The organism is Nocardioides plantarum, from assembly GCF_006346395.1.
Classification (GTDB): domain Bacteria; phylum Actinomycetota; class Actinomycetes; order Propionibacteriales; family Nocardioidaceae; genus Nocardioides; species Nocardioides plantarum.
The window spans coordinates 111,231-335,319 of sequence record NZ_VDMS01000005.1; the positions used below are offsets into that span (position 1 = coordinate 111,231).

General features: G+C 72.3%; 223 protein-coding genes, 1 tRNA gene, 2 pseudogenes and 1 riboswitch (2 of these 227 only partly in view). Of the genes and pseudogenes, 145 read left to right on the plus strand and 81 right to left on the minus strand.

Translation table 11 applies throughout. The features are described 5' to 3' along the window. Positions 1-648 carry the 3' portion of an HNH endonuclease signature motif containing protein gene (locus tag FJQ56_RS19130; RefSeq protein WP_140011207.1) on the plus strand. The gene continues 588 nt to the left of window position 1, outside the view, so only the last 648 of its 1,236 coding nucleotides appear in the window; the start codon falls outside the window, past its left edge; it ends in the stop codon at positions 646-648. 175 nt (positions 649-823) lie between these two features. Here the strand turns inward: FJQ56_RS19130 and FJQ56_RS19135 are convergent, their stop codons facing one another. From FJQ56_RS19135 to FJQ56_RS19155, 5 genes are all read right to left on the minus strand, one after another. Further along, positions 824-2,278 carry a hypothetical protein gene (locus FJQ56_RS19135; protein ID WP_140011208.1) on the minus strand — a complete coding sequence of 485 codons (1,455 nt, stop codon included), beginning with the start codon at positions 2,276-2,278 and terminating at the stop codon, positions 824-826. Further along, positions 2,275-2,781: a SigE family RNA polymerase sigma factor gene (locus tag FJQ56_RS19140; protein ID WP_140011209.1), complete on the minus strand. Its 507-nt coding sequence runs from the start codon at positions 2,779-2,781 to the stop codon at positions 2,275-2,277. The genes FJQ56_RS19135 and FJQ56_RS19140 overlap by 4 nt, the downstream gene beginning before the upstream one ends. 102 nt (positions 2,782-2,883) lie before the next feature. Then, positions 2,884-3,267, minus strand: a complete 384-nt coding sequence (locus FJQ56_RS19145) for a hypothetical protein (protein WP_140011210.1) — start codon at positions 3,265-3,267, stop codon at positions 2,884-2,886. Between the two features lie 53 nt (positions 3,268-3,320). Continuing rightward, complete coding sequence (locus FJQ56_RS19150; RefSeq protein ID WP_140011211.1) at positions 3,321-4,010, minus strand: hypothetical protein; 690 nt, start codon at positions 4,008-4,010, stop codon at positions 3,321-3,323. After that, entirely contained in the window at positions 4,007-4,348 is a 342-nt protein-coding gene (locus FJQ56_RS19155) for a PadR family transcriptional regulator (RefSeq protein WP_140011212.1), read from the minus strand. Before FJQ56_RS19155 ends, FJQ56_RS19150 begins: the two co-directional genes overlap by 4 nt. A 98-nt stretch (positions 4,349-4,446) precedes the next feature. Here FJQ56_RS19155 and FJQ56_RS22965 point away from each other — a divergent pair, with 98 nt between their 5' ends. Further along, positions 4,447-6,033, plus strand: coding sequence for a phospholipase D family protein (locus FJQ56_RS22965; RefSeq protein ID WP_140011213.1), 1,587 nt, complete (start codon positions 4,447-4,449; stop codon positions 6,031-6,033). A 12-nt stretch (positions 6,034-6,045) separates the two neighbouring features. Here the strand turns inward: FJQ56_RS22965 and FJQ56_RS19165 are convergent, their stop codons facing one another. From FJQ56_RS19165 to icmF, 6 genes are all read right to left on the minus strand, one after another. Continuing rightward, complete coding sequence (locus FJQ56_RS19165) at positions 6,046-6,267, minus strand: hypothetical protein (RefSeq protein WP_140011214.1); 222 nt, start codon at positions 6,265-6,267, stop codon at positions 6,046-6,048. A 232-nt stretch (positions 6,268-6,499) separates the two neighbouring features. Beyond that, entirely contained in the window at positions 6,500-7,204 is a 705-nt protein-coding gene (locus FJQ56_RS19170; protein WP_140011215.1) for an EcsC family protein, read from the minus strand. Between the two features lie 66 nt (positions 7,205-7,270). Beyond that, positions 7,271-7,489 carry a hypothetical protein gene (locus tag FJQ56_RS19175; RefSeq protein WP_140011216.1) on the minus strand — a complete coding sequence of 73 codons (219 nt, stop codon included), beginning with the start codon at positions 7,487-7,489 and terminating at the stop codon, positions 7,271-7,273. Between the two features lie 23 nt (positions 7,490-7,512). Then, on the minus strand, positions 7,513-7,836 hold the full coding sequence (locus FJQ56_RS19180) for a YciI family protein (protein WP_140011217.1): 324 nt from the start codon (positions 7,834-7,836) through the stop codon (positions 7,513-7,515). 104 nt (positions 7,837-7,940) lie between these two features. Then, entirely contained in the window at positions 7,941-8,501 is a 561-nt protein-coding gene (locus FJQ56_RS19185) for a hypothetical protein (protein WP_140011218.1), read from the minus strand. 310 nt (positions 8,502-8,811) lie between these two features. After that, positions 8,812-12,021, minus strand: a complete 3,210-nt coding sequence (gene icmF, locus FJQ56_RS19190) for a fused isobutyryl-CoA mutase/GTPase IcmF (protein WP_140011219.1) — start codon at positions 12,019-12,021, stop codon at positions 8,812-8,814. 165 nt (positions 12,022-12,186) lie between these two features. On the opposite strand from icmF, the gene FJQ56_RS19195 reads away from it, so the two are divergent. From FJQ56_RS19195 to FJQ56_RS19210, 4 genes are read left to right on the plus strand one after another with little or no spacing between them, the layout of a single operon-like run. After that, a complete protein-coding gene (locus tag FJQ56_RS19195) occupies positions 12,187-12,639 on the plus strand; it encodes a hypothetical protein (RefSeq protein ID WP_140011220.1) in 453 nt (150 codons plus the stop codon). Beyond that, positions 12,636-12,944, plus strand: coding sequence for a hypothetical protein (locus tag FJQ56_RS19200; RefSeq protein ID WP_140011221.1), 309 nt, complete (start codon positions 12,636-12,638; stop codon positions 12,942-12,944). Before FJQ56_RS19195 ends, FJQ56_RS19200 begins: the two co-directional genes overlap by 4 nt. Then, positions 12,941-14,758, plus strand: a complete 1,818-nt coding sequence (locus FJQ56_RS19205; protein WP_140011222.1) for an alpha/beta hydrolase — start codon at positions 12,941-12,943, stop codon at positions 14,756-14,758. Before FJQ56_RS19200 ends, FJQ56_RS19205 begins: the two co-directional genes overlap by 4 nt. Then, a complete protein-coding gene (locus tag FJQ56_RS19210; RefSeq protein ID WP_140011223.1) occupies positions 14,755-15,285 on the plus strand; it encodes a hypothetical protein in 531 nt (176 codons plus the stop codon). The genes FJQ56_RS19205 and FJQ56_RS19210 overlap by 4 nt, the downstream gene beginning before the upstream one ends. On the opposite strand, the gene FJQ56_RS19215 is transcribed toward FJQ56_RS19210, so the two are convergent. Together FJQ56_RS19215 and FJQ56_RS19220 are read right to left on the minus strand one after the other, a co-directional pair. Beyond that, on the minus strand, positions 15,282-16,106 hold the full coding sequence (locus tag FJQ56_RS19215) for a retropepsin-like aspartic protease (protein ID WP_140011224.1): 825 nt from the start codon (positions 16,104-16,106) through the stop codon (positions 15,282-15,284). The genes FJQ56_RS19210 and FJQ56_RS19215 overlap by 4 nt on opposite strands. A 30-nt stretch (positions 16,107-16,136) precedes the next feature. After that, complete coding sequence (locus tag FJQ56_RS19220; protein WP_246084255.1) at positions 16,137-17,162, minus strand: LacI family DNA-binding transcriptional regulator; 1,026 nt, start codon at positions 17,160-17,162, stop codon at positions 16,137-16,139. A gap of 201 nt (positions 17,163-17,363) precedes the next feature. Between FJQ56_RS19220 and FJQ56_RS19225 the strand changes: the two genes are divergently transcribed. The 10 genes from FJQ56_RS19225 (at position 17,364) to FJQ56_RS19270 (ending at position 30,166) form a co-directional block, all read left to right on the plus strand. Next, positions 17,364-18,896 (plus strand): sugar ABC transporter ATP-binding protein, encoded by a 1,533-nt coding sequence (locus tag FJQ56_RS19225; RefSeq protein ID WP_246084256.1) that lies wholly within the window; start codon positions 17,364-17,366, stop codon positions 18,894-18,896. Then, positions 18,893-19,951 (plus strand): ABC transporter permease, encoded by a 1,059-nt coding sequence (locus tag FJQ56_RS19230; RefSeq protein ID WP_140011227.1) that lies wholly within the window; start codon positions 18,893-18,895, stop codon positions 19,949-19,951. Before FJQ56_RS19225 ends, FJQ56_RS19230 begins: the two co-directional genes overlap by 4 nt. Continuing rightward, positions 19,948-21,033: an ABC transporter permease gene (locus FJQ56_RS19235; RefSeq protein WP_140011228.1), complete on the plus strand. Its 1,086-nt coding sequence runs from the start codon at positions 19,948-19,950 to the stop codon at positions 21,031-21,033. The genes FJQ56_RS19230 and FJQ56_RS19235 overlap by 4 nt, the downstream gene beginning before the upstream one ends. A gap of 54 nt (positions 21,034-21,087) precedes the next feature. Beyond that, the gene (rhaS, locus tag FJQ56_RS19240; protein WP_140011229.1) at positions 21,088-22,113 is read left to right on the plus strand and encodes a rhamnose ABC transporter substrate-binding protein; all 1,026 of its coding nucleotides are present in this window, start codon (positions 21,088-21,090) and stop codon (positions 22,111-22,113) included. Positions 22,114-22,165: 52 nt separating this feature from the next. Further along, a complete protein-coding gene (locus FJQ56_RS19245) occupies positions 22,166-22,525 on the plus strand; it encodes an L-rhamnose mutarotase (protein ID WP_140011230.1) in 360 nt (119 codons plus the stop codon). Position 22,526: 1 nt separating this feature from the next. After that, positions 22,527-23,699: an L-rhamnose isomerase gene (gene rhaI / locus FJQ56_RS19250; protein ID WP_140011231.1), complete on the plus strand. Its 1,173-nt coding sequence runs from the start codon at positions 22,527-22,529 to the stop codon at positions 23,697-23,699. Positions 23,700-23,777: 78 nt separating this feature from the next. Beyond that, positions 23,778-25,814, plus strand: coding sequence for a bifunctional aldolase/short-chain dehydrogenase (locus FJQ56_RS19255; protein WP_140011232.1), 2,037 nt, complete (start codon positions 23,778-23,780; stop codon positions 25,812-25,814). Further along, positions 25,811-27,298, plus strand: a complete 1,488-nt coding sequence (locus FJQ56_RS19260) for a rhamnulokinase (RefSeq protein ID WP_140011233.1) — start codon at positions 25,811-25,813, stop codon at positions 27,296-27,298. The genes FJQ56_RS19255 and FJQ56_RS19260 overlap by 4 nt, the downstream gene beginning before the upstream one ends. Before the next feature lie 56 nt (positions 27,299-27,354). Further along, a complete protein-coding gene (locus FJQ56_RS19265; protein WP_140011234.1) occupies positions 27,355-28,593 on the plus strand; it encodes an alpha-hydroxy acid oxidase in 1,239 nt (412 codons plus the stop codon). A gap of 91 nt (positions 28,594-28,684) precedes the next feature. Beyond that, the gene (locus tag FJQ56_RS19270; RefSeq protein ID WP_246084257.1) at positions 28,685-30,166 is read left to right on the plus strand and encodes an MDR family MFS transporter; all 1,482 of its coding nucleotides are present in this window, start codon (positions 28,685-28,687) and stop codon (positions 30,164-30,166) included. A 77-nt stretch (positions 30,167-30,243) separates the two neighbouring features. On the opposite strand, the gene FJQ56_RS19275 is transcribed toward FJQ56_RS19270, so the two are convergent. The 4 genes from FJQ56_RS19275 to FJQ56_RS19290 form a co-directional block, all read right to left on the minus strand. Continuing rightward, a complete protein-coding gene (locus FJQ56_RS19275; protein ID WP_140011235.1) occupies positions 30,244-32,571 on the minus strand; it encodes an MMPL family transporter in 2,328 nt (775 codons plus the stop codon). 61 nt (positions 32,572-32,632) lie between these two features. Then, on the minus strand, positions 32,633-33,214 hold the full coding sequence (locus FJQ56_RS19280; protein ID WP_246084293.1) for a TetR/AcrR family transcriptional regulator: 582 nt from the start codon (positions 33,212-33,214) through the stop codon (positions 32,633-32,635). A 95-nt stretch (positions 33,215-33,309) separates the two neighbouring features. Beyond that, a complete protein-coding gene (locus FJQ56_RS19285; protein ID WP_246084258.1) occupies positions 33,310-34,317 on the minus strand; it encodes an aldo/keto reductase family protein in 1,008 nt (335 codons plus the stop codon). Between the two features lie 184 nt (positions 34,318-34,501). Continuing rightward, positions 34,502-35,143, minus strand: coding sequence for a GntR family transcriptional regulator (locus tag FJQ56_RS19290; protein ID WP_140011237.1), 642 nt, complete (start codon positions 35,141-35,143; stop codon positions 34,502-34,504). Positions 35,144-35,159: 16 nt separating this feature from the next. Here FJQ56_RS19290 and FJQ56_RS19295 point away from each other — a divergent pair, with 16 nt between their 5' ends. After that, complete coding sequence (locus FJQ56_RS19295) at positions 35,160-38,000, plus strand: FAD-binding and (Fe-S)-binding domain-containing protein (protein ID WP_211351245.1); 2,841 nt, start codon at positions 35,160-35,162, stop codon at positions 37,998-38,000. Positions 38,001-38,180: 180 nt separating this feature from the next. Continuing rightward, positions 38,181-38,894 carry an SGNH/GDSL hydrolase family protein gene (locus tag FJQ56_RS19300; RefSeq protein WP_140011238.1) on the plus strand — a complete coding sequence of 238 codons (714 nt, stop codon included), beginning with the start codon at positions 38,181-38,183 and terminating at the stop codon, positions 38,892-38,894. Here the strand turns inward: FJQ56_RS19300 and FJQ56_RS19305 are convergent. Continuing rightward, positions 38,881-40,281 carry an MFS transporter gene (locus tag FJQ56_RS19305; RefSeq protein WP_211351247.1) on the minus strand — a complete coding sequence of 467 codons (1,401 nt, stop codon included), beginning with the start codon at positions 40,279-40,281 and terminating at the stop codon, positions 38,881-38,883. The two genes, FJQ56_RS19300 and FJQ56_RS19305, sit on opposite strands and share 14 nt — an antisense overlap. Before the next feature lie 47 nt (positions 40,282-40,328). Here FJQ56_RS19305 and FJQ56_RS19310 point away from each other — a divergent pair, with 47 nt between their 5' ends. Then, positions 40,329-40,790 carry a MarR family winged helix-turn-helix transcriptional regulator gene (locus tag FJQ56_RS19310; RefSeq protein WP_211351249.1) on the plus strand — a complete coding sequence of 154 codons (462 nt, stop codon included), beginning with the start codon at positions 40,329-40,331 and terminating at the stop codon, positions 40,788-40,790. Positions 40,791-40,828: 38 nt separating this feature from the next. On the opposite strand, the gene FJQ56_RS19315 is transcribed toward FJQ56_RS19310, so the two are convergent. Next, positions 40,829-41,593, minus strand: coding sequence for a putative protein N(5)-glutamine methyltransferase (locus FJQ56_RS19315; RefSeq protein WP_140011240.1), 765 nt, complete (start codon positions 41,591-41,593; stop codon positions 40,829-40,831). A 93-nt stretch (positions 41,594-41,686) separates the two neighbouring features. Here FJQ56_RS19315 and FJQ56_RS19320 point away from each other — a divergent pair, with 93 nt between their 5' ends. The 3 genes from FJQ56_RS19320 to FJQ56_RS19330 are packed head-to-tail and all read left to right on the plus strand — an operon-like array spanning position 41,687 to position 44,728. Beyond that, the gene (locus FJQ56_RS19320; RefSeq protein WP_140011241.1) at positions 41,687-42,811 is read left to right on the plus strand and encodes an NAD(P)H-dependent amine dehydrogenase family protein; all 1,125 of its coding nucleotides are present in this window, start codon (positions 41,687-41,689) and stop codon (positions 42,809-42,811) included. Further along, the gene (locus tag FJQ56_RS19325) at positions 42,808-43,632 is read left to right on the plus strand and encodes an SDR family oxidoreductase (RefSeq protein WP_140011242.1); all 825 of its coding nucleotides are present in this window, start codon (positions 42,808-42,810) and stop codon (positions 43,630-43,632) included. Before FJQ56_RS19320 ends, FJQ56_RS19325 begins: the two co-directional genes overlap by 4 nt. A 10-nt stretch (positions 43,633-43,642) precedes the next feature. Continuing rightward, the gene (locus FJQ56_RS19330; protein WP_246084259.1) at positions 43,643-44,728 is read left to right on the plus strand and encodes an MBL fold metallo-hydrolase; all 1,086 of its coding nucleotides are present in this window, start codon (positions 43,643-43,645) and stop codon (positions 44,726-44,728) included. 10 nt (positions 44,729-44,738) lie between these two features. Here FJQ56_RS19330 and FJQ56_RS19335 read toward each other — a convergent pair whose 3' ends face one another. The 3 genes from FJQ56_RS19335 to FJQ56_RS22510 form a co-directional block, all read right to left on the minus strand. After that, on the minus strand, positions 44,739-45,173 hold the full coding sequence (locus FJQ56_RS19335) for a GNAT family N-acetyltransferase (protein WP_170215479.1): 435 nt from the start codon (positions 45,171-45,173) through the stop codon (positions 44,739-44,741). Then, entirely contained in the window at positions 45,170-46,078 is a 909-nt protein-coding gene (locus FJQ56_RS19340) for an alpha/beta hydrolase (protein WP_170215480.1), read from the minus strand. The genes FJQ56_RS19335 and FJQ56_RS19340 overlap by 4 nt, the downstream gene beginning before the upstream one ends. A gap of 120 nt (positions 46,079-46,198) precedes the next feature. Continuing rightward, positions 46,199-46,678 (minus strand): GIY-YIG nuclease family protein, encoded by a 480-nt coding sequence (locus FJQ56_RS22510; protein WP_211351251.1) that lies wholly within the window; start codon positions 46,676-46,678, stop codon positions 46,199-46,201. Positions 46,679-46,908: 230 nt separating this feature from the next. Then, positions 46,909-47,018, plus strand: a riboswitch (TPP riboswitch). A gap of 34 nt (positions 47,019-47,052) precedes the next feature. On the opposite strand from FJQ56_RS22510, the gene FJQ56_RS19350 reads away from it, so the two are divergent. From FJQ56_RS19350 to FJQ56_RS19380, 7 genes are all read left to right on the plus strand, one after another. Continuing rightward, positions 47,053-48,069: a thiamine ABC transporter substrate-binding protein gene (locus FJQ56_RS19350; protein WP_246084260.1), complete on the plus strand. Its 1,017-nt coding sequence runs from the start codon at positions 47,053-47,055 to the stop codon at positions 48,067-48,069. 10 nt (positions 48,070-48,079) lie between these two features. Continuing rightward, a complete protein-coding gene (locus FJQ56_RS19355; RefSeq protein ID WP_140011245.1) occupies positions 48,080-49,735 on the plus strand; it encodes an ABC transporter permease in 1,656 nt (551 codons plus the stop codon). Continuing rightward, positions 49,729-50,772: an ABC transporter ATP-binding protein gene (locus FJQ56_RS19360; protein WP_246084261.1), complete on the plus strand. Its 1,044-nt coding sequence runs from the start codon at positions 49,729-49,731 to the stop codon at positions 50,770-50,772. Before FJQ56_RS19355 ends, FJQ56_RS19360 begins: the two co-directional genes overlap by 7 nt. Positions 50,773-50,776: 4 nt before the next feature. Continuing rightward, positions 50,777-51,874: a phosphatase PAP2 family protein gene (locus FJQ56_RS19365; protein ID WP_140011246.1), complete on the plus strand. Its 1,098-nt coding sequence runs from the start codon at positions 50,777-50,779 to the stop codon at positions 51,872-51,874. A 105-nt stretch (positions 51,875-51,979) separates the two neighbouring features. Next, positions 51,980-53,296: a C40 family peptidase gene (locus FJQ56_RS19370; protein WP_140011247.1), complete on the plus strand. Its 1,317-nt coding sequence runs from the start codon at positions 51,980-51,982 to the stop codon at positions 53,294-53,296. A 62-nt stretch (positions 53,297-53,358) separates the two neighbouring features. After that, positions 53,359-55,398, plus strand: coding sequence for an acyl-CoA dehydrogenase family protein (locus FJQ56_RS19375; protein WP_140011248.1), 2,040 nt, complete (start codon positions 53,359-53,361; stop codon positions 55,396-55,398). Continuing rightward, a complete protein-coding gene (locus FJQ56_RS19380; protein ID WP_170215481.1) occupies positions 55,395-56,057 on the plus strand; it encodes a class I SAM-dependent methyltransferase in 663 nt (220 codons plus the stop codon). The genes FJQ56_RS19375 and FJQ56_RS19380 overlap by 4 nt, the downstream gene beginning before the upstream one ends. 111 nt (positions 56,058-56,168) lie before the next feature. On the opposite strand, the gene FJQ56_RS19385 is transcribed toward FJQ56_RS19380, so the two are convergent. After that, positions 56,169-57,131 (minus strand): hypothetical protein, encoded by a 963-nt coding sequence (locus FJQ56_RS19385; protein WP_140011250.1) that lies wholly within the window; start codon positions 57,129-57,131, stop codon positions 56,169-56,171. Between the two features lie 334 nt (positions 57,132-57,465). Further along, the gene (locus FJQ56_RS19390; RefSeq protein WP_140011251.1) at positions 57,466-57,966 is read right to left on the minus strand and encodes an inorganic diphosphatase; all 501 of its coding nucleotides are present in this window, start codon (positions 57,964-57,966) and stop codon (positions 57,466-57,468) included. Between the two features lie 145 nt (positions 57,967-58,111). On the opposite strand from FJQ56_RS19390, the gene dacB reads away from it, so the two are divergent. The 12 genes from dacB to FJQ56_RS19450 all read left to right on the plus strand — a co-directional run bounded on the left by dacB (position 58,112) and on the right by FJQ56_RS19450 (position 69,538). Next, complete coding sequence (gene dacB / locus FJQ56_RS19395) at positions 58,112-59,557, plus strand: D-alanyl-D-alanine carboxypeptidase/D-alanyl-D-alanine endopeptidase (RefSeq protein ID WP_140011252.1); 1,446 nt, start codon at positions 58,112-58,114, stop codon at positions 59,555-59,557. A 292-nt stretch (positions 59,558-59,849) separates the two neighbouring features. After that, positions 59,850-60,902: a zinc-dependent metalloprotease gene (locus FJQ56_RS19400; protein WP_246084262.1), complete on the plus strand. Its 1,053-nt coding sequence runs from the start codon at positions 59,850-59,852 to the stop codon at positions 60,900-60,902. Between the two features lie 7 nt (positions 60,903-60,909). Next, positions 60,910-61,917, plus strand: coding sequence for a tRNA lysidine(34) synthetase TilS (gene tilS / locus FJQ56_RS19405; RefSeq protein ID WP_140011253.1), 1,008 nt, complete (start codon positions 60,910-60,912; stop codon positions 61,915-61,917). Between the two features lie 4 nt (positions 61,918-61,921). Then, positions 61,922-62,473, plus strand: coding sequence for a hypoxanthine phosphoribosyltransferase (gene hpt / locus FJQ56_RS19410; protein ID WP_140011254.1), 552 nt, complete (start codon positions 61,922-61,924; stop codon positions 62,471-62,473). 308 nt (positions 62,474-62,781) lie between these two features. Beyond that, positions 62,782-64,851 carry an ATP-dependent zinc metalloprotease FtsH gene (gene ftsH, locus FJQ56_RS19415; protein ID WP_140011255.1) on the plus strand — a complete coding sequence of 690 codons (2,070 nt, stop codon included), beginning with the start codon at positions 62,782-62,784 and terminating at the stop codon, positions 64,849-64,851. 56 nt (positions 64,852-64,907) lie between these two features. Next, positions 64,908-65,483 carry a GTP cyclohydrolase I FolE gene (gene folE / locus FJQ56_RS19420; protein WP_246084294.1) on the plus strand — a complete coding sequence of 192 codons (576 nt, stop codon included), beginning with the start codon at positions 64,908-64,910 and terminating at the stop codon, positions 65,481-65,483. Positions 65,484-65,521: 38 nt separating this feature from the next. Then, entirely contained in the window at positions 65,522-66,337 is an 816-nt protein-coding gene (gene folP, locus FJQ56_RS19425; RefSeq protein WP_140011257.1) for a dihydropteroate synthase, read from the plus strand. Between the two features lie 7 nt (positions 66,338-66,344). Then, positions 66,345-66,719: a dihydroneopterin aldolase gene (gene folB / locus FJQ56_RS19430; RefSeq protein WP_246084263.1), complete on the plus strand. Its 375-nt coding sequence runs from the start codon at positions 66,345-66,347 to the stop codon at positions 66,717-66,719. Further along, a complete protein-coding gene (gene folK / locus FJQ56_RS19435; protein ID WP_140011259.1) occupies positions 66,712-67,281 on the plus strand; it encodes a 2-amino-4-hydroxy-6-hydroxymethyldihydropteridine diphosphokinase in 570 nt (189 codons plus the stop codon). The genes folB and folK overlap by 8 nt, the downstream gene beginning before the upstream one ends. Next, positions 67,278-67,745, plus strand: a complete 468-nt coding sequence (locus tag FJQ56_RS19440) for a DUF3180 domain-containing protein (protein ID WP_140011260.1) — start codon at positions 67,278-67,280, stop codon at positions 67,743-67,745. The genes folK and FJQ56_RS19440 overlap by 4 nt, the downstream gene beginning before the upstream one ends. A 10-nt stretch (positions 67,746-67,755) precedes the next feature. After that, positions 67,756-68,373 carry a hypothetical protein gene (locus tag FJQ56_RS19445; protein ID WP_140011262.1) on the plus strand — a complete coding sequence of 206 codons (618 nt, stop codon included), beginning with the start codon at positions 67,756-67,758 and terminating at the stop codon, positions 68,371-68,373. A 76-nt stretch (positions 68,374-68,449) separates the two neighbouring features. After that, positions 68,450-69,538, plus strand: coding sequence for a GNAT family N-acetyltransferase (locus FJQ56_RS19450; RefSeq protein WP_211351258.1), 1,089 nt, complete (start codon positions 68,450-68,452; stop codon positions 69,536-69,538). Between the two features lie 260 nt (positions 69,539-69,798). On the opposite strand, the gene FJQ56_RS19455 is transcribed toward FJQ56_RS19450, so the two are convergent. The 4 genes and pseudogenes from FJQ56_RS19455 to FJQ56_RS19470 form a co-directional block, all read right to left on the minus strand. Beyond that, a complete protein-coding gene (locus FJQ56_RS19455) occupies positions 69,799-70,740 on the minus strand; it encodes an ABC transporter substrate-binding protein (RefSeq protein WP_140011264.1) in 942 nt (313 codons plus the stop codon). A gap of 18 nt (positions 70,741-70,758) precedes the next feature. After that, positions 70,759-71,520, minus strand: coding sequence for an ABC transporter permease (locus FJQ56_RS19460; RefSeq protein ID WP_140011265.1), 762 nt, complete (start codon positions 71,518-71,520; stop codon positions 70,759-70,761). A gap of 131 nt (positions 71,521-71,651) precedes the next feature. After that, positions 71,652-72,278: pseudogene (locus FJQ56_RS19465) on the minus strand (ABC transporter permease); the annotation flags it as partial. Beyond that, entirely contained in the window at positions 72,275-73,165 is an 891-nt protein-coding gene (locus tag FJQ56_RS19470; protein WP_140011268.1) for an ABC transporter ATP-binding protein, read from the minus strand. The pseudogene FJQ56_RS19465 and the gene FJQ56_RS19470, both read right to left, overlap by 4 nt. A 176-nt stretch (positions 73,166-73,341) precedes the next feature. Between FJQ56_RS19470 and FJQ56_RS19475 the strand changes: the two genes are divergently transcribed. From FJQ56_RS19475 to FJQ56_RS19535, 13 genes are all read left to right on the plus strand, one after another. After that, positions 73,342-74,388, plus strand: coding sequence for a zinc-binding dehydrogenase (locus tag FJQ56_RS19475; RefSeq protein WP_140011640.1), 1,047 nt, complete (start codon positions 73,342-73,344; stop codon positions 74,386-74,388). Between the two features lie 169 nt (positions 74,389-74,557). After that, complete coding sequence (locus FJQ56_RS19480) at positions 74,558-75,499, plus strand: Rossmann-like and DUF2520 domain-containing protein (protein ID WP_140011270.1); 942 nt, start codon at positions 74,558-74,560, stop codon at positions 75,497-75,499. Next, positions 75,496-76,401 carry a pantoate--beta-alanine ligase gene (panC, locus tag FJQ56_RS19485; protein WP_140011271.1) on the plus strand — a complete coding sequence of 302 codons (906 nt, stop codon included), beginning with the start codon at positions 75,496-75,498 and terminating at the stop codon, positions 76,399-76,401. The genes FJQ56_RS19480 and panC overlap by 4 nt, the downstream gene beginning before the upstream one ends. Beyond that, positions 76,401-76,805 carry an aspartate 1-decarboxylase gene (gene panD / locus FJQ56_RS19490; protein WP_425464901.1) on the plus strand — a complete coding sequence of 135 codons (405 nt, stop codon included), beginning with the start codon at positions 76,401-76,403 and terminating at the stop codon, positions 76,803-76,805. The genes panC and panD overlap by 1 nt, the downstream gene beginning before the upstream one ends. Before the next feature lie 47 nt (positions 76,806-76,852). After that, positions 76,853-78,517 (plus strand): L-aspartate oxidase, encoded by a 1,665-nt coding sequence (locus FJQ56_RS19495; RefSeq protein WP_140011272.1) that lies wholly within the window; start codon positions 76,853-76,855, stop codon positions 78,515-78,517. Beyond that, positions 78,514-79,422, plus strand: coding sequence for a carboxylating nicotinate-nucleotide diphosphorylase (gene nadC, locus FJQ56_RS19500; RefSeq protein ID WP_140011273.1), 909 nt, complete (start codon positions 78,514-78,516; stop codon positions 79,420-79,422). The genes FJQ56_RS19495 and nadC overlap by 4 nt, the downstream gene beginning before the upstream one ends. Then, positions 79,422-80,207, plus strand: coding sequence for a type III pantothenate kinase (locus FJQ56_RS19505; protein ID WP_140011275.1), 786 nt, complete (start codon positions 79,422-79,424; stop codon positions 80,205-80,207). Before nadC ends, FJQ56_RS19505 begins: the two co-directional genes overlap by 1 nt. A 69-nt stretch (positions 80,208-80,276) precedes the next feature. Then, positions 80,277-80,606 (plus strand): histone-like nucleoid-structuring protein Lsr2, encoded by a 330-nt coding sequence (locus FJQ56_RS19510; RefSeq protein WP_140011277.1) that lies wholly within the window; start codon positions 80,277-80,279, stop codon positions 80,604-80,606. Positions 80,607-80,666: 60 nt separating this feature from the next. Continuing rightward, positions 80,667-81,179 carry a SigE family RNA polymerase sigma factor gene (locus FJQ56_RS19515; protein WP_140011279.1) on the plus strand — a complete coding sequence of 171 codons (513 nt, stop codon included), beginning with the start codon at positions 80,667-80,669 and terminating at the stop codon, positions 81,177-81,179. Beyond that, positions 81,176-81,979, plus strand: a complete 804-nt coding sequence (locus FJQ56_RS19520) for a hypothetical protein (protein ID WP_140011280.1) — start codon at positions 81,176-81,178, stop codon at positions 81,977-81,979. Before FJQ56_RS19515 ends, FJQ56_RS19520 begins: the two co-directional genes overlap by 4 nt. A 38-nt stretch (positions 81,980-82,017) precedes the next feature. Further along, positions 82,018-82,299, plus strand: a complete 282-nt coding sequence (locus FJQ56_RS19525; RefSeq protein ID WP_140011281.1) for an antitoxin — start codon at positions 82,018-82,020, stop codon at positions 82,297-82,299. After that, the gene (locus FJQ56_RS19530) at positions 82,296-82,718 is read left to right on the plus strand and encodes a type II toxin-antitoxin system VapC family toxin (protein WP_140011282.1); all 423 of its coding nucleotides are present in this window, start codon (positions 82,296-82,298) and stop codon (positions 82,716-82,718) included. Before FJQ56_RS19525 ends, FJQ56_RS19530 begins: the two co-directional genes overlap by 4 nt. Before the next feature lie 140 nt (positions 82,719-82,858). Then, positions 82,859-85,474, plus strand: a complete 2,616-nt coding sequence (locus FJQ56_RS19535; RefSeq protein WP_140011284.1) for an ATP-dependent Clp protease ATP-binding subunit — start codon at positions 82,859-82,861, stop codon at positions 85,472-85,474. A 121-nt stretch (positions 85,475-85,595) separates the two neighbouring features. Here the strand turns inward: FJQ56_RS19535 and FJQ56_RS19540 are convergent, their stop codons facing one another. Beyond that, the gene (locus FJQ56_RS19540) at positions 85,596-86,468 is read right to left on the minus strand and encodes an A/G-specific adenine glycosylase (protein WP_211351265.1); all 873 of its coding nucleotides are present in this window, start codon (positions 86,466-86,468) and stop codon (positions 85,596-85,598) included. Positions 86,469-86,554: 86 nt separating this feature from the next. On the opposite strand from FJQ56_RS19540, the gene FJQ56_RS19545 reads away from it, so the two are divergent. Then, positions 86,555-87,352: a hypothetical protein gene (locus FJQ56_RS19545; RefSeq protein WP_140011287.1), complete on the plus strand. Its 798-nt coding sequence runs from the start codon at positions 86,555-86,557 to the stop codon at positions 87,350-87,352. 129 nt (positions 87,353-87,481) lie between these two features. Here the strand turns inward: FJQ56_RS19545 and disA are convergent, their stop codons facing one another. Then, on the minus strand, positions 87,482-88,564 hold the full coding sequence (gene disA / locus FJQ56_RS19550) for a DNA integrity scanning diadenylate cyclase DisA (RefSeq protein WP_140011288.1): 1,083 nt from the start codon (positions 88,562-88,564) through the stop codon (positions 87,482-87,484). Between the two features lie 9 nt (positions 88,565-88,573). Then, entirely contained in the window at positions 88,574-90,016 is a 1,443-nt protein-coding gene (radA, locus tag FJQ56_RS19555; protein ID WP_140011290.1) for a DNA repair protein RadA, read from the minus strand. A 136-nt stretch (positions 90,017-90,152) separates the two neighbouring features. Here radA and FJQ56_RS19560 point away from each other — a divergent pair, with 136 nt between their 5' ends. Next, positions 90,153-91,193 (plus strand): LacI family DNA-binding transcriptional regulator, encoded by a 1,041-nt coding sequence (locus FJQ56_RS19560; RefSeq protein ID WP_246084265.1) that lies wholly within the window; start codon positions 90,153-90,155, stop codon positions 91,191-91,193. A 33-nt stretch (positions 91,194-91,226) separates the two neighbouring features. Here FJQ56_RS19560 and FJQ56_RS19565 read toward each other — a convergent pair whose 3' ends face one another. The 3 genes and pseudogenes from FJQ56_RS19565 to FJQ56_RS19575 form a co-directional block, all read right to left on the minus strand. Next, on the minus strand, positions 91,227-91,937 hold the full coding sequence (locus FJQ56_RS19565; protein ID WP_140011292.1) for a class I SAM-dependent methyltransferase: 711 nt from the start codon (positions 91,935-91,937) through the stop codon (positions 91,227-91,229). Positions 91,938-91,953: 16 nt separating this feature from the next. Beyond that, positions 91,954-92,591: pseudogene (locus FJQ56_RS19570) on the minus strand (VOC family protein). Positions 92,592-92,784: 193 nt separating this feature from the next. Further along, entirely contained in the window at positions 92,785-93,546 is a 762-nt protein-coding gene (locus tag FJQ56_RS19575; protein ID WP_140011293.1) for a DUF3109 family protein, read from the minus strand. A 70-nt stretch (positions 93,547-93,616) separates the two neighbouring features. Here FJQ56_RS19575 and FJQ56_RS19580 point away from each other — a divergent pair, with 70 nt between their 5' ends. Further along, entirely contained in the window at positions 93,617-94,585 is a 969-nt protein-coding gene (locus FJQ56_RS19580; protein ID WP_140011294.1) for a Ppx/GppA family phosphatase, read from the plus strand. Beyond that, positions 94,585-95,373: a sugar phosphate isomerase/epimerase family protein gene (locus FJQ56_RS19585; RefSeq protein ID WP_140011296.1), complete on the plus strand. Its 789-nt coding sequence runs from the start codon at positions 94,585-94,587 to the stop codon at positions 95,371-95,373. The genes FJQ56_RS19580 and FJQ56_RS19585 overlap by 1 nt, the downstream gene beginning before the upstream one ends. Before the next feature lie 10 nt (positions 95,374-95,383). Here FJQ56_RS19585 and FJQ56_RS19590 read toward each other — a convergent pair whose 3' ends face one another. Genes FJQ56_RS19590 through FJQ56_RS19600 form a run of 3 tightly spaced genes read right to left on the minus strand, consistent with a single transcriptional unit; the run spans position 95,384 to position 99,450 of the window. Beyond that, positions 95,384-96,094, minus strand: coding sequence for a response regulator (locus FJQ56_RS19590; RefSeq protein ID WP_140011297.1), 711 nt, complete (start codon positions 96,092-96,094; stop codon positions 95,384-95,386). Beyond that, positions 96,091-97,293, minus strand: coding sequence for a sensor histidine kinase (locus FJQ56_RS19595; protein ID WP_140011299.1), 1,203 nt, complete (start codon positions 97,291-97,293; stop codon positions 96,091-96,093). The genes FJQ56_RS19590 and FJQ56_RS19595 overlap by 4 nt, the downstream gene beginning before the upstream one ends. 42 nt (positions 97,294-97,335) lie before the next feature. Then, positions 97,336-99,450 carry an MMPL family transporter gene (locus FJQ56_RS19600; RefSeq protein ID WP_140011301.1) on the minus strand — a complete coding sequence of 705 codons (2,115 nt, stop codon included), beginning with the start codon at positions 99,448-99,450 and terminating at the stop codon, positions 97,336-97,338. A gap of 156 nt (positions 99,451-99,606) precedes the next feature. Here FJQ56_RS19600 and FJQ56_RS19605 point away from each other — a divergent pair, with 156 nt between their 5' ends. Genes FJQ56_RS19605 through FJQ56_RS19615 form a run of 3 tightly spaced genes read left to right on the plus strand, consistent with a single transcriptional unit; the run spans position 99,607 to position 101,935 of the window. Further along, positions 99,607-100,542 (plus strand): proline dehydrogenase family protein, encoded by a 936-nt coding sequence (locus FJQ56_RS19605; RefSeq protein ID WP_246084266.1) that lies wholly within the window; start codon positions 99,607-99,609, stop codon positions 100,540-100,542. A gap of 38 nt (positions 100,543-100,580) precedes the next feature. Continuing rightward, positions 100,581-101,393: a pyrroline-5-carboxylate reductase gene (gene proC, locus FJQ56_RS19610; RefSeq protein WP_140011302.1), complete on the plus strand. Its 813-nt coding sequence runs from the start codon at positions 100,581-100,583 to the stop codon at positions 101,391-101,393. Continuing rightward, positions 101,390-101,935, plus strand: coding sequence for a hypothetical protein (locus tag FJQ56_RS19615; RefSeq protein WP_211351267.1), 546 nt, complete (start codon positions 101,390-101,392; stop codon positions 101,933-101,935). Before proC ends, FJQ56_RS19615 begins: the two co-directional genes overlap by 4 nt. Before the next feature lie 11 nt (positions 101,936-101,946). On the opposite strand, the gene FJQ56_RS19620 is transcribed toward FJQ56_RS19615, so the two are convergent. The 6 genes from FJQ56_RS19620 to FJQ56_RS19645 form a co-directional block, all read right to left on the minus strand. After that, positions 101,947-102,621: a TetR/AcrR family transcriptional regulator gene (locus FJQ56_RS19620; protein ID WP_246084267.1), complete on the minus strand. Its 675-nt coding sequence runs from the start codon at positions 102,619-102,621 to the stop codon at positions 101,947-101,949. Next, positions 102,590-102,994, minus strand: coding sequence for a DCC1-like thiol-disulfide oxidoreductase family protein (locus FJQ56_RS19625; protein ID WP_140011306.1), 405 nt, complete (start codon positions 102,992-102,994; stop codon positions 102,590-102,592). Before FJQ56_RS19625 ends, FJQ56_RS19620 begins: the two co-directional genes overlap by 32 nt. An 11-nt stretch (positions 102,995-103,005) precedes the next feature. Then, on the minus strand, positions 103,006-103,437 hold the full coding sequence (locus tag FJQ56_RS19630; RefSeq protein WP_140011307.1) for a hypothetical protein: 432 nt from the start codon (positions 103,435-103,437) through the stop codon (positions 103,006-103,008). 82 nt (positions 103,438-103,519) lie between these two features. Continuing rightward, complete coding sequence (gene trpS, locus FJQ56_RS19635; protein ID WP_140011309.1) at positions 103,520-104,476, minus strand: tryptophan--tRNA ligase; 957 nt, start codon at positions 104,474-104,476, stop codon at positions 103,520-103,522. Between the two features lie 163 nt (positions 104,477-104,639). Then, positions 104,640-106,319, minus strand: coding sequence for a DUF885 domain-containing protein (locus FJQ56_RS19640; RefSeq protein WP_140011311.1), 1,680 nt, complete (start codon positions 106,317-106,319; stop codon positions 104,640-104,642). A 193-nt stretch (positions 106,320-106,512) separates the two neighbouring features. After that, the gene (locus tag FJQ56_RS19645) at positions 106,513-107,808 is read right to left on the minus strand and encodes a hypothetical protein (protein ID WP_140011312.1); all 1,296 of its coding nucleotides are present in this window, start codon (positions 107,806-107,808) and stop codon (positions 106,513-106,515) included. Positions 107,809-107,827: 19 nt separating this feature from the next. Here FJQ56_RS19645 and FJQ56_RS19650 point away from each other — a divergent pair, with 19 nt between their 5' ends. The 5 genes from FJQ56_RS19650 (at position 107,828) to FJQ56_RS19670 (ending at position 112,004) form a co-directional block, all read left to right on the plus strand. Next, the gene (locus tag FJQ56_RS19650; RefSeq protein WP_140011314.1) at positions 107,828-109,024 is read left to right on the plus strand and encodes an acetoin utilization protein AcuC; all 1,197 of its coding nucleotides are present in this window, start codon (positions 107,828-107,830) and stop codon (positions 109,022-109,024) included. A gap of 134 nt (positions 109,025-109,158) precedes the next feature. Continuing rightward, positions 109,159-109,362 (plus strand): helix-turn-helix domain-containing protein, encoded by a 204-nt coding sequence (locus FJQ56_RS19655; protein WP_140011316.1) that lies wholly within the window; start codon positions 109,159-109,161, stop codon positions 109,360-109,362. Positions 109,363-109,606: 244 nt separating this feature from the next. Beyond that, on the plus strand, positions 109,607-109,708 hold the full coding sequence (locus FJQ56_RS19660; RefSeq protein ID WP_008356322.1) for a 30S ribosomal protein bS22: 102 nt from the start codon (positions 109,607-109,609) through the stop codon (positions 109,706-109,708). 15 nt (positions 109,709-109,723) lie between these two features. Further along, positions 109,724-110,836 carry an NAD-dependent epimerase/dehydratase family protein gene (locus FJQ56_RS19665; RefSeq protein WP_140011318.1) on the plus strand — a complete coding sequence of 371 codons (1,113 nt, stop codon included), beginning with the start codon at positions 109,724-109,726 and terminating at the stop codon, positions 110,834-110,836. Then, positions 110,829-112,004: a lysophospholipid acyltransferase family protein gene (locus FJQ56_RS19670; RefSeq protein WP_140011319.1), complete on the plus strand. Its 1,176-nt coding sequence runs from the start codon at positions 110,829-110,831 to the stop codon at positions 112,002-112,004. The genes FJQ56_RS19665 and FJQ56_RS19670 overlap by 8 nt, the downstream gene beginning before the upstream one ends. A gap of 45 nt (positions 112,005-112,049) precedes the next feature. On the opposite strand, the gene FJQ56_RS19675 is transcribed toward FJQ56_RS19670, so the two are convergent. The 3 genes from FJQ56_RS19675 to FJQ56_RS19685 form a co-directional block, all read right to left on the minus strand. Next, positions 112,050-113,210 carry a DUF5667 domain-containing protein gene (locus FJQ56_RS19675; RefSeq protein ID WP_140011321.1) on the minus strand — a complete coding sequence of 387 codons (1,161 nt, stop codon included), beginning with the start codon at positions 113,208-113,210 and terminating at the stop codon, positions 112,050-112,052. Positions 113,211-113,331: 121 nt separating this feature from the next. Then, positions 113,332-114,168, minus strand: coding sequence for a sigma-70 family RNA polymerase sigma factor (locus FJQ56_RS19680; RefSeq protein WP_140011323.1), 837 nt, complete (start codon positions 114,166-114,168; stop codon positions 113,332-113,334). 152 nt (positions 114,169-114,320) lie between these two features. Further along, positions 114,321-115,205: an HAD family hydrolase gene (locus FJQ56_RS19685; protein ID WP_140011325.1), complete on the minus strand. Its 885-nt coding sequence runs from the start codon at positions 115,203-115,205 to the stop codon at positions 114,321-114,323. Between the two features lie 76 nt (positions 115,206-115,281). On the opposite strand from FJQ56_RS19685, the gene FJQ56_RS19690 reads away from it, so the two are divergent. The 7 genes from FJQ56_RS19690 (at position 115,282) to hemB (ending at position 123,227) form a co-directional block, all read left to right on the plus strand. Next, positions 115,282-116,952, plus strand: a complete 1,671-nt coding sequence (locus FJQ56_RS19690) for an AMP-binding protein (protein ID WP_140011327.1) — start codon at positions 115,282-115,284, stop codon at positions 116,950-116,952. A gap of 2 nt (positions 116,953-116,954) precedes the next feature. Beyond that, on the plus strand, positions 116,955-117,224 hold the full coding sequence (locus FJQ56_RS19695; RefSeq protein WP_246084268.1) for a glutaredoxin family protein: 270 nt from the start codon (positions 116,955-116,957) through the stop codon (positions 117,222-117,224). 142 nt (positions 117,225-117,366) lie between these two features. Next, the gene (locus tag FJQ56_RS19700) at positions 117,367-118,026 is read left to right on the plus strand and encodes a redox-sensing transcriptional repressor Rex (protein ID WP_140011329.1); all 660 of its coding nucleotides are present in this window, start codon (positions 117,367-117,369) and stop codon (positions 118,024-118,026) included. Then, on the plus strand, positions 118,023-119,396 hold the full coding sequence (locus FJQ56_RS19705) for a glutamyl-tRNA reductase (RefSeq protein ID WP_140011331.1): 1,374 nt from the start codon (positions 118,023-118,025) through the stop codon (positions 119,394-119,396). The genes FJQ56_RS19700 and FJQ56_RS19705 overlap by 4 nt, the downstream gene beginning before the upstream one ends. Beyond that, positions 119,393-120,367: a hydroxymethylbilane synthase gene (hemC, locus tag FJQ56_RS19710; RefSeq protein ID WP_140011333.1), complete on the plus strand. Its 975-nt coding sequence runs from the start codon at positions 119,393-119,395 to the stop codon at positions 120,365-120,367. Before FJQ56_RS19705 ends, hemC begins: the two co-directional genes overlap by 4 nt. Continuing rightward, positions 120,364-122,100 carry a bifunctional uroporphyrinogen-III C-methyltransferase/uroporphyrinogen-III synthase gene (locus tag FJQ56_RS19715; protein ID WP_140011335.1) on the plus strand — a complete coding sequence of 579 codons (1,737 nt, stop codon included), beginning with the start codon at positions 120,364-120,366 and terminating at the stop codon, positions 122,098-122,100. Before hemC ends, FJQ56_RS19715 begins: the two co-directional genes overlap by 4 nt. Before the next feature lie 146 nt (positions 122,101-122,246). Beyond that, complete coding sequence (gene hemB, locus FJQ56_RS19720) at positions 122,247-123,227, plus strand: porphobilinogen synthase (RefSeq protein ID WP_140011337.1); 981 nt, start codon at positions 122,247-122,249, stop codon at positions 123,225-123,227. Between the two features lie 249 nt (positions 123,228-123,476). On the opposite strand, the gene FJQ56_RS19725 is transcribed toward hemB, so the two are convergent. Then, complete coding sequence (locus FJQ56_RS19725; RefSeq protein WP_140011339.1) at positions 123,477-124,718, minus strand: lytic transglycosylase domain-containing protein; 1,242 nt, start codon at positions 124,716-124,718, stop codon at positions 123,477-123,479. A 254-nt stretch (positions 124,719-124,972) separates the two neighbouring features. Between FJQ56_RS19725 and hemL the strand changes: the two genes are divergently transcribed. The 6 genes from hemL to ccsB are packed head-to-tail and all read left to right on the plus strand — an operon-like array spanning position 124,973 to position 131,092. Then, complete coding sequence (gene hemL, locus FJQ56_RS19730) at positions 124,973-126,301, plus strand: glutamate-1-semialdehyde 2,1-aminomutase (RefSeq protein ID WP_140011340.1); 1,329 nt, start codon at positions 124,973-124,975, stop codon at positions 126,299-126,301. Beyond that, the gene (locus FJQ56_RS19735) at positions 126,301-126,981 is read left to right on the plus strand and encodes a histidine phosphatase family protein (protein ID WP_140011342.1); all 681 of its coding nucleotides are present in this window, start codon (positions 126,301-126,303) and stop codon (positions 126,979-126,981) included. Before hemL ends, FJQ56_RS19735 begins: the two co-directional genes overlap by 1 nt. After that, a complete protein-coding gene (locus FJQ56_RS19740; RefSeq protein WP_140011344.1) occupies positions 126,981-127,577 on the plus strand; it encodes a TlpA family protein disulfide reductase in 597 nt (198 codons plus the stop codon). The genes FJQ56_RS19735 and FJQ56_RS19740 overlap by 1 nt, the downstream gene beginning before the upstream one ends. Then, on the plus strand, positions 127,570-128,331 hold the full coding sequence (locus FJQ56_RS19745; protein ID WP_140011346.1) for a cytochrome c biogenesis CcdA family protein: 762 nt from the start codon (positions 127,570-127,572) through the stop codon (positions 128,329-128,331). Before FJQ56_RS19740 ends, FJQ56_RS19745 begins: the two co-directional genes overlap by 8 nt. After that, positions 128,328-130,097, plus strand: coding sequence for a cytochrome c biogenesis protein ResB (resB, locus tag FJQ56_RS19750; RefSeq protein ID WP_246084269.1), 1,770 nt, complete (start codon positions 128,328-128,330; stop codon positions 130,095-130,097). Before FJQ56_RS19745 ends, resB begins: the two co-directional genes overlap by 4 nt. Beyond that, entirely contained in the window at positions 130,094-131,092 is a 999-nt protein-coding gene (gene ccsB, locus FJQ56_RS19755; protein WP_140011348.1) for a c-type cytochrome biogenesis protein CcsB, read from the plus strand. Before resB ends, ccsB begins: the two co-directional genes overlap by 4 nt. 160 nt (positions 131,093-131,252) lie before the next feature. On the opposite strand, the gene FJQ56_RS19760 is transcribed toward ccsB, so the two are convergent. Further along, the gene (locus FJQ56_RS19760) at positions 131,253-131,456 is read right to left on the minus strand and encodes a hypothetical protein (RefSeq protein WP_211351269.1); all 204 of its coding nucleotides are present in this window, start codon (positions 131,454-131,456) and stop codon (positions 131,253-131,255) included. A gap of 74 nt (positions 131,457-131,530) precedes the next feature. On the opposite strand from FJQ56_RS19760, the gene FJQ56_RS19765 reads away from it, so the two are divergent. Beyond that, entirely contained in the window at positions 131,531-131,800 is a 270-nt protein-coding gene (locus FJQ56_RS19765) for a DUF4229 domain-containing protein (RefSeq protein ID WP_140011350.1), read from the plus strand. A 25-nt stretch (positions 131,801-131,825) separates the two neighbouring features. Here FJQ56_RS19765 and FJQ56_RS22285 read toward each other — a convergent pair whose 3' ends face one another. Together FJQ56_RS22285 and FJQ56_RS19770 are read right to left on the minus strand one after the other, a co-directional pair. Beyond that, the gene (locus FJQ56_RS22285) at positions 131,826-131,966 is read right to left on the minus strand and encodes a hypothetical protein (protein WP_170215482.1); all 141 of its coding nucleotides are present in this window, start codon (positions 131,964-131,966) and stop codon (positions 131,826-131,828) included. Positions 131,967-132,000: 34 nt separating this feature from the next. After that, positions 132,001-132,882 carry a 1,4-dihydroxy-2-naphthoate polyprenyltransferase gene (locus FJQ56_RS19770; RefSeq protein ID WP_140011352.1) on the minus strand — a complete coding sequence of 294 codons (882 nt, stop codon included), beginning with the start codon at positions 132,880-132,882 and terminating at the stop codon, positions 132,001-132,003. A 418-nt stretch (positions 132,883-133,300) separates the two neighbouring features. Between FJQ56_RS19770 and FJQ56_RS19775 the strand changes: the two genes are divergently transcribed. The 5 genes from FJQ56_RS19775 to FJQ56_RS19795 are packed head-to-tail and all read left to right on the plus strand — an operon-like array spanning position 133,301 to position 139,886. Then, positions 133,301-134,275, plus strand: a complete 975-nt coding sequence (locus FJQ56_RS19775) for an AMP-binding enzyme (RefSeq protein WP_140011354.1) — start codon at positions 133,301-133,303, stop codon at positions 134,273-134,275. Further along, the gene (locus FJQ56_RS19780) at positions 134,272-135,201 is read left to right on the plus strand and encodes an o-succinylbenzoate synthase (protein ID WP_140011356.1); all 930 of its coding nucleotides are present in this window, start codon (positions 134,272-134,274) and stop codon (positions 135,199-135,201) included. The genes FJQ56_RS19775 and FJQ56_RS19780 overlap by 4 nt, the downstream gene beginning before the upstream one ends. Further along, on the plus strand, positions 135,198-136,784 hold the full coding sequence (gene menD / locus FJQ56_RS19785; RefSeq protein WP_140011358.1) for a 2-succinyl-5-enolpyruvyl-6-hydroxy-3-cyclohexene-1-carboxylic-acid synthase: 1,587 nt from the start codon (positions 135,198-135,200) through the stop codon (positions 136,782-136,784). The genes FJQ56_RS19780 and menD overlap by 4 nt, the downstream gene beginning before the upstream one ends. A gap of 19 nt (positions 136,785-136,803) precedes the next feature. Beyond that, positions 136,804-137,970, plus strand: a complete 1,167-nt coding sequence (locus tag FJQ56_RS19790) for a hypothetical protein (protein WP_140011359.1) — start codon at positions 136,804-136,806, stop codon at positions 137,968-137,970. 38 nt (positions 137,971-138,008) lie between these two features. Beyond that, a complete protein-coding gene (locus FJQ56_RS19795; protein WP_140011360.1) occupies positions 138,009-139,886 on the plus strand; it encodes a cation:proton antiporter domain-containing protein in 1,878 nt (625 codons plus the stop codon). Positions 139,887-139,914: 28 nt separating this feature from the next. On the opposite strand, the gene FJQ56_RS19800 is transcribed toward FJQ56_RS19795, so the two are convergent. Further along, the gene (locus tag FJQ56_RS19800; RefSeq protein WP_140011361.1) at positions 139,915-140,739 is read right to left on the minus strand and encodes an NAD(P)H-binding protein; all 825 of its coding nucleotides are present in this window, start codon (positions 140,737-140,739) and stop codon (positions 139,915-139,917) included. Positions 140,740-140,751: 12 nt separating this feature from the next. After that, entirely contained in the window at positions 140,752-141,231 is a 480-nt protein-coding gene (locus FJQ56_RS19805) for a GNAT family N-acetyltransferase (RefSeq protein ID WP_140011362.1), read from the minus strand. Positions 141,232-141,257: 26 nt separating this feature from the next. Between FJQ56_RS19805 and FJQ56_RS19810 the strand changes: the two genes are divergently transcribed. Continuing rightward, the gene (locus FJQ56_RS19810) at positions 141,258-141,896 is read left to right on the plus strand and encodes an MBL fold metallo-hydrolase (RefSeq protein ID WP_140011363.1); all 639 of its coding nucleotides are present in this window, start codon (positions 141,258-141,260) and stop codon (positions 141,894-141,896) included. Between the two features lie 69 nt (positions 141,897-141,965). On the opposite strand, the gene FJQ56_RS19815 is transcribed toward FJQ56_RS19810, so the two are convergent. Then, complete coding sequence (locus FJQ56_RS19815; protein ID WP_140011364.1) at positions 141,966-143,234, minus strand: isochorismate synthase; 1,269 nt, start codon at positions 143,232-143,234, stop codon at positions 141,966-141,968. A gap of 63 nt (positions 143,235-143,297) precedes the next feature. Between FJQ56_RS19815 and FJQ56_RS19820 the strand changes: the two genes are divergently transcribed. Continuing rightward, positions 143,298-143,963, plus strand: coding sequence for a hypothetical protein (locus FJQ56_RS19820; RefSeq protein WP_140011365.1), 666 nt, complete (start codon positions 143,298-143,300; stop codon positions 143,961-143,963). A gap of 22 nt (positions 143,964-143,985) precedes the next feature. On the opposite strand, the gene FJQ56_RS19825 is transcribed toward FJQ56_RS19820, so the two are convergent. Then, on the minus strand, positions 143,986-144,963 hold the full coding sequence (locus FJQ56_RS19825) for a L,D-transpeptidase family protein (protein ID WP_140011366.1): 978 nt from the start codon (positions 144,961-144,963) through the stop codon (positions 143,986-143,988). Positions 144,964-145,109: 146 nt separating this feature from the next. Here FJQ56_RS19825 and FJQ56_RS19830 point away from each other — a divergent pair, with 146 nt between their 5' ends. Continuing rightward, positions 145,110-145,799 (plus strand): demethylmenaquinone methyltransferase, encoded by a 690-nt coding sequence (locus FJQ56_RS19830; RefSeq protein WP_140011367.1) that lies wholly within the window; start codon positions 145,110-145,112, stop codon positions 145,797-145,799. 206 nt (positions 145,800-146,005) lie between these two features. Here the strand turns inward: FJQ56_RS19830 and FJQ56_RS19835 are convergent, their stop codons facing one another. The 3 genes from FJQ56_RS19835 to FJQ56_RS19845 are packed head-to-tail and all read right to left on the minus strand — an operon-like array spanning position 146,006 to position 148,030. After that, positions 146,006-146,764 (minus strand): AIM24 family protein, encoded by a 759-nt coding sequence (locus FJQ56_RS19835; protein ID WP_140011368.1) that lies wholly within the window; start codon positions 146,762-146,764, stop codon positions 146,006-146,008. Next, positions 146,764-147,405: an AIM24 family protein gene (locus tag FJQ56_RS19840; RefSeq protein ID WP_140011369.1), complete on the minus strand. Its 642-nt coding sequence runs from the start codon at positions 147,403-147,405 to the stop codon at positions 146,764-146,766. Before FJQ56_RS19840 ends, FJQ56_RS19835 begins: the two co-directional genes overlap by 1 nt. Before the next feature lie 7 nt (positions 147,406-147,412). After that, positions 147,413-148,030, minus strand: coding sequence for an AIM24 family protein (locus tag FJQ56_RS19845; protein WP_140011370.1), 618 nt, complete (start codon positions 148,028-148,030; stop codon positions 147,413-147,415). Positions 148,031-148,339: 309 nt separating this feature from the next. Here FJQ56_RS19845 and FJQ56_RS19850 point away from each other — a divergent pair, with 309 nt between their 5' ends. The 15 genes from FJQ56_RS19850 (at position 148,340) to FJQ56_RS19920 (ending at position 165,289) form a co-directional block, all read left to right on the plus strand. Next, positions 148,340-148,702: an NADH-quinone oxidoreductase subunit A gene (locus FJQ56_RS19850; protein WP_140011371.1), complete on the plus strand. Its 363-nt coding sequence runs from the start codon at positions 148,340-148,342 to the stop codon at positions 148,700-148,702. Positions 148,703-148,780: 78 nt separating this feature from the next. Beyond that, a complete protein-coding gene (locus tag FJQ56_RS19855; protein ID WP_140011372.1) occupies positions 148,781-149,335 on the plus strand; it encodes a NuoB/complex I 20 kDa subunit family protein in 555 nt (184 codons plus the stop codon). Beyond that, positions 149,335-150,048: an NADH-quinone oxidoreductase subunit C gene (locus tag FJQ56_RS19860; RefSeq protein ID WP_140011373.1), complete on the plus strand. Its 714-nt coding sequence runs from the start codon at positions 149,335-149,337 to the stop codon at positions 150,046-150,048. Before FJQ56_RS19855 ends, FJQ56_RS19860 begins: the two co-directional genes overlap by 1 nt. Further along, positions 150,048-151,406 (plus strand): NADH-quinone oxidoreductase subunit D, encoded by a 1,359-nt coding sequence (locus FJQ56_RS19865; protein ID WP_140011374.1) that lies wholly within the window; start codon positions 150,048-150,050, stop codon positions 151,404-151,406. Before FJQ56_RS19860 ends, FJQ56_RS19865 begins: the two co-directional genes overlap by 1 nt. Further along, the gene (nuoE, locus tag FJQ56_RS19870; RefSeq protein WP_140011375.1) at positions 151,403-152,227 is read left to right on the plus strand and encodes an NADH-quinone oxidoreductase subunit NuoE; all 825 of its coding nucleotides are present in this window, start codon (positions 151,403-151,405) and stop codon (positions 152,225-152,227) included. The genes FJQ56_RS19865 and nuoE overlap by 4 nt, the downstream gene beginning before the upstream one ends. A 60-nt stretch (positions 152,228-152,287) precedes the next feature. After that, positions 152,288-153,604, plus strand: coding sequence for an NADH-quinone oxidoreductase subunit NuoF (nuoF, locus tag FJQ56_RS19875; RefSeq protein ID WP_140011376.1), 1,317 nt, complete (start codon positions 152,288-152,290; stop codon positions 153,602-153,604). Positions 153,605-153,680: 76 nt separating this feature from the next. Beyond that, positions 153,681-156,119, plus strand: coding sequence for an NADH-quinone oxidoreductase subunit G (locus FJQ56_RS19880; RefSeq protein ID WP_140011377.1), 2,439 nt, complete (start codon positions 153,681-153,683; stop codon positions 156,117-156,119). Beyond that, positions 156,119-157,453, plus strand: coding sequence for an NADH-quinone oxidoreductase subunit NuoH (nuoH, locus tag FJQ56_RS19885; RefSeq protein ID WP_425464902.1), 1,335 nt, complete (start codon positions 156,119-156,121; stop codon positions 157,451-157,453). The genes FJQ56_RS19880 and nuoH overlap by 1 nt, the downstream gene beginning before the upstream one ends. Next, positions 157,453-158,019 (plus strand): NADH-quinone oxidoreductase subunit NuoI, encoded by a 567-nt coding sequence (gene nuoI, locus FJQ56_RS19890; RefSeq protein ID WP_140011379.1) that lies wholly within the window; start codon positions 157,453-157,455, stop codon positions 158,017-158,019. The genes nuoH and nuoI overlap by 1 nt, the downstream gene beginning before the upstream one ends. Then, positions 158,016-158,864 (plus strand): NADH-quinone oxidoreductase subunit J, encoded by an 849-nt coding sequence (locus FJQ56_RS19895; RefSeq protein ID WP_140011380.1) that lies wholly within the window; start codon positions 158,016-158,018, stop codon positions 158,862-158,864. Before nuoI ends, FJQ56_RS19895 begins: the two co-directional genes overlap by 4 nt. A gap of 1 nt (position 158,865) precedes the next feature. Beyond that, positions 158,866-159,159 carry an NADH-quinone oxidoreductase subunit NuoK gene (nuoK, locus tag FJQ56_RS19900; protein ID WP_140011381.1) on the plus strand — a complete coding sequence of 98 codons (294 nt, stop codon included), beginning with the start codon at positions 158,866-158,868 and terminating at the stop codon, positions 159,157-159,159. Positions 159,160-159,177: 18 nt separating this feature from the next. After that, the gene (gene nuoL / locus FJQ56_RS19905; RefSeq protein WP_140011382.1) at positions 159,178-161,106 is read left to right on the plus strand and encodes an NADH-quinone oxidoreductase subunit L; all 1,929 of its coding nucleotides are present in this window, start codon (positions 159,178-159,180) and stop codon (positions 161,104-161,106) included. 1 nt (position 161,107) lies between these two features. Then, complete coding sequence (locus tag FJQ56_RS19910; protein ID WP_140011383.1) at positions 161,108-162,706, plus strand: NADH-quinone oxidoreductase subunit M; 1,599 nt, start codon at positions 161,108-161,110, stop codon at positions 162,704-162,706. Position 162,707: 1 nt separating this feature from the next. Continuing rightward, complete coding sequence (gene nuoN, locus FJQ56_RS19915) at positions 162,708-164,303, plus strand: NADH-quinone oxidoreductase subunit NuoN (RefSeq protein ID WP_140011384.1); 1,596 nt, start codon at positions 162,708-162,710, stop codon at positions 164,301-164,303. A 59-nt stretch (positions 164,304-164,362) separates the two neighbouring features. After that, positions 164,363-165,289 carry a polyprenyl synthetase family protein gene (locus FJQ56_RS19920; RefSeq protein ID WP_140011647.1) on the plus strand — a complete coding sequence of 309 codons (927 nt, stop codon included), beginning with the start codon at positions 164,363-164,365 and terminating at the stop codon, positions 165,287-165,289. 718 nt (positions 165,290-166,007) lie between these two features. Here FJQ56_RS19920 and rarD read toward each other — a convergent pair. Then, positions 166,008-166,919 carry an EamA family transporter RarD gene (gene rarD / locus FJQ56_RS19930; protein WP_140011385.1) on the minus strand — a complete coding sequence of 304 codons (912 nt, stop codon included), beginning with the start codon at positions 166,917-166,919 and terminating at the stop codon, positions 166,008-166,010. Between the two features lie 113 nt (positions 166,920-167,032). Here rarD and FJQ56_RS19935 point away from each other — a divergent pair, with 113 nt between their 5' ends. Beyond that, positions 167,033-167,506, plus strand: coding sequence for a hypothetical protein (locus tag FJQ56_RS19935; RefSeq protein WP_140011386.1), 474 nt, complete (start codon positions 167,033-167,035; stop codon positions 167,504-167,506). Positions 167,507-167,584: 78 nt separating this feature from the next. Here FJQ56_RS19935 and FJQ56_RS19940 read toward each other — a convergent pair whose 3' ends face one another. Both FJQ56_RS19940 and FJQ56_RS19945 read right to left on the minus strand, forming a co-directional pair. Next, positions 167,585-168,688: a 2-oxoacid:ferredoxin oxidoreductase subunit beta gene (locus FJQ56_RS19940; protein WP_140011387.1), complete on the minus strand. Its 1,104-nt coding sequence runs from the start codon at positions 168,686-168,688 to the stop codon at positions 167,585-167,587. A gap of 3 nt (positions 168,689-168,691) precedes the next feature. After that, a complete protein-coding gene (locus FJQ56_RS19945; protein ID WP_140011388.1) occupies positions 168,692-170,662 on the minus strand; it encodes a 2-oxoacid:acceptor oxidoreductase subunit alpha in 1,971 nt (656 codons plus the stop codon). Between the two features lie 316 nt (positions 170,663-170,978). On the opposite strand from FJQ56_RS19945, the gene FJQ56_RS19950 reads away from it, so the two are divergent. Genes FJQ56_RS19950 through FJQ56_RS19965 form a run of 4 tightly spaced genes read left to right on the plus strand, consistent with a single transcriptional unit; the run spans position 170,979 to position 174,679 of the window. Next, positions 170,979-172,007, plus strand: coding sequence for an extracellular solute-binding protein (locus tag FJQ56_RS19950; RefSeq protein ID WP_140011389.1), 1,029 nt, complete (start codon positions 170,979-170,981; stop codon positions 172,005-172,007). Then, on the plus strand, positions 172,004-172,864 hold the full coding sequence (gene cysT / locus FJQ56_RS19955) for a sulfate ABC transporter permease subunit CysT (protein ID WP_140011390.1): 861 nt from the start codon (positions 172,004-172,006) through the stop codon (positions 172,862-172,864). The genes FJQ56_RS19950 and cysT overlap by 4 nt, the downstream gene beginning before the upstream one ends. Beyond that, the gene (locus FJQ56_RS19960; protein ID WP_140011391.1) at positions 172,857-173,708 is read left to right on the plus strand and encodes a sulfate ABC transporter permease; all 852 of its coding nucleotides are present in this window, start codon (positions 172,857-172,859) and stop codon (positions 173,706-173,708) included. Before cysT ends, FJQ56_RS19960 begins: the two co-directional genes overlap by 8 nt. After that, positions 173,705-174,679, plus strand: a complete 975-nt coding sequence (locus FJQ56_RS19965; RefSeq protein WP_140011392.1) for a sulfate/molybdate ABC transporter ATP-binding protein — start codon at positions 173,705-173,707, stop codon at positions 174,677-174,679. The genes FJQ56_RS19960 and FJQ56_RS19965 overlap by 4 nt, the downstream gene beginning before the upstream one ends. A gap of 30 nt (positions 174,680-174,709) precedes the next feature. Here the strand turns inward: FJQ56_RS19965 and FJQ56_RS19970 are convergent, their stop codons facing one another. After that, positions 174,710-175,201: a YajQ family cyclic di-GMP-binding protein gene (locus tag FJQ56_RS19970; RefSeq protein ID WP_140011393.1), complete on the minus strand. Its 492-nt coding sequence runs from the start codon at positions 175,199-175,201 to the stop codon at positions 174,710-174,712. A gap of 150 nt (positions 175,202-175,351) precedes the next feature. Between FJQ56_RS19970 and FJQ56_RS19975 the strand changes: the two genes are divergently transcribed. The 10 genes from FJQ56_RS19975 (at position 175,352) to rplQ (ending at position 181,836) form a co-directional block, all read left to right on the plus strand. Then, a tRNA-Tyr gene (locus FJQ56_RS19975) sits at positions 175,352-175,433 on the plus strand. 163 nt (positions 175,434-175,596) lie between these two features. Beyond that, on the plus strand, positions 175,597-176,406 hold the full coding sequence (locus FJQ56_RS22515) for a collagen-like protein (protein ID WP_211351271.1): 810 nt from the start codon (positions 175,597-175,599) through the stop codon (positions 176,404-176,406). Between the two features lie 115 nt (positions 176,407-176,521). Further along, positions 176,522-177,565: an LLM class flavin-dependent oxidoreductase gene (locus FJQ56_RS19985; RefSeq protein ID WP_140011394.1), complete on the plus strand. Its 1,044-nt coding sequence runs from the start codon at positions 176,522-176,524 to the stop codon at positions 177,563-177,565. Between the two features lie 267 nt (positions 177,566-177,832). Next, a complete protein-coding gene (infA, locus tag FJQ56_RS19990) occupies positions 177,833-178,054 on the plus strand; it encodes a translation initiation factor IF-1 (RefSeq protein ID WP_134765350.1) in 222 nt (73 codons plus the stop codon). A gap of 32 nt (positions 178,055-178,086) precedes the next feature. Beyond that, on the plus strand, positions 178,087-178,200 hold the full coding sequence (gene rpmJ / locus FJQ56_RS19995) for a 50S ribosomal protein L36 (protein WP_140011395.1): 114 nt from the start codon (positions 178,087-178,089) through the stop codon (positions 178,198-178,200). A 178-nt stretch (positions 178,201-178,378) separates the two neighbouring features. Next, positions 178,379-178,756, plus strand: coding sequence for a 30S ribosomal protein S13 (gene rpsM / locus FJQ56_RS20000; protein WP_140011396.1), 378 nt, complete (start codon positions 178,379-178,381; stop codon positions 178,754-178,756). A gap of 76 nt (positions 178,757-178,832) precedes the next feature. After that, on the plus strand, positions 178,833-179,237 hold the full coding sequence (gene rpsK, locus FJQ56_RS20005) for a 30S ribosomal protein S11 (RefSeq protein WP_140011397.1): 405 nt from the start codon (positions 178,833-178,835) through the stop codon (positions 179,235-179,237). Between the two features lie 26 nt (positions 179,238-179,263). Further along, positions 179,264-179,872 (plus strand): 30S ribosomal protein S4, encoded by a 609-nt coding sequence (gene rpsD, locus FJQ56_RS20010; RefSeq protein WP_140011398.1) that lies wholly within the window; start codon positions 179,264-179,266, stop codon positions 179,870-179,872. A 121-nt stretch (positions 179,873-179,993) separates the two neighbouring features. Further along, positions 179,994-181,010: a DNA-directed RNA polymerase subunit alpha gene (locus FJQ56_RS20015; protein WP_140011399.1), complete on the plus strand. Its 1,017-nt coding sequence runs from the start codon at positions 179,994-179,996 to the stop codon at positions 181,008-181,010. Between the two features lie 247 nt (positions 181,011-181,257). After that, positions 181,258-181,836, plus strand: coding sequence for a 50S ribosomal protein L17 (gene rplQ / locus FJQ56_RS20020; RefSeq protein ID WP_140011400.1), 579 nt, complete (start codon positions 181,258-181,260; stop codon positions 181,834-181,836). Positions 181,837-181,864: 28 nt separating this feature from the next. On the opposite strand, the gene FJQ56_RS20025 is transcribed toward rplQ, so the two are convergent. Continuing rightward, a complete protein-coding gene (locus tag FJQ56_RS20025; RefSeq protein WP_140011401.1) occupies positions 181,865-182,866 on the minus strand; it encodes a ketopantoate reductase family protein in 1,002 nt (333 codons plus the stop codon). A 50-nt stretch (positions 182,867-182,916) separates the two neighbouring features. Here FJQ56_RS20025 and FJQ56_RS20030 point away from each other — a divergent pair, with 50 nt between their 5' ends. After that, positions 182,917-183,918 carry a 4-hydroxy-3-methylbut-2-enyl diphosphate reductase gene (locus tag FJQ56_RS20030; RefSeq protein ID WP_140011402.1) on the plus strand — a complete coding sequence of 334 codons (1,002 nt, stop codon included), beginning with the start codon at positions 182,917-182,919 and terminating at the stop codon, positions 183,916-183,918. Between the two features lie 166 nt (positions 183,919-184,084). Here FJQ56_RS20030 and FJQ56_RS20035 read toward each other — a convergent pair whose 3' ends face one another. Together FJQ56_RS20035 and FJQ56_RS20040 are read right to left on the minus strand one after the other, a co-directional pair. Further along, positions 184,085-184,504: a GtrA family protein gene (locus FJQ56_RS20035; protein ID WP_140011403.1), complete on the minus strand. Its 420-nt coding sequence runs from the start codon at positions 184,502-184,504 to the stop codon at positions 184,085-184,087. Continuing rightward, positions 184,501-185,499 carry a glycosyltransferase family 2 protein gene (locus FJQ56_RS20040; protein ID WP_246084270.1) on the minus strand — a complete coding sequence of 333 codons (999 nt, stop codon included), beginning with the start codon at positions 185,497-185,499 and terminating at the stop codon, positions 184,501-184,503. The genes FJQ56_RS20035 and FJQ56_RS20040 overlap by 4 nt, the downstream gene beginning before the upstream one ends. A gap of 152 nt (positions 185,500-185,651) precedes the next feature. On the opposite strand from FJQ56_RS20040, the gene FJQ56_RS20045 reads away from it, so the two are divergent. Further along, entirely contained in the window at positions 185,652-186,272 is a 621-nt protein-coding gene (locus tag FJQ56_RS20045) for an L-threonylcarbamoyladenylate synthase (protein WP_140011404.1), read from the plus strand. Here FJQ56_RS20045 and FJQ56_RS20050 read toward each other — a convergent pair. From FJQ56_RS20050 to FJQ56_RS20065, 4 genes are all read right to left on the minus strand, one after another. Beyond that, positions 186,235-186,708 (minus strand): DUF6542 domain-containing protein, encoded by a 474-nt coding sequence (locus tag FJQ56_RS20050; protein ID WP_211351273.1) that lies wholly within the window; start codon positions 186,706-186,708, stop codon positions 186,235-186,237. The two genes, FJQ56_RS20045 and FJQ56_RS20050, sit on opposite strands and share 38 nt — an antisense overlap. Continuing rightward, positions 186,705-187,907 (minus strand): DNA recombination protein RmuC, encoded by a 1,203-nt coding sequence (locus FJQ56_RS20055; protein WP_140011405.1) that lies wholly within the window; start codon positions 187,905-187,907, stop codon positions 186,705-186,707. Before FJQ56_RS20055 ends, FJQ56_RS20050 begins: the two co-directional genes overlap by 4 nt. A gap of 218 nt (positions 187,908-188,125) precedes the next feature. After that, positions 188,126-188,908, minus strand: coding sequence for an exodeoxyribonuclease III (locus FJQ56_RS20060; protein ID WP_140011406.1), 783 nt, complete (start codon positions 188,906-188,908; stop codon positions 188,126-188,128). Between the two features lie 53 nt (positions 188,909-188,961). Then, a complete protein-coding gene (locus tag FJQ56_RS20065; protein ID WP_140011407.1) occupies positions 188,962-191,082 on the minus strand; it encodes a BTAD domain-containing putative transcriptional regulator in 2,121 nt (706 codons plus the stop codon). A 205-nt stretch (positions 191,083-191,287) separates the two neighbouring features. Here FJQ56_RS20065 and ychF point away from each other — a divergent pair, with 205 nt between their 5' ends. After that, positions 191,288-192,364 carry a redox-regulated ATPase YchF gene (gene ychF / locus FJQ56_RS20070; protein WP_140011408.1) on the plus strand — a complete coding sequence of 359 codons (1,077 nt, stop codon included), beginning with the start codon at positions 191,288-191,290 and terminating at the stop codon, positions 192,362-192,364. A gap of 56 nt (positions 192,365-192,420) precedes the next feature. After that, on the plus strand, positions 192,421-192,855 hold the full coding sequence (locus FJQ56_RS20075; protein ID WP_140011409.1) for a hypothetical protein: 435 nt from the start codon (positions 192,421-192,423) through the stop codon (positions 192,853-192,855). Positions 192,856-192,951: 96 nt separating this feature from the next. Here FJQ56_RS20075 and FJQ56_RS20080 read toward each other — a convergent pair whose 3' ends face one another. The 4 genes from FJQ56_RS20080 to FJQ56_RS20095 all read right to left on the minus strand — a co-directional run bounded on the left by FJQ56_RS20080 (position 192,952) and on the right by FJQ56_RS20095 (position 195,362). Continuing rightward, positions 192,952-194,289, minus strand: a complete 1,338-nt coding sequence (locus FJQ56_RS20080) for a type II toxin-antitoxin system HipA family toxin (protein ID WP_140011410.1) — start codon at positions 194,287-194,289, stop codon at positions 192,952-192,954. Then, complete coding sequence (locus tag FJQ56_RS20085; RefSeq protein ID WP_140011411.1) at positions 194,289-194,648, minus strand: helix-turn-helix domain-containing protein; 360 nt, start codon at positions 194,646-194,648, stop codon at positions 194,289-194,291. Before FJQ56_RS20085 ends, FJQ56_RS20080 begins: the two co-directional genes overlap by 1 nt. A gap of 97 nt (positions 194,649-194,745) precedes the next feature. Beyond that, entirely contained in the window at positions 194,746-195,072 is a 327-nt protein-coding gene (locus tag FJQ56_RS20090) for a hypothetical protein (protein ID WP_140011412.1), read from the minus strand. Continuing rightward, a complete protein-coding gene (locus tag FJQ56_RS20095; RefSeq protein WP_211351275.1) occupies positions 195,069-195,362 on the minus strand; it encodes an ArsR/SmtB family transcription factor in 294 nt (97 codons plus the stop codon). The genes FJQ56_RS20090 and FJQ56_RS20095 overlap by 4 nt, the downstream gene beginning before the upstream one ends. 254 nt (positions 195,363-195,616) lie before the next feature. On the opposite strand from FJQ56_RS20095, the gene FJQ56_RS20100 reads away from it, so the two are divergent. Continuing rightward, positions 195,617-196,042, plus strand: coding sequence for a Fur family transcriptional regulator (locus FJQ56_RS20100; RefSeq protein WP_140011414.1), 426 nt, complete (start codon positions 195,617-195,619; stop codon positions 196,040-196,042). A 41-nt stretch (positions 196,043-196,083) separates the two neighbouring features. Here FJQ56_RS20100 and FJQ56_RS20105 read toward each other — a convergent pair whose 3' ends face one another. Next, positions 196,084-197,586 carry a class I SAM-dependent methyltransferase gene (locus FJQ56_RS20105; protein WP_140011415.1) on the minus strand — a complete coding sequence of 501 codons (1,503 nt, stop codon included), beginning with the start codon at positions 197,584-197,586 and terminating at the stop codon, positions 196,084-196,086. 149 nt (positions 197,587-197,735) lie between these two features. Here FJQ56_RS20105 and FJQ56_RS20110 point away from each other — a divergent pair, with 149 nt between their 5' ends. From FJQ56_RS20110 to FJQ56_RS20130, 5 genes are all read left to right on the plus strand, one after another. Next, positions 197,736-198,800, plus strand: coding sequence for an SGNH hydrolase domain-containing protein (locus FJQ56_RS20110; protein WP_140011416.1), 1,065 nt, complete (start codon positions 197,736-197,738; stop codon positions 198,798-198,800). Positions 198,801-198,823: 23 nt separating this feature from the next. Beyond that, entirely contained in the window at positions 198,824-200,158 is a 1,335-nt protein-coding gene (gene chrA, locus FJQ56_RS20115; protein WP_246084271.1) for a chromate efflux transporter, read from the plus strand. A 160-nt stretch (positions 200,159-200,318) separates the two neighbouring features. Then, positions 200,319-201,785, plus strand: a complete 1,467-nt coding sequence (locus FJQ56_RS20120) for an ABC transporter substrate-binding protein/permease (RefSeq protein ID WP_211351277.1) — start codon at positions 200,319-200,321, stop codon at positions 201,783-201,785. Next, on the plus strand, positions 201,782-202,558 hold the full coding sequence (locus FJQ56_RS20125; RefSeq protein ID WP_140011418.1) for an amino acid ABC transporter ATP-binding protein: 777 nt from the start codon (positions 201,782-201,784) through the stop codon (positions 202,556-202,558). Before FJQ56_RS20120 ends, FJQ56_RS20125 begins: the two co-directional genes overlap by 4 nt. A gap of 188 nt (positions 202,559-202,746) precedes the next feature. Next, positions 202,747-203,103 (plus strand): tetratricopeptide repeat protein, encoded by a 357-nt coding sequence (locus FJQ56_RS20130; RefSeq protein WP_140011419.1) that lies wholly within the window; start codon positions 202,747-202,749, stop codon positions 203,101-203,103. Positions 203,104-203,105: 2 nt separating this feature from the next. On the opposite strand, the gene FJQ56_RS22755 is transcribed toward FJQ56_RS20130, so the two are convergent. Then, the gene (locus FJQ56_RS22755) at positions 203,106-203,489 is read right to left on the minus strand and encodes a YidH family protein (RefSeq protein ID WP_246084272.1); all 384 of its coding nucleotides are present in this window, start codon (positions 203,487-203,489) and stop codon (positions 203,106-203,108) included. 189 nt (positions 203,490-203,678) lie between these two features. Here FJQ56_RS22755 and FJQ56_RS20140 point away from each other — a divergent pair, with 189 nt between their 5' ends. The 3 genes from FJQ56_RS20140 (at position 203,679) to FJQ56_RS20150 (ending at position 207,161) form a co-directional block, all read left to right on the plus strand. Next, positions 203,679-204,962 (plus strand): HNH endonuclease signature motif containing protein, encoded by a 1,284-nt coding sequence (locus tag FJQ56_RS20140; protein ID WP_140011421.1) that lies wholly within the window; start codon positions 203,679-203,681, stop codon positions 204,960-204,962. A 629-nt stretch (positions 204,963-205,591) separates the two neighbouring features. Continuing rightward, positions 205,592-206,209: a hypothetical protein gene (locus FJQ56_RS20145; protein ID WP_140011422.1), complete on the plus strand. Its 618-nt coding sequence runs from the start codon at positions 205,592-205,594 to the stop codon at positions 206,207-206,209. Between the two features lie 133 nt (positions 206,210-206,342). After that, a complete protein-coding gene (locus FJQ56_RS20150; RefSeq protein ID WP_140011423.1) occupies positions 206,343-207,161 on the plus strand; it encodes an acyl-CoA thioesterase in 819 nt (272 codons plus the stop codon). A gap of 112 nt (positions 207,162-207,273) precedes the next feature. Here the strand turns inward: FJQ56_RS20150 and FJQ56_RS22760 are convergent, their stop codons facing one another. Further along, positions 207,274-208,305, minus strand: a complete 1,032-nt coding sequence (locus FJQ56_RS22760) for a hypothetical protein (RefSeq protein WP_246084273.1) — start codon at positions 208,303-208,305, stop codon at positions 207,274-207,276. 18 nt (positions 208,306-208,323) lie between these two features. Between FJQ56_RS22760 and FJQ56_RS22765 the strand changes: the two genes are divergently transcribed. From FJQ56_RS22765 to FJQ56_RS20185, 7 genes are all read left to right on the plus strand, one after another. Further along, positions 208,324-208,710: a (deoxy)nucleoside triphosphate pyrophosphohydrolase gene (locus tag FJQ56_RS22765; protein ID WP_246084274.1), complete on the plus strand. Its 387-nt coding sequence runs from the start codon at positions 208,324-208,326 to the stop codon at positions 208,708-208,710. Continuing rightward, positions 208,707-209,012 carry a hypothetical protein gene (locus FJQ56_RS20160; RefSeq protein WP_140011424.1) on the plus strand — a complete coding sequence of 102 codons (306 nt, stop codon included), beginning with the start codon at positions 208,707-208,709 and terminating at the stop codon, positions 209,010-209,012. The genes FJQ56_RS22765 and FJQ56_RS20160 overlap by 4 nt, the downstream gene beginning before the upstream one ends. Before the next feature lie 62 nt (positions 209,013-209,074). Then, entirely contained in the window at positions 209,075-209,995 is a 921-nt protein-coding gene (mshB, locus tag FJQ56_RS20165) for an N-acetyl-1-D-myo-inositol-2-amino-2-deoxy-alpha-D-glucopyranoside deacetylase (RefSeq protein WP_140011425.1), read from the plus strand. A gap of 23 nt (positions 209,996-210,018) precedes the next feature. Next, the gene (locus FJQ56_RS20170; protein ID WP_140011426.1) at positions 210,019-210,357 is read left to right on the plus strand and encodes a hypothetical protein; all 339 of its coding nucleotides are present in this window, start codon (positions 210,019-210,021) and stop codon (positions 210,355-210,357) included. A 9-nt stretch (positions 210,358-210,366) separates the two neighbouring features. Continuing rightward, positions 210,367-212,091 carry a VanW family protein gene (locus FJQ56_RS20175; RefSeq protein ID WP_140011427.1) on the plus strand — a complete coding sequence of 575 codons (1,725 nt, stop codon included), beginning with the start codon at positions 210,367-210,369 and terminating at the stop codon, positions 212,089-212,091. Between the two features lie 69 nt (positions 212,092-212,160). Continuing rightward, positions 212,161-213,015 (plus strand): esterase/lipase family protein, encoded by an 855-nt coding sequence (locus FJQ56_RS20180; RefSeq protein WP_140011428.1) that lies wholly within the window; start codon positions 212,161-212,163, stop codon positions 213,013-213,015. A 75-nt stretch (positions 213,016-213,090) separates the two neighbouring features. Next, on the plus strand, positions 213,091-214,017 hold the full coding sequence (locus FJQ56_RS20185; RefSeq protein ID WP_246084275.1) for a cation diffusion facilitator family transporter: 927 nt from the start codon (positions 213,091-213,093) through the stop codon (positions 214,015-214,017). A 155-nt stretch (positions 214,018-214,172) separates the two neighbouring features. Here FJQ56_RS20185 and FJQ56_RS20190 read toward each other — a convergent pair whose 3' ends face one another. Continuing rightward, positions 214,173-215,078: a GNAT family N-acetyltransferase gene (locus FJQ56_RS20190; RefSeq protein WP_140011429.1), complete on the minus strand. Its 906-nt coding sequence runs from the start codon at positions 215,076-215,078 to the stop codon at positions 214,173-214,175. Positions 215,079-215,139: 61 nt separating this feature from the next. Between FJQ56_RS20190 and fdxA the strand changes: the two genes are divergently transcribed. Genes fdxA through FJQ56_RS20215 form a run of 5 tightly spaced genes read left to right on the plus strand, consistent with a single transcriptional unit; the run spans position 215,140 to position 219,172 of the window. Further along, on the plus strand, positions 215,140-215,466 hold the full coding sequence (gene fdxA / locus FJQ56_RS20195; RefSeq protein ID WP_140011430.1) for a ferredoxin: 327 nt from the start codon (positions 215,140-215,142) through the stop codon (positions 215,464-215,466). After that, positions 215,463-216,605 carry a succinyldiaminopimelate transaminase gene (dapC, locus tag FJQ56_RS20200; RefSeq protein ID WP_140011431.1) on the plus strand — a complete coding sequence of 381 codons (1,143 nt, stop codon included), beginning with the start codon at positions 215,463-215,465 and terminating at the stop codon, positions 216,603-216,605. Before fdxA ends, dapC begins: the two co-directional genes overlap by 4 nt. Beyond that, positions 216,602-217,429 carry a hypothetical protein gene (locus FJQ56_RS20205; RefSeq protein ID WP_140011432.1) on the plus strand — a complete coding sequence of 276 codons (828 nt, stop codon included), beginning with the start codon at positions 216,602-216,604 and terminating at the stop codon, positions 217,427-217,429. Before dapC ends, FJQ56_RS20205 begins: the two co-directional genes overlap by 4 nt. Before the next feature lie 13 nt (positions 217,430-217,442). Next, entirely contained in the window at positions 217,443-218,261 is an 819-nt protein-coding gene (locus tag FJQ56_RS20210; RefSeq protein ID WP_140011433.1) for a prephenate dehydratase, read from the plus strand. Then, positions 218,258-219,172: a prephenate dehydrogenase gene (locus tag FJQ56_RS20215; protein ID WP_170215484.1), complete on the plus strand. Its 915-nt coding sequence runs from the start codon at positions 218,258-218,260 to the stop codon at positions 219,170-219,172. The genes FJQ56_RS20210 and FJQ56_RS20215 overlap by 4 nt, the downstream gene beginning before the upstream one ends. 28 nt (positions 219,173-219,200) lie before the next feature. Here the strand turns inward: FJQ56_RS20215 and FJQ56_RS20220 are convergent, their stop codons facing one another. The 3 genes from FJQ56_RS20220 to dapD are packed head-to-tail and all read right to left on the minus strand — an operon-like array spanning position 219,201 to position 221,666. Further along, entirely contained in the window at positions 219,201-219,671 is a 471-nt protein-coding gene (locus tag FJQ56_RS20220) for an SUKH-4 family immunity protein (protein ID WP_140011435.1), read from the minus strand. A 27-nt stretch (positions 219,672-219,698) separates the two neighbouring features. Beyond that, on the minus strand, positions 219,699-220,661 hold the full coding sequence (locus FJQ56_RS20225) for a VldE C-terminal domain-containing protein (protein ID WP_140011436.1): 963 nt from the start codon (positions 220,659-220,661) through the stop codon (positions 219,699-219,701). A 51-nt stretch (positions 220,662-220,712) separates the two neighbouring features. After that, entirely contained in the window at positions 220,713-221,666 is a 954-nt protein-coding gene (gene dapD, locus FJQ56_RS20230) for a 2,3,4,5-tetrahydropyridine-2,6-dicarboxylate N-succinyltransferase (RefSeq protein WP_211351315.1), read from the minus strand. Between the two features lie 68 nt (positions 221,667-221,734). Here dapD and FJQ56_RS20235 point away from each other — a divergent pair, with 68 nt between their 5' ends. After that, positions 221,735-222,706, plus strand: a complete 972-nt coding sequence (locus FJQ56_RS20235) for a hypothetical protein (RefSeq protein ID WP_140011437.1) — start codon at positions 221,735-221,737, stop codon at positions 222,704-222,706. 28 nt (positions 222,707-222,734) lie between these two features. Here FJQ56_RS20235 and FJQ56_RS20240 read toward each other — a convergent pair whose 3' ends face one another. Further along, positions 222,735-223,292, minus strand: coding sequence for a DinB family protein (locus FJQ56_RS20240; RefSeq protein ID WP_246084277.1), 558 nt, complete (start codon positions 223,290-223,292; stop codon positions 222,735-222,737). Positions 223,293-223,351: 59 nt separating this feature from the next. Between FJQ56_RS20240 and FJQ56_RS20245 the strand changes: the two genes are divergently transcribed. Next, positions 223,352-223,696 (plus strand): DNA polymerase ligase N-terminal domain-containing protein, encoded by a 345-nt coding sequence (locus FJQ56_RS20245; RefSeq protein WP_140011438.1) that lies wholly within the window; start codon positions 223,352-223,354, stop codon positions 223,694-223,696. Positions 223,697-223,722: 26 nt separating this feature from the next. Here FJQ56_RS20245 and FJQ56_RS20250 read toward each other — a convergent pair whose 3' ends face one another. Further along, positions 223,723-224,089: the 3' portion of a PepSY domain-containing protein gene (locus FJQ56_RS20250; protein ID WP_140011439.1), read on the minus strand. 290 nt of this gene lie beyond the right edge of the window; the window shows 367 of its 657 coding nt (coding positions 291-657); its start codon lies beyond the right edge, outside the window; its stop codon occupies positions 223,723-223,725.

Below are 224,089 nucleotides of genomic sequence, written 5' to 3' on the forward strand. Positions count from 1 at the left end.
CGACGCAGGACCCGGTTGTCGATGGGCGACGACGGGCAGGGACTGACCCACGGCCGGTTCAGCATCCCCACCGCCGCCGCTGATGCGTTCAGAAAGCAGCTCCACGCCCTGGCCGCCCCCAAGCACGTCCGCGCCGAGCACGGGGCCGGGTCCTATGACTGGCAGAAGCCGTCGGCCGAACGCTTGGGCCAGGCGTTCGTGGACTGGGTCGAGGGCTACGACCCGACCCAGCTCCCCAAGATCGGCGGGCTCGCAGCCAGCGTGATCGCCATCGGCGACTACGACCTCCTGCAGGGGAAGATGAAGGCTGCCCAGCTGGAGACCGGCACGAAGATCAGCCCCGCCGAGTACCTCCGCCTGGCCTGCGGCGCCGGGATCATCCCGGCCTGGATGAACGCCGACGCCGAAGTGTTGGCCCTGGGTAGGAAGCACCGGTTCCACACCCCCGCCCAACGCCTGGCCGCGATCGTCGAGCAACGCCACTGCCAACACCACAGTGGCTGCGAGGTCCCGGGCTACCTGTGCCACGCCCACCACGACATCCCCTGGGCCCAGGGCGGTGGTACCGACCTGAGGACCACGAAGCTCTACTGCCCCTTCCACCACACCCGCGTCCACCAACCCGGCCACGACCCCATGCGCACGTGACGGGCGGTCTTGCCCAGCGCCGAGGTCCCGGACATGGCAGCCGCGCCAGCCGACCGGTGACGTACGAGTCCGGTGTGCCCGCTGCTGTCGAGGGATCGAGCGCTTGGTGCTGTCCTGCAGCTGCTCCGCCTCCGCCCAGCCTGGGTGGATGACACGGAGATGGCGTGAAGCCCGTTCAGCAGGTCACGACAGAAGTGACTGCCCAGCTGCCGTTGGCCCACCGGGTCAACGCGATGACTCGCGTCGTCTGTCCGCCCGTGCCCACTGTTGCGAGCGCCTCATCGTCGGACTCGCGCGGGGCGACTACGGCACCCGGGTATCGCGCCAATGCCTCCGCCAACGAGACGCCGGCAGGCGGCGTGTGTCGGCCCACCCACCGCTCCTGACCGGTAGCAACACCATCAGGACACAGCGGCCCAGCACTCGGAGCCTGGCTGCCCGGCTCGGGGCCCTTCTCCGGCTCGATCGGCACCGTCCTCGTCCGGCCGTCCTGGGTGACCTGGAGCTCGGTGGGTGCCTCGATGAGGCCGCTGATGGAGAAGACCGCGTGGGAGGCCGAGAACCCGGAGCAGAAGCCGGCGTCAGGGAACGCCGACTCGGACAGGCTGAGGTCGAGGACCGAGCCCGCCATGCTGGCGCGAGCGGCGACAGGTGGGCAACCGTCGTAGACCGCCGTGGTCGTGTAGGCGACCGTGCCCCGCGTTCCATGCCATCGAGCAGAACCCGGAGCCAGGTCCGAGTCGTCGGAGGACGCCCGGTCAACCATGCTCACGTCGAGCTCGTCTGTCGCGGGGCTCTGCTGGGGGAGAAGGGTGATGGTGTCGCCCACACGGATCGGGCTACCCGCGTCTGGCTCGGTCCTGACGGGCTGGGCGACGACATGGGCGATCAGGGAGTCGTCGACTGCGAACCCGGCCCCCTCCAGGACGGCGGTACGGGCCATCGGGGTGTCGTTCCACTGGCCGAACGGGACGGTGGTCCAGCCGTCGGGGAGCACCCTGGCGGTGTCGAGGATGCGTTCAGTCTGCTCGAGGGCATCGTGAGACGTGGACTGGACCTGCACCCTCACGCCTTGGTCGGGAAAGTTCTTGGCGGCGCGGCAGGTCGGTCTGGCGCTGCCGTCGCAGTCGGTGCCCTCGCGCGGCGACCCGGACGATGCATCCAGAGCGATGAGGCGAACACTCGCCACCTCGGTGTCGTGCCCGTAGCAGTCGATGGCGGCATCGCTCCCGTTGAGCACGACGCCGGGGGATCCGTCGCCGCAGGGCGAGTTCACGACAGGCCAGTCGACGGGGACCGCGACCACGAGGCTGTTCATGCCGACCCACTTGCTGCCCGTGGCGGGCCCCGGGACCGGCGGCGTCTCGGACATGCCCGACCTGTCGGCTGCATCGACGCTGCCGGGATGGGTCCGGCTGCTGCCTGCGGTGGCGACGGAGACGCCAGCAACGATGATCGCGACTGCGAGAACGCTGCTGATGATGGTGCGGTCTCGACGACGACGGGCACGCGCTGCTCTCACGACACGAGCGGCATCGAATGGTGCCACGTCGATGGTGCGTGATGCACGGGTCAGTGCGCCGACGCGCGGGTCGTCCGCGGCGGGCTCGCTCTCGGGGTCGTCGGTCATGGCTCGTCTCCTGCAAGGTCGGTGAAGTCGGCGGGGTTGAGGGCGGCGAGGGCACGCGAGGTCCGGCTCTTGACGGTGCCCACGGCGACCCCGAGCACGTCCGCGGTGGCCCGCTCGGTGAGGTCTGCGACGTAGCGCAGGACGAGCACCTGCTGCTGCTCGCGGGGCAGCCTTCGCAGGGCGGTCGTCACGGCGTGGCGAAGAACCACCGTGGCCGTGTGGTCATCGGTGTGGCTGTCCGGGACGTCCTCGGTCGGCTGCTCCCCGTGCCACCTGCGACGGCGGTTGGTGGAGAGCGTGTTGACCATGACCCGGTAGACGTAGGCGTCCGGCTCCGTGGCTTGGCTGACCCTCTTCCAATGCGACCACGTCTTCACGAGGGCTGCCTGTGCCAGGTCCTCGGCGTCCTGCTGAGAGCACCCCAGGAGCACCGCGGCACGCACCAACGACGCCCAGCGCCCCGAGGCGTAGGCGGTGAAGTCGGCGTCGCGGTCTCTCCTCACACTTGGAAGACAACACGGCGTCGCGCAAAGGTTCCGGGCGACGGATCCGTCTCAGCGCACCCGGTCTGCGGTCACGCACCGTGGCGAGTCGGGCCGCCGACGTCAGCGACGGTGGCGCGGAGCCTCGCGACTCAGGTAGCGGACCGGCGTGCCGAGGGACTCCGCGAAGGCGATCTCCCGTCGGGTCGACTCGCCCACGTAGCCGCCGGGGTCGACGACGTACACCTCGTCGGCCATGCGGACCTTCTGCAGGTGCACGTCGCCCAGCCGCGTCCTGAGGTCGTCGGCGTCGGTGGTCCAGTCGTAGCCCGGCAGGTCGGGGAGGCTGAACATGCCGAGGCTGAGGACGACGTGACCGTCCATCGTCAATCGCTGGTTGACCTCCGCGAACTCGGCCTCGAACCTGGTCGAGCCGCAGAGCGTGATGACCTTCGGCCCGACCTGCGCCGTCTGCGCCCCCTGCTGGTCCTTCACGGGGTCCTTCATGGGGTCCGTCATCGGTGGACGCCCAGGAGGAGTCGATCGGGCCTACGCCTCAGCTAGATGCAGGTGTTGGAGCCGACCATGTAGCCGGGCATCGGGACCTCGAGCGTGCAGACCCCGACGACGACAGCGACGTTGAGCGCGAGCACGGCGAGACGGCCGGCGAGGTGCCCGCGGGCTCGCGGGTCCGGCAGCAGCCGGCCGAGCCCGAGCAGCACGCTGAGGACGAGTGCGGCGGCCAGGGAGGCGAACGCGGCCACCGGGCTGCCGAACGACGGCACCAGGGACACGGGGTGGTCGGCGCGGGCCGCGTCGAGGACGGTCAGGGCGATCCACGCGCGGGCAGCCCACCAGATCGGTCCCAGCTCTCGTACGACGTCCCAGGTCGCGGCACTCCACGGCCGCGAGCCGACCACCTGGAGGAAACCGGCGCGGCAGGCGTCGAGGGTCGCCTCGACGCCGACCACCTGCGGGAGCTGAGGTAGTGCCAGGCGACGGGTGGTCGCCTCGGGCAGCCCGGCCGCGAGACGCAGCTCGGCGGCGTAGGCGCGCGGGTCGTCGAGGTCGACCCCGCCGGCCCAGCCGGCACTGCCGTACGGCTCGGCGAGCTGGTCTGCGAGGTCGGCCTCGAGACCGCCGGTGAGGTCGTCGCGCTCCTCGTCGGTCAGGCCCGTGAGGTGGGCCCGGACCTGGTCGACGAACGCGGCGATCTCGTGCTCGGTGGGGCGTGGGGCGGTCGTGGTCACGGGCGGGCTCCCTGGGGTCGGGTGGGGTCGAGGATGTCGGTGACGGTCTGGCTGAACGTGGCCCAGTCCTTGGTCTGACGCGCGAGCTGGTCGCGACCGGCGGGGGTCATGCCGTAGTACTTGCGGTGGGGCCCCTCCTCGGACGGCACGACGTACGACGTCAGGGCGCCGGCCGCGTAGAGGCGACGCAGCGTCCCGTAGACCGAGGCGTCGCCGACGTCGGTGAGTCCCGCCGTCCGCAGCCGACGCAGCACGTCGTAGCCGTAGCCGTCCTCGTCGGCGATGACCGCCAGGACCGTGAGGTCGAGCACTCCCTTGAGGAGCTGCGTGCTGTCCATGCGGTGCACGTTAGTGCGCAATGCGCATTAGTCCGCGGAGCGTAGGTGCGCGTGTCGCGGCAGGTCGCCCGGCGCCGAGCCCGTGCCAAGGTGGGGGCATGCCTGTCGACCCCAGCCGGTGGCTGCTGTCCCAACGTGAGCGCGCCAACCCGTGGACCCGCCTCGACGACGGACACCGGGGCCAGCAGGCCTGGTCGGAGGGCAACGAGGTGCGTCCGCTGGTGCACGGGGCGACGTACTTCGCGGAGCTGCACGACCGGATCGAGGCCACGCAGCCCGGCGACCTGGTGCTCTTCACCGACTGGCAGGGCGACGCCGACCAGCGGCTGACCGACCAGCCGGGCAGCGAGGTGACCGAGGTGCTCGGGCGGGCCGACGAGCGCGGAGTCGACGTACGCGGGCTGATCTGGCGCTCGCACAGCAGCGCCGCCGGGTTCACCTCGCGCGAGAACGCCGCGCTCGGGCGGGCGCTCCAGAAGCGCGGTGTCGAGGCGATCCTCGACATGCGGGTGCGGATGGCTGGCTCGCACCACCAGAAGATGGTGGTGATCCGCTACCGCGACGACCCGAGCCGCGACATCGCGTTCGTCGGCGGCATCGACCTGGCCCACTCGCGCCGCGACGACCGCGACCACGGCGGCGACCCGCAGGCGCTCGACGTGATGCCCGACGAGTACGGCGACACCCCGCCCTGGCACGACATCCAGGCCGCCATCAGCGGGCCGGCCGTGTACGACGTCGAGACGGTGTTCCGCGAGCGCTGGGAGGACCCCACCACGCTGCGGCGCAGCCCGATCATCCTGACCCGCGACCGGCTCCGCGGGCTCGACACGACCCCCGACCCGCTGCCGGCCCAGGCGCCGCCGCCCCCACCGGTCGAGGGCGGCACCCACGTCGTCCAGCTGCTGCGGACCTATCCCGACCTGCGCAACGGGCGCGACTACGCCTTCGCCAACGGCGGCGAGCGCAGCGTGGCGCGCGGCTACACCAAGGCGGTCGAGCAGGCGCAGCGGCTCGTCTACGTCGAGGACCAGTACCTCTGGGGCAACCAGGTCGGCGGCGTCTTCACCGAGGCGCTGCGGACCAACACCGACCTGCAGGTCGTGGCCGTGGTGCCGCTGCACCCCGACGTCGGCGGGATCAACCGGCTCGCCCAGCTCGAGGGGCGCCGTCGCGCGATGACCGCGATGGCCGAGGCGGCGCCCGGCCGGGTCGCCGTCTACGGCATCGAGAACGAGGCCGGCACCCCGATCTACGTGCACGCCAAGACCTGCCTCGTCGACGACACCTGGGCCACCATCGGCTCCGACAACTTCAACCGCCGCTCGTGGACCCATGACTCCGAGCTGTCGGCCGTCGTCGTCGACACCGCCGACACCGCCGACACCTACGCGCGGCGCCTGCGCCTGACCCTCGCCGCCGAGCACCTCGGCCGTGCTCCCGACGCCCCGATGGACGACTGCGTCGACCCGGCCGACATGGTCCGGGTCTACGCCGAGACCGCCGCCGCCCTCGATGCCTGGTACGACGGGGGTCGACAGGGCCCACGCCCGCCCGGACGCCTGCGCCGCCTGCAGCCCCCCGAGCTGAGCCGGGTCGAGCGCGCCCTGGTGACGCCGGTCTACCTCTGGGCGCACGACCCCGACGGCCGGCCCGCGCCGCTGCGGCGGCGCGGGGAGTTCTGAGGCTCGACCGCCTCAGCGACCGCGGTTGCGCGGGTGGTCGCGCGCCTGCCGCTCGTTGCCGTGCTTGTAGTTGCCGGTCACGCGGGCCATCAGCTCCTGCGGGTCGTCGTCCTCGATCTCGGCGAGGAACTGTCGCGCCCGCGCCCCGCGCAGCACGGTGGCACGCCGCCCCGCGTGGGTGATGACGACCGTGTCGCCGACGACGTCGTAGGCGAAACCGGTGGGGGTGCCCATGGCGGCATCCTCCCCGAGCCCGGCCCCCGTGGGCGAACGGTTAGCGGGAGACGGCGACCCGTACGGACGCCCCGGGCTCCACGATCGTGCCGGGCCGGGGGTCCACGGCGCGGCCACCAGCGTCCGCAGCGCGCGGAGGCCGTCGCGGATCAGCAGCTGCGCCGATCCCAGGCCGAGCAGCCGAGCGACCTCGGCGTGGGTGTAGCCACCGCCGTAGGCCAGGTCGGCCGCCTCACCCCACGTGGGCGACCCTGTCGGCCCGGGGGAGGTCGCGAGCCGCGTCGCGGCCCAGCCGCTTCGTGGCGCGGGCGTCGGAGGCGGCGCCGACGACCCCACCGAACAACGGGATCCGCTTGCCGACCATCGTGGCCAGCTGCTTGCCGCCGAGGAAGCCGACCAGGGTCGCGGCGACCTGGGCCGCCACGCGCTCGACGGTCTCCGGGCCGTGGTCGGCGCCCTTGACCAGCCAGCGGGCGTTGCCGGGCAGCTCGCCCTTGCGGACCAGCCGCTCGGTCTGGTCGTGCCCGAGGAGGGTGGTCAGGACGGCCGCGTGCACGTCGAGGTCGTCGAGGTCGTGGCCGTAGAGGTGGGCGATCGCGGCGTGCAGGCGCAGCTGCACCATCACCAGGCCCGTCACGTTGGCCGGGACCGAGACGACCATCGTGACCAGGCCGCCGATGTTGGTCACGAAGCCCTGGGCGCCGGACAGCCGCGTGTGCGAGCGGATCAGGGCCTCGACCGCACGGTCGACGTCACCGCCGGCGCCGGAGAGGGCCTTGCCGGCGACCGTCGTGGCACTGTCGAAGGGCCCGGTGCCGGCGATGGCACGGCTCAGCACCCGCTCCAGGAACCCCGAGGTGAGGCCCGGTGCGATCTTGCCGATGCGGGGCGCGGCGAACATGCCTCCGCGCTTGGCGACTGATCCGAGGAATCCCATGGAGACAGCCTGTCCGAGGCCTCCCCGCGGCTGTTCACCCCGACAGTCGAGCGGGCGGGGGCCCGCTCACCAGAACAGGCGCGTCTCGGACCCGCCGACGTCGAACGTGCAGGTGGTGCCCGGCGGCGCCCACGACCACGACTGGGTGACGTACGTCGCGCCGCGACGGTCGGCCTCGTCGGAGCAGCGGCTCTCGGCGGTCCGGCCGCTGACGAACCGGGCACCGAGCACGCCGACGACCAGCACCGCGGCGACCAGGACCACGACGTACGACGTCCTCCGCATCGGGCCATCATACCGTCCCCCGGTCAGAGGAACGGCCGGACCTCGGTCTTGCGGTGGCAGGCGCGCGAGCCCTCGGCGCCCAGCCGGAGCGCGACGTCGAGGTCAGCGGCCTCGACGACCCAGAAGCCGGCGAGGTACTCCTTGGTCTCCACGAACGGACCGTCGGTGACGATCGGCCTCTCGCCGCGGTGGTCGATCGTCGTGGCCGGGTCGGGCGACCCGAGGCCCCCGGCGAACACCCAGTGGCCGTCGGCCCTGAGCGTGTCGTTGAACGCATCGACCGCCGCCTCCTGCGTCGGGGTCTCGGGGCCGGTGCCGTCGTCGATCACGGAAATCAGGTACTGCACGGGGACCATCTCCTGTCGGTCGAGGCCCTCGGACGGGGGCCCGTTCACCTGGACGACGAACGCGGCGGCCGCGATACGACATCCCGTCCCGCACCGCCGGCGGCTCAGTGGGCCGGTCGGTGGGCCGGGGACAGGCCCGGGGTCTCGTCGACGTCGAGGTCCCAGCGCCGGCCGAGCGGGCCGACCACCCCCAGCTCCACGACGAGGCCCACGCCGAGGGTGTAGAGGGTGGCGAGGACGACGTCGCCCAGGTCGGAGGCGCTGTCGACGACGGCGAAGGTGGCGATGACGATCAGCGAGAGGAGGAACCGGCCCGTGATGGCGACGACCGCGATGCCGACGCCGACGGCGACCACGAGCAGCATCCCGATCACCCAGTCCCACGGGCCGTCGTCCTCGGCGTCCTCGTCTCCGGCATCGGGGCGGGGACCGGGCTCGTACTCGGTGTGGGTCTCGATGGTGGGTGGGTGCCGGCGGCGGTGCCAGGTCCAGCCCACGAGGGTGACGAGCGCGGTGACGAGCGTGGCGAACAGCCCGAGGCGGGTCGAGGTGTGTGCCACCAGGACGCAGGAGAAGCCGACCGCGGCGGCCAGGGGCACCGCGAGGCTGACCAGCTCGAGCACGAGCTTGCGCCGCACCTGCCTGGACTCGTGGGTCCCCGTCATCCGCACCTCCCAGTCGACCGGACCCGCAGGCTAGCGGGCTCGGGATGTGCCTGTGCGTGGTTGCCGCTTCACCCTGCTCGGCAGATCTCGAGACGCGTCGCTCGGCCCTCGCAGGCTCGGTCCGAGCCGACGCCCTCGATCTCCTCGCTGACCGACACCGACCTCGCTGCGCTCACATGCGGCGTGCCGCTCCACCTGCTCGACAGATCTCGAGACGCGTCGCTCGGCCCTCGCAGGCTCGGTCCGAGCCGACGCCCTCGATCTCCTCGCTGACCGACACCGACCTCGCTGCGCTCGGTCGGTGTCGCGCTCAGACATTCCTGCGGTACTGGCCGCCCACCTCGAAGAAGGCCTCGGTGACCTGGCCGAGGGAGCAGACCCGCGCGGCGTCCATGAGGACGGCGAAGACGTTGTCGTCGGAGACGGCGGCGGCCTTGAGGCGGGCGAGGGCCTCGGCGGCCTCCTCGGTGTGCTCGGCCTGGAAGGCGCGCACGCGGGAGAGCTGGCCGGACTTCTCCTCGTCGGTGGCGCGGGCCAGCTCGACGTGGGCGGGGGTGCCGTCGCCCGCGTCGGGCTTGACGAAGGTGTTGACCCCGACGATCGGCAGCGAGCCGTCGTGCTTGCGGTGCTCGTAGAGCATCGACTCGTCCTGGATCCGGCCGCGCTGGTAGCCGGTCTCCATCGCGCCCAGCACGCCGCCGCGCTCGCTGATCGCCTCGAACTCCTTGAGCACGGCCTCCTCGACGAGGTCGGTGAGCTGGTCGACGATGTAGGAGCCCTGCAGCGGGTTCTCGTTCATCGCCAGCCCCCACTCGCGGTTGATGATCAGCTGGATGGCGAGTGCCCGGCGTACGGACTCCTCCGACGGGGTCGTGACGGCCTCGTCGTAGGCGTTGGTGTGGAGGCTGTTGGCGTTGTCGTAGATGGCGATGAGCGCCTGCAGCGTGGTGCGGATGTCGTTGAAGTCCATCTCCTGCGCGTGCAGCGAGCGACCGCTGGTCTGCACGTGGTACTTCAGCTTCTGCGAGCGCTCCGAGGCGCCGTAGCGCTCGCGCATCGCGACCGCCCAGATGCGGCGGGCGACGCGCCCGATCACGGTGTACTCGGGGTCCATGCCGTTGGAGAAGAAGAACGACAGGTTGGGCGCGAAGTCGTCGATGTCGAGGCCGCGCGCGAGGTAGGACTCGACGTAGGTGAAGCCGTTGGCGAGCGTGAACGCCAGCTGGGACAGGGGGTTCGCCCCCGCCTCGGCGATGTGGTAACCGGAGATGGACACCGAGTAGAAGTTGCGCACGGAGTGCTGGATGAACCACTCCTGGATGTCGGCCATCATCCGCAGGCTGAACTCGGTGGAGAACAGGCAGGTGTTCTGGCCCTGGTCCTCCTTGAGGATGTCGGCCTGCACGGTGCCGCGCACGGTCGCCAACGCAGTCGCCTCGTCGACGCCCTGCTCGCTGGCCTGGTCGAGCACCGTGTTGAGGAAGAACGCCAGCACGGTGGGGGCGGGGCCGTTGATCGTCATCGACACCGACGTGGTCGGCGAGAGCAGGTCGAAGCCGTCGTAGAGGATCTTCATGTCGTCGAGCGTCGCGACGCTCACGCCCGAGGTGCCGACCTTGCCGTAGATGTCGGGCCGCTCGTCGGGGTCGCGTCCGTAGAGCGTCACCGAGTCGAACGCCGTCGAGAGCCGCTTGGCGTCGCCGTCGGCGCTGAGGATCTTGAAGCGCCGGTTGGTGCGCGCCGGGTCGCCCTCGCCGGCGAACATCCGCGCGGGGTCCTCGCCGTCGCGCTTGAACGGGAACACCCCAGCGGTGAAGGGGAACTGGCCGGGGAGGTTCTCGCGGCGCCAGTAGCGGACCAGCTCGCCGTGGTCGGCGTACGACGGCAGCGCGACCCGGGGGATCTTGTTGCCGCTGAGCGACTCGCGGGTCAGCGGGGTGACGATCTGCTTGTCGCGCACCGTGACGACCTGCTCGTCGCCGGAGTAGGACTCCACGACCGACGGCCACGCGTCGAGCTGGTCGCGCACGGTGCGGGGGAGGTCGTCACGGGCCTCACGCAGGAGTGAGGCGACGCCGGTCGAGGAAGGCGCGCTGGCGCCTGTCTCGAGACCACGCTCCTCCAGCTCCGCGGCCACGGCGTCGAGCCGCTGGACGCGACGCGCCTGCTCGACGAGCACCTCGGTCTGCGCGTGGTAGCCGCGGACGGTGTCGGCGATCTCGGCGAGGTAGCGCACCCGGTCGCCGGGGATCGAGGGGTGGATGTCGGTGGAGACCTTGCCGTCGACCGGGGCCAGGGTGCCCTCGTCGAGCGGCAGGCCGTGCTCGCCGAGGAGGCCACGCAGGTGGAGGTAGAGCGCGGTGACGCCGTCGTCGTCGAAGCGGGCGGCGGACGTGCCGAAGACGGGCATGTCGCCGGGCTGCTGGCCGAACGCCTCGCGGTTGCGGACCAGCTGACGACCCACGTCGCGCAGGGCGTCGGCCGCGCCGCGGCGCTCGAACTTGTTGATCGCCACGACGTCGGCGAAGTCGAGCATGTCGATCTTCTCCAGCTGGGAGGCGGCGCCGAACTCGGGCGTCATGACGTACATCGAGGTGTCGACGAACGGCACGATCGCCGCGTCGCCCTGGCCGATGCCGGGGGTCTCGACGACCACCAGGTCGAAGCCGGCGGCCTTGAGGATGTCGACGACGTCGGGCAGGCAGGCGGGCAGCTCGTGGGCGCCGCGCGTCGCGAGCGAGCGGAAGTAGACCCGGTCGCCGTCGAGGGAGTTCATCCGGATCCGGTCGCCGAGCAGCGCGCCGCCGCCCTTGCGCCGGGTCGGGTCGACCGCGAGCACCGCGATGCGGAGCTTGTCGTGCTGGTCGACCCGGAAGCGACGGACGAGCTCGTCGGTGAGCGAGGACTTGCCCGACCCGCCGGTGCCGGTGATGCCGAGCGCGGGGGCGCTCGAGCGGGCCGCGGCCTCGCGAACCGTCGCGAGAAGCCCCTCGTCGAGCCGCCCCTGCTCGGCCCCGGTGATGGCGCGCGCGATCGCCGTACGGTCTCCGCTGAGGACCTGCTCGGCGCTGACCTGCCGCTGCTGCCACAGGTCGAGGTCGCAGGCCTCGACGACCGTGCTGATCATGCCGGCCAGGCCGAGGCGCTGGCCGTCCTCGGGGCTGAAGATCGTCACGCCGCTCTGGCGCAGCCGGACGATCTCGTCGTGCACGATGACGCCGCCGCCACCGCCGACGACCTGCACGTGGCCCGCGCCGCGCTCGCGCAGTGACTCGACGAGGTACTCGAAGTACTCGATGTGGCCGCCCTGGTAGGACGACACCGCGACGCCCTGCACGTCCTCCTCGATGGCGGCGTCGACGACCTCCTGGACCGAGCGGTTGTGTCCGAGGTGGATCACCTCGCAGCCCTGGCTCTGGAAGATCCGCCGCATGATGTTGATCGACGCGTCGTGCCCGTCGAACAGGCTCGACGCGGTCACGAGCCGGACGGGATGGGTCGGGACGTAGAGGTCGGCCACGGGGTCTCCTGAGCAACTGGTAGGACGTCCAACCAGATTAGTCGGGCTTCCTACTACTGGCTAGCGGGGCGGTCGGACGGCGCTGGCGTCAGCCCGCGCAGGCGCCCGTCCACAGGCTCGAGGCGGGCCCGTTTCCGGCCTCGGCACCCGGGCATCGCAGCCGCCATGACCGTCCACGCCCCGCACGCACCCGACCTCTCCCGCCCCGACGTCCTGCCCGACGCCGCGGTCCTCGCCGAGCGCCGGCAGGCCGCGGCGCTGTTGCGCTCGGCCTGCGAGCGTCTCGACCCCGCCGTCGTCCCGCCCGAGCCGTTGATCCGGCCCGGACCGACGCACCTGACCCTCGAGTGCGCCGCGACGGTGGTGCTCCGCGACCACGCGGACGGCCACCGGTCGCTGGCGCGGCTGGCCGAGGCGCTGCCCGGATGGGACCGACGGCTGGCCCCCGGCCGGGTCGCACGGCTCGAGGCCCGGCACGCCGGCCGCACGGTCGCGGCGTCGTACGTCGAGGACGAGCGGGTGCTCGTGCTGACGGTCGTCTCGGCGTCCCTGCCCGTGACCCGCGAGCAGTCCCGCCGGCTGCGTGGGGCCCGTGGTGCCCGGGAGGTCGCGTCATGACCGGGCTCCTCGTGCAGTACACCGCCGTCGGGCAGGTCGCCCGGGACTGGGACGAGCAGCACCACCGGCTCCTCGCCGCGGCCGAGCAGGTCGCCGCTGCGCCGCTGGCCGGCCTCACGGCGCCGGTCGTGGGGATGGCGATGATGTTCCGCTACCGGTGGACCGAGCACGTCCGCGACCTGGCCGCGCGGGCCGAGGGCCGCGCCGACGGCCTGCGCGACACGCTGCGCGACTTCGTCCACTCCGACGAGTCCTCGGCGCTCACCTCGGCGCGGCTGCGCGGCCTGCTGACGGAGCTGCGATGACCACGGCCACGGTCACCCCGCCGCCGTTCCCGCGGCCCCTGCCGCAGCTGACCGTCGACCCCGGATCCGTCGCCGAGCTCGCCGGCGAGCTGCTCGCGGCCTCCGCCCGCCTCGACGACACCGGCGAGCTGGCCCGGTCCCGGGGCCGCCTCGCCCTCTGGGAGGGCGAGGCGGCCGACGCCTACCGCAGCGACCTGGCGCCCTACGGGTCGACCGCCGACGCGATGTCGCTCGCCCTGCGGGGCGTCGGCCGTCGGGTCGAGGACCACGCCGACGCGATGCGTCGACTGGCCGCCGAGCTCGTCGACCTGACCGCGGCCAACCGGCTGCTGGTCGACGAGGTCTTCGGCTGCACCGAGGACGCCCGCCGGTGGCAGGCCCGCGCCGCGACCGGGTCCGCGGCCGGCGACCCCGGGCTGGTCGAGGAGGGACGGGCCCTCCAGCTGCGCTGCGACGACGTCGCCCGACGGGTCCGCACGCTCGACACGGCTCAGACCGCCTGGTGGGAGCGCGTGGGCATCGAGGAGACCGCCATGGTCGACGCGTTCGGCGGCGTCGTCGAGGTGGACCAGGTCGAGCAGCGCTACGACGACGCGACCGACCCGGCCGACGTGGCGCTCGCGACCCGTCCGGGACGCGGCGCGCCGTCCCTCGTCGTGCTCGCCTGGTGGCGCGGCCTGACCCGGGCGCAGCGTCAGGCGGTGCTGGTCGCCGCGCCCGGTGCGGTCGGCAACCTCGACGGCGTACCGGCCGACGCCCGCGACGAGGCCAACCGGCTCCGCCTGGCGCGCGACCTCGCGACGCTGCGCCACCTCGACGACGTCGGACAGCTCGCCGGCGGCGAGCGCGACACGCTCGACAACGCCGAGGCGACCGAGGACGCCCTCGACCGGCACGCCACCGACGTCGATGCCCACGGGCGCCACGTGCCGTCGTACCTGTGGATCTACGACCCCGGTGCCTACGTGCAGGACGACGGCAGCGTCGACGGCCGGGTCGCGATCGCGGTCGGTGACCCCGACACCGCCGACGCGATCGCGGTCAACGTGCCCGGCATCAAGACCGAGGCGGCCGACATCGGTGACGACACCGACCGGGCGTGGGAGCTGCACCAGTCGGCCACGGCCGCCGACCCCGACCGCACCTACTCGAGCATCGCCTGGCTCGGCTACGACGCACCGCGCGCGGCCGACGACCTGCACGGCATCGAGGTCGCGGCCTCCTCCGCCGCCGCCGACCGGGGCGGTGACCTGCTGGCCCGGTCCATCGACGGCCTGCACGCCGTGGCCGGCGACGACGCCGACGTCGTGCCGATCGGCCACTCCTACGGCTCGGTCGCGCTGGGCTCGGCCCTGACGCACCACGACCTCGGCGTGACCCGGGCCGTCGTGGTGGGCAGCCCCGGGATGGGCGAGGGCGTCCACGACGTCGGCGACCTCCACCTGGGGCGCGGCCGGCTCTTCGTCGGTCAGAACCAGGACGACGTCGTCGCCGGCCTGGGGCAGAACGGCTCCTTCGGCCTCGGGTCGATCGGTCACGGTCAGGACCCGGCCGACTCGGGGTTCGGCTCGACCCGCTTCCAGGCCAACGCCGGTGAGGGGCACGACGACCACTCGGCCTACTACGACAACGACAGCGAGTCGCTGCACAACCTGGGTGCCATCCTCGCCGGCCGGGACCCGGAGCCCGCGGGGTCCGTCCACGACCCGTGGTGGCGCTGGGCCGACGACCCCGAGCGCGACGCGCCGTCCGACCTCTACGACACCGACCAGGACGGCGACACCGACGGGGTGCCGCGGCGGAGGGCGTCGTGAGGGCGGGCGTCGGCGGATTCCTGCTCGCCCTGGCCCTGTCGTCGTGCGGTGGCGGTGTCGGTCTCGACCTGCCGACGCCGACGGGGGAGTACGCCGACTACCTCGCGATGCGCGAGGCCGCCCGCGACCGGGCGGCCCTCCTGGCGCGTGGCCTCGCCGATGCCCTCGGGGGTGCGGTCGGCACCATCGACGGCGATCCGCTGGGCTGCGACCAGCAGGGCGGGGAGACCGTCGCCTTCACCTACGTGGTCGTCGCCGCGGTCGACGCCGTCCGGGCCACCGAGGTCCGGCCGGTCGTCGAGCAGGTGCTGCGCGCGCAGGGGTGGACCTCCGTCGAGTCCCGACCCGCCGGGGGCACCCGGGCCGCGGACGCGGCGTACGCCGGCATCTCGGTCGAGGTCAGCGAGGGCGGACCCGGCGACGACGGGCTGGTGCTGCAGACCTCCGGAGAGTGCTTCGCGGTGCCCGCCGAGCACCGGCGCGAGGTGCGTGGGGACCTGGGTGACGAGCGGATCGAGGTGCCCTAGTGAGCCGGGAGGGCGAGGACCCCACGCCCGTGGTCGACGACGGCGCCGTGACGCAGGAGGAAGTCGCAGCCCAGGAACCCGGCGACGAGGTCGTCGTCGGTGCGGGGCCTGGCGGCGTAGGCGTAGAGGTCGTGGGACACCGCCCCGACGACGTCGTGGTCGCGCCCGCCGATGTGGACCGACCAGGGGCCGGCGACGTGCCGGGAGGTGACCACCGTCCCGGTGGGCCCGCCGTCGTCGCCAGCCGGCTCGCCCAGCTCGAGCCCGAGGCGATCCACCGCGGCGGAGTCGACGAGCACGCCCGCGACGGTCGAGACGACCCACCGGGCAGGCTCGCCGTCGACGACCGAGTCGACCACCAGCGCGTCCCAGCCGGGATCGTGCGCCAGGGGCACACCGTCGACCGGGCCGCCGTACGGCGTCAGGACCCGGCGCGCGAAGTCGACGACGACCTGACGCTGGCGCAGCCACCCGATGCCGAGCATCCCGTCGACCGGGTCCTCGTCGGCGTCGACGGGCAGCTCGAAGACGCTCGCCGGGACGTCGTGCGCGACGTCGTCCCCGACCTGCAGCGCGCCGACGACCGCCGACGCGCGTCCCCGCCCGCCGAGCTGCCCCACGGCGGCGATGCCGTAGTCCTCGCGCTCGACCGCGCCCACCGACAGCCCGATCCGCTCGGCGGTGTCGTGGGTGAGCATCATCGAGAACGACGCGTTGGAGTGGACCATCAGGCTGACCGGCGACCCGTTGACCTGCGCGGTCACGAAGGGCCGGGTCCCCGACGCCTGGCGGAGCACCATCTCGACCGCGGCTGTCGTCACGCGGCGAAGGTAGCAACCCGCCCGCACCGATCAGGTGCGCGTCGACTCCCGCGCCACGAGCTCGGGGGTGAACACGACCTGCTGGTGCTCGTGGCCGTCGTTGCCGGCCTCGTCGATCAGCAGCGCGGCGGCCGCGCGACCGAGCTCGACCCGGGGCTGGCGCACCGACGTCAGCGGTACGGCGGCGGCCGCGGCGAACTGGATGTCGTCGTACCCGACGATGGCGAGCTGCTCGGGCACCCGGGTGCCGCTGCTGATCGCCTGCTGGAGCAGGCCGAGGGCGGTCATGTCGTTGGCGCAGAAGGCGGCCGTGGGACGGCGGGCCGAGGGGAGCCCGGCCAGTCGCTGGCCGGCGCCGCGGCCGGCGTCGACGTCGAGCGAGTCGGTGATGACCACGGTGAGGTCGTCGACCGGCAGCCCGGCGTCGGCCCAGGCGAGGCGCGCGCCCTGCAGCCGGTCGCGGACCTGGCCGATGCCCAGCGGGCCACCGACGAAGGCCACGCGGGTGTGGCCGCGATCGAGGAGGTGCTCGATCGCGAGCCGGCCGCCGAGCACGTCGTCGACGGCCACGGAGCAGAACGTCGTGTCGTCGCGGGTGCGGTCGACGATGACCAGGGGGGTGCCACGGTCGCGGACGGCGCCGAGCGTCGGCGACTCCGGGTCGATGGGGGTCACCAGCAGGCCCTGCACGCGCTGCTGCTGGAACAGGTCGAGGTGGCGGCTCTCGCGGGCGGCGAGCTGACCGCTGTTGCACAGCACCAGGGACAGCCCGGCGGCCTCGGCGGCGGCCTCGATGCCCTGGGCCACGTCGGTGAAGAACGGGTTGCCGGCGTCGAGCATCACGTAGGCGAGGGTGCGGCTGGTGCCGGCACGCAGCTGACGGGCCGACTCGTTGCGCACGAAGCCGAGGTCGACCATCGCGCGCTCGACGCGCTCCCGGGTGGCGGCGCTGACCCGGTCGGGACGGTTGAGGACGTTGGAGACGGTCCCGAGCGAGACCCCGGCGGCGGTGGCGACGTCCTTGACCGACGCCGCGCGGATGCTCGGGGTGCTCAATGTCGCTCCTGTGCGGTGGCTCCGGTGCGGGCACCCGGATCGGAGGCCTGTGCGCACGCTGTGGTGAAACGTGACAAGCAGACCACGACCACAACAATTTCGGCAACGATCAGGAAACCTGGCCGAAACTCTTGCCATCTGTGATCGGAGTCACCTACCGTCTGCGCTGTGAGTGAAACCTTTCAATCGCCGGGGCCGGCCGTGCTGGAGCTCGCTGACGTGACGAAGTCCTTCGGCGCCGTCCAGGCGCTGCGGTCGGGGAGCCTGCGGGTCGAGGGCGGCTCCATCCACGCCCTGATCGGCGAGAACGGCGCGGGCAAGTCGACCCTGGTCAAGATCGTCGCCGGCGTGCACCGCCGCGACGGTGGCACCTTCCGCTTCCACGGCGACGACGTCGACTTCGGCTCGACCGCGGCGTCCAAGGGCGCCGGCATCGCCGTCATCTACCAGGAGCCGACGCTGTTCCCCGACCTATCGGTCGTCGAGAACATCTTCATGGGCCGGATGCCGCGAGGCGCCGGGCGGCGCATCGACCGGGCCGCCATGTACGCCGAGGCGCAGGCGCTCTTCACACGCCTGGGGGTGCGCATCGACCCGCGTCGGGCGGCTCGCGGGCTGTCGATCGCCGACCAGCAGATCATCGAGATCGCCAAGGCGATCTCGCTGGACGCCTCGCTCCTGGTCATGGACGAGCCGACCGCGGCCCTCAGCGGCGTCGAGGTCGACCGCCTCTTCGCCGTGGCCCGCTCGCTGCGCGACGAGGGTCGGGCCCTGGTCTTCATCTCCCACCGCTTCGACGAGGTCTTCGACCTCTGCGACCAGGTCACGGTGATGCGTGACGGCGCCTACGTCGGCACCCACGCGATCGCGGAGACCAGCGTGCCGGCGCTCGTGGCCCAGATGGTCGGCCGCGAGGTCGGCACCCTGTTCCCCAAGACCGAGGCCGAGATCGGCGAGGTCGTCCTCGAGGTCGACGGCCTGGACTCGCGCGGCACCTTCCACGACGTCTCCTTCCAGGTGCGCGCCGGTGAGATCGTCGCGCTGAGCGGCCTGGTCGGCGCCGGCCGCAGCGAGATCGCCCGCGCCGTCTTCGGGGTCGACCGCTACGACAGCGGCAGCGTGCGGCTGCGCGGCAAGGCGGTGCGCCCGGGCAACCCGCGCGCCGCGATCAGGGCCGGCATCGCGTTCGTCCCCGAGGACCGTCGCCAGCAGGGCCTGGTCGTCGACAGTTCCGTGGCCCACAACATCGCCGGCGTGATCCGCCGCCGCCTCTCCACCGCCGGCCTGCTCACCACCCACGCCGAGAACCGGGCCGTGCGACCGTGGGCCTCGCGGCTCGAGGTCAAGACCAACGCCCTCGACATGCCCGCCTCGACGATGAGCGGCGGCAACCAGCAGAAGGTCGTGATCGCCAAGTGGCTGGCCACCGAGCCCGCCCTGCTGATCATCGACGAGCCCACCCGCGGCATCGACGTCGGCACCAAGGCCGAGGTGCACCGGCTGCTCTCCGAGCTGGCCGGCCAGGGCCTGGCCGTGCTGATGATCTCTAGCGAGCTGCCCGAGGTGCTCGGCATGGCCGACCGGGTGCTGGTCGTCTGCGAGGGCCGGATCACCGCCGAGCTCGACCGGGCCGAGGCCACGCCCGAGACCGTGATGGCCGCCGCCACCGGCACCGACCTCGCCGACGTCCACCTCGAGCACGACACCGCACTCGTGCAGGAGGTCACCGCATGAGCACCCTCGACAAGACCCCCACCGCCCCCTCGCCCCGCCCGGCCCGACCGGCCCGCGCCGGCAGCTCGGTCGGACAGCTGGCCAGCGACCTGCTCCGCTCGCGTGAGCTGGCCGTCCTGGTCGTGCTCCTCGCGCTGGTCGTGGTGGCCACGATCAAGAGCGACGGGTTCCTGCGGGGCGACAGCTTCCGCGACCTGCTCCTCACGCCGAGCATCCTGCTCATGCTGGCCGCCGGCCAGACGCTCGTCATCATCACCCGCAACGTCGACCTGTCCGTCGGCTCGACGCTCGGCCTGTGCGCCTACGGGGCCGGCGAGATCATGTCGGCCGGCCACTCGCCGTACGTCGCCGTGGTCGGAGCCGTCGTGCTCGGCGCCGTCCTCGGTGCGGTCAACGGCACGATCATCGCCTTCGGCCGGGTCCCCGCCCTGGTGGTCACCCTCGGCACGATGCTGGCCTTCCGCGGAGCCCTGCTCCACTGGGCCGGCAGCGACCGGGTCAACGCCGCCGAGATGGACCCCGGCTTCCTCGACCTCGGCACCGCGCGGATCGTCACGATCCCGGTGCTCACGATCATCGCCCTGGTCGTCGTCGTGGGCGTCGGCTACTACCTGCGCACCAGCCGCGGTGGACGCGAGCTCTACGCCATCGGCTCCGACCCCGACGCCGCCGGACTGTTCGGGCTGCCCGTACGCCGCCGGGTGCTGGGTGCGTTCGTCGCCTCGGGGGCACTCGCCGGACTGGCCGGCGTGTTCTTCGCCGCCCGCTACGGCGGGGTCTCGTCCAACGCCGGGGAGAACATCGAGCTGCAGGCAGTCGCGGCCGCCGTCATCGGCGGCGTCGCCATCTTCGGTGGCAGCGGCACCGTGTGGGGCGCGGCGATCGGCGCCTTCCTCCTGGTCACGATCGACCGGGTGCTGCCGATCCTGGGCGTCGACGACTTCTACCAGCAGGCCGTCGTCGGCGGCCTGATCCTCGGGGCCATCGTCCTCGACCGGTTCCTCGCCCACCGCGCCGAACGACGCCTCGCCCGAGACCGGGAGGTCACCGCATGAGCACCGACACCATCGAGCGTGCGGTCGACCAGCGCACCTACGCCTCCTACGCCCGGCCGCTGCTGTGGCGCGTGATCGCCACCCGCGAGTTCGCCGTGCTGGCGCTGCTCGTCGCGGTCTTCCTCTACTCCCGGTCCTCGATCGAGGGGTTCGACGGGCCGCTCACCCTCTACTTCCTCTTCGGCCGCTCGCTGCCGATCATGCTGCTCGCGCTGCCGATGACGCTGGTGATCATCACCGGCGAGATCGACCTGTCGGTGGCCAGCACGATGGCCCTGACCGGCGCGGTCCTCGGCATCGCCTTCACCGAGTGGGACCTGCCCTTCGTGATGGCGATGGTGGTCGCCGTCGGGGTCGGGCTGGCCTGCGGGCTCCTCAACGGCATCCTCATCGCCTACGTCAGGCTGCCCTCGCTGGCCGTCACCATCGGCACGCTCGCGCTGTTCCGTGGTCTCGCCGAGGGGTTCCTCGGCACCGACACGATCAAGGGCTTCCCCGAGAAGTGGACCGACCTGGCCAAGCAGGCCACCTCCGAGGGCGGCAGCTACCCGATCGTCCTCATCCCGTTCGTCGTCCTGGCCGTCGCCTTCGGCCTGCTGCTCCACTTCTCCTCCTTCGGTCGCGGCGTCTACGAGATCGGGCTCAACGACGAGGCCGCGCGCTTCACCGGCGTCGACATCGCCCGCACCAAGCTGGTGCTGTTCATGCTCACCGGCGCCGTCGCCGGGCTCGCCGGCGTCTACCAGGCGCTCTACGCCGGGGTGATCCGCAGCGACTCGGCGATCCACCTCGAGCTGCAGGTCATCGCGGCCGTGCTCCTCGGCGGCGTGTCGATCTTCGGCGGCCGCGGCACCCTGCCCGGCGTCATCGCCGGCGTCCTGCTCATCGCCGTCCTCAACTCCGCGATGCGCCTCGACGGCGTCCGCGACGACGTCACCGACATCATCATCGGCTGCCTCCTGGTCGCCTCGGTGATCGCTCCCACGCTCCTGACCTGGGTCTCCGGGCTCGCCCGCGGTCGGGTCCGACGGACGACGGACCACCCGTCGACCGCCACCGCTCCACCAACCCCCTCGAAGTAGGGCTCCGTCCGATCGCGGTCCGGATCCCCGACCAGCAACGAAAGGCTCAACCACATGTTGATCAACACGAGGCGGTTCGCCGCCCTGGCGGCCGTGGCCCTCACGGCCTCTCTCGCCCTCGCCGGCTGCGGCAGTGACGACGACGGCGGTGACGGCGGGAGCGGTGGCGGCAGCAGCAAGATCACGATGATCCCCAAGTCGCTCGGCAACCCCTACTTCGACGCCAGCACCGCCGGTGCGAAGCGTGCGGCCGGCGAGTTCGGCGGCAAGGTCGACGAGGTCGGTCCGACCGGCGACGCCGGCCCCGACTCCCAGGTGCCGTTCATCGAGACGGCGACCCAGCAGGGCGTCGGCGCGCTCGTCGTGTCCGCCAACGACCCCACCGCCCTGTGCGACTCGATCAAGACGGCCCAGTCCGCCGACATCAAGGTCGTCACCTTCGACTCCGACACCGAGTGCCGCGACCTGTTCGTCAGCCAGGCCGACGCCCAGGGCATCGCCGACAAGCAGGTCGAGCTGATCGCCAAGCAGATCGGCGACACCGGCGAGGTCGCGATCCTCTCGGCCGCGGCCAACGCGACCAACCAGAACGAGTGGATCAAGCTGATGAAGGCCAACCTCGAGGCCAACCACCCCAACATCAAGCTGGTCGACACCGTCTACGGCGACGACGACGACCAGAAGTCGTTCGACCAGACCGCCGCGCTCCTGCAGGCCCACCCCGACCTCAAGGGCATCATCTCGCCGACCACCGTCGGCATCGCGGCCGCGGCCCGCTACTTGTCGACCTCGGAGTTCAAGGGCAAGGTCGCGCTGACCGGCCTCGGCGCCCCGAGCCAGATGAAGACCTTCATCGACGACGGCACCGTCACCGAGTTCGCGCTGTGGAACCCCGACGACCTCGGCTACCTGGCCGCCTACGCCGCCGACGCGCTGGTCAAGGGCGAGATCACCGGCAAGGAGGGTGACACGTTCACCGCCGGCGACCTGAAGAAGTACACCGTCGGCGCCAACGGCGTCGTCGTGCTCGGTGACCCGTTCGTGTTCGACAAGTCGAACATCGACGACTTCAAGTTCTGATCCCCGTCCCCACCTGATCGACCGACCTCACCGCAGGAACAGGGAGTACACCGTGCGCTACTGCTTCACGCTCCAGGTCCGCCCGGAGCGGCAGCAGGAGTACGCCGAGCGTCACGCGGCCGTCTGGCCCGAGATGCTCGCCGCGCTCGACGCGACCGGCTGGCGCAACTACTCCCTGTTCCTGCGTGAGGACGGGCTCCTCGTGGGCTACGTCGAGTGCGACGACCTCGACGCCGCCCAGGCCGCCATGGCCGCCACCGACGTCAACCGCCGCTGGCAGGCCGACATGGCGCCGTACTTCGTGCAGTCGGGCGCGCCCGACGAGGCGTTCGTCCGCCTCACCGAGGTCTTCCACCTCGCCGACCAGCTCGCGCTGGCCGGCATTCCCCCAAGCACTCCACCTGAAGGCTGACATGACCGACATCCCCGGCTTCGCCGCCATCGCCCCGCAGCTCGAGCGGCTGGCCATCGAGGTCCCCTCGTGGGCCTACGGCAACTCCGGCACCCGCTTCAAGGTCTTCGGTACGCCGGGCACCCCGCGCTCCATCGAAGAGAAGATCGCCGACGCCGCCGTCGTGCACCGGCTGACCGGCCTGGCCCCCTCGGTGGCCCTGCACATCCCGTGGGACCTCGTCGACGACTACGCCGCGCTCGGCGAGCACGCCGCGAGCCACGGGGTGCGCCTCGGCACCGTCAACTCCAACACCTTCCAGGACGACGACTACAAGTTCGGCGCCCTGACCCACGTGGACGCCAAGGTCCGCCGCAAGGCGATCGACCACCACCTCGAGTGCGTCGACGTGATGGACGCGACCGGCGCCCGCGACCTCAAGATCTGGTTGGCCGAGGGCAGCAACTACCCCGGCCAGGCCGACCTCCGGGGCCGCCAGGACCGCCTCGCGGAGTCGCTCGCCGCGATCTACGACCGCCTCGGCGAGGAGCAGCGGCTCGTCCTCGAGTACAAGTTCTTCGAGCCGGCGTTCTACCACACCGACGTCCCCGACTGGGGCACGTCGTACGCCCAGGTCAGCGCGCTCGGCGAGCGCGCCATGGTCTGCCTCGACACCGGCCACCACGCGCCCGGCACCAACATCGAGTTCATCGTCATGCAGCTGCTGCGGCTGGGTCGGCTGGGGTCCTTCGACTTCAACTCCCGCTTCTACGCCGACGACGACCTGATCGTCGGCGCGGCCGACCCGTTCCAGCTGTTCCGGATCATGGCCGAGGTGATCCGGGGCGGCGCACTCGACGCCGACAGCGAGGTCGCGTTCATGCTCGACCAGTGCCACAACGTCGAGGACAAGATCCCCGGCCAGATCCGCTCGGTCCTCAACGTGCAGGAGATGACGGCCCGGGCCCTGCTCCTGGACCGGGACGCGCTCGCCGCCGCCGAGGAGGCCGGCGACGTGCTGGGCGGCAACGAGGTCTTCATGGACGCCTTCCAGACCGACGTCCGCCCCGCCCTCGCCGCCTGGCGCGAGGAGCGTGGCCTGCCTCCGCACCCGATGCGCGCCTACGCCGAGTCCGGCTACCAGCAGGAGATCGAGGAGTCCCGCGTCGGCGGGACCCAGCTCTCCTGGACCTGATCCACACGGTGGTCGAGGAAGGCGCTCCGCGCCTGTCTCGAGACCACCCGAACCCGCACCGACCAACCAGAAGGAACCATGACCAACGCTGCAGCCGCCGACCTGATCGCCCGCTCCAACCGCCTCGGCGCCGACCCCAAGAACACCAACTACGCCGGCGGCAACACCTCCGCCAAGGGCACCGAGACCGACCCGGTCACCGGCGAGCCCGTCGAGCTGCTGTGGGTCAAGGGGTCCGGCGGTGACCTCGGCACCCTCAAGGAGTCCGGCCTGGCCGTGCTGCGGCTCGACCGGATGCGCGCGCTCGTCGACACCTACCCGGGTGTCGAGCACGAGGACGAGATGGTCGCCGCGTTCGACTACTGCCTGCACGGCAAGGGCGGCGCGGCCCCGTCGATCGACACCGCGATGCACGGGCTGGTCGATGCCCCCCACGTCGACCATCTCCACCCCGACTCGGGCATCGCCGTCGCGACGGCGGCCGACGGCGAGCAGCTGACCAAGGAGATCTACGGCGACCGGGTCGTCTGGGTTCCGTGGCGTCGTCCGGGCTTCCAGCTCGGCCTCGACATCGCGGAGATCAAGACCAGGAACCCGCAGGCCGTCGGGTGCATCCTCGGCGGCCACGGCGTCACCGCCTGGGGCGACACCAGCGACGAGGCCGAGAAGAACTCGCTCTGGATCATCGACACCGCCGCGGCCTACATCGCCGAGCACTCCAAGGCCGAGCCGTTCGGCCCGCCGCTCGAGGGGTACGCCGCCCTGTCGGCCGACGAGCGTCGGGCCAAGGCCGCCGCCCTGGGCGCCACCATCCGCGGCATCGCCAGCCACGACCGCCCGATGGTCGGCCACTTCACCGACGCCGACGTCGTCCTGGACTTCCTCGCCTCCTCCGAGCACCCCCGCCTCGCCGCGCTGGGCACCAGCTGCCCCGACCACTTCCTGCGCACCAAGGTCAAGCCGCTCGTGCTCGACCTGCCCGCGTCGGCCTCGGTCGAGGAGAGCATCGCGCGCCTCAAGGAGCTCCACCTCGCCTACCGCGAGGACTACCAGGGCTACTACGACCGCAACGCGACCCCGGACAGCCCCGCCATCCGCGGCGCCGACCCGCTGGTCGTGCTGGTGCCCGGCGTCGGCATGTTCAGCTACGGCAAGGACAAGCAGACCGCCCGCGTGGCCGGTGAGTTCTACACCAACGCGATCAACGTGATGCGCGGCGCCGAGGGGCTGTCGACCTACGCCCCCATCGACGAGGCCGAGAAGTTCCGCATCGAGTACTGGGCGCTCGAGGAGGCCAAGCTGCAGCGGATGCCGAAGCCCAAGCCGCTCGCCACCCGCATCGCCCTGGTCACCGGGGCCGCCGGCGGCATCGGCCTGGCCACCGCCAAGAAGCTGGCCGCCGAGGGCGCCTGCGTCGTCATCGCCGACCTCTCGCTCGAGAAGGCCCAGGCCGCCGCCGCTGAGATCGGTGGGTCCGACGTCGCCGTCGGTGTCGCCGTCGACGTGAGCAAGGCCGACGCCGTACGCGCCATGGTCGATGCGACCGTGCTCGCCTTCGGTGGTGTCGACCTCGTCGTCAACAACGCCGGGCTGTCGCTGAGCAAGAGCCTGCTCGAGACCACCGAGGCCGACTGGGACCTCCAGCACGACGTGATGGCCAAGGGCTCGTTCCTGGTCTCGCAGGCCGCCGCACGGGTGCTGATCGAGCAGGAGATGGGCGGCGACATCGTCTACATCTCGTCCAAGAACTCGGTCTTCGCCGGCCCCAACAACATCGCCTACTCCGCGACCAAGGCCGACCAGGCCCACCAGGTGCGGCTGCTCGCCGCCGAGCTCGGCGCCCACGGCGTCAAGGTCAACGGCGTCAACCCCGACGGCGTCGTCCAGGGCTCCGGCATCTTCGCCTCGGGCTGGGGCGCCAACCGGGCCGCCGTCTACGGCGTCGAGGAGAAGGACCTGGGCAAGTTCTACGCCCAGCGCACGATCCTCAAGCGCGAGGTCCTCCCCGAGCACATCGCCAACGCGGTCTTCGTGCTCTGCGGCCCCGACATGACCCACACCACCGGCCTGCACGTGCCCGTCGACGCCGGCGTGGCGGCGGCCTTCCTGCGATGAGCACGCGCCCCCACCTGCGCGTCGCCGCCGTCGACCTCGGCGCCACCAGTGGCCGGGTCATGGTGGGGCGCGTGGGCCCGGGGTCGCTGCACCTCGACGAGCTGCACCGCTTCCCCAACGGCGGCGTCCGCGCGCACGGGTCGCTGTTCTGGGACGTCCTCGGCATCCATCGCGAGGTGGTCGCGGGCCTGCGCGAGATCGCCGGCACCGGCCCGCTCGACGGCATCGGCATCGACTCCTGGGCCATCGACTACGGCCTGCTCGACCGTGACGGGCACCTGCTCGGCAACCCCTACAGCCACCGCGACCGGCGTACCGACGGGGTGGCGGCGCGGGTGCTCGAGGAGGTCGGCGCGGCGCGGATGTTCGCCACGACCGGGCTGCAGCAGCTGCCGTTCACCACCGTCTACCAGCTCGTCGCCGCCCGCGGCACCGCAGCCCTGGAGTCGGCCGAGACGCTGCTGCTGCTGCCCGACCTGCTGGGCTACTGGCTCACCGGGCAGGTCGGTGCCGAGCGCACCAACGCCTCCACCACCGGCCTGTACGACGTGACGTCGCGCGAGTGGGCCGTCGACCTGGCCAAGCAGGTCGGCCTGCCGTGGGGCGTGCTGCCGCCGCTGCGCGACCCGGGCGACGTCATCGGTCCGCTGCTGCCCGACGTCGCCGAGCAGCTGGGCGTCGCCACGTCCGTGCCCGTCGTCGCCGTCGGCTCCCACGACACGGCCTCCGCGGTGGTCGGCATCCCGTCGGTCGACGACGACACCGTCGCCTACATCTCCTCCGGCACGTGGTCGCTGGTCGGGCTCGAGCTCGAGAAGCCGGTGCTGAGCGAGGAGGCGCGCGCCGCCGACTTCACCAACGAGGGCGGTGTCGACTCCACGGTGCGGTTCCTCAAGAACGTGATGGGTCTGTGGGTCCTCTCCGAGGCGCTGCGCACCTGGGCCGACCGACGCATCGCGGGCACCGACCTGGCCAGCCTGCTCGCCGCCGTCGCCGACGCGCCCGCCCTGCGCACGGTCGTCGACATCGACGACCCGAGGCTGCTGCCCCCCGGCGACATGCCGGGGCGGATCCAGCAGCTCGCCCACGAGGCGGGGGAGCCGATCCCGCGCACGCCGCAGGACGTCACCCGCACCATCCTCGACAGCCTGGCCCTGGCCTACCGGCGCCACCTGCGCACCGCCGCCGAGCTCGCGGGCCGCGACCTCACCGTCGTCCACGTCGTCGGCGGCGGCTCGCAGAACACCCTGCTCTGCCAGCTCACCGCCGACGCCACCGGCCTGCCGGTCCTGGCCGGCCCGACCGAGGCCGCGGCCCTCGGCAACGTGCTCGTGCAGGCTCGCGCCCTGGGTGCCGACCTGCCCGACCTCGCCGCGATGCGGGCCCTGGTGCGCAGCACCCACGAGCCCCGGCGCTACGACCCGCGACCCGGCGCCGACTGGGACGCCGCCGAGTCGCGTCTGCCCACCCGCCGGGCCCACTGAACCCACTGAACCCACTGACCAGCCCCACCCCACCAGCGACCCGAGAGACTGGCCCCATGAAGCGGCAGATGCCGAAGCGGCGTGACCTGGCCCCGTTGATGCAGTTCAAGAAGCCCGAGCTGTCGCCCAAGAGGCGGCGCCTCGACAAGGCGTTGACGATCGACGACCTGCGCACGGTGGCCAAGCGACGTACGCCGAAGCCGGCCTTCGACTACACCGACGGCGCCGCCGACGGCGAGGTCGGGCTCGACCGGGCCCGCGAGGCCTTCGGTGACATCGAGTTCCACCCCGCGATCCTGCGTGACGTCTCGACGGTCGACACCTCGCGCGAGGTGCTCGGCAAGCGGGTGGCGCTGCCCTTCGGCATCGCCCCGACCGGGTTCACCCGGATGATGCAGGCCGAGGGGGAGGTCGCCGGCGCGACCGCCGCCACCGCCGCCGGCATCCCCTTCGCGCTGTCGACGATGGGCACCACCTCGATCGAGGACGTCGCCGCAGCCGACCCCGGCGGGCGGCACTGGTTCCAGCTCTACATGTGGAAGGACCGCGACCGCTCGATGGCGCTGGTCGACCGCGCCGCCGAGGCCGGCTACGACACGCTCCTGGTCACCGTCGACGTGCCCGTCGCCGGCGCGCGCCTGCGCGACGTCCGCAACGGCATGACGATCCCGCCGTCGCTCACCCCCAGGACCGTGGTCAACGCGATCCCGCGCCCGGCCTGGTGGATCAACTTCCTCACCACCGAGCCGCTCGCCTTCGCCTCGCTCGACGCCTGGTCGGGCACCGTGGCCGACCTGCTGGACACCATGTTCGACCCGACCGTCACCTACGACGACCTGGCCTGGATCAGGTCGCAGTGGCCGGGCAAGGTCGTCGTCAAGGGTGTCCAGTCGGTCGACGACGCGGTCCGCCTCGCCGACGCCGGCGTCGACGCCGTGCTGCTCTCCAACCACGGCGGGCGCCAGCTCGACCGTGCGCCGGTGCCGTTCCACCTGCTGCCGCAGGTCGTGCAGGCGCTGAAGGCCAGCGGCAGCGGCGTCGAGGTGCACCTCGACACCGGCATCATGTCCGGCCAGGACATCGTGGCCGCGCTCGCCCACGGTGCCCACTTCACCCTCATCGGCCGCGCCTACCTCTACGGCCTGATGGCCGGAGGTCGCGAGGGCGTCGACCGCACCATCGAGATCCTGGCCGGCCAGATCGAGCGCACGATGCGCCTGCTCGGGGTCACCTCGCTCGACGAGCTCGAGCCCGGGCACGTGACCCAGCTGCGGCGGCTGGGCCCCTTGACCTGACGGCGACGTCGACGCGTCGAGTGCGTCCCTGCCCCGCTCGAGGCGACGTCCTCGGCGGAACACCTGGCGGCGCGCGCTGGTTGCAGGACCCGTGACTGACACCGAGATCACCCGCGCCAGCGTCGGCCTGCGCAGTGAACGGGGACCGATCCTCCTCGCCGTGATGCTCAGCGTCGGCCTGGTCGCGATCGACTCCACCATCCTGGCCACCGCGGTGCCGGCGGTGGTCGACGACCTCGGCGGGTTCACGTCGTTCCCGTGGCTGTTCTCGATCTACCTGCTGGCCCAGGCGGTGTCGGTGCCGATCTACGGCAAGGTGGCCGACCTCTACGGCCGCAAGCCGGTGATGCTGCTCGGCATCGGGCTCTTCGTCCTCGGGTCGCTGCTCTGCGGCCTGGCCTGGAGCATGCCGGCGCTCATCGTCTTCCGGCTCGTGCAGGGCCTCGGGGCCGGCGCGGTGCAGCCGATGGGCATGACGATCGTCGGCGACATCTACTCGCTGGCCGAGCGCGCCAAGGTGCAGGGCTACATCGCCAGCGTCTGGGCCGCGGCCTCGGTCATCGGTCCGACCCTGGGCGGCGTCTTCGCCGACTACCTCTCCTGGCGCTGGATCTTCCTCGTCAACCTGCCGCTCGGCATCGCGGCCGGGTGGGTGATGTGGCGGCGCTTCGACGAGAGCGTCGAGCGCCGCAAGCACTCGATCGACTACCTCGGTGCCCTGCTTCTGGCCGCCGGCGGCACGCTGCTCCTGCTGGGTCTGCTCGAGGGTGGGGTGCGCTGGGGCTGGGACTCGCCCTCCGGCATCGGGATCTTCGTCGCCGCGGTCGCCCTGCTCGCGGCCTTCGTGGCCGTGGAGGCCCGCACCGCCGAGCCGGTGCTGCCGCTGTGGATCTTCCGGCGACGCGTGCTCAACGCGTCCAACTCCGGCGCCTTCGTGGTCGGCGTGCTGATGCTCGGGCTGACGTCGTACGTGCCCCTCTACGCGCAGGGCGTGCTCGGCCACGGCGCCCTCGTGGCGGGGCTCGCGCTGGCCTCCATGACGATCGGCTGGCCGATCGCCGCCACGACCAGCGGCCGCTTCTACCTGACGATCGGCTTCCGCCGTACGGTGCTGATGGGCGCGCTGTTCGTGATCGCCGGCGCGGCCCTGCTGCTGCCGGTCAGCGCCGACAGCGCCCTGTGGCAGCTGGCCCTGCCGTGCTTCGTGATGGGCATCGGCTTCGGGTACGTCGCCAGCCCCGGCGTGATCGTCGCCCAGTCCTCGGTCGAGTGGCAGCACCGTGGGGTCGCCACCGGCACCAACATGTTCGCCCGGTCGATGGGCAGCGCCGTCGGCGTCGCCGTGTTCGGCGCCATCGTCAACAGCCGGGTGGCCGACAGCGCCCCGGCCGGCGGCACCCTCGACCTCCAGCACCTCTCGGCCGGGGTGCTCGCCCCCGCGATCCACGCGGTGTTCGTGTGCTCCGCCGTGGTCGCGCTCGCGCTGCTGCTGTCGGGCCTGCTGATGCCGCGCCGTGCGCTGACCGACGGGCCGGCCGGTACGCCGGCCGACGCGCCTCCGGTCGAGGCCTGAGAACACCCCGCACGCACACCGACCCGCCGCCCAGGGGGCGACGGGTCGGGCACGGGTACGGCGTGGAGCGAGCCGGGTCAGCCCACCAGCACGGGCTCGGAGTCGCCGCCCTTGTCCAGGTCGACGGGCTTGTCCAGGTAGGGGCGGTCCAGCTTCTCGCCCTCGACGTCGACGTTGGGCAGGATCTTGTCGAGCCACGCCGGGAGGTACCACGCCTTCTCGCCGAGCAGGTACATCAGCGCCGGGATGAGCACCATCCGGACGATGAAGGCGTCGAACACGACCGCGGCGGCGAGGGCGAAGCCCATCGACTTGATGATCGCGTCGTCCTCGAGGATGAAGCCCGAGAACACCGCGGTCATGATGGCGGCCGCTGCGGCGACCACCCGGGCGCTGTTGCGGAACCCGTCGACGACCGCGTCGCGGGTGCTCATGCCGTGGACGTGCGCCTCACGGATGCGGGTCACCAGGAACACCTGGTAGTCCATGGCCAGCCCGAACACGACCCCGATCAGGAAGATCGGGATGAAGCTGACGATCGGCTGCGGCTCGAAGATCCCGAACATGCCCTCCTGGAAGATCGCCACGGTGGCGCCCAGCGTCGCCAGCACCGACAGCAGGAAGCCGGCCGTCGCGGTGAGCGGCACCATGATCGATCGGAACACGATCATCAGCAGGATGAACGCCAGTCCCACGACGATCGCCAGGTAGAGCGGGAGCGCGTCGGCCAGGCGGTCCGAGACGTCGGTGGTGATCGCGGTCAGGCCGGTCACGCCGATGGTGGTGCCGGTCTGCTGCTCGATGCCGGACTGGCCGTCGCGCAGGTCGTTGAGCAGGTCCTGGGTCCTGGTGTCGTCCGGGCCGGCCTTGGGCTGGACCTGGATCGAGCCGCCGGTCCCGTCGGCGTTGGTCCCGAGGAGCTGGGCGTTGGCGACCCCGTCCTGGTCGCCGGCCCAGGAGGTGACGTCGGCGAGGGCCTGGCCCGGGTCGGCCGCGTCGCGGGCGTCGACGACGATCAGCAGCGGGCCCTCGCGGCCCGGGCCGAACTCCTCGCTCATCAGGTCCGAGGCCTTGCGCTGCGTGGTCTCGCTCGCGGCGGTCGAGTCGCTCGGGAAGGCCAGGTGCAGGCCCTTGAGCGGGATCGCCAGGACGCCGAGCGCGATCACGACCAGGATGGCGGCGGCCAGCGGGCGCTTGCCGACGATGCGGGCCCAGCGGACGCCGTTGTTGAGGACCTGGCCGTCGGCCTCGTGGGCCGGCTTGTACTTGCGCACCTGGCCGGCGAACGCCTTCGACTTCAGCATGCCGAGGACGGCGGGCAGCAGGGTCAGCGCGACCAGGACGGCGATCAGCACGGTCCCGGCCGCGGCCAGGCCCATCGAGGTGAGGAAGGGGATCCGCACGACCGACAGTGCCGACAGGGCGATGAGGACGGTGAGGCCGGCGAAGACGACCGCCGAGCCCGCCGTACCGACGGCGATGCCGACGGCCTGCTCCCGGTCCTCGGTGTGCCTCAGCTCGGATCGGTAGCGCGCCAGGATGAACAGCGTGTAGTCGATGCCGACCGCGAGCCCGATCATCGACGACAGGGCGGTGGTCGAGGAGTTGAGGTCCATGAACGCCGTCATCGCGGTCACGCCGGTCAGGCCGATCGCGACGCCGAAGACGGCGGTCAGGATGGGCATGCCGGCCGCGATCAGCGAGCCGAACGTGAGCAGCAGGATGACCAGCGCGATCGCGATGCCGATGGCCTCGGCCGCACCGCCGCCGAAGGACTGCACCTGCGAGCCGGCGCCGTTGGCCTCGACGGTCAGGCCGGCGTCACGCGCGGAGTCCATGGCCTTGTCGAGGGCGTCGATCGTCGCCTGCTTGACGTCGGTGGGGGAGTCGACGTCGAGGTCGAAGGCGATGATGCCCGCGCGGCCGTCCTTCGACAGCGGCGAGATCGCCTGCGCGTTGGCCTCGGCGGTCGCCTCGTCGGTGCCGGCCTTCTTGGCCGCGTCCAGGACGGCCTGGGTCTGGGCGTCGGCGAGCTCGACCGGGTCGCCGAGCTGCGGGTTCTGCTTCGCGTCCCGGGCGACCTGGGGCAGGTTCTTGAGATCCCCGACCAGGGCGTCGACGGCCTTCTGGTACTCCGGGTCAGCGAGCGTGCTGCCCTCGGGGGCCGCCACCACCACGTTGATGTTGGCCTGCGCGAAGGCGTCCGGCGCGTCGGGGAAGAGCTCGGTCTGCAGGTCGGCGGCCTTCTCCGACGGGATGCCCGGGATGGTGAACGCGTCGTTGAACGGCTTGGAGATGGTCGCGGCGGCACCCACGACCACCACGAGCAGCGTCAGCCAGCCGGCGAGGAAGAGCGGCCAGCGGCGGAACGCCGTCTTGCCGAGCCGATAGAGGTACGTAGCCATGGGGGCTCCTGGTGGTCCGGGTCGGTGGGGTGTCTGGGGTGTCTGGGGTGGTACGGCGACGTCAGGCGCCGAGGAGGCTGCGGGCGGTGCGCAGGCTCTCGTCGAAGTGGTGCGAGAAGGGGCGGGTGCGCGGGTCGTCGAGGAACCCGTCGAGGGCGGCGTCGAAGAGGGCCGCGAGGATGGTCACGGCGACCTTGGCGTTGGCCTTGCCGAACCCGGAGCCCTCCCGGGCCACGACGTGGTCGATGACGTCGGTGCTGATGCCCTCGTAGCGCTCGTGGATCGCGCTCATCAACCGGGAGTTGCCGCGCAGGGCGCGGCGGCTCATGATCAGCACGTCGCGGTCGGTGGTGCTGTCGCCGAGCAGGGGGAGCACGAGGGTCCGCAGGTCGAGCAGGAGGTCACCGGCCGGCCCCCCGGCCCGGAACTCGTCGATGTCGTCCTCGTCGAGGGCGGGCCACTCCCCGAGCACCGCGTCGAGCTTGCCGGGGAAGTAGTTGAAGAGCGTGCGGCGCGAGACGCCGGACGCCTCGGCGAGCTCGTCCATGGTGAAACCGTCGAGACCGTGCTCGTCGGTGAGCCGCATGGCGCACAACGAGATGTGCTGCGAGGTGGCAGCCCGGTCCCGCTTTGCACTCTTCATCACAAAGTGCAGTCTTGCACTGGCTGCAATCAGAGTGCAAAGGCTCGTGGAGTGATCCTGGTTACGACGGACGACGTGTGACCGCCGTCACGCCATCAGCGGCGCTTGAGGTACGGCGTCGCGTTGACGGCGAGCGTCTGCCCGGTCACCGGGACGTCGCCGAGCGCCTCGTCGCAGGCCGCGAGGACGTCGTCGTCGAGCGTGATGCCGGCAGCGGCCGCGTTGGCGTGGACCTGCTCGGGGCGGGAGGCGCCGATGATCGCCGAGGCCAGCTCGGGGCCGCGCAGGGTCCAGGCCAGGGCCAGCTCGGGCAGGGTGAGCCCGGCGTCGTCCGCGATCGGCACCAGGCGCTGGACCGCCTCGGCGGCCTCCTCGGAGTAGATGACGTCCTTGGCCCCGCCCATCGACTCGTGGGCGAACCGCGAGTCGGCCGGGAACTCCTGGCCGGGCTTGTACTTGCCGGTCAGCAGGCCCTGCGCGAGCGGCGACCAGACGATCTGGGAGATCCCGTGGTCCATGCACAACGGGAAGACCTGGTCCTCGGGCGCGCGCCAGAGCATCGAGTACTGCGGCTGCGAGCTGACGAACAGGTCCTCGCCGCCGATCTCGATCGCGGCCTTGATCTGCTCCGGCGTCCACTCGCTGAAGCCGAGGTAGCGCGCCTTGCCGTCGCTGACCACCTTCTGCAGGGCCTCGACGGTGTCCTCGAGCGCGACGTCGGCGTCGAAGCGGTGGGCCTGGTAGAGGTCGACGTGGTCGACCTTGAGCCGCGTCAGCGAGGCGTCGATCTGCTTCGCGACCTGGTCGGGCGAGAGCCCCCGGTCGGCCTCGTCGTCCGACATCTGCCCGAACACCTTGGTGGCCAGGACGTAGGAGTCGCGAGGGTGCTCCGACAGGATCTCGCCCCACGCCTCCTCCGCCGCCCCGCGGCCGTAGACGTTGGCGGTGTCGAAGAAGTTGATGCCGGCGTCGAAGGCCGCCTCGGTGCACGCGCGGGTCCGGTCCTGCTCGACGCCGCCGGAGTAGGTCAGCCAGCTGCCGAGCGAGATCACCGAGACCTCGAGGTCGGAGCTGCCGAGGGTGCGGAACTTCATCTCACTCATGGGCTCGACGGTAGGGGCCGAACGGTGGATCGCGGTCCACCCCCACGACGGTGATCAGCCAGCACGGTCGTCGAGCCGCGGGGGCGTAGTCACCGCGAGTCGAGACGCCCGCAGCTGCACGTCGACCCGGGTGCGTCGGCTGCGGCCATCTCGACGCGGGCTCGCGGGGGCTCGCCCGGCTCGATCACCGTGCCGTCAGCAGGGTGCGGGTGTGCTCGAGGTGCCCGCGCATCGTGGACTCGGCGAGCGCCGCGTCGCCGGCCAGCACCGCGTCGACGATGGGTCGGTGCTCGGCGTGGATCTCGCCCAGCGAGCGACCGGTGGCGGTGGTGGGTGGACCGAGGAGGGCGGTGGTGGCGCGCAGCTGCTCGACGACCTCGGCCGCGCGACGGTTGCCCGCGGCGACCAGGATCGCGCGGTGCAACGCCCGGTCGGCGGCCCAGAACCCCGCCTCGTCGTCGTACGACGCGGCCCGGGCCATGCTCGCCAGCAGCCCGGCGGCATCGGGGCAGCCCCGCTCGGCGGCACGGCCGGCGGCGGCGGGCTCGAGGGCCAGGCGGATCTCGAAGATCTCCTCGACGTCGTGGGCCGTGGGCAGCACCACGCGGAAGCCGCGGTTGCGGGCGATCTCGACCAGCCCGACCTCGGCCAGCCGCAGCAGCGCCTCGCGGACCGGGCTGCGCGAGACGCCGAGCAGCTCGGCGAGCTGGTAGACGGAGTAGACCTCGCCCGGCACGAGCTCCTGCTGCTGGACCCCGGTGCGCACCGCCTCGACCACGGCATCGGTCAGCGACGGCGCCGGGTGCGGAAGGGTGAGTGACGGCATGAGTAACATGTTACTCATGACCGACGCGAGCAACCCGAGCGACGTGGTGGCGGCCCTGGCGGCCGCGGGGCTGGAGGTGCGGTCCGACGCGGGCACGCGGGCGATGTACTCCTCCGACGCCTCGCTCTACCGCATCCCGCCCCTCGCGGTCGTCCGGCCTCGTGACGCCGAGGAGGTCGCCGCCGCGCTCGCGGTGGCCCGCGAGACCGGCGTACCGCTGACGTCGCGGGGGGCGGGCACGTCGGTGGCCGGCAACGCCGTGGGTCGCGGGATCGTCCTGGACTTCTCGCGCCACCTCAGCCGGGTGCTGTCGGTCGACCCCGAGGCGCGCACCGCCGTCGTCGAGCCCGGCACCGTGCACGCGGTGCTGCAGAAGGCCGTCGCGCCGCACGGCGTGCGGTTCGGGCCCGACCCGTCGACCCACCCGCGCTGCACGATCGGCGGGATGATCGGCAACAACGCGTGCGGCTCGCGGTCCCTGGCCTACGGCCGCACCTCCGACAACGTCGCCGGGCTGCGCTTCCTCACCGCGGCCGGCGACCAGGTCCACACCTCGTACGACGCCGCAGGGCGCCCCGTCGTCGTCGGGGGTGACACGGTGCTGGGTGGGGTGCGCGACGTGATGGCCGCCCACCTGGCCACGGCGCGCACCGAGCTCGACCGGTTCGGTCGCCAGGTGTCGGGCTACGCCGCGCAGCACCTACTGCCCGAGCGCTTCGACCTCACCCAGGCCTTCGTGGGGTCCGAGGGCACCCTCGGCGTGATCACCGAGGCGACCGTCAGGCTCGTGGTCGACGCGCCGGTGCGGGTGGTCGTGGTGCTGGGCTTCGACGACATCGTGGCCGCCGGCGAGGCGTCCCCGGCCGTGGTCGCGCACGGCCCCACCTCCTGCGAGGGGCTCGACTCCCGGCTGCTGTCGGTGCTGCGGGCGCGCCGTGGCGAGAGCGCCGTGCCGCCGCTGCCGCGCGGGCGGGCCTGGTTGTTCGTCGAGCTGGCCGGCGACGACCGGGCCGAGGTGCTGGCCCGCGCGGAGACGCTGGCCGCGGCCGGGCTGGGGGTCGACGCGCTCGTCGTACCCGACCCGGTCACGCAGGCCCGGCTGTGGCGGATCCGCGAGGACGGCGCCGGCATGGCCGGTCGCTCGCCGGCCGACCGGCCCGCCTGGCCCGGGTGGGAGGACGCCGCTGTCCCGCCGCACATGCTCGGCTCCTACCTCGCGCGCTTCGACGAGTTGGTGACGTCGTACGGCATGACCTCGGCGCCGTTCGGGCACTTCGGCGACGGCTGCATGCACGTGCGCCTCGACTACCCCCTCGACCGACCCGACGGGACGGCGGTGCTGCGGGCGTTCCTCACCGACGCCGCCAAGCTCGTGGGGGAGTACGGCGGGTCGCTGTCGGGCGAGCACGGTGACGGCCGCGCGCGCTCCGAGCTGCTGCCGCACATGTACTCCGCCGAGGCCATCTCGATGTTCGGCGGCATCAAGCACGCCTTCGACCCGACCGACCTGCTCAACCCCGGCGTGCTCGTCGATCCCGACCCGGTCGACGCCGACGTGCGCGTGGCGGGCACCTTCCCGCTCGGCCGGCGGCGGCTCGCGATGGCCTATCCCCACGACGACGGCGACCTCGCCCAGGCCGTCCACCGTTGCACCGGCGTCGGCAAGTGCCGCGCCGACAACTCCGCGGCGGGCGGGGTGATGTGCCCGTCCTACCTCGCGACCCGCGAGGAGAAGGACTCCACCCGAGGCCGCGCGCGCGTGCTGCAGGAGGTCGTGCGCGGTGAGCTCGCGTGGTCGGCGCCCGAGGTGCACGACGCGATGGACCTCTGCCTGTCCTGCAAGGGCTGCGCGTCCGACTGCCCCACCGGCATCGACATGGCGACCTACAAGTCCGAGGTGCTCCACCAGACCTACCGCCGTCGGTTGCGACCGCGCTCGCACTACTCCCTGGGTCGGCTGCCGATGTGGTCGCAGCTCGCCGGTCGGGTCCCGCGGCTGGCCAACCTGATGATGCGGCTGCCCCTGCTCGGCCCGCTGGCCCTCTGGGTGGCCGGGGTGGATCGCCGTCGCTCGGTGCCGGCGTTCGCCCGGCAGTCGTTCCGGCAGTCGTTCCGGCGGTCGTGGTCTCGACAGGCTCGACCGACGAGCACGGCCGGTGGCACCCCGGTCGTGCTGTGGGTCGACTCGTTCAGCGACTCCTTCGACCCCGAGGTCGCCTCCGCCACGGTGCGGGTGCTCGAGGCGGCCGGCTATGCCCCGCAGCTGCCCGACGAGCGCCTGTGCTGCGGGCTGACCTGGATCACCACCGGCCAGCTCGATGCCGCCAAGAAGATCCTCGGCAAGACCGTCGCCTCGCTCGCGGTGGCCGCGCGGGCGGGCGTCCCCATCGTGGGGCTCGAGCCGTCGTGCACCGGCGTGCTGCGCAGTGACGCGCTCGAGCTCGTGCCCGGCCCCGACGCCGACGTCGTGGCCGCGTCGGTCCGCACCCTGGCCGAGCTGCTCGCCGAGACACCGTCCTATGAGCCTCCCGACCTGGCCGGGACCACCGTCGTCGCCCAGCCGCACTGCCACCACCACGCCGTCCTCGGCTGGGCCGCCGACGCGGCGTTGCTGGACTCGACCGGCGCCCTCGTCACCAAGCTCTCGGGATGCTGCGGCCTGGCCGGCAACTTCGGTGTGGAGGTCGGCCACTACGAGGTGTCCGTCGCCGTCGCCGAGCAGCAGCTGCTGCCAGCCCTCGACGCCGCCCCCGACGCGATCGTGCTGGCCGACGGGTTCTCCTGCCGCACCCAGGTCGCCGACCTGCGCGACCGGCCCAGCCTGCACCTGGCGCAGCTGCTCGACCCGGCGCGCTGACGTGACCCGACGTCGGTCGAGGTGCGAAGGCCGCTAGGCCTGAGCCTCGAGACCACCGCGGCGTCATGTCGACCGCACCGTCGTGCTGGGTCTGCAAGGACCCGGCGGTGGTCTCGAGGCTCGGCGCCGGGGCGCCTCGCACCTCGACCGGCGTGTGGTCCGGTCGGGCACGCTTGGGCCGTGGAGCCGCCGACCCTCACCTACGCCAACCGCACCGGCCGGCCGCCGGGCCGCGTGGTGCGCTCGGCCGGCCTGGTGCTGCCGGGCGTGCGCCGGGTCTGGCGCCAGGCCGAGCCGTACGCCGATGCGTGGCACGCCCACAACCTGCGGACGGTGAGCCGTCCCGGCCGCCGGTGGGTCGTGCTCGGCGACTCGATGTCGCAGGGCGTCGGCGCGACGTCGTACGACGCGGGGTGGGTCGGTCAGCTCGCCGCGCGCCTGGAGGCGACCGGCGACCACCTCGAGGTGCTCAACCTGTCCGCGACCGGCGCCCGGGCCGACGACGTGCTCACGCAGCAGCTGCCGGCCCTGGCCGACATCGGCAGGCGCGCGGACGACGTCGTGATGGTGCTGGTGGGCTCCAACGACCTGTTCGCCGGTCGGGCGGGGCGGTCCCGGCTGCCCGCGGCGTTCGCCGCCCTGGTCGAGGCGGTCCCGCGCGGGACGGTCTTCGCCACGCTGCCGCAGCCCACCGGTGTCGCAAGCCTGGCCAACGCCCACGTCGAGCGGGCGGCGGCCGCAGGCCGGGTCGTCCTGCTCGACCTGCGCGTCACCGGGCCGACCTCGTGGCGCGGTCGCCTCGCGGCCGACCACTTCCACCCCAACGACGCCGGCTACGCCGCCATGGCGGACGCGATCGAGCCGACGCTGCGGGCGGTGCTCAGGCGGCCGTGACGGTGCCGACGGCGTCGAGCTTGGCCGCCCGCGAGTGCACGTGGGGGACAAGGGCAGTGATGGCGAGGCCGACGAACGCGGCGACCGCGCCGATGGCGAAGCACAGCTCGAACCCGCCGCGCCCGGTCGACCCGGCGAGGACGGTCGCCATCACGGCGGCGGCGACGGTGGTGCCGATGGAGCGCGACAGTGCGTTGACGCCGAGCGCCGACCCGGCCTCGCGGGGCGGGGTCGAGGTCATGATCAGGGCCGGCATGGCGGCGTACCCGATGCCCACGCCCGAGCTGATGACGATCGAGGCGACGAGCAGCTGCCACGGGGCGTCCATGAGGAAGGTCGCGACCAGGTAGCCGACGCCGAGGACCGCGGCGCCGGTCATCAGGGTGATCCGCGGACCGACGTTGGTCATCATCCGGCTCGAGACCGGCGCGAAGACCAGCATCATCAGGCCACCGGGCGCCATCCACAGACCGGCCTCGAGGATGGTCTGGCCGAGCCCGAAGCCCGTCGCGGTGGGCAGCTGCAGCAGCTGCGGGACGACGATCGCCTGCGCCATCATGCCGAAGCCGATGGCCACGGCGGCGAGGTTGGTGAGCAGCACGGGGCGGCGCGCGGTGGCGCGCAGGTCGACGAGCGGCTCGTCCTGCGCGAGCTCGAAGACGGCCCACACGACCAGGACGACCAGGCCGACGCCGATGGACCCGACGGTGCGGGCGTCGAGCCAGCCCCACTCGCGCCCCTTGGAGGCGCCGAGCAGCACGCCGACGAGACCGACGGCGAGGCCGACGGCGCCGACCAGGTCGATCCGCCCGCCCTGTGCGTCGTGGACCCGGGGTACGAGGGTGACCAGCCCGACCAGCAGCAGGACCGCGAACCCGGCCGCCATCCAGAACAGGGCGTGGAAGTCGAACGTCTGCACCACCCAGGCCGCCAGGGGCAGGCCGATCGCGCCGCCGACGCCGAGCGTGGCGCTCATCGCGGCGATGCCGGTGTTGGCCATGTCGGGCGGGACCACCTCGCGGATCAGCGCGATCGCGACCGGGATGAACCCCATCGCGAGACCCTGCATGGCCCGGCCGACCAGCATCGGGGCCAGGGTGCTCGACAGGGCGCACACGACGGAGCCGGCCGCGAGCATCGCCGCGCTCGCGATCAGCATCCTCGGCTTGCCGAACAGGTCGCCCAGCTTGCCGCTGATCGGCATCGTGACGGCGGCAGCCAGCAGCGTGATCGTGACGACCCAGCCGGCGTTGGCGGGGGAGGTGTGCAGCAGCCCGGGCAGGTCGCCCTGGATCGGGATGACCAGGGTCTGCGTGAGCGAGGCGCTGAGCCCGCCGAAGCAGAGGGTCGCCACGGTGAGCAACGCCCGGGAGTGTCCTGTGTTCACCGTGTGTACGGTACACATCGCGTCCGGGTCTGGAAGAATCGGTGACCGTGACCACACCCGGGACCGACGTGCCGGCCGACCTCGCCCAGGTCACCGCCCTCGGCGACCAGCTGCTGCGCCTGCAGCGCCGTCGCCGCCACGTCTACGCCGACGTCGTGCTCGAGAACTCCGCCTTCCGCCTCCTCTGGGTCCTCGACGACGGGGAGCCTCGCACCCTGCGCCAGCTCGCCGCCGACCTCGACCTCGAGCAGTCGACGGTCAACCGCCAGGTCAACGCGGCGATCGCGGCCGGCTGGCTGGAGCGGTACGACGTCCCGGGGAGCGCCAGCAGGCTGGTCCGGCCGTCGGCCGCCGGCCGCGAGGCCTATCGCCACGACGGGTTGATCCGGGCCGGCACGATCCGAGCCGCCCTCGACGAGCTCGGCCACGAGCACGCGGCCTCGGTCATCGACGGCCTGCGCTCGCTCAACGACGCGTGGGACGCCGTGCTGGAGCGAGAGCTGCCCTGACGCCACCCTCGCGCGAGCTCGGGTCGACCCGGCGTCCCTCAGCCGCGGGCGCGCCCGATCACCGACGTCGCGTCGAGGTCGGGGTCCTCGGCGACGGCGGGCTCGAGACCCGCGGCGGCCATCATCGCGGTGGCCGCCTCGACCTGCATGGGGGCGACCTCGATGGCGAGCAGCCCGCCGGGAGCCAGCCACGTCGTCGCCCCGGCCGCGACGAGGCGGTGCAGGTCGAGGCCGTCGCTGCCGCCGTCGAGCGAGACCCGGTGCTCGTGGTCGCGGGCCTCACGCGGCATCAGGTCGAGCTCGCCGCTGGGTACGTAGGGCGCGTTGACCATCAGCACGTCGATGCGCCCGCGCAGGTCGGTCGGCAGGGCGTCGTACAGGTCGCCCTCGTGGACCCGTCCGGGCGGCAGGTCGGCGAGGTTGGTGCGCGCGCACGCCACCGCGGCCGGGTCGAGGTCGGCGGCGTGGCCCTCGACGTCGCGGCGACGTACGACGAGCGCGGCCAGCAGCGCCCCGCTCCCGCAGCACAGGTCGACGACGACGCCGTCGGGCGGGGTGAGCTGCTCGGCGAGCTCGACCAGGAGCAGGGTGCGCTGACGCGGCACGAACACGCCGTCGGCGACGACCACCCGCAGCCCGTCGAACCCGGCCCAGCCCAGCAGGTGCTCGAGCGGACGGCCCGCGACGCGCGCCGCCACGAGCCGCTCGAGGTCGGCCTCGTCGGTCGCGGTCTCGAGCAGGAGCGCGGCCTCGTCCTCGGCGTACACGCAGCCGGCGGCGCGCAGGCGCTCGACGAGGTCCATGACGCCCACCCTAGGCAAAGGACGCGTGCCGAGTTGAGCATTCATGCCGCGGCTTGCTAGCGCCAAACTAGAACCTGTTCTACTGTGCGACCCATGTCACAGGTCGTCCCCGAGAAGCCCCTGCGCGTCGTCGTCTGGTCCACCGGCACCATCGGTCGGCACGCGATCGCCGGCATCGACGCCCACCCCGACCTCGAGCTGGTGGGGGTGTGGGTCAGCAATCCCGACAAGCACGGCAAGGACGCCGGGGTGCTGGCCGACCTGGGGCGTGACCTCGGCATCGTGGCCACGACCGACCGCGACGAGCTGATCGCGCTCGCGCCCGACGCGATCGTGCACACCGCGATGGCCGACGACCGGGTCTTCGAGTGCATCGAGGACCTGATCTCGTTCGTCGAGGCCGGCATCAACGTCACCTCGAGCGGGCCGGTGCTGCTGCAGTGGCCCGAGGAGATCCTGCCGCCGGAGTTCATCGAGCGTATCGAGGACGCCTGTGCCCGGGGCAACGCCAGCATGCACATCAACGGCATCGACCCCGGCTTCGCCAACGACGTCCTGCCGCTGGTGATGACGAGCCTGAGCCAGCGCATCGACGAGGTGCGGGTGATGGAGATCTGCAACTACGCGACCTACTACCAACCCGTCGTGATGGGTGACCTGTTCGGCTTCGGTAGGCCGATGGAGGAGGTCGGCATGCTGTGGCACCCGGGCATCCTCACCATGGCCTGGGGCAGCGTCGTACGCCAGATCGCGGCCGGCCTCGACATCGTCCTCGACGAGCCGCTGACCGAGGAGGTCGACCGGCGCCCGGCCGAGCGCGACACGCCCTCGGTCTCCGGCGACATCGCCGCCGGCACCATGGGAGCGGTCCGCTTCCAGCTGACCGGCAAGGTCGACGGCATCCCTCGCGTCGTCCTCGAGCACGTCACCCGCACCGACGACGACTCGCAGCCCGAGTGGGAGACCCCGCCCGCCGGGTCCGACGCGTGCTACCGGATCAAGATCACCGGCGAGCCGATGATGAACGTCGACTTCACCCACCACGGCGAGCACGGCGACCACAACGTCAGCGGCATGATCACCACCGCCCAGCGCATCGTCAACGCGCTCCCGGCCGTCGTGGCCGCCGCGCCGGGCATCGTGCGGGCCATCGACCTGCCGCTGGTCACCGGGCGCGGACTGGTCTCGACCGGCTCGACCACCGAGGCTCGAGCGTGAGCATCCTGGACCGCTTCACGCTCACCGACCACGTCGCGATCGTCACCGGGGCGGGCCGCGGCCTCGGAGCCAGTACGGCGCTCGCGCTGGCCCAGGCCGGTGCCGACGTCCTGATCGCGGCCCGCAGTGCCGACCAGCTCGAGGTCGTCGCCGAGCAGGTGCGCGCGACCGGCCGCCGGTGCGTCGTGGTGGCCGCCGACCTCAGCGACCTCGACGCGGTCGCCGGGCTCGCGCAGACGGCGTACGACGAGCTCGGCCGGCTCGACACCGTGGTCAACAACGTGGGCGGCACCGGCCCACGGGACTTCCTCGGCACGAGCGCGGGCTACCTCGAGCGGGCGTTCTCGTTCAACGTCACGACGGCCCACGTGCTCACCAGGGCCGCCGTCCCGCTGATGCTGAGGGACGACCCTTCGACAGGCTCACGGCAAGCTGCCCAGAAGTCCGTCACGACCATCAGCTCGATGATGGGCCGCACCGCCGACCGCGGCTTCGTCGCCTACGGCACCGCCAAGGCCGCGCTCGCGCACTGGACGAAGATGGCTGCGCAGGACCTGTCGCCGCGGATCCGCGTCAACGGCATCTACGTCGGCTCGATCATGACCAGCGCGCTCGAGATGGTCGCCGGCGACCCGGGCCTGATGGGGCAGCTGGAGGGCAAGACCCCGCTCGGCCGGGTCGGCGAGCCCGAGGACATCGCGGCCGGTGTGCTCTACCTGTCGTCGAGGGCCGGCCAGTACGTCACGGGCAAGCTGCTCGAGATCGACGGCGGCATCCAGCAGCCCACCCTCGACCTCGGCTTCCCCGACGTCGGCGCGTAGGTTGCCGCGGGTGGCCGACCCCAGCAGAGACCCAGGCATCTCGACCGCCCACGCCGTCTCACCCGACTCCGGCGAGCACTGGACCGCCGAGGGTGCCTGGGAGGTGGCGCCCGGCATCCACCGGATCCCGCTGCCCCTGCCGATGGACGGCCTGCGGGCGATCAACGTCTACACGATCCAGACCGACGACGGTCTCACCCTGATCGACGGCGGCTGGCACATCCCGGTGGCTCGCGAGCTGCTCGACGCCAGCCTGCGCTCGATCGGCTCGGGCTTCGGCGACATCACGCGGTTCCTGGTGACGCACGTGCACCGCGACCACTTCACCATGGCGACGGTCCTGGGCCACGAGCTCGGGGTCGACGTCGCGCTGGGCCTCGGCGAGAAGCCGGCGCTCGACCTGCTCAACAACCACGAGGCGCTCACGGAGAACCCGTTCCACGCGGTGCTCCGCTCCGCCGGGGCCGGCGTCATCGCCGAGGAGTGGGAACGCCTCGAGGACCCCGACGACGAGGAGATGGGCAACCTCTGGCGCCACCCGACGTCGTGGCTCGACGGCGACCACGAGATCGCCGTCGGCACCCGCACCCTCGACGCCGTGCACACGCCCGGCCACACGCCCGGCCACTTCGTCTTCGCCGAGCGCGCGGAGGCCGTCCTCTTCGCCGGCGACCACGTGCTGCCCACGATCACCCCGTCCATCGGGTTCACCGTGCCGCCGACGCCGCAGCCGCTCGGTGACTTCATGGCCTCGCTGACCAAGGTCCGCGGTCTGCCCGACCTGCGGGTGCTGCCCGCCCACGGCCCGGTCGCGCCCTCGACCCACGCGCGCGTCGACGAGCTGCTCGCCCACCACGAGACCCGGCTCGCCAACAGCCTCGCGCTGGTCGCGCCGGGCGGGTCGACGGCGTACGACGTGGCGCGCGGCCTCGGCTGGACCCGTCACCTGCACGCCTTCGACGGCCTCGACTGGTTCAGCCGGGGGATGGCCGCGATGGAGACGAAGGCCCACCTCGACCTGCTGGCCGCGCGCGGACAGGTCAGCCGCGACGATCTGCCCGACGGCGTCGTCTACCGGGTCGTCGACCGCTCGTAGACGCTCCTGGTCACTGCTTCCTCCGGCGCATCGGGAGGTGGGGGATGCCGTCCTCGAGGAACTCCGGGCCGGTGACCTCGAAGCCGAACGTCGCGTACCAGCCGGCCAGCGGGGCCTGGGCGTCGAGCATCACGTCACGTCCCTTGGCCACCGACAGGGCGGTGTGCATGACGATGTCGGCCAGGCCCTGACCGCGGGCCGTCCTGGCCAGCACGACGCGGCCGATCCGCCAGGTCCCGCCGTCGTCGAGGACGCGCGCGTAGCCGAGGAGGTCGTCCTCCTCGAGCAGGACGTGTCGTGTCCCGGGCTCGAGGTCGCGGTCGTCGAGGTCGGGGTAGGGGCAGTCCTGCTCGACGACGAACACGTCCTGCCGCAGCCGGGCCACGGCGTACACCTGGAGGGCCGTCAGGCGGTCGAACGGGACGGCCACGCAGCGGATGGTCACGTCAGGAACTCCTTCGTATGACGCCACGCGCGGCGGGCCTCGGGCAGGCCGGGCAACAGCGCGAAGACGTGGATCAGGTCGGGTGCCTCGAGGTAGGTCAGCGGCCACCTGGCGGCGGCGGCGCGGTCGGCGAGGAGGCGACAGCCGGGGACGAGCAGGTCGCGCGTGCCGCAGGTGACGAGCGTCGGCGGCAGGCCGGTCAGGTCGCCGAGCCCGGGGGAGACCTCGGGGCGCGCGAGGTCGGCGGCGTCGCCGGCCCACCACCCGGCGTACGCCGTGAGCTTGTCGAGGGACAGCCACGGGTCGATCGCGTCGAGGTCGCGGGTGTCGGGGGTGCTCGTGGTGAGGTCGACCCACGGCGAGTGCAGCACCACGTGGGTCGGCAGCCTCGCCCCGCGGTCGCGGAGGGTCTGGAGCAGCGCCAGCGCGAGCCCGCCGCCCGCCGAGTCACCGGCCAGGACGACGCGGTCCTGGCGCGCGGTGTGCTCGGCGAGGTCATCGGCCAGGGCGTCGTGGCTGTCGCGCCAGGTGTGCTCGGGGGCGAGCGGGTAGAACGGCAGCACCACCTCGGCGTCGAGGACGCGGGCCAGCCGCGTCGCGTAGCGCACGTGCACCGCGTCGGTCGGCGCGACGTAGCCCCCGCCGTGCAGGTAGTAGACCGTGGTCCGCGGCCGCTGCCCCCGAGGGCGGATCGTGTGCACCGGGAACGGGACGCGCCGCTGGCCGACCTCGTAGCGCCGCTCGAACCCCGGGACCAACCCGGTCGGCAGCCGGCGGAACACGAAGTCGGGCCCCGCGTGCCGCGCCTCGACCCGCGCCCGCTCGGCCGCGGGGTCGTCCAGCCCGCTCGCCCCGCGCAGCCGCGGGACGGCGTACGCGTAGAACGCGTGGAGCAGGCTGGGCACGGCCTCACCCTGCCACGGGGGTACGACGGTCTCGACCACTTGTCTGGCGGGTGGTCTCGTGACGGTTGTCAGGGCAACCTCCTCGACCGGCGCGAGCACACGTTGGTCGAGGAAGGCGCGCTAGCGCCTGTCTCGAGACCATCGGTCCGCAACGATCCGCGTGTACGGCGGCGGCGTCGCGTCAGTGTCGTGCGGCTCGAGTGGACGCAACGGCGACCAAGGATCGTGCGGGTCGTCGACGCGCTCGTGCGGGACGTCCCACGGCATCGGCTCGGGCTGCGGCGGGGGGCCGGTGGCCTCCGCGGCCTCGGTGTGGGTCGCAGCCCAGCACCGGCTGGCCAGCCTCGGCAGCAGGTCCTCACGCCCGTTGATCAGCGCCTGACGCTTGGCCCGCCCCCACCCCTGGACCCGCTTCTCGAAGTCGTAGGCCGCGCGCACGGACGAGAACTGGGCCGCCCAGACGAGCTCGACGGGGAGTCGGTGCCGCGTGTACGCCGCCCCCTCACCGGCTCGATGCTGACCCACGCGTCGTTCGAGGTCGATGGTGCTGCCGACGTAGTAGGAGCCGTCACGGCATTCGAGGATGTAGGTCCAGGCCACGGCCCGACCGTGCCCCCGCTCGTCAGTTCGCGCCAGTCCGACGCTCGGCGCCTGTGGACAGCCGTGTGGTCGGGCCGCGCTGACGTGGCGGGTGGATGGTCTCGAGACGGTTGCTAGCGCAACCTCCTCGACCACCGTGTGCCGCCGTGCGCACGTCGGTCGAGGACGGCGTGCTGGCGCCTGTCTCGGGACCACCCCGGTTGAGCGCCGAGCCCACCGCTACTGTGGCGAGCACAAGACAGGGGAGCACGACTAGCGCGTGCTGAGAGTGCGGACGAGCCGCAGACCCTCCGAACCTGCTCCGGTTAGCACCGGCGAAGGGAGTCCAGATGAATCACGTGTGGCGTGCGGCGGCAGCGGCGACGATCGTGAGCATGACGATGACGTCGTGCTCGTTGGTCGGCGGGGACGACGACGGGGCGGCGGGTGGCGACCGCGAGACGGTGGTGCTCGTCGTGCACGACTCGTTCGCGCTGCCCGAGGACCTGGTCGCCGACTTCGAGAAGAAGAACGACCTGACCCTCGAGGTCCGCAAGTCCGGCGACGCCGGGGAGCTGACCAACAAGCTGGTCCTGACCAAGAGCAACCCCGTCGGCGACGTCGCCTTCGGTGTCGACAACGCGTTCGCGAGCCGGGCGCTCGACGAGGGCGTGTTCGCGGCGGCGGACGTCGACCTCCCCGCCGGCGCCGATGCCTACGACCTGCCGGGCGACGACGACCATGCGCTGGTGCCGGTCGACAACGGCAACGTGTGCGTCAACGTCGACGACACCTACTTCGCGAAGAAGAAGCTCGACCCGCCGGCGACCTTCGAGGACCTCACCGACCCGCGCTACAAGAACCTGTTCGTCACGCCGTCGGCGGCGACGAGCAGCCCGGGGCTGGCCTTCCTGCTCGCGACGATCGCGGAGTACGGCGACGACTGGCCGGCGTACTGGAAGCGGCTGATGGCCAACGGCACCCGCATCGCCAGCGGCTGGACCGACGCCTACCAGGTCGACTTCACCCAGGGCGGCGGCGCGGGCGACCGGCCGATCGTGACGTCGTACGACTCGAGCCCGGCGTTCACGGTGCCCGAGGGCGGCACGACCAGCACGACGAGCGCGCTGCTCGACACCTGCTTCCTGCAGGTCGAGTACGCCGGCACACTGGCCGGCGGCGACAACCCGGAGGGTGCCAAGAAGGTCCTCGCCTGGCTGGTCAGCCCCGAGGTGCAGGCGGCCCTGCCCGACAGCATGTACGTCTTCCCCGTCGCCGACGGGGTCCCGCTCCCGACGGCGTGGGCGACGTTCGCCAAGCGGCCGACCGCCCCCAAGACCGTCGACCCCGACGAGGTCACCGCGCAGCGCGACGCGTGGCTGCGGGAGTGGACCGACCTCACCACCCGGTGAGGCCCCGTCCATGAGACGCACCGCGACCCTGCTCGGGCTCGCCGCGCTGCCGGTCGCGGTGCTCGGCGTCTTCTTCGTGCTGCCGGTCGTGGGCATGGTGGGGCGGGGGTTCTGGCCCGACGGGACGTTCGACCCCGGCGCGGTCGCCGAGGTCCTGACCCGGCCCCGGGTGCACCGCGTCCTCTGGTTCACCGTGTGGACCGCCTCGGTCGCCACGGCGCTCAGCGTCGCGCTCGGCCTCCCTGCGGCCTACGTGCTGCACCGGCTGCGCTTCCCGGGGCGCGGCCTGGTGCGGGGGCTGCTGCTGGTGCCGTTCGTGCTGCCGACGGTGGTGGTGGGCGTGGCGTTCCGGCAGCTGCTGCGTGACGGCGGCCCGCTCGGCGTGCTGGGTCTCGACGGCACCCCCGCCGGCATCGTCACCGCGCTGGTGTTCTTCAACGTGGCCGTGGTGATCCGCACCGTCGGGGCCACCTGGGAGGGCCTCGACCACCGCCCGGCCGAGGCGGCCGCCTCGCTGGGCGCCGGTCCCGCCACGGTCTTCCGCACGGTCACCCTGCCGGCGCTGCGACCGGCGATCGTGTCGGCGGCCAGCGTGGTGTTCCTGTTCTGTGCGACGGCGTTCGGCGTCGTGCTCACGCTGGGCGGCTCGCGCTACGCGTCGGTCGAGACCGAGATCTACCTGCTCACCACCGACCTGCTCGACCTGCCCGCCGCCGCAGCGCTCTCGGTGCTCCAGCTGGTCGTCGTCGTGGGTCTGCTCGTCGTCGCCGGTCGCGCGCGCCGTACGCCGGACGCCACCACGGCCCGCTCGACCGCCCCCGCCCAGCCCGTACGACGCCGCGACCTGCCCCAGCTCGCCGTCACCGCCGCGCTGCTCGCGGCGGTGGCCACCCCGGTGGTCGCGCTCGTCGTCGGCTCGCTGCGCACCGGGGGACCGGGGGGCGGCGGGTGGACCCTCGAGCACTACCGCGCCCTCTCGGGTCGCGGCGGGACGCCCGGCGACCCGACCCTGGTCGTCCCGGTGCTCGACGCGCTCGTCACCAGCCTGCGGGTCGCCGTCGACGCGACCTGGATGGCGCTGCTGCTCGGGGGGCTCGTGGCGGTCGTCGTCACCCGCCGGTCGCGCGGGCGCGCCGAGCGCCGGCTGCGCGGGGTGCTCGACGGCTTCTTCATGCTGCCGCTGGGCGTCTCGGCGGTGACACTGGGCTTCGGCTTCCTGATCACCCTCGACTCGCCGCCGCTCGACCTGCGCAGCTCCCCGCTCCTGGTGCCTCTAGCCCAGGCCCTGGTGGCGCTGCCCCTCGTCGTCCGCACGCTGGTGCCGGTGCTCGCCGGCCTCGACGACCGGCAGCGCCAGGCCGCGGCGTCACTGGGCGCCGGTCCGCTGCGCGTGTTCGCCACCGTCGACCTGCCGGCCGCGTGGCGTCCGGTGCTGGCTGCGGCGGGCTTCGCGTTCGCGGTGTCGCTGGGGGAGTTCGGCGCGACGTCGTTCCTCGTGCGCGACGAGGCGCCGACCATGCCGGTCGTGATCTTCCGGCTGATCGGGCACCCCGGGGTCGGCGACTACGGTGCGGCGCTGGCCGCCTCCGTCGTGCTCGCGGCCACGACGGCCGTCGTGATGCTCGCGGTCGAGCGGCTCCGTGTCCCCGCTCTCGGAGCGTGGTGAGAGCAGTGCTCACCCTCGACCACCTCCACGTCGACTACGACGGCGTCCCCGCCGTCGTCGACGCCAGCCTCGAGGTGCCCGACGGCAGCGTCGTCGCGGTCCTCGGCCCGTCCGGGTGCGGCAAGTCGACGCTTCTGCGCGCCGTCGCGGGCCTCGAGCGCCCCACCACCGGCACCATCGCCTGGGACGGCACGGACCTCGTCGGCACGCCGACCCACCAGCGAGGCTTCGCCCTGATGTTCCAGGACGGGCAGCTCTTCGGCCACCTCACCGTCGCGCGCAACGTCGGGTACCCGCTGCGGGTGCGGTCCCGACGGTCCCGACAGTCTCGAGGGGCACGACCACCGATGGCCGGGCGGGTGGCCGAGCTGCTCGCGCTCGTCGGGCTCGAGGGGTACGCCGACCGGCTCCCCGCCACGCTGTCCGGCGGCGAGCGGCAGCGGGTGGCGCTGGCCCGGTCGCTAGCCGCCGACCCCCGGCTGCTGCTCCTCGACGAGCCGCTCTCGGCGCTCGACACGGGGCTGCGCGAGCGCCTGGCCGCCGACCTGCGCGACATCCTGCGCACCGCCGGCACCACCACCCTCGTCGTCACCCACGACCAGGAGGAGGCGTTCGCCCTGGCCGACCGGCTCGTCGTGATGCGCGACGGCCGCATCGTGCAGCAGGGCGACATCGCCCAGGTGTGGGCGCGCCCGGTCGACGCCGCGACGGCGCTCTTCCTGGGCTACGCCCGGGTGCTCGAGGGCCGCCCCGCCGCCCTCGTGCTCGAGGCCGCCGGCCTGCCGCCCGCGCCGGCGGTCGCCGTACGCCGCTCGGCCCTGACGCTCGAGCCCGCCGGCCGGCTCGAGGGCGAGGTCCGCTCGGCCCGGGCCACCCCCGACCACCTGCGCCTGGTGATCGCGGTCGACGGCGTCGGCGAGGTCGACGCGGTCGCGGGCCCGGGCAGCACGGCCGCCCCCGGCGACCGGGTCCGGCTGGGCGTCGATCCCGCCCGCACGGCGCCGATCGGCGCCGGACCGAGCAGCCTCCTAGACTGACGGGATGTATCGCCGCGCCATCATCGTCTGCATCGCGGTCGCGGCCACCACCGGAATCCTCGCCTTCGTCATCGCGCAGCGCTACGACCAGCCGCTGCTCGACCCGGAGGGGTCGTTCCTAGGACCGTCCTGGATCCGGCTGCCGGCGCTGCTGTCGCTCTGCCTGGCGCTCGACCTCGTGCCCCGGATGCTGTGGCACTCCCGGCTGCGGCGCAGTGCGATGCTGCCCGTCGTGCGCGAGCGGCTCGCCACCCACTGGACCCGCGACCGGATCACCCTGGTCGTCCTGGGGGTCACCTGCTTCTACGTGACCTACGTCGGCTACCGCAACCTCAAGTCGGCGCTGCCGTTCGTGCGCGACTTCCAGGACCAGGACCAGATGTTCGACCGCGAGCTCAACACGGTCGACCGGGTGCTGCTGTTCGGCCACCGGCCCGGCCCGCTGCTCCACGACCTGCTCGGCACCAACGTCGCCGCCCACGTGCTGTCGACGATCTACCTGCTGTTCGTGGCGATGGTGCCGCTGCTGGTGATGGCCTGGATCGTCTGGTCGCGGCGGATCTCGTTCGGCTACTGGTTCGTGGCCTCCCAGTGCTTCGCCTGGGCCCTCGGCACCGCCTCCTACTACGCCCTGCCGACGTTGGGCCCGGCCTTCTACTACCAGCCCGGCTACACCGAGCTCGCGCACACCGGCACCACCGACCTGCTCGCCTCGCTCTACAAGAACCGCGCCACCCTGCTCAACGGCAGCTACGACGGCCAGAGCGTCGAGGGCATCGTCAACTCCGTCGCCGGGTTCGCGAGCCTCCACTGCGGCATCACCCTGCTCTGGGCACTGATGGTGCAGTTCACCGTCCGCAACGTCTGGGTCAAGCGGATCTTCTGGACCAACTTCGGCCTGACCGTCGTGGCGACCCTCTACTTCGGCTGGCACTACATCGCCGACGACATCGCCGGGATCATGCTCGCCCTCGTCTCGTTCTACCTCGGTGGCCTGGCCACCGGACAGCGTTTCGACCGCCACCGGGCACGGCTCGAGACGGCGGACGAGGTCGTCGAGGAGCCGCCGGTGGGTCCTCCCGAGCGAATGACACCGGTGTAGTTCGCGAACTACAACAATGTAATTGTCAAGGCGACACGCCGTTGCACTTGTGACTTCTGTGAACTTCTGTTTCCGTTGTGACTTGTGAGACTCGTGTCGCCTCGGATGGCTGCCTCCCTGACCGTTGCCTGCGCCCTCGTGGCCGGGCTGACCGTGGCGGCGCACGCCGACGACGACAGCCCCGTCCCGACCCGCAGCGAGGTCCGTGACGCCCGCGCGGCGGCCCAGGCCGGCCAGCGCGACGTGGCCGGGGTGCGCGCCGAGCTCGCCGCGGCCCACGACGCCGCCGAGCAGACCCAGGTCCGCGCCGCCAAGGCCGCCGAGGCCTACAACGGTGCGCGGTACGCCGCCGGCCAGGCGCGCGACAAGGCGGCGCTGGCCCGCGCCGCCGAGGTCGACGCGACCGCCCAGGTACGCCGGCTCGGGGTGACCTACCGCCGGGCCGCGCTCAACACCTACACCGGGGCCAACGAGCTGGCCGTCGTCGACTCGGTCCTGGAGGCCGACGGCCTCAGCAGCCTGCTCGACGAGCTCGGCTCGGCGCGGATGGGGCAGCAGGCCCTCGGGTCGCGCGCCGAGGCGTTCCACGAGGCCGAGGACGCCGCCGCCGCCGCCCGCGACCGCGCCGACAAGGCCAAGGCCGAGGCCGACGCCAAGGCCGCTGCCGCCCAGAAGGCGCACGACCAGGCCCAGGCGCTGGCCGACGAGGCCGTGCAGGCCGAGCAGGCGGCCGCGGCGCGTGAGAAGCAGCTGGTGGCCGAGCTGGCGCGCCTGCAGGGCGTCAGCGTCCGCCTGGCCCAGAGCCGCGAGGACGGTCTGGCCCGCAAGGCCGCCGAGGCGGCCGCGGAGCGCGCCGCTCGGGCCGAGCAGGCCCGCCGCGAGGAGGCTCGCCGCGAGCAGTCGCGCCGCGACGAGCTCGCCCGTCAGGAGCGGGTGCGCCAGCAGGCCGCCCGGGACCGTGCCGACCGGCAGGACCGGCAGGACCAGCAGGACCAGCAGGAGGACACCCCGGACCCCGCGCCGGCTCCCGACCCCGACCCCGCGCCGGCCCCGTCGCCGAGCGGCGGAGCGGCCGCCGCCGTGGCTTTCGCCCGCAACCAGCTCGGTGAGCCCTACGTGTGGGCCGCGGCCGGCCCCGACCAGTGGGACTGCTCGGGCCTGACCATGGGCGCCTGGAGTGCCGGCGGCAAGTCCCTCCCGCACTACTCCGTCGCGCAGTACGAGCAGTCGACCCCGATCAGCGCGAGCGACCTCCAGCCCGGCGACCTGGTGTTCTGGAGCGACGGCGGACCGTCGCAGATCTACCACGTGGCCCTCTACGCCGGGAACGGCATGATCATCCACGCCCCCCGCCCCGGCAAGCCGGTGACCGAGGAGTCCCTCTACTACTGGATCACGCCGTCGTTCTACGCGCGTCCCTGACCCGGCCCGCACCACACCGACAGGTGGGCGGCTCCCGGGCGTCGGCTCGCTAGCGTGACGACATGGCGACCGACACCGTCCCCCCGAGCGACACCAGCGACACCAGCGACCCGAGCGATGCGAGCAACCGGCGTGGTGACGGGTACGTCGAGCCGACGGTCGACGTACCCGCGCTGACCGAGCTGCTCGACGGGCGGTACGCCGAGGTCCGCCGTACCGTGCGCGCGCAGCTGGTCGAGCACGCCGGGGTGCTGGTCGACGCGGAGGAGATGACGCGCCCGGAGTTCCGCGACCGGGTGCGCGACGTGGTGGTCGAGATGGCCGCCACCGGACAGACGGCGATGGGCTTCCCGACCGAATACGGCGGCAGCGGCGACATCGGGGCCAGCCTGGCGGCGTTCGAGACCCTCGCCCTGGGCGACCTGAGCGTGCTGGTCAAGGTCGGCGTGCAGTTCGGGCTGTTCGGCGGCGCGGTGCTCCAGCTCGGGACCGCACGTCACCACGAGCGGTACCTCGCCGACATCGTGTCCGGGCGGCTGATGGGCTGCTTCGCGATGACCGAGACCGGCCACGGCTCCAACGTCCAGGCGCTCGGCACCGTGGCGACGTACGACGCCGACACCGGGGAGTTCGTCGTGCAGTCGACGCGTCCCGACGCCTGGAAGGACTACATCGGCAACGCCGCGGCCCACGGCGAGATGGCGGCGGTGTTCGCCCAGCTCGTCGTCGGCGGGGAGTCGAAGGGCGTGCACGCGTTCCTCGTGCCGATCCGGGTCGACGGACAGCCCGCGCCCGGCGTGACGATCGAGGACGACGGCCTCAAGATGGGCCTCAACGGCGTCGACAACGGCCGGCTGTGGTTCGATGACGTGCGGGTGCCGCGCGAGGCCCTGCTCAACCGGTTCGCCGACGTCACCGAGGACGGCGTCTACGTCAGCGACATCGACAACGCCAACAAGCGCTTCTTCACCATGCTCGGCACGCTCGTGCAGGGGCGGGTGTGCGTCGGCGGGGCCGCGATCAACGCCTCGAAGGTCGCGATCACCATCGCCACCCGCTACGCGCTGCAGCGTCGCCAGTTCGAGGCCACCGGCACCGAGGAGGAGCTGCTGCTCGACTACGGCCTGCACCAGCGCCGGCTCCTCCCGCTTCTCGCCCGCACCTACGCGATGCACGTCGCCCAGGAGGTCGTCGCCGCCCAGGTGCACGGCGTCTTCTCGGGCACGCTCGACCCGGACGCCGACCCCGACCTGGCCCGGCGCGAGCTCGAGTCGCGCGCGGCCGGCACCAAGGCCCTCGGCACGTGGCACGCGACCCGCACCATCCAGGAGTGCCGCGAGGCCTGCGGGGGTGCGGGCTACCTCGCCGAGAACCGGTTCGCCGCGCTCAAGGCCGACACCGACGTCTTCACCACCTTCGAGGGCGACAACCACGTGCTGCTGCAGCTGGTCGCCAAGGGCCTGCTGACGGCGTACTCGAGCGAGTTCGAGGAGATGGACCAGCTCGGCATGGTCCGCTTCGTCGCCGGCCTCGCGGTCGAGACCGTGATCGAGAAGACCAGCGTCCACAAGCTCCTCGAGCGGATCAAGGACGCGCTCCCCGGCGGTGACGGCACCTGGGACCAGGACGCCGGTCTGCTCGACCCCGACTACCAGCTCGCGATGTACCGCTTCCGCGAGGAGCACACGATCGCCGGCGTCGCGCGTCGGCTCAAGCGCGGCATCGACAGCGGGCTCAACCCCGGCACGGTCTTCTCGCAGGTGCAGGACCACGTCATCGCGGCGGCGCGCGCCCACCTGGAGCGGCTGGTGCTCGAGGCGTTCGTCGAGAAGGTCGCCACGCTGCCGGACGGCGACAACAAGGTCGCCCTCAACCTGCTCGTCGACCTGCACGCGCTCGGCGGCATCGAGGCCGATCGGGCCTGGTTCATGGAGCACGGGCGCCTGACCTCGCAGCGCAGCAAGGCGATCAGCCGCGAGGTGTCGTCGCTGTGCCGCAAGATCCGGCCGCTGGCCCGCGACCTCGTGGACGGGCTCGCCGTACCCGAGGCGATGCTGCGCGCGCCCGAGCTGATCGGGGCCGAGCGAGGGTCGATCGCGTGAGGATCCCGGGGCTCGGCGGGTGGGGCGACGACCCGCTCTGGGCCACGGTCTACGACTGGTCCGTCGAGCACCCTCGGGTGGGCGGCCTGGTGTGGCGGGCCGGGCTGCAGAGCGACCTCGGCCGTCTGTACGCCGCCACCGACGAGCTGGGCCGACTGCCCGCAGGCTCGCGCGTGCTCGACGTGCCGTGCGGCGGGGGAGTCGCGCTGCGCGGGCTGCGTCCCGGCCAGGACGTCGACTACGTCGCCGCCGACATCTCCCCGGCCATGCTCGACCGCACGGTGCGCGCTGCCCGGGCGCGCGGCCTGGCCGACGTGGTGACCCCGCAGGTCGCCGACGTCGAGGACCTGCCCTTCGCCGACGACTCCTTCGACGCGGTCGTCTCCTTCACCGGTCTGCACTGCTTCCCCGACCCCGCCCGCGCGGTGGTCGAGATGGTCCGGGTGCTGCGACCCGGCGGCGTCCTGCTGGGCAGTGCCATCCTCAACGACACCGGCCTGCTGCACGAGCCGCTACGCCGCGTCGGGCGCCTGTCGGGCCTGATGGGCCCGGGCTGCACGAGCGCCGAGCTCGTCCACTGGCTCCAGGCACAAGGCGTGCCCGATCCCGTGATCGAGCGGTCGGGGGCGATCGGCTACTTCCGTGGCGTCAAGGGGTAGTGGACCCGTTCGGAAAATCTCCGCTGAGGCGGTGATTCTCATTCCACTACGACGAAACTTCGTCGCAGGACCGGGAGTTTCGGCCCGGCCCAGCGCGGTCGGCTCGATCGCTCAGGCGACGGAGGGGGCCCGCATCGCCCGCCGGATCCGGGCCGCGGTGCGCTCGGGCAGCTCGAGGTCGGACCAGACCAGACGGATGACCGTCCACCCGGTCAGCTCACGGATCAGGTCCTCCCGCCTCTTCTCCCGCTCGACCATCTGGGCGATCGACTCCCCCTCCTGGCGGAAGCGGTGGTACTTCTCGCGCCCGTCGAACTCGACGATCACCTTCGCCGCGGGCCAGGCGAAGTCGACCCGAGCAGCCACCGTGCCGTCCGGGTGCCTGACCTCGTACTGCGGGACCGGTCGTGGCAGACCCGTGGTGAAGAACAGGTAGTCGCAGCGGGTCTCGCCCACGGACTCGATCCGCTTGTCGGCGAGCAGGAGCACGACGTGGTGACCGATAGAGTCGGGCCAGCGGTCGGCGCGCGCGGCGTGCGCCGCCAGCTCCTCGCGTGTCGTCGCACCGGTGTGCAGGAAGTGGTTGGCCTGGACCAGCGCCGGCTCGGTGCCGTCCGTGCACGCCACCTCGAGCACGGCCCGAGCGGGCACGGTGAGCCAGAACCCGAATCGTCGAGTGAGATCGAGGACGTTGCACTCGCCCTGGTGGTGGGTGATCCGGCTGTTGCGACGGCCGTTCCCGGAGAAGTGGGTGAGGTGGGCGTTGGCGAGCTCGAGGCCGAAGTCGGGTCCGTCCAGCATCAGGCAGCTGCTGGCGTGGGACAGCGCGACGTGCTCGGCGTACTGCTGCATGACGGCCCGACACAGCAGCCGATGGCGCTCGGCCTCGTCAGCGGCCAGGTAGACGGAGCGCAGGCAATAGGACCCCTGCCGGAGCCTGATCAGTACGGCGGCGTCGACGAGTCTCTTCAAGGCGTTGTCGTCCACGCCCAGGAGGATCGCGTTGCGTCGGAGCAGGAGTCCGTACGCATCGCAGAAGTCGGAGATCGGGTGTCGTTCGGCTGGTCGCATCATGCGCACGACCGTGTCCCGGCGCCGACCCCGCGGCACGCGCCCGCCGCCGACCCTGTGGATGGACGACGATCTTCGTCGCCTGGGGACGGTTCGTGGTTGTCCCGCGTAGGACAGTCGCTCCGGCCGCAGGCGGAACTCGCACTTCTGGTACGAAACTTCGTCGTGTCTCCGCGAGTTTCACCACCTCGGCGGTGAAACTCCCAACGCGTCCAGCGACCTCGCCGGAACTCCCACCTCCACGACGAAGGTTCGTCGTAGTGCCAAGAGTTTCACCACCTCAGCGGTGAATCTCCCAACGGGTGACCCAGCGCTCCCGACGAGGCGACCGTTCAGCTCAGTGGTGCGAGCCGCCCTCGTTCTTGAGCCGCTCGAAGGACGCGAGCACCTCGGCCTCGGCCTCGGTGCGGCCGACCCAGTCGGCGCCCTCGACGGACTTGCCGGGCTCGAGGTCCTTGTAGACCTCGAAGAAGTGCTGGATCTCGAGGCGGTCGAACTTCGGGACGTGGTTGATGTCGCGGATGTGCTCCTGGCGCGGGTCGGTGGCCGGGACGCAGAGGACCTTGTCGTCACCGCCGGCCTCGTCGGTCATCCGGAACATGCCGATCGCGCGGCACTTGATCAGGCAGCCCGGGAACGTCGGGGCCTGCAGCAGGACCAGGGCGTCGAGGGGGTCGCCGTCGAGGCCGAGGGTGTTCTCGATGTAGCCGTAGTCGGCGGGGTACTGGGTGGAGGTGAACAGCATCCGGTCCAGGCGCATCCGGCCGGACTCGTGGTCGACCTCGTACTTGTTGCGCTCGCCCTTGGGGATCTCGATGAGTACGTCGAACTCGAGCACGTGGTTCCTCCGGGTGTCTGCGGGCGAGGTGCGGTGGCGTGGGGGCCTCGCACGGATGGCCCTAGTGTCCCGCACAATGTCCTGGTCCGTGCACGAGGGTGACGCAGTGTCGCCCGAGTGCTGACCTAGGGGAGAGGAGCGCGGGGTGGCCCGTCGAGACGGTGTCCGCGGCACCCTGGTGCTGGTGGTCGTCCTCCTGCTCGTGGCGGGCGGCGTGGCCGTGGTCCGCTACGACCTCGTCGACCGGCTCCGCGGCGACGACGACCCGTCGGCCGCGCCCACCTCCGAGCCCGCCGAGGTGGCGCCGCCGCCCGGTGTCGAGGTGCCCGAGGTCGTCGCCCCGCCGGCGGTCGCGCTCGTCTCGCAGAGCACCCCGACGGTCGACCCCACCGCCGTACGCCGCGCCCTGCAGCGCTACCTGCGCGACCGCACGCTGGGTTCCCACGTGCTGGCCGAGGTGGCGCCCCTCGACGGCGACGCCGCGGCCTACACGCTGGGCGGGCGGTCCGACGCCACCGCCGTCCCGGCCTCGACCACCAAGGTCGTCACCAGCACGGCCGCGCTGCTCGCGCTCGGTCCCGACCACGTCTTCACCACCGAGGTCCGCCGGCGCGGCAGCCGGCTGACCCTCGTCGGCGGTGGCGACCCGTTCCTCGAGCGCGGTCCCACCCGGGACGGCGAGCTGTGGCCCTACCCGGCGCGCGCCGACCTGCAGGACCTGGCCGAGCAGACCGCGGCCTCGCTCGCCGCCGACGGCACCCGCCGGGTGAGCCTGGCCTACGACGACACCCTCTTCGACGGCCCCCAGGTCAACTCCCGGTGGGAGTCCGGCTACGTCGCCTCCGGCGAGGTCAGCCCGACGTCGGCGCTGTGGGTCGACCGGGGCAGGGTCCGCGAGGGTCTGGGCCGCGTGGCCGACCCGTCGGCCGAGGCGGCCCGCTCGTTCGTCGAGGCGCTCACCGCCGCGGGGATCACGGTGGTCGGCCGGCCCGTCGCCGCGCGGGCCGCCTCCGGCGCCGTCCCGGTCGCCGCCGTCGACAGCGCGCCGCTGGCCCAGATCGTCCAGCGACTGCTCGACGTCAGCGACAACGATGCCGCCGAGGTGCTGCTGCGCCAGGTCGGCGTCGCCACGTCGGGCGAGGGGTCGATCCAGGCCGGCCGGGCCGGCGTACGACGACTGCTCCGCGACGCCGGGGTGGCCCTGGGCGACAGCGTCCTCCACGACGGCAGCGGCCTGTCCCGTGACAACCGCCTCGACCCGTCCGTGCTGGTCGAGGTGCTCCGGCTCGCGGCGTCCGACGACCACCCGGGCCTGCGCGCGGTCGTCACCGGGCTGCCGGTGGCCGGGTTCACCGGGTCGCTGACCGACCGCATGGACCAGGGCCCGGCGGCGGGTCGCGGGCGGGTGCGGGCCAAGACCGGCACCCTCTCCAACGTCTCGGCCCTGGCCGGCCTGGCCACCGACGTCGACGGCAACGTGATGGTCTTCGTGCTGATGGCCGACCGGGTGCCCGCGGCGAGCAGCCTCCTGGCCCGCGTGACCCTCGACGACGCGGCCGCCGCCCTCGGCGCCTGCGCCTGCACCGGCTGACGTCGCCACTCGAGCCCCGTGCGCCACGTGCGGTCACCCGCGTCACTCGGGTCTCTCGGGGGACCGGACGCTGTTACCGAATGCTGGCGATCTCGTGGATCGCGCGTGGAGTTCATCTTCGTACTGTCGAGTAACACGTCGACGTGAGCCGGCACCGCGCATCTGGGGGGATCGCGGAACGGCACGACGGAGACGACGACAACGTGAGGGCCCGCTCGGCCGCTTCTGGGGAAGCCGGCCTCGAGCGGGTCTCATGTCTTTTCGGCCTTCGCGCCACCGGTAGGTTCGCCGCATGAGCCAGACCCCCGACGGTGCCCCCGAGATGGTCGACTGGGACCTCGCGGTCCGGGTCGCGTCGCGGCTGGCCGGCCAGGGGCCGGTCGTCTCACCGACCGAGGCGGCCGACGCGGTCGCCGAGCTGCGGGCCGGGGCCGACCGCTCGACCGCGCTGGTGCGCGACTTCACCGGGCTCGTCGCCGCCGAGCACACCGCGCCGGTCCTCGTCGTCGACCGGGCCGGGTGGGTCCAGGCCAACGCCGATGCGTTCCGCCACCTCGTCTCGCCCCTGGTCGACCAGATCAGCGCCAAGAACAAGAAGCCGCCGTCCGGCGTCTCGCTCGCCGTGGGCTCGCGGGTCACCGGCCTCGAGGTCGGCGGCCTGCTGGGCTTCCTGGCCGGCAAGGTGCTCGGCCAGTTCGACCCCTTCCACGCCCCCGACGGGCGGCTCCTGCTGGTCGCCCCCAACATCGTGCACGTCGAGCGCGAGCTCGACGCCGACCCGACCGACTTCCGGTTGTGGGTCTGCCTGCACGAGGAGACCCACCGCGTGCAGTTCACGGCCGTTCCGTGGATGCGCGACCACCTCTTCTCCGAGGTCCAGGCGCTGTCGGCGACCGTGAGCCCGTCCGGCGTCGACGAGGTCGTCCGCCGGCTGACCGAGGGACTCAAGGGGGGCATCGGCCAGGGCGGCATCGTCGAGCTGCTCAGCACTCCCGAGCAGCGCGAGATCCTCGACCGCGTGACCGGGATGATGTCGCTGCTCGAGGGCCACGCCGACGTGGTGATGGACGGCGTCGGACCCAGCGTCATCCCGACGGTCGACGACATCCGCACGAGCTTCACCCGCCGCCGCAAGGGCGTCGGCACCCTCGACCGGATGCTGCGCCGCCTGCTCGGCCTCGACGCCAAGATGGCGCAGTACCGCGACGGCGCCCAGTTCGTCCGCTCCGTCGTGGACAAGGTCGGGATGGCCGAGTTCAACACGGTCTGGGAGCGCGCCGAGCACCTGCCGTCGAAGGCCGAGCTGTCCGACCCCGACGCCTGGGTGTCGCGGGTGCTGGGCTGAGCGTGCCGTGACGCTCGACCCCCGCGTCGCTGCCGTGCGGCTCGCCGTGCGGCGGGTGCTGCGCCAGCCCGACGTACGACGTGTGCTGGTCGCCTGCTCCGGCGGCGCGGACTCGCTCGCGCTGCTCGCGGCGACGGTCTTCGAGACCCGGCGCCACGACGTCCACGTCGTCGGCGCGGTGGTCGACCACGGCCTCCAGGACGGTTCCGCCGAGCACACGGCGCGGGTCGTGCAGCAGATGGCCGACCTGGGGGTGGACGAGACGGTGTCGGCGCGCGTGCAGGTCGACGCCGGCGGACTGGGGCCCGAGGCGGGGGCGCGCGAGGCGCGCTACGACGTGCTCGACCAGATGGCGGTCCACTTCGGCGCGACCAGGGTGCTGCTCGGCCACACCCTCGACGACCAGGCCGAGACCGTGCTGCTGGGCCTGGCCCGGGGGAGCGGCGGGCGGTCGCTGGCCGGCATGCGCGAGTCGTTCCAACGCGACGTCGCGGCCGACTCGCCCTGGTTCTGGCGCCCGCTGCTCGACGTACGCCGCGCGCAGACCGAGGCCGCGTGCCTCGCCGAGGGCATCTCGTGGTGGACCGACCCCCACAACCAGGACCCCCGCTTCGCCCGCTCCCGGGTGCGGCAGTCCCTGCTGCCCGTGCTCGAGCGCGAGCTCGGCCCCGGGATCGCCGAGGCGCTCGCCCGCACCGCCGACCAGCTCCAGGCCGACACCGAGGTCCTCGACGAGCTCGCCGCCCACCACTTCCGCGAGCTGTACGACGACGAGCTGGGCTTCCTCGTGTGGGCCCTCGAGCCGATCGCGCTCGCCCTCCGGCACCGGATGCTCCGCCTGGCGGCGTTGCGGGCCGGGTGCCCGCCGTCCGAGCTCACCGCCGGGCACATCAAGGCGCTCGCACTGCAGGTCCAGAACACCGAGCACCTGCCCAAGCAGATCCAGCTCCCAGGCCACGTGACGGCGATCCGGGAGGGCGACGTGCTGCGTTTCGTCCGGGCCCCACTAGCCTGACGGCATGGACGCAGCCCACGTCGACGACGACCTCGTCAACGTCCTCTTCACCGAAGCCCAGATCCAGGAGAAGGTCGGTGAGCTGGCGGCCCGCATCGAGGTCGACTACGCCGGCCAGGACCTCCTCATCGTCGGCATCCTGCGCGGTGCGGTGATGGTGATGGCCGACATGGCCCGCTCCTTCACCCGCCACGTCGAGATGGACTGGATGGCGGTCTCCTCCTACGGCTCGGGCACCAAGTCCAGCGGCGTCGTCCGGATCCTCAAGGACCTCGACACCGACATCTCCGGGCGCCACGTCGTCATCGTCGACGAGATCATCGACACCGGCCTGACCCTCTCGTGGCTGACCTCCAACCTCACCTCGCGCAACCCCGCCAGCGTCGAGATCTGCACCCTCCTGCGCAAGCCCGAGGCGCAGCAGATGCCCATCGACGTCAAGTACGTCGGCTGGGACATCCCCAACGAGTTCGTCGTCGGCTACGGCCTCGACTACCGCGAGCGCTACCGCAACCTGCGCGACATCGGCACCCTCGCTCCGCACGTCTACAGCTGAGGTTCCCGTGCCAGCCGAGGCGCCGAGCCTCGAGACCCCACGCCGGTCGAGGTGTGAGGCGCCCTAGCGCCGAGCCTCGAGACCCCCGCAGTGTCCTGCAGTCGTGAGCGACGTCCTCTCGGCCTGGGTCATCTGGTGTTCGGGTGGGGTCGGGTACGGCGGCTGCTGGGGTCTCGAGGCTCAGGCCTGGCGGCCTTCGCACCTCGACCGACGTGGGGGCCGGGGCGCCGTACCCAGGCTCCTGCGAGGATAGGAGCGTCCGCGGCGACCTGTACCGTCGAGGACCCAGTCGTGCTACCTGCGGAAGAGTGGTCGTGAAGCGGATTTTCAAGGGTCCTTGGGTCTGGATCGGAGTGGCGGTCATCGCCGTCGTCTCCGGTCTGCTGTTGATCTCGCCTGGTGGTGGCTACGACGAGGTGCCGACGTCGCGCCTCCAGCAGTACCTCGCCAAGGACGAGGTCAAGGAGATCAAGTTCATCGACGGTGAGCAGAAGATCGAGGCGACCCTGCGCGACGGCGTGCGCAAGGACGGCGCCAAGGTCACCTCGTCGTGGGTGGTCGGCCAGCAGCAGGGCATCATCGCTCAGGCCGACGCCCAGCTGAAGGACAACGGCGGCAACCTCGAGAAGCTCGAGTCCGAGAACCCCCAGCCCAGCACCCTGGCCAGCATCTTCTTCACCCTGATCCCGTTCATCCTGATCATCGCGCTGTTCCTGTGGCTGATGAACAGCGTGCAGGGCGGCGGCGGCCGGGTCATGCAGTTCGGCAAGTCCAAGGCCAAGCTGATCTCCAAGGACATGCCCAAGACCACGTTCGCCGACGTCGCCGGCTGCGAGGAGGCGGTCGAGGAGCTCGGCGAGATCAAGGAGTTCCTCCAGGAGCCGGCCAAGTTCCAGGCCGTCGGCGCCAAGATCCCCAAGGGCGTGCTGCTCTACGGTCAGCCCGGCACCGGCAAGACCCTCCTCGCGCGCGCCGTCGCCGGTGAGGCGGGCGTGCCCTTCTACTCCATCTCGGGCTCCGACTTCGTCGAGATGTTCGTGGGCGTCGGCGCGAGCCGGGTCCGCGACCTGTTCGAGCAGGCCAAGGAGAACGCCCCCGCGATCGTCTTCATCGACGAGATCGACGCCGTCGGGCGTCACCGCGGCACCGGCATGGGCGGCGGCCACGACGAGCGCGAGCAGACCCTCAACCAGCTCCTGGTCGAGATGGACGGCTTCGACGTCCGCGGCGGCGTCATCCTGATCGCCGCGACCAACCGTCCCGACGTGCTCGACCCGGCCCTGCTGCGTCCGGGCCGCTTCGACCGGCAGATCTCGGTCGACGCCCCCGACCTCGCCGGGCGCACCAAGATCCTCCAGGTGCACTCCCGCGGCAAGCCGCTGGCAGCCGACATCAAGCTCGAGGACACCGCCCGCCGTACGCCGGGGTTCTCCGGTGCCGACCTGGCCAACGTCCTCAACGAGGCCGCGCTGCTCACCGCGCGCAACAACAGCAAGGTCATCGACGCCGCCGCGCTCGACGAGGCCATCGACCGCGTCATCGCCGGACCCCAGCGCCGTACCCGCCTGATGAGCGAGAAGGAGAAGCTCGTCACGGCCTACCACGAGGGCGGCCACGCCCTCGTCGCGGCGGCCATGCCGCAGACCGACCCGGTGCACAAGATCACGATCCTGCCGCGCGGGCGGGCGCTGGGCTACACGATGGTGCTGCCCGACGAGGACAAGTACTCCCAGACGCGCTCCGAGCTGCTCGACAAGCTCGCCTACATGCTGGGCGGCCGAGCGGCCGAGGAGCTGATCTTCCACGACCCGACGACGGGCGCCGGCAACGACATCGAGAAGGCCACCAGCCTGGCCCGCGCGATGGTCACCCAGTACGGCATGACCGAGCGCCTCGGGGCGATCAAGCTCGGCGGCGACAACGAGCAGCCGTTCGTCGGTCGCGACTTCGGCCACGCGCGCAACTACAGCGAGGACGTCGCCGCGATCGTCGACGACGAGGTCAACAAGCTCCTCACGACGGCCCACCAGGAGGCGTTCGACGCCCTCGAGGCCAACCGCGACGTGCTCGACGCCCTGGTCCTGGCGCTGCTCGACAAGGAGACCCTCGACAAGGAGCAGGTCGCCGAGATCTTCGAGTCGCTGCGACGCCACCCCGGACGCCCGGCCTGGACCGGGTCGCCCACCCGCAGGCCCTCCGAGGTCCCCGCGGTCGAGATCCCGCAGGCCATCCGCGACCGGGTCGCAGCCAACGGGCTCCTCGCCAAGCAGCCGTCCGAGGGCGGCGCCATCGTCACGCCTCCCGGCCCCGGGGGTGACGTCCACGATCCCGGTCTCGGCGGCACCGGCGACCAGCCGACACCTCCCTGGCCGTCCTGACGTGGAGCCACGACGTGGTTGACCCGATCGACCGCCAGGTCGTGGCTCCGGCCGACGTGCCGGAGTTCGACCATGCCCGGGCCGAGGCCGCCGTGCGCGAGCTCCTCTTCGCGATCGGCGAGAACCCCGACCGCGAGGGCCTGCTCGACACCCCGGCGCGGGTGGCTCGCGCCTACGCCGAGCTCACCGCCGGCATCCGCCAGGCTCCCGAGGACGTGCTCACCACGACCTTCGACCTCGGCCACGACGAGATGGTGCTGGTGCGCGACATCGAGCTGTGGTCGATGTGCGAGCACCACCTGGTGCCGTTCACCGGGGTCGCCCACGTGGGCTACATCCCGGCCCCGAGCGGCAAGATCACCGGCCTGTCCAAGCTGGCCCGCCTGGTCGACGTCTACGCCAAGAGACCCCAGGTCCAGGAGCGGCTCACCACCCAGGTGGCCGAGGCGCTGATGACGATCCTCGAGGCGCGCGGCGTCATCGTGGTGATCGAGGCCGAGCACCTCTGCATGACGATGCGTGGCGTCCGCAAGGCCGGCGCCCGCACGATCACCTCGGCGGTCCGCGGCTCGATGCGCACCGACGCCGCCACCCGCGCCGAGGCCATGGCGCTGATCCACCGGACGAGGTGACCTGCCCCCTCGTCGCCCGGCGGCGGTAGGTTCGCGGGATGGCCGGCTCCGTCGTGGTGATGGGCGTCGTCAACGTCACGCCCGACTCGTTCTCCGACGGTGGGCGCTGGGCCGACACCAACGCCGCCGTGGCCCACGGCCGCCAGCTCCTGGCCGACGGGGCCGACCTCCTCGACGTGGGCGGCGAGTCGACCCGGCCGGGGGCCACCCGGCCGCTGGTCTCCGAGGAGCTCGACCGGGTGCTGCCCGTGATCGAGGCCCTGGTCGGCGAGGGGGCCCAGGTCTCCGTCGACACGATGCGGGCCGAGGTGGCCGCCGCGGCCGTCGCCGCCGGGGCGGGGTTCGTCAACGACGTGTCGGGCGGCCTGGCCGACCCGGACATGCTGCGCACCGTGGCCGCCACGCCGGCGTCGTACATCGCGATGCACTGGCGGGCACACAGTGACCGGATGCAGGACTTCACCGACTACCCGGGCGGGGTGGCCGACGTGGTCGGCGAGCTCCGCGAGCGGGTCGCCGCGGCCCTGGCGGCCGGCATCACCGCCGACCGGCTGGTGGTGGACCCCGGCATCGGCTTCGCCAAGACCGGGGCGACCAACTGGGACCTGCTGCGCGGGCTCGACGAGGTCGCCTCCCTCGGGCACCGGGTGCTCGTCGGCGTCAGCCGCAAGTCGTTCCTCGGCGCGCTCCTCGCCGACGCCGACGGTACGCCGCGCCCGCCGCTCGGGCGCGACCTCGCGAGCCACGCGGTCACCCTGGCCCTGCTGGGCCGACCCGGGCTCTGGGGGGTCCGGGTGCACGACGTGCGCGGGACCCGTGATGTGCTGTCCGTGTGGCAACACATGCACGGGTGACGACCCGGTGACCGACGAGCTCGCCGTCCTCGGCATCGAGTGCCGAGGTCATCACGGCGTCTTCGAGTTCGAGAGGCGGGAGGGGCAGACCTTCCTCGTCGACCTCGTGCTCGGACTCGACACCCGCCCCGCCGCCGCCACGGACGACTTGCACCACACCGTCGACTACGGGAGTCTCGTGGCCTCGGTGAAAGCCGCCGTGGAGAAAGACCCGGTCGACCTGATCGAGACCCTTGCCCAGCGGATCGCGGACGTCTGTCTCTTGGACGACCGGGTTGACTGGGCGCGGATCACGGTCCACAAACCCGAAGCCCCCATCGACGCGACGTTCGCGGACGTCGCGCTGACGATCACCCGAGAGCGTGAGGTCCCCCGTGACTGAGACCCCCAACCCCAACATCGTCGACGCCGACACCCTCACCGGTGAGATGCGCCCGATCCGACGGGTGGTCATCGCGCTCGGCTCCAACCTGGGCGACTCCCTCTCGAGCCTGCAGGGCGCCGTCGACGCGATCGCCGACACCCCGGACGTCTGGGTCACCGCCGTGTCGCCGGTCTACGAGACCGCGCCCGTCGACTGCCCGCCCGGCTCGCAGAACTTCCTCAACGCGATCCTGCTCGCCGACACCACGCTCGCGGCCAACCGGCTGCTCGAGCGGGCGCTGGCCGTCGAGGACGCCTACGACCGCGAGCGCAGCGACGTCGCCAACGCCCCGCGCACCCTCGACGTCGACCTCATCGTCGTCGGTGACCGGCGCAGCGACACCGACACCCTCCAGCTGCCCCACCCGCGGGCGGCCGAGCGGCCCTTCGTGCTCAAGCCGTGGTTCGACCTCGAGCCCGACGCCGAGCTGCCCGGCTTCGGCCCGATCAGCGAGCTGCTGGCCGCGACCGGCACCGACGGCCTCACCCTGCGCGAGGACCTCACCCTCGACGTCGAGTGACCACCGATCGGGGCAGCATCGAGCCCACCCGCCCGGTAGTCCTCCTCGGCTGGGCCGTTGCGGGGCTGGTGGTCGGGCTCCTGGTGCGCCCCGTCGCCGAGCGGATCGACGACACGGCGCCGCTGGTCACCTGGCCGCAGCCGCTGGGCCTGCTCCTGGTCGCCGCGATCGTCGGCGGCACCGCCTGGTCGACCTGGCGCACCGTCCAGGTCCGCCGCGAGCGGCTCGCCCCGCACCGCGCGGTCAACCGGCTGGTGCTGGCCCGGGCCTGCGCGATCGCGGGATCGGTCGTGGGCGGCGGCTACCTCGGGTACGCCGTGACGTGGCTCGGCGACGCCTCGCCCCTGGCCGACGAGCGAGTCGCCCGCTCCGGGCTCGCCGCACTGGGGGGATTGCTCACCGTCGTCGCATCGTTGCTGCTCGAGCGTGCGTGTCGCGTCCGATCGGACGACCGCGACAACTAGTTTTGCGGGCATGACTTCCCCGTCAGCACGATCCGGCGCTGCTGCGCGCCGTCGGCAGCGCTCCACCCGTCTCGTCGTCGCCGGCGGTCTCCTCGCCCTGGCGGTCCTCGCGGTCGCCGCCGCCGTGCTCAGCGGCTCCTGGCTGGTCGCGACCCTCGCCGCCGTCGCCGCAGCCGCGCTCGGGATCGGTGCCACCCGGATCACCTACGCCGAGGTCGCCGACACCCGTCGTCTGTGGGCGCGCGACCGGGCCGAGCAGGCCCAGGCCTACGCCGCCATCACCGAGACCCGCACCACCGAGCAGGCCCTCTACGTCGCCGACACCAGCGGTCGGCTGGCCCGCCACGAGGCCACCATCTCCCGGCTCGAGAGCCGCCTGGCCGACGCCGCGGCCGAGGTCGCGGCGACCCGCGAGGAGCTCGCGGTCGAGCAGGCCCGCGTGCTCGCGGTCCAGGAGGCCTCCGCCGACGAGCTGCGGCGGGTCGCCTCGCGCCTGGGCGACGCCGAGGAGCGGGCCGCGGTCGCCATCGTCCGGGTCGCCGAGCTCGAGCAGGAGCTCGACATCGTGCAGGGCGAGCTGGCCGCCTGGCAGTCCACCGGCGCCGCGCTGCGCCGCAAGCGCGCCTGACCCGCGCCGTACCCACCGGGCCCCACCGCGGCACCGCGTGGTCGGGACCCCGGGCCACCGGGCAGAATCAGTCGACGTGATCCCCGACGAGAGCCGTTTCGAGCCCGACCCCGAGGAGATCGTCGGTGAGCCCCCGGCTGCGCTGCCTGACGGCTGGGTCGTCGACTCGCCCGACCCCGCCGACCGGGTCGACCTCGCCCGGCTGACCCAGCTGCTGCGCGACCACGAGCGACAGGGCCGCGGCTGGGCCGGCGCCGGCGTCGACGACGTGCTCGTCGAGGTGTCCGAGGCCGGACTGCGCACGCGCGAGAACGTCGTCGTGCGCGACGAGGCCCACCTGGCCCGGGCCTGGGGCAGCGTCCACGACCGAGCGGGCGGCCGGATGCTCTTCCTGCACGTCGTCGAGCGCGGCCTGCCCGACCGGGTCGCCCGGGCCTGCTCCGACCTGCTCGTCGAGTGGGCCGTCGGCCAGGCGGTCGCCGTCGGGTCGGCCCGCGGCCTCGACGTGCAGCAGATCGACACCGGCGCCTACGCCGGCGACGAGCGGCAGGCCCGGTGGCTCACCGACGCGGGCTTCACCCGGGTCCGCACCTGGTGGCAGATGTCGCGCCCGGTCGTGGCCGACGAGGCCGACCTGGTGCCGTCGATCGACGAGTGGTCCGACCGCGGCGTCCGCTTCCGGCAGGTACGCCGGGCGGGCGACGGGCTCCCCGACGACAGCGACCTGCGCGCCGTCCACGACGTGCTCGAGGAGGCGTTCCGCGACCACTTCAACTCGTGGGAGGAGACCTTCGACGAGTTCCTGCACCGCCTGCGCGAGGACCCCGGACACCGGTGGGACCACTGGTGGCTCGCCGAGCTCGAGGACTCCGACGAGCCCGTCGGCGCGCTGGTCGGCACCGTCTCGGAGTCGGGCGCCGGGTCCTCGGCCCCCGACGGCTCCTACGTCTCCTACATCGGCGTCCGTGAGGCCGCCCGCGGCCGCGGGGTCGCCAAGGGCCTGCTGCGCACGATCATCGCCGACGCAGCCGGCCGAGGCCGCGACCGCGTCGGGCTCGAGGTCGACGCCGACTCCTCGACGGGCGCCGACGGGCTCTACACGTCGATGGGCTGGGTGACGAAGTACGTCACCGAGAGCTGGCACCGCGACGTGCCGGTGGTCTGAGGGGGCCCATGCGTCAACTCGTTCGATCGAACGAGTTGGTCGGAGACGGCGACCGGATCCGCCCGCCGACCCGTTCGATCGAACGAGTCGGGTGGTCCCGGCGCCCGGATCCGCCCGCCGACCCGTTCGATCGAACGAGTCGGATGGTCCCGGCGCCCGATCCGCCCGGAGGACGACGACGGGGTCGCGACCGGCTGCTGCCGGCCACGACCCCGTCGCGATCTCGCTCACCCCGCGACGTACGCCGCGGGGCGGTGCGGTCAGATCAGGCCCTTCTCCTTCAGCCAGTCGGTCGCCGCGTCGGCGGCCGAGGCCTTCTCGTCACCCTCGACCCGGTCGCGCAGGGCGATCAGGTCGTCGGTGGTGAGCGCGGCCGAGATGCCGTTGAGGACCTCGGCGAGCTCGTCGGAGTACGCCGCGTCGGAGACGAGCGGGACGACGTTCTGCGACGAGATGAGGTTCTCGGGGTCCTCGAGGACCACGAGGTCGTCGGTCTTGATCGCCGGCGACGTGGTGTAGATGTCGGCCACCTGCACGGAGTCGTCGACCAGGGCCTTGACGGTGTCGGGGCCGCCGAAGTCCTCGATCGGGACGAACTCGGCGCCGTCGACCTTGTAGACGCTCTTGAGCCCGGGGATGCCGTAGCCCAGCTCGCCGAACTGCGGGTTGGCCCCGAGCTTGAAGTCGCCGAGCTTGGACAGGTCGCCGATGGCGGTCAGGCCCTCGGCGTCGGCGGTCTTCTTGGTGACGACGTAGGCGTCCTTGTCCTCAGCCTCGGCCGAGTCGAGCACCCGCAGCTTGTCCTTCTTGACCGCGTCGCCCAGGGCGCCGTCGACCTCCTCGGTGGTCCGCTCGGTGTAGTCGGGGTTGTAGTAGGCCAGCAGGTTGCCGTTGTACTCGGGGATCAGGTTGATCGAGCCGTCCTGCAGCGCGGGGATCGTCTGCTGGCGCGGGCCGATGTTGAACTTCGTGTCGACGTCGAAGTCCTTGGCCTCGAGGGCCTGGGCGTAGATCTCGCCCAGGATCTCGCTCTCGGGGAAGGCGAAGGAGCCGACGACGATCTTCTCGCCGCTGGCCACCTGGGGGTCGGCGTCCTTGTCGCTCGTCGACGTCGGGTCGTCGGAGCCGCAGGCGGCCATGGCGGTCGCGAGGCCGAGTGCGACCACGGTCATGCCGAAGCGGCGTCGTAGCAGGTGGGTCATGGTGGTTGTTCCCTTCGTTCACGCGCCCTCGGGCGCGCGCGGCCGTGGTGACCGACTGTGGGTGCGGCGACGTGCCGCAGGGTGGGTGTCGGAGAGTCCGGGGGTGGCGGTCAGGCGCTGGGCGAGGGCGAAGAGCCCGTCGACCACGAGCGCCAGGACGGTGACGAGCAGGGCGCCTCCGAGGATGCGGTCGTAGTCGTAGAGCCCGATGCCGCTGGTGATGATGCGGCCCAGGCCGCCGAGCCCGGCGTACGACGCGATCGTGACGGTCGCGATCACCTGCAGGGTCGCGGCTCGCAGACCGCCCACGATCAGGGGGAGGCCCAGCGGGATCTCGACCTTGGTCAGGATCTGCCACTCGGTCATGCCGTTGGCCCGGGCGGCGTCGACGGTCTGTCGGTCGACGGACTCGAGTCCGGCGTAGGCGCCGGCGAGCATCGACGGGATCGCCAGCACGACGAAGGCGATCGTCGAGCCGACGATCGGCGCGGTGTCGAAGGAGAGCCAGTAGCCGAACACCATCAGCAGGAAGTAGAGGAGCCCGAGCGTCGGGAGGGCGCGCATCGCCCCGGTGAACGAGATGACGAACTGGCGCGCGCGGCCGGTGTGGCCGATGTAGAACCCCAGGGGCAGGGCGATGGCCGCCGCGATCACGATCGAGGTCGCGGTGTAGCGCAGGTGCTCGAGCAGTCGGTCCTGGATGGGCAACGGGCTGATCGTGCCGGACTGCCAGTTGGTCCCGTCGAAGATCCAGCGCACGGCGCTGAGGAAGAGCTCCATCAGCGTGCCTGCCCGTCGGCGCCGCCCGCGCCGCGCACCGCGCCCTGCAGCGTCACCCGCTCGACGGGGTCGACCGGGTCGGCGGGGTCGACCGGACCGACGGGCCGCCGGCGGGTCCTCGCGCGGTCGGGCCGGTTCCACGGCATCAACAGCCGCCCGATCATCACGATGACCAGGTCGAAGACCAGCGCCAGCAGGAGGCTGACCAGGATCCCGACCACGACCTCCTCGAGGATGCCGCGCTGCTTGCCGTTCTGGAACAGGTAGCCGAGGTTCTGCGAGCCGATGATGACCCCGACGGAGACCAGGGCGATCGTGCTGACCGAGACCACGCGGATGCCGGCCAGCAGCACCGGACCGGCGAGGGGCAGCTCGACCCGGACGAACCGCGCCGTGGGGGAGTAGCCGACGGCGGTGGAGGCGTCGATCGTAGTGCGGTCGACCGACGCCAGGGCGTCTGCGGCCGAGCGGGCCATGATCGCGACGCCGTAGATCGTGAGCGCCACGACCAGGTTGGTGTCGTCGAGCACCCGGGTGCCGATGATCGACGGGAGGATCACGAACAGCGGCAGGGACGGAATGGTGAACAGCAGGCTGCCGGTGGTCACCACGATGGCGCGCGACACGCGGTTGCGGTTGGCCAGCCAGCCCAGCGGGATCGCGAGCACGAAGCTCAGCACGATCGGGATGATGGCGAGCTTGACGTGGTTGATCGTCAGCCGCTGGATGAGGTCGAGGTTGTCGAAGGTCCAGGTCACGGGTCGGCCCTGTCGCCCGACGTGGCCAGCGGGTCGGCGGAGGGCTCGGCGCCGGGCTCGACCCCACCCTCGCGCAGCACGCCGATCGGCCTGCCGTCGCCGTCGACGACGAGGGTGAGCCCGTCGTCGCCCTCGCGCTGCTGGAGGTGGAGGGTGCGCTTGCCCTTGTCGGCGCCGATGAAGCTGGCCACGAAGTCGTCGGCCGGCTCGGCGAGGATCTGGGCCGGGGTGCCGGCCTGGGCGATGATGCCGCCCTTGCGGAAGATGACGACCTGGTCGGCGAGCAGGAACGCCTCGTCGATGTCGTGGGTGACGAACACGATGGTCTTGCCGAGCTCGCGCTGCAGGCGGTTGAGCTCGGCCTGGAGGTCGGCGCGCACGATCGGGTCCACCGCGCCGAACGGCTCGTCCATCAGCAGGACGTTGGGATCGCTGGCCAGGGCCCGGGCCACGCCGACGCGCTGCTGCTGGCCGCCGGAGAGCTGGCGCGGGTAGCGCTTGGCCAGCGAGCGGTCGAGGCCGACGGTGTCGAGCAGGTCGAGCGCGCGGCTGCGCGCCTCGGACTTGTTGACGCCCTGGAGGATCGGCACGGTCGCCACGTTGTCGACGACCTTGCGGTGCGGCAGCAGACCGGCGGCCTGCAGCACGTAGCCGATGCTGCGCCGCAGCTCGACCTTGTTGCGGCCGGCGATGTCGACGCCGTCGATGGTGATGCGGCCCGAGGTCGGCTCGATCATCCGGTTGATCATCCGTAGCAGCGTGGTCTTGCCGCAGCCGGAGGACCCGACGAAGACCGTCGTCTGGCGCGAGGGGAGCACGAAGCTGAAGTCCTCGACCGCGACGGTGCCGTCGTCGAAGCGCTTGGACACCGACTCGAACTCGATCATGGAAAAGGGCCCCATCAGTCGGAGGAGAGTGCCGAAAGCGATTCAGAGTAACCGCATGGACATACCGCGCACCGGATTGAACCAACATCGAGGTGCGCTCCGCTCCACCCCGGGGGACCCTCCAGGTACCCGATGGCAGGCTCCGTCCCGTGATCCCGACCACCGTTCCCAGCCCCCTGCCCAGCACGATGCGGGCCCAGCGGCTCGACACCCGCACCCTCACCTTCGAGGTGACCGACGTCCCCGTGCCGCAGCCCGGGCCCGGCGACGTGCTCGTCGAGGTGGCCTTCTGCGGCATCTGCCACTCCGACCTGAGCCTGCTCGACGGCACCTTCCCCGCGATGGGGCCGCCGGTGATCACCCAGGGCCACGAGGCCTCCGGCACGATCGCCGCGATCGGGCCCGACGTCGTCGGGTGGGCGGTCGGCGACCGGGTCGTGCCGGCGGCGGGTCGGCCGTGCGGCGTGTGCCGGTCCTGCCTGCGCGGCGACTACGGCTCGTGCACGGCCCTGGCCCTGATGGCCTTCGCGTACGACGGAGCGTGGGCGGAGTACACGCTCGCCCAGGCCGGTGGGCTGACCCGGGTCCCCGACAACGTCTCGCTGGAGCAGGCCGCGATCCTGGCCGACGCGGTGTCCACGCCGTACGGCGCCGTCGTGCACACCGCCGACCTGCGGGTCGGTGAGTCCGTGGGCGTGTGGGGTGCCGGCGGGGTCGGCACCCACGTCGTCCAGCTGGCGCGGCTGGTGGGCGCGACGCCGATCGTGGCCGTCGACCTCGACCCCGTGGTCCGGGCCCGTGCGCTCGAGCTCGGCGCCGACCTCGCCCTCGACTCGCGCGACCCCGACCTGCCGGCCCGGATCGCCGAGCTCACCGACGGGGCGATGCTCGACGTCGCCTTCGACGCCGTCGGGCTCACGGTCACCTTCGAGCAGGCGCTGGCCATGCTCGGCACCCGCGGCCGCCTCGTCGGCGTCGGGATGAGCCTCGAGGAGGTCTCGCTGGGCTCGACCCTCGGGTTCGGGCTGAGCCGCAAGCAGGTCCGCGGGCACCTCGGGTACGACGTCGCCGACGTCGGTGTGCTGGCACGGCTCGTCTCCACCGGCCGCCTCGACCTGTCGCGCTCGATCAGCGGCATCGTGTCGCTCGAGGACGTGGGCGAGGGGATCCGCCGGCTGCAGGAGCGCGACGGCAGCCCGGTGCGGATCCTGGTCCAGCCGTAGCCGTAGCCGTCACGGCCCGACCGGAACAAGGGGTGAACGTGTCGGATGGCTCACGTGACCGGCACGAGACGTTCCGGAAACATTGGGGCTAGCCTGGCGTTGCACTGCAGACACGCACTCGAGCACATCGTCCGGTACCCGCTCGCGGGACTGGAACGAAAGGTTCCTGATGTCGCACCTCCCGAGCACGCCCGTGCCCGCCGACCACCGCACCGACCGACTCCGCATCGGCGTCGTCGGCGCCGGCCGGGTCGGCGCCGTCCTCGCCTCGGCCCTGCGGGCCGCCGGCCACGAGGTCGTCGCGGCGGCCGGTGAGTCCGACGCGTCCCGCCGGCGCATCGCCGACCTGCTCCCCGGCGTACCCGGCGGCAAGCCGAGCGCCGTGGCCCGTGCCTGCGACCTGCTGCTGCTGACCGTGCCCGACGACATGCTCGGCAACGTCGTGCGCGTGCTGGCCGACAGCGGCGCCCTCCGCGAGGGTCAGTACGTCGTCCACACCAGCGGGCGGCACGGCCTGAGCGTCCTGGCCCCGGCCACCGCCGTCGGAGCCCGGCCGATCGCGCTGCACCCCGCGATGACCTTCACCGGCACCTCGGTCGACCTCGAGCGGCTGGCCGGGTGCGTCTTCGGGCTCACCGCCGAGCCCGAGGAGCGCGAGCTCGCGGCGAGGCTGGTGAGCGACCTCGGTGGCCGCAGCCTGTGGGTGCCCGAGACCCGTCGGGCGCTCTACCACGCGGGCCTGGCCCACGGGGCCAACCACCTGGTCACGCTGGTCACCGAGGCGATGGAGATCCTCGCCGCGGCGGGAGCCGACGACCCGGCCGCCACGCTGCGTCCGCTGCTGACCGCCGCGCTCGACAACGCCCTCGAGCACGGCGACGCCGCGCTCACGGGCCCGATCGTGCGGGGCGACGTCGGTACCGTCCAGGCCCACCTCGACGGCATCCTCGCCGAGGCCCCGACCACGCTGCCCACCTACCTCGCGCTCGCCCGGGCCACCTTGAGCCGCGCCGTCACCGACGGTCGCCTGCTCCCGATCCGGGCGCTGAAGATGAGCGAGGTCCTCGACGAGGCCGCGGCCGCAGCCACCCCGGTCCGCTGGACGACGTGAGCGGGGGCTCCACCACGCCGCGACTGGTCACCACCCGCGCCGAGCTCGCCGATGCCCTCGGCGCCCGGCGCCGTGCGGGTGAGCGGGTCGGGTTGGTGCCGACGATGGGCGCCCTGCACGACGGGCACGCCAGCCTGATGGCCCGCGCCCGCCGCGAGACGGGCGACGGACCACTGGTCGTCTCGATCTTCGTCAACCCGCTGCAGTTCGGCGCCGGCGAGGACCTCGACCGCTATCCCCGCACCCTCGACGCCGACCTCGAGGTGTGCGACGAGGAGGGCGTCGACCTGGTCTTCGCCCCGGCCGTCGACGAGGTCTACCCGACCTGGCCGCCGGCGGTCACCGTCGATCCCGGCCCCCTCGGCGAGGTCCTCGACGGCCGCAGCCGCCCGGGCCACTTCGCCGGGGTCCTCACGGTCGTCGCCAAGCTCTTCGGCCTGGTCCGCCCCGACGTCGCGGTCTTCGGGCAGAAGGACTACCAGCAGCTGGTGCTCATCCGCCGGATGGCCGCCGACCTGTGCCTGGGGGTCGAGGTGGTCGGTGCCGAGACCGTCCGCGAGCCCGACGGACTCGCGCTCTCGAGCCGCAACCGCTACCTCGACGCCGAGCAGCGCCCCGTCGCGCTCGCCCTGAGCCGGGCGCTGCGGACCGCAGCCACCGAGGCGTCGTACGGCGCCGCGGCGGCGCTCGACGCGGCCCGGGCCGAGCTGCGCGCGGCCCCGGGGCTCGACCTCGACTACCTCGAGCTCGTGCTGCCCGACCTGTCGCCCCTGTCGGCCGATCCCGAGCCCGGCACCGAGGCGCGCGCACTCGTCGCCGCCCGGGTCGGCACCACCCGCCTGATCGACAACGTCCCCCTGATCCTCGGGTCCAGCCCGCGGCCTCCCGACAGGACCAGCTGATGCTCCGCACGATGATGACCTCCAAGATCCACCGCGCCACGGTGACCCAGGCCGACCTGCACTACGTCGGCTCGGTCACCGTCGACGAGGACCTGCTCGACGCGGCCGACCTGCTGCCCGGCGAGCTGGTGCACATCGTCGACATCACCAACGGCGCCCGGCTCGAGACCTACACGATCGCCGGCGAGCGCGGCAGCGGCGTCCTGGGCATCAACGGGGCGGCCGCCCGGCTCGTGCACCCCGGCGACCTGGTGATCCTCATCGGCTACGGCCAGATGGAGACCGCGGAGGCCCGGACCTTCCGACCGACCCCACGTCGTCTTCGTCGACGCCGACAACAAGATCATGGCCACCGGGCTCGACCCGGCCGAGACGTTCGGCGACGCGCGCCTCACCCGTGGTGACACGGTGGCCGGCTCCGGCGCCCACTGACGCCGACTAGCCTTCGACGATGCCCACCGCCGTACGCCGCCTCCCGGGGCGGCTGACCGCCCCCGAGCCCGGTTGGACCACCCGCGCCGACGTCGTGATCGTCGGGTCCGGGATCGCCGGACTCACCGCCGCGCTGCGGCTGCGCGCGGCGGGGGTCGAGAGGGTCCTGGTCGTCACCAAGGACCGCCTGGCCGCCGGCTCGACGCAGTGGGCGCAGGGCGGCATCGCCGCGGCCCTCGGGCCCGGTGACAGCCCCCACGACCACGCGGTCGACACCCTGGTCGCCGGTGCCGGCGTCTGCGACGCCGAGGCCGTCGCCGTGCTCGTCGACGAGGGCCCCGAGGCGGTCCGCGAGCTGATCGCGCTCGGCGCGGTGTTCGACCACGACGCCGACGGCGAGATCTCGCTGACCCGTGAGGGCGGTCACCACCGCGACCGCATCGCCCACGCCGGGGGCGACGCGACCGGTGCCGAGATCCAGCGCGCGCTGATAGCCGCGGTCGGCGCGGCGCCCGAGATCGAGGTCATCAAGCGCGCCCTGGCCGTCGACCTGCTCCTCGCCGACGACGGGGGAGTGGCCGGGCTGACCCTGCACGTGATGGGCGAGGGCCAGCGCGACGGCGTCGGCGCCGTGCACTGCCGCGCGGTGGTGCTGGCCAGCGGCGGGCTCGGGCAGGTCTTCAGCCAGACCACCAACCCGTCGGTCTCCACCGGCGACGGCATGGCGCTCGCCCTGCGCGGTGGCGCGACGCTGCGCGACCTCGAGTTCGTGCAGTTCCACCCGACCGTGATGTGGCTCGGGCCCGACTCCCACGGTCAGCAGCCCCTCATCTCCGAGGCCGTGCGCGGCGAGGGCGCGTTCCTCGTCGACTTCGAGGGCGAGCGTTTCATGCAGGGCGTCCACGAGCTCGCCGACCTCGCGCCGCGCGACGTGGTCGCCAAGGCCATCATGCGGCGGATGCTCGACACCGGGCACCCGCACATGTGGCTCGACGCGCGTCACCTCGGCGCCGAGTTCTGGGAGCGGCGCTTCCCGACCATCCTCGCCACCGCCCGAAGCCACGGCGTCGACCCGGTCACCGCGCTCATCCCGGTGGCCCCCGCCTGCCACTACGCCTCCGGCGGCGTGCGCACCGACCTGCTCGGCCGCACCGACGTCCCGGGGCTCTACGCCACCGGCGAGGTCGCCTGCTCCGGCGTCCACGGCGCCAACCGGCTCGCCTCCAACTCCCTGCTCGAGGGCCTGGTCTTCTCGCGCCGGATCGCGCAGGTGCTCCCCGCGGAGCTGCGCCCCTGGAGCGAGGCGGCGCCCGACCGTCGTACGCCGGGGCTCGTGCCGGGCGAGGCCCGCGACGAGCTTCAGGAGGTGATGACGTCGCGCGTCGGCGTGCTGCGCGGGGCCACCGGGCTGGCCGAGGCCACCGCCGTGCTCGACAAGCTCGGCGGCCAGGAGGCCATCGGCATCGACCTCGCTGCCTGGGAGACCACCAACCTGCTCACGATCTCGACCGCCCTGACCGCCGCGGCGACGCTGCGCGAGGAGACCCGCGGCTCCCACTGGCGCGACGACCACCCCGAGCGCGACGACGCCCGTTGGGCGGGCCACGTCGACACGGTGATGACCGACGGCGTCGCCGAGGTCGCCTTCCACCCCGCCCCGGCGACCGACCAGGACCTCTCATGACGATCCTCCGCACGTCGTACGCCGACACCCCCCGGTCGCTGGTCGAGGAGCTCGCCGCCGCGGGTCTCGACCCGCGCGCGGTGTTCGAGCACGTCGTGCTCGCCTTCGACGAGGACCTGCCCGGCGGTGCCGACGACGCCACCAGCGCAGCGATGCCCCCGATGGGCCGCGCCGTGGCCGACATCGCCGCCCGCGAGGACGGCGTGGTCGCGGGCCTCGTGGTCGCCGAGCTCGCGTTCCGCTACGCCCTCGGCGACGCGGTCGAGGTGACCGGACGGGTGCCCGACGGCACGCGGGTGGAGCCCGGCGACGTCGTCCTGACCGTCGCCGGTCCCGTCGCGGGCGTCCTGACCGCCGAGCGCACGGCCCTCAACTTCGCCTCCCACCTGTCGGGCGTCGCCACGGCGACCTCGCACTGGGTCGACGCGCTCGAGGGCACGCGGGCCCGGGTGCTCGACACCCGCAAGACCCTGCCGGGGTGGCGCGCCCTGCAGAAGTACGCCGTGCGCTGCGGTGGGGGCACCAACCACCGCTCGAGCCTGGCCGACCGGGCCATGGTCAAGGACAACCACGTGGTCGCAGCCGGTGGCGTCGTCCCGGCCTACCGGGCCGTCCTGGCCGCCCACCCGGGCCTGCGGGTCGAGGTCGAGGTCACCGACCTCGACCAGCTGCGCGAGGTGCTCGACGCCGGGTGCACCGAGGTGCTGCTCGACAACATGGACGACGCGACCATGACCGAGGCGGTCGCGATCAACGCGGGCCGCGCGACCCTCGAGGCCTCCGGCGGGCTCACCCTCGACCGGGCCCGCGCCGTCGCCGAGACCGGGGTCGACTTCATCTCGGTCGGCGCGCTCACGCACTCGGTCGTCGTCTTCGACCTGGGCCTCGACTTCCGGACCGGGTGATGTCCCTGCTCGCCGTCGACGTCGGCAACGCCCACACGGTGCTGGGCGTGGTCGAGGACGGCGTGGTCTCGGCCGACTGGCGGGTCTCGACCGACGAGCGGCGTACCGCCGACGAGTGGGCCGTGCTCTTTCGCGGACTTCTCGGCCGGCGTCTCGAGAGCATCGAGGGAATCGTGATGTGCTCGACCGTCCCGGCGGTCACGCAATCGGGTCGCGACATGCTCTCGCGCCACTTCCCCGACTTTCGTCACCTGGTGGTCGAGGCGGGCGTGCGCACCGGCATCCCGGTGCTGATGGACAATCCACGTGAGGTGGGCACCGACCGCATCGTGAATGCGGTCGCCGCAGCCACCCTCTACGGCGGCCCCGCGATCGTGGTCGACTTCGGCGGCACAGCCACGACATTCGACGTCGTCAATGCCGCCGGGCAGTACATCGGCGGATCGATCAGCCCCGGAATCGAGATCTCCTTGGAGGCCCTGGGGCGGCGCGGCGCCCAGCTGCGTCAGGTCGAGCTGGTACGGCCCCGGTCCGTCATCGCCAAGAACACGGTGGAGGCGCTGCAGTCCGGGATGGTGTTCGGGGTCGCCGCCCTGGTGGAGGGCCTGGTGGAACGCATGATCGCCGAGCTCGCCATTATCGATTCCACGCGTGCGGCCGACGTCTCGGTGATAGCGACCGGATATCTCGCACCCCTGGTCATCGGGGAATGCGACTGCTTCACCGACGCCGACCCGTGGTTGACCCTCAAAGGCCTCGAGCTGGTCTTTCGTCGCAATTCTTGAGGTGCTGTCCCGTGTGGCATAGTGGCGGCGCTAGACCACATTGTTCATCAGCATCAAAGGGGTATCGCCATGGCACAAAAAGTAAACATCGTCCTGGTCGACGACATCGACGGTTCCGAGGCCGAGGAGACCGTGACTTTCGGTCTTGACGGCACCACCTACGAAATCGACCTGAATAGCAAGAATGCGCAAGCCCTTCGTGACTCACTTGCCGGATATGTCGGATATTCCCGCAAGATCACCGCTTCCCGCCGTTCCGGCGCGAGCCGCAAGTCCGCGCCCGCCGGCGGTACCAGTGCCGCCGAGATCCGCGAGTGGGCCCGCTCCAACGGCTTCGAGGTCCCCGAGCGCGGCCGGATCCCCGGCAACGTGCGCGAGGCGTTCGACGCCGCCCAGTAGTTCCCCACCCGCGCGCCGTCACCAGGGAACCGAACCCCTGCTCGTCCCATCCAGAGGGTGATGGACCAGGACAGCGAGTTCACCGAGTGGGCCGCCGGCACGTGGCAGAGACTGCTGCGGTCGGCGGTCCTTCTCGGGTGCACCCTCCCCGAGGCCGAGGACGTCGCTCAGTCGACCCTCGTCCGCTGCTACGCCAAGTGGACACTGGTGCGCCGCGCCGACAACCGCACGGCGTACGCCGCCAGGGTGCTGCTCAACGTGCACCGCGAGGCCCGGCGCAAGCGGTCGGCAGGCGAGCGACCCGTCGCGGCCCTGCCCGACGGCCCGGCCGGACCCGACGAGGCCGACCGGGTCGTCGCGGTCGACGCCGTACGACGCGCCCTCGGTGACCTGACGCCGGGCCACCGCGAGGTCGTGCTGCTGCGTTACTACCTGCAGCTCAGCGAGCGCGAGATCGCCGAGGCCTGCCGGGTGCCGCAGGGCACGGTCAAGAGCCGCCTGTCGCGTGCCATCGCCCAGCTCGGCGACTCCGTCGAGCTGGCCGCCTTCCGAGGAGAGGGAGACCTGCGATGAGCGACCCGCAGATCCGTGCGTACGTCGACGACCTGGCCGAGCGCGTGCCGCACGTCGAGCCGCCCCTCGTGGGCGTGCTGGCGGCTGGGCGGGCGGCCGTCGTACGACGGCGGCGGCGGCGAGGGATGGCGCTGGTGGTCGGCGCCGCGGTCGCGGTCGCGGCCGTCGTGGTCGGCCACGGTCTCGTCGTGCCCGACGGCCCTGGCGACGGTCGCGCCGCCGCTCGGGTGCCCGAGTCGGACCGACCCGAGCCGCCCGCGGGCATGAAGTTCGTCGGTGCCAACGGCATCGTGATCGCGGTCCCCGACACGTGGACCCAGGTCGAGGCGGACGAGTGCGACCCGTTCCTGCCGGACCGGACCTACGTGCTGCAGGGTCGGGCCGGAACCGGCGACGGGCCCGTGGACTACGAGGCGCTGGCCGAGGCCTGCAACGCGCGGCGGACGGAGCCCGCGCGCGGGTCCGCCGAGCCGACGCCCCGGGGCTCGTCGCCGTTCCCCGACGAGAGCCTCACGGTGTCCACCGGCTCCTCGGACATGGCTTTCCTGATCATGGGTGACGGCCCGGACCCAACCCCCGTCGCGTCGACCAGCAACGGCCTGGACCTCTACAGCTACGTGGACTGTGCGCAGGGTCAGTGCCAGGGACTCTGGTCGATCGGCGACGATCACGTGGGCTTCGCGGCACAGGTCGACCCGGTGGGCGGGAAGGCCCTGCTCGAGGCCATGGGCCGCTCGATCCGGCGACTGCCTGCGGGCTGGACGACGTCGGAGGTGGACGGCACCGTCGTGCCGTCGTGAGCACAGGTCGCCTCTGCTACACATGCTAATGTATGTGTATGTCGGTTATGGAGCGTCGCCTGCAGCTGCTCCTCGACCAGGAGCGCTACGACCGGGTGGCTGCCGAGGCGAGCCGGTCGGGACGCAGCGTCGCGGCGGTGATCCGCGAGGCCATCGACCTGCGGTTCGACGACGCCGCCGGTGCGCGCCAGCATGCCGCCGGTCTGGTCCTCGAGCTGGCGCAGGCGAGCCACGACGAGCCGCCCTTTGAGGACCCCGCCACGCTGAAGGACCTCTACGACGCCGAGCTCGCGGCGCGCCAGGCTCGGACACCCGGATGACGGCGCGGGTGTTCCTCGACAGCAGCGTGCTCCTCTACGCCTTCGGCGGGCCCCACGAGCATCGGCAGTCGTCCCTCGACCTGATGAGTGCGGCAGCGGGTGGTCGCTGCGTCCTCCACCTCAGCGTCGAGGCCATCCAGGAGTTCGTGTTCCACCGGATGCGGAGGGGCGCGACCGGCACGGCAGTCCTCGCCGCCCGCAGGCTCGGCGCGGCGGCAGTGCTCCACCCGTTCGACGTCGACGTGCTCCAACGGTCGCTCGGGCTGATGGAGTCCACGCCGATCCGTGGTCGCGACGCCGTCCACGCTGCGACGGCCCTGGTCCAGGGTTTCGACCAGATCGTGACGACCGACCGCGACTTCGCCCAGGTGTCCGGTCTCGAGGTCATCGACCCGGCCGCCGCCCACGCCGGGCTCTGACCAGGTCCGACCTTGTTCGCTCTCAGCGGACTCCGTTGGGGTGATCCACGGAACGCGTAGGCTGGTCGAGGGGTTGTACCTCCCGTACCCCTCTCTCCACCCAGGAGCGGACGGGCCCCACAGGACTTCTAGGAGTGCGCATGTTCGAGCGGTTCACTGACCGAGCTCGTCGGGTGGTCGTGCTGGCCCAGGAAGAGGCCCGCATGCTCTCCCACAACTACATCGGGACCGAGCACATCCTGCTCGGCCTCATCCACGAGGGAGAGGGCGTCGCCGCCAAGGCGCTCGAGAGCCTCGACATCTCGCTGGAGGCCGTGCGCGCCCAGGTCGAGGAGATCATCGGCCAGGGCCAGCAGGCCCCGTCGGGCCACATCCCCTTCACCCCGCGCGCCAAGAAGGTGCTCGAGCTCTCCCTGCGCGAGGCGCTGCAGCTCGGCCACTCCTACATCGGCACCGAGCACATCCTGCTCGGCCTGATCCGCGAGGGCGAGGGCGTCGCCGCGCAGGTGCTGCAGAAGCTCGGCGCCGACCTCAACCGGGTGCGCCAGCAGGTCATCCAGCTGCTCTCCGGCTTCCAGGGCAAGGAGTCCACCGCGGCCGCCGCGGCCCAGACCGGGAGCGGCGACGCGCCGACCTCGTCGCTGGTGCTCGACCAGTTCGGCCGCAACCTCACCCAGGACGCCCGCGAGAGCAAGCTCGACCCGGTCATCGGCCGTGAGACCGAGATCGAGCGGGTCATGCAGATCCTGAGCCGTCGTACGAAGAACAACCCGGTGCTCATCGGCGAGCCGGGCGTCGGCAAGACGACCATCGTCGAGGGCCTGGCCCAGGACATCGTCCGTGGCAACGTGCCCGAGACGCTCAAGGACAAGCAGATCTACACCCTCGACCTCGGCGCGCTCGTCGCCGGCAGCCGCTACCGCGGTGACTTCGAGGAGCGTCTGAAGAAGGTGCTCAAGGAGATCCGCACCCGCGGCGACATCGTGCTGTTCATCGACGAGATCCACACCCTCGTCGGTGCGGGTGCGGCCGAGGGCGCGATCGACGCCGCCAGCATCCTCAAGCCCATGCTGGCCCGCGGCGAGCTGCAGACGATCGGCGCGACGACGCTCGACGAGTACCGCAAGTACCTCGAGAAGGACGCCGCCCTCGAGCGTCGCTTCCAGCCGATCCAGGTCGCCGAGCCGTCGATCGCCCACACGATCGAGATGCTCAAGGGCCTGCGCGACCGCTACGAGGCCCACCACCGCGTCACCATCACCGACGAGGCGCTGGTCTCGGCCGCGACGCTGGCCGACCGCTACATCTCCGACCGGTTCCTGCCCGACAAGGCCATCGACCTGATCGACGAGGCCGGCTCGCGGCTGCGGATCCGCCGGATGACGGCGCCCGCCGACCTGCGCGAGTACGACGACAAGATCGCCGAGGTCCGCACCCGCAAGGAGGCGGCCATCGACGGCCAGGACTTCGAGGCCGCGGCGCGCCTGCGCGACGAGGAGAAGCAGCTCATGCTGCGCAAGTCCGAGCGCGAGAAGCAGTGGCGCGCCGGTGACATGGACGAGGTCGCCGAGGTCGACGAGGAGCTCATCGCCGAGGTCCTCGCGGTGGCGACCGGCATCCCGATCGTCAAGCTGTCCGAGGAGGAGTCCACGCGGCTGCTCCACATGGAGGACGAGCTGCACAAGCGGGTCATCGGCCAGGACGAGGCCGTCAAGGCCATCTCCCGCGCCATCCGTCGTACGCGAGCCGGGCTCAAGGACCCCAAGCGTCCCGGCGGGTCGTTCATCTTCGCCGGTCCGTCCGGTGTCGGTAAGACCTGGCTGTCCAAGACGCTGGCCGACTTCCTGTTCGGCGACGAGGACTCCCTGATCCAGCTCGACATGTCCGAGTTCAGCGAGAAGCACACCGTCTCGCGGCTCTTCGGCTCGCCTCCCGGCTACGTCGGCTACGAGGAGGGCGGCCAGCTCACCGAAAAGGTGCGGCGCAAGCCGTTCTCGGTGGTGCTGTTCGACGAGGTCGAGAAGGCCCACCCCGACATCTTCAACTCGCTGCTGCAGATCCTCGAGGAAGGTCGACTGACCGACTCGCAGGGCCGGGTCGTCGACTTCAAGAACACCGTCATCATCATGACGACCAACCTCGGCACCCGTGACATCAACAAGTCGGTCCACCTCGGGTTCAACCAGAGCGGTGACGCCGCCGGCTCCTACGAGCGGATGAAGGCCAAGGTCCAGGACGAGCTCAAGCAGCACTTCCGGCCCGAGTTCCTCAACCGTGTCGACGAGATCGTCGTCTTCCCGCCGCTGAGCCGCGAGCAGATCGTCCACATGGTCGACAACATGGTCGCCTCGGTCGAGCTGCGGATGCGCGACCGCGACATGCGGATCGAGCTGACGCAGGCCGCCAAGGACCTGCTGGCCGAGCGGGGCTTCGACCCCGTCCTCGGTGCCCGGCCGCTGCGTCGCACGATCCAGCGCGAGATCGAGGACTCGATGGCCGAGAAGATGCTCTTCGGCGAGGTCGGTCCCGGTCAGATCGTGCTGGTCGACGTCGAGGGTGAGGGTCCGACCGCGACCTTCACCTTCAAGGGCCAGAAGATGGGCGAGCTGCCCGACCTGCCGCCGTTCGAGACCGCCGACATCGGTGGCGTCGACCTCGGCAAGCCCGTCGAGGACGGCCCGGTCGACATCAAGAAGGCCGGTCCGACCGAGACCGAGGGCGGCGCCGCCGGCGCCCCGGGCCCCGGCGTCCTCTAGGCGAGGGCCGCCTGCTCCACCGCACCACCAGATCGACCCGTCGCCCATGGGCGACGGGTCGATCCGTTTTTCACGCTGACCCGTCGCCCATGGGCGACGGGTCAGCGGGGGTCAGCGGGGGTCAGGGGAGGGCGAAGGTGTCTGGCCCGACCTGGGCGACCAGGGCGTCGGCCAGGAGCGTCTCGAGGCAGCGGGTGCGTTGGGCACCGTCGGGCCACACCGCCTCGAGGGCCGAGCGGTGCACGGGGAGGTCGCTGTCGCGCAGTACCGCGAGCAGCCGCCCCCGGCACTGTCGGTCGGTCCCGGCCCAGGCCTGGGCCCGGCGCGCCGGGCCGTCGTACGCCGGGTGCCCGGCCGCCCGCCAGGCGCACCGGTCCGCGATCGGGCAGTCCCCGCACCGCGGTGACGCCGCGGTGCAGACCAGTGCCCCGAGCTCCATGACGGCCACGGCCCAGGTGGCGGCGGTCGCGGGGTCGTCGGGGAGCAGCGCCGTCGCGACGTCGCGCTCGGCGCGGGTCACCGAGGGACCCGGCAGCTCACGGCCGGAGACCGCGCGAGCCAGGACCCGCCGCACGTTGGTGTCGAGCACGACGTGACGATGGCCGAAGGCGAAGCTGGCCACGGCCGCGGCGGTGTAGTCGCCGACGCCCGGCAGCGCGATCAGGTCGGTGTAGGCGTCCGGCACCTCGCCACCGTGGCGCTCCACGATGGCCACGGCCGCACCGTGCAGGCGCAGCGCCCGGCGCGGGTAGCCCAGCCGGCCCCAGGCCCGTACGGCCTCGCCGGTGGGCTCGGCTGCCAGGGCGGCCGGGGTGGGCCACCGCGTCAGCCACGCCTCGTGGACGGGCAGCACCCGCGCCACCGGTGTCTGCTGCAGCATCAGCTCCGAGACCAGCACCGACCAGGGCGAGGCCTCGGGCCGGCGCCACGGAAGGTCGCGCTGGTGGTCGTCGTACCACTCCAGGACGGGCTCGTGGAGCGGCGACTCAGGCACCTGACGATTGTCCCTGCGGTGTGGCACCACCGGACCGGGCGGGTCCCTCGTTAACGTCAGGTCCTATGTCGTCGACGAGGCCACCGGTGCGCCGGCCCCTGTCTCCGGGCGTCTATCGGCGCCGCCGGCTCGGTGTCGCGGTCACCGCCGTGCTGCTCGTCGTCGCGACCGTCGACCTCGTCAACGGCGACGACGGGGCGCCGGCCGACGACACCGTCCAGCAGGTCGGCGGCACCCCCGCCGAGAGCCCCACCGCCACGTCGCCGGCCGGGGTCGCCGTCGGGCCGACCAAGACCCGCAAGGGCCGCCAGCCCACCGCACCGGCCACCACACCCCCCGCGCCGACGCCGGCCGAGCCCGAGGGCCGCTGCGCCGACTCCGACGTCACCGTGCGCCCCGAGATCGAGTCGGCGGTGGCCGGGAGCCGGGTGGTGGTGACCCTCGCGCTGAACACCACCAGGTCCGAGGCGTGCACCTGGACCGTGAGCGCCGAGCACCTCGCCTACCGGATCACCGACGGCGACGTCGACGTCTGGGCGAGCAGCGACTGCCCGGAGCAGGTGCCCTCCACCGAGGTCGTCGTACGCCGCGACCTCGTCTCGACCCTCCGGCTCACCTGGAACGGGCGTGAGTCGAGCCGCGACTGCCCGGCCTCGATGCCCGCCGTCGACCCCGGGTCCTACGCGGTGGAGGCCGCAGCGATCGGCGGGGAGCCGTCGGACGCCGTGACGTTCAGGCTCACCGACCCGGCCAAGGCCCAGCCGGCGAAGCCTGCCGGGCCGTCGCTGCCGACGTCCAAGTCGAAGTCGAAGTCCGCGTCTAAATCCAAGTCGGCGTCGAAATCGAAGGTCAAGAAGACGTCGACGAAGCCTCCGGTGCGCTAAGGACCGTGGCCCGGCGGCCGTGGACCTCACCAGGTCTCGACGCCGGTTCGCGCCGAGCAAGCTCGTCGGCGACCCGGACGCTCGACCACCCCCGAGGACGGCACGCGCTCCTGCGTCGCGCGCCCGTCCTCAGACGTAGCGTTCGAGGATCGTCGACTCGGCCAGTCGGGAGAGGCCCTCACGCACGCTGCGGGCGCGCAGCTCGCCGACGCCGTCGACGACCTGCAGGTCGTCGATGCCGGCGGACAGGAGCTTCTGGAGGGTGCCGAAGTGCTCGACGAGCCCGTCGACCACCGTGGACGGCAGCCGCGGCACCTTGGCCAGCAGCCGGTAGCCGCGGGGCGCGACGGCGCCGTCGAGGTGCTCGGCGGTGCCGAGACCCAGCACCCGGGCGGCCGAGGCCGGGTCGACCAGGTCGGTCGGCGAGAGCGCCTCGAGCCGCCCCAGCAGCACCTCGGGGCTCTTGGTACGCCGGCCGCCGGGCACGTAGTCGCGGATGACGAGCTCGCGCTCGGCGTCGACGCCGGTGACCAGCTCCTCGAGCTGGAGCGAGAGCAGCCGGCCGTCGCTGCCGAGCTCGAGCACGTGGTCCTCGATCTCGCGCGCGATGCGGGTGACCATCTCGAGGCGCTGGGCGACGACCGCGACGTCGCGGACGGTCACCAGGTCCTCGATCTCCAGCGCCGAGAGGGTGCTGGACACCTCGTCGAGGCGCAGCTTGTAGCGCTCGAGCGTGGCCAGGGCCTGGTTGGCGCGCGAGAGGATCTTGCCGGAGTCCTCGAGCACGTAACGGGTCTCGCCGACGTAGGCGGCGATGATCTGCATCGACTGCGACACCGAGATCACCGGGAACCCGGTCTGCTTGGCCACCCGGTCGGCGGTGCGGTGGCGGGTGCCGGTCTCGACCGAGTGGATCGTGTGGTCGGGCATCAGGTGGACCGCGGCCCGGGTGATCCGGGTGAGGTCCTTGTCGACGATGATGCCGCCGTCCATCTTGGCCAGCTCGCGCAGCCCGGTCGCGGTGAACGGGACGTCGAGCGCGAACCCGCCCGTCGAGATCGACTCCACCGTGCGGTCGTGCCCGATCACGATGAGGGCGCCGGTGCGACCGCGCAGGATCCGTTCGAGCCCGTCACGCAGGGCCGTGCCCGGGGCGGTCAGGGCGAGGGTCGCCCGCAGGCGCTCCTGCTCCTCGGTGCGCGCGACGCTCATGGTCGAAGATTACTTGTCCTCGACCACCTCGAGCGCATGCTTGGTGCGAGAGTCGAGATGGAGCAGGTGTAGCGCGGACCTCACGTCGCGCACCTCGACCACCCGCAGCCCGTCGACGACGCGGTCGTCGCGCACCGAACGCGGCCCCGTGGGAGCCTCCCGGCCGGCTGCGGCGGCGGGGACGACGGCCATCTTGAAGCCCAACCGCGCGGCCTCGGCCAGGCGCTGCGGCAGGTCGCGGACGCGCCGCAGCTCGCCGGCCAGCCCGATCTCGCCCATCGCGACCACCCCCACCGGCGGCGGGGTGACGAACGTGGCCGAGGCGAGGGCCACCGCGACGGCCAGGTCGCTCGCGGGGTCGGTCAGCCGCGCCCCGCCGACGGTCGAGGCGAACACGTCGTGGGAGTGCAGCCGGACGCCGACGTGTTGTTGGAGGACCGCCAGCACCATCGCGATGCGGGAGCCGTCGAGCCCCGAGACGGTGCGCCGCGGCCGTTCGAGGGGCGACGGCGTCACCAGGGCCTGGACCTCGGCCAGGAGGGGGCGCCGCCCCTCCATGGTGACCGCGACGCAGGTGCCGGCGACGCGGCCGTGGAGGTGCTCGACGAACAGGCCGGTGGGGTCGGCGACCGCCGTGATGCCGTCGGCGCCCAGGTCGAAGCAGCCGACCTCGTCGACGGGGCCGAAGCGGTTCTTGACCGCCCGGACCATGCGGAACCGGCTGTTGCGGTCGCCCTCGAAGTGGAGCACCACGTCGACCAGGTGCTCCAGCACGCGGGGGCCGGCGATGCCGCCGTCCTTGGTGACGTGGCCGACCAGCACCGTGGCGATCTCGCGGGTCTTGGCGACCCGGATCAACGCGGCCGAGACCTCCTTGACCTGGGTGACCCCGCCGGGCACGCCCTCGACGCCGGCGGCGCCGATCGTCTGCACCGAGTCGACGACGAGCAGGTCGGGCCTGACCTGCTCGATGTGGGTCAGGACGGCGCCGAGGTCGGTCTCGGCGGCGAGGTAGAGCTCGTCGTGGACCCCGCCGGTGCGATCGGCCCGCAGCCGGACCTGGCTCGCGGACTCCTCGCCGGTCACGTAGAGCACCCGGCGACCTGAGCGGGCGGTCTGGGCCGCGACCTCGAGCAGCAGGGTGCTCTTGCCGACGCCGGGCTCGCCGGCGAGCAGGATCGCCGCGCCGGGCACCAGGCCACCGCCGAGCACCCGGTCGAGCTCGGGCACCCCGGTGCCCTGGGAGGCGATCTCGGTGACCTTGACCTGTCCGATGGGCACCGCCGCCGACGTCACGGGGCCTGCGCTGGTGCGCATCGTCGGCGCGCTGGCCTCGGCCACCGAGCCCCACGCCTGGCACTCACCGCAGCGGCCGACCCACTTGCCGGTCTCCCAGCCGCACTCGGCGCACCGGTAGCTCGGGCGGGGTGCGCGTACGGCGGCTTTGCTCATGACCCGAACGCTAGACGCGACCACCGACAGCCCGCGGGCGACGCGCCCTCGAACACCCGATCGAGTGAGGGTCGGCGGCGCGCCGTACCGTTAGGATCCGGTTTGGATCGATCCAGAGCCAACCGGGAGCCGCCACGTGGAACGCATCACCCGCGTCTCCTCCCGCGCGCCCGCCGTGGCGCCGACGCTCGCCGACGTGGCCGAGCGGGCCGGGGTCTCGCGCCAGACCGTCTCCAACGCGGTCAACAACCCCGACCTGCTGCGCGGCGACACGCTCGCGCGCGTGCAGGAGGCCATCCTCGAGCTGGGCTACGTGCCCAACCGCGCGGCCCGCAACCTGCGCACCCGGGCGTCCCACCTCATCGGCCTGCGGATGAGCCCGGTCCAGGAGGGCACGGCCAACGCCGCGATGGACCGTTTCGTGCACTCGCTCGTGTGGACCTCGCGCGAGGCGGGCTACCACGTGCTGCTGTTCTCGGGCGAGGGTCCTGACCCTCTCGAGGGCTACGACGACCTGATGCGCTCCACCGCGGTCGACGCCTTCGTGGTCACCGACACCTACCTCGGCAACCCCCAGGCCGCCTGGCTGCGCGAGCGTCGGGCGCCGTTCGTGGCCTTCGGTCGCCCGTGGGACGACGACGGCGCCAAGCACCCCTGGGTCGACGTCGACGGTGCCGCGGGCACCGAGCTCGCCACGACGCACCTGCTGGACAAGGGTCACACCCGGATCGCCTGGATCGGCTGGCGCAAGGACTCCTTCATCGGCGAGGACCGACGCGCCGGCTGGAGCCGCGCCCTGCGTGAGCGCGGCCACGCGACCACCGGCCTGGCCTCGCGCGTCGAGGACACCGTGTGGAGCGGCCGCGAGGCCAGCGCCGTGCTCCTCGACGAGGCGCGCCCGTCCGCCTTCGTCTGTGCCTCCGACACCCTCGCCATGGGCGTCCTGCACACCCTCGCCGAGCGTGGCCTCCACCCCGGGCACGACATCGCGGTCGTCGGCTTCGACGACTCCCAGGTCGCCCAGGTCGTCCACCCCGGCCTGACCTCGGTGCGCCAGCCGCTCGAGGAGGTCGCGATCGCCGTCGTCCGCTCGCTCGAGGACCTCCTGGCCACGCCCTCCCAGGTGGGTGAGGGCCTGCTGCTGACGCCGACGCTCACCGTGCGCGGGTCGTCGTAGTAGCGCTCAGGGGCCACGCGGGGGAGGCCCCGCTCAGAAGACCTTCGACCACACGTTGACGGCGTAGTCGACCTCGAGACCGTCGTGGTGGCGCAGGATCTCCTCGGCCACGGACGGCTTGAACTCGATGCGGACCACGGCCTCGAGGTCGGCGCGCGAGGTGAAGCGCCAGCCCATGTCGACCGGCGTGCGGGTCCAGCCGCGGGAGGCCCAGAAGCGCTCGATGTCGGCCGGGGGCGGCAGGTGCGGGTAGCCGCGCCGGAACCACGCGCCGAACGTCGAGCGTGAGCCGTCGTTGTCGATGACCAGTGCGGTGCCGCCGGGGCGTACGACGCGGTCGAGCTCGGCCAGGCCGGGCTCGCACCCGGGTCCGAAGAAGTAGGCCCAGCGCACGTGGACGACGTCGACCGAGCGGTCGGGCAGCGGGACGGCCTGCGCGGTGCCCGGCCGCAGCGTCACGTTGCCCAGCGCCGCCGTACGACGCCGCGCGAGCCCCAACAGGGCCGGGTGCGGCTCGACCCCGACGACCGAGGCGGCCCGCTCGGCGAACAGCGGCAGGTGGAAGCCGGTGCCGCAGCCGAGGTCGAGCACGGTGCGCCCGGCCCAGCCGTCGGGACCGGCGAGGGACTCCAGGGTCGACCAGAGTCGCCCGTCGGGGTCGACGGCACGGTTCTCGACCTCGTAGGTGGCGGTGTGCTCCCAGATGTTGGGGCTCGGGACCGCCCCGGGGAGTGCCTTGACCATCAGGCCGGACGTGACGTCAGATGCGGACGAGTCCGCCGGGGGTCATCACCTGGGCGGCGAGGATGCCGGGGGTGCCGTGGGGGGCGACCCACTCGACCTTGACGTCCTCGAGCGGGGCCTCGACGGTCTCGCCGAGCCACTCGCTCACGCGCTGCGGGTCGCCGGCGATCTCCAGGCAGGCCAGGGAGAACGTCGAGTCGGAGCCGGCCGAGGGGTGCAGCTCGGCCGGGCTGTCCCACTCGACGAAGAACGGCAGCTGGGGGTCGGAGAGCAGGCCGTGCACGCCGATCTGCTTCCAGATCAGCTCGGTGCCGTCGGGGCGGTGCCGGTTGCCCTTGACGGCCGCGCGCCCGAGCCGCTTCTCGATGACGCTGATGTCGTCGACCGCCACGACCCAGCCGAGCCAGCCGCCGCCGGCGGCCGAGCGGGCCTTGACGGCCTGTCCGAACGGCGCCTTGTCGGAGGCGGGGTGGTCGAGGGCCTCGACCACCCCGGGTAGGTGTTGTCGGCCAGCGGCAGGATGCGGTTGCGCGTGCCGAACCGCGGGTGGATGCCGCCGTCGACGAAGTGACGACCGAGGAGGTGACCGATGCGCTGGGCCGTGGCGTCCAGCCCGTCAGGTCCGGCTGCGTACGAGAGGTGGTCGAGGCGCATGTGGATCATTGTGAGCAGGGCGGGTGGTGACTCCGACGCCGGGGGGGCGATGTCTTGATGTCGAGAGGTGTGGGGCGTGGCGGCGTCTCGAGGTCGGCTGCGGTGATCTCGACGCGCTTCGCGACCTCGTGCCTCGGTCGCTGCGCTTGCTCGATCTGCGCCCGCGACGTGGCCCCGCTCGTTCCTCGCGGGCTCACTGCGGGCTTGCCGGGTGGAGCGCGAGCGCCGAGCGGGACCGCACGTGGGCGTCGCAGTGCCGCACCAGCTCGTCGTACGCCGCGCGGCCCATCATGGCGACCAGCTCGGCCTCGTGGGTGACGTAGACCCGCTCGGGAGCCACGTGCGCCTCGGTGTTGCCCGAGCAGTACCAGTCGAGGTCGTGACCACCCGGACCCCAGCCGGCGCGCTCGTACTCGCCGATCGAGACCTCGGTGTAGGTGCTGCCGTCGGTGCGCGTGACCTCGCGGAACGTACGCCGCAGCGGCAGCTGCCAGCAGACGTCGGGCTTGGTCTCGAGGGGGTTCTTCTCGAGCACGAACGCCAGGGCGTGCAGGGCGCAGCCCGCCCCGAGGTGGAAGTCGGTGCGGTTGTGGAAGACGCAGGCCGACTGTCCGGCGACCTCGTGGACGCGCGTCTTGCGGTCGCCCTCGTCGTCGGTCTCGACCCAGTCCTTCTTCTTGACCTTGCGGCCGGGGTGGAACTGCCACAGGGTCTCGTCGAGCATCCCGACGTACTCGGCGACGCGCTTCTCGTCCTCGCCGTCGGCGAAGTGGGCGCCCAGGGTGCAGCAGCCGGTGTCGGGGGAGTCGGCGTAGATCCCCTGGCAGCCCTGGCCGAAGATGCACATGAAGCTGCTGGTCAGCCAGGTGAGGTCGCAGCGCATCACCTCGGTCGCGTCGGCGGGGTTGACGAACTCCACGAACGCGCGGGGGAACACCGGCTCGACCTCAGGCACGCTCGGAGCCTACGGGGGGACCCGGCCGGGCGGCCGCACGACGTCCCCACGCGCGGGGTAGCGTGGCGGCATGCGCCTCGGCGTCCTCGACATCGGGTCCAACACGGGCCATCTCCTGGTGGTCGACGCCCACGACGGCGCGGCCCCGCTCCCGGCGTTCTCCTACAAGCAGCCGCTGCGGCTCGCCGAGCACCTCGACGCCGACGGCGCGGTCTCGCAGACCGGCATCGACGCGCTCACGCACTTCACCGCCGAGGCGCTGGTCGTCGCCGAGGACAAGGGCTGCGAGGACATGCTGTCCTTCGCGACGTCGGCGGTCCGCGACGCCGGCAACAGCCACGAGGTGCTCGCCCACGTGCGCGAGCGCACGGGCGTCGAGATCGGCGTGCTGTCGGGTGAGGACGAGGCGCGGCTGACCTTCCTCGCCGTACGGCGGTGGTTCGGCTGGTCCGCCGGTCGCCTCGCCGTCTTCGACATCGGCGGCGGCTCGCTCGAGATCGCCGGCGGCGGCGACGAGCGACCCGACGTCGCCTGGTCCCTGCCGCTCGGCGCCGCCCGCCTCGCCCGGTCGTCGTTCGCGCAGGCGCCCGACGAGGCCGGCCTCAAGGCCATCCGCAAGCGCATCCGCGCCGAGATCGCCCGCGACGCCGGCAACCTCCTGCGCGCCGGCACGCCCCACCGCGCCGCGGCGACGTCGAAGACGTTCCGCTCGCTGGCCCGCATCTGCGGCGCCGCCTCGTCGACCGAGGGCTCGCTGGTGCCGCGCAGCCTGCCGCTCGAGACCCTGCGCAGCTGGATCCCCAAGCTGGTCGCGATGGACGCCGGCGCCCTGGCCGGCCTGCCCGGCGTGTCGCCGAGCCGCACCCACCAGATCGTCCCGGGTGCGCTGGTCGCCGAGGCCTGCATGGACATCTTCGACCTCGCCGAGCTCGAGATCTGCCCCTGGGCGTTGCGTGAGGGCGTGATCCTCGAGCGCATCGACCGGTTCGGCATCGCCAACGTGCCGGGCCGCCAGACCGGTCACCCCGGCCCGTCCTGATGACGCGGATCGGGCTGTCCACCTCCTCGGTCTACCCCGAGTCGACCGCGCACGCGTTCGGCTACGCCGCGGCCATCGGGTACGACGCCGTCGAGGTCATGGTCGGCATCGACGCCCTCAGCCAGCAGACCTCCGCGGTCCAGCAGCTCTCCGAGCACCACGGCGTGCCGATCAGCGCGATCCACGCGCCGTGCTTGCTGTTCACCCAGCGCGTCTGGGGCACCGAGCCCTGGGGCAAGCTCGAGCGCTCGGCCGAGATGGCCCACGAGGTGGGCGCCGAGGTGGTCGTGGTGCACCCGCCGTTCCGCTGGCAGAAGGACTACGCCCGCGACTTCGTCAACGGCATCGCCGCGCTCGAGAACTCCACCGGCATCCGCTTCGCCGTCGAGAACATGTATCCCTGGCGGGCCACCAAGAAGCGCGGCGCCGAGATGTACCTGCCCGGGTGGGACCCGTCGTCCGAGCCCTACGCCAACACGACGATCGACCTCAGCCACGCCGCGATCGCCGGGGCCGACGTGATCGAGATGGCCGACCGGCTCGGCGAGCGCCTGCGTCACGTCCACCTCACCGACGGCAGCGGCTCGGCCAAGGACGAGCACCTCGTGCCCGGCCGCGGCATCATGGGCGCGCAGGCCTTCCTGGAGCACCTCGCCGCCACCGGGTACACCGGCGAGATCGTCCTGGAGATCAACACCCGGCGCTGTGCCGGCCGCGAGGAGCGCGAGGCCGACCTGCGCGAGTCGCTGCGGTTCGCCCGCGAGCACTTCGCCGTCGGCACGCCCTGAGCGCCGGCCCTCACGACCCTCGGCGGCGTACGTCGCCGGCCTCGACCAGACCGGTCTCGTAGGCCGTCACCACGAGCTGCGCGCGGTCGCGGGCGCCGAGCTTGAGGAACAGCCGTGACACGTGGGTCTTGGCGGTCAGCGGCGAGAGCACGAGCTCGGCGGCGATCTCGTGGTTGGACAGGCCCCGGCCGACCAGCCCCAGGATCTCGCGCTCGCGGGGAGTCAGCTCGGCGAGCCGGCGGTCGTCGGGCGGGGCCGCCTCGGGGGCGGGCGGCGCCCCGGTGGGGGTGGCCGCGACGTACGCCTCGATCAGCCGCTTGGTGACCTGGGGCGCGAGCAGGGCCTGCCCGTCGTGGACCAGGCGGACGGCCTCGATGAGGGCCTCCGGCTCGACGTCCTTGAGCAGGAAGCCGGCCGCGCCGGCCCGCAGCGCCCCGAAGACGTACTCGTCGAGCTCGAAGGTCGTCAGCACCACCACCTTGGTGCCCGCGAGCCCCGGGTCGGCGGTGATCCGGGCGGTGGCCTCGAGCCCGTCCACCCGCGGCATCCGGACGTCCATGAGGACGACGTCGGGCGCCAGCGCGACCGCCAGCGAGACGGCCTCGGCGCCGTCGACCGCCTCGCCGACGACCTCGAGGTCGGGCTCGGAGTCGAGCAGCGCGCGGAACCCGGCGCGCACGAGGTTCTGGTCGTCGACCAGGAGCACGCGGATCGGGGTCATGGCGCCCCGATCGGGAGGGTGGCCGAGACCCGCCAGCCACCGCCAGCCCGCGGCCCGGCCTCGAGCGAGCCGCCCACCGCGGCTGCGCGCTCACGCATGCCCCGCAGACCGTTGCCCGACCCGGCGCCGACGAGGGTGCCGGCCAGGGTGCCGGTCCGGGGCTCCGTCACGCCGTCGTCCTCGACCTCGATCCGGACCACCTGGGCGATCCCGTCGTCGTCGCGCGTGACGCGCACCCGGGCCGACGTGGGGCCGACGTGCCGCATCACGTTGGTCAGTGCCTCCTGCACGATCCGGTAGCCGGTGGACCCGACGGCCGCCGGCAGCAGGTCGGCGGAGGCGTCGATGCTCAGGTCGAGGTCGACCCCGGCCGAGGCCAGGCCCTCGCGCAGGTCGTCGATCTCGCGCAGCCCCTGCGTGGGTACGACGGGGGCCCCGGGCTCGTCGTCCTGCTGTCGCAGCAGACCCAGCATCGAGCGCAGGTCGCCGAGCGCGTCGCCGCTGACCTTCTTGATGTCGCGCAGCGTGGCACGGGCCTGCTCGGGGTCGCGGTCGAGCAGGTGGGCGCCGACGCCGGCTTGCACGTTGATGGCGACCATGGCGTGGGCGACGACGTCGTGGACGTCGCGCGCGATCCGTAGCCGCTCCTCGCCGACGCGCCGCAGGGTCTCCTCCTCGCGGGTGCGCTCGGCGCTCTCGGCCCGCTCGAGCAGCGCCGCGGAGGCGAGCCGGCGCTCGTGCCCGGCGACGCCGAGCGCGAGCGGCACGGCCACGAACCCGAGGTTGCGCACGGTGTCCCACCCCCACAGCGAGTGCGGGCTGTAGATCGCCAGGATGACCAGGACCAGCGCCATGGTCACCACGCCGGCCGGCAGCGCCACCCTGCGGCCCAGGCGCAGCGCGAGGCCGTAGCCGCACACCACCGCCGGGAAGGCGATGGTCTGGTAGAGGTGGGTGGTCTCGAGCACCCCGAACATCAGGGTCATCGTCAGGACGCCGGCCAGGAGCGGCCACCGCCGCCACAGCAGGACCGGCGCGGAGGCGAGGACCACGGCGACGTAGGCCGCGGGCGTGGTCACAGCCTTCTCGGAGACCGTGGTCTCGACGGCCATGGCGCTCGCGCAGAAGACGAACAGGGCCGCGTCGACCAGGTGGTCGACGCGGCCCTGCGTGGTGCTCGTCGTGCTCGTCCTGCTCATGCTCCCGACCGTAGTGGCGGTCGCGGCCGGGGCGCGTCGTCCTCAGGGAGTACGTGCCGGCTCGGTCTCGCCGTACGCCGCCGGGTGGGCGCCGCCCTCGCTGAAGCCGATCCGGTCGTGGAGGCGGCGCAGCCACATCGGGGACCACCAGTTCCACTTGCCCAGCAGGCCCATCAGGGCGGGCACCAGGAGCGAGCGGACGACGAACGCGTCGACCAGCACGCCGACGGCGGTGGCGATCCCGATCTGCTGGATGAAGGAGATCTCGCTGGTGCTGAACGCCCCGATCGCGACGGCCAGCAGGATCGCGGCGGCCGTGACCACGCTTCCGGTGCGACCCAGGCCCGTGGCCACCGACTCGCGCTCGCCGAGCCCCGCGTCGCGGGCCTCCTTGATCCGGCCGAGCAGGAAGACGCCGTAGTCGGTGGACAGGGCGAAGACGAGGGCGGCGGCGACCAGGAAGTCGGTCGGCTCGACGCCGCCGTTGGGTGTGTAGCCCAGCAGACCGGTGAACCGGCCGTCCTGGTAGACCCAGGTCAGGGCGCCGAGGGACACCCCGACGGTGAGCGCGTTCATCACGACGGCCTTGACCGGCAGCACGACCGAGCCGGTCATCAGCCACAGCACCAGCAGGGTCAGCAGCACCAGCAGCGCGACCGCGAGCGGCAGGCTCGAGCCGATGGCGTCCTGCTGGTCGACGAACTCGGCCGCGGGTCCGGCGACCAGGGCGTCGGTCCCGGTCGCGTCGGCCAGGTCGCGCACCTCGCCCACGACCCGCCGGGCGTCGTCGCCGGCGGCGTCGCCGGAGACGGTGAGGTCGACCTGCCACGTGGTCGCGTCGAGCCGTTGCGCCGGGGTCGCCTCGACGACCCCGGGCAGGGTCGCCGCACCGTCGGCGAGGGTGCTCGCCCCGGCCTCGTCGCCGGTGACCGCCACGGTCACCGGGGTGCTGCCGGTGCCGTCGTACTGCGCGGCGAGGGCGTCGGACACGACCCGGGCGCTGAGGTCCTCGGGGACGGCGGTCGCGTCGATGGGGGACCACTCGGCGCGCAGTGCGGGAGCGGCGAGGGCGAGCATCACGACGGCGGTGACCGCGGCGACCGCGCCGGGGCGGCGCATCACGGCGTGCGACAGGCGGTACCAGCGGCCCTCGGACCCCGACGCCGTACGACGACGGGCCAGCTTGGCGCCCCAGAGCCCGAGGATCGCCGGGGTGATGACCAACGAGGCGACGGCGGCGACGACCGCGACGACCGCGCCGGCGATGCCCATCGACTTCAGGAAGCCGAGCGGGAACACGGTGAGGGTGACCAGCGCGACGGCGACGGTGGCGGCCGAGAAGGCCACGGTGCGTCCGGCGGTGGCCATCGTGGTCAGCACGGCCTCCCGGGTCGGGCCCTGCTCGGCGAGCTCCTCGCGGTAGCGGGTGAGCAGGAACAGCGTGTAGTCGATGGCCAGGCCGAGACCGAGCCCGATCACGAGGTTGAGCGCGAAGACGCTGAGACCGTAGACCTGGTTGATGCCGGACAGGGCGAGGAACGTGCCGAGGACGGTGGTGATCCCGACGACCAGCGGCAGCAGGGCGGCGCGGCCGCCGAAGATCAGCAGCGAGAGCAGCAGCAGGACGGGGAAGGCGAGCAGCTCGGCGCGGCTCAGGTCCTCACCGACCTGGTCCCCGATCTGCATCCCGGCCACGGCGCCGCCCCCGACGGAGACGTCGTCCTCACCATCGAAGGCGTCGATCGCGTCGGCGGCGACGTCCTCGCTGGCGGCGCTCGCCTCGATCGTCCCCAGGACGAGCGAGGAGCTGGCGTCGCGGGCCCGGCCGGCGGCGACGGCCCCGGCCACCCCGGGTACGCCGGCCAGTCGGTCGGCCACCGCGTCGCCCCGGGCCCGGTCGGTGCCGTCGACCAGGACGACGAGGCCGGGGGAGCTCTCGAGGCCGGTGGCGGCCTCGATCCGCTCGGCCGCGCGGGCCGAGTCGGAGTCGGCCGGGGCGAAGCCACCGTCGCTGTCGAGCGCCCCGGCCACCGGGCCGCCGAGGGCACCGGCGACGACGACGAAGAGGAAGACGGCCACGAGGGCACGCCGTGGGTGGTCGTGGAGGGCGAGGAGCAGTCGCCGGGAGCGGGAGGTGGGAGGGGCCGTGGTGGTCATGGCTCGACCTTCGCCGTCGAGACGGGTGGGCCGCGTCCTGCCGGGGGAGTGGATGCGCCGGACCGCAGCGGGCGGCGTACTCCCCACGGCGTACTCCCGGGGTCGTCGTTCGCCGGGGTGGTCGCGGCGAAGCGGTCCGGTCGTAACCTGGACCCCATGTCCCTGCTCCGCCAGCCGATCCTGCTGCTCAGCCGCAGCGGCGGCGTCAAGAAGCTCGTCAGCACGCTCCCCGTCACCTCGGGCATCGTGACCGGCTACGTCCCGGGGGAGACCACGACCGACGCGGTCGACGCGACCGCGGGCCTGGTCGAGGACGGCCTCGCCGTCACCCTCGACTTCCTGGGCGAGGACACCCTCGACGTGGAGCAGGCCGAGGCCACCGTGACGGCCTACGTCGAGCTCCTCAAGGACCTCGCCGACCGGGGGCTGGCGCGGCACGCCGAGGTGTCGGTCAAGCTGTCGGCGATCGGTCAGGCGCTGCCCGACGTGGGCGACAAGGTCGCCCTCGAGAACGCCCGCACCATCTGCCGGGCGGCGCGCAACGCCGGCACCACGGTCACCCTCGACATGGAGGACCACACCACGACCGACCGGACCCTCGCGGTGCTGCGCGACCTGCGCAAGGACTTCCCCGAGACCGGAGCCGTCCTCCAGGCCTACCTGCACCGCACCGAGGCCGACTGTCGGGCGCTGGCCCACGAGGGGTCACGGGTGCGGCTGTGCAAGGGCGCCTACAACGAGCCCGACGAGGTCGCGTTCCAGGACAAGATCGACGTCGACAAGTCCTACGTGCGCTGCCTCAAGGCGCTGCTGAGCGGGTCCGGCTATCCCATGATCGCCACCCACGACCCGCGGATGATCGCGATCGCGGCGTCCCTGGCCAGCCGCTACGGCCGCTCGCCGGGCACCTACGAGTACCAGATGCTCTACGGCATCCGGCCCGACGAGCAGCGCCGGCTGGCCTCGGCCGGCGAGACCGTGCGCGTCTACGTGCCCTACGGCCAGGAGTGGTACGGCTACCTCATGCGTCGCCTCGCCGAGCGCCCGCAGAACCTCACCTTCTTCCTCCGCTCGCTGGTGTCGAAGAAGTAGGTCCCGCCGGGTCGGTGCGGGCCGATAGGTTGCCGGACATGAGCACCGAGCACCGCACCGCCGTGATCGGCGCCGGCGTCATGGGGGAGACCCTCCTGTCGGGTCTGGTCCGCGCCGGTCGTCGCGTCGACCAGCTCCTCGTGGGCGAGAAGCGCGCCGAGCGGGCGCGCGAGCTCGAGGAGCGCTACGGCGTCGCCGTCGTCTCCAACGTCGACGCAGCAGCCCGGGCCGACACCCTGGCGCTGGTCGTCAAGCCGCAGGACATGGGCGACGTCCTCGGCGAGATCGCCGGGGTGCTGCGCCCCGGCCAGCTCGTCGTCTCGCTCGCCGCCGGCATCACGACCGCCTTCATCGAGTCCCGGGTGCCCGCGGGGGTCGCGGTCGTGCGGGTCATGCCCAACACCCCGGCGCTCGTCGACGAGGGGATGGCGGCGATCTCGCCCGGGTCCCACTGCTCCGACGAGCACCTCGCCGAGGCCGAGGCGCTGCTGGCCTCGGTCGGTCGCGTCATCCGGATCCCCGAGCGTCAGCAGGACGCCGTCACCGCGATCTCCGGGTCGGGACCGGCCTACATCTTCTTCGTCGTCGAGTCGATGATCGAGGCCGGCGTCCACCTCGGGCTGCCGCGGTCGACCTCCTCCGAGCTCGTCATCCAGACCCTCGTCGGGTCGGCCAAGATGCTCCGCGAGACCGGCACCCACCCCGCCGTCCTGCGCGAGCAGGTGACCTCGCCGGGCGGCACGACCGCCTCGGCCCTGCGCGAGCTCGAGATCCACCGGGTGCGCGCGGCGTTCCTGGCCGCGATGGAGGCGGCCCGCAACCGGTCGCGGGAGCTGGCCGAGGGGCAGTGAGCCCGCCCCCGGCGGCCCCGTCACCGACGGGCCTGCCCTGGGTCTGGGGCGCGACCCCGGCCGAGGCGGCCCGCCGCTACCCGGCCGACGACGTCGTCGACGGTCGGCCGATGACCCGCGCGGTGTCGGTGGCCGCGCCGGCGCCGGTGCTGTGGCGCTGGCTGTGCCAGGTCGCGGTCGCGCCGTACTCCTACGACTGGATCGACAACCGCGGCCGCCGGAGCCCGCGCGAGCTCACGCCGGGCGCCGAGCGGCTCGAGGTCGGCCAGGTGATGGCGGTGGTCTTCCGGCTCACCGGCGTCGAGGACGGCCACCACTGGACCGCGGTGACCGGCGCGCGGGGGCGCAGGCTGCTCGGCACGACGTCGGTGACGTACGCCGCGGAGCCGGTCGCCGACGAGCACCACCGGTCGCGGCTGGTCTGCCGGCTCGTGACCAGCTGGCCGCGGGGCGCGTCCGACGCGCTGGCCTGGGGCGACCTGGTGATGATGCGCAAGCAGCTGCACACCCTGCGCGACCTGGCGGAGGGGGCGGCTCGGTAGGCCACCCGGGGTCAGGACTCCCGGAGGCTGCCGATGACCCGGACCAGGTCGTCGACGATGCCGCGGACGACGGGCAGCCGCGCGAGTCGCACCAGGCGGTCGACGATCGGGGCGCCCTGGGCGACGAGGGCACGGGTGCGGGCCTGGTCGGGCGACTTGTCGTGCACCCAGAACAGCACGACGCCCATCTGCAGCAACCACAGCAGCCCCGGCAGCTCGCGACGCAACGCCGGCGCGAGCTTGACGTCGGCGCCCTCGACGACGCGGCGGTAGAGGTCGGTGCTGGCCTCGCGCGCGGGGGCCGACTCCGCGCTGAACGGCGACAGCGGGCTGTCGGGGTCGGCGGCGTTCTTGAAGAACTGACCGGCGAACTCGTGGTTGGGCGCCGCCACGTCGAGCCACGCCTCGAGGACGCCGCGCAGCCGCGCCTCGAAGTCCTTCTCGCGCTCCAGCACCGCGACGGCCGCCTCGGCGTGCTCGACCTGCATCCCGTCGTAGAACGCCTGGATCAGGTGTTCCTTGGAGGAGAAGTAGTAGTAGGCGTTGCCGACCGAGACCCCGGCCTCCCGGGCGATCGCGCGCATCGTCGTCTTGTCGTAGCCCTCGCGGCGGAACAGCCGCATCGCCGCGTCGCCGATGGTGGCCCGGGTCTGCTCAGCCTTGCTGGGGGGAGCAGGTTCCGGCACAGGCGCCAGGGTAGCCATCGCCACCTCCCCCCATCAGAACCCGTACGCCGGCCGCGGTGGCCGCCGCGCCGCGTGCGAGCGGGAGCCAGCCCGGACGGGCGAGCCGCTCGGCCAGGGGACGGAACCGCCGGGTCGCCCACAGGCACATCACCCAGGCGTGCTCCTGGGTCCACACCGCCCCGTCGTCACCGACCACGGTGATCTCGCGCAGCGTGCGGGAGTGGTCGAGCGACGGGAACAGGGCCCGTGCCTCGGCCGACCCTGCCGGCACCAGCCGCACCGGCACCAGGGCCGGCTGGACGACCAGCCAGTCGCGGAAGCGCGAGCAGAGCGGGCACCCGGCGTCGTAGAGGACCGTGAGGGTGGACGTCATGGCCGGGACCGTCAGCGGCCGGGGGCCGGGTAGGCCGCCTGGGGGCCGAGCGGGCCGGCGTACGACTGCGGGGCGACCGGGGCGCTGCGGAAGGAGTCCATCCGCTGGCGGCGGCGCATCGCGCTGAAGACCCACACGTTGAGGAAGTGCACGACACCGAGGACCAGGGTGACCACGCCGATCTTGACGCTGAGCTGCTCGAAGACGCCGCGCAGGTCCTCGACGTCGGTGCCCGAGCGCAGGTAGAGGCTGACGAAGCCGAGGTTGAGCAGGTAGAACCCGACGACGAGCAGGCGGTTGACGGCGTGGGCGAGGGCCTCGCTGCCGACGAAGACGTCCTCGAGGAAGGCCTGGCCGTGGCGCGACAGCGTCGTGGCCACCCAGACGGTGAGCGGCACGGCGACGAGCAGGTAGGCGACGTAGGTCGCGACGGTCCAGTCCATGAGAGGCTCCTTAGTTGTTTGAACGTGTTCAAGAACGACCGTACCGCAGGAGTGAACGTGTTCAAAACGATCAGTGCGCCCGTCAGAGACCGATGGCCGCCGTGGCGGCCGCCAGGACCGGCTCCGTCACCGCCAGGGCGCGCTCCGCGCCGCGGCCGAACGCCGCGGCCACCTGCGCCGGGTCCCGCACCAGCTCGGCGTACCGCGCCTGGATCGGCTCGAGCTCGGCCACCACCGCGTCGGTCACCGCGCGCTTGAGGGCGCCGTACGTCGTCAGGCCGTCGGCCGACCCGCCCAGCGCCTCGAGGACCGCCAGCAGGTTGGTGACGCCCGGCTTGGCCTCGCGGTCGCGGCGTACGGCGTCCGGCCCGACGTCGCTGTCGGTCACCGCCCGCGCCACCTTGCGGCGTACGACGTCCGGCGGGTCGAGCAGCAGGATCGAGCCCGCTGCGTCGGCCGACTTCGACATCTTGCGGGTCGGGTGGAGCAGGTCCATCACCCGCGCGCTGCCGTCGGACGCCGTCACGACCTCGGGCACCACGAAGACCTCGCCGTAGCGCCGGTTGAACCGCAGCGCGAGGTCGCGGGTGAGCTCGACGTGCTGCTTCTGGTCCTCGCCGACCGGGACCGACTGCGTGCGGTAGAGCAGGATGTCGGCGGCCATGAGCGCCGGGTAGGTCATCAGCGAGGCCCGCGTGGACTCACCGGCCCGCGACTTCTCGCGGTACTGGATCATCCGGCCGAGCTCGCCGGTGGTCGCGACGCACTCCAGCAGGTAGGCCAGCTGCGCGTGGGTCGGCACGTGGCTCTGTCGGAACAGCGTCGCGTCCCCGAGGCCGACGGCGAGGAAGAGGGCCGCCATCTCGTCGGTGTGGGCACGCAGCAGCCGTGGGTCGTGGTCGGTGGTCAGGGCGTGCAGGTCGGCGATGCCGTAGAAGGCGTCGCCCTGGCGCTCGCGCATCGGGCGCAGCGCGCCGAGGTGGCTGCCGAGGGTGAGCCGTCCCGAGGGGGCCAGCAGGGAGAGGGTGCGGGTGGTCATGGTGGGACTCCTGGATGAGGCCCCGCGAGTCGACCGTCGAGGGAAAACGCAGAACGGCCGCCCGAGGGGCGGCCGGTTCTGGTGTGGTGCGTCAGAAGGGTGGTCCGCCGGTCAGGCGGGCCACCACTGGGTGGAGCGGGTCGTCAGCACGACGTGGATCTTGTCACGGCAGGCGCGCCGTGACCACCTCGTCCAGCACGCCCAGGGGGAGCGAGCCCTGGTCGAGCACGGCGGAGTGGAACCTCTTGATGTCGAACGCCGAGCCCTGGCGGGCCTCGGCGGCCGCGCGGATCCGCTCGATCTCGACCCGGCCGACCATGTAGCCGGTGGCCTGACCGGGGTTGGTGATGTAGCGGTCGATCTCGGGCCGGACCATCGAGTCGGCGAGCGGGGAGTTGTCGACCATGTAGGTCACCGCCTGCTCGCGCGACCAGCCGAGCGCGTGCAGCCCGGTGTCGACCACGAGGCGGCAGGCACGCATCGAGTCGGCGGCGAACATGCCCATCCGGTCGACGGCGGTGCTGTAGAGGCCCATCTCGTCGGCCAGGCGCTCGGTGTAGAGGCCCCAGCCCTCGGCGTAGGCGTTGTTGTGGATGTGCTTGCGGAACTCCGGGACGCCCTGGAGCTCGGCGGCGATCGTCAGCTGGAGGTGGTGACCGGGGATGCCCTCGTGGAAGGCCATCGACTCGAGCTCGAAGGTGCCCCACGAGGCCGGGTCGCCGGTGTTGATGAAGAAGGTGCCGCCGCGCGAGCCGTCGGCGGCCGGCGGGAAGTAGTAGGCCTTGGCGCCCGACGGCGTCGCCTTGACCGCACAGGGCGCCTGCGGCAGCACCTCGAACCACGCGGGCATCGCGTCCCAGGCACGGGCCATCGCGACCTCGGAGGCCTCGACGAGCTGCTCGCTGCGCTCGAAGTGGAGCTGGGGGTCGGTGCGCATCGCCTCGAAGATCTGGGCGAGGTCGTCGGTGCCGACGACCTCGGGCCCGAGCTCGCGGTACTCGTCCGCGAGCTTGGCCACCGTCGCCAGGCCGAGGTCGTGGATCTCCTGGGCGCTCATCGACGTGGTGGTCGAGTAGCGCAGCATCGCGGCGTAGGACGCCTCGCCGTCCTCGAGCCAGCACAGCCCGGGCTTGTCGTCGGCCCGGGCCGAGCCGAGCGTGGCGGCCAGCGCGTCACGGTACGACGCCATCGCGGGGCGCAGCGCGGCCTCGACGGCCTTCTCGAGTCGGCCCCGCCAGGCGGCCTCGTCGATGCCGCCCGGGGCCGCAGGCAGCGCGCCCAGCACGGCGTCGTCGGACAGGGGCGCCGCGAGCTGCTCCTCGAGCTGGGAGATCGCGCCCTCGACGGCGAAGGCGGGGGAGACCCGGCCGGCGGCCAGGCCCTCGCGCAACCGGTCGCCCTGCTCGGTCAGCCAGCGGGCGGCGCCGTGGAGCTTGTCGACCAGGGCCTCGGCGACCGTCGCGTCGGGCAGGCTCAGCATCGGCGTGATGATCGGCAGCTCGACCTGGGGGCCGAAGATCGGGTCGGCGTGCAGCTCGGCCAGCCGGGTCTGCAGCCGGTCGGCGGTGCCGGTCGCGGTGCTCTCGAGCACCAGGCGGGTCACCTTCTCCTGCTCGCTCAGGCCACCCGGGTCGATCGCCTCGGCGTCGGCGGCGAAGGTGCGCAGGGCCTCGATCCTGCGGTCCTCGGCGTCGCGGCTGGCGTCCTCGAAGAACGCGGCGTAGCGGTAGACACCGAGCAGGTGCGCCTCGGTCGGGTTGGACTCCAGGTAGTGGTCCCAGAACGCCTGGGCCAGGTCGGCGAGGTCGGCGCTGGCGGTCTGCGACGGGTCGGTCGAGGTCATGGCGCGACCCTACGGCCAGCCGTCGACGCGGTGCACGTGGCTTCGAGGCTCGCCGCAGCGTCCGCGCGAACCTTCCGAAGACCGGCTGCGGTGATCTCGACGCGCTCGCACGGGTTCGTTCCTCACCCGTGTCGCTTGCTCGATCTTCGCCCGCCACGGCGACCCGCTCGTTCCTCGCGGGACGCCTGCGGGCTCAGGGTGGGTAGTCGCCCCCGCCGGGCAGCGGCGAGAAGACGACCAGCCACCAGATCCAGCCGACCTGACCCAGGACGCCGACCGCCACCCAGAAGACCGTGCGGACCTCCCACCACCGCGGCGAGGGTCGGTGCGCGCCGACCAGCAGCACCGCCAGGGGGAAGAGCGGGATCAGGTAGCGGAAGATGCTCGTGTGGCCGTCGACGACGGCCAGGAGGTAGAGCGAGTAGGCCACCGCCCACACCCGCAGCCGCAGGTCGAGCCCGCCGCCGATCCGCGGCACCAGCATCAGCAGCGACAGCAGGAGCGGTAGGGCGATGCCCAGGGCCGGCAGCACGAACAGCTTGTCGTGGGTGTCCCACGCATAGCTGATGGTCCGCTTCCACGGCTCGAGGAACTGGATCGAGTCGTCGCCACGCCAGGCCGTCATCGTCGCCGGGTAGGCGTCGCGGCGGCCCGTGCCGAGCGCCGCGATCGCGGTCCACAGGATCCCCGACAGGCCGACCGCGCCGAGGGCCCAGACCATGCCCACGCCCTCCGGACGGGTGACCGGCCGCGACTCGCGCACCCGCCAGCGCATCCACAGCGCCACGAGGACGACGGCCACGAGCGGCAGCGCGATGGGCCGGGTCAGCCCGAGCGCCAGCGAGCACAGCCCGGCCGCCCACCACCACTCCCGCACGACCAGCAGCAGGAACGTGACGAGCAGCAGCATGCTGAAGGACTCGGTGTAGGCCATCTGCAGCACCGGGGACACCGGGCAGGCCGCCCACACCGCGACCGCGGCCAGGGCGAGTGCCTCGACCCGGCGGGGGTGGTCGGCCGCGGCCGGCAGGGTCTCCACCAGCAGGCGGGCCATCACGATCGCGGCGCCGAGGCCGGCGAGCAGCGCCAGCAGCGGGGCGACCGTGGTGAAGTCGGAGCCGAGCAGCCAGGCGACCAGCCGTACGGCGTACGGGTAGGCGGGGTAGAACGCCCACGCGTTCTCGGCCGCCCGGCCGTCGTCCTGCAGCGGGATCTCGTCGGGGTAGCCGTGCTGGTAGATCTCGCCGTACCACCGCGCGTCCCAGTTGAGGGTCAGCGTGGGGTCGTCCTGGGTCGGGCCCGCGACCCCGGGCTGCACCCCCGGGTAGTAGCCCGCCCCGTCGGCCGCGTGGGACAGCAGGATCCCGGTCAGGAAACGCAGCACCAGGTAGACGCCGGTCACCTGCACCCACAGCGGGAGGGCGGACGCCGAGCCCACGAGCCCGCGACGTCGACCCTCGGGTGGCCGCTCCGGCAGCGTCACGGTCATGCGCACTAGTGTCGCAGGGATGGACCAGAGTCCCGGCCCGGCCAGCGTCGTCTTCGACCCGAGCCTCACCGACTACGACTTCGGTCCCGACCACCCGATGGCCCCGGTGCGCGTCGACCTGACGATGCTGCTGGCCACCTCGCTCGAGGTGGTGGGGCCGCGCCTGGTCACCGTCGGGGCGCCGATGGCCAGCGACGAGACCATCGCGACGGTCCACGACGAGCAGCTCATCGAGGCCGTACGCCGAGCCGACCCCGACGAGCAGCGCGGCCTCGACACCGACGACAACCCGGTCTTCCCCGGCATGCACCAGGCGGCCGCCCACGTCGTCGGCGCCACCGTCGAGGCCTGCCGTCAGGTGTGGAGCGGCGTCAGCGTCCACAGCGCCAACATCACCGGTGGCCTCCACCACGCGATGCCCGGACGCTCCAGCGGCTTCTGCGTCTACAACGACGTCGCCGTCGGCATCCGCTGGCTGCTCGACCAGGGCGCCGAGCGGGTCGCCTACGTCGACGTCGACGCCCACCACGGCGACGGCGTCGAGGCCGTCTTCCGCGACGACCCGCGGGTGCTGACCGTCTCGCTGCACGAGTCGGGCCAGTTCCTGTTCCCCGGCACGGGCGCCTCCGCCGACGTCGGCGGGCCCGGCGCCGAGGGCTACACCGTCAACGTGCCGCTCCCGCCCGGCACCGGTGACGCGGGCTGGTTGCGCGCCTTCCACGCCGTGGTGCCGCCGCTGCTGCGCGCGTTCGAGCCCCAGGTCCTGGTCACCCAGCAGGGCTGCGACTCCCACCGGGCCGACCCGCTCGCCGACCTCGAGCTCACCGTCGACGGCCAGCGCGCCACCTACCTGGCCCTGCACGACCTGGCCCACGAGGTCGCCGGCGGCCGGTGGGTCGCCACCGGGGGAGGTGGGTACGCCGTCGCGAGCGTCGTGCCGCGGGCCTGGACCCACCTGCTGGCCGCGGTGTCCGGCGTACCCCTCGACCCGGGCACGCCCGTGCCGGCGGCCTGGCGCGAGCACGTCGAACGGCTCCTGGGCCTGCCGGCACCGACGCTGCTGAGCGACGTCGACGACGCCGTACGGCGGCCCGGAGGGCCGGCGTTCCGGGCCTGGGAGGAGGGCTACGACCCGGCCTCCTGGCTCGATCGGAGCGTCCAGGCGACCCGCGTGGCAGCCTTTCCGTACCACGGTCTGGATCCGCTCAGCTGGTAGGCGCGCCGCCCCTCGAGAAGTTTCACCTGCAAATCCTTCCCCACGCGTCACATCAGGCCCTAGTGTCTGCACGTCGCGCTCGTGTCATCACCGGTGGGGAAGCCGGTGGCGGACGCGCAGGAAGCTGGTGCACCATGTCGAGCTCCTCCGGAGGCTTGTCCGACCCGAAGTTCCTCACCATCGCCGAGGTCGCATCGCTGATGCGCGTCTCGAAGATGACCGTCTACCGCCTGGTCCACGGGGGTGAGCTGCCCGCCGTCCGCGTCGGTCGCTCGTTCCGCGTGGCCGAGAACGACGTCGACGAATACCTCCGCAAGAGCTTCTACGACGCCGGCTAGTCGATCTGGTCGACTCCGGCCGGCCCGCGACTCGCTGGCCGCCCGGGCCTGGCCCCGCTGCCGCCAGCCCGGGTGGCGGCAGCCGAGCCGCGGGGGCCGTCCTTCGTCTCCGTGCGCCCTGTGGTCGCCTCGTGCGGTGGACCCGCGGGTGCGGACCGATTCTCTTGGCTGTCGTGCCGGCCGTTACGCTGACCGGAGCCTCCGGACACCTCCGGAGCGCACGTGTCTGTGAGAGTTGGGTTCCGTGGGTTCTGTCATCAAGAAGCGTCGCAAGCGCATGGCGAAGAAGAAGCACCGCAAGCTCCTGAAGAAGACGCGCGTCCAGCGTCGCAAGCTCGGGAAGTAGCGCAGCCCCTTCGCCATGGCCGGCGGCGACAAGGTCGTGCTCGTCACCGGGGTCTCCCGTGACCTCGGCCGCCGGTGCGCCCGCGCGCTCGCCGAGCACCCGTCCGTACGCCGGGTCATCGGGGTCGACGTCACGCCGCCGCGTGGCGACCTCGGTGACGTGTCGTTCGTGCGCGCCGACATCCGCACCCCGGTCATCGCCAAGGTCATCGCCAAGGAGGACGTCGACACCGTCGTCCACATGAGCGTCATCGCCACCCCCGGCAGCACCGGCGGCCGGACGACGATGAAGGAGCTCAACGTCATCGGGACGATGCAGCTCCTCGCGGCGTGCCAGAAGGCGCCGAGCGTGTCCGACCTGGTGGTGAAGTCGACGACGACCGTCTACGGCGCCAGCAACCGCGACCCGGCGATGTTCACCGAGGACATGAACCCCCGGGGCGCACCGCGCAGCGGCTACGCCAAGGACGTCGCAGAGATCGAGGGCTACGTCCGCGGCTTCGCGCGCCGGCGCAGCGACGTCCGGGTGACGATGCTGCGCTGCGCCAACGTCATCGGCCCCCACGTCGTCAGCCCGCTGACGTCCTACTTCCGGCTGCCGGTGATCCCGACCGTGCTCGGCTTCGACGCCCGCCTGCAGTTCCTGCACGAGGACGACCTGCGCGCCGTGCTCCAGCACGTCGTGGCCGGTGACGTCCCCGGCACCTTCAACATCGCCGGCGACGGCATCCTCACGCTCAGCCAGGCCGTACGCCGGCTGCAGCGGCCGGCGGTGCCGATGCCCGGCTTCGCGGTCGGCTCCCTCGGCTCGGTGCTGCGCTCGGCCCGGATCGCCGACTTCTCACCCGAGCAGCGGTCCCTGCTCACCTACGGCCGCGGCGTCGACACCACCCAGATGCGCGCCGTCCTCGGGTTCGAGCCCCGCTACAGCACCGCCGAGGCCTTCGCCGACTTCGCCTCCGACCTGCCACCCACCGGTGGCCGCGCCGAGCGCGTGCTGGCCGGCGTCGCCGACCACCTGCCCAGCACCCCCGCCGCCCACGCGGGCAGCGCCTCGACCGGGCCCACGCTCAGCGTCGCGCCCGCCCCGTCGGGCCGACGCCCCGCGCGAGGTGGCTCGCGTGGGTGACGCCGAGATCATCCCGATCGGCACCCGCGGCAAGCCCGGCCGCGGCACCGGCACCGCGCCGTCCTCGGCCGCCCGCGGCCTGGCCCCCAAGCCCCGCACCCCGGCCCGCAAGACCTCCGCGTCAGCGCCGACACCGGCCGACGCAGCGTCCTCCGCAGGCGCGGCCGTGCCGCCCGTCGACCCGCCCGTCGCGCCGTCGGCGCCCGCGACCTCCGACGACGCCGCGCCCGCCGCGACCAGCGCCACCACGACCCGCGAGCTGCACCCCCTGCGCGCGATCCCCACCTCGGCCTGGCTGTCGGCGTTCCAGCACGCCGCCCTCGAGGTCTTCGGCGAGCAGTGGGAGCCGCGCCTGGCTCAGTTCCTGGCCTTCCTGCGCCGCCGCATCACCGGTGACTACGTCGTCGACGAGTACGGCTTCGACGCCGAGATCACCCAGCGCTTCTTCATGGCGGCCCTGCGCCCGATCGCCCAGCAGTGGTTCCGCATCGAGGTCCGGGGCATCGACAACATCCCCACCGAGGGCGGTGCCCTCGTCGTGTCCAACCACTCCGGCACGGTCCCCGTCGACGGCCTGATGACGATGGTCTCGGTGCACGACCTCACCGGTCGCCACCTGCGTGCCCTGGGCGCCGACCTGGTCTTCCGGATGCCGATCATCAGCTCCATGGCCCGCAAGGGCGGCGCCACCCTGGCCTGCAACGAGGACGCCGAGCGGATGCTGCGCCAGGGCGAGCTCGTCGGCGTGTGGCCCGAGGGCTTCAAGGGCATCGGCAAGCCCTACTCGCAGCGCTACAAGCTGCAGCGCTTCGGCCGCGGCGGCTTCGTCTCCGCCGCCCTGCGCACCGGCGTCCCCATCGTCCCCCTGGCCGTCGTCGGGGCCGAGGAGATCTACCCCCTCGTCGGCAACATCCCGGCCCTCGCCCGCCTCCTGGGCGTCCCCTACATCCCGATCACCCCGCTCTTCCCCCTCCTGGGTCCCCTCGGCCTGATCCCGCTGCCGTCGAAGTGGCTGCTCGAGTTTGGCGAGCCCATCCGCACCGACGACTACGAGGCCGGAGCCGCCGAGGACCCGATGCTCGTCTTCGACGTCACCGACCAGGTCCGCGAGACCATCCAGCAGACCCTCTACTCGCTGCTCATGCAGCGCGAGTCCGTCTTCAGGTAGGTCCCCGTTCTCGGGTCCGGGCCACGCACCCCCTCCAAGAAGGAGTCAGTCGGACTCGGTGCCGCCCAGGACGCCGTCGAGGCCCTCGGTGAGCTCCTCGGTCACGCCGGTCAGGACGTTGCCGAGGTCGAGGGGGTCCAGGCCGTCGACGACGGCGCCGAGGGAGGGCCTCGGGCCGGGGGGAGTGCTGGGGTCGGTGTCGTCGGGGGTCGGGTCGGGGGGCTCCGTGGTCGGTGTCGACGTCGGCGGGGACGCCGGTGTCGTCGGGGGTGTCGGGTCGACGGCGCTGGTGGGTGGCTGCTCGGTGTCGGGGGAGTCGCTCCTGGGCGGGGTGGTCGCGGACGCGGGCTTGGTGACGACCTCGTCGAGGAGGCGGTCGAGGGGGCCGAGATCGGCGGCGGCGCTGACCTGCGCGGCGGCGGGGAGGGTGCTGCAGGCGGGGCAGAGGGCCCGGGCCCGGCGGTCGATCTCGTCGAGGACCGCGGCGGCTCGGTCCAGCACCGGGCGGACCTGGGCCGGGACGAGGCTCTCGAGGCGCTGCAGGACGTCGAGGCTGGTGGCGGTGAAGGTGCGCAGCTCGGCGACCGACGAGGGCTGGCCGGTCTGCTCGTAGTCGCCGAGCAGGACGTCGGAGGCGTCGGCGGCCTGGTCGGAGAAGTCCCTCAGGGTGCGGGAGATCGTGTCGGAGTCCTGGTCGCCGCTGCGGGAGAGCTCGTCGACCTCGTCGAGACGACCCGACGCGTTGTCGAGCATGGTGGCGCCCTTGTCGTCGGCGCTGCGCAGGACGGTCTCGTGGAGGCTCTCGATGGCGCGCTTGAGCGGGTAGAGGGTGTCGCCCGGCAGGGCGTTCTGGGCGGCGACCGACATCGAGGCGGTGGCGCTGACCAGGGCGAAGCCGCCGATGGCCGCGGCGACCCGTCGCTCGCGGGCCGTACGACGGGGGGTGGGCTGGCGACGTGCCTCGGCCCGCGCCGGGGTGTCGGGCACGAGTGCGGTCTCGGCGGCGAGCAGCAGCCGCTCGCGCAGGGCGGCGACGAACTCGGGCCGGGGCTCGACGGTCGGTGTGCTGCGCAGGACGGTGACCAGGTCGACCAGCGGGAGGAGGTCGGCGTGGGGTCCCGTGGCGTCCGGCTGCGTGGTCGAGGACGCCTCGACCAGCGAGCTGAACTGTGCGGCGCGCCTGTGCGCCGGGAGCACGGGGTTCATCGGGTCCGTCCTGCGGTGGTGCGGTTGTCGCGGGTGCCGTGGCGGCCTGTCCCAGCGCCCAACGACGACGGATCGCGCGAGGTTACGGGCGCTGCGGCCACCAGATCGGGAAGGGTCGCCATCAGTCCCGGATCCCCTCGGGCATCAGCTTGGCGAGGTTGCGCACGCCGCGCAGCTGCAGCTGCTTGACGGCCCCGTCGCTGCGGCCCAGGACGGCGGCGGTCTCGGCGATGCTCATGCCCTGCAGGAAGCGCATCACCAGGCAGTCGCGCTGCTCGTCGGGCAGCTGGGTGAGGGCCTCGAGGAGCAGCTCGTTGGTCAGCCCGGCGAGCACCAGGGACTCGGGGCCCTCGGTCGCGTCGTCGTGGGCGCCCATGTCCTCGGTGGTCGTCTCGAGGCGGGTGCGGCCGGCCTTGAAGTGGTCGGTGGCCAGGTTGCGGGCGATGGTCATCAGCCAGGCGCCGAAGTCCTTGCCCTGCCAGCGGAAGTTGGTCATGTTGCGCAGCGCGCGCAGGAACGTCTCGGAGGCGAGGTCCTCGGCCAGGGGTGCGGACCGGGTGCGGTAGTAGAGGAACCGGTAGACCGACACGTGGTAGTGGTCGAAGAGCAGCCCGAAGGCCTCGGCGTCGCCGCCGCGGGCGAGCTCGACCAGGGCGATCAGGCGGGTGCGCTCGGCCTCGGAGTCCTCGGACGACGTCGCCAGGTCGGCGTCACCGAAGCCCCCGCTTCCGACGCCGCCGATACCGCTGCCCGTGCTGCTGCCGACTCCGTCGACTCCGCTGTCGACGCTGTGGAGGGTGCCGACCACCTCGCCGGAGCCGCCGGAGCCGCCGGTGCCACCGGCGCCCGCGAGCAGGACCCCGTCGCCCAGGGCGACGGACGGGTTGCTGAGCAGGCGCGCGACAGCCAGGCGCAGGGCGTCCAGCCCACGCGTGACGTCCGGCCTCGGCTGAGGCATGTGTGCCCTCCCGCGAGGGACTCTCTCTGAACCCTCGGCCCGAGACTAGACCGGGCCGGGCGGGGTGTATAGGAGATCTGGCGCCGCCCGCGACGCCGCCGACGGGACGGCGTACGCGAGGGTCGAGCGGTGCGGACCGGCCGCGGAACGGGTCAGTGGCGACGCCCGCGCAGCGCCACGCCGGCCGCGACCGTGCCGGTCACGGCGCCGGCGACCGCGCCCACGGCGAGCCCGGCGCGTGCGGCCTTGCGTCCGGTCCGGTAGTCGCGGACCCGCCAGCCCTGGGCCCGGGCGTGGGCCCGCAGCCGGGCGTCGGGGTTGATCGCCACCGGGTCGCCGACCAGGCTCAGCATCGGCAGGTCGTTGAAGGAGTCGGAGTAGGCCGAGCAGCGGCTCAGGTCGAGTCCCTCGCGCGCCGCCAGCGCCCGGATGGCCTCGGCCTTGGCCGGGCCGTGCAGCAGGTCGCCGACCAGGCGGCCGGTGTAGACCCCGTCGACGTGCTCGGAGACGGTGCCCATGGCCCCGGTCAGACCCAGGCGCCGCGCGATGATCCGGGCGATCTCGATCGGGGCGGCGGTCACCAGCCAGACGCGCTGGCCCTCGTCGAGGTGGAGCTGGGCCAGGGCGCGGGTGCCGGGCCAGATCCGGTGGGCCATGGTCTCGTCGAAGATCTCCTCGCCGAGCTCCTCGAGCTCGTCGACGGTGTGGCCGGCGATGAAGCTCAGGGCCGAGTTGCGGGTCTCCGCGATGTGGTCGGGGTCCTCGACCCCCACGACACGGAAGTAGGCCTGCTTCCACGCGGCCGCGAGGATGTCGCGGGTCGTGAAGAAGTCACGGCGGTGCAGCCCGCGGGCCAGGTGGAAGATGCTCGCCCCCTGCATCACGGTGTTGTCGACGTCGAAGAACGCCGCCGCCGTCGGGTCGACCGGGTGGTCGAGCGCGGTCTCGACCTCGGCCGCCGCGGCCGCAGCCTCACCGGCCAGCGTCGAGCGCTGACGCAGGTTGGGCGGCCGGCGCGCCTTGTCGGTGGGAGGCATGCGCCCGACCGTACCGCCGTCCGCGGGTGGGCATCGGGCCGTCCGCGACCACCCGGACGGCGCCTAGACTGCCCCAATGCCCGCCGCGAACCCGACCGCCGACGTGGCCGGCCCGGCCGTCCTGGTGTCCGAGGCGGCCCGGGAGAGCCCCGACAAGCTGGCGCTGGTCGAGTCCGGCGGACGCAGCCTGACCTGGGCCGAACTCGACGACGAGGTCGGTCGGGTCGCCACCGGCCTGGTGGCCGCCGGGATCGTGGCCGGCTACCGCGTCGTCGTCATCACCGGCAACCGGCTCGAGTTCGTCACGACCTACCTCGGCGTCCTGCGGGCCCAGGCGGTCGCCGTACCCCTCAACCCCGGGTCGAGCGCCCGTGAGGTGGCCCGCGTGATCGCCGACTGCGGCGCGCGGATGGTCGTCGCCGACGGCGACACCGTCACCACGGTGCGGGCGGCCGCGACCCTGATCGACGACGCGCTCGCCGGCGGCGACTCGACGCTGGCCCACGACGTGCCGGCCGAGGTCCTCGCGCGGATGGTCAAGCCGCGGGTCGTCGTGGTCGGCACGACCCTGCAACCCGGTGAGCGCTCCTACGACCACCTGCGCGCCGACACCGCGCGCCCGTTGCCGCCGCTGCGCGATGGCGAGCGCATCGCCGCGCTGCTCTACACCAGCGGTACGACGGGACTGCCGCGTGGCGCGATGCTCAGCCACCGGGCGCTCGCGGCCAACATCGAGCAGGTCGCCGCCGTCGACCCGCCGATGATCCACGGCGACGACGTCGTGCTCGGGGTGCTGCCGCTCTTCCACGTCTACGGCCTCAACGCCGTGCTCGGCACCGTGCTGCGCAGCCGGGCCAAGCTGGTGCTCGCCGACCGGTTCGACCCCCAGGGCACCCTCGACCTCATCGACGACGAGGCCTGCAGCGTGGTGCCGGTCGCCCCCGCCGTCTTCGCGCACTGGCGCGAGGTCGACCTCGCCGGCCGCCTCGGCCCGGTGCGCCTGGTCCTGTCGGGCTCGGCGCCGGTCTCGGCCGAGGTCGTCGAGGAGTTCGTCGAGCGCACCGGCGTCCCGGTCCACCAGGGCTACGGCCTGACCGAGGCCGCGCCCGTCGTCACCAGCACGCTCTGCTCGCCGGCGGCCCCCGCCGGCTCGGTCGGGGCCCCGCTGGGCGGCATCGACCTGCGCCTGGTCGACGAGACCGGCGTCGCGGTGCCCCGCGACTCCGGCGACCCCGGCGAGATCCAGATCCGGGGTGCCAACCTGTTCAGCGGCTACTGGCCCGACGGGGCCGACGGCCCCGATGCCGACGGCTGGTGGTCGACCGGCGACGTCGCCTTCATCGTGGGGGAGGGCGGCGACGCCCACGACCGGGCTCGCGGCGACGTGTTCCTGGTCGACCGGGTCAAGGAGCTCGTGATCGTCTCGGGGTTCAACGTCTACCCCGTCGAGGTCGAGCGGGTGGTCGCCGAGGTCGCAGGCGTCGCCGACGTCGCCGTCATCGGGGTGCCCGACGATGCCACCGGCGAGGCCGTCGTGGCCTACGTCGTCGCCGACGCGGCGGGCGCCGCCGACCCGCAGGCCCTCGAGGCCGGCGTACGCACGGCGTGCGAGCTCGGCCTGGCCCGGTTCAAGGTGCCGAGCCGGGTCGAGGTCGTCGAGCACCTGCCGCACGGGGTCACCGGCAAGGTGCAGAAGGGCCGGCTGCGGGGTCTCGAGCGGCGCCGTGCGCTGGGACTGCTCGAGTAGCCGTGCGCCTGCGACGTCGCCGTGACCCGGAGCCGACCCTGCCCCGGGTCACGCTCTACTCACGCCTCGGCTGCCACCTGTGCGAGGCGGCCGAGGAGGTCGTCGCCCGGGTCTGCGCCGACCTGGGGGAGCAGTACTCCGTGGTGCTCGTCGACGACGACCCCGAGCTGCAGCGTCGCTTCACCGACGAGGTCCCGGTGACCTTCGTCGACGGCCGGCAGCACGACTTCTGGCGCGTCGACGAGACCCGGCTGCGGGCCGCGCTGGGCTGAGCCCCGCGCCCTACCACGCCCGGGCCACCCTCTCGGAGGGGGGTGGGGAAGACCACTCCCGGTCGATTTGTTCTCGCGTTCACAAACTCCTACTGTGATCGAGCCGTGGCCCTCCTCCAGGGGCCGGCTAGGAAGCAGAGCAGTGACTGCACGCAGTTCGAGCGAGAGCTCCCGGGACATCCCGGAGGCGACCGTCGCCCGCCTGCCCGTCTACCTCCGGGCACTCAACACGCTCGCCGACGACGGCATCCGCACCTGCTCCAGCGAGGAGCTCGCGCTGGCGGCCGGCGTCAACTCCGCCAAGCTCCGCAAGGACCTGTCCTACCTCGGCAGCTACGGCACCCGCGGCGTCGGGTACGACGTCGACTACCTCCGCTACCAGATCGCCCGCGAGATCGGCGTCACCCAGGACTGGCCCGTCGTCATCGTCGGCATCGGCAACCTGGGTCACGCCCTGGCCAACTACTCCGGCTTCCGCAGCCGGGGGTTCCGGGTCGTCGCGCTCCTCGACGCCGACGAGAGCCGCCACGGCGAGGTCGTCGCGGGCGTCGACGTACGCCCCTTCGGCGACCTCGAGGAGATCGTCGAGACCCACGGGGTCGCCATCGGCGTCATCGCCGCCCCGGCCGGGGCCGCGCAGGACGTCGCCGACCGGATGGTCTCCTGCGGCATCACCAGCATCCTCAACTTCGCCCCCGCCGTGATCGTGGTGCCCGACGGGGTCGACGTACGCAAGGTCGACCTGTCGATCGAGCTGCAGATCCTGGCCTACCACGAGCAGCGGAAGGCCAACTCAGCATGAGCGTGCTCGTCGTCGGCATCTCCCACAACAGCGCCCCCGTCTCCGTCCTCGAGCGGGTCGCGCTCGACCCCGAGGGCGTCCACAAGCTGCTCACCGACGCCCTGTCGTGCGAGCACGTCAACGAGGTCGCGGTCGTCGCGACCTGCAACCGCGTCGAGGTCTACGCCGAGGTCGAGCGGTTCCACGGCAGCATCGAGACCCTGTCGCGACTGCTCGTCGACCGCGCCGGACAGAGCGCCGACGCGCTCGTGCCCCACCTCTACGTCCACTACGACGACGGCGCGGTCGCCCACCTCTTCCAGGTCGCCTCCGGGCTCGACTCGATGGCCGTCGGCGAGGGGCAGATCCTGGGCCAGACCCGCGAGGCCCTCCGTGTCGGTCAGGAGGTCGGCAGCGTCGGGCCCGCCCTCAACTCGCTGTTCCAGCAGGCGCTGCGCGTCGGCAAGCGGTCGCGCGCCGAGACGGGCATCGACCGCGTCGCCCCGACGCTGGTCAGTGCCGCCCTCGAGCGCTCCGACGCGGCGGCCGGTGACACCGGCACCGTGCGCGGCGGCCGTGTCGTCGTCGTGGGGGCCGGCTCGATGGCCGGCCTCGCGACCGCGACGGTCACCCGGCTCGGTGCCGCCCACGTCAGCGTCGTCAACCGCACCCCCGACCGGGCCCGCCGGCTCGCCGCCGAGTACGCCGCCCACCCCGTCGCCCTGGTCGACCTGCCCGGCGAGCTCGCCCACGCCGACGTCGTCATCACCTGCACCGGTGCCACCGGCGTGCTGGTCACCCGCGACATGCTCGCCGCGGCCCGCGCCGGACTCGCCGACCCCGCCCGCCCGCTGTCGGTCATCGACCTCGCGCTGCCCCACGACGTCGAGCCGAGCGTCGCCGAGCTGCCGGGCGTCACGCTGATCGGGTTGCGCGAGCTCTCCGAGGCCCTGGCCGTCAGCGACGTCGCCGGCGAGGTGAGCGACGTACGCCGCATCGTCGGCGAGGAGGTCTCGGCCTTCCTGACCGCCCGCCGCCAGGCCAGCGTCACCCCCACCGTGGTCGCGCTGCGCTCGATGGCGACCTCGGTCGTCGACGCCGAGATGGCCCGCCTCGAGTCGCGCCTGCCGCGGCTCGACGACGCCGCGCGCGCCGAGATCCGCCACACCGTGCGCCGGGTCGCCGACAAGCTGCTCCACGAGCCGACCGTCCGCGTCAAGGAGCTCGCCAACGAGCAGGGCGCCGTGTCCTACGAGCGGGCCCTGGCCGAGCTGTTCGCGCTCGACCCCGAGGCCGTCGACGCCGTCACCCGACCCGACGTCACGGGCGCCCCGCGACCGTCGTCGGCTCCCCTGCTCGGCTCCTCGGCCGTCAGCGAGGACCGGCCGTGAGCGCCCCCGTTCGCGTCGGCACCCGTCGCAGCCTGCTGGCCACGACCCAGGCCGGCCAGGTCGCCGACCTGATCCGCACCCGGCTGGGTCGTGAGACCGAGCTCGTAGAGATCACCACCGACGGCGACCGCAGCCAGGCCGCCGGCACCCCGATCACCGACGTCCCGGCGTCCAACACCGGCGTCTTCGTCGGCGCGCTGCGCGACGCACTGCTCGACGGGCGGGTCGACGTCGCCGTCCACTCGCTCAAGGACCTCCCGACCGCGCCCGCCGCCGGCATCACGCTGGCCGCGGTGCCCGAGCGCGAGGACCCCCGCGACGTCGTCGTCGCGCGCGACGGCCTCACCCTCGGCGAGCTGCCGGTCGGCAGCCGGGTCGGCACCGGCTCGCCCCGCCGCGCCGCCCAGCTGCACGCGCTCGGTCTCGGCCTCGAGATCGTCGGCGTGCGCGGCAACGTCGACTCCCGCGTCCGGATGGTCCACGACGGCACGGTCGACGCGGTGATCCTGGCCCGCGCCGGGCTGGCCCGCATCGACCGCCTCGCCGAGGTGACCGAGGTGCTCGACCCGCTGCAGATGCTGCCCGCGCCCGGACAGGGCGCGCTCGGGGTCGAGTGCCGCAGCGACGACGCGCTGGCCACCGAGCTGGCCGGCCTCGACGATCCCCGCTCCCGCGCCGCCGTCCAGGCCGAGCGGGCGGTGCTGGCCACCCTCGAGGGCGGCTGCTCCGCCCCGATCGGGGCCCTGGCCGACGTCGTCGAGGGCGACGACGGAGACGAGCTGTGGGTGAGGGCCGTGGCGCTCTCACTCGACGGGGCACTCTCGGTGCGGATGTCCGCATCGGGTGCCACGGCCGACGCCATCGGCGTCGGGAACCGGCTGGCGAGCGACATGCTCGCCGACGGTGCAGGACAGCTGGACCCACCAGCTGCGGACCCAGCCACAGACGAACCACCAGAGGTGCAGCCATGACGCGAGCCAAGACCACCCCGACCGGCACCCACGCCGCCACCGCCACGACCGCCGCCGACCGGATCGCCCGTGCCTGGGTGTCGTTCGTCGGCAGCGGACCGGGCGACCCCGACCTGCTGACGGTCCGTGCCGTCGACCTGCTGCGTCAGGCCGACGTCGTGGTCACCGAGCTACCCGAGCACGCCACCCTCGTGCGCACCCTCCTCGGCCTGCCGACGCCCGTCGAGGTCGAGGCGAGCGACGACGAGACCGTCGAGATCGTCGAGGCGGCCCCGCAGCCCGGACCCGAGCTCGTCGACGGCGGCTTCGGCGAGGACGGCCAGCCGCTGACGCACGCCGCCCGCGCCAAGGTCGTCATCAAGCAGGCCAAGCGCGGCCTGCGCGTCGTCCGCCTGCTCTCCGGCGACCCGTTCCTCTACGCCTCGGGGCCCGAGGAGGCGCAGGCCTGCGCCAAGGCCGGCATCGGCTTCGAGATCGTGCCCGGCGTCTCGTCGGTCGGCGCGGTCCCGGCGTACGCCGGCATCCCGCTGACCACCAAGGACCACCGCGAGGTCGCCGTCGTGACCTGCGGCGACAACGCCGCCACCCGCGTCGACTGGAGCCAGTACGCCGACGGCCGCACCCTGGTGCTGCTCTCGGCCGTCGGCCAGATCGGTGAGATCGCCAAGGCGCTCGTCACCGCCGGCCGCTCCGGCGAGACGCCCGTCGCGATGACCCGCGTCGGCACCACCACCGAGCAGCAGACGGTCACCTCGACCCTCGACCACATCGCCGCCGACGCCCGGGCCGCCCGGATGACCCCGCCCGCGATCGTCGTCGTCGGCGAGGTCGTCGACCTGCGTCAGTCGCTGTCGTGGTTCGAGACCAAGCCGCTCTTCGGCTGGCGCGTGCTGGTGCCCCGCACCAAGGACCAGGCGGCGTCGCTGTCGCTCGGCCTGCGCGGCCACGGTGCCGTGCCCGAGGAGGTGCCGACCATCTCGGTCGAGCCGCCGCGCAACCCGCTGCAGATGGACAAGGCCGTCCGCGGCCTCGTCGAGGGCCGCTACGAGTGGATCGCGTTCACCTCGGTCAACGCGGTCAAGGCCGTGCGCGAGAAGTTCGAGGAGTACGGCCTCGACGCCCGCGCCTTCTCCGGGCTCAAGATCGCCGCCGTCGGCGACAAGACCGCCGCCGCCATCGCCGCCTGGGGCCTGCGGGCCGACCTGGTGCCGTCGGGTGAGCAGTCCGCCGCCGGCCTGCTCGAGGACTGGCCCGAGTACGACGAGGTCCTCGACCCCATCAACCGGGTCTTCCTGCCGCGCGCCGACATCGCCACCGAGACCCTCGTCGCCGGCCTGGTCGACCTCGGCTGGGAGTGCGACGACGTCACCGCCTACCGCACCGTGCGGGCCACCCCGCCGCCGGCGCCGGTGCGCGACGCGATCAAGTCGGGCCGCTTCGACGCGGTCGTCTTCACCTCGTCCTCGACCGTGCGCAACCTCGTCGGCATCGCCGGCAAGCCGCACCCCTCGACGATCATCGCCGTGATCGGGCCGGCCACCGCCAAGACCGCGGAGGAGCACGGCCTGCGCGTCGACGTCCTCGCCTCGGCGCCCGACATCGACGTGCTCGTCGACGCCCTGGCCGACTTCGGTGCCACCCGCCGCGCCTCGCTGGTCGAGGCGGGCGAGCCGGTCACCAAGCCGTCGGACCGCAAGCCGCCGGCCCGCCGATCCTCGCGGGCGAAGGCCTGAGCCGTCCGGTCGCGCACTTACTGACTGTCGTGACCACTGGCTGACGGCTGTAGCCGTCAGGTAGTGAGCACGACAGTCAGTAAGTGCGGGGTGTAATAAGTGCGGGGTGCTCCGACACGGTCGCAGCGAAGGAGGACGATGAGGGCATGAACGACATCACCCCACCCGTCGTCCGTCCGCGCCGGCTGCGGACGACGCCCGCCCTGCGCCGGATGGTCTCCGAGACCTCGTTGGAGGCCCGCCAGCTCGTGTGGCCGGTGTTCGTCGGCGAGGGCCTCACCGAGCCGCGGCCGATCTCGTCGATGCCGGGCGTCGTCCAGCACACGCGCGACACCCTGCGGCGCGCCGCCGCCGAGGCGGCCGGGCTAGGGCTGGGCGGGATCATGATCTACGGCATCCCCGAGCACAAGGACGCCGTCGGCTCGGGCGCGGTCGACCCCGACGGCATCCTCAACCGCGCGATCGCCGACGTGGTCGCCGAGGTCGGCGACGCGCTGCCCGTCATGGGCGACCTGTGCCTCGACGAGTTCACCGACCACGGTCACTGCGGCGTGCTGAGTGCCGACGGCCGGGTCGACAACGACGCCACCCTCGCGGTGTACGCCGAGATGGCGCGCGCCATGGCCGCCGCCGGGGTCGACCTGGTCGGCCCGAGCGGCATGATGGACGGCCAGGTACGGGTCGTCCGCGAGGCCCTCGACGGGGCCGGGCACACCGACGTGGCGGTGCTGGCCTACTCCGCGAAGTACGCCTCCGCCTTCTACGGGCCGTTCCGCGAGGCCGTCGACTCCTCGCTCGTCGGCGACCGCCGGACCTACCAGCAGGACTCCGGCAACGCCCGTGAGGGCGTCCGGGAAGCGCTGCTCGACGTCGCCGAGGGCGCGGACATCGTCATGGTCAAGCCGGCCCTGGCCTACCTCGACGTGCTGCGCCGGGTGCGTGACGCGGTCGACGTCCCCGTGGCGGCGTACAACATCTCGGGGGAGTACGCCATGGTCGAGGCCGCCGCCGCCCGCGGCTGGATCGACCGCGACGCCGCCATCCTCGAGACGCTGCTCTCGATCCGCCGCGCCGGTGCCGACGTCGTGCTGACCTACTGGGCGGCCGAGGTCGCCCCCCGGCTCTAGGCCGGCCGCTACGTCCCACGTCGGTCGAGGTGCGAGGCACGCCAGCGCCGAGCCTCGAGACCTGCCCCCACGCCGGTCGAGGTGTGAGGCGCGCTAGCGCCGAGCCTCGAGACCGCCGCAGGGTTCTGCAGTCTCCAGCCGCGTCTTGTCGTCGGGCGGTGAGCTGGCGACCTTCTTGGGTCGACGTTCGGTCGCCAGGTCACCGCCCGGCGTTGGCGGCGGTGACCGGCGTACGACGTGACCAGGGGGTCAGCCCTTGGTCATGTAGTCCTTGACGCACTTGTCGAACGGGTCGTCGTTGCGCAGCGGGTTGTCGATCTTGCCGTCGAGGGTGCACTGGAGGATCGCCTGGGCGCGGGTGAGGACCTCGTCGACCGGGTCGATGCCGGTCGGCGGGAGGGTGGGCACGTCGATGGACGGGAGGGGGAGCGACGGGACGCTGGTCGGGGTGTTCGTCGGGCCCTCGCTGGGCTCGTTGGTCGGCTGGTCGTCGGGGTCGTCGGTCGGGTCGTTCGACGGGGGCTGGGTGCCGCCGCCACCGCCGCCCGAGGAGGAGCCGGTGCCGCCGCCCGAGCTGGTGCTGCCACCGCCGTTGTTGCCGCTGCCGCCAGGGGTCTTGGGCGGGATGTAGGTGGGGTCGGGCTCGAGGTAGCCGGCGGCCCGGGTGTCGTTGGGCACGGAGGTGAAGTCGCCGTCGAGGTAGGCGTCCATGATCGACAGGACGAGGTCGACGTAGGCCTTCGAGTGGTTGTAGCGGAAGACCGAGGCGCGCTGGCCCGGCAGCGTGGCGAGGTCGTCGGTGCCGGAGCAGAGGTAGACGGCGGTGGCCAGGGCGGCATCGTCGATGTCCTGGGGGTTGCGTACGCCGTCGTTGTCGGCGTCGACGCCCACGACCGACCAGGTCGAGGGGATGAACTGCATCGGCCCGACCGCGCGGTCGTAGGCCTTGTCCTTGTCGTACTGCCCGGCGTCGGTGTCGCGGATGAGCGAGGTCTTGGCCTTGCCGTTGAGGGCGGGACCATAGATGCCGGGCTTGGCGACGCCGCTCGCATTGAGCGCGTTGCCGTCGTAGCGGCCGTGGTCGGACTCGACGCGACCGATGGCGGCGACCAGCTGCCACTTCAGGTGGCAGGAGGCGTCGGCGGCGTTGATGACGGTCTCGGCGCGCTGGTAGGCGGCCAGGGCCGCGGAGGGGATGCCGTTGGTGGAGGACGTCGCCACGATCTGCTTGGCGTCGCCGCGGACCCCCGGTCCACCGACGGACCCGGTGAGGTCGTCGCTGCTGGAGACCGAGGCCGGGGCCTCGATGGCCTGGGTCGGCACGCTCGTGCCGTCGGGCAGGGTGGCGCCGTCGGTCCGGTCCGCGGCGGCCGACACTCCGGGCAGGGGGGAGGCGGTGTTGGTCAGGCTGGCGGTCCACGCCGCCGAGAGCAGCGCCAGGGGCACGATGGCCACGGCCCTCTGGACCCGGCTGAATCGCGAGGTGGACATGTCTACTCCTGAGTGCTGCTCGGCGGACTTCGGACCCCATGGCGCCCTGCGAACCCAACGAATGATGTCACTGGTGGTTACGGTCGTCACACGTCGATGTGACCGGGCCCACTGCTACCCGCGGTCGTGCGAAGTCAAACCCCCGCACCGGCGGGCCCGCCTCACCTGTGCGTGGGTAGCCGGACCAGGTGCCGGGCCCACCGGGGTGAGCACCCAGGTCGTCGGTTCGACCAGGTCTCGGCGACAATGAGGGAGTGACCGTCCGCCCCTCCGACCAGCCCGCCTCGCAGGCCCTGTTCGAGCGAGCCCGGTCGGTGATCCCCGGTGGGGTGTCCTCGCCCGTCCGCGCGTTCAACGCCGTCGGCGGCACACCTCGCTTCATCCGCTCCGCCTCCGGGGCGTGGCTCACCGACGCCGACGGCAACGAGCTGGTCGACCTGGTCGGCTCCTGGGGCCCGATGCTCCTGGGTCACGCCCACCCCGAGGTCCAGGCCGCCGTGCAGGCCGCGGTCGCCCGCGGCACGTCGTACGGCGCCCCCACCGAGCCCGAGCTGGCCCTGGGCGAGGAGATCGTGGCGCGTACGCCGGTCGAGCGGGTCCGGTTCGTCTCCTCGGGCACCGAGGCGACCATGTCGGCGCTGCGCCTGGCCCGTGGGTTCACCGGCCGCGAGGTCGTCGTGAAGTTCGCCGGGTGCTACCACGGCCACGTCGACGCGCTGCTCGCCTCGGCGGGCTCGGGCCTGGCCACGTTCGCGGTGCCCGGCACCCCCGGCGTCCCCGCCAGCTCGACGGCGCTGACCCTCGTCCTGCCCTACAACGACCGGGCCGCGGTCACCGCCGCCTTCGCCGAGCACGGCGACCGCATCGCCTGCCTGTTCACCGAGGCCGCCCCCGGCAACATGGGCGTGGTGCCGCCCGAGCCGGGCTTCAACGCCTTCCTGGCCGAGACCTGCCGGGCCCACGGCGCGCTCTTCGTGAGCGACGAGGTGATGACCGGCTTCCGGGCCAGCCGCCAGGGCTACTGGGGCATCGACGGCGCCGTCGAGGGCTGGGTGCCCGACCTGATGACCTTCGGCAAGGTGATGGGCGGGGGCTTCCCGGCCGCGGCGTTCGGCGGTCGCGCCGACGTGATGTCGATGCTTGCGCCCGAGGGGCCCGTCTACCAAGCGGGCACGCTCTCCGGCAACCCGGTCGCCACCACCGCCGGCCTGGCCACGCTGCAACGGGCGACCGACGAGGTCTACGCCCACCTCGACGCCGTCGGCACCACGCTCAAGGACGCCGTCACCACCGCGCTGACCGCCGCCGGGGTGACCCACACGATCCAGTCCGCCGGCACGATGTTCTCGGTGTTCCTGTGCGACGGGCCGGTCCGCGACTTCGCGGCGGCCTCGCGCACCGACTCGGCCGCCTACGCCGCCTTCTTCCACGCGATGCTCGACGCGGGCGTCTACCTCCCGCCGTCGGCGTACGAGGCGTGGTTCGTCTCCGCGGCACACGACGACCGTGCGGTCCAGGTGATCCTCGACGCCCTCCCGGGCGCGGCGACCGCCGCCGCCCGAGCCCAGACGCAGGAGCCGTGATGAGCACCCCCGACACGATCGTCCACCTGGTCCGCCACGGTGAGGTGCACAACCCCGAGGGCGTCCTCTACGGCCGCCGCCCGGGGTTCCACCTGTCCGCGCTTGGCACGACGATGGCCGAGCGGGTCGCCGAGACGCTCCGCGACCGCGACATCGTGCACCTGGTGTCCTCGCCGCTCGAGCGCGCCCAGGAGACGGCCGCGCCGCTGGCGAGGGCCCGCGGCCTCGAGCCGGTCCTGGACCCCCGCGTCATCGAGTCCTGGAGCAAGTTCGAGGGTCTCGGCTTCGGGTCCGGCTCCAACGGCCTCAAGAACCCCGCTCAGTGGCGCCACCTGTGGAACCCCTTCCGGCCCTCGTGGGGCGAGCCCTACGTCGAGATCGTCCAGCGGATGACCGCGGCCGTGGCCGAGGCCCGCGAGCGCGCCGAGGGCCACGAGGCGGTGATCGTCTCCCACCAGCTGCCCGTGTGGATCACCCGCGCCCACGTCGAGAAGCGCTCCTACCTCCACGACCCGCGCCACCGCCAGTGCACGCTGTGCTCGGTGACCTCGCTGCACTTCGTCGGTGACAAGGTCACCCAGGTCGCCTACAGCGAGCCGGCCGGTGACCTGATCCCGGTCGGCGACAAGAACGCGCCGTTCTCGGCCGGCGGTGCGCCGGAGGAGAAGAAGCCCACGTGATGACCCGCCGTCTCGTCCTGCTCGCGCTGCTCGGCCCGTTCCTGCTGGCCGGGTGCAGCGGCCTGAAGGGGACCGACGACGACGTCATCACGGGCGACGGCAGGGTCGTGCAGATCGACCCCTCCGACCGCGAGGGGGCGGTCGAGATCTCGGGCTCGACGCTCGAGGGCGACCCGATCGACCTGGCCGACTTCCGTGGTCAGGTCGTCGTGCTCAACGTGTGGGGCTCGTGGTGTGCCCCCTGCATCACCGAGGCGCCCCGGTTGCAGGAGGCCTCGGAGAACATCGACGCCGAGTTCGTCGGGCTCAGCTTCAAGGAGACCGACCTCGAGAACGGGCGCATCTTCGAGCGCACCCACGGCATCACCTACCCGACCATCGCCGACGAGGGCGACAAGATCCTGGCGCTCGGACGCTACGCACCGACCGCGCCGCCGACGACCTACGTGCTCGACCGCAAGGGTCGCGTCGCCGCCCTGGTGACCGGCGAGGTCAAGAGCATCGCCACGCTCGAGGACCTCGTCGACGAGGTCGGGGCCGAGGACCCTCCCCCCGCGAGCTCCCCGAGCCCTGCGAACGTGCCCACCGATGGGTGACTTCTTCGGGCAGCAGGCCGCCAGCGGGTCGCTGGCCCTGGCCCTGCCGCTGGCCGCCGTCGCGGGACTGGTGTCGTTCTTCAGCCCCTGCGTGATCCCGCTGCTCCCGGGCTACCTCTCCTACGCCACCGGACTGACCGGCGCCGACCTCGCCGCCGGTGAGGCCTCGCGCCGCCGCGGACGGATGCTGCTCGGCTCGGTGCTGTTCGTGCTCGGCTTCACGGTGGTCTTCGTGCTCATCGGTACCACGGTCGGCGGCATCGGCCCCTCGGTGCGCGGCTGGAGCGACCAGATCACCTTCGTGATGGGGTTCGTGCTGATCCTGCTCGGTCTCGTCTTCGCGGGCGTCGTGCCGTGGCTGCAGCGCGACTGGCGCATCCACAAGATCCCGGCGGTCGGCCTCGGCGCCGCCCCGCTGATCGGCGCGCTCTTCGCCCTGGGCTGGGCGCCCTGCATCGGCCCGACCTACAGCGTCATCATCGGCCTCACCTACACCGACGCGACGGCTGCGCGCGGGGCCGTGCTGTCGGGCGCCTACGCGCTCGGGCTCGGCGTGCCGTTCATCGTGGCCGGCCTGTTCTACGCCCGCTCCCTGCGGGCCCTGTCGTTCGTACGCCGCCACCAGCAGGTCGTGATGCGCGTCGGCGGCGCGATGCTCGTCGTCGTCGGGCTGCTGCTGGTCACCGGCTACTGGGACTACGTGGTGCAGTGGGTGCAGGTGCGCCTCGTCGGCGGGTTCACGGTGGCGGTGTGACCGACCTCGACCAGCGCCCGGCGACCGAGCCCGGCGACCGCCGCGCCGGCGAGCTCAGCCCCCGCGAGCTCGCCCGCTGGGGCTGGCGCCAGCTGACGTCGATGCGCACCGCGCTGATCCTGCTGCTCGTGCTCGCCCTGGCCGCCGTGCCCGGGTCGGTGATCCCGCAGGAGGGCGTCGACGCCCTGAAGGTCACGCAGTGGAAGGTCGCCCACCCCGGCCTCACGCCCGTCTACGAGCGGCTGAGCCTGTTCTCGGTCTACGACTCGGCATGGTTCTCGGCGATCTACCTGCTGCTGATGATCTCGCTCGTGGGCTGCATCATCCCGCGCACCTTCGTCTACGTCCGCGCGATCCGGGCCAAGCCGCCCCTCGCCCCGCGCAACCTGTCCCGCCTGCCCGACCACACGTCGTACACGACCGACCTGAGCCCGGCCGAGGTGCTCGCCCGCGCCGAGCGCGTGCTCGGCTCGCGCCGCTACCGGCTGCGGCTGGGGCAGGACGACGCCGTCAGCGCCGAGAAGGGCTACCTGCGCGAGGTCGGCAACCTGCTGTTCCACCTGTCGGTCATCGTCGTGCTCGTCGGGTTCGCTGTGGGGTCCGTCCTCGGCTACCAGGGCGGCGTGATCGTGCTGGCCGGCGACCCGGGCCAGAACCTCAAGGGCGGCACGTTCGCCAACGTCGGCGGGGCCTACGACGACTTCAACCCCGGCAGCGGGTTCGGGGCCGACGACTTCGACCCCTTCTCGTTCACCGTCGACGACTTCGGCATCACCTGGCTGACCAAGGGCTCCGGCGCCGGCACCGCCCGCGAGTTCAAGGCGGGGCTGACCTATCGCGAGGGCATCGGCGGCGAGAAGAAGACCTACGACCTGCGGGTCAACCACCCGCTCAGCATCGGCGACACCGACGTCTTCCTGATCGGTCACGGCTACGCGCCGATCATCACCGTCAAGGACGGCGCCGGCAACGTCGCCTACCGCGGCCCCACGATCTTCCTCCCGCAGGACCCCTCGTTCCTGTCCTTCGGCGTGGTCAAGGCGCCGGGAGCCACGAAGGCCGACGGCGAGCCCGGCGAGATCGGCCTCGAGGGCCTGCTCTACCCGACCTTCGCCCTCGCCGACAGCGACAACCCCGACATCCCCAACCCCGTCACCGTCTTCCCCGCCCTGGGCAACCCGTTGATCTCGATGAACGTGTGGACCGGTGACCTCGGGCTCGACGACGGCGTCCCGCAGTCGGTCTACTCGCTCGACACCACCAAGGCGACCCCGGTCGAGAAGGCCGACGGCAAGCAGCTGCGCCTCGACATCGCCATCGGCGAGACCAAGACGCTCCCCGACGGCCTGGGGACGGTCAGCTTCGACGGCGTCCAGCCCTGGGTGCGCGTCCAGATCAGCCAGTCGCCCGGCAAGCGGGTCGCGCTCGCCGGGGTCGTGCTCGCGCTCATCGGCCTGTGCGGATCGCTGTTCCTGCGGCCGCGACGGGTGTGGGTGCGAGTGCGCCGGCTCCCCGGCGGCCCCGACGGCGGTCCCGACGGCGGTCCCGACGGCGGGCCCGACGACGGCCCCGACCACGGCAGGGGTGAGGACGGCTTCCCGGGGGGTGCCACCATGGTGGAGGTGGCGCTGCTCGACCGCTCGGGTGGAGCCGACCTGGCCGACGTCCTCGACGTGATCGTGGCCGAGCTCCAAGCCGATTCCCTGCACCGCACCCCCGAACGCCCCGAACGCCCAGGCCGTCCAGGCCCGAAGGAGTCCCGATGACCAACACCGGATGGGAGTCGCTCAGCAACCAGGCGATCGGCGCGGCCGGCGTCGTCTACTTCCTGGCCCTGCTCGTGTTCCTCGCCGAGTGGGCCGCCGTACGCCAGGTCGTGTCCGCGTCGGTGGCCGCCGAGGCCGACCGCTCCGGCGGTGTGGCCCTGGCCGTGCGCGAGGGTGACGACGACGCCGCCGAGGCGCGCGAGCGTCGTACGGCGTTCCTCGGCCGGCTCGGGCTGCTGCTGACCGGCATCGCCGTCGCGGCCCACTTCGTCGCCCTGCTGGGCCGGGGCATGGCCGCCAGCCCCAACCGGGTGCCGTGGGGCAACATGTACGAGTTCACCGTCTCGGGCACCTTCGTGGTGGCCGTGATCTGGCTGGTCCTCGTGCGCCGCTTCGCCCTGGCCTGGATGGCGCCGCTGGTGCTCGGCTTCGTCGTGTCGGTGCTGATGGTCGCGGTGATCTGGCTGCACTCCGCCGTCGCGCCGCTCACCGAGGCGCTCGACTCCTACTGGCTGGTGATCCACGTCGTCTCGGCGGTGATCGCGACCGGCGCCTTCACGATCGGCGGCCTGCTGTCGATCGTCTACCTCGTCAAGCTGCGCCGCGGCGGCGACGCGGCCGCCGCCCCGGGCTCCCGGGTGCCGTCCCTGGCGGTCCTGGACCGCACGGCCTACCGGGTGCACGCCTTCGCCTTCCCGGTGTGGACCTTCGCGGTCCTCATCACCGGCCCGATCTGGGCGCACGAGGCCTGGTCTCGCTACTGGAACTGGGACCCCAAGGAGGTCTGGGCGTTCATCACCTGGGTCGTCTACGCCGCCTACCTGCACGCCCGCGCCACGGCCGGCTGGAAGGGCCGCAACGCCGCCATCCTGGCCGTCGTCGGCATGGCGACCCTGTGGTTCAACTTCATCGGCATCAACTACTTCTCGACCAGCTCGCAGCACTCCTACGCCGCGGGCGAGTCGACCGTGCAGGTCGTCCGGCTCGACGAGTAGCGAGGGCGACGGGCGGGGCCGGTCGCCGGTCGAGCCGACGTGTCGCTCACCAGGTCTCGACGCCGGTTCGCGCCCGCGCGAGCGCGGTCGGCGACCCGGACGCTCGACCACCATCAGGACCGGACTGATGCAGTCCGTCCTCGTTCCTCGGACGGACAGATCAGTCCGGGTCCTCGGGGTTCAACCGCTTGCGGTCGAGGTCGCGCAGGAAGTCCTCGTCGTCGTCGGGGGCGATCGACGGCGGCGGCGTGGGGCGCTGGGGGCGCGCCGGGCGCTCGGGCATCATCCCGCGCTCCTGGAAGACGCGCACGAGGAGATAGATCGCCACTCCGAAGAGGACGAGCACGAACAGGAACCTCAGCACCCCTCCAATGTAGAGCCCACCTGGTCACGTCGTGGCCGTCTCGGGTCGCCGGGGGCGGCGGCTACCCTGTCCCGGTGAAGGACTTCGTCATCTACACCGCGCTGCGGCTCGGGTTGTTCCTGCTGACCTGGGGTGCCGTCACCGGTGCGTGGCTGCTGATCACCGACAGGGCCGCGCTGGGACTGACGTTCCTGATCGCCTTCGTGCTCAGCGGCATCGGCTCCTACTTCGTGCTCTCCGGGCCCCGCGAGCGGCTCGCGCGCCACGTCGAGGAGCGCGCCGGGCGCGCGACGGCGGCGTTCGAGGAGCGGCGTGCCCGCGAGGACGCCGACGACCAGTCCTGACTCGACCCGACCGGCCTGAACCGGCCTACGGTCGGTTCTTGCGGCGCTCGAGCTGGCGCTTGATCCGGCTCTCCGGCTGACCCAGCACCCTCGACAGGATCTGGACGCGGAACTGGTAGGCGGCGATCACGGCGCCGATGATCACGAGCAGCACGAGGAACTTCATGCCGTGACCGTACGCCGTGAGCCAGGCTGCCGGCTCAGGCCAGGACGAGCGCGCCGGCGACCAGCGCCGCCCAGGCCAGCTCGGCGATGCCGGTGGTCTGCAGCACCGGGATCAGCCCCGGCCCGGTCGCCCCGCCCTGCACGATGGCGACGCCGCGCCCGCCCAGCACCAGGAAGCCGAGGCCGACCAGCGCCCACCACGTGGTGAGCGCCGCGACCACGACGACCGCCACCGCGGCGGCGACGACGAGGGCGGCGTACAGCAGGCGCGTGCGCCGCTCGCCGAGGCGTACGGCGAGGGTCAGCTTGCCGGCCTCGCGGTCGGTGGGGATGTCGCGCAGGTTGTTGACCACGAGGATCGCGCAGGCCAGGGCACCGATCCCGACACCGGCGGCGAGGGCGGCCGACGACCACCGCTCGGTCTGCACGTAGGTGGTGCCGACGACCGCGACCAGGCCGAAGAACACGAAGACCATGACCTCGCCCAGGCCGAGGTAGCCGTAGGGCTTGGCGCCGCCGGTGTAGTACCACGCGGCCAGCACGCTGACGAGGCCGACGGCGAGCAGCCACCACGCCGTCGTGGCGGCCAGGGCGAGGCCGGCGACCCCGGCGACGCCGAAGGCCAGGAACGCGGCACGCTTGACCGCACCCGCCGGCGCGGCGCCCGAGCCGACCAGGCGCATCGGGCCGACCCGCACGTCGTCGGTGCCGCGGATGCCGTCGGAGTAGTCGTTGGCGTAGTTGACCGCGACCTGCAGCGCCAGGCTCACCACCAGGGCCAGCAGCGCCTTCCACCAGACCGCGTCGCCGGCCGTGCCGTCGTACGCCGCCACGCCGGTGCCGGCCAGGACCGGCGCCACCGCCGCCGGCAGGGTCCGCGGACGTGCTCCCTGGACCCACTGCGCTGCTGTCGCCACGAGGGGTGATTCAACCAGCCGCGTCGCCCCCCACGCGCGTCGAGCCGCGGGGACGGCGTCACCCCACGGTCGTCGAGCCGCGGGGACGGAGTCACCCCACGCTCGTCGAGCCGCGGGGACGGAGTCACCCCACGGTCGTCGAGCCGCGGGGGCGGAGTCACCCCACGGTCGTCGAGCCGCGGGGACGGAGTCACCCCACGGTCGTCGAGCCGCGGGGGCGGAGTCACCCCACGGTCGTCGAGCCGCGGGGACGGAGTCACCCCACGGTCGTCGAGCCGCGGGGACGGAGTCACCGCGAGTCGAGACGCCCGCAGCCGAGAGGTCGACTCGACCTGTCGGCCCCTGGATCTCGACGCGCCCGGCGGGCCAGCGCGCCCCGGACGGCTCGATCACCGTCGGCGGCCCGTAGCCTCGGGCCGTGGACCTGCACGCGTGGCTCGAGGCGCCGGGGGAGCCCGACCCGCTCGTGGTCGAGACGTCCGGGTCGTCGGGTGCGCCCAAGCGGGTGCGCCTCTCGCGGCGGGCGGTGCTGGCCTCGGTCGAGGCCACCGAGCGCCGGCTGGGCGGGACGGGGTTGTGGGTGCTCAAGCTGCCCCCGTCGTACGTCGCCGGCGTGCAGGTCGTGGCGCGCTCGCTGGTCGCGGGCCACGAGCCCTGGACCGGCGACGGCTGGCCGGCCGGCGACGGCTGGTTCACCAGCCTGGTGCCCACCCAGCTGCACCGCATGCTCGACTCGCCCGGCGACGTCGCCGCCCTGCGCCGGGCCCACACGGTGCTGCTCGGGGGCGGTCCGATCGACCCGGGGCTGCGCGCGCGGGCGGGCGAGGCCGGCGTCCGGGTCGTGGCGACCTACGGCATGGCCGAGACCGCGGGGGGCTGCGTCTACGACGGCGTGCCCCTCGACGGCGTGGCCGTCACGGTCGGGGTCGACGGACGCATCCGGATCGGCGGGCCGACGTTGTTCGACGGCTACGAGGGCGAGCCCGAGCTGACCGCGCAGAGCCTGGTCGACGGGTGGTTCCTCACCGCCGACGCGGGCCGGATCGACGACGACGGGCGGCTGCAGGTGCTGGGCCGCCTCGACGACGTGGTGGTCAGCGGGGGCGTCAACGTGCCCGGCCCGGCGGTCGCCGCACGGCTGCGCCAGCACCCGTTGGTCGCGGCGGCCGAGGTCGTCGGCGTACCGGACGAGGAGTGGGGCAACCGGCTGGTCGCCTTCGTGTCCCGACAGGCTCGACAGCCGGACGTCACCGAGGCCGAGCTCCGCGACTGGGTCGCCGCCGCCCACCCGCGGTCGTGGGCGCCGCGCCAGGTCGTCGTGGTCGACGAGATCCCGCTGCTGCCCAACGGCAAGCCCGACCTCGTCTCGCTGAGGGCGAGGGCCACCGGATGAGGGTGCTGGCGATCCCGATGCGCACGCGCTTCCGCGGCATCACCACCCGCGAGGTGGTCCTCGTCGAGGGCACCGCCGGGTGGGGGGAGTGGAGCCCCTTCGTCGAGTACGACGCCGCCGAGGCCGCACCCTGGCTGGCGTGCGCCCGTGAGGCCGCGGCCGGCGACTGGCCCGCCTCGCTGCGCGCGAGCGTCCCCGTCAACGTGACCGTCCCGGCGGTCGGGCCCGAGCAGGCGCACGCGATCGTGCTCGCCGGTGGCTGCCGGACCGCCAAGGTCAAGGTCGCCGAGCCCGGCCAGACGCTCGCCGAGGACCAGGCGCGGCTCGAGGCCGTGCGCGACGCGCTCGGCGCCGACGGTGCGATCCGTGTCGACGCCAACGGCGGCTGGTCGGTCGACGAGGCGGTGCGGGCGATCGCGCTGCTCGAGCGCGCCGCGGGCGGCCTGGAGTACGCCGAGCAGCCCGTCGCCTCCGTCGAGGACCTCGCCCTGGTCCGCCGCCGGGTCGGCGTACGGATCGCCGCCGACGAGTCGATCCGTCGCGCCGCCGACCCCTACCGGGTGCGCGACCTGGAGGCGGCCGACGTCGCCGTGCTCAAGGTGCAGCCGCTGGGCGGGGTGCGCGCGTGCCTGCGGATCGCCGAGGACATCGGCCTGCCGGTGGTCGTCTCCAGCGCCCTCGAGACGTCGGTCGGCATCGCCGCCGGCCTCGCCCTGGCCGCGGCCCTGCCCGCGCTGCCCTACGCCTGCGGCCTGGCGACCGTGCAGCTGCTCACCGACGACGTCGCGGTCGCCCCGCTGCTGCCGGTCGACGGGGCGCTGCCGGTCGGCGCGCCCGTCGTCGACCCGGCCGCGCTCGACCGGCTGGCGGCGGCCCCCGACCGGGTGGCGTGGTGGCAACGTCGACTGGAGGAGGTGGGGCGATGAGTGCGACCGAGCTCGCGCGCGACGTGCTGCAACAGCTGATCGACGCCGGCGTCACCGACGTCGTCGTGGCGCCAGGCAGCCGCAACGCGCCGCTGTCCTTCGCGGCCTATGACGCAGCGCAGGCGGGCGTGCTCGTCCTGCACACCCGCACCGACGAGCGGTCCGCCGGCTTCCTGGCCGTCGGGCTGGCCCGCAGCCACCGGCGTACGGCGGTGATCTGCACCTCCGGCACCGCCGTCGCCAACCTGCACCCCGCCGCCCTCGAGGCCGCGCACTGCGCCCTGCCGGTCGCGTTCGTGACCGCCGACCGTCCGGGCCGGCTGCGCGGCACCGACGCCAACCAGACCACCGACCAGGTCGGGATCTTCGGGTCGTTGTTGCCGACCCACGACCTCTCGCGGCCCACCCCGCTCGACCTCGGTGACGACCTCGACCGACCGGTGCACCTCAACGTGCAGCTCGACGACCCGCTGCTGCCGACCGACACCTGGCGGCCGGAGGCGTCCTCGGGGTGGTCGATGTCGTGGCCCGACGAGGCCCTCGTCGTGCTGCCGCTCGGGCCCCGCACCGTCGTGGTCGCCGGCGACGACGCCGGCCCCGCCGCCCGCCGGCTCGCCGAGGGCGCCGGGTGGCCGCTGCTGGCCGAGCCGTCGTCGGGCGCGCGCACCGGCGACCACGCGTTGCGCTGCTACCGCCTGCTCCTCGACGGCGACCTCGGCGCGCGCATCCAGCGGGTCGTCGTGCTCGGCCGCCCGACCCTGTCGCGGCCGGTCAGCCGGCTCCTGGCGCGTGCCGACGTCGAGGTCTGCTCGGTGCCGGCGCGCGGCGCGTGGAACCAGCGGTCCTACCCCGTCGCCCACGAGGCGCCCGGCTACACCGCGGAGCGCGACGACCCCGCGTGGCTCGAGGAGTGGCGCGCTGCCGACCGCTCCGTCTCGCGACAGCTCGACGCGCTGCTCGCCGCCGAGCCCGCGCTGACGCCGTACGACGTCGCGGGCGCGGTCTCACGGGCCATCGCCCCCGGCATGCAGCTGGTCGTGGGTGCCTCGAGCCCGGTGCGCGACCTCGACCTGATGGCGCGGCCCACGCCGGTCGGAGAACGACGCAAGGTCGTCGCCAACCGCGGCCTGGCCGGCATCGACGGCACGGTCTCGACCGCGATCGGGGCCGCGCTCGGGCGGGTCGCGGGGGGACACGAGGGCGCGACCGTCGCGCTGATGGGCGACGTGACGTTCCTCCACGACAGCAACGGGCTGGTCCTGGGGCCCCGCGAGGCCCGGCCCGACCTGATGATCGTGGTCGTCAACGACGACGGCGGGTCGATCTTCTCGATGCTCGAGCAGGGCGCCCCCGAGCACGCCGACCGCTTCGAGACCCTGTTCGGCACCCCGCACGGGGTCGACCTCGCCGCGCTGTGCGCCGCGACCCGCACGCCCCACCTGGCGGTCGACTCGCTGCCCCAGCTCGAGCAGGCCCTGGCCGCCCCCAACGGCGGTATCGAGGTCGTCGAGGCCCGGGTCCGCCGTGACGACCGCCGCGCGCTCGACGCCCGGATCCGGACCCTGCGACCCGACCCGTCCTGACCCGCCTACGATCTCGGCCATGGAGCTCCACGACACCCTCTACTCCCTCGGTCAGCAGTGGGGTCGCGGCGTCCTCGACGACCCCGACCGCCTGCGCGGCCTGCTCGCCCCCACCGGGGCGTCCCCGGACGAGGTCGAGCTCGTCGTCGACGCGGTGCGCCGGGGCGCCCACCGGGGGCTGGTCCAGGCGCTCGACGCGGGCACCGACCCCGCACGCGCGATCGAGGCGACCGGTGACCGGCTGGGTCAGGAGCGTGGCACCGATCCGGCCGCCGCGCGCTGGGTGGTCGCGGTGCTCGGGTTCGCCCTGGGCCGGGTCGGCGAGCACGACGTACGCCGCCAGCGCGGCCCGGGCCAGGCGCCGTACCAGGCGCCCGGCCAGGCACCCGGACAGGCACCGTACGGACAGGCGCCCTTCGGACAGCCGACGTACCCGCCGCCGGCGCAGCCCTACCAGCAGGCGCAGCCGGGCCAGCCGGCCTACGCGGCCGGCTACCCCCAGCAGGGCTACGGGCAGCAGCCCGGCTGGTCGCCCACGCCGCCGAAGACGTCCCGGCTCCCGATCCTGCTCGGGGTCGGCGGCACGGTCCTGGCGATCGTGGTGGCCGTCGTCCTCGCGCTGGTGCTGACCAACGGCGACGACACCGACAGCGCCGACCAGCGGTCCGACGGCTCCACCTCGGCCGACGCGAGCACCGACCCGACGTCCGACCCCACCACCGACCCCAGCAGCGACCCCAGCAGCGACCCCGTGCCCACCCAGGACCCGACGTCCGAGACCGTCGATCCCGCACCGGACGGGAAGGTCTCCGACGAGGCCGCCGCCGGCTACACGAGCGCGCTGCTGACGTTCTCCACCGCGTTCGGCGACGGCGGCAAGGACCTGCAGGCCGCGTCCACCAGCGACAACCCCGCGAGGGCCCGGGCCGCCGCGCGCAAGATGCGGTCCGCCGTGAAGGACCTCGACGTGGCCGTCCGCGGCCTCGACCTCGCTCCCGTGCAGACCGAGGTCGACGCGTTCCTCGTCGAGAGCTCCCGGATCCTGCGCGCCTACGACAAGATCGACCGGACCGCCAAGACGACCCTCGACGTCAACGCCGGGGTCGCCGGTCTGCCGATCACCGACTACACCAACGCGTTCCAGGCGGTCGCCGACGCGATCGACAAGAGCCGCAACGGCGGCTGACCCGCCGCAGTGGGGGCGGGGTAGGACAGACTGGTCGCGTGGAGGTCGCGCTGCTGCTGGTCGTGCTCGCCGTCAGTGTCCTGGTCGTCACGGCCCTGGCCGACCGCGTGGACATCCCGGCACCCCTGGTCCTGATCGTCGCGGGTGCGGGGGCGTCCTACCTCCCGTTCACGCCGCAGATCAACCTCGAGGCCGACGTCGTGCTGCTGGGGCTGCTGCCCCCGCTGCTCTACGCCACCGCGATCCAGACGTCGCTGGTCGACTTCAACGCCAACCGGCGGCCGATCCTGCTGCTGTCGGTGGGCCTGGTCATCTTCACCGCGGCCGGGATCGCGCTGCTGGTGCACACCCTGGTGCCCGACATCGGGTGGGCGACGTCGTTCGCGATCGGCGCCGTGGTCGCCCCGCCCGACGCGGTGGCCGCCACCGCGGTCGGCCGACGGATCGGGCTGCCCCGCCGGATCACCACGATCCTCGAGGGCGAGTCGCTGCTCAACGACGCGACCGCGCTGGTCGCCCTCCGCACCGCCATCGCGGCGGGCGGGCTGGCCGCCGACCACCACGGCGACGTGACCGCGCTGAGCGTCGCGTTCGACTTCGTGCGCGCCGCCGGTGGCGGCGTCCTGATCGGCCTGGCCATCTACCTCCTCGTCGCCCGGGTGCGTCGCCACCTCGAGGACTCCCTGATGGACACCGCGATCTCGCTCGTCGTCCCGTTCGCGGCGTACGTCGCCGCCGAGGAGGTCCACGCCTCCGGCGTCATCGCCGTCGTGGTCGCCGGACTCCTGCTGGGTCACAAGGCGCCGATCCTGCAGACCGCGCAGAGCCGCATCGCCGACCGGATGAACTGGCGCACCATCGCCTTCGTCCTCGAGAACGCCGTGTTCCTGCTCATCGGGCTGCAGGCCGAGATCCTGTTCGGCGACGTCGGCAAGAGCACCCTGTCGGGCGGCCGGATCGCCCTGGTCTGCGGCCTGTGCCTGGTCGCCGTCATCGCCCTGCGCCTGATCTGGGTCTTCCCGGCGCGCTACCTGCTCGTGCGGCCCGGCCCCGACCCCGACACCGGTACGCCGTCGCCCCCGTCGTACACGTTCCTGCTGGGCTGGGCCGGCATGCGCGGTGTCGTGACGCTCGCGGCGGCTTTCGTCATCCCCGAGGGGACCGAGCACCGCGAGGTGCTGCTGCTGATCGCGTTCACCGTCGTGGCCGGGACCCTCATCATCCAGGGCCTGTCGCTGCCGGTGCTGGCCCGCCGCCTCGACGTGCCGTCACCCGACCCGATGGACGACGCGCTGGCGCGGGCGACGCTGCTGCAGCAGGCGTCCAAGGCCGGGTTCGGCTACCTCAGGAAGACCGACGTCGACGACGTGCACGGTGTCGTCTCGCTGATCAAGCAGCGCACCGAGCAGCGCAACTTCGCCGCCTGGGAGCGGCTCGGCACCACCGCCGACGAGGAGACCCCGAGCGAGGTCTACGGCCGGATCCGGCTGGCGATGATCGAGGCCGAGCGCGCCCGGGTCCTCGAGATCCGCTCCCAGGGGACCACGCCCTCGGTCGTGGTCGCCGAGGTCCTCGCGATGCTCGACGTCGAGGAGTCGATGCTCGACCGGGCCACCCAGGAGCGCGCCGACCTGCGCACCTCCTCCGTACGCCGTCCGGGCGAGGAGTGCGAGCACCTCGAGGCCCACCCGGTCGTGGAGACCCGCACCGACGGCACCTGCCCGGACTGCGTCGCCGCCGGTCACCGCTGGGTCGCCCTGCGCCAGTGCCTCCAGTGCGGCTACGTCGGCTGCTGCGACTCCTCACCCGACCGGCACGCCACGGCCCACTTCCACGAGACGACCCACCCGGTGATGCAGTCCGCCGAGCCCGGCGAGGACTGGCGCTGGTGCTACGTCCACCACCTGACCGCCTGACCGGCCCGCGGTAGTCCCGCCGGTGGGACTACCGGGCCAGCGTCTGCTCGAGGGTGCGGGGCGCGTGCCCGGCCAGCCGGCGTACGTCGTCGGTCACGGTCGCGCAGGACCCGTCGGCGATCGCGACGTAGGTGCTGACCCAGGCGTCGAGCTGGTACTGCTCGGCGTCGGGGTAGGCCGCGCGTCGCGAGGCGTAGGCCTCCTCGAGGGTCTCGGGCTCGTAGCGCAGCCGGCGCCCGGTGGCAGCCCCGGCGCGCTCGGCGACCTCGGCGAGGGTGAGCGCCTCGGGACCCGTCAGCGTGTAGGTCGCGCCGACGTGCGCGGCCGGGTCGCTCAGCACCGCGACCGCCACGTCGGCGACGTCGGCCCGGGCGACCCCGGCCACCGCGCCCGAGCCGGCCGGCCCGCGCAGGGCGCCGTCGTCGCCGGCGAAGAACGGCAGCACGTCGAGGTAGAAGTTGTCGCGCAGCACCGTGAACGCCATACCGCTCTCGGCCAGTGCCACCTCGGTGTCGTGGTGGTCGCGTCCCAGCGTGAACGTCGCGTCGGGCGCGGCACCGGCGAACGACGTGTAGACGACGTGCCGCGCCCCGGCCCGGGCTGCGGCCGAGATGAGGCTCCGGTGCTCCTGACGGCGGTGGTCGGACTCGGCGGCCGAGACCATGAACAGCACCTCCACCCCCTCGAGCGCGGCCGTGGCGGCGGTCTCGTCGGCGTAGGTCGCGGTGAAGACGTCGAGGCCGAGGTCGGGTGCCCGCGACGGGTCGCGGACCACCAGACGAGGACGCAGGTCGGCCAGGGCCGCGGCGACGAGTCCGCCGAGGGCGCCGGTCGAGCCGGTGATCGCAAGCACGACCCCAGCCTCTCACCCGGGCCGGCACATGCGTAGGTGCAGCCCCTCCTCGTGCTCCTCGGTCGCGCCGTCGAGCTCGAACCCCTGCCGGCGGTAGAAGCCGACCGCGCGGTCGTTGCCCTCGAGCACCCACAGGTACGCCGCCGCGTCGCCGATCGAGGCGGCCAGCAGCGCACGCCCCACGCCGGTGCCCCACACGGACGCCCGGGCGTAGATCGCCCGCAGCTCGAGCCCGGCCGGCGGGTCGAGGTCGCGGGGCGGCCCAGCGGTGGCGAAGCCGACCAGACGTCCGTCGTGCTCGACGACCCACGTGGGCGTCGTCGGGTCGGCCAGGTGGGCGCGCCGCCGCGCGAGCGCCGCGGGCCGGTCGGCGAAGACCCGGTCGATCATCGGGGGGTCGATCAGGCCGGCGTACGCCTCACGCCAGCAGGCCTCGTGCAGGTCGACGAGCAGCTCGGCCTCGGCGGGCCCCGCCAGGCGTGCAACGGTCACCTCCCCACACTACGTAGGTTGGGTCCATGAGGCTCACCAAGTTCGGGCACGCGTGCGTGCGCATCGAGCACGCCGGCGTGCGGATCGTCCTGGACCCCGGCTCGTTCACCGAGCGCGAGGCCGTCGACGGCGCCGACGTCGTGCTGATCACCCACCAGCACGCCGACCACTACGACGCCGATCACCTGCGCGCCACGTCGGCGCAGATCCACACCATCGCGGCGGTGGCCGACGTGATCGCTGCGGAGGCGCCCGACCTCGCCGACCGGCTGCACGTCGTGGCACCCGGCGACGTCCTCGACGTCGGCCTGCCGGTGCGGGTCGTCGGCGAGAAGCACGCCGTCATCCACCGGGACTACCCGCTCCTCGACAACTCCGGCTACCTGCTCGACGTCGGCGGCACCACGGTCTATCACCCGGGCGACTCCCTGACCGTCCCCGGCGAGCCGGTCGACCTGCTGCTCGCCCCGGTCTCGGCGCCCTGGCTCAAGATCGGCGAGGCCGTCGACTTCGTCCGCGAGGTCGGCGCCCCGCGCACCCTCGCCATCCACGACCGGGTCTACAGCGAGGTCGCGCTCGGCATGGTCGACACCCACATGACCAACCTGGCGCTGCGCGACGCGATGAGCTTCACCCGCCTCGCCGACGGCGCCGATCTCGACTGAGGTCGTCGATGTCGGTGCACGGTCAGTAACATCCCGGCCTGCAGGCGCGGCCGGTCGTCTCCCGACGACTCAGCTGCCCAGGGCGTCGCGCACCGGGACGAGCTTGGCGCTCGACTCGGCCAGCTCCGACTCGGGGTCGGAGTCGCCGACGACGCCGCAGCCGGCGAACAGGCGCACCGTCGGCCCGGACACCACGGCGGAGCGCAGGCCGATGCCCCACTCGCCGTCGCCGGTCGCGTCCATCCAGCCGACGGGTCCGGCGTAGCGGCCCCGGGGCATGCCCTCGATCTCGGCGATCAGGTCCACCGCGACCGAGGTCGGATGGCCGCCGACCGCGGCCGAGGGGTGCAGGGCGGCGGCGAGGGCGAGCGACGAGACGGTTCCGGCGTCGTGCACGACCCCGGTGACGTCGGTGGCCAGGTGCATCACGTTGGGCAGGTGCAGCACGAACGGCGCCTCGGGGACGTTCATCGACGAGCAGTGCGGCTCGAACCGGTCCACGACCGAGCGTACGGCGTACTCGTGCTCCTCGAGGTCCTTCGAGGAGCGCGCCAGGGTGGCGGCGAGCATCAGGTCGCGGGCGTCGTCGCCCGTGCGTCGGATGGTGCCGGCGAGCACCCGCGACGTCACCAGCCCGCGCTCGCGGCGGACCAGGAGCTCGGGGGTGGCCCCGAAGAAGCCGTCGACGTGGAACGTCCAGCAGGTCGGGTACGACGCCGCGAGCCGTCGCAGCGGCCACCGCACGTCGACGTCGGCGTCGGCGGTCGCCACGAGGTCGCGGGCGAGCACGACCTTCTCGAGGTCGCCGGCGTTGATGCGGCGGACGGCGTCGGCGACGACCGACATCCACTCGTCGCCGTTGCGGTGACCGTCGGAGTAGGTCAGCCCGACCGGGGCGGGCGGCGGGTCGGTCGGCTCGGGGTGGTCGGCGGCAGGGGCGAGCCCGCCGCCGGAGATCGTGGTGATCCAGGCGGTGTCGCCGCGGCGCCCGACGACGACCTCGGGCACGACGAGGCTGGAGTCGCCGGGGTCATCGGCGAAGGCGAGCGTGCCGAAGCAGACCAGGCCGCAGCCCGGCTCGCCCACGTCGTCGCGCACGACCGCCCGCGCCGTCGTCTCCGACCACCAGGCGTCGGCGTCGGCGAAGCGGTGCGCGCCCGTCGTACGGACCCCGGCGGCGGAGCCCCACCCGACCAGGCCCTCGCCGCGGCGCAGCCACGCCACCGGCTCGGTCGCGGGCAGCAGGTCGACGAGCGTCGCGAGGCGGTCGACGTCGAGGGCGGTGGTGCGCACGACCAGCGAGGCGGCGGGCCGGTCCGTCGGGGCACCCTGAGTCACCTGCCGAGGGTAGCGAGCGCACCGGACGAGGCGGTCCTTCGGTCGGCTGCGATGATCGAGGTCATGCGTGACAACCCACGGACCACCGTCATCAGCGCCGTCGCCGGCGTCGTCCTCCTGGCCGGGGTGTTCGCCTTCACGGTGCTCGTGCCCAAGCTGGGCGACGACGACGCCGAGGCGACCTACGTCGGGTCGGCCGAACCCGCGAGCGGTCCGGTCGCGACAGCCGACGGCCCGGTGACGCTCCCCGACAAGATCGGCGACCAGCTCGTCGCCGTCGACCTCGGCACGCTGCCGGCCGACCTCGCCCAGCGCTTCGGCGACCTCGGTGCGCTCAAGAAGCAGGAGGCCGCGATCACCGACGGCCTCGACGACGTCTTCGACGCCCAGGGTGCCTTCCGGGTGTACGCCGCCGCGGACGGCTCCGCGATCGCCCAGGTCACGGCGCTCGACAAGGCCCCGGGCCTGTTCGCGCCCGACGCCCTGCCCGTCGCGCCGTCGGCCATCGGGGTCACCCGCGCGGCGTCCGAGCTCGTCAAGGTCGACGACGCGGTGTGCTCGGTCAGCTGGCCCGCGGAGGTGCCGAAGGGAACCGCGGTCGACCCGAAGGTCCAGCCGCAGGGCGTGCGGTGCCAGATGGGCGTCGGCGAGCGCACCTACGAGCTCACCTCGCAGGGCCTGACGGTCAAGGAGTCCGTGGCCAACCTGGAGGCCCTGGCCTCCGCCTGACCGCGCTCGCGTCGACCAGGGGTCAGGACCGGTAGACGATGACCTTGTCGCCGACCTTGACCTGGTCGAACAGCCCGGCGATCGCGTCGCGGTCGCGGACGTTGACGCAGCCGTGGGAGGCGCCGGCGTAGCCGCGGGCGGCGAAGTCGGGCGAGTAGTGCACGGCCTGCCCGCGCGAGAAGAACATCGCGAAGGGCATCGGGGTGTTGTAGATCGACGACACGTGGTCGCGACTCTTGCGCTCGACCTGGAACGCGCCCTCGCGGGTCGGCAGCTCGTCGGAGCCGAAGCGGACGTCGACCGTCAGCTCCACCTGACCGTCGATCACCCAGCGCAGGGTGCGTGAGGTCTTGTCGACACACAGGACGCGGCCGGTCTTGCACCGGGCGTCGAGCGCGCCGGGCACGTTGCCGCCTACCTTGTTGGCCAGCTCGTCGGCCGTGGGCTCGGTGGTCATCGCCACGAGGCGGGACATCGTGCGCTTGTCGACCTCACCGGTCACCGGGATCTCCCGCTTGGCCTGGAAGCCCTCGACCGCGGCGCGCGTCACGTCGCCGTAGGTGCCGGTGACGTCCTGGTTGAACCAGTCGATCTGACGCAGCCGGGCCTGCAGCACCTTGACCTCGTCGCCCTGGTCGCCGGGGGAGAGCAGGGCCGGTCCGGGCTTCAGCTCGGGCTCCGGGGCCGGGGCCTTGGTCGGCGGCGCGGTGGTCGGCGCGGTGGTCGGGGTGGCGGAGGGAGGCTCGGTGGTGGGGGCCTCGGACGTGGGGGCCTCGGACGTCGGCACGCTGGTCGGCTCGGACGTCGGGTCGGACGTCGGGTCGGACGTCGGCTCCGACGTGGGCGCAGACCCGGTCGTCGGGTCGGCGGCACCGGAGGTCTCCCGGGCGGCGGCGGAGGGCTGGTCGCTCGACCCACGCTGGGACCAGGCGACGCCGAAGGCGGCGAGGACGAGGACCCCCACGACGAGGACGAGGAGGAAGCGGCGGACGGCGGTCATGTGAGTTCCTGTGGGCTAGGGGAGACGGAGTGTCTGCAGGGCCTGTGGAGAAGTGTGCTGGCTCCTACCCCTGGGAGACGCGAGGCAGGGCCGTTTGGTTGCAGCCCTCGGCGGTCGCGCTTGTCGCGACCCCTACCCTCGACCCCGTGGCCCGCGCTGATCTCGACAAGCACCCGACCGACGTACGACGGATGTTCGACGGGGTGGCCAAGCGCTACGACCTGACCAACGACGTCCTCTCGCTGGGCCAGGACCGACGGTGGCGCCGCGAGGTGATCGACGCCGTCGACCCGCAGCACGGCGAGCGCGTGCTCGACCTGGCCGCCGGCACCGGCACCTCGAGCGAGCCGTTCGCCGAGCGCGGTGCGCGCGTCGTCCCGTGCGACTTCTCGCTCGGCATGCTCGAGGTGGGCAAGAGGGCCCGCCCCCACCTGCCGTTCACGGCCGGGGACGGCACCCGCCTCCCGTTCTCCGACGCGACGTTCGACGCGGTCACGATCTCGTTCGGGCTGCGCAACATCGTCGACCCGCTCGCCGGCCTGCGCGAGCTGCGCCGCGTCACCCGGCCCGGGGGTCGGCTGGTCGTCTGCGAGTTCAGCCACCCGACGTGGGCGCCGTTCCGCACCGTCTACGTCGAGTACCTCATGAAGGCCCTGCCGCCGGTCGCGCGCGCCGTGTCGTCCGCGCCCGATGCCTACGTCTACCTCGCCGAGTCGATCCGGGCCTGGCCCGACCAGCAGGGCCTGGCCGACCTCATCGCCGAGGCGGGCTGGCGCGGCGCCGAGTGGAAGAACCTCTCCGGCGGCATCGTCGCGCTGCACCGCGGTACCGCCTGACCTTTCGCCCACGTCGGTCGAGGTGCGAAGGCCGCCAGGCCTGGGCCTCGAGACCCTCGCAGCCCCACTCCTGTCGTACGACGCAGCGTGGGGTCCCGGGATCGGCTGCGGTGGTTTCGACTCGCCTGTCGCGACCTCGTTCCTCGGTCGCGAAGCTCGCTCAACCTGCGCCTGAGACGCCGTGCGCTCGTGCCTCGCGCTCGGCTTCAGGCTTGCTGAGACCGAGCCACCAGCTTGTGCCCCAACGCCCCCGCCGAGTTGGCGTCGAGCAGGTTGGTCTGCGACTCGACCAGCCGGACGAGCGCGGAGTCGGCGCGCAGCAGCTCCGAGGACTGCATCAGGATCGTGCCCGCGCCGGTAAAGTCGTACTGGCGCTCCTCGCCCGACTCGCGCCCGAACATGCCCTGGATGCCGGCCATGAACGACTGCGCCATCCAGTTGTGGTCGTAGTGGACCGACGGGGACGGGCAGTCGGCCCAGCCGAGCAGCGCGTCGGGGTCGGCTCGGAACGGCGGCTCGACGAAGATCACCGGGCCCACCGAGGAGGCCAGGAACTTGCCCGTGCCGATGAGCGTCAGGAACCCCGGCACGATCGACTGCTTGAGCTCGAGGCCGGTCTCGAAGGCCAGCAGGTTCTTGGCCTTGATGGTCAGGTTGCCGACCTCGAGGTCGTAGGAGTTGATGTCGTTGCCCCGGTCGCCGATGACCAGCTTGCCCCGGCCCGAGGCGACGACCCAGTCCTGGGTGTAGAGCGGCGAGGAGAAGCGCGACGCCACCCACGCGGCGCGCGAGGCGAACGCCGCGACGCCGGCGAAGTCGACGTTGCCGTAGTAGGCGATCATCGCGCCCGCGGCGGTGAACCACTCGCCGTCGAGGTCGATGCAGAACGAGTAGCTGTTGACGTTGTCGTTGGACGGCAGGGACTGGGCGTCGTAGACGGTGGAGCCGCCGGGAACGTTGATCATCAGAACTTCTCCTCCGAGGCCTGGACGTAGACCCGGCCGTGGCCGGTGCAGTGGAGCTGGGTCGCCTCGCCGGAGCCCCGACCGACGACGTCGCGGACGCCGCCGCTGACCTTGAAGCCGATCTGCAGTGCGCCGACGTGGCCGACGTAGGCCTGCGGGTCGACGCCGACCATGCCGCTGCCGTCGAGGGGGATCTCGAACGTGCCGCCGTGCGAGAGCAGCGCGACCGAGCCGGTGCCGCTCACCTTGGTGGTGAACAGGCCCTGGCCCGACACGGCGCCGCGCACGGCCTGGCGGATGCCGCCGGAGCCGATCATCTCGACCGAGGTCGAGAGGTTGGCGTGGTGTGCGAGCAGCCGGTCGGCCTCGACCGTGAGGGTCTCGTTGTGGAGCTGCACGAGGGTCACGTAGAGGCCGCGGAAGCCGTAGAGGGCGTTGCCCTGGCCCTCCGCGACCATCATCGCGACGCTCTCGCCCTGCATGGCGCGCCCGACCATGCCCCCGACGCCGCCGGCGCCGCTGATCGGACGGAACGTGATGCCGCCGGAGTAGCCCAGCATCGCGCCGCGCCGGGCGATCACCTCGCCCCCGGGCGCGACGTCGGTGCGGATCACCTTCTTGTTGACCTGCTCGAAGCTCATCGTCGGATCACCTCTCCGCGGGCTGGATGTAGACGGTGCCCTGGCCCTCGAACCGCAGGCTGAACGGCTCGCCGCCGCCCTCGCCGACCAGGCTGCGCCAGGTGACGCCGGAGACCAGCGACATCTGCAGCTGGCCGGTGCTGGCGACGTAGGCGTCGGGATCGACGACCAGCGGCATCCCCGGGGCGACGGCCAGCGGGATCATCGGGCCGTCGGACATGATCGCGCACTGCCCCGAGCCGGTGACCGACGTCGTCGCCAGGCCCTGGCCCGACGTCATGCCGCGCAGGCCGGCGAACTGCACGTCGAGCTTGAGGCCGTCGGTCACCGCGAGGATGTGCTCGGACTCGACCGTGAGCTTGTCGTTGTCGAGCTGGACCACCGTGACGTCGAGGGCGTCCTGGGCGAGGTAGACCCGGCCCTGGCCCTGGCACTCCATCAGGGTGATGCTCTCGCCCGCCACCCGCTGGCGCACGGCGGCGCGGAAGCCTCCACCGCCGCCCATCCCGGCGTGCTTGAAGGTGACGTTGCCGGTGTAGGCGACCATCGCGCCCTGGGCGGCGCGCACGCTGTCGCCGGTGAGGTCGGCGTGCAGCACCTTCTTGTCGGCGGTGAGGGTCGCCATCGGGCCTCCCGTGCTCGTCGTACGTCGTCGGACGCTTCGGACTGTGTCGAGGCGCACCATAACCACACCACGGCACGGGTAACCCCCGGTCCGGGCGACGGCGTGGTGACATCGCCGTGACGACGTCAATTAGACAACGTCCGAGTGGCCTAAATCCGCAGGTCAGGAGCCGATTTCGGCGTCCTACCCGGGTGTGACGCGGGCCGTGCGGAGTGGCAGTATGAGCCACGCGCGCCTCGTGATTCGATTCACAAAGTCACATGGATCACACCGCGGACCCGGGCGCCGACACTCGAAGGGAACAGCCGGATGGACCTCTACACCCCCGTCCTCGTGCTGGCGGCACTTGCGGCCATCTTCGCGATCGGATCGATCGCCACGAGCGCGTTCGTGATCGGCCCACGCCGCTACAACCGGGCCAAGCTCGACTCCTACGAGTGCGGCATCGAGCCCACGCCGCAGCCGGTCGGCGGCGGCCGGTTCCCGGTGAAGTACTACATCATCGCGATGCTCTTCATCGTCTTCGACATCGAGATCATCTTCCTCTACCCGTGGGCCGTGAACTTCGACGCGATGGCCGTCTTCGGGCTCGTCGAGATGGTCCTCTTCGTCGCCACCGTCTTCGTCGCCTACGCCTACGTATGGCGCCGCGGCGGGCTCGACTGGGACTGACGTCCCACCACCACACGTCGAGCACACGCCGAGCACACGCCGAGCACAAACCGCGCAGGACACCAGGGAGTCTGAGCAATGGGTATCGAGGAGAAGCTGCCGAGCGGCGTGCTGCTCAGCACCGTCGAGGGTCTCGCCGGCTACATGCGCAAGGCGAGCTTCTGGCCGGCCACCTTCGGCCTGGCCTGCTGCGCCATCGAGATGATGACCAGCGGTGGTCCCAAGTACGACCTGGCCCGCTTCGGCATGGAGGTCTTCCGGGCCAGCCCGCGCCAGGCCGACCTGATGATCGTGGCCGGCCGCGTGAGCCAGAAGATGGCTCCGGTCCTGCGCCAGATCTACGACCAGATGCCCGAGCCCAAGTGGGTGCTCGCGATGGGCGTGTGCGCCAGCAGCGGCGGCATGTTCAACAACTACGCCATCGTCCAGGGCGTCGACCACGTCGTGCCGGTCGACATGTACCTCCCCGGCTGCCCGCCCCGGCCCGAGATGCTCATCGACGCCATCCTCAAGCTCCACGACCAGGTCCAGGCCACCAAGATGGGTGCCAACCGCCAGGCCGAGATCGTCGAGCTCGAGACCTCCGCCCTCCGGGCGCTGCCCACCTCGCAGATGAAGGGCCTGCTCCGCTGATGGCTGACGAGGACAAGACCACCGGCCCCGACCAGTCCGGTCCCGAGGACGACAAGACCCCCGCCACCACCGCCGAGGAGGTGCGCGCTGTCGGTGCGCGCACCGGCATGTTCGGCGTGCGCGGCAGCGGCGACACCAGTGGCTACGGCGGTCTGGTCGCCCCGATCGTCTATCCCGGAGCCGCCCAGCGGCCCTTCGGTGGCTGGTACGACGAGGTCGCCGACGCGCTCGAGACCGTCACCTCGTTGGGTCGCGTCGTGGTCCACCGCGGCGAGATCACCTTCCACGTGCGCCGCGAGGACCTCCTGGCCACCGCCCGCCACCTGCGCGACGACCCGCGGCTGCGCTTCGAGCTGCTCAGCGGGGTCAGCGGGGTCCACTACCCCGACGACGCCGGCGCCGAGCTGCACGTCGTCCACCACCTGCTCTCGATGACCCACAACCGCCGGATCCGGCTCGAGGTCAGCGTCCCCGACAGCGACCCACACCTGCCGTCGGTCGTCGAGATCTACCCGACCGCCGACTGGCACGAGCGCGAGACCTGGGACATGTTCGGCATCGTCTTCGACGGTCACCCCGCCCTCACCCGGATCCTCATGCCCGACGACTGGCCGGGCCACCCGCAGCGCAAGGACTACCCCCTCGGCGGCATCCCCGTCGAGTACAAGGGCGGCACCATCCCGCCGCCCGACCAGCGGAGGTCGTACAACTGATGAGTACCACCGACAACAGCCAGCACGACGTCTACGCGGGTGCCGACGAGACCGCCGAGGGCAAGGTCTTCACCGTCACCGGTCGCGACTGGGACGAGATCGTCGAGGGCCTGTCCGGGGTCGAGGGCGTCGAGGAGCGCGTCGTCGTCAACATGGGTCCGCAGCACCCGTCGACGCACGGCGTGCTCCGCCTGATCCTCGAGATCGAGGGCGAGACGGTCACCGAGGCCCGCTGCGGCATCGGCTACCTGCACACCGGCATCGAGAAGAACATGGAGTTCCGCTCCTGGGTGCAGGGCACCACGTTCGTCACCCGGATGGACTACCTGTCGCCGTTCTTCAACGAGGCGACCTACTGCCTGGGCGTCGAGCGCCTGCTCGACATCGAGGACCAGATCCCCGAGAAGGCCAACGTCATGCGGGTGCTCCTCATGGAGCTCAACCGCATCTCCTCCCACCTCGTCTGCATCGCCACCGGGGGCATGGAGATCGGTGCTCTCACCGTGATGACCATCGGGTTCCGCGAGCGTGAGCTGGTGCTCGACCTGTTCGAGCTGATCACCGGTCTGCGCATGAACCACGCGTTCATCCGCCCCGGCGGCGTGGCCCAGGACCTCCCGCCGGGTGCCCTCGACGAGATCCGCGGCTTCGTGGCGCTGATGAAGAAGCGTCTGCCCGAGTACGCCGCCCTGTGCAACGCCAACCCGATCTTCAAGGCCCGCCTCGAGGGCGTCGGCCACCTCGAGCTCGACGGGTGCCTGGCCCTCGGCCTGACGGGTCCGCCGCTGCGGGCGACCGGTTACCCGTGGGACCTGCGCAAGTCCGAGCCCTACAGCGGCTACGAGACCTACGACTTCGACGTCCAGACGTGGGACACGTGCGATGCCTACGGCCGCTTCCGGGTCCGGCTCAACGAGATGTGGGAGTCCCTCAAGCTCATCGAGCAGGCGGCCGAGCGGCTCGCCGGCCTCGAGGGTGCCCCAGTGATGGTCGCCGACAAGAAGATCGCCTGGCCCAGCCAGCTCGCGATCGGCAGCGACGGCATGGGCAACAGCCTCGACCACATCCGCCACATCATGGGCGAGTCGATGGAAGCCCTCATCCACCACTTCAAGCTGGTCACCGAGGGCTTCCGGGTCCCGCCCGGCCAGGCCTACGTGCCGATCGAGTCGCCGCGTGGCGAGCTCGGCGCCCACGTGGTCTCCGACGGGGGCACCCGCCCGTTCCGCACCCACTTCCGCGACCCGTCCTTCACCAACCTGCAGGCCACCAGCGTGATGAGCGAGGGCGGCCAGGTCGCCGACGTCATCGTCGCCATCGCCTCGATCGACCCCGTGATGGGAGGCGTCGACCGATGAGCCTCAGCACCGAGACCCGCGCCGAGCTGGTCGAGATCGCCGGCCGCTACCCGCAGAAGCGTTCCGGCCTGCTGCCCATGCTCCACCTCGTGCAGGCCTCCGAGGGGCGCATCACGCCCGAGGGGATCGAGGCCTGCGCCGAGATCCTGGAGATCTCCGCCGCCGACGTCAGCGGCGTCGCGACGTTCTACACGATGTACAAGCGTCGCCCCGTGGGCGACTACCACGTCGGGGTCTGCACCAACACGCTGTGCGCGGTGATGGGCGGCGACGAGATCTTCGCGACGCTCAAGGACCACCTCGACGTCGGCAACGACGAGACCACCGACGACGGCAAGATCACGCTCGAGCACGTCGAGTGCAACGCGGCCTGCGACTACGCCCCGGTGATGATGGTCAACTGGGAGTTCATGGACAACCAGACCCCGCAGTCGGCGGTCCAGCTGGTCGACGACCTGCGCGCCGGCGCCGAGGTCCACTCCACCCGCGGTCCGCGACTGTGCACCTGGCGCGAGGCCGAGCGCGTGCTCGCCGGGTTCCCCGACGGCCTGGCAGGCGAGGGCCCCTCGGCCGGTCCGGCGTCCCTGGTCGGGCTCGGCATCGCCCGCGAGCGCGGCTGGACCGCCCCCGAGGCGGAGTCCGAGCGTCCCCTCGCGGCCGGCGACGGCGGCGACGGCGACCCGGCCCCCGCCGTACCGACCGAGAAGTCGGAGCAGCGGCAGGCGGTCGCCGAGTCCGGTGACTCCACCGCCAAGCAGGCGGCGGCCGAGGAGCAGAGCCCGACCAGCGAGACCGCAGCCGAGAAGACCGAGGCGGACTGATGACTGCACGTCGAGACGCTCGCTTCGCTCGCTCCTCAGTGACCGTTGGAAGGACACTTCGTGACTGACACCCTGACCCCGGTCCTGACCGACGACTGGGACGCCGAGCGCTCTTGGACGCTGGAGACCTACGAGTCGCGCGGCGGCTACGGGGCGCTGACGAAGGCGCTGACGATGCCGCCGGCCGACATCATCACCGCCGTCAAGGACTCCGGCCTGCGCGGCCGGGGCGGCGCCGGGTTCCCGACCGGCATGAAGTGGTCCTTCATCCCGCAGGACAACCCCAAGCCCAAGTACCTCGTGGTCAACGCCGACGAGTCCGAGCCGGGCACCTGCAAGGACATCCCGCTCATGATGGCCACGCCGCACACGCTGGTCGAGGGCGTCATCATCAGCTCGTTCGCGATCCGGGCCAACCACGCCTTCATCTACATCCGCGGCGAGGTCCTCCACGTCATCCGCCGGGTCCAGGCCGCGGTCGCCGAGGCCTACGCCGCCGGCCACCTCGGCAAGAACATCCACGGCTCCGGCTACGACCTCGACGTGGTCGTCCACGCCGGCGCCGGCGCCTACATCTGCGGCGAGGAGACCGCGCTCCTCGAGGGCCTCGAGGGCCGCCGCGGCCAACCCCGCCTGCGCCCGCCGTTCCCGGCCGTCGCTGGTCTCTACGCGAGCCCCACGGTGATCAACAACGTCGAGTCGATCGCGTCGGTGCCGAGCATCATCGCCAACGGCGCCTCGTGGTTCGCGTCGATGGGCACCGAGAAGTCCAAGGGCTTCGGCATCTTCTCGCTCTCGGGTCACGTCACGACCCCGGGCCAGTACGAAGCCCCGCTCGGCATCACGCTGCGCGAGCTCATCGACCTGGCCGGCGGCATCCGCCACGGCCACGAGCTGAAGTTCTGGACCCCCGGCGGGTCCAGCACCCCGCTGCTGACCGCTGAGCACCTCGACGTGCCCCTCGACTTCGAGGGCGTCGCCGGCGTCGGCTCGATGCTCGGTACCCGCGCCATCCAGCTCTTCGACGAGACCACCTGCGTCGTGCGTGCCGTGCTGCGCTGGACCGAGTTCTACAAGCACGAGTCCTGCGGCAAGTGCACCCCGTGCCGCGAGGGCACCTGGTGGCTGGTGCAGACCCTCGCCTCGCTCGAGCGTGGGCAGGGCACTGAGGCCGACCTCGACCTGCTCCTCGACCAGTGCGACAACATCCTGGGACGCTCGTTCTGCGCCCTCGGCGACGGCGCCACGAGCCCGATCTCGAGCTCGATCGGCTACTTCCGCGACGAGTACCTCGCCCACCTCACCCACGGCGGCTGCCCGTTCGACGCCACGGCCTCCACGGCCTGGGCCGGAGCCCTGACCGGAGCCGCATCATGACGACCACCCCCACGTCGGTCGAGGTGCGAGGAGCCCTGGCGACGAGCCTCGAGACCCCCGCAGCCGGAGGACCATCATGACCACCACCCCCGAGAAGCAGACCGAGCTCGTCTCGGTCACCATCGACGGCATCCAGGTCGACGTCCCCAAGGACACCCTGGTCATCCGCGCGGCCGAGCAGGTCGGCGTCCAGATCCCGCGGTTCTGCGACCACCCGCTGCTGGCCCCGGTCGGCGCCTGCCGCCAGTGCCTGGTCGACGTCCCCGACGCCGGCAACGGCCGCGGCTTCCCCAAGCCGCAGGCCGCGTGCACCCTCCCCGTCGCGCCGGGCATGGTCGTCAGCACCCAGGTCACCAGCGAGACCGCCGACAAGGCGCAGCAGGGGGTGATGGAGTTCCTGCTCATCAACCACCCGCTCGACTGCCCGGTCTGCGACAAGGGCGGCGAGTGCCCGCTGCAGAACCAGGCGATGAGCAACGGCCGCGGCGAGTCCCGCTTCGTCGGGTCGGGCGCCGGTGGCGTCAAGCGGACCTTCCCCAAGCCGATCAACCTCAGTCCCCAGGTCCTGCTCGACCGCGAGCGCTGCATCGTGTGCCAGCGCTGCACCCGCTTCGCCGAGGAGATCCCCGGCGACCCGTTCATCGCCCTCGTCGAGCGCGGGGCGATGCAGCAGATCGGCATCGCGGAGAACGCGCCGTTCCTGTCCTACTTCTCCGGCAACACGATCCAGATCTGCCCGGTCGGGGCGCTGACCTCGGAGTCCTACCGCTTCCGCTCGCGGCCCTTCGACCTCGTCTCCACGCCCTCGGTCGCCGAGCACGACGCCTGCGGCTCGGCGATCCGCGTCGACCACCGCCGCGGCAAGGTGATGCGTCGCCTCGCGGGCAACGACCCCGAGGTCAACGAGGAGTGGATCACCGACAAGGACCGGTTCGCCTTCACCTACGCCACCGAGCCCGACCGGCTCCTCTACCCCCAGGTCCGTGACGACGACGGCTCGCTGCGCCCCGCGTCCTGGCCGGAGGCCTTCGCCGTCGCTGCGCGCGGGCTGCACGCCGCGACCCGGGCCGGCGGGGTCGGCGTCCTGACCGGAGGACGGCTGACCGGCGAGGACGCCTTCGCCTACAGCAAGTTCGCCCGCGTCTCGCTCGGCACCAACGACATCGACTTCCGCGCCCGGCCCCACTCGGCCGAGGAGGCCGAGTTCCTGGCCGCCCACGTCGTCGCGACCGGCCCCGAGGGCGGGTCGGTGACGTACGCCGACCTCGAGAGCGCCGCCACCGTCGTCCTGGCCGGCTTCGAGCCCGAGGACGAGGCGGGCACGATCTTCCTGCGGCTGCGCAAGGCCGCGCTCCACCACGGCACCCGCGTGCTCGCGATCGCCCCCTTCACCACCCGCGGACTGACCAAGATGAACGGCACCCTGGTGCCGACCGCGCCCGGCGACGAGCCGGCCGCCCTGTCGTCGCTGCTCGGCCACGCCGATCACGGCATCGGCAAGGACGCCGTGCTCCTGGTGGGCGAGCGCCTCGCGACCGTCCCCGGCGCCCTGAGCGCGGCCGCCGACCTGGCCGCCAAGAGCGGTGCCCGGCTGGCCTGGATCCCGCGACGGGCCGGAGACCGTGGTGCCCTCGAGACCGGTTGCCTCCCGGGCCTGCTGCCCGGTGGCCGACCGGTCGCCGACGCCGCAGCCCGCGTCGACGCCGCCACCACCTGGGGCACCGACAGCCTGCCCGAGGCCCCGGGACGCGACGGCGACGGCATCGTCGCCGCGCTGCTGGCCGGTGACCTCGGCGGTCTCGTGATCGGCGGGGTCGACCCCGCCGACACTGCCGACCCCGCCGCCACCACCGCCGCCATCGCCGCCGCGTCGTTCGTCGTGGCCCTCGACCTGCGGGCCAGCGACGTCACCCGGGCCGCCGACGTCGTGTTCCCCGTCGCGCCGGTGACCGACAAGGCCGGGTCGTTCGTCAACTGGGAGGGTCGGGTGCGCGGCTTCGACCGGGTCCTGGCCAACCCGGCCTCGCTGCCCGACCTGCGCGTGCTGTCCGGCATCGCCGACGAGCTCGCCGCCCTCGGTCAGGGCGCCCCGCTCGGGTTCCGCACCGTCGAGGAGGTCTGGGGCCAGATGGAGGACCTCGGTCCGTGGGACGGCCAGCGCGCCACCCTCACCCCGGTCGCCCCGCTCGACGACACGGCCGCCGCCCGCCACGAGGGTCTGCTGCTCTCGACATGGAAGCAGCTGCTCGACAACGGCACCATGCTCGTCGGCGACAAGCACCTGGCCGCCACCGCGCGCCCCGCCGTGGCCCGGGTCAGCCGGGCCGTCCACGACGCCTGCGGTCCGACCGTCACCGTCACCGGTGATCGCGGCTCGGTCACCCTGCCGTCCGAGGTCGCCCCCGACCTGGTCGACGGCGTCGTCTGGCTCCCCGCCTCGTCGACCGGCCGCGGCGTCCTGTCCGACGTCGCCTCACCCGGCTCGCGCGTCACCGTCACCGGAGGCAACTCGTGATCTCGACAGACTCGATCAGCGGGCTCGGCTCGGTCCACGCCGCAGTCGTCGACGAGGGCCTGCAGGCCTTCGGTCGCGACACCTGGTGGGTGGTCGGGCTCAAGGTGCTGCTGATCTTCCTGATCCTCGTGCTGCTGACGCTGTTCAACATCTGGTGGGAACGCCGCGTGGTCGCCCGCATGCAGCACCGCATCGGTCCCAACGTCAACGGGCCGTTCGGACTGCTCCAGTCGCTCGCCGACGGTGCCAAGCTCATGTTCAAGGAGGACATCCTCCCCAAGGCTGCCGACAAGGTCGTCTTCATCCTCGCCCCGATCCTCGCGGTGATCCCGGCCTTCGTGACCTTCAGCGTGATCCCCTTCGGCCCCGAGGTGAACTTCTTCGGCCAGCGCACCCCGCTCCAGCTCACCGACATGCCGATGGCGGTGCTGTTCGTGATGGCGATCGCGTCCATCGGCATCTACGGCATCGTGCTCGGCGGCTGGTCGAGCGGATCGACCTACTCCCTGCTCGGCGGGCTCCGTTCCAGCGCGCAGATGATCTCCTACGAGGTCGCGATGGGCCTGTCGCTCGTCTCGGTCTTCCTGTACGCCGGCTCGATGTCGACCTCCGAGATCGTCGCGGCGCAGGACGACCTGTGGTTCGGCCTGATCCTCATCCCGTCGTTCGTCATCTACACGATCTCGATGGTGGGCGAGACCAACCGCGCGCCCTTCGACCTGCCCGAGGCCGAGGGTGAGCTCGTCGGCGGGTTCCACACCGAGTACTCCTCGATCAAGTTCGCGCTGTTCTTCCTCGCCGAGTACGTCAACATGGCCACCGTGTCGGCGCTGGCCACGACCCTGTTCCTCGGTGGCTGGCACGCGCCGTTCTGGATCGACGAGTTCTGGGCCGGCGCCAACCAGGGCTACTGGCCGGTGCTCTGGTTCTTCGGCAAGGTCCTGTTCTTCATCTTCGGCTTCATCTGGCTGCGCGGTTCGCTGCCGCGGATGCGCTACGACCAGTTCATGGCGCTCGGCTGGAAGATCCTCATCCCGATCTCGCTCGTGTGGACCCTCGCGGTCGCGACGCTCCGCGTCGCGCGCACCGAGGGCTGGCTCGAGGGCGACAACGTCCCCGTCGTGATCGGGGTCGCGGCGGTCCTCGTCCTGGCGCTGTTCTTCTTCGGCGGCAGCGACAAGGCGGCCGCCGCCGCAGACGTCGATGCCGCTGCTCGACCCGGTGGGTTCCCGACACCGCCAATGCCCGCCGGAGGTGCGGTCCGCGGGGCCGCTGCTCCGCTCGTGTTCGACAGTCCCGCCCGGGTCTCCACGGTGGCGGGGGAGGAGGCCTGATGGCCGACAACGACAAGGACGGCAAGTCCTTCAAGGAGCAGTTCATCGATCCCGTCGCCGGGTTCGGTGTCACGTTCCGCACCATGTTCCGCAAGGTGGTCACCGAGCAGTACCCCTTCGAGAAGCTCCCGACGGCGCCGCGCTTCCACGGCCGCCACCAGCTCAACCGCTGGCCCGACGGGCTCGAGAAGTGCATCGGGTGCGAGCTGTGCGCCTGGGCCTGCCCGGCCGACGCGATCTACGTCGAGGGTGCGTCCAACGACGACGCCAACGGCGAGCGGTTCAGCCCCGGTGAGCGCTACGGCCGCGTCTACCAGATCAACTACCTGCGCTGCATCCTGTGTGGGCTGTGCATCGAGGCGTGCCCGACGCGGGCGCTCACGATGACCAACGAGTACGAGCTGGCCGACAACAACCGCCAGGACCTGATCTACGAGAAGTCCGACCTGCTCGCCCCGCTGCTGCCCGGCATGGAGCAGCCGCCGCACGCGATGCGCGACGGCTTCGACGAGGGTGACTACTACCGGGGCGGGCTGTCGACCGGTCCCGCGGGAGGGGCGAAGTGATCGCGTTCTGGACGCTGGCCCCGATCATGGTGGTCGCCGCCCTCGGCATCCTCGTGGTGCGCAAGGCCGTCCACGCCGCGCTGCTGCTGGCGGTCGTGATGATCAGCCTCGCCATCCTCTACGCCGACCTCGACGCGCCCTTCCTCTTCGCGGTGCAGATCATCGTCTACACCGGCGCCATCTTGATGCTGTTCCTCTTCGTGCTGATGCTCGTCGGGGTCGACGCGTCCGACTCGGTCGTCGAGACGATCCGGGGCCAGCGCGTGCTGGCCACCGTCGGCGGGCTGCTGCTCGGGCTGATCCTGGTGGTCGGGCTGTCGCAGCTGACGCTCGGCACCGCGACCGGCCTCGACTCGGCCAACGAGGGCGGCAACATCCCCGCCCTGGCCAACATCGTGTTCTCCCGCTACGTGTTCGCCTTCGAGGCCACCAGCGCGCTGCTGATCACCGCGGCGGTGGGGGCCATGGTGCTGGCGCACCGCGAGCGGCTCACGCCCAAGCCGGGTCAGGCCGACCTCGCCGCCAAGCGGGTACGCGACTTCGGCGACAAGGGTGCCCACCTCGGGCCCCTGCCGGCGCCCGGTGTCTACGCCCGTCACAACGCCGTCGACACCCCCGCCCTGCTGCCCGACGGCACCGCCGCGGAGTCCTCGGTCTCCCGGGTGCTCGCCGCGCGCGGCACGGTCCGGTCGGCGCCCGCGCTGGCCGACGACATCGAGGACCTCAAGCGTCAGCTCGGCGTCGACACCGAGGGTCGCCCCGGCACCACCGGCAAGTCCGGCGCCGCCGCCTCGACCACCGAAGACGTGGAGCAGCCCCCCAGCACGAAGGGCACGGGTGCCTGACATGACCGAGTACGTCGTCCTCTCGTCCATCCTGTTCACCATCGGTGCCGTCGGCGTGCTCGTGCGCCGCAACGCCATCGTGGTCTTCATGTGCGTCGAGCTGATGCTCAACGCCTCCAACCTGGCGCTGGTGGCCTTCGCCAAGCAGCACGGCAACCTCGAGGGGCAGGTGGCGGCGTTCTTCGTGATGGTCGTCGCGGCCGCCGAGGTCGTCGTCGGCCTCGCCATCATCATGACCATCTTCCGGTCCCGTCGCTCGGCCTCGGTCGACGACGCGAGCCTGCTGAAGTTCTGAAAGGTCAGGCTTACTCAGATGTACGTCTTGGAAGCGGCGGTCGACATCCCGCTCGTGCACCCCGAGAGCGCTGACGGCGTCCTCTCGCTGGTGTGGCTGGTCATCGCCCTGCCGCTGCTCGGCGCCGCCGTGCTGCTGCTCGGCGGCCGCTACACCGACAAGTGGGGCCACTGGCTCGGCACCGCGCTGCCGATCGGGTCGTTCGTCGTCAGCCTGCTGATGTTCCTCGACCTGATGGGCCGCGACGAGGAGGAGCGCCAGTACACCCAGCACCTCTACGACTGGATCCACGTCGGCGGCCTCAAGGTCGGCATGGACCTGCTCTACGACCCGTTGTCGGCCCTGTTCCTGCTGCTGATCACCGGCGTCGGCTCACTGATCCACGTCTACTCCATCGGCTACATGGCCCACGACCCGAGGCGTCGCCGGTTCTTCGGCTACCTCAACCTCTTCGTCGCCGCGATGCTGATGCTGATCCTCAGCGAGAACTACCTCGGGTTGTTCCTCGGGTGGGAGGGCGTCGGCCTGGCGTCGTACCTGCTCATCGGCTTCTGGCAGCACAAGCACTCCGCGGCCCAGGCCGCCAAGAAGGCGTTCGTGATCAACCGAGTCGGTGACATGGGCATGGCCTCGGCGATCTTCCTGGCCTTCACCCTCTTCGGCACGACCAGCTTCACCCAGATCAGCGAGCTGGCCGGCGGCGCGTCGGAGACCGCGATGACCTGGCTCGGGATCCTGCTGCTCATCGGTGCCTGCGGCAAGTCCGCCCAGGTCCCGCTGCAGGCATGGCTGCTCGACGCGATGGAAGGCCCGACGCCCGTGTCGGCCCTCATCCACGCCGCCACCATGGTCACCGCCGGCGTCTACCTGGTCGTCCGCTCCAACTTCGTCTTCGACCGGGCACCCGACGCGCAGACCGCCGTCGTGGTGGTCGCGGTGGTCAGCATCCTGTGGGGTGCGGTGATCGGGTGCGCCAAGGACGACATCAAGAAGGCGCTGGCCGGGTCCACGATGAGCCAGATCGGCTACATGATGCTCGGCGCCGGGCTCGGCCCCGCCGGCTACGCGTTCGCCATCTTCCACCTGCTGACCCACGGGTTCTTCAAGGCCAACATGTTCCTGGGTGCCGGCTCGGTGATGCACGCCATGGACGACGATGTCGACATGCGTCACTACGGGGTGCTCCGCAAGGCCCTGCCGGTCACCTTCCTCACCTTCGCGATGGGCTACCTCGCGATCATCGGCTTCCCGGGCTTCTCCGGCTTCTGGTCCAAGGACAAGATCATCGAGGTCGCCCTGGCCGACAACCTGGTCATCGGCATCGCCGCGCTGCTGGGTGCCGGTGTCACCGGCTTCTACATGACCCGGCTGATGCTGATGACGTTCTTCTCCCAGAAGCGCTGGCCCAAGGACGTCCACCCGCACGAGTCGCCGGCGCTGATGACCATCCCGCTGATCGTGCTCGCCGCGCTCTCCGTGCTCGGCGGCCTGCTCCTGCTCAACGACTGGATCGTCGACTGGCTCTCCCCGGTCGTCGGCGAGGAGGTCGAGCACCACCTGCCGATCCCTGCGCTGGCGATCACCGGCCTGGCCGTGCTCGTCGTGGCGGTCGGCGTCGCCGCCGCCTTCGTGCTGTTCCAGCGCCAGAAGGTGCCGGTCCTCGCGCCCACCGACGTCTCGTTCGTGACGCGGGCGGCCCGGGCCGAGCTCTACGGCAACGAGATCAACGAGGGCCTGGTGGTCCAGCCGGGCCGCCGCCTGGTCGCCGGACTCTTCGTCTTCGACCGCTCCGGTGCCGACGGCCTGTTCATGGGCGGCGGCTCCGGGGTCAAGGCCCTGGGCGGGGTGCTCCGCAAGGTGCAGACCGGCTACGTGCGTTCCTATGCCCTGTCCGTCCTGATCGGCGTCGTCCTCGTCGCCGCGGCCATGTTGGCGGTGCAGCTCTAAAATGTTGACCACACTGATCCTCGTCCCCCTCGTCGGGGCCGTCCTCATCGCGTTTCTGCCGGCGGCCTCCGCCCGGTCGATCGCCCTCGGCGTCGCAGCCGGCACTCTCGGCCTCGGCGTCGCCACCGCCGTCCTCTTCGACGTCGGCAAGGGCATGCAGCTCACCGAGCAGGTCAGCTGGATCGAGTCGTTCGGCGTGCACTACGCGCTCGGCGTCGACGGCCTGGGCCTGCTGATGGTGCTGCTGACCGTGGTCATCACGCCCGTCGTGATGCTCGCCGGCTGGCACGAGGGCGACGAGTCACCGCGTTCCTACTACGCGTGGATGCTGGCCCTCGAGGCCCTCTCGCTGGCGGTCTTCTGCGCCACCGACGTCTTCCTCTTCTACGTCGTCTTCGAGGCGACGCTGATCCCGGCGTACTTCCTGATCGGAGGGTTCGGCAAGGAGGGCCGCGGCGCCGCCGCGATGAAGTTCCTGATGTTCCAGCTCGCCGGCGGGCTCGTGCTGCTGGCCTCGGTGATCGGGCTCTACGTCGTCTCGGCCCAGCAGGGCGCGCCGTCCTACCTCCTGAGCGACCTCGAGAAGCTCGACATCTCCACCGAGGCCGGACGCTGGCTGTTCCTCGGGTTCTTCATCGCCTTCGCGATCAAGGCCCCGTTGTTCCCGGTGCACACGTGGCTGGCCGACACGACCGAGAAGGCGACGCCCGGGGTGAGCGTCATGCTCGTCTGCGTGCTCGACAAGATCGGCACCTTCGGCATGCTCCGCTTCTGCCTCGGCATCTTCCCCGAGGCCTCGCAGTGGGCGACCCCGGTCGTGGTCACGCTGGCCGTCATCTCGATCATCTACGGAGCCCTCGTCGCCATCGCCCAGGACGACGTCCTGCGCCTGATCGGTCTCACCTCGCTGAGCCACTTCGGGTTCATCACCCTCGGCATCTTCGTGTTCAGCACCCAGGGCTCCTCGGGTGCGATCCTCTACATGGTCAACCACGGCATCGGCACGGCCGCGCTCTTCCTCGTGGCCGGCTACCTGATCCGCCGCCGCGGCACCACGCTGATCAGCCAGATGGGCGGCCTCGAGAAGGCCACCCCGATCCTCGCCGGGATGACCCTGATCGCCGGCCTCGCGACTCTCGGCCTGCCGGGCCTCAGCCCGTTCGTCTCCGAGTTCCTGGTGCTGCTGGCCGCGTTCGACTACGCCTGGTGGGTCGGCATCGCCGCCGTCACCGGCATCGTCCTGGCCGCGATCTACGTGCTGTGGATGTACCAGCGGATCTTCACGGGTCCCGGCCACGAGCCGGTCGTGACCGGCGATGCCCATGGTCATGGCGCCCCGTCGGGCGCGGGGACGAAGACCAAGACCGCCACGAGGACCGAGGTCGAGGTCGAGGTGATCCCCGACGCCACGCCCCGCGAGATCCTCGCGGTGGCCCCGCTCCTGGTGGCCCTGGTGGTCTTCGGGTTCTTCCCCCAGCCCCTGCTCGACATCAGCAACCCCTACGCCGAGAACCTGCTGCGCAACCAGGTGGGCGTCCAGGACGACCCACCCCAGGTCGGCGACGTCGAACACTCGTACGCGTCCGGAGAGGGCCACTGACATGGACTACATCAAGCCCACCCTCGAGTACGCCGAGCTCTCCCCGCTCTTCATCGTCTTCGGTGTCGCCATCGTCGGCGTCGTGGTCGAGGCGTTCGTCGCCCGTCAGCGTCGCCACGTCGTCCAGGTCGCCCTGGCCTCGGCCGGTGTCGTCGGGGCCCTGGTGGCCACCGTGATCGTCGGGATCAACCTCGACGAGGTCGGCGGCGGAGCCGGTCGCGGCTTCGTCGGCGCCGAGGGCTCGATCGTCGTCGACGGTCCGGCCGTCTACCTCTGGGGCCTGGTGCTGGTCGCCGCCCTCGCCGGGGTCGCCCTCTTCTCCGAGCGTCGGCTCGAGGCCGGCGTGCCCGCCTTCGCCGGCCAGGCTGCCGCCCTCCCGGGCAGCGAGGGGGAGCGCGAGGCCTCCACCGCCGGTCTGGCCCACTCCGAGGTCTACCCGCTCGTGATGTTCGCCGTCGGCGGGATGATGCTCTTCCCGGCCTCCGGTGACCTGCTCACGATGTTCGTCGCGCTCGAGGTCCTCTCGCTGCCGCTCTACCTGCTCTGCGGCCTGGCCCGTCGCCGGCGCCTGCTCAGCCAGGAGGCCGCGCTCAAGTACTTCCTGCTCGGCGCCTTCTCCTCGGGCTTCTTCCTCTACGGCGTCGCCCTCGTCTACGGCTACGCCGGCTCCATGGACCTCGGCGCCATCCACGACAGCGTCGTCGCCGGCACCGGCAACCGCGTGCTCCTGCTGCTCGGCATCGCGATGCTGTCGGTCGGGCTGCTGTTCAAGGTCGGCGCCGTGCCGTTCCAGGCCTGGACCCCCGACGTCTACCAGGGTGCCCCGACCGCGGTGACCGCGTTCATGTCGGCGGCCACCAAGATCGCGGCCTTCGGCGCGCTCCTGCGGCTCTACTACGTGGCCTTCGGCGCCAACCGCTGGGACTGGCAGCCGATGCTCTGGGTCGTCGCCATCCTCACGATGCTCCTCGGTGCGGTGCTCGCCTGCGTGCAGAGCGACGTCAAGCGGATGCTGGCCTACTCCGCGATCGCCCACACCGGCTTCCTGCTGACCGGCGTCCTGGGCGTCCGGGCCGCCACCGACCTCACCGACGACCAGGTCACCTCCCTGCAGGCCGTCCTGTTCTACCTCACCACCTACGGCATCGCGAGCGTCGGTGCCTTCGCGGTCGTGACCCTGGTCCGCGACACCAACGGCGAGGCCCCGTCCTTCAGCCGGTGGACCGGACTCGGCAAGCGCTCGCCGGTCGTGGCCGGTGTCTTCGCGTTCTTCCTGCTGTCGATGGCCGGCATCCCGCTCACCGCCGGCTTCATCGGCAAGTGGGCCGTCTTCACCGTCGCGATGTCGGCCGGGGCCTGGCCCGTCGTGCTGGTCGCGATCGCGGCGAGCATCATCTCGGTCTACTTCTACATCCGCTACATCAGGCTGATGTTCTTCACCGACCCGGCGCCCGACCAGGTCGTCGCCACCGTGGGCACCCCGTCGCTGTTCACGAGCGTCACGATCGGGCTCTGCGCGCTCGTCACCCTCGTGCTCGGCATCGTGCCCGGCCCTGTGCTCGAGCTCTGCGCCCAGGTGGGAGACTTCGTCAGGTGACGAGCGAGCTGGCCCTGCCGATCGACGACGAGGTCCTCGCCGACCGGCTGAGCCAGCGGATGGCCGAGGTCGAGAAGGCCCTGCACGACCACGCGGCCAGCCCGTCGCCGTACGTCACGGAGGCGGCACGCCACCTCTTCGCCGCCGGCGGCAAGCGCTTCCGTCCGCTGCTCGTGCTGCTCGCTGCCGAGGCCGGAGCCGACCCCGGCTCCGCCGACGTGCTGACGGCCGCCTGCGTCGTCGAGATCACCCACGTGGGCTCGCTCTACCACGACGACGTGATGGACGAGGCCTCCCTGCGCCGCGGTGCAGACTCGGCCAACTCACGGTGGGACAACCACGTCGCGATCCTCACCGGCGACTGGCTGTTCGCGAAGTCCTCCGAGCTCACCGCCCAGCTCGGTGCCGACGCCGTCACGATCCAGGCCGCCACCTTCACCCGCCTCGTCGAGGGCCAGATCCTCGAGGGTGTCGAGCCCGACGGCGACCCCCTCCAGCACTACCTGGACGTCGTCGCCGGCAAGACCGGGTCCCTGATCGCCACCTCGGCCCGCTACGGCGCCCGCTTCAGCGGCACGACCCCCGAGGTCGAGGAGGCGCTGACGGCCTACGGCGAGATCGTCGGCTCGGCCTTCCAGCTCTCCGACGACATCCTCGACATCGCCTCCGACTCCGACGAGTCCGGCAAGACGCCCGGCACCGACCTGCGCGAAGGCGTCCCGACCCTTCCGGTCCTCATGGCCCTGGCCTCGACCGACCCGGCCGACGCCCGGCTGCGGGAGCTGCTGCGCGCCGACCTGACCGATGACGCCCTCCACGCCGAGGCCCTCGGCCTCCTGCGTCAGCACCCCGCCCTCGAGCAGGCCCGCGCGTACGTGATCGCCCGCGCCCAGGAGGCCAAGGCCCTGCTCGCGATCCTCCCCGAGGGTCCGGTCCGTACGGCGCTCGAGGACTTCGCCGACGTGGTGGCCGTGCGTTCCTCCTGATCTCTTGGGGGTGCGTGGCCCGGTCGGGTTGTTGGCTGCGGTTGGTGTGCGCGCCTGCGGCGGGCTTTCGGGGTTGCGCTACGCGGCCTGGGTCCGTGGGGTGGGTCGGGTGGTCGGTGCCCGGGGGCTCCCGGGACCGGTGTGCGGGGGCCCTAGCCGCTGCCCCGTCGCCTTCGCGGCGGCTGGGGTGTGGGGGTGGCTTGGGTGACGCGGGCGCCGTGCCGGTGCGGATTCCCCGCGCACCGGCGCCCGTGCGCCCCCGGGCCCCTCCCACCCGACCCACCAGGTCCCGAAGCGCCGGTGACTTCCCCCAGGGGGGAGGTGGGATGCCCGAGGTGACCCCGTGATCTCCACCCCTGGGGGCAGCACCCGTGGGAACCGACTGGGTGGGGTGGGGTCCGTAGGCGCGGCGGAAGCGTGCCCCGGCCAGGATCAGGCGCGGCGTGGCGCGCGCCAGCACAACTGGGCCACAGATCGGAAGTAGTGCGCGACACGGCGTCGCCACTGGCGGGGTGCGGTTCCGCCCCGCCGCAGGACCCCCCCCCCCCCCCCCCCCCCCCCCCCCGGGCGGCCCCCCCCCCCCCCCCCCCGCCCGGCGAACCCCCCCCCGGGCGCCCCCCACCCCCCCCCACCCACGGACCCCGTGGTGCGAAACCCCGAAAGCCCGCCGCAGGCGGAAACGCGCCGCAGGCGCGCACGACAACCCCAACCACGGACCTCAGGCAGCAGCAGTCGCCGCCGCCGCGAGGGCGAGCTGGCGGTGGCGGTGGCGCAGGGCCTCCACCGTGAAGACCACCAGCGCGGCCCAGACCAGGGCGAAGCCGATCCAGCGGCCGGCGGTCATGGTCTCGTCGAAGATCACAAGGCCGAGGGCGAACTGGATCGTCGGGGCGAGGTACTGCAGGAGGCCGAGGGAGACCATCGAGACGCGGGTGGCTGCGGCGCCGAAACAGATGAGGGGGACCGCGGTGACCAGGCCGGTGCTCGCGAGCAGGAGGACGTGGCCGGTCCCCTCGGAGGTGTACTGCGCCTGGCCCTGGATGCCGATGACCGCGAGGTAGACCAGGGCGAGCGGGGCGATGACCGCGGTCTCGAAGGCCAGGCTCTCGACGGCGCCGACGTCGGCGGACTTCTTGGCCAGGCCGTAGGTGCCGAACGAGAAGGCCAGGACCAGCGCGATCCAGGGCGGGCGGCCGTAGTCGATCGTGAGCACGCCGACGGCCGCCACACCGACGCCGAGGGCGCCCCACTGCAGGGGGCGCAGCCGCTCGCGCAGCAGCAGGACGCCCATCAGGACGGTCACGAGGGGGTTGATGAAGTAGCCGAGGGAGGTCTCGACGACCCGGCCGCTGTTGACGCCGTAGATGTACGTCGTCCAGTTGGTCGTGATGGTCACCGCGGCCACCAGCAGCAGGAGTCGGACCCTGCGGTCGGCGACGATTGCCCGGACCTCCGCGCCCCGGCGCAGGACGGCGACCAGGACGGCCAGCGTGATCGAGGACCAGACGACCCGGTGGGCCAGGATCTCCAGCGCCCCGCTCGGCTCGAGGAGGGGCCAGTAGAGCGGGAACGCCCCCCATAGCGCGTAGGCCATGACTCCGAGCGCCAGCCCGCGTCGCTCCTCGGTCACGCCGTGACTCTAGAGTCAGGGTCGCCGAAGTCGGCATGGCCCCTCGGGGTTTGGTCGCCGGTGGCCTGGGCAGGAGTCCCGGGTCTCGTAACCCAGCTTGGAGGAGTTCCCCTATGCGTTCCCCCCGCATGCTCGTGGCCGTCGTCGCCGTCGCGCTGACCGCCACGATCGCGACGACCCCGTCGCGCGCCGGTGCCGAGGTCGACACGCGGCCCGCCGCCGTCGCCCAGAAGGCCGACACGTCCGAGCGCGCCACGACGAGCATCACGGCCAAGGTCGTCAAGATCCGTCCGGCCGCCAACAAGCCCGCCAACCTCTACCTCACCGGCAAGGTCTACGGCGCCAAGGGTGACGGCAAGGTCTCGATCCAGGTCGCCACGGCCTGCGACAAGGCCAAGGGCACCTGCAACTTCCGCTACTACCGCACGACGCGTCTCAACAGCGCCAACAACTACAAGGGCCAGATCTCGGCTCCTCCGACGCGGCGCAGCTACCTGTGGCGGGCCCGCATCGGGACGGCCACCAGCGACATCTGGCAGACCTGCACCAAGACGTCCGCCCAGACCTGCCAGATCCCCTACAAGTGACCTGAGCAGCACCTGACACGAAGGGCCCCCGCCATCGGCGGGGGCCCTTCGGCGTGTCAGCGGAGTCGTGTCAGCAGGTCAGACGACGGTCCAGGTGTCGCCGCCGTTGACCAGGGCGCCGAGGCGGTCGGCGGGGTCGCCGGCCGCGGCCGCGGTGGCCGAGCCGATCTGGGCGCGGGACTGGTCGTCGTACGTCGGGCGGGCGACCTGGCGGAAGATGCCGATCGGCGTCTGGTTGAGGTAGCCCATCTCGGTGAGCCGGCTGATCGCGAACGCGGTGGAGGGGTCGGGCTGGTGGGCGTCGTGGACCAGGATCGCGTCGTCGCCGACGTCGGCGACGGTCACGATCTTGACGCCGCCGGTCTCGGTGTCGCGCACGAGTCCCTTCGAGCCCCGTCCATCGACGAGGCCACCGAAGCGGATCGGCTCGCCGTGCACGAGCGGGATGATCGCGTCGTGCTTGGTGTCGTTGTCCTTGATCGCGTCGAAGGCGCCGTCGTTGAAGATCGGGCAGTTCTGGTAGATCTCGACCAGGGACGTGCCGCGGTGGGCGGCGGCGGCCGAGAGCACCGAGGTGAGGTGCTTGCGGTCGGAGTCAATGGTGCGGGCCACGAAGCTGGCCTCGGCGCCCAGGGCCAGGGAGACCGGGTTGAAGGGGTGGTCGACCGAGCCCATGGGGGTCGACTTGGTGACCTTGCCGGCCTCGCTGGTGGGGGAGTACTGGCCCTTGGTGAGGCCGTAGATCCGGTTGTTGAACAGCAGGATCGTCATGTTGACGTTGCGGCGCAGGGCGTGGATGAGGTGGTTGCCGCCGATGGACAGGGCGTCGCCGTCGCCGGTGACGACCCACACGCTCAGGTCCTCGCGGGCGGTGGCCAGACCGGTCGCGATCGAGGGGGCACGGCCGTGGATCGAGTGCATGCCGTAGGTGTCGAGGTAGTAGGGGAAGCGTGAGGAGCACCCGATGCCGGAGATGAAGACGATGTTCTCCCGGCGCAGGCCGAGGTCGGGCAAGAAGCCCTGCACGGCCTTGAGAACGGCGTAGTCGCCGCAGCCAGGGCACCAGCGGACCTCCTGGTCGGAGGTGTAGTCCTTGCCGGTCTCGGTGACGCCCTCGTCCCGGGTGGGGACGAGCTCGACGCCGGTGCGCAGGTCGGGCATGGGCAGGTCGGTCGCGGTCATGGCTCAGACCTCCTGAGTGGTCGTGGGAGTGGTCAGGTCGACGGCGATGCCCTCGGCCTCGGCGACCAGGTTGCCGATGGCCTCGGCGAGCTCGGCCGCCTTGAGGGGCAGGCCGCGGACGTGGTTGTAGCCGATGGCGTCGACGAGGTACTTGCCGCGCAGCAGCAACGAGAGCTGGCCGAGGTTCATCTCGGGCACCAGCACCTTGTCGTAACGCCGGAGGATGTCGCCGAGGTCCTTCGGGAACGGGTTGAGGTGGCGCAGGTGAACCTGCGCGACGTCGTACCCGGCCTTGCGGACGCGGCGGCACCCGGCACCGATCGGGCCGTACGTCGAGCCCCAGCCGATGACCAGCACCTTCGCCTTGCCCTGTCCGGGGGGACCGGACGGGTCGTCGACGACGAGCGGGGGCAGAGAGTCGGCGATCCGGTCGATCTTGGCCTGGCGGGTGCGGACCATCAGGTCGTGGTTGGCCGGGTCGTAGGAGATGTTGCCGTGTCCGTCGCCCTTCTCGAGCCCACCGATGCGGTGCTCGAGCCCGGCGGTGCCGGGGATCGCCCACGGTCGGGCGAGGGTCTCCTCGTCGCGCAGGTAGGGCCAGAACTCCTCGGTGTCGGGGGCCTGGGTGCCGTCCTTGCCGACCTTGCCCGCCACGGTCTTGTTGGGGCCGGTGGCGAAGGCGGGGTCGATCACGGGGAGGTCGGCGACGTCGGGCACCTGCCAGGGCTCCGAGCCGTTGGCGAGGTAGCCGTCGGAGAGCAGCATGACCGGGGTGCGGTAGGTGACCGCGATCCGGATGGCCTCGACCGCAGCCGCGAAGCAGTCACCGGGGGACTGCGGGGCGATGATCGGCACGGGGGCCTCGCCGTTGCGGCCGTACATGGCCTGGAGCAGGTCGGACTGCTCGGTCTTGGTGGGCAGCCCGGTGGACGGCCCGCCACGCTGGACGTTGACCACGACCAGGGGCAGCTCGGTCATCACGGCCAGGCCGATGGACTCGCCCTTGAGGGCCACGCCGGGACCCGAGGTGGTCGTGACGCCCAGCGCCCCGCCGAAGGAGGCGCCGATGGCCATGCCGATGCCGGCGATCTCGTCCTCGGCCTGCAGGGTCGTGACGCCGAAGGCCTTGTGCTTCGACAGCTCGTGGAGGATGTCGGAGGCCGGGGTGATCGGGTAGGACCCGAGCAGGATCGGCAGCCCGGACTGCACCCCGCCGGCGATCAGGCCGTAGGACAGGGCCAGGTTGCCGGTGATGTTGCGGTAGGTGCCCGGGGCCATCGTGGCCGGCTTGATCTCGTACTGGACCGCGAACGTCTCGGTGGTCTCGCCGTAGTTCCAGCCGGTCTTGAACGCCGTCAGGTTGGCGTCGCGGATGTCGGGGACCTTGGCGAACCGCTTGGACAAGAACGCCTCGGTGCCCTCGGTCGGGCGTCCGTACATCCAGGACAGCAGGCCCAGGGCGAACATGTTCTTGGCCCGGGCGGCGTCCTTGCGGGACAGGCCGAACTCCTTGACGGCCTCGACGGTCATGCCGGTGAGGTCGACGGTGTGCACCTGGAACTCACCCAGGGGGTCGTTGACCTCGCCGACGGTCTCGAGGGGGTTGGCGTTGTAGCCGGCCTTCTCGAGGTTGCGCTTGGTGAAGTCGTGGGTGTCCACGATGATCGCCGCGCCCTTGGGCAGGTCGCCGATGTTGGCCTTGAGGGCCGCGGGGTTCATCGCGACCAGCACGTCGGGGGCATCGCCGGCGGTGAGGATGTCGTGGTCGGCGAAGTGCACCTGGAACGACGACACCCCGGGGATCGTGCCCTGAGGGGCGCGGATCTCGGCCGGGAAGTTGGGCAGCGTGACGAGGTCGTTGCCGAAGACGGCCGACTCCTGGGTGAACCGGTCACCGGTCAGCTGCATGCCGTCCCCGGAGTCCCCCGCGAACCGGATGACCACCCGGTCGAGCTGCTTGACCTGCTTGGACATGTCCCACCTTCGTCGTGTCGGGACGAGAGTCGTCCCGAGTGCGTCGGCCGCGCCGATGACCCGCATCGTACGGCGGCCGGGGCCAAAACTAGAACACGTTCCAGACACGTGTCCGGCTGTGGCCCACCGTGGTTCCAGGGTAGTCCGCGATGCGGGCGGAGCCAGGGCATCCTGCCTGTCGGAAGGTGACCCTCGCCACGGCAGCCCTCTCGCCGTCTCATCCGGTGCGGACCGTTGTGGATGGTCTTCAATATCTATTAGTCTGCTGCAGATACGCCACGAAGCCTGGCGGGTGACCACGACGAGAGCAGACGAGATGAAGACGACGTTCAAGGCAGCAGCGGTCCTGGCCACGGGGGTGCTCGCGCTCACCGGCTGCACCTCCTCGCAGGGCAGCGACAGCGCGGACACCATCAACATCGTCGGCTTCGCGGTGCCCGAGGCGGCCAACAAGGCCATCGGTGCCGAGTTCGCCAAGACCGACGCCGGCAAGGGCGTCACCTTCTCGGGTTCCTACGGCGCCTCCGGCGAGCAGAGCCGCAAGGTCCTCGCCACCAAGGGCAAGGACGTCGACTACGTCCACTTCTCCCTCGAGTCCGACGTGACGCGCCTGGTGGACGGCGGGCTCGTCGACGAGGACTGGAATGCCGGCCCGACCAAGGGCATCGTCTCCAGCTCGGTCGCGGTGATCGTGGTCGAGAAGGGCAACCCGCTCGGCATCAAGGACTGGTCCGACCTGACCCGCGACGACGTCGACGTCGTCACCGCCGACCCGGCGAGCTCCGGCGCGGCGCGCTGGAACGTGATGGCGCTCTACGCCGACGCCAAGGAGCGTGGGCTGAGCGAGGACCAGGCCGACCAGTTCCTGACCGACGTCTTCGGCAACGTCACTTCCTGGGCGGCCAGCGGCCGCGAGGCGACCGAGGCGTTCAAGAAGGGCGTCGGCAACGTGCTGATCACCTACGAGAACGAGGCGATCCTCGCGCGGCAGGAGGGCGACGAGCTCGACTACGTCATCCCGCCCAACACGTTCCTCATCGAGAACCCCGGTGCGGTGCTCAAGGACGCCAACCCCAAGACGCAGGACTTCCTCGACTTCGTGCTCAGCGACGCGGGTCAGACCGAGTTCGTCAAGAAGGGCTTCCGCCCGGTCGGCGACCTCGACGTCTCCGGCATCACCGTCGACCAGACCGAGACGCCCGACGACCCGTTCCCCGCGCCGACCGGCAAGCTGACGACCATCGACGAGCTCGGTGGCTGGAAGGCCGTGACCGCCGAGTGGTTCGGCAAGGACGGCAAGAAGCTCCGCTTCGACAACCTGTACGCCGCGGCCACCGGTTCATGACCGGGGCCGCCACCGCGGCGAAGCCCATCGGGCGCACGACCTCCGGCAGGAAGGGCGGCTCCGGCGGGGTCTTCGCCCTGACGCCGACGACCGGCCTCGGCCTCGGAGTGGCGCTGGTCTGGTTCAGCATCCTGGTGATGCTGCCGCTGGCGGCCGTGGTCGGAGCGAGCCTCGCGGGCGGCTTCGGCGACTTCGTCGACACCCTGACCGACCGGCAGACCTTCGCAGCCCTGCGCCTCACGGTGATCGAGGCGCTCCTGGTCACGATCGTCAACGCCGTCCTGGGCACCGTGGTGGCGTGGGTGCTGGTGCGCGACCAGTTCCGGGGCAAGCGCGTCCTCGACGTCGTCATCGACATCCCGTTCGCGCTGCCGACCATCGTGGCCGGCCTGGTCCTGCTCAGCCTCTACGGGCCCCAGAGCCCCGTCGGTATCAACATCGTCAACACACGACAGGGCATCTTCATGGCGCTGCTCTTCGTGACCCTGCCGTTCGTGGTGCGCACCGTGCAGCCCGTGCTCATCGAGCTCGACGCCGATGTGGAGGAGGCTGCCGCCTCGCTCGGGGCGTCGCGGGCCACCACGTTCCGCCGGGTGATCCTCCCCAGCCTGGTCCCGGCCATCGCGGCCGGCTCCTCGCTGGGCTTCGCCCGGGCCATCAGCGAGTTCGGGTCGCTGGTCCTGATCTCGGGCAACACGCCGTTCAAGACCGAGGTCGCCTCGCTGAAGATCTTCAAGTTCCTCGAGGGCGACAACCAGGCCGGCGCGGCGGCGGTGGCCGTGCTGCTGCTCCTCGTGGCGGTCCTGGCGATCGTGGCGCTCGACCTCATCTCGCGACGGGCGGCACGCCGTGGCTGACACCCGGCAGGTGCGCCAGAGCAGAGGACCGGTCACCTACGCGCTGCGGATCTTCGTGATCGTCTACCTCTTCGTGCTCGTGGCCTGGCCGGTCAGCGAGGTCGTCAAGCGCACCTTCGCGCCGATCGAGAAGGGCGCGTCCGGCGGGGTGGGCGCCTTCCTCGAGCGGCTGCAGGACCCCACGGTGACCTACGCGTTCAGCCTGACCGCCACCTGTGCCATCTGGGCGGTCGTCATCAACACCGTCTTCGGCGTCGGGATCTCGCTGCTGCTGGTGCGCTACCGCTTCCCCGGCCGTCGTGTCCTGTCGGTCCTCGTCGACCTGCCGATGTCGGTGTCCCCGGTGGTCGTCGGCCTGGCCCTCGTCCTGGCCTACAGCTCGGGCGACGGCTGGTTCGGTGGCGCCCTCGAGTCGGCCGGCATCTTCATCATCGGCTCCACGCCTGGGCTCATCATGGCCACGGCGTTCGTCAGCCTGCCGCTGGTCATCCGCGAGGTCGTGCCCACCCTCGAGGAGATCGGCACCGACGCCGAGCTCGCGGCCAGCAGCCTCGGGGCCAGCGGGTGGCAGACCTTCCGCCGGATCACCCTGCCGAGCATCAAGTGGGCCGTCGTCTACGGCGTCGTCCTCAGCCTGGCCCGCTGCCTCGGCGAGTACGGCGCCGTCTCGGTCGTGAGCCCGGGCGCGCCGCTGCGCGGGGAGACCGCCACCATCCTGATCCAGAAGCGCTACACCGGCTACGAGGAATCGGTCGCCTACGCCGCAGCATTCGTGCTCGTGCTGATCTCGGTGCTCGCCCTCGTCGTGGTGTCCCTGATTCGCAAGCCGGAGGACCCCAAGTGAGCATCGACATCCGCGGCGTCAACAAGACCTACGGCGACTTCGTCGCCCTGGAGGACATCGACGTCAGCATCCCCACCGGCCAGCTGACCGCGCTGCTCGGGCCCAGCGGCGGCGGCAAGTCGACCCTGCTGCGCATCATCGCCGGCCTCGAGACCGCCGACAGCGGCTCGGTCGTCATCGAGGGCAAGGACGCCACCACGCTGCCTCCGCAGAAGCGCAACGTCGGGTTCGTCTTCCAGCACTACGCCGTCTTCAAGCACATGACGGTGGCCAAGAACGTCGCGTTCGGCCTCGAGATCCGCAAGCGCCCGAAGGCCCAGGTCGCGGCGAAGGTCGACGAGCTGCTCAACCTCGTGCACCTCTCGCAGTTCGCGCACCGGCTGCCCTCGCAGCTCTCCGGGGGCCAGCGGCAGCGGCTCGCCCTGGCGCGCGCCCTCGCCGTCGAGCCCACGGTGCTGCTGCTCGACGAGCCGTTCGGCGCCCTGGACGCCAAGGTCCGCAAGGAGCTGCGCGACTGGCTGCGGCGCCTGCACGACGAGGTCCGCGTGACGACGGTCTTCGTGACGCACGACCAGGAGGAGGCCATGGAGGTCTCCGACGAGATCGTGGTGATCAACGAGGGTCGGGTCGAGCAGATCGGCACCCCCGACCAGCTGTACGACGAGCCGGCCAACCCCTTCGTCATGGGCTTCCTGGGTGACGTGACCAGCCTCGACGGGCTGACGCTGCGACCGCACGACATCGAGGTGTCCCTCGACCCGCTGCTGGTCAAGGGCGCCGTGTCCGGCACCGTCACCCGGCACCTGCGGGTCGGCTTCGAGGTGCGCCTGACCGTCACCACCGACGACGGCGCCGAGGTGCTCGTGGTGCTCACCCGCACCCACGCCCGGGCCCTCGATCTCGCCGAGGGCGTCCGGGTGTGGCTCTCACCGGCGGTCGGCGCCGCCACCGTGCCGCTGCTGCAGCTGTGACCCGGTGGCCGGCGCCGGACGCCGGACGACTCAGCGGTAGTTGGTGAACTGCACCGCGAACTCGTAGTCCTGTCCCTTGACCAGGGCCTGCACGGCCTGCAGGTCGTCGCGCTTCTTGGACGAGACGCGCAGCTCGTCGCCCTGGATCTGCGCCTTGACGCCCTTGGGGCCCTCGTCGCGGATGAGCTTGCTGATCTTCTTGGCGTCCTCGCTGCTGATGCCCTCCTTGAGGACGATGCCGATCTTCGACTGCTGGCCCGAGGCGCGGGGCTCGGAGGCGTCGAGGATCTTCAGGCTCTGCTGACGCTTGATGAGCTTGTCCTTGAAGACGTCGAGGACGGCGGTGGCCCGGTCGTCGGCGGAGGCGCTGATCTCGATCGCCTCGGTGCCCTGCCACTCGATGGTGGCGCCGGTGCCCTTGAAGTCGAAGCGGGTGGAGATCTCGCGGGCGGTCTGCCCGAGGGCGTTGTCGACCTCCTGGCGGTCGATCTTGCTGACGATGTCGAACGACGAGTCGGCCATGGTGGGGTCCTGCTCCTCTGCCGGTGGGCTGGTGGATGACGTGGATGGTGGGGGTCGACCGGGACCGGCGGAGCGATTGAGCCAACCCGGCCCGGCTGCGCTATTGTCGTCCCTCGTTGCAGGCCGATCGACTCGGCCCGCACACACCCTGGCAGGTTGCCCGAGCGGCCAAAGGGAGCTGACTGTAAATCAGCCGGCACAGCCTACGTAGGTTCGAATCCTGCACCTGCCACTCGAGGGCCCGGACGTGACGACGTCCGGGCCCTCGATCATTTTGCGGCTGCGGTCGCCGCGGGGGCGCTTGCTCGTCGTACCAATCCGTTCGCCGACCAGCTCCGGATAGCGCTGTACGTGGTCCGGGTGGGCCACGTCACATCGACGAAGGGTCTCCCTCCATGCTCCGTGTTCCCCGCGTCCTCGCCGGTCGTCGACCGAGCGCCCCTCTCCTGATCTCGACCGCGGCGCTCGTCGTCGCACTCGGCGGCACCTCCTACGCCGCCGCGACGATCGGCAACGCCGACATCAAGAACAGCGCGGTCAGCTCGCTGAAGATCAAGAACGGCACCATCGAGCGCGCCGACCTCGCCGCCAGCGCCCGGATCCCCGGACCGAAGGGTCCCGCCGGCACCCAGGGCCCGGCCGGCGCCGACGGCGCGGACGGCAAGGACGGCGCGGACGGCAAGGACGGCGCGGACGGCACCGGCCGCTGGCTCCTGGTCGACCGCAACGGCGAGATCGTCGCCCAGTCGGGCGGCTTCACCGTGCGCACGGCGTACGACGTCGTCAACAACTCGGGCGCTGCCGTGCCCGCCGGTGCTCTCGGCAACGTCTACATCGACGCCAACGAGCCCCTGTCCAACAACGGCGTGACGGTCTCGATCGCCCTGCAGAACCAGTACGACCAGAACAACGACACCGTCCTGAACGGCCGCGCGGCCGGCGCCGACAGCAACCCGGAGTTCTCCGGCGAGATCACGGCGACCGTCTGCGGCATCACCGGCGTCGTCGGGTGCGCACCCACGGGGGCCAACACCCGCAACACCTTCGTGGTCAGCCCCCGCAACAGCGACGGCTCCCTCACGGTGACCGGTGACGGGACCGCGGCCAACCCCAACACGCACAAGCGGTTCTACGTGGCGATCACCGGCGACTCCAGCGACTACGTCGCCCCGACCCCGGCGGTCCCGGCGGTGCCGCTGCCCTGACCCGCCAGGCCAGGCCGATGACGGCGGGTGTCGGATCCGTGGGGGTCCGGCACCCGCCGCCGTCGTACGTCGGCCCGAGCGGAATCCCCGCGCGCCGCGGCGTGTTGTCCCTGCGATGACCACCCTGCCTGCGCTGTCCGTGCTCGACCTCGTGCCCGTGCGCTCCGACCAGTCCAGCGGCGACGCTGTCCGTGCCACGATCTCGCTGGCTCGGACGGCCGACGACCTCGACTACGAGCGCTTCTGGATGGCCGAGCACCACAACATGCCGGCGGTGGCCTCGACCAACCCGCCGGTGCTGATCGCGATGGTCGCCGGTGCGACCTCCCGCATCCGCGTCGGCAGCGGCGGCGTGATGCTCCCCAACCATGCGCCCCTGGTGGTTGCCGAGCAGTTCGCGCTCCTCGAGGCCGCGCACCCGGGCCGGATCGACCTCGGCATCGGCCGCGCCCCGGGCACCGACGGGGTGACCAGCTGGGCGCTGCGCCACGGCGCGGGCGGGGTCAGCGAGGACAACGTCACCCACTTCCCGGAGTACGTCGACAACGTCATCGCCATGATGGACGCCGAGGGCGTGGGGGTGCGCGTGCAGGGACGGACCCACGTGCTCAACGCGACCCCGCACGCGACGAGCGTGCCGACGATCTGGCTGCTCGGCAGCAGTGACTACTCCGCCCGGCTCGCGGCCCAGAAGGGGCTGCCCTACGTCTTCGCGCACCACTTCTCCGGCTCCGGCACCGCCGAGGCCCTGGAGCTCTACCGCTCGACCTTCAGGCCGTCGCCCGAGCTGGCGGAGCCCCGCACGTTCCTGACCGTCAACGCCTCGGTCGCCGAGAGCGCCGAGGAGGCCTACCGGCTCGCGCTGCCGCAGCTGCTCACGATGCTCGCGCTGCGCTCGGGGCGCCCGCTCGCGGCGCAGGTCCTCGTCGAGGAGGCCGAGAAGCGCGAGCTGGGGGCCGACGAGCAGTCCCTGGTCGACGCGATGGCGCAGCGCTGGGTCATCGGTGACCCCGCTGGCGCGCGGGAGGACCTGCTCACCCTCGCCGCGACGTACGGCGTCGACGAGGTGATGGTCAACCCGGTCGCCGGCGCCCACGTGGGCACCGAACCGGGGTCGGCCCCGGCCCGCGAGGAGACGCTGCGCCTGCTCGTGTCCTGACCCTGAGCGGGGCGGGAGACGTCGTCTGCAGGGATTGGTCTTTCGAAGCCGCTGGACCCTAAACTGGTGTGTCGGCCCAACATGGGTCTGTTTCGTGACGCCTCGCGGCTGCTCGAGCCAGTGGTGACCACTCAGCCAGAGATTGGCGCGGTGGTCAGCGCGTGCTCGGGAAGAGGGGTCCGGAACGGCCGGATGAGGTCCATGGCTCCGCCGGAGTCGAGGTTCCCGGGTCGACGGTAGACAACGAAGCGATCAGATGGTGAGGACATGCCGAAGAAAGAAGGCGTGATCGAAATGGAGGGCTCCATCACGGAGGCCCTCCCGAACGCGATGTTCCGGGTCGAGCTCAGCAACGGCCACAAGGTCCTCGCGCACATCAGCGGCAAGATGCGTCAGCACTACATCCGGATCCTCCCCGAGGACCGGGTGGTGGTGGAGCTCTCGCCGTACGACCTCACCCGTGGTCGCATCGTCTACCGCTACAAGTAGCCAACCAGCCAGTCCGACCAGAAAGGCCTGACATGAAGGTCAAGCCGAGCGTGGGCAAGATCTGTGACAAGTGCAAGGTGATCCGTCGCCACGGCCGCGTCATGGTGATCTGCGAAAACCCCCGCCACAAGCAGCGCCAGGGCTGATCCACACCGGATTACCCGCACCACACAACTGAACACACCTCACCCAACGCGATCGCTAGGCGGGTCCCACCCGCTGAAGCACCTCCGGAGCAGACGGCCGGAGCCGGGGCTCGACCAGCTCGAGCAACCACCTGGACGCATCGCGTACGAAACCGCTGCAGAACCGAAAGGCCATTTCATGGCACGCCTCGTCGGCGTCGACCTCCCGCGCGACAAGCGCGTCGAGATCGCGCTCACCTACATCTACGGCATCGGCCGTACCCGTTCCCAGCAGCTCCTCGAGCTCACCGGTGTCGACCCCAACATGCGGGTGCACCAGCTGGGCGACGACGAGCTGGTCAGGCTCCGCGACGAGATCGAGCGCCTGGAGTTCAAGATCGAGGGTGACCTCCGTCGCGAAGTCCAGGCCGACATCCGCCGCAAGATCGAGATCGGCAGCTACCAGGGTCGCCGCCACCGCATGGGCCTCCCGGTCCGCGGTCAGCGCACCAAGACCAACGCTCGTACCCGCAAGGGTCCCAAGCGCACGGTCGCCGGCAAGAAGAAGGCCAAGTGACGCGTCTCCCCTCGGGGACCACGCCACTGCCTTCCACCACTGACCAGCTCGCTCAATGAAGACCAGGAGATAACCGATGCCTCCCAAGGCTCGCGCGGCCGGCGCCAAGAAGGTCCGCCGCAAGGAGAAGAAGAACATTGCTCAGGGCGAAGCCCACATCAAGAGCACGTTCAACAACACGATCGTGACGATCACCGACCCCACCGGGGCGGTCATCTCGTGGGCGTCCGCCGGCACCGTCGGCTTCAAGGGCTCCCGCAAGTCCACGCCGTACGCCGCCCAGATGGCCGCCGAGGCCGCCGGTCGTCGTGCGATGGAGCACGGCATGAAGAAGATCGACGTCTTCGTCAAGGGCCCCGGCTCCGGGCGTGAGACCGCGATCCGCTCGCTGGGTGCGATCGGCCTCGAGGTCGGCACCATCCAGGACGTGACCCCCGCCCCCCACAACGGCTGCCGCCCGCCCAAGCGCCGGCGCGTCTGACCCGAGACAGAACAGGAGACTGACCCATGGCCCGTTACACCGGACCCATGACCCGGAAGTCGCGCCGTCTCGGTGTCGACCTCGTCGGTGGTGACGCTGCTTTCGAGAAGCGTCCCTACCCGCCCGGACAGCACGGCCGCGCCCGCATCAAGGAGAGCGAGTACCGCACTCAGCTGCAGGAGAAGCAGAAGGCCCGCTTCACCTACGGCGTGATGGAGCGCCAGTTCTTCAACTACTACGTCGAGGCTGCTCGCCGCACCGGCAAGACCGGTGAGAACCTCCTGCAGCTGCTGGAGTGCCGCCTCGACAACGTGGTCTACCGCGCCGGCTTCGCCCGGTCGCGTCGCCACGCCCGCCAGCTCGTCGTCCACGGACACTTCCTGGTCAACGGCCACAAGGTCGACATCCCGTCGTTCCAGGTGACCCAGTACGACATCATCGACGTGCGCGAGAAGTCGCTGCAGATGACGCCGTTCATCGTCCAGCGCGAGACGTTCGGCGAGCGGGTCGTCCCGGCCTGGCTGCAGGTGCTGCCCGAGCGGATGCGCATCCTCGTGCACTCGGTCCCGGTGCGCGCCCAGATCGACATGCCGATCACCGAGCAGCTGATCGTGGAGTACTACTCCAAGAAGTGAACCCGTCGGTCCGGTGCGGGCGTCGTCGCGACGCCCCCACCGGGCCGTCACCTTCCGTCATCACCGGCAAATTGCAATCTGGGCCCTCATATAGCGGTCGGCCCGGGAAGGAAACAAACAAGTGCTCATCGCACAGCGTCCCACCCTGTCGGAAGAGACCGTCGGCGACTTCCGGAGCCGGTTCGTCATCGAGCCCCTCGAGCCCGGCTTCGGCTACACGCTCGGCAACTCGCTGCGTCGTACCCTGCTGTCCTCGATCCCCGGTGCCTCGGTCACGAGCATCAAGGTCGACACCGTCCTCCACGAGTTCTCGACCATCGAGGGCGTCAAGGAAGACGTCACCGAGATCATCCTCAACCTCAAGGGCCTCGTCGTCTCCTCCGAGCACGACGAGCCCGTCACCATGTACCTGCGCAAGTCCGGTGCCGGTGACGTCACGGCCGCCGACATCGCGCCCCCGGCCGGTGTCGAGGTCCACAACCCCGACCTCAAGATCGCCACGCTGTCCGACAAGGGCAAGCTCGAGATGGAGCTGGTCGTCGAGCGCGGCCGCGGCTACGTCTCGGCCGTCCAGAACAAGGGCAACGACAACGAGATCGGCCGGATGCCGGTCGACTCGATCTACAGCCCCGTGCTGAAGGTGACCTACAAGGTCGAGGCGACCCGTGTCGAGCAGCGCACCGACTTCGACAAGCTCGTCATCGACGTCGAGACCAAGCCGTCGATCCTGCCCCGCGACGCCATCGCGTCGGCCGGAAAGACCCTGGTCGAGCTCTTCGGCCTGGCCCGTGAGCTCAACGTCGAGGCCGAGGGCATCGACATCGGCCCCTCGCCCGTCGACGAGCAGCTCGCCGCCGATCTCGCCCTCCCGGTCGAGGACCTGCAGCTGACGGTCCGGTCCTACAACTGCCTCAAGCGCGAGGGCATCCACACCGTGGGTGAGCTCATCTCGCGCTCCGAGCAGGACCTGCTCGACATCCGCAACTTCGGTGCGAAGTCGATCGACGAGGTCAAGGCCAAGCTGGTCGAGATGGGTCTGTCCCTCAAGGACAGCGCCCCCGGCTTCGACCCGCAGGCCGCCCTGGCCGCCTACGGCGACGACGACGACGACGCGTTCGTCGAGGACGAGCAGTACTGATCGATTTGTACGTCGGACTGATCGGCGGCTGACGGCCGCCGCACGGCCCAGGTGGTGTCCAACCTGGCTCGGCGGCGGCGAGGGCCGCCGATCAGCCGCCGTACTGGCGGTCCGCTCGATCCTCGGTCGAGCTGGCCGTCGCCCTGCGGTTCAGATCCTCCGGTCGCGAACCGCCCAGCACCCTCACTCATGCACCACCACCTCTAGCCCGGGTACCTCGTACGGCCCGGGAGGATCGAGAAGCACGATGCCCGCTCCCAAGAAGGGTGCCCGCCTCGGCGGCAGCCCGGCGCACCAGCGCCTCATCCTGGCCAACCTGGCCAGCCAGCTCTTCGAGCACCGTCGGATCACCACCACCGAGGCCAAGGCGCGCACGCTGCGTCCGCACGCCGAGAAGCTGATCACCAAGGCGGTCAAGGCGCACAAGGGCGACAACCCGCTCCACCAGCGTCGCGAGGTCCTCAAGACCATCCGCGACAAGGGCGTCGTCCACGAGCTGTTCACCGAGATCGCCCCGGCGTTCGCCGAGCGTCCCGGTGGCTACACCCGCATCACCAAGATCGGTCCCCGCAAGGGCGACAACGCGCCGATGGCCGTGATCGAGCTCGTCACCGAGGCCTACGAGCCGAAGGCGTCGACCAAGAAGGCCGCGCCCGCCGCTGCCGCCCCGGCCCCCGTGACCGAGGACGAGGTCGTCGAGACCGAGCAGTCCGAGGTCACCGACGCCCCGACCGAGCTCACGCAGGAGGCGTCGCCCGAGGAGAGCGTCGTCGCCGAGCAGGAGCCGACCGAGGACGAGTCGGCCGAGGACGCGCCCAAGGCCTGAGCCCGACCGCGCACCCTCGAGGGCCCCGTCACCGTGAGGTGGCGGGGCCCTCGTGCGTCTCGGTGGCGTCGTCGAGGCGCCGCAGCAGCTCGGCGGCCGAGACGGTCCGGGGCCGGCCGCGGCGGCGTACGAGGTCGTTGAGGGTGCGGCGAACGAGCTCGTTGGCCGGTGTTGGTACGCCATGGAGCCGGCCGAGCAGCACGATCTCGCCGTTGAGGTGGTCGGTCTCGACGTCGCCGGTGCGGCGGCTGACGCTCTGCCAGCTCGACGAGCCGACCGCGTCGCGGTCGACGAGCGGCCGCAGCAGCTCGCCCCGGCGGTCCTGGTCGTCAGCCGCGCTGGTCACCGCGATCCGGGCCTCGGCCAGCACCCGCTCGCCCTCCAGGCGCAACCGGTCGACCAAGGTGGCGGCGTCCTCTCCCGGGACGCAGGCGGCGTCGACGGCGTTGCCGAGGTTCATCAGGAGCTTGCGGTGCTTCCAGGCCATGATGTCGGCGCGCGGCTCGCTGGCCATGCCCGCCGCGCGCAGGTCCGCTGCCACGGCGTGGTCCACGTCGTCCAGACCGTCGGGGTAGCGCCCGATGTCGAGGAGTGCGGGGGTGCCGGCCGAGTGGATCGTGACCAGTCCCGGCTCGAGGTGGCTCGCCGGCATCATCACCGTGATCGCGTGCACGTGCTCCACGTGACGCAGCAGGGTCCGCTCGTTGGAGACGCCGTTCTGCAGCGACACCAGCGGCACCTCGGGCGGCAGGTGGGGGAGCAGGTCGGCGAGCGCGGCCGCGGTCTGCTGCGACTTGACCGCCAGCAGGACCACGGTGTCATCGGTCCAGTCGACCTCGGAGGGAGCGCCCACCGCCGGGACGGGCCAGGTCCGCTCGGGCTCGCGTCCGACCCGCAGCCGCAGGCCGTCGGCCCGCAGGGCCGCCAGGTGGGAGCCGCGGGCGACCAGGGTGATGGGGAGACCGGCGCGGTGCAGCAGACCGCCCACACCGCCGCCGACGGCTCCGGCCCCCAGGACGACGTACCTCATCGCAGGATCACGAATCCGTGTCTACCAGCCCGGGTCCGTAGACTGGACCCATGACCACCGATGTCGGCATGCCCGCGGTCCTGCGCCCCGAGGAGGCCGAGCGGGCAGTGCTGCTCGCCGCCCCCCGTGGCTACTGCGCGGGCGTCGACCGCGCCGTCATCACCGTCGAGAAGGCCCTCGACCTCTACGGTGCCCCCGTCTACGTGCGCAAGCAGATCGTGCACAACAAGCACGTCGTGGCCGACCTCGAGTCGCGGGGCGCGATCTTCGTCGAGGAGATCGCCGAGGTCCCCACCGGGGCGACCGTCGTCTTCTCCGCCCACGGGGTCTCGCCCGAGGTGCACCGCCAGTCGGCCGAGCGCGACCTCAAGACGATCGACGCGACCTGCCCGCTGGTCACCAAGGTCCACCACGAGGCCAAGCGGTTCGCCGCCGACGACTACGACATCCTGCTGATCGGCCACGAGGGTCACGAGGAGGTCGAGGGCACCGCCGGTGAGGCTCCCGACCACGTCCAGCTCGTGCAGAGCCCGGCCGACGTGCCCGGCATCGTCGTGCGCGACCCGGCCCGCGTCGCGTGGCTGTCGCAGACGACCCTGTCGGTCGACGAGACCCTCGAGACCGTCGCCGCCATCCGCGAGCGCTTCCCGCTGCTGCTCGACCCGCCGAGCGACGACATCTGCTACGCCACCCAGAACCGCCAGCTCGCCGTCAAGGAGATCTCGCCGGGCGCCGACCTGGTGATCGTGGTCGGGTCGGCCAACTCGTCCAACTCGGTGCGCCTGGTCGAGGTCGCGCTCGAGGCCGGGGCGCTGGCCTCCTACCGGGTCGACGACGTCTCCGAGGTCGACGAGGCCTGGCTCGACGGCGTACGCACGGTGTCGGTGACGTCCGGCGCGTCGGTGCCCGAGTCCCTCGTCGAGGGAGTGCTGGAGTTCCTGGCCGAGCGCGGCTACCCCGACGCTCGCGCCGTGCACACCGCCGAGGAGTCGCTCGTCTTCTCGCTGCCCCAGGAGCTGCGCCGCGACCTCAAGGCCGCCGGGCGTCTCTAGTGGTGCGGGTCCGACGTTCTTGATGGCTTGGCGTGCTCAGGGTGCGTGCCTTCGCGGTGGCGGCGGTCCGACGGCATACCTGGTCGTCTTCCGAGGATCGTCGCTGCCGCGAAGTGCGTGGCCTCAGTGCGCGAAGCGGCCAAGAACTTCGGCCCCGTGCCACTAGCTAGGCCTCGGTCGGCTGAGTGGCTGGCTCCGTCGCCGGCCACACGACATAGCGGTACGCCGCGAAGTTGGCGACGAACGAGACCCCGATCGACAGCACCTTGACGACGAGGATCTGGTCGACCACCTGGAGGAACAGGTGGATGAACACGGGCTGCAGCGCCCACATCACCGTGCCGGTCGTGGCCAGGAACAGCAGTGCGTGCCGCAGGGTCAGCCGTCCTGCCTTGAACGTGACCAGCCCGTTGACGACGAAGCTGAAGGTCATCCCGGCGCTGGTCGAGACGAAGTTGGCCGCCACGATCCCGAGGTGGTCGTGCAGCAGCAGGAACAGGCCGAGGTCGAGGAGCGTGTTGACGACGCCGACGGCCCCGAACCGCAGCAGGGTCGGGGACAGCAGGGTCGTCAGCCGAGCCTTCAGCGGGCACCGTCGCGGCGGCCCCGGGCCGTGAGGGCCAACGAGTAGAGGGGGCGGTCCTGGGCCTCGACGTAGACGCGGCCGAGATAGGTGCCGATGACGCCCATCATGATCAGCTGCAGCCCGCTGAGCAGGAACATGCCGACGCCGAGGAACGCCCAGCCGGGCACGGACTCCTCGGGTCGCAGCAGGCGTACGCCGAGCACGTAGAGCGCCAGCAGGACCGAGAACGCCGAGATGGCGAACCCGAGCCGGGAGATCCAGCGCAGCGGCGCGGTCGAGAACCCCACGATGCCACTGGTCGCGAACCGGATCATCTTGCGCAGCGGGTAGCCCGTCTCGCCGGCGTAGCGCTCGTCGCGGTCGAAGAGCAGGGCCTCCTGGCGGAACCCGACGTGGGCGACGATCCCGCGCAGGAACCTGTCGGCCTCGCGGTAGCGCGAGACCTCGGCGACCACCTTGCGGTCGATGAGCCGGAAGTCGCCGACGTTGCGGGGGATCTCGGTGTCGGCCATCCGGTCGAGCAGCCAGTAGAAGCCGAACGCGGTGGCCCGCTTGAACCGGGAGTCACGTCGACTGCGGCGCTGGGCGAAGACGACGTCGACACCGCCCTCCCACATCTCGATCATCTCGAGGCTGACGTGCGGGGGGTCCTGGAGATCGGTGTCCATCACGATCACGGCGTCGGCGTCGGCACACGCGTCGAGGCCCGCGGTGACGGCGAACTGGTGGCCGAAGTTGCGCGAGAAGCTCAGCACCGTGACCCGGTCGTCGTCACCGCGCAGCTTGAGCAGGTGGGCCAGCGAGTCGTCGCGGCTGCCGTCGTCGACGTAGACGAACTCGAGGTCGAGATCGGGCCGGGTGTCCGTCGCCTCGACCAGGGCGGCGTGGAAGGCGGCGATGCCGGCCTCCTCGTTGTAGACGGGCAGCACGTAGGCCACCCGTCGGCGCCCCGCGGTGCCGACCATGTCGTCGTCTCGTTGCGGTGTGATCGCCACGCTCTCCTCCTGTCCGCCGGGTTGCTCCGCCCTTCCTAGCAGCGGGCGTCCGGGGCTCCACTGTGCAGCACCTGGGTAGGTGCTGGGAAAAATCGGGTCGACGGGACCACGACGTCATCCGGTCACGCCCGGTGAGTGGGAGGATCGGGTCCATGGCCAGGTACGTCGACATCCACCCCGACAACCCGCAACCCCGGCTGGTGCGCCAGGTCGTCGACGCCCTGCACGACGACGCCCTGATCGCCTATCCGACCGACTCGGGCTACGCGCTGGGCTCACGGGTCGGCAACCGTGACGGCCGCGACCGGATCCTCAAGATCCGCGGGCTCGACGACCGGCACCACTTCACCCTGGTCTGCAAGGACTTCAGCCAGCTCGGCCAGCTCGTGCACGTCGACAACGCGGCGTTCCGGGCCATCCGATCGGCCACGCCGGGCCCGTACACCTTCATCCTCCCGGCCATGCCGGAGGTGCCCAAGCGGCTGCTGCACCCGAAGAAGAAGACCGTCGGGGTCCGGATCCCCGACCACCGGCTGGTGCAGCTCCTTCTCGAGGAGCTCGGCGAGCCGTTGCTGAGCAGCTCGCTGATCCTGCCCGGCGAGACCGAGCCGCGCACCATGGGCTGGGAGATCAAGGAGGACCTCGACCACGAGGTCGACCTGGTGGTCGAGGCGGGGGAGACCTCGGCCGAGCCCACCACCGTCGTCGACTGGTCGAGCGGGACGCCCGAGGTGCTCAGGCGGGGAGCCGGCGACCCGGACCGGTTCGAGTGAGCTCGCCGGGGTCGGCGCCGAGCTCGGCCTCGCGCAGCACCGCGATGCGCTGACGCACGGCCAGGACCCCGAGCGTCAGGACGTAGGCGGCGCCCAGGGCGAGGCTGTGGTGCGACAGTCCTGACACGACCGCCTGGAGCACCCCGTCGTGGGCCTCGGCGATCGCCTCGGCCCGCGACATCGCCAGCAGCAGGAACGTCGAGAGCATGAGCAGCGGGGGCAGCACCCCCACGTGGAAGAAGTCGGCAGGGCGTACGGCGAGCGCGAGGGCCACGCACAGGGCCACGAACCCCAGGTCGAACAACAGGCTCATCCGGCTGGTGAGCAGCAGGTCGACCGCGGCCGCGGTGAGGGCGAGCGCCACGCCGAGGGCCACGACCTCGTGGCCGGGCGCGCGGCCTTCCTCCCACAGGGTGCGGGTGCCGGGCAGGGTCACGATGTCACGGTAAGGGGAGGCGGGGGCTCACGGCCGTCGGCGCGCCGACCGGACGGGGCGCCGCCCGGCCCGCGCTGGGGTCCGCCACCGGGACCACCATCGGGACCGCCGGTGCGGTCGTCGCGGTCGACGGCCCGCAGCTCGACGGCTCGGGGCGGTGTCAGGGCGGCGGTGGCGGGACCGGTCACCCCGAGGTCGTCGAAGCGCCGCGCCTGCACCAGGACGCGGGACTCCAGCGAGCCGACGGCTCCGTTGTAGTGCCCGACGGCCGCGTTGAGCGAGCGACCCACCTGGTCGAGGTGCCCGCCGAACGTCGCCAGGCGGGCGTGCAGCTCACGGCCCAGCCGGTGGATCTCGTCGGTGCGGGCCGAGAGCGCCTCGTGGCGCCAGCCGTGGCTGACGGTGCGGAGCAGGGCGATCAGCGTCGTGGGCGTGGCGAGGACGACCTCACGGGCCGCAGCGTGCTCGAGGAGGGACGGGTCGGCGTCGAGAGCCGCGGCCAGGAACGACTCGGCGGGGACGAAGAGCACCACGAACTCGGGGGAGTCGGGCAGGGAGCGCCAGTAGGCCTTGCCGGCCAGCAGGTCGACGTGGGTGCGCAGCTGGCGGGCGTGCCGGGCGACGTGGTCGGCACGGGTCTCGTCGTCGTCGCAGCCGGTCGCGTCGAGGTAGGCGTCGAGGGGCACCTTGGAGTCGACGACGACCGAGCGCCCGCCGGCCAGGTGGACGACGAGGTCGGGGCGTCGGGCGCCGTCGTCGAGACGCACCTGCTCGGAGAAGTCGCAGTGCTCGACCATGCCGGCGAGCTCGACCGCCCTGCGCAGGTGGAGCTCGCCCCACCGCCCACGCACCTGGGGGCGGCGCAGCGCCGTGGACAGCGACTGCGTCTCGCGGCGCAGGGTCTCGGTCGAGGACCGCATGTCGAGCACCTGCTCGTGCAGCTGGCTCTGCCAGGCGACCCGGCCGTGCTCGAGGTCGCGGAGCTGGTCGTGGAGACGCTCGAGGCTCTCGCGCACGATCGCCTGCTGGTCGAGGGCCGTGCCCAGACGGTCGTCGGCCACGTCGCGCGCGGCCTCGTCGGCGGCGTCCTGGGCGCTCGCCGAGCCGCGCAGCACGCCGGCGGCATAGCCCGTCGCCGCTCCGGCCACGAGGCCGAGGAGGAGGCCGAGGACGAGCACGAGAGCGGTGGCGAGGTCCATGGCCGCCAGTGTGGACGCGACCACCGACAGTCCCTGCCCGGCGGGTCGGGTCCTAGTGGCACGGGGCCGAAGTTCTTGGACGCTTCGCGCACTGAGGCCACGCACCTCGCGGCACCGGCGATCCTCGGAAGACGACCAGATATGCCGTCGGACCGCCGCCACCGCGAAGGCACGCACCCTGAGCACGCCAAGCCATCAAGAACTTCGGACCCGCACCACTAGTCGAGGTCGAGGTCGACGACGACCGGCGCGTGGTCGGAGGCGCCCGTGCCGGCCCGTTCGTCGCGGTCCACGAAGGCTCCCGTGACGCGGGCCGCCAGCGGTGGTGACCCGAGCACGAAGTCGATGCGCATGCCGCGGTTGCGCTCGAAGCGCTGGCGGTAGTAGTCCCAGTAGGTGTAGACCTCCGGACCGGGCGTGTGGGGCCGGACCACGTCGGCGTACCCGGCCTCGACGAAGGCGGCGAACGCGGCCCGCTCGGCCGGCGTGATGTGCGTCGAGCCCGCGAAGGCGCCGATGTCGAAGACGTCGTCGTCCTGCGGGGCGATGTTCCAGTCGCCGACCAGGGCCGTGGGGGTGTCGGTCCAGGAGGTCGCGGCGTCGCGCAGCCGCGCGAGCCAGTCGAGCTTGTAGGCGTAGTGGGGGTCGTCGACCTTGCGGCCGTTGGGCACGTAGAGCGACCACACCCGTACGCCGCCGCAGGTGGCCCCGATCGCGCGAGCCTCGGCGGCCGCGGGATCGCCCCAGGTGGGCATGTCGGGGAAGCCGACCTCGACGTCGTCGAGGCCGACCCGGCTGAGGATCGCGACGCCGTTCCACTGGCTATAGCCGGCGGCGGCGACCTCGTAGCCCAGCGACTGCAGGCCCATCAGGGGCAGCTGGTCCTCGCGCGCCTTGGTCTCCTGCAGGGCCAGCACGTCGACGTCGTGGCGTTGCAGGAACGCCTCGACGCGATCGATGCGGGCACGCAGTGAGTTGACGTTCCAGGTGGCCAGGCGCACCGGCTCACCCTAGGCCGACGGGCTGTCGGGGTCGTCAGGGCCGTCGAGCCCGGTCAGGGCGTCGTACGCGCGGAGGGCAGGAGCTGCTCGACGGGGTCGGCGGGGGTGCCGATCTCCTTCATCCGCTGGGCGTAGGCGCGGTAGGCGCGACGCGCCTCGCCGTGGCGGCGCGCCTCGTGGAGGGTGGTGATCAGGTGGTGGTGGGACGGCTCGTCGTAGGGGTCGTCGGCGATCAGCCCGACCAGCCAGGGGATGGCGCGCTGCTTCTCGCCACGCGCGATGAGGGCGAGGGCCAGCTCGCGCTTGACCTCGAGGGACAGGGTGAGCAGCTCGTCGCGGACCTCGACGGTGAAGTCGCTGTAGGGGTCGTCCTCGAGGTAGTGGCCGGTGTACATCGCGGCCGCGCGCTCGAGCTCCTCGACGACCCCGAGCTCGCCGGGCCGACCACGCTCGCCGGAGCGCAGGGCCCGCAGCGCGCTGGTCGCCGTCTGGGTGAAGACGACGGCGTCGATCTCGACGTGGTCGTTGTCGAGGCGCACCGACTCGCGGTCGGCGACCAGGAAGTGGTCGGACGGGTGCTCCTTGCGCGGGTCGAGGACCGAGCGCAGCGTCGACAGGACGACCGAGAGCCGGTTGCCGCTGCCGTCGGAGTCGGGCCACAGGTGGTCGGCCAACGCGTCGCGGGTCAGCGGCCGGCCGCGCTTGCCGGCGAGGATCTTGAGCGCGTCGCGCGACTTGCGGGACTGCCAGGCCGAGGCCGGCACCGGCTCGCCCTCGCAGAGCACCGCGAACGCACCGAGCGTGCGGATGCTGACCCGGGCCCGGTCGGCGGTGCCGAGGGCCTGGAGCGGGCCGGCGATCCGCGTCGCGTCGTCGCGTACGCCGAGCGCGCGCAGCCGTCGCCGCGCGGCCTGCTCCTGCACGGTGTCGTTGCCGGCGCGGGCGCGCAGCGTCTGGTTGGTGGCGATGCCGACCGCGTTGGCGGTGCTGCGCCACAGGGTGCCGGCCTCGTCGACGAGGTCGAGGGCCCGCGGTCCGGTGACGAGCAGGGACTGCAGCTCGAGCGCCTCGGCGAGGCCACGGGCGTCGTGGCGGCGGCCGGCCTCGCGCACGGCGAGGCGCGAGAAGTCGCCGGCGGCGTCGCGGTCGCCGGTGGCCAGGCACACCCACCCGGCGGCCAGGAGGGGGTCGACCTGCCCGATGGCGGAGGGCTGGTCGAGGGCCCGCTTCACCAGGCCGTGGGCCTCGTCGACGTCGTCGACGACGAGCGCCCGGGCCAGTCCCGACAGGGCGGGTACGGCGACCTGGGCGTTGCCGGTGCGCTCGGCGATCACCAGCGCCTCGCGGTAGGCGATGGCCGCCTGGGTGGCGTTGCCGCAGAGCCGGTTGGCGTCGCCGATGGCGACCAGGGCCAGGCCCAGCAGGGGGCTCTCGGAGGTGCGGGTGAGGTCGCGGGCCAGGTGGAGCTCGGCGAGGCACTCCTCGATGCGGCCCAGCCCCAGCAGGGCATCGCCCCGGGTGACCAGGCTCAGGGCACGCACCGGGGCCGGCGCCGAGACCGACTCGGCCAGGGCGATCGCCCGGTCGAGGTAGGGCAGGGCGTCGGTGTAGCGGCCCTCGGAGTTGCACCGCGACCCGAGGTTGTTGTGGATCCGGGCCTGGGTGAGCACGTCGCCGGCGCGCTCGGCGGCGGCGAGGCCCTTGCGGTAGGCCACGAGGTTGGCGTCGAGATCGCCCTCCAGGACGCAGACCAGCGCCTGGCTGACCCAGGCAGCGGCGACCGCCGCGTCGTCGCCGGAGGCCTGGGCGGCCGCGAGGGCGGCGTCGGCGGCCGCGCGGCTGGCGGCGGCGTCACCGGTGGCCCAGAGCGAGGAGGCCCGGCTGGAGAGCAGGAACGCGGTGTCGACGGGGTTGTCGCGAGCCTCGTCGGCGTCGACCCGGTCGTAGACGTCGAGGGCGTCGGCGAAGCTTCCGGCCTGGTGGAGGGCGTAGCCCAGGCGCCACGCGATGGACGTCGGCAACGGACCGCCGGTGGGTGCCACCAGGGCAGCGGCGCGCTCGAGGAGCGCGACCTCGCCCGGTCGCAAGGTCTCGTCGGTCGGACCCGAGACCGCGCGCACGATCGCGTCCACGTCGCCGTCGGCGACCGCCCGCTCGAGTGCGCTACTGGTCATGACCGTCCCCGGGATGCTGGTGGAGCAACGCGGACACCGTGGTCGCGCCGCGTCCAGACTAGGCGAGGACGCCGCGGCCGTCAGTGTTTGTCCGACTCGTTCCTGCGTCCTCCGAGCCCGGGAGGTGTGACCGGCGGCCCGGTCTGCGCGCCCGGCCGGTCGCCGGGGTCGGGCTCCTCGGCGTACGGCCGTAGACTCGCCGCCCGTGGCACTCACCATCGGGATCGTCGGCCTGCCCAACGCCGGCAAGTCCACCCTCTTCAACGCCCTGACCAAGAACGACGTGCTGGCGGCCAACTACCCGTTCGCCACGATCGAGCCCAACGTCGGGGTCGTCGGCGTACCCGACGAGCGGCTGCCGCAGCTGGCCGAGGTCTTCGGCAGCGCCAAGATCCTGCCCGCGACGGTCGAGTTCGTCGACATCGCCGGCATCGTCAAGGGCGCGTCCGAGGGTGAGGGCCTGGGCAACAAGTTCCTCGCCCACATCCGGGAGTCCTCGGCGATCTGTCAGGTGACCCGGGTGTTCCGCGACGAGGACGTCACCCACGTCGACGGCGAGGTCAACCCCGGCAGCGACATCTCGACCATCCAGACCGAGCTGATCCTCGCCGACCTGCAGACGGTCGAGAAGGCGATCCCGCGGCTGGAGAAGGAGGCGCGCACCCGCAAGGACCTCGCCGCCAACCTCGCCGCCGCCCGGGAGGCGCTCGCCGCGCTCGAGGGCGGTACGCCGATCATCTCGACCTCGATCGACCGCGAGCTGATCCGCGACCTGTCGCTGCTGACGGCCAAGCCCTTCATCTACGTCTTCAACTGCGATGCCGACGAGCTCGCCGACGAGGCCCTCAAGGACCAGATGCGCGCCCTGATCGCGCCGGCCGAGGCGATCTTCCTCGACGCGAAGTTCGAGGCCGAGCTGGTCGAGCTCGGCGACGACGACGAGGCCCGCGAGATGCTCGCCGAGATGGGCGTCACCGAGCCCGGCCTCGACACCCTCGCCCGCGTCGGCTTCGACACGCTCGGCCTGCAGACCTACCTCACCGCCGGCCCCAAGGAGTCGCGCGCCTGGACGGTCAAGAAGGGCGCCACCGCCCCCGAGGCCGCCGGCGTCATCCACACCGACTTCCAGCGTGGCTTCATCAAGGCCGAGATCGTGTCCTTCGACGACCTCGTCCAGCTCGGCTCCATGCAGAAGGCCAAGGAGGCCGGCAAGGTGCGCATGGAGGGCAAGGACTACGTGATGGCCGACGGTGACGTGGTGGAGTTCAGGTTCAATGTCTAGTTCCAGTTCGACGTCATGACTCGTCGAGGCCGATCGAAGGCGCTTAACCCCAGCCTATGAACGAGTCTCCGTCGCCAGTGACATGGCACCTTCGAGAGTCGTTCCTAAACGGCGTTCTGCTTGCGCTGGACCCGGCAGAGCGGCTGTTCAACGAGGCGCTGGACGAATGCGTTCCGACGCTTGCAGGTCCCGGCGGGGGCCTCTGCTCGCACTGGGTCGAGATGGTCATTTGGCGACTACAGAACTGGTCAGATGCGCCCGGCGTCGAGCTGGAGATTGCTGAAGGAAACTCGACGGTGATCGTCAAGGTGGACGAGATCGTCGCAGCGCGGTCGCTCTACGAGGACCTTGCTGACGACACTCTCCCGGTGGAACGCTTGCTACCTGCGCTAGTCGCGTGGCGCGACGACCTAGTGGCTCGGGGGGCTACTCGCGAATTCCCCGCGGGTCGTCGCCACGTGCCCATCGCGCTGCCGCCTGCCGAATCGTGATCGGCAAGTGTCGACGCAGAGGTTGATCGGCGACGTTACGTGGTGGAGTTCCGCTTCAACGTGTAGTTGCTCTTGAGCGTGTACTGACCACGGGTGTCAGTCGCTGACCGGGCTGCGCGACGTCGACGTGCCGCGTGCGACGTGACGGGGATTGCGGGACAGGTCGGGCCGCCACGTCCCAGCGACGTGCTCCACGATGCGCTCGGCCATGCGACTGGCCTCCGCCCTCGTGTGCTCGGGCAACCCGTTGACTGCGCGCTCGAACGCACCGGGCAGGTCGTTGCGAAGGTCCTCGACCCACTGCACGGCGAGGTCGCCGCCGATGCCCATCCGCCGGCCCACGCGCACCCAGTCCTTCGTTGTCACGTCGAGCAGCTTGTCGTGCTCTCCGATCCTCATCGGCGCCACGAGCCGTTCGTACTGTGAGTAGCAGGCGGCGGAGGCGACGTCGTAGAGCGGTGCCACCTGGGCGCGATTGCCGATGAGGATGAGCGAGTAGTTCTTCGCGTGGGCATCGGTCCCGCCGATGAGGACGTTGAGGGCAAGCCCCTTGTAGAACCTCTCGGTGCTGACCTCCCGGTCGTCGATGGCCAGGGTGGCGAGCAGGTCTGAGATCTCACCGACCCCTGGCCCGCCGTCTGCCTGGTACTTCAGGCTCGGGTGCACCGAGAGGGCCTGGCAGAAGTCCTCCTGGTGGACCCGCACCCAGCCCCCGTCCTCCTCGTCGCGGTCGTAACGGTGCGAGATGACCGCCTGCACGTCGTCGACCTCCACGAGGTCGACGCGCGCGGTGAGGAGCCCGACCTCCTTGGCGGCGCGCAGGCAGAGCGCTTCGTTGACGTGATGGCGGGCGTAGCCCTCGATGGCCGGTTTGATGATGTGGGTCGTCGGTGTCGAGTCCCGGGGGATCCCCCAGCGCAGCGTCTCAGGGTCTCGGAACAGGGCCAGCTTCGGTTGTGCTCCGGCCAGGCTCCACCGGCCACCGAACCGGCCCGGGTCCCAGTCGGAGCCGTGGGCGGCCAGGTCGCGCGCCATGTGGGCGACGTCGTCGTCCGTCAGCCACTCGATGTCGCCGTCTCGGGCCAAGGCGTCGGAAGCATCTTCGTCCGGCCCCAGGATCTGCACCGCCCCAGCCGCGTCGCGGCCGACATGGCGTAGCAGCGAGAAGGGGTTGTTCGGCGAGACGCCGTACTGGCGGCCCCAGCGCGCGCGTGCGTCCTCGCTGTCCGGCAGCAGCCCCTCCAGATAGGCCCTCACGTTCTTGTTGCGGTGGCGTGCGGCGCTCAACGGCATGGACAGCGACAACGGCGTCGGGTTGTCACTGGCGCGGTAGCGGTCGTCGTAGGTGAACGACAGCAAGCCCCCGCTCGTCTGCTCCACGTGCCCGACGAAGACTCCGTCGAGGTAGGCGTGCAGCACGCGTGCGCCGGCCATCAGGTCCTCTTGGTGAGGAACGCGAACGGGTCGTTCTTGGCGGGGCGACCCTGGGGGGTGGAGTCGTTGGGGGGCGGCTTCTTGCCTTCCGGTGGCTCGGGCGCAGCCGTGGCCCGCGGTGCTGGGGTGCTGGAGCTTGCCGACGGCTGGGCTGCCTCGTGGACGTCGAGCTGTAACCCCAGGACGACGAGGACGTCCAGGACCTTCTGAACCTCCAAGCGGGTGCCCGCTTGCTCGAGTCGGACGACCCAGTCCCTGCTGACCCCCAGCCGGGCGGCGAGCTCTGCTTGGGTGAGGCCCCGGCTCAGGCGGGTGGACCTCACGAGCGAGCTGAGGTCGCGCATGGTCTCGACCTGCATCGTTCCTCCTACCCGCGGATGTCGTCGTTCAACGACAATACAGGATGTCGTCGTTCAACGACATTGCCAGATGTCGTCGAACGACGTCACCTCCCGGTCAGGCGGCGTGCTTGCAGGTGGCGCAGGTGCAATCGGCGCACACGCACGACGTGCACGGCTCGCCTCCGCAGCTCGCGCAGGTGCACACGGCGTGGTTGCAGCTCGGGCAGGTGCAGTCGGTGCACACGCAGGTGGCGCAGGAGTCGTGGCAGTCGTCGCACTCGCAGCGGGTGCACTCGTCGTAGTGGCCGTCGTGCTCGTGGTGCAGGTGGTCGTCGTGCACGTAGTCGACGTGGGTCTCGTGGACCACGGCGAGGTGGCCGCAGCCGGGGCCGTGCGTGTGGGCGTGCTTCTCGGCGGTGCGGTGGTCGGTGGCGACGGTCATGGGTGTTCCTTCGTGTGGTGGTAGGCGTCGAGGAACACGTGGGCCACGTGGTCGTCGACGAGGGTGTAGGTCGTCGTTCGACCCGTGCGGGTCGCGGTCGCCACGCGGGCCTCCCGAAGGACCCGGAGGTGCTGGCTCATCAGGGGTTGACTGACCCCGAGCTCGTCGGCGAGCTCGGTGACCGACCAGCCCCGCGTGGTCAGGCGATGGACGACGGCAGCCCGCACCGGCGAGGCCAGTGCGGAGAAGAGCTCGCTCACGCCGACGTAGCCGTCGGTCTCCTCGTCCATGCGGCCATCGTCGTATGCGCACATCCTTATGTCAAACGAGAGTCATTCTCATATAACTTGGACGGGTTGTAGCGTCGGTCGACCCGTGCGATCGAACGGGTTGGACGGGCTTTGGGTGGATCTCGCGGCACCGACTCGTTCGATTGCGCGAGTCGAACGCGGAGCACGCCGCCAATATGAGACTCGTTATCATTTCGGATAAGGTGGACGGTGAGGCGGCGCGCCTCGGACGACGGACGATCGACGGGGCCCTGATGAGCATCGAGGACAGCGAGCGCGAACCCACCTCGCTCTCACGCTCCACCCGTCAGCGGCGGGCGATCGAGGCCACGATGACGGGCTTCGACGACTTCCGCACCGCGCAGGAAATCTACGAGTCCCTGCTGCGGCAGGGGGAGTCGGTGGGTCTCGCCACCGTCTACCGCGGGATCCAGTGGCTGCTGGAGGCGGGCAAGGTCGACGTGGTGACGTCCGGATCCGGGGAGTCCAGGTACCGGCGCTGCAGCGAGACCCATCACCACCACCTGGTGTGTCGCGAGTGCGGCAGGACCGTCGAGATCGAGGGGCCGGCGGTCGAGCACTGGGCCGCGGCGGTGTCGGAGCGGTTCGGGTTCGTCGACGTCAACCACACCGTCGAGCTCTTCGGCACGTGCACCCGCTGCCGGGAGGACGACGCCTGAACCGCGACCCATGACGCCGACGCCCTCAGGGACGAAGGTCCTCAGGGCAGCAGCGAGGCCCTCAGGTCGAAGGTCGCGGTGCCACCCTCGGCCAGGACGACGGACACCTCGATCTCGTCGGTGGCGGCCACGTTCTTGTGGGGTCCGGAGATGAACCGGGTGTCGGCCTCGCCGGGGCGCACCTTGACCGCGATCCAGTCCTTGAGCTGGCCGTCGCGCGGGGTCCAGGTCCAGCGGCACGTACGGGTGCCTCCGGCGCTGGCCGTGACGTGTATCTGCTCGACCCCGCGGCACTCGCCGAAGTAGAGGGCGAGTCGCAGGGACTCCAGGCCCTCGGCCGGGAACCTCACCCCACCGCTGGCGGTGAATCGGCAGGTCACGCGGGCCTCGCCCGCCGGCTCCACGGTCACCGAGCCGGTCGAGTCCGGCGCTGGCACGACGGACTCGGACGCGACGTCGACGAAGTCGTGATGCGTCGTGAGCGGCGCCTCGACGCGGGTGCGCGGGCGCCCGCCGGCTTCGCGCACCCGACGTGAGGGGCCGGGGTCGCGCGAGGCCACGACCAGGGCCCACACGTTGGACAGCGGCTCGACGTGGTGGGCGTAGAGCCCGGCACCCTCGAGCATGTCCTTCAGGCGCGAGATGCCGAACACCGTGACGTGCCCCCACACGCCCTCGAGCCGTCCGATCAGCGGGACGGAGAAGATGAGGTCGGCGCCCTCGGGAAGCGCGTCGGCGAGCGTGCGCAGGGCGAGCTCGGGGTCGGGCACGTGCTCGAGCACCTCGCAGCAGATGACGAGGGTGGCGTCGGCCAGCTCGGGCTTGTCGCCGGTCAGGTCGTAGAGGTCACCCTTCTCGAGCGTGATCGGCGCGTCCGCCAGGTCGTTGGCCGCGAACAGCTCGATCGCCTCGGGGACGTAGGAGTCGACGATGTCGATGCCGTGGTAGGCGGCGACGCCGGTGCCCTTGATCAGCTGGGCGGCGAGTGACCCCTTGCCGAACCCGACGTCGAAGACCCGGTCGCCGGCGCGTGCGAAGTCCATCATCCGGCGGTAGCGCAGCCGGTTGTTGACGCTCTCGCGCGACTCGGTCCACTCGTCGTCGACCGCGTGCACCAGCTGGACGATCGTGTCGTCGGCATAGGCCCGCCATGCGTCGACCTCGCGCCCGAACACCTGCCGGGCCGCTGAGACGCTGAGCCGCTCGTAGGCGTCGACGAGCTGCCACCCCGCGCGTACGGCGGCCGCCTCGGACGGGTCGGCGACCTCGAGCTCCATCCGCGAACCGACCGGACCGGGCTGGGGGACGACCCGGATCATGCGACCCGGGATGCCGGCGGGACCGTAGCCCTGGGGTGCCGGACGCTTGGTGGGGGGCGACGGTGCGGTCGGGGTCTCGGCCGGCGTCTCCTCGACGGCCGGCTCGACGGCCGGCTCGATGGCCGGCTCGCGCTCGGGCGCGGTGCGCCCCGGCAGGGCGCGGCGCAGGCGTCGCGCCGCGGTCGTCAGGGCTGCCGAAGCGGGACGGTCGGTCGACGAGGCCATGCGCAGGAGACTAGACGGGTGCGGCAGACGGGACCGGCAGACGGGACCCGCAGCCGGCCTGGGCCGTCCACGCCGACCTGCAACGGATACCGTGGGTGCATGGTGTGCGCCTCGACCGTCCTGCACGCGCCCTCGCCTCTGACGCGGTCGTGAGGGCCACCTCCCGCCGGCTGGTCGTCGCGCTCGCGCTCGGTGCCCTCGTGCTCGCCGGCTGCGGCGGCGGCGCGTCCGACGCCGGCCCGTCGGACCCGTCGTACGCCGCCTCCGACCGGCCCACCACGGACCGGCCGACCAGCGCGGCACCGAGCGCCCCGGCCAAGCCGGTGCGCCGCGACCGGCTCCTCCCGCCCCTCGCGCACGTCCGCAGCGACCGGCCCGACCTCTACGCCGACGGCTGCCAGGTCGCTCCCGAGTCCGACGAGCCGACCGGCTGCGCCTACGGGGCATCGGCGCAGGACGCGACCGCCACCATCGCGGTCATCGGCGACTCCAAGTCCGCGCAGTGGTCGACGGCCCTGCAGCGACTGGCGGAGACCCGCGGGTGGCGGGTCCTGATCTACACCAAGTCGGGCTGCGCGGCGGTGGCCGTCCCGATGAGCATGGACGGGGAGGAGTACGCGTCGTGCACCCGCTTCGACCGCACCGTCAGTGCGGAGCTGGTGGCCAACCCCGTCGACCTGCTGCTCACCTCCAACACCTCGGACACCGCCCTGGTCACCGACCTGGCCCCGGGCCAGGACGCCCGCGAGGCGAGCCTCGACGCCTTCGTGGCGGGGGAGAAGAAGGCCTGGACCACCTGGATCGAGGCCGGCAACCGGGTCGCGGTGATCAGCGACATCCCGCGACCGACACGGAGCGGGAGCATCTTCGACGTCCCGAGGTGCGTCGAGAAGCACCGCGACTACCTCGAGCGGTGCTCGTTCGACCGGGCCGCTGGTGAGGCACTCTCCGGCCGCACGGGCCAGGTGCGCGGGGTCGAGGAGATGGGGGCCGTCGACGTGAGCCCCGCCCTCCTGGGCGAGGACGTGCCCGGCGCGACCGACGCGCCGCTGGCGTGGGTCGACCCGCTCGGGATCCTCTGCCCCCAGGGGACCTGCCCGCCGGCCGACGGCCGGATCCTCATCTACCGCGAGGGCTCCCACCTCACCGACACCTACGTCGCCTCGCTGACCGACCGCATCGGCGCGGTCATGACGGCCCTCGGGCTGCCGTGACCGGGGCGGGTGCTCGGCCCGACGTGGTACCGCTGCGTCAGGCCGCCCGCACCTGGTTCCTGATCTCGCTGCAGACCTTCGGTGGCCCCGCGGGGCAGATCGCGGTGATGCAGCGGACGCTCGTGGACGAGCAGCGGTGGATCGGGCAGCAGCGCTTCCTGTTCGCCCTGTCCTACTGCACGCTGCTCCCCGGACCCGAGGCCCAGCAGCTCGCGACGTACGTCGGCTGGCTGCTGAACGGCGTGCGCGGCGCCCTGGTCGCCGGTGTCCTGTTCATCCTGCCGGGCGTCGTGACCCTGCTCGCGCTGTCGGCGGTCTACGTCGGCCTCGGGGACACGACCGTGGTCGAGTCGCTCTTCCTCGGGCTGGGCCCGGCGGTGATCGCGATCGTCGCGCAGGCCGTCGTACGCCTGGCGGGGCGGGGGCTGGCGCACCCGGCGCTGACGGTGCTGGCCGCGGTCGCGTTCGTCGCCCTGGCGGCGTTCTCGGTGCCGTTCCCGGCCGTGGTCGCCGCGGGTGCCGTGGTCGGCTGGGTCCTGGGGCGCCGGGTCCCGGGCCTCGCTGCGCAGGCGAGGGCGGTCCCGGACGACGGCCCGGCGCCCCTCGTCAGCGACGACGCGCTGCACACCGAGCGGCCCTCGGGGCGGCGTACGGCGACGATCCTTGTCACCGGGCTGGCGCTGTGGGCGTTGCCGGTCGCGGTGGCCGCGGTGGTGTTCGGCCGCACGAGCGTCTACGTGGACCAGGGCCTGTTCTTCTCCGGCGCCGCCGTGGTGACCTTCGGCGGCGCGTACGCCGTGCTGGCCTACGTCGCGCAGCAGGCGGTCTCCACCTACGCGTGGTTGGCCCCCGGCGAGATGGTCCGCGGGCTCGCGCTCGCCGAGTCCACCCCCGGGCCGCTGGTCATGGTGGTGCAGTTCGTCGCGTTCGTCGGCGCCTACCGCGACCCCGGCTCGCTGAACCCCTGGGTGGCCGCCGTGCTGGCCGCCCTGCTCACCACGTGGGTCACCTTCGTGCCGTGCTTCCTGTTCATCCTGCTCGGGGCGCCGTACGTCGAGCGCCTGCGGGGCAACCGGTCGCTCGCCTCGGCGCTCACCGGGATCACCGCGGCCGTCGTGGGGGTGATCGCGAGCCTGGCCGTCTACTTCGCCGTGCACACGCTCTTCGGCCGCACCGAGCCGCTCACCGGCGGCCCGTTCGACCTCGAGGTGCCCGTCGTCGGCTCGGTGCGGTGGGCGGCCCTCGCCATCACCGCGGTGGCTCTGGTGCTCGTGCTCCGGCTGGGCTGGAGCCCGCTGCGCACGCTCGGCGTGTGTGCCGTGGTGGGCATGGTGGTCGGGCTCGCGACGAACGTCTGAGGGCTCGCCGCCAGGTACCTCAGGCGGTGTTCGGCCCGGGGTCGGTGCCCGCAGCGAGCGCGACGGCGAGGACTCCGCTCTGGTGCTGTAACTTGATTCGTTCACCACAGATAACAGGACGGCAGGCGGCGCAGTGACTGCAGCATCGACGAGGGCGTGGGTGGCGCGTGTGCTGGCCCTGGTGATCCTGGCGCTCGGGCTCGCCGCCGCCGTGGGCGCGCCGACCGCGAGCGCGGCCGGCGAGGAGAAGCGGCCGGTGCTCCGGGTCGGCACCGAGGGCACCTACCCGCCGTTCAGCTACGAGGACGGCGGCGACCTCAAGGGCTACGACATCGACGTGATGAAGGCCGTCGCCGACGAGGCCGGGTTCGACGTCGAGTTCGTGGAGGCGCCGTTCGACGCGCTGTTCCCGGCGCTCGACTCCGGACGCATCGACGTCATCGCCAACCAGGTCACGATCAACCCCGAGCGCGAGGCGCGCTACCTGTTCACCCGCCCGTACACCTACTCGCGCGGCGTCATCGTCACCGCGACCGACACCGACGACATCACGACGCTCGCCGATCTCAAGGGGCAGACGGCCGCGCAGTCCGAGACCAGCAACTGGGCGCAGGTCGCCCGTGACGCCGGGGCGAACGTCGAGTCGGTCGAGGGCTTCGCCCAGGCGGCCGAGCTGCTGGTGCAGGGCCGCGTCGACGTCATCGTCAACGACAGCATCGCCGTCCTGGACTACCTCGCGACCACGGGCTCGAAGGACGTCGAGATCAAGGGCGAGGTCGACGACGAGGTCAGCGAGCAGGCCCTGGTCTTCCGCCAGGACGAGCAGGGGCTGCGCGACCAGGCCGACCAGGCTCTGCAGCGCCTGACCGCCGACGGTCGGCTGAAGGAGATCTCCGAGGGCTACTTCAAGGCCGACGTCTCGGCCGAGGACGGCGGCGACGTCGAGGTCGAGGGCTCCGGCAAGGGCAAGAGCACCTGGGACGTCGTCCGCGAGGCCGTCCCGCCGATGCTCTGGGGTGTCGTCAAGGGCACGGTCCCGCTCACGATCATCAGCTTCCTGGCCGGACTGCTGATCGCGCTCGCGGTCGCGCTCGCGCGACTCTCCTCGTCGCGGGCGCTGCGGCTGCCGGCGCGGTTCTACATCTCGCTGATCCGCGGCACCCCGTTGCTGGTGCAGCTCTTCGTGGTCTTCTACGGCCTGCCGCAGATCGGCATCAAGCTGCCCGGCTTCACCGCCGCGTGCCTCGCACTCAGCCTCAACGTCGGTGGCTACGCCGCCGAGATCATCCGGGCGTCGATCCTGTCGGTGCCGCGCGGCCAGTTCGAGGCGGCGACCACCATCGGCATGGGCTACCGGCAGTCGCTGCGCCGGATCGTCCTCCCACAGGCCTCCCGGATCGCCGTGCCGCCGCTGTCCAACACGCTGCTGTCGCTGGTCAAGGACACCTCACTGGTGTCGATCGTGCTGGTGACCGACCCGTTCCGCGAGGCGCAGAAGGCGGCCTCGGCCAGCGGTGAGTTCCTGGCCCTCTACGCGCTGGTCGCTCTCTACTTCTGGGTCATCTGCTTCCTGCTGTCGATCGCCCAGGGCAGGCTCGAGAAGAAGCTGGGGAGGTACGCCGTATGAACGACTCCGACGCACACCTGATCGAGGTCGAGGGACTGCGCAAGTCGTTCGGTGACACCGAGGTGCTCAAGGACGTGGGCTTCGCTGCCGACGCGGGCACCTGCACGGTCCTGCTCGGGCCGTCCGGGTCGGGCAAGACGACCGTGCTGCGCTCGCTCAACGTGCTGGAGACCCCCGACGGGGGGCTCGTCCGGATCGGTGCGGCCTCGGTCGACTTCGACAACCCGTCGCCCCTGAAGTCCGCACGCCGCACCGAGGTCGCCGCGCTGCGGGCCCGCAGCGGCATGGTCTTCCAGGCGCACCACCTGTTCCCGCACAAGACGGTCATCGGCAACCTCGTGGAGGGGCCGATCCAGGTCCAGGGGCGCGACCGCGCCGAGGCCGAGGCCGACGCGCGGGTGCTGCTCGAGCAGGTCGGTCTCGCGGGTCGCGAGACGGCGTACCCCGCCGAGCTGTCGGGCGGACAGCAGCAGCGAGTCGGCATCGCGCGGGCCCTGGCGCTCAAGCCCGATGTCGTCCTGCTCGACGAGCCCACCTCGGCCCTCGACCCCGAGCTCGTCGGCGAGGTGCTCGCCGTCATCCGCGACCTGTCCGAGCAGGGCTGGACGATGGTGATCGTCACCCACGAGGTTCGCTTCGCCCAGGACGTCGCCGACCAGGTGCTGTTCCTGCACGACGGCGTCGTCGCCGAGCGCGGTGGCGCCGAGGTGCTCACCGACCCCCGCGAGGAGCGCACCCAGCAGTTCCTGCGACGGGTGCTCGAGGCGCGCTGACCCCTAGGGTGTGTCTCTCAATTCTGGGCGGCGCCACACGCCGCCCAGGCCGCACGCTGACGGCACCGCAGCTGCTTGAAATACGATGAGTATGCCGACGCACCTGCGGACACCGTCATCGCACGACCTGGACGACGCTGGCATAGGCCGGCGTGGGAATGGCTGTGCCGGCTGGGTGTTGAGGCGGTATGGACCTGTACGAGCGCTACCACCGGGCCGGCCGCCAGTTCGACCTGAAGGACTACCTGGGCGCGGCCCGCACCCTCGAGGCGCTGCTGATGGACCTCGCCGCCGACACCGACGGTGCCGTCCACTCGGTGACCAACGTGCGTCTGCTGCTGGCGCGCGCCTACTACCACTCGGCGCAGCTGGGTCGGGCCGAGGCGACCGCGAGAGCAGTGCTCTCCGAGTCCCCGACCGACGCCTACGCGGCATTGCTGCTGGCGCGCACGCTCGAGCGCGGCTCGCGTCCTGACGAGGCCCGCGAGGCGATGCGCGTCGCGTCTGCGCTGGGCGCTCCCGGGACGGCGTACGACGTCGCCTGAGGTCAGCCGACCAGGACGACCGCGAGCCCGATCACGGCGCCGACCAGTCCGGCGGTCAGGATCAGGCCGAGCGTGAACGCGGGGAGCGGCTCGTGCAGTCGCATCGCGCGCTCGATCCGGGCCCAGCGCAGGAACGCCAGCACCGTCATCAGCAGGGCGAAGGCGAGCAGCGACAGCACGAGGACCGTCCGCAGCACGTCGCGCTCGGGCAGCTTGAGCGACTCGAGCGCGATTGCGCCGGCGACGAGCGCTAGCGTCGTGCGGACCCAGGCCAGGAAGGTGCGTTCGTTGGCCAGGGAGAAGCGCGGGTCGGGCTCCTCGCCGACGTAGACCCAGTGTGGCCGTCGGCCCGCGCCGTCCCTGCGCTGCTCGGCGTCGTTCGTCACGGCACCAGCCTCGCAGAGGGTGGCCCGTGCGCTCGACTCCCCCCGCGGCTGGCCGCTCGACTGTGCGCCTCGTGCGGAAGTGACCACGAGTCGTCCACAGGAACGGGATCCGGTCGGGTTGCCCACAACCCCTGTGGTTGAGCGGGAAACTCGTCCAGGACTGTCGGTGGTCGGTGCTGGAATAGACCCATGGCCCAGCACACCGACACCCCCGGATCGGGACACCCGATCGAGGCGTTCCTGTGCACGGTGCTCGACGAGCTGAAGGGTCTGGCCGACGTCCCGACCTGGTCCATGGACGCAGAGACCACCAGCCGTGTGGTGGGTCTGGGTGCCCGGGTCGCCGCCGGTGTCGCCGAGCTCGAAGCCAGGTCGATCAGACATGCCGAGACCCTCGACCTCCCCGACACCGCCGGGTGCCGCAACCTCGCCCGGTGGGTCCAACAGGCCACCGGTGTCACCCGCCGCACCGCCAGGACCAAGACCAGGCTCGCCGAGGCCCTGGCTGATCTCGAACCCACGAGAGCCGCGACCGCCCGTGGGGAGATCCATGCCGAGCAGGCCCAAGTGATCGCCGACCACCTCGGACGGTTGGACGATGAGAAGGTCTCGGTGCATGACCAGGCCCGTGCCGAGGCGTTCCTCCTCGAGGGGGCCAGGCACGGTCACGACGCCGACGCCCTCGCGACCCTGGGCCACGCGATCTGGGAGCGCCTGGACCCTGAGGGCGCCGACGAACGCGAAGCCAAAGCCCTCGAAGCCCAGGAAGAACGCGCCCGCAGACGCACCCGGCTGACCATGGGCGACGACGGGCAGGGGTTGACCCACGGCCGGTTCACCATCCCCACCGCCACCGCAGATGCGTTCCGCAAACAGCTCCACGCCCTGGCCGCCCCCAAGCACGTCCGCGCCGAGCACGGGGCCGGGTCCTATGACTGGCAGAAGCCGTCGGCCGAACGCTTGGGCCAGGCGTTCGTGGACTGGGTCGAGGGCTACGACCCAGCCCAGCTCCCCAAGATCGGCGGCCTGACCGCCACGGTGGTGGTGGTCGGCGACTACGACCTCCTCCAAGGCAAGCTCAAGGCCGCCCAGCTCGAGACAGGCACCAAGATCAGCCCCACCCAATACCTCCGCCTGGCCTGCGGCGCCGGGATCATCCCCGCCTGGATGAACGCATCCGGGGAAGTCCTCGCCCTGGGCCGCAAGCACAGGTTCCACACCCCCGCACAGCGCCTGGCCGCGATCGTCGAGCAACGCCACTGCCAACACCACAGTGGCTGCGACGTCCCGGGCTACCTGTGCCACGCCCACCACGACATCCCCTGGGCCCAGGGCGGTGGCACCGACCTGAGGACCACGAAGCTCTACTGCCCCTACCACCACACCCGCGTCCATCAACCTGGCAAGGAACCCATGCACGCGTGGCCCGGAGCTCTGCCCACCATGGGAGTCCGCTCTCGAGGACCGACGTAGCGGATCGGCCATGGGGCCGACGTGGTGCAAGGCCCCAGAGACTGGAGAGTGCCGGTGTCCGGCAGGCAAGATGACACGCGGCGAAGCCGGTGCGTGTCGTCGGGCCCGGTCGTGATGTGCCGGACCTCGACCATGCCTACCCGGCCATCGTGTGTGTCCTTGCCCCGGCGCCACATCCAGGCACGCGACGCGATCGTCGGACTCACGGACGGGGCACTCCAGGTCGTGACGGCACTGGACCGTGACCATGGCGAGGGCATCCTGGGCCAGTCGCTTCGGCCAGGACGCGAGGACGTTCTCGGTCAGGTAGCGCTCGACAGGCGCGAGGCTGAACGGGCCGGCCCCAAGCCGCACGGTGCCCGCAACTCCGGTCCTGAGACGGATCTGGCAGCTGCGCCCGCACGGGTCCCCTTCCTGCGCGGACACCGTGGGACCATTCCGCCGTGCCCGCGCCGCGCGAGATCCACGTCTACCCACACACCGGACTCCCCGACCGCCTTCAAGGCACCGAGGGCACCGGCACACCGGTCGAGGACGCATTCGTCCGGGCCGCGCGGTGTGCGTCCCTGCTCTACAGCGAGGCATTGGGGAGTCTCCGCTCGATCGTTCCGAGGCGGTCCATCCGTCTCATGCCGGGCGTCAAGGAGGTCACCGAGCTGCCCGTCATCACCGTCGACGTGCCTGGTCGGGACTTCGGTCACGTGCATCTCACGACGGCCCTGCTGCAGGTGCCCCCGGTCGAGAGGTCGCGCCTCGCCCTGCAGGTCATCCACCTGGCGGCACAGCAGGCGACGGGCAGAGGGTCGCGAGCGACGCTCCAGCGCTGCTACGACCACGCGATCGACAACGACCTGGTGTTCCGGTGGAACGGCTCTTGGAGTGCGAGCCCGGACCGATCGCGTGCCGCACGTCCCACGTACCGGCTGGACCCAGCGGACGGCTGGGGCCGGGTCGCGCTCGAGATCAGGGACGGCGACGGCGACACACCGACGGTGACCAGCGGCGAGGCCGTCGCCTTCTGCACCCTCGAGGGATTCCGGCGCAGCGCGCAGACCATGCGGTGGTCGGGGCCGGACTCGGTGGAGGTAGTGCCGTACGCCGGCCTCGTGGGGCAGCAAGCGGGCCGGCTCATCGTCCGTCGCGAGTCCGGCGCCTGGAGCTCGGCCGTCACCGACGACGTCCACGTCCGGGTACCGGACCTCGACCTCACGAGTCGTCCGCCGGTCATCGACGTCGTCGACGCCTAGGGCGACGGACCGGTCAGCGCTGGGCCGGCGGCCCGGCGAGGTGCGCAGCCCGCGGCCTGGTGCCCTGTCGGCCGAGCTCCTCGACCGGGGCTCGTCGTACCTCGACCGGTGGGTGCTCGCTAGCGTGACGAGCGTGACCTCTGTCTTCGACGCCGCCACGGCCGTGACCCCTCGCGGTGAGCACCGCTACACCGCCGAGCTGAGCGACGGCTGGCTGATCGGGGGCGGCCTCAACGGCGGCTACCTGCTCGCCACGGTGGCCCGCGCGGTCCGCGAGGCCCTGCCCGGCAAGCCGGACCCGCTGGCGATCAGCGCGCACTACCTGTCGGCGTCGCGGCCGGGGGCCGCCGAGGTCGACGTACGCGTGCTGCGCGACGGGGGCACCGTGGCGACGGCGGCCGCCGACCTGCGCCAGGGCGACGTCGGCCGGATCAGCGCGCTCGCGACGTACGGCGACCTCTCGCGGCTCTCGACCGGCGCCGACGACCTGCACGCGACGGCGGCCCCGCCCGACCTGCCGGCGCCGGAGGACTGCGTGTCCAACGCGGTGTCCGTGCCCGTGGGCCTCGAGGCGGCGAGCCTGTTGGAGCGCTTCGACATGCGCTTCCACCCCGACGACATCGGCTGGGCGAGCGGGCGGCCCAACGGCAGCGGGCTGATGCGGGCGTGGTTCCGGCTCGAGGACGACCGTGATCCCGACCCGCTGTCGCTCCTCCTGGTGCTCGACGCGCTGCCGCCGGTCACGTTCACGTTCGGTGCGATGGGCTGGGCACCGACGATCGAGCTCACCGCCCACGTCCGCGCCGTACCCGCCCCGGGCTGGCTGCGCGTCACCCACGCCAGCCGCACCATGGCCGGCGGTCTGTTCGAGGAGGACTGCGAGGTGTTCGACAGCACCGGGCGGCTGGTCGCGCAGTCGCGGCAGCTGGCGCGGATGCCGCGTCCGGTCTGAGGCCTGGTCGGCGGGGGTCGGGTCGGGTACGTCGGCTGCGGGGGTCTCGAGGCTCCTCGCCGGGGCTCGTCGCACCTCGACCGGCATGGGTCGGGCTCGACCGGCGTGGTGCTCAGTCGAAGGAGGAGCGCCTCATCGTGAACAGCCACCGGGCCATGGGGTGCTCGGAGACGCCGTAGAGGAGGTCCTCCTCGGGCCAGTAGGCGACGTCCTCGTTGCCCATCGGGGTGGCGTGGGGGTGGTGGACGAGGTGGCCGGGGGTGCCGGCGTAGACCGAGCCCCGCTCGCGGCGGCCCTGCGACACCGTGACGTGCAGGCGGCCGCGCGCGTTGACGACGCCCTGCATCCGCCGGGGTCCGTCGCCCAAGAGGACCAGCCGGGAGCGGTCGTCGGCACCGGTCTCGAGCAGGCCGGTGGTGGCGTCGATGGGGAACCTCGCGATCCGGCGGGTGCGGGCCGGGTCGTTGGTGTACTCACCGGCCATCATCGTCGGCGGCTCGGTGCTGCGGTCGAGCGAGACGAACGAGTAGCGGAAGCCGTCGGCGACCCCGTCGTCCTTGAGCGCGCGGTACTGCCAGCGCGCGGGCAGGACGTAGCGGTAGCCGTAGGCCGCGTCGCGTGCCGTGACCCGCAGCAGGTCGTCGACGCGGAAGGTGAACATCCCCTTGCCGGTCGCGGCGACGTGCAGGTGCTCGCCGTGCCAGACGACCCCGCCGGCGTGCACGTGCAACGGCTCGAGCCCACCGTCGGCCGTGGGGCGGACGAGGAGCACGTGGCGATAGCTCAGGGAGTCGAGGTCCATCACGGTCAGTCGCGAGCCGTGCTTGGTCGGGTCCCACGGCAGCTTCTTGGCGTACGACGACATGATCACCAGCCGCCGCCCCCGGGTGTCGTCGCGACCGGCGTCGGCCGCGGTGGTGACGCCCTGCGGCCACCAGCGCAGGTCGAGCTGGTCCTTGAGGTCCATCCGCCACGCCTCGTGCACGGCCCGCCCCGGTGCCCACGACCGGCGCAGCCGCCGCGGCAGGTCGCTCAGCAGGTCGTCGAGGCCGACCCGGCCCTCGCTGCGGGCGACCAGCGCCTCGACCTCGTCGGTCCGCTCGTCGACGCGCTGGAGGTAGAGGCCAGGGCCGTCGTTCGTCATCCGGCTAGTGTCACCGACGTGGTCAGGAGGGTCGTCGTCGGCGCAGCGGTGCTGCGTGAGGGCCGGCTCCTCGCGTGCCGTCGTACGACGCCCGTCGCGGTGGCCGGTCGCTGGGAGCTCCCGGGTGGCAAGGTCGAGCCCGACGAGACACCCGACGCGGCGCTCGTCCGCGAGGTCGCCGAGGAGCTCGGCGTCGACGTGGTCGTGACCGGCTGGCTCGACGGCGCGAGCCCGATCGCCGACACCCACGAGCTGCGGGTCGCGACCTGCACGGTCGCCGGGTGGACGCCGTACCCGACCGAGCACGACCGGCTGCGCTGGCTGCGCGCCGACGAGCTCGACGACGTCGACTGGCTCGAGCCCGACCGGCCGTTCCTCGCCCAGCTGACGGAGCGGCTGCGATGACCGGACCGACCGGCCGCGGCATCTTCTTCGACGAGGACGACGCCCGCGCGGTCGCCGCCCGGCTCGCCGCGCAGGGCTACACCGTCGACGTCCAGCGCGAGCGGCTCGCCGGCGAGGACGACGACGAGGACCACCCGTGGGCCGTCGTCACCGACGCGCCGGGGGTCGTCCTCGAGCTGCTCGTCGACGAGCACGACGGCTGGTACGACGTGGAGCAGACGGCCCCGGCCCCGCCGCCACTGCCGCCCCTCACGCTGCCGATCGCCCCCAAGCGGATCAAACGACCAGGTGGCGCCGGCTGAGTCGGCGGACCGGTCGGTGGCTCCCGGTGGGGGTCCGCCGAACCCGCCCTACTCTGGAGGACATGAGCGACACCCCGGCCCAGCGGCTCCTCCTCGTGCACGCCCACCCCGACGACGAGTCGATCGGGCAGGGGGCGACGATGGCCAAGTACGTCGCCGAGGGGCGTGGCGTCACCCTGGTCACCTGCACGGCTGGCGAGATGGGCGAGATCCTGGTGCCCGAGCTGGAGCACCTCGCCGCCGACCGCGACGACAAGCTGGGTGAGCACCGCCGCGGAGAGCTCGCCGACGCGATGGCGGAGCTCGGCGTCACCGACCACCGCTTCCTCGGCGGGTTCGGGCGGTTCCGTGACTCCGGGATGAAGTGGCACGCCGAGGGCTACGCGATCGCTGCGGACGACATCCACGACAACGCCTTCTGGCGGGCCGACCTGACCGAGGCGGCCGACCTGCTGGTCGAGATCATCCGTGAGGTCCGCCCGCAGGTGCTCGTCACCTACGACCAGTTCGGCGGCTACGGCCACCCCGACCACATCCAGGCCCACCGCGTCGCGACCTACGGCGCCGCGCTGGCCGCGGTGCCGTCGTACCGGACCGACCTCGGCGAGTCGTGGGACGTCCCGAAGATCTACTGGGGGGCCATGTCCGAGAGCCGGATGCGGGCGGGGCTGCGGGCACTGCGCGCCGCCGGTGACACGACGAGCTTCGAGGGCATGGACCCCGACGGACCGCTGCCCCACTTCGTCACGCCCGACGACAACCTCGCCGCCATGGTCGACGCGGAGGACCACGTCGACAAGAAGATGGCGGCGCTCGCCGCCCACAAGACCCAGATCACCATGGACGGCCCGTTCTTCGCCCTGTCCAACAACGTCGGGTCCCACGCGTGGGGCGCCGAGTTCTACCGGATCGCCAAGGGCGAGCAGGGTCCGCTCGGCGACGACGGGCTCGAGACCGACCTGTTCGCCGGGATCGACAGCTGAACCCCGCCCTCGCCCTCCGCCTCGTGCGGGCGCTGGCCCTCGTGGTGCTGGGGGTCGCGGTCGGCGCCCTCGCGATCCTCGTCCACGACCGGCCCGTCGGCCTCGCGCTGGGCCTGGTGACCTCCGCGGCCACCGCCTGGGCGCTGCCGGGCGGGTGGTCGCTGCGGTTCTCGTTCGCCGCCGGCTGGGTGGCGGTCCTGGGCTACGTCCTGGTGCCCCGCGCCGGGGGCGGCTACCTGGTCGGGTCCGACACCCCCGGCTACCTGCTGCTCGGCTTCGGGCTGGCCCTGATGCTGTTCGGGATCGTCACCGTGCGACCCCTGCGCCCGCCCACCGACCCGGGGGACCCCGCCGCTCCCTAGACTGACTCGGTGAAGAACCGCGACGAACGCCACGAGCGCGCCGGCGGCCGGACGGTCCTCGTGGTCGTGCTGGTCCTGGCCCTGCTCGCCGGTGGCGGGTACGCCGCCGCCTACGGTCTCGCCGGCGACAAGCTGCCGCGGGGCGCGTCCGTGGCCGGTGTCGACCTCGGCGGGCTCACCCAGGCCGAGGCCGAGGCCACGCTGCGCTCCGACCTGCCCGCCGCACTGTCCAGTCCGATCCGGGTCACCGTCGACGGGTCCAGCGACGGCCGCAGCGTCGAGGTCGACCCGGCCGAGGCCGGTCTCGAGATCGACTACCCCGCGTCCGTGGCCGCGGCCGGCGAGCAGCGGTCCTGGAGCCCGGGTGCCCTGTGGGAGCACTACACCGGCGGCGACGACGTCGACCCCGTCGTCACGGTCGACGACGCCGCCCTCGAGGCCGCGCTCGCCGACCTCGGTGACGGGCTCGGCACCGAGCCCGTCGACGGCCGGGTCCGCTTCAGCGCCGGCCGCGTCGCCGTGACCGACCCCGAGCCCGGCCGCGGGATCGATCCCGCCGGGGCCCGCGAGGCCCTCGTGGCGTCGTACCTCGACGGCAAGCCGGCCCGGCTCGCCGTGGCCACCCTCGCGCCCGACATCGACGACGCCGACGTCGCCGAGGCCGTCGACACGTTCGCGGACCCGGCCATGTCGGGCTCGGTCGAGCTGCGCATCGGCTCGGCGTCGGTCAAGCTCAGCCCGCGGCAGTACTCCCGGGCGCTGTCGATGAAGGCCGAGGACGGCAAGCTCGTGCCGGTCGTCGACGCCGACCGGCTCGTCCCGCTCGTCGAGCGCGCCACGTCGGGCAAGGGTGCGCCCGTCGACGCCCGGATCGAGATCCGTGACGGCAAGCCGCGCATCGTGGCGGCCAAGCCCGGGGTGACCTTCGAGTCCGACGCCGTCGTCACCGCCTTCCTCGCCGCGGTCGTCAAGCGGTCGGGCAAGCGGGTCGGCAAGGTCGAGGGCACCGTCGCCGAGCCCGACTTCACCACCGCCGACGCCAAGGCCCTGGGGGTCAAGGAGAAGGTCTCGGAGTTCACGACCTACTTCCCCTACGCCGAATACCGCAACGTCAACATCGGCCGGGGTGCCGAGATCATCGACGGCACGCTGCTCAAGCCCGGCGAGACGTTCTCGCTCAACGACATCGTGGGGGAGCGCACCGTCGAGAACGGCTTCACCGAGGGCACGATCATCAGCAACGGCCTCTTCGTCAAGGACCTCGGCGGCGGGGTCTCGCAGGTCGCGACGACGACGTTCAACGCCATGTTCTACGCGGGTCTCGAGGACATCGAGCACAAGCCGCACTCGGTCTACATCGACCGCTACCCCGTGGGTCGTGAGGCGACGGTCGCCTTCGGCGCGGTCGACCTGCGCTTCCGCAACGACACCGACCACGGCGTGCTGATCCACACCGTGTTCACGCCGTCGACGCCGTCCTCACGGGGCGTGCTCACCGTGCAGATGTTCTCGACGAAGACCTGGGACATCACCGAGGTGACCTCCGACCGCTACGCCTTCACCTCGCCCAAGACGCAGACCCTCACCACCGACAACTGCGTGCCCAACAGCGGCTACGGCGGCTTCCAGGTCGACGTGACGCGCATCTTCAAGCGTCCCGGGTCCGACGAGGTCGTCAAGCGCGAGAAGTTCCACACCGACTACATCGCCTCCGACACGGTCATCTGCAAGTAGCGCGGGCGGTGTCCCCGCCGGTCGGCGAACGCTTGTACTCCGTACTCGCCGGTAGGTACTGTCCGTGACATGCGCCACACTCTCGGATCCCTGCTCGCTGCCGTCCTGATCGCCGCGGGGCTGGCGACCACCGCGACCCCCGCTCTCGCGGCCCCGTCCGTCGCGTCCGGCGTGCCCACGCTGCCGACGTCGCCCCTCGGCGACCCCCCGGGAGCCAACGGCTGGTCGTGCCGGCCGACCGCCGCACGCCCGACGCCGGTGATCCTGGTCCACGGCACCCTCGGCGACCGGGCCAACCTGCTGCAGCGGCTGTCGGCCGGCATCAAGGCGGCCGGGTTCTGCGTCTACTCCCTCGACTACGGCAACCGTGGTCTCAACGACATCCCCGCCTCGGCCGCGGAGCTCAAGACCTTCACCGAGCGGGTGCTGAGCGCCACCGGGGCCAGCAAGGTCTCGATGGTGGGCCACTCCCAGGGCGGGATGATGCCGCGCTACTACATCAAGTTCCTCGGCGGCGACCGGGTCGTCGACGACCTCGTCGGGCTCTCGCCCTCCAACCACGGCACCGCGATCACCGCCGGCACCAACCCGTTCACCCGGCTGGTCGGCTACGCCTGCACCTCGTGCGTCCAGCAGGGTGCCGGCTCGTCGTTCCTGACCCGCCTCAACGCAGGCGACGAGACACCCGGCCCGGTGAGCTACACCCAGGTGACCACGCGCTACGACGAGGTCGTCGTGCCCTACACCTCCGCCTACCTGGCCGCCGGCCCGCGCACCACCAACATCACCCTGCAGGACACGTGCCCGCTCGAGCTGACCGAGCACCTCCTCATCCCGCTGGCCACGCCCTCGCTGTCGATCGCGCTCGACGCCCTCACCCACGACGGCCCGGCGCGCGCGACGTTCCGGCCGCGCTGCGTGTGACCCACCCGGCGACCCACCCGGTGACCCACCCGTGGGGGGCCATCGCGATCGCGTGAGGATGCGTAGCCTCGGACGGTGCTGACCGTCGTCGTGGCCCTGGTGGCCAACACCCTGCTGGCGCTGGCCAAGTCGGTCGCGGCCGTGCTCACGGGCTCGGCGGCGATGGTCGCCGAGGCCGCGCACTCGTGGGCCGACACCGGCAACGAGGTGTTCCTCCTGGTCGCCGAGCGCCGCGGCGCCCGGCCCCGCGACGCCGAGCACCCCCGCGGCTACGGGCGCGCGACCTACACGTGGTCGCTGGTGGCGGCCTTCGGGCTGTTCTCCGCCGGCGCGGTGGTGTCGGTGTGGCACGGCGTCACCGAGCTCTCCGCGGAGGCCGGCGAGGAGAGCTTCACGGTCAACTACGTCGTGCTCGCGATCGCCTTCGTCCTCGAGGGCACCTCGTTCCTGCAGGCGACCCGCCAGGTGCACGGCGCCGCGGGGCGCATCGGCCTGCACCCGCTGCGCTACGTCTCCCGCACCTCCGACCCGACCCTGCGCGCGGTGTTCTTCGAGGACCTGTCCGCGCTCATCGGCATCCTGCTCGCCGCCGCGGGCATCGGCCTGCACCAGGCCACCGGCGACCCCGTCTGGGACGCCGCCGCCTCGATCGCCATCGGCGTGCTGCTCGGCGTCGTGGCGGTGTTCCTGATGCGGCGCAACATGGAGTACCTCGTCGGCACCGGCACCAGTCCCGAGCTGCGCGACCGGGTGCTGGGGCTGCTGCTCGGGCACCGCGAGGTCGAGCGGGTCACCTACCTGCACCTCGAGTACGTCGGCCCGCGCCGGATGTTCGCCGTCGCCGCGGTCGACCTGATGGGCGACGACACCGAGGACCACCTGGCCGTCCGGCTGCGCCGCGTGGAGACCGCCATCGAGACCGACGACCTCATCGAGGACCTGGTCCTCACGCTCTCCCAGCCCGGCGACGCCGACCTGGCGCCCACGGCGGTCGAGGTGTGAGGGCCGCCAGACCCTGGTCCGCGCGTCGGTCGAGGTGCGAAGGCCGCTAGGCCTGAGCCTCGAGACCACCGCAGCCGACGTACCGGCTCGGGCACGACGTTGCGGTGGTCTCGAGGCTCGGCGCCGGGGCGCCTCGCACCTCGACCGACGTGGGGTCAGTCGACGTCCGGCGGCACCAGGTAGCGGTAGCGGTGGTGGGTGCGGAACCCCAGCCCGGCGTACAGCGCCAGGGCCGGCTCGTTGGCGGCCAGCACCTGCAGGAAGACTGTGGTCGCCCCCCGCTCGGCGCCCCACTCCACGAGCGCGTCGACGACGGCCAGTCCCAGGCCCCGGCGGCGATGGGTGGGAGCGACGACCAGGCCGCCGAGCCCGACCCAGTCGTCGTGGAAGCCGGCGTAGCCGGTGGCGTGCTCGCCGACCCGCACGCGCACCCAGTCGTCGTGCTCGTCGTACGTCGTCCCGGGGGCTGACCGGCCGCGCAGCGCCCGCGCGACCTGGGCCACCCCGGCGACCTGGAAGAGCGTGTCGGACTCCGTGCTCTCGGGCACCCAGCCCAGGTCGGTGAGCCGCCGGTCCTCCGGGGACCCGGTGAGCACGGCGGCGATCGGCCTCTCGTAGTGGGCCACGACCCGGTCCACGTCGTCGGCGAGCCCGGACGGCCCGAAGGCCAGCACGGAGTGGGCGCGCCGGGCCGTCGCGGTCGCCGAGTCGCGCAGCACCCACTCACCCACCGCGCCGGTGACGAGGTCGGGGAACAGGGCGAAGCCGTGCACCTGCGCGTCACGCGCCGGCACCCGGTCGCGCACCGATGCTCGCGGCGGCACCGGCTTGCCCGACACGACGTCGGCGAGCGGGATCGCCACCGCGTCACCCGACTCCGGACGCACGACGATCACCCCGCCGGCGTACGTCTCGCAGACGCCCAGCAGGTCGGTCAGGGCCGGTCCGCCGGTCGGCCCGGTCTCCCCGCGGACCAGGCGGCGTACGACGACCCGCTGACCCACGACGTGCGGGCCGAGCGAGTGGCTGCCCACAGAGTGGGGTTCCCGTGCCTCGGCCACCCCTCACACACTAGGCTGACCACGCTCTCGCACCGGTCTCAACCCCACTGGAGGAACCCCGATGACCTACGTCATCTCGCAGCCCTGCGTCGACCTCAAGGACCGTGCCTGCGTCGACGAGTGCCCCGTCGACTGCATCTACGAGGGCAAGCGGATGCTCTACATCCACCCCGACGAGTGCGTCGACTGCGGTGCCTGTGAGCCGGTCTGCCCGGTCGAGGCCATCTTCTACGAGGACGACGTCCCGGAGGAGTGGAAGGACTACTACACCGCCAACGTCGGTTTCTTCGAGACGCTCGGCTCGCCCGGCGGCGCCGCCAAGATGGGTGAGATCGACCTCGACCACCCGATCGTGGCCGCCCTGGAGCCGCAGGAGCACGACCACTGAGTCCAGGCCAGCCTGGCTGGCACGCCGGGGTCGCGGCGGTCCGTGAGCGGGCCGCCGGCTCGGGTCTGCCCGTCGTCGATCTGTCGGTCGGCGCGCCGGTCGACCCCACGCCCGAGGTGGTGCGCCGAGCGTTGGCCGAGCACGCCGACGCGCCCGGCTACCCGCTGACGATCGGCGTTCCCGGGCTCCGCGAGGCCTACGTCTCGTGGCTCGCCACGACCCACGGCGTCCGCGGGCTCGTCCCTGAGCAGACGCTGCCCACCGTCGGCAGCAAGGAGCTCATCGGCACGCTCCCGCTGCTGCTGCTCGGCTCCGACCCCACCGTGCGGCCGGGACCGGTGGCGATCCCGGCGCTGGCCTACCCGACGTACGCCGTCGGGGCGCGGCTCGCCGGACGCGACGTCGTCACGGTCGACGGGCTCGACGACCTGCGCGCGCTGCCCGTCGCCCCGGCGCTGCTGTGGCTCAACTCGCCCGCCAACCCCACCGGTCGGGTGCAGTCACCGGCCGAGCTCGCCGCGATCGTGGCCCACGCCCGCGAGCGCGGCACGATCGTGGTCTCCGACGAGTGCTACCTCGACCTGGGGTGGGAGGTCGAGGCCGCCACCGTCCTCCACGACGACGTGAGCGGCGGGTCGACGACCGGCCTGATCGCCGTCCACTCGCTGAGCAAGCGCTCCAACCTCGCGGGCTACCGCTGCGGCTTCGTCGCCGGCGACCACGCGCTGGTCGCCGGGCTGACCGCCGTACGCCGCGACCTCGGCCTGATCATGCCGGGGCCCCAGCAGGCCGCGTCGATCGCCGCCCTCGGCGACGAGATCCACGTCGTCGAGCAGCGGGCCCGCTACGGCGCCCGCCGCGACGTGCTGCGCGCCGCGCTGGTGGCCGGCGGCTTCCGGGTCGACCACAGCGAGGCCGGCCTCTACCTGTGGGCCACCCGCGGTGAGCCGAGCGGGGTCACCACCGGCTGGCTGGCCGACCGTGGCGTCGTCAGCGTCGACGGCCGGTCCTACGGCCCGACCGGCGAGCAGCACGTCCGCCTGGCCATCACCGCGACCGACGACGACGTCGCGACGGCGGCCGAGCGGATCACCGCGACCGGCCCTCCCACCACCGGCCCTGAGAGGATCGGCGCATGAGCCTCCTGCCGATCACCCGCTCGCTGGCGCACGCCAGCACCGACCCGCCGACCCTCGTGGCCCGGGTGCGCACGGCCCTGGGATGGAGCGGCAGCGACTTCCTGGTCGGGCTGGAGGGCTACGACGACCTGATGGCCACCCTCGACGTCGCCCACGACGTCGAGGGGCTGGTCCGCATCGGTGACCCGACGTCGCCGCCCCTGCGGCTGCTGCGGGCGATCAAGTCCCTCGACCCCGAGATCCGGCTGACCCGCGTCGCGACCGTCGTGTCGCCCTGGCGCTGGACCCGCCTGGGTGGCGGGGCCGGCGACGCCCAGGCCGTCGCGCTGCGCCAGCAGACCTACTCCGACGTCGTCGGGGCGATGGGTCGCGCGGGTGTCGCGTTCCGCGTCGTGCCCGACGACACCACGGCCGAGGACCTGCTCGCGGCCGGCCAGGACGCGGGCTCCGCCGTCGTCGACGTCGACGAGCTGCGGGGCGACGACATCCTCATCGTCGGGTTCCTGGAGCACCAGCCGTCGATCTCCTACGGGCTGCTGTCCCGCCCGGGCGCCGAGCCCGCCCCCGACGACGCGGTCGACGCGGCGTGGCTGACCATCACGCCCGAGCGCGAGTCGGCCGGCACGCTCATGGTCGCCCTGCAGCAGTTCAGCGACCTCGGCGTCGACCTCGACTTCCTGCACAGCGACCCGCAGGGGGCCGGCATCCACGACTTCCACGTCGGCTTCCGGGCCGGCGCCGACCGCCTGGTCGACCTGCAGGCCGCCCTGAGCGACGTCGGGTTCAGCAGTCGGGTGCTGGCGGCGTTCGCCCTCGACGGCTGAGGGCTCGTCGCGCATGGACGTCACCTACCTGGGCCCCTCGGGCACCTTCACCCACCAGGCCGTGGTCGCGCTGCGTCCCGACGCCGAGGCGGTGCCCGTCGCCGAGGCCGGTGAGGCCCTGGCCGCGGTCGAGCAGGGGCGGGCGTCGTACGCCGTCGTGCCCATCGACAACTCGGTCAACGGCGTCGTCGTCCCCACGCTCGACGGGCTGCTGGCCCGCCCGGGGCTCTCCATCGTCGACAGCGTGGTGCTGCCGATCTCGTTCGACGCCTTCACCCGCGACCCGACGGTCGCGCCCGAGGTGGTGGTCAGCCACCCGCACGGCCTGGCCCAGTGCCGCGGCTGGATCGAGGCGCAGGGCCTGGCGACCCGCGAGTCCTCCTCGACCGCGGCGGCCTGCCGCGACCTGGGGCCCGGCGAGCTCGGCATCGGGCCGCGCATCTGCGGCAGCCTCTACGACCTGCACACGGTCGCCGAGGCGGTCGAGGACAACACGGCCGCCTTCACCCAGTTCGCGCTGGTCTCGGCGAGCCGGCTCCCGGTGCGCGCCGACGGTGACGACGGCCTGCTGGTCAGCCTGGTGCCCGACGCCAACGTGCCCGGCATCCTGCGCCGGATGCTCGGCGTCCTCGAGGACCGCGGCGTCAACATGACCAACCTGGTCACCCGCCCGGTGCCGGCCACGCCCGGCATCTACGTGTTCCTGCTCTTCCTGTCGGGCTCGTTCACCGCCGACGACTTCGAGGAGATGTCGGCGCAGTGGCGCGCGCTGGGCACCAGCGCCCGCGCCGTCGGCCGGATCTCCCCGCTCCACGAGCTGGCCGCACGGTGACGTTCTCGCGTCCCGCCGTGGTCGGCGCCGGCCTGATCGGCGGCTCGGTGGCGCTGCGCCTGCGCGCCCAGGGGCTCGACGTCGTCGTGGTCGACCCCGACCCGGCGACCCTCGAGGCGGCCGCGGCCGCCGGCCTGCGCACGGCCGAGGTGGTGCCCGCCGACCGTGACGTCGTCGTGCTGGCGGCCCCGCTCCATGTCATCGTCCGGGCCCTCGCGGCGGTCGCCGCCGACGCCCCCGACGCGGTCATCGTCGACGTCGGCAGCGTCAAGGGCACCGTGCGCGACGCCGTCGTCGCCCAGGGCCTCGAGGCCCGCTGGGTCGGCGCGCACCCGATGGCCGGCACCGAGCTGTCCGGGTTCGCCCACGCCGACGCCGGCCTGCTGGTCGGTGCGTCGTGGGGCGTCACCCGCGGCGACGGCCCGGTCGCCGACGTCGTGCGGTGGCTGGTCGACGTCTTCGCCGCGACCGTCGTCGTGCTCGACGCCGACGCCCACGACCGGTCCGTGGCGCTGGTCAGCCACGCCCCCCACGTGCTCGCCAACGCCCTGCTCGAGGTCGTCGAGACCGCCGGCGACCCGGCTGCCGCCCAGCTGGCCGCCGGGTCGTTCCGCGACGGCACCCGGGTCGCGGGCCGCGACCCGCTGCGCACCCGCAACATGCTCGCCGACAACGCGGCCGCGCTGGGCCCGGTCCTCGACGACCTCGTCGCGCTGCTGCAGCGCTACCGCCGCGACCTCGACGACCCGGTCGCGCTCGCCGAGCGGCTGGCGCGGGTCACGACCGCCGCCGACGTCGTACGACGCCCCGAGCCGGCGTGGCAGGCTGCCGCCGACCTCGACGCGGCCCTGGCCGCGCCGGGTGTCCTGCTCGTCCGCGCGGGGCCCACCGGCCTCGAGACCTCGAGGTAGTCGCCCCGCCCCGCGGGCCGCCGCAGGCTCAGAGGCCGTAGCCGAGCTCCTCGGCGAGCACCGCCCAGAAGCTGTTGTCGTCGACCATGGCGTCGGGGTCGATCTCCCGCAGCCGGCGCTCGAGGCGCTCCCCGATCTCCTCCAGCTCGTCGACCGTCTCCTCGTCCTCCTCGCCGAGGTCGTCGGCCTCCTCGGACTCGGCCTCGGCCTCGAGCCGGTCGGCCTCCTCGAAGGCCGTCACCGCGGCGTGGACGCAACGCACGAACCGCTCGAGCGTGGTGTTGAGCAGGAACGCGTCGGCGCCCTCGGGCACCCCCTCCAGCCGGCCGGTCCCGCGGTCGAGCAGCACGTCCCACGAGTGGTCGCCCAGGCCGAGCACGGCGCGACCGTCGCGGTCGGCGTACGGCGGCTCCTGCCAGGTGCCCGGGTAGGCCTCCAGCGACTCGTCGAGCGGCAGGACGTCGGAGAGCGCGGTCACGATGTCGTCGTCGGAGAACACGGCGGGAGCCTAGTGAGTACGGCGGGGTCAGGCGAAGACGTCGACGTGCACGTGGTCGCGGTGCTCGAGGATCGCCCGGTCGCCCGCGCGCGACGGCGCGTCGTAGTCGCGCCAGGTCGCATCGCGTCCCGCGACCCAGATCCGGTCGTCGAAGATGACGGTGCGGATGTCGAGGCGCCGGGCGTGGGCGACGAGGTAGTGCGCCACGGCCCACCCGCGGTCGCGGTTGGCGCTGGTCACCGGCCGGAAGAACACGTCGACCGCGCGGCCGTCGTAGTGCGCCGAGCCCTCCACGTGCCCGGTGCTGACGCCGCCCGGGGCGAACCCGCCCATCGGCAGCCGCCCGAACCGCGCGCGCACGTCACGCCGTACGGCGTCCGCACGGTCGGTGAGCCCGGCGGCGGTCAGGTCGGGGGCGGCCGGGTCGACGTCGCCGTCGAGGTCGCACGCGAACGCCGCGGCGGACTGGCCGCTGAGCGCCGAGGCCAGCACCCGCGCGTCGCTCTCGTGGTCGGCGTAGGCGTCGGGGAAGCCGGAGCGCTGCACCCGCTGGGCGGCGACGGTGATCTCCATCGAGCGGTAGCCGTCGACCTTCTCGAGGGCGTCGTAGAACGCGTTGGCGGCGTAGACCGGGTCCTGGACCTCGTCCTTGCTGCCCCAGCCCTGCGACGGCCGCTGCTGGAACAGGCCCAGCGAGTCGCGATCGCCGTAGTCGATGTTGACCAGGTCGGACTCCTGGTAGGCCGTGGCGAGGGCGATCGAGACCGCCCGCGCCGGCAGCTTGCGCCGGGCCGCGACCGCGGCGATCGTGGCGGCGTTCTCGGCCTGCTCCACGCTCACCGTGACCTCCCGCCCGCCGACACTGGCCGTGCACCGCTCGTCCCCGCCCAGGAAGGGCACCTCGACGTCTCGTGCGAGCCCGACGGCCACACCGCCGACGACGAGCAGGGCCGCGACCGCGACGAGTGCCGGTGCTGCTCCCTTGCCCATGCCGACGAGTGTGCCGGGGGACTGGGTGCGGGGCTGCGCGGGGATGCCGGCTCAGCCGTTGGCGTGCAGCGCCTCGTTGAGGGCGATGCCGGTGCCCTTCCACGGCACGGCCTCGATCGTCCCCGACACGGAGTTGCGCCGGAACAGCACGTTGTCGAGCCCGGACAGCTCGAGCGCCTTGACCACGGCGGGCTTGTCGTCGCGGTCACGGATGGTGACCTTGGTGCCAGCGGTGACGTAGCAGCCGGCCTCGACCACGCAGTCGTCGCCGAGGGAGATGCCGATGCCGGCGTTGGCGCCGAGCAGGCAGCGCTCGCCGATCGAGATCACCTGGGTGCCGCCGCCGGACAGGGTGCCCATGATCGAGGCGCCACCTCCGACGTCGGAGCCGTCACCGACCACGACGCCGCCGGAGATGCGGCCCTCGACCATCGAGGCGCCCAGGGTGCCGGCGTTGAAGTTGACGAAGCCCTCGTGCATGACGGTGGTGCCCTCGGCCAGGTGGGCGCCGAGGCGGACCCGGTCGGCGTCGCCGATGCGCACACCGGACGGGACGACGTAGTCGACCATCCGCGGGAACTTGTCCACCCCGAAGACCGTGACGTGGGCGCCGGAGGCCCGCAGCCGGGCGCGGGTCAGCTCGAAGCCCGCGACGGCGCACGGTCCGGCGGAGGTCCACACGACGTTGGTGAGGAGGCCGAAGACGCCCTCGAGCGACAGGCCGTGCGGGCGGACCAGCCGGTGGGACAGCAGGTGCAGGCGCAGCCAGGCGTCCTCGGTGGAGGCCGGCGGCGCCGCGAGGTCGGCGATCTCGACCCGGCGCACCTCCCGGGTCACTCGGCGTACGTCGTCGGGCACCGCGAGTGCGTCGAGCCCCTCGGGCACGGGGCCGGCGTCGGCGGCCAGGAGCGGCTCGGGGAACCAGGCGTCCAGCACGACGCCGTCGGCGTCGAGGGTCACCAGGCCATGGCCGGCGGCGGGTCCGGGACGGGTGTCGCTGCTCAGGTCGCTCACGTCGGCACACTCTAGTGAGAGCCGGTTTCGGTGCTCGCTCGACCGGGGAGGGAGCCGGCATGTCCCGCGCCCTCCGCCTGCTGGCGACCAGCACCGCGCTCGTCGTCGCCGCCACGCTCGTCCCGCTCACGGCGGGCTCCGCCACCGCCGCCTCGACCAACACCGCCGCCACCGACACCGGCCGCTCGCCGCAGCCCGCCCCCGGCGCGGCGAGCGGCGTCGTCATCCGCGACACGGCGGTCTCGTCGACGGCGTTCGTGCCCGTGAGGCAGACCGCGGCGCGGACGACCTGGCCCGTCGGCGGCGGTCGTGCCGACCTGACGCAGCACACCGTCACGGCCACCGGTGCTGCGGCCCAGCAGCTGAGCAGCGCCAGGTTGCGCTTCTACCGTGCGCACGGCGGCGTCATGGAGGCCGCCGTCAAGCTCCGGGCCGCCCCCGACGCGTCGACGCCGGCCACGCTGCTGCTCGCCTTCGGCAAGGTCAACTCCACCGGCACGACCTGCATCTCCGCCGCCGGCAGCAACGTCGCCCTCACCTCCACCGACACCGACTCGCAGGACAACCCCGTCTACCGGGGCTCCTCGATCAGGGTGCGGCCGTTCCGGTTCCCCGCGGCCAAGTCCGCGGCCTGGAACTGCGCGTTCGTGCAGTCCGCGGCTGACGCCACCTTCACCCCGCCGCTGTACGACGACCTCGCCGGTCCGTCGGTCCTGTTCCGGCAGACCCCGATCCTGTCCATCCGGGTCAGCAACCGCCGGATCAGCTCGCGGTCCTTCACGACCGTCCCGATCGCCATCGCCAACAGCTCCGACACGGTGGCCACCGCGACCAACACCCGTCTCAAGGTCACCGCGACGGGCCTGTCCTACCGCTTCAACCCCGCTGTCGGGACGATCAAGCCGGGCTACCAGCGCAAGGGCTCGATCTCGCTGAAGTACACCTCGCGCTACACCGGCTACTTCGTGATCACCGTGCGCACCGGCGACTACGTCAAGAAGGTCAAGTACACGGTCACCCCGGTCCGCTGACCCCGGGGCGAGGGACGCGGTCGGGCGGCTACTGGCCCGTGCGCCCGTCGATGCACTCGCGGAGCAGGTCGGCGTGCCCGCAGTGGCGGGCGTACTCCTCGACCAGGTGCACCAGGACGTCGCGCGCCTCGAGCTCGCCGTCGGGGTGCGGGCACAGCCGGTCGAGGTCGACGTCGGCGTACAGCGCCTCGGCGTGGGCGACCTCGCGGCGCCACGAGGTCCACGCGTCCTCCACGACGGCCGGATCGCCGACCGCGCCGTCGAAGTCGAGGTCGGGCTCGGCCTCGGTGCGGTAGAGCCGGTCGAGCTCGGGCCGTCCCTCGACCACGCGCCGGGCCCACGAGTGCTCCACCTTGGCGAGGTGGCGCAGCAGCCCGAGCAACGACAGCGTCGAGGGCGGGACCGACCGGCGGGCCAGCTGCTCGGCGTCGAGGCCCTCGAGCTTCATCTCGAAGGTCAGCCGGTAGGCGCGCAGGTAGTCGAGCACCACGGACCGCTCGCCGCGCAGCACCGGGTCGCCGTCGTGCCTCGGGTCGACGTCGGGGTGGACCCACAGGCCGGGTGGGGGAGTCAGTGCGTCGGTCACGGCGCGACCCTCGCAGCGCTGCTGCCGCGCGGCAACCGGATTCGGGGACGATGGGAGGCATGGGCGACCCGGTCTTCGTGCTGCACGACCACCGCAAGCCGCGCCCTCACTTCGACCTGAGGCTCGAGGAGGGCGGGGTGCTGCATTCCTGGGCGGTGCCCAAGGGACTGCCGACCGACAGCGCCCACGACCGGCTCGCGGTGGCCGTCGCCGACCACGACCTCGACCACGCGACGTACGTCGACGAGCACAAGTCGATCGCCGACCACGGCACCTGGTCGCTGGTCGACCGCACCGACCGGCGGTTCGTGTTCGACCTGCACGGCCAGCAGGGCACGCGTCGCTACGCGCTGATCGACACCGGGCGGGACTGGCTCCTGCACCTGCTCAAGCAGCAGCCCTGAGCGGGGGGAGTGGCCCGCCCCGGCGCTCAGTCGTCGCGCTCGACGCGGACCACGTCGCCGGTCGCGGCGTCGACGACGACCGTCTGCTCGTCGGCGGTGTCCTCGCCCAGCTGGACGTCCCAGACCGCGCGGCCGTTGTCGAGGTCGAGGTCGACGCCGTCGATCGTGGTGGCGGGGACCTCGTCACGGGCCGTGGCCAGGGCGTCCTCGTAGGTCACCGTCGCGTCGGCCAGCAGCCGCCGGCGCTCGGCGGCGTCGGAGGTGTCGTCGGCGTCGTCGCGGTCGACGACCGGGCCGCGGGTCACCGAGGCCCCGTCGGCGCTGGTCGTGAGGTCCGACTCGGTGCCGTCGGACGCCACCACGGTGACGTCCCAGCCGCCGTTGTCGCGGTCG

Bases quoted from the DNA above. Each gene is read 5' to 3' on its own strand.
- FJQ56_RS19135 (WP_140011208.1), bottom strand. From the start codon at position 2,278: ATGACCGACGACCCCGAGAGCGAGCCCGCCGCGGACGACCCGCGCGTC.
- FJQ56_RS19145 (WP_140011210.1), bottom strand. From the start codon at position 3,267: ATGAAGGACCCCGTGAAGGACCAGCAGGGGGCGCAGACGGCGCAGGTC.
- FJQ56_RS19155 (WP_140011212.1), bottom strand. From the start codon at position 4,348: ATGGACAGCACGCAGCTCCTCAAGGGAGTGCTCGACCTCACGGTCCTG.
- FJQ56_RS22965 (WP_140011213.1), top strand. From the start codon at position 4,447: ATGCCTGTCGACCCCAGCCGGTGGCTGCTGTCCCAACGTGAGCGCGCC.
- FJQ56_RS19165 (WP_140011214.1), bottom strand. From the start codon at position 6,267: ATGGGCACCCCCACCGGTTTCGCCTACGACGTCGTCGGCGACACGGTC.
- FJQ56_RS19170 (WP_140011215.1), bottom strand. From the start codon at position 7,204: ATGGGATTCCTCGGATCAGTCGCCAAGCGCGGAGGCATGTTCGCCGCG.
- FJQ56_RS19175 (WP_140011216.1), bottom strand. From the start codon at position 7,489: ATGCGGAGGACGTCGTACGTCGTGGTCCTGGTCGCCGCGGTGCTGGTC.
- FJQ56_RS19185 (WP_140011218.1), bottom strand. From the start codon at position 8,501: ATGACGGGGACCCACGAGTCCAGGCAGGTGCGGCGCAAGCTCGTGCTC.
- FJQ56_RS19195 (WP_140011220.1), top strand. From the start codon at position 12,187: ATGACCGTCCACGCCCCGCACGCACCCGACCTCTCCCGCCCCGACGTC.
- FJQ56_RS19200 (WP_140011221.1), top strand. From the start codon at position 12,636: ATGACCGGGCTCCTCGTGCAGTACACCGCCGTCGGGCAGGTCGCCCGG.
- FJQ56_RS19205 (WP_140011222.1), top strand. From the start codon at position 12,941: ATGACCACGGCCACGGTCACCCCGCCGCCGTTCCCGCGGCCCCTGCCG.
- FJQ56_RS19230 (WP_140011227.1), top strand. From the start codon at position 18,893: ATGAGCACCCTCGACAAGACCCCCACCGCCCCCTCGCCCCGCCCGGCC.
- FJQ56_RS19235 (WP_140011228.1), top strand. From the start codon at position 19,948: ATGAGCACCGACACCATCGAGCGTGCGGTCGACCAGCGCACCTACGCC.
- rhaS (WP_140011229.1), top strand. From the start codon at position 21,088: ATGTTGATCAACACGAGGCGGTTCGCCGCCCTGGCGGCCGTGGCCCTC.
- rhaI (WP_140011231.1), top strand. From the start codon at position 22,527: ATGACCGACATCCCCGGCTTCGCCGCCATCGCCCCGCAGCTCGAGCGG.
- FJQ56_RS19255 (WP_140011232.1), top strand. From the start codon at position 23,778: ATGACCAACGCTGCAGCCGCCGACCTGATCGCCCGCTCCAACCGCCTC.
- FJQ56_RS19260 (WP_140011233.1), top strand. From the start codon at position 25,811: ATGAGCACGCGCCCCCACCTGCGCGTCGCCGCCGTCGACCTCGGCGCC.
- FJQ56_RS19265 (WP_140011234.1), top strand. From the start codon at position 27,355: ATGAAGCGGCAGATGCCGAAGCGGCGTGACCTGGCCCCGTTGATGCAG.
- FJQ56_RS19275 (WP_140011235.1), bottom strand. From the start codon at position 32,571: ATGGCTACGTACCTCTATCGGCTCGGCAAGACGGCGTTCCGCCGCTGG.
- FJQ56_RS19280 (WP_246084293.1), bottom strand. From the start codon at position 33,214: ATGAAGAGTGCAAAGCGGGACCGGGCTGCCACCTCGCAGCACATCTCG.
- FJQ56_RS19285 (WP_246084258.1), bottom strand. From the start codon at position 34,317: ATGAGTGAGATGAAGTTCCGCACCCTCGGCAGCTCCGACCTCGAGGTC.
- FJQ56_RS19290 (WP_140011237.1), bottom strand. From the start codon at position 35,143: ATGCCGTCACTCACCCTTCCGCACCCGGCGCCGTCGCTGACCGATGCC.
- FJQ56_RS19295 (WP_211351245.1), top strand. From the start codon at position 35,160: ATGACCGACGCGAGCAACCCGAGCGACGTGGTGGCGGCCCTGGCGGCC.
- FJQ56_RS19315 (WP_140011240.1), bottom strand. From the start codon at position 41,593: ATGGACCTCGTCGAGCGCCTGCGCGCCGCCGGCTGCGTGTACGCCGAG.
- FJQ56_RS19320 (WP_140011241.1), top strand. From the start codon at position 41,687: ATGTCACAGGTCGTCCCCGAGAAGCCCCTGCGCGTCGTCGTCTGGTCC.
- FJQ56_RS19350 (WP_246084260.1), top strand. From the start codon at position 47,053: ATGACGATGACGTCGTGCTCGTTGGTCGGCGGGGACGACGACGGGGCG.
- FJQ56_RS19355 (WP_140011245.1), top strand. From the start codon at position 48,080: ATGAGACGCACCGCGACCCTGCTCGGGCTCGCCGCGCTGCCGGTCGCG.
- FJQ56_RS19365 (WP_140011246.1), top strand. From the start codon at position 50,777: ATGTATCGCCGCGCCATCATCGTCTGCATCGCGGTCGCGGCCACCACC.
- FJQ56_RS19370 (WP_140011247.1), top strand. From the start codon at position 51,980: ATGGCTGCCTCCCTGACCGTTGCCTGCGCCCTCGTGGCCGGGCTGACC.
- FJQ56_RS19375 (WP_140011248.1), top strand. From the start codon at position 53,359: ATGGCGACCGACACCGTCCCCCCGAGCGACACCAGCGACACCAGCGAC.
- FJQ56_RS19385 (WP_140011250.1), bottom strand. From the start codon at position 57,131: ATGATGCGACCAGCCGAACGACACCCGATCTCCGACTTCTGCGATGCG.
- FJQ56_RS19400 (WP_246084262.1), top strand. From the start codon at position 59,850: ATGAGCCAGACCCCCGACGGTGCCCCCGAGATGGTCGACTGGGACCTC.
- hpt (WP_140011254.1), top strand. From the start codon at position 61,922: ATGGACGCAGCCCACGTCGACGACGACCTCGTCAACGTCCTCTTCACC.
- folP (WP_140011257.1), top strand. From the start codon at position 65,522: ATGGCCGGCTCCGTCGTGGTGATGGGCGTCGTCAACGTCACGCCCGAC.
- FJQ56_RS19445 (WP_140011262.1), top strand. From the start codon at position 67,756: ATGACTTCCCCGTCAGCACGATCCGGCGCTGCTGCGCGCCGTCGGCAG.
- FJQ56_RS19455 (WP_140011264.1), bottom strand. From the start codon at position 70,740: ATGACCCACCTGCTACGACGCCGCTTCGGCATGACCGTGGTCGCACTC.
- FJQ56_RS19460 (WP_140011265.1), bottom strand. From the start codon at position 71,520: ATGGAGCTCTTCCTCAGCGCCGTGCGCTGGATCTTCGACGGGACCAAC.
- FJQ56_RS19470 (WP_140011268.1), bottom strand. From the start codon at position 73,165: ATGATCGAGTTCGAGTCGGTGTCCAAGCGCTTCGACGACGGCACCGTC.
- FJQ56_RS19480 (WP_140011270.1), top strand. From the start codon at position 74,558: ATGTCGCACCTCCCGAGCACGCCCGTGCCCGCCGACCACCGCACCGAC.
- panD (WP_425464901.1), top strand. From the start codon at position 76,401: ATGCTCCGCACGATGATGACCTCCAAGATCCACCGCGCCACGGTGACC.
- FJQ56_RS19495 (WP_140011272.1), top strand. From the start codon at position 76,853: ATGCCCACCGCCGTACGCCGCCTCCCGGGGCGGCTGACCGCCCCCGAG.
- nadC (WP_140011273.1), top strand. From the start codon at position 78,514: ATGACGATCCTCCGCACGTCGTACGCCGACACCCCCCGGTCGCTGGTC.
- FJQ56_RS19505 (WP_140011275.1), top strand. From the start codon at position 79,422: ATGTCCCTGCTCGCCGTCGACGTCGGCAACGCCCACACGGTGCTGGGC.
- FJQ56_RS19510 (WP_140011277.1), top strand. From the start codon at position 80,277: ATGGCACAAAAAGTAAACATCGTCCTGGTCGACGACATCGACGGTTCC.
- FJQ56_RS19515 (WP_140011279.1), top strand. From the start codon at position 80,667: ATGGACCAGGACAGCGAGTTCACCGAGTGGGCCGCCGGCACGTGGCAG.
- FJQ56_RS19520 (WP_140011280.1), top strand. From the start codon at position 81,176: ATGAGCGACCCGCAGATCCGTGCGTACGTCGACGACCTGGCCGAGCGC.
- FJQ56_RS19525 (WP_140011281.1), top strand. From the start codon at position 82,018: ATGTCGGTTATGGAGCGTCGCCTGCAGCTGCTCCTCGACCAGGAGCGC.
- FJQ56_RS19530 (WP_140011282.1), top strand. From the start codon at position 82,296: ATGACGGCGCGGGTGTTCCTCGACAGCAGCGTGCTCCTCTACGCCTTC.
- FJQ56_RS19535 (WP_140011284.1), top strand. From the start codon at position 82,859: ATGTTCGAGCGGTTCACTGACCGAGCTCGTCGGGTGGTCGTGCTGGCC.
- disA (WP_140011288.1), bottom strand. From the start codon at position 88,564: ATGAGCGTCGCGCGCACCGAGGAGCAGGAGCGCCTGCGGGCGACCCTC.
- radA (WP_140011290.1), bottom strand. From the start codon at position 90,016: ATGAGCAAAGCCGCCGTACGCGCACCCCGCCCGAGCTACCGGTGCGCC.
- FJQ56_RS19565 (WP_140011292.1), bottom strand. From the start codon at position 91,937: ATGGTCAAGGCACTCCCCGGGGCGGTCCCGAGCCCCAACATCTGGGAG.
- FJQ56_RS19580 (WP_140011294.1), top strand. From the start codon at position 93,617: ATGCGCCTCGGCGTCCTCGACATCGGGTCCAACACGGGCCATCTCCTG.
- FJQ56_RS19585 (WP_140011296.1), top strand. From the start codon at position 94,585: ATGACGCGGATCGGGCTGTCCACCTCCTCGGTCTACCCCGAGTCGACC.
- FJQ56_RS19590 (WP_140011297.1), bottom strand. From the start codon at position 96,094: ATGACCCCGATCCGCGTGCTCCTGGTCGACGACCAGAACCTCGTGCGC.
- FJQ56_RS19595 (WP_140011299.1), bottom strand. From the start codon at position 97,293: ATGAGCAGGACGAGCACGACGAGCACCACGCAGGGCCGCGTCGACCAC.
- FJQ56_RS19600 (WP_140011301.1), bottom strand. From the start codon at position 99,450: ATGACCACCACGGCCCCTCCCACCTCCCGCTCCCGGCGACTGCTCCTC.
- FJQ56_RS19605 (WP_246084266.1), top strand. From the start codon at position 99,607: ATGTCCCTGCTCCGCCAGCCGATCCTGCTGCTCAGCCGCAGCGGCGGC.
- proC (WP_140011302.1), top strand. From the start codon at position 100,581: ATGAGCACCGAGCACCGCACCGCCGTGATCGGCGCCGGCGTCATGGGG.
- FJQ56_RS19625 (WP_140011306.1), bottom strand. From the start codon at position 102,994: ATGACGTCCACCCTCACGGTCCTCTACGACGCCGGGTGCCCGCTCTGC.
- FJQ56_RS19630 (WP_140011307.1), bottom strand. From the start codon at position 103,437: ATGGACTGGACCGTCGCGACCTACGTCGCCTACCTGCTCGTCGCCGTG.
- trpS (WP_140011309.1), bottom strand. From the start codon at position 104,476: ATGACCACCCGCACCCTCTCCCTGCTGGCCCCCTCGGGACGGCTCACC.
- FJQ56_RS19640 (WP_140011311.1), bottom strand. From the start codon at position 106,319: ATGACCTCGACCGACCCGTCGCAGACCGCCAGCGCCGACCTCGCCGAC.
- FJQ56_RS19645 (WP_140011312.1), bottom strand. From the start codon at position 107,808: ATGACCGTGACGCTGCCGGAGCGGCCACCCGAGGGTCGACGTCGCGGG.
- FJQ56_RS19650 (WP_140011314.1), top strand. From the start codon at position 107,828: ATGGACCAGAGTCCCGGCCCGGCCAGCGTCGTCTTCGACCCGAGCCTC.
- FJQ56_RS19655 (WP_140011316.1), top strand. From the start codon at position 109,159: ATGTCGAGCTCCTCCGGAGGCTTGTCCGACCCGAAGTTCCTCACCATC.
- FJQ56_RS19665 (WP_140011318.1), top strand. From the start codon at position 109,724: ATGGCCGGCGGCGACAAGGTCGTGCTCGTCACCGGGGTCTCCCGTGAC.
- FJQ56_RS19675 (WP_140011321.1), bottom strand. From the start codon at position 113,210: ATGAACCCCGTGCTCCCGGCGCACAGGCGCGCCGCACAGTTCAGCTCG.
- FJQ56_RS19680 (WP_140011323.1), bottom strand. From the start codon at position 114,168: ATGCCTCAGCCGAGGCCGGACGTCACGCGTGGGCTGGACGCCCTGCGC.
- FJQ56_RS19685 (WP_140011325.1), bottom strand. From the start codon at position 115,205: ATGCCTCCCACCGACAAGGCGCGCCGGCCGCCCAACCTGCGTCAGCGC.
- FJQ56_RS19690 (WP_140011327.1), top strand. From the start codon at position 115,282: ATGCCCGCCGCGAACCCGACCGCCGACGTGGCCGGCCCGGCCGTCCTG.
- FJQ56_RS19705 (WP_140011331.1), top strand. From the start codon at position 118,023: ATGAGCGTGCTCGTCGTCGGCATCTCCCACAACAGCGCCCCCGTCTCC.
- FJQ56_RS19715 (WP_140011335.1), top strand. From the start codon at position 120,364: ATGACGCGAGCCAAGACCACCCCGACCGGCACCCACGCCGCCACCGCC.
- hemB (WP_140011337.1), top strand. From the start codon at position 122,247: ATGAACGACATCACCCCACCCGTCGTCCGTCCGCGCCGGCTGCGGACG.
- FJQ56_RS19725 (WP_140011339.1), bottom strand. From the start codon at position 124,718: ATGTCCACCTCGCGATTCAGCCGGGTCCAGAGGGCCGTGGCCATCGTG.
- FJQ56_RS19735 (WP_140011342.1), top strand. From the start codon at position 126,301: ATGAGCACCCCCGACACGATCGTCCACCTGGTCCGCCACGGTGAGGTG.
- FJQ56_RS19740 (WP_140011344.1), top strand. From the start codon at position 126,981: ATGACCCGCCGTCTCGTCCTGCTCGCGCTGCTCGGCCCGTTCCTGCTG.
- FJQ56_RS19745 (WP_140011346.1), top strand. From the start codon at position 127,570: ATGGGTGACTTCTTCGGGCAGCAGGCCGCCAGCGGGTCGCTGGCCCTG.
- ccsB (WP_140011348.1), top strand. From the start codon at position 130,094: ATGACCAACACCGGATGGGAGTCGCTCAGCAACCAGGCGATCGGCGCG.
- FJQ56_RS22285 (WP_170215482.1), bottom strand. From the start codon at position 131,966: ATGAAGTTCCTCGTGCTGCTCGTGATCATCGGCGCCGTGATCGCCGCC.
- FJQ56_RS19780 (WP_140011356.1), top strand. From the start codon at position 134,272: ATGAGGGTGCTGGCGATCCCGATGCGCACGCGCTTCCGCGGCATCACC.
- menD (WP_140011358.1), top strand. From the start codon at position 135,198: ATGAGTGCGACCGAGCTCGCGCGCGACGTGCTGCAACAGCTGATCGAC.
- FJQ56_RS19790 (WP_140011359.1), top strand. From the start codon at position 136,804: ATGGAGCTCCACGACACCCTCTACTCCCTCGGTCAGCAGTGGGGTCGC.
- FJQ56_RS19810 (WP_140011363.1), top strand. From the start codon at position 141,258: ATGAGGCTCACCAAGTTCGGGCACGCGTGCGTGCGCATCGAGCACGCC.
- FJQ56_RS19820 (WP_140011365.1), top strand. From the start codon at position 143,298: ATGCGTGACAACCCACGGACCACCGTCATCAGCGCCGTCGCCGGCGTC.
- FJQ56_RS19825 (WP_140011366.1), bottom strand. From the start codon at position 144,963: ATGACCGCCGTCCGCCGCTTCCTCCTCGTCCTCGTCGTGGGGGTCCTC.
- FJQ56_RS19835 (WP_140011368.1), bottom strand. From the start codon at position 146,764: ATGATCAACGTTCCCGGCGGCTCCACCGTCTACGACGCCCAGTCCCTG.
- FJQ56_RS19840 (WP_140011369.1), bottom strand. From the start codon at position 147,405: ATGAGCTTCGAGCAGGTCAACAAGAAGGTGATCCGCACCGACGTCGCG.
- FJQ56_RS19845 (WP_140011370.1), bottom strand. From the start codon at position 148,030: ATGGCGACCCTCACCGCCGACAAGAAGGTGCTGCACGCCGACCTCACC.
- FJQ56_RS19850 (WP_140011371.1), top strand. From the start codon at position 148,340: ATGGACCTCTACACCCCCGTCCTCGTGCTGGCGGCACTTGCGGCCATC.
- FJQ56_RS19855 (WP_140011372.1), top strand. From the start codon at position 148,781: ATGGGTATCGAGGAGAAGCTGCCGAGCGGCGTGCTGCTCAGCACCGTC.
- FJQ56_RS19860 (WP_140011373.1), top strand. From the start codon at position 149,335: ATGGCTGACGAGGACAAGACCACCGGCCCCGACCAGTCCGGTCCCGAG.
- FJQ56_RS19865 (WP_140011374.1), top strand. From the start codon at position 150,048: ATGAGTACCACCGACAACAGCCAGCACGACGTCTACGCGGGTGCCGAC.
- nuoE (WP_140011375.1), top strand. From the start codon at position 151,403: ATGAGCCTCAGCACCGAGACCCGCGCCGAGCTGGTCGAGATCGCCGGC.
- FJQ56_RS19880 (WP_140011377.1), top strand. From the start codon at position 153,681: ATGACCACCACCCCCGAGAAGCAGACCGAGCTCGTCTCGGTCACCATC.
- nuoI (WP_140011379.1), top strand. From the start codon at position 157,453: ATGGCCGACAACGACAAGGACGGCAAGTCCTTCAAGGAGCAGTTCATC.
- nuoK (WP_140011381.1), top strand. From the start codon at position 158,866: ATGACCGAGTACGTCGTCCTCTCGTCCATCCTGTTCACCATCGGTGCC.
- nuoL (WP_140011382.1), top strand. From the start codon at position 159,178: ATGTACGTCTTGGAAGCGGCGGTCGACATCCCGCTCGTGCACCCCGAG.
- FJQ56_RS19910 (WP_140011383.1), top strand. From the start codon at position 161,108: ATGTTGACCACACTGATCCTCGTCCCCCTCGTCGGGGCCGTCCTCATC.
- nuoN (WP_140011384.1), top strand. From the start codon at position 162,708: ATGGACTACATCAAGCCCACCCTCGAGTACGCCGAGCTCTCCCCGCTC.
- FJQ56_RS19920 (WP_140011647.1), top strand. From the start codon at position 164,363: ATGGCCGAGGTCGAGAAGGCCCTGCACGACCACGCGGCCAGCCCGTCG.
- FJQ56_RS19935 (WP_140011386.1), top strand. From the start codon at position 167,033: ATGCGTTCCCCCCGCATGCTCGTGGCCGTCGTCGCCGTCGCGCTGACC.
- FJQ56_RS19940 (WP_140011387.1), bottom strand. From the start codon at position 168,688: ATGACCGCGACCGACCTGCCCATGCCCGACCTGCGCACCGGCGTCGAG.
- FJQ56_RS19945 (WP_140011388.1), bottom strand. From the start codon at position 170,662: ATGTCCAAGCAGGTCAAGCAGCTCGACCGGGTGGTCATCCGGTTCGCG.
- FJQ56_RS19950 (WP_140011389.1), top strand. From the start codon at position 170,979: ATGAAGACGACGTTCAAGGCAGCAGCGGTCCTGGCCACGGGGGTGCTC.
- cysT (WP_140011390.1), top strand. From the start codon at position 172,004: ATGACCGGGGCCGCCACCGCGGCGAAGCCCATCGGGCGCACGACCTCC.
- FJQ56_RS19970 (WP_140011393.1), bottom strand. From the start codon at position 175,201: ATGGCCGACTCGTCGTTCGACATCGTCAGCAAGATCGACCGCCAGGAG.
- FJQ56_RS22515 (WP_211351271.1), top strand. From the start codon at position 175,597: ATGCTCCGTGTTCCCCGCGTCCTCGCCGGTCGTCGACCGAGCGCCCCT.
- FJQ56_RS19985 (WP_140011394.1), top strand. From the start codon at position 176,522: ATGACCACCCTGCCTGCGCTGTCCGTGCTCGACCTCGTGCCCGTGCGC.
- infA (WP_134765350.1), top strand. From the start codon at position 177,833: ATGCCGAAGAAAGAAGGCGTGATCGAAATGGAGGGCTCCATCACGGAG.
- rpmJ (WP_140011395.1), top strand. From the start codon at position 178,087: ATGAAGGTCAAGCCGAGCGTGGGCAAGATCTGTGACAAGTGCAAGGTG.
- rpsM (WP_140011396.1), top strand. From the start codon at position 178,379: ATGGCACGCCTCGTCGGCGTCGACCTCCCGCGCGACAAGCGCGTCGAG.
- rpsK (WP_140011397.1), top strand. From the start codon at position 178,833: ATGCCTCCCAAGGCTCGCGCGGCCGGCGCCAAGAAGGTCCGCCGCAAG.
- rpsD (WP_140011398.1), top strand. From the start codon at position 179,264: ATGGCCCGTTACACCGGACCCATGACCCGGAAGTCGCGCCGTCTCGGT.
- rplQ (WP_140011400.1), top strand. From the start codon at position 181,258: ATGCCCGCTCCCAAGAAGGGTGCCCGCCTCGGCGGCAGCCCGGCGCAC.
- FJQ56_RS20025 (WP_140011401.1), bottom strand. From the start codon at position 182,866: ATGAGGTACGTCGTCCTGGGGGCCGGAGCCGTCGGCGGCGGTGTGGGC.
- FJQ56_RS20030 (WP_140011402.1), top strand. From the start codon at position 182,917: ATGACCACCGATGTCGGCATGCCCGCGGTCCTGCGCCCCGAGGAGGCC.
- FJQ56_RS20045 (WP_140011404.1), top strand. From the start codon at position 185,652: ATGGCCAGGTACGTCGACATCCACCCCGACAACCCGCAACCCCGGCTG.
- FJQ56_RS20055 (WP_140011405.1), bottom strand. From the start codon at position 187,907: ATGGACCTCGCCACCGCTCTCGTGCTCGTCCTCGGCCTCCTCCTCGGC.
- FJQ56_RS20065 (WP_140011407.1), bottom strand. From the start codon at position 191,082: ATGACCAGTAGCGCACTCGAGCGGGCGGTCGCCGACGGCGACGTGGAC.
- FJQ56_RS20075 (WP_140011409.1), top strand. From the start codon at position 192,421: ATGAACGAGTCTCCGTCGCCAGTGACATGGCACCTTCGAGAGTCGTTC.
- FJQ56_RS20080 (WP_140011410.1), bottom strand. From the start codon at position 194,289: ATGGCCGGCGCACGCGTGCTGCACGCCTACCTCGACGGAGTCTTCGTC.
- FJQ56_RS20085 (WP_140011411.1), bottom strand. From the start codon at position 194,648: ATGCAGGTCGAGACCATGCGCGACCTCAGCTCGCTCGTGAGGTCCACC.
- FJQ56_RS20090 (WP_140011412.1), bottom strand. From the start codon at position 195,072: ATGACCGTCGCCACCGACCACCGCACCGCCGAGAAGCACGCCCACACG.
- FJQ56_RS20095 (WP_211351275.1), bottom strand. From the start codon at position 195,362: ATGGACGAGGAGACCGACGGCTACGTCGGCGTGAGCGAGCTCTTCTCC.
- FJQ56_RS20100 (WP_140011414.1), top strand. From the start codon at position 195,617: ATGAGCATCGAGGACAGCGAGCGCGAACCCACCTCGCTCTCACGCTCC.
- FJQ56_RS20105 (WP_140011415.1), bottom strand. From the start codon at position 197,586: ATGGCCTCGTCGACCGACCGTCCCGCTTCGGCAGCCCTGACGACCGCG.
- FJQ56_RS20125 (WP_140011418.1), top strand. From the start codon at position 201,782: ATGAACGACTCCGACGCACACCTGATCGAGGTCGAGGGACTGCGCAAG.
- FJQ56_RS20130 (WP_140011419.1), top strand. From the start codon at position 202,747: ATGGACCTGTACGAGCGCTACCACCGGGCCGGCCGCCAGTTCGACCTG.
- FJQ56_RS20140 (WP_140011421.1), top strand. From the start codon at position 203,679: ATGGCCCAGCACACCGACACCCCCGGATCGGGACACCCGATCGAGGCG.
- FJQ56_RS20145 (WP_140011422.1), top strand. From the start codon at position 205,592: ATGCCGGGCGTCAAGGAGGTCACCGAGCTGCCCGTCATCACCGTCGAC.
- FJQ56_RS22760 (WP_246084273.1), bottom strand. From the start codon at position 208,305: ATGACGAACGACGGCCCTGGCCTCTACCTCCAGCGCGTCGACGAGCGG.
- FJQ56_RS20160 (WP_140011424.1), top strand. From the start codon at position 208,707: ATGACCGGACCGACCGGCCGCGGCATCTTCTTCGACGAGGACGACGCC.
- mshB (WP_140011425.1), top strand. From the start codon at position 209,075: ATGAGCGACACCCCGGCCCAGCGGCTCCTCCTCGTGCACGCCCACCCC.
- FJQ56_RS20180 (WP_140011428.1), top strand. From the start codon at position 212,161: ATGCGCCACACTCTCGGATCCCTGCTCGCTGCCGTCCTGATCGCCGCG.
- fdxA (WP_140011430.1), top strand. From the start codon at position 215,140: ATGACCTACGTCATCTCGCAGCCCTGCGTCGACCTCAAGGACCGTGCC.
- FJQ56_RS20205 (WP_140011432.1), top strand. From the start codon at position 216,602: ATGAGCCTCCTGCCGATCACCCGCTCGCTGGCGCACGCCAGCACCGAC.
- FJQ56_RS20210 (WP_140011433.1), top strand. From the start codon at position 217,443: ATGGACGTCACCTACCTGGGCCCCTCGGGCACCTTCACCCACCAGGCC.
- FJQ56_RS20225 (WP_140011436.1), bottom strand. From the start codon at position 220,661: ATGGGCAAGGGAGCAGCACCGGCACTCGTCGCGGTCGCGGCCCTGCTC.
- FJQ56_RS20235 (WP_140011437.1), top strand. From the start codon at position 221,735: ATGTCCCGCGCCCTCCGCCTGCTGGCGACCAGCACCGCGCTCGTCGTC.
- FJQ56_RS20245 (WP_140011438.1), top strand. From the start codon at position 223,352: ATGGGCGACCCGGTCTTCGTGCTGCACGACCACCGCAAGCCGCGCCCT.